Raw genomic sequence first — 230,686 nt, forward strand, 5'->3', positions numbered from 1 at the left:
GCGGGCCTCGCGCCGCTGACCTCGCCGGTCGGGCAGCTCGGGTTTGACCCGCTGCTCACCGACACCACCGACGTGGTGGGTCAGTTGCAGAGCGTGGCGCAGCAGATCAGCATCACCAGCTCGCCCACCGGCGTGGACGTCAAGGCCGGGGTGCTCGGCGCCATCGCCGTCGACCCGTCGACCGCCGCTGCCGGGGTCACCGTGCTGCCGGGCATCGGTCTGGGCGTCGGTCCGTCCGGCCTCGACACCGACCTGGCCGGTGTCGCCGACGTGGCGCACACCCTCGACGCCGACGTGGTGCAGCCGGTGGACGCGATCGCGGACCCGGTGATCGGGGACGTCACCGGCACCGTGGGCGACCCGACCGGCCTGCTCGGCGTCACCGACTCGAACCTGATCGGCGGCGATCTGACCGGCGGTGTCCTCTCCGGCACCCACGGTCAGCTCGGCGGGGTCGTCAGCTCCCTCGGTGTCGACGACACCCTCAGTGGGCTGGGCCTCGGGCACGGCGACGGCGTCGTCGGCGGCGTGGTCCCGCCGCTCGACGTGTCGTCGACGGTGGGCGGCGTGACGCACCAGGTGGACAGCCTCCTCCCCGGTGTCACCGACACGGTCGGTGACGTGACCGGTGGGGTCACCGATGGTGTGCTCGGCGGCGACTCGCACGCCTCGTCCGATCACGGGCTGCTGGGTATCACCGGCGGTCTGCTCTGACAGGGATTTCCGGTCGGAGCGGAGGGTCGGATCGTCTCGGGCGATCCGGCCCTTCCCGGTTCCACATCAGGTCCCTCTTGATAATTGAGCCGAAATCCGCACACTTGGTGCGGTGATGGCCGGGATCTGGTTGGACGTGCTGGACGAGATCGCCCGCACCTGCACTGCGCACGGTCGTGGTGACCTCCTCCAGACGGTGCGACAGAAGCGTGCGCAACTGCTGGACCCGACGCTGCGTGTCCTGGTCATCGGTGAGCCGAACCAGGGCAAGAGCCAGCTGATCAACGCGATCATCAACGCTCCGGCCTGTCCGGTCGGCGACGGCCGTACGACAGTCCTGCCGACGGTGGTGCAGCACGCCGAGGCCCCCACCGCGGCGGTGGCGCAGGCTTCGCCACCAGCTCCGGGTCACCCCACCGGCACCGCCACCGCGGTGACCGTCGAGCGGACCCCGGTGGCGCTCAACCAGGTCGCGGCGGGCGTCGCCGGCCTCGTCGGGCGTCGGCCGGGTGGCGGCCCGGCGTACGTCGAGATTGGACTGCCCCGCGCCCTGCTCGGTGCCGGGCTGGTGCTGGTGGACACTCCCGGCACCGACGAGGTCGCCGGTATCGGCGCCGCCGCCTCGGTCGCCGCGCCCGCCCGCGCGGACACCGTGCTGCTGGTCTCGGACTCCACTCGGGAGTTGTCGGTCGCCGAGTTGAACATGCTGCTGCACATCATGCGTTCGCATCCGAACGTGATCGTGGTGCAGAGCAAGACCGATCTGGTGGCGGACTGGCGCACGGTCGCTGAGCGCAACCGGCAGCACCTGGCCGAGGCGGGCGTCCCGGCGACGCTGATCCCGGTCTCGGCGGCGCTGCGACTGCGTGCCGCCGCTGCCGACGACCGCGTTCTCAACGCCGAGTCCGGTTTCCCCGCGCTGATCGCCCGCCTGCAACGCGACATGTCCGGCAAGGCCGACCACCTGGCCCGAGCGGCGGTGCAGACGGTGGCCCGGACGGTGGTGGAGCAGTTGGCCGCGCCGCTGCGCGCCGAGTTGGAGACCCAGGAGGCCGAGGAGCAGTCCGGGCCGATCTCCCGGCTGCACGCGGCGCAGCGCGAGGTCGACGAGCTGCGTCGGTGCTCCACCCGTTGGCAGAACACGCTGACCGACGAGATCACCGACCTGCTCGCGGACCTCGAGTACGACCTGCGCGACCGGACCCGCCAGATCCTGCGCGCGGTGGACGAGGCGTTCGACACCGCCGATCCGTTGGTCGCCTGGGACACCTTCCAGGACTGGCTGGAGAGGAGCCTGGTGGAGGCGGCGGAGGCGAACCACGAGTGGTTGATCCAGCGTTGTGACTGGATCGCCCGGAGGGTGGCCGCCAACTTCGACAGGTACGGCTACGACGTGCTGCCGCCCTGGTCGATGACGATGCCTGACGACATCGGCGAGCGACTGCCCGAGCTGCAACGGCCGACGATCGACAGGTTCACCACCGGCCAGAAGTTGTTCACCGGCATGAAGGGCTCGTACGGCGGCATGCTGATGTTCGGTCTGGCGACGACCCTGGCCGGCATGCCGATGATCAATCCGGTCTCGGTCGGCATCGGGGCGCTCTTCGGCGGCAAGAGCATCAGCGACGAGAGTAAGCAGTTGCTCCGTCGTCGGCAGGCGACCGTCAAGACGGCGATCCAGCGGCACGTCGACGACGTCTTCGTCCGGATCATCCGTGACTGTCGCGACGCCGCCCGGCAGGTGCAGCGGATGCTGCGGGACCACTTCACGGGGCTGACCGAGGAGCTTCAGGAGGCCATCGTGCAGTCGTTCCGCAGCGCGAAGCAGGAGGCCGACACCGATGCCTCCGTGCGCGACCAGCGGCAGCGCGAGATCCGGCTGAAGATGACCCGGTTGGCAGCGGTCTACGAGCAGGCTCAGCAGTTGACAGGTGCCCGCTCCGCCCCGCTGCTGCTGGAGCCGCAGGCATGACGGTGGGGGTGCGCCTGGATGAGGCGGCGTGGGGGTTGCTGCACCAGGCCATCGAGCTTTACCAGGACAATCCCCGGGCCGTCGCGGAGCTTCGGCATCAGGTGGCCCGGTTGGAGCAGCCGCTGCGGATCGCCGTCGTCGGCCCGTGGCGATCGGGCAAGTCGACGGTGCTCAACGCGTTGATGGGCGAGGAGGTCGCGCCGGTCGAGCGGGCGGACGGCGCTTTCACCTGGTACGAGGACGGGGCCGCGCCGCACGCCACCGCCTACCCGGTCGGGCAGCCGCCCCAGGAGTTGGCAGTGGTGAAGTCGGCGACCGGGTTGCGGGTGGATCTGGGCTGGGGTGCGGGGGACGTGCGGGACATCGTGGTGCGGTGGCCGACGCGGGCGCTGCGGCAGATCACGCTCATCGACACCCCGGCGGTCACCGGGGGCGCCGAGCCGGGCCGGGTGCCGGTGTTGGAGCGGGTCCTGCGGGACGCGGACGCCGTGTTGTACCTGACCCGCGACGGTCGCGACAGCGATCTGCGGGTGCTGGAGTCCGCACGGGACAGTGCCGTCGGGCAGTCGGCTCCGGTCAACGTGATCATGGTGTTGTCCCGCGCCGACGAGACCGGCGGGGGCCGGATCGACGGCCTGCTCACGGCACGCCAGCTCGCCCGACGGCACTACCGCGACCCGAGGGTGAACGCGCTCAGCGTCAACGTCGTCGCGTGCAGTGGAATGATCGGCCTGGCGGGCCGGATGCTCGGTGAGTCGGACTTCACCGCGCTCGCGACCCTGGCCCAGGTGCCCCGGGCGGAGCTGGACGCCCACCTCATCTCCGCCGACCGCTTCCTGCGCGGCGAGCTGCCGGTACGGCTGGATCCCGAGGTGCGCGCCGCGTTGCTGGGTCGGTTCGGGGTCTTCGGTGTACGGCTGGCGGCCACGCTGGTGCGCAGCGGGTTCGACAGTCGGGTGAAGCTCTCCGCCGAACTGATTCGGCGTAGCGGTCTCACCGAGCTGCGGGAGTCGGTGACGCGCTGTTTCATCGATCGCCGCGACGCGCTCAAGGCCCGGTCCGCGCTGGCCGCGGTGGAGGCGCTGTTGCGGGCCGAGCCCACCCGGGGGTCTGCCGAGCTGGTCGGCGCGGTGGAGCAGATTCTCGCCGGTGCCCACGAGTTCCGGGAGCTGCGCCTGTTGGTGGCGCTGCGGAACACCCGGTTGGGGTTCGACGCGGAGCTGGCCGCCGAGGCGCAGCGGCTGGTCGGTGGTGACGGGGTGGGCCTCGCGGCTCGGCTCGGTGTCGAGCATGAGACCGACGTGCGGCGGCTCTGGGAGGTCGCTTCCGACGCGCAGTGGCGGTGGCGGGACCGGGCCGAGGATCCGCTGCTCCCGCTGGCGCAGCGGCGCGGCGCTCAGGTCGTCGTCCGCAGTTGCGAGGGGATGATCGCCGAGCTGGTCGCGGGCGGCCGCTGAGCGCCGGCGGGCCGAGGGTCGCCGCCGTTCGGTCATTTCCCGAGGTGAAGGGCACCCCACGTTGGCAAAACTCGAAGCGTTGGTTAGCCTAACCTAACTTTCGGGCCGTGATGGCTCGCTTCTCTTCGAAAGATCGGGAACTTCACCATGCACTCATGGCGTCCGGTCCTGGCCGTCGCGGCGCTGAGCGCCGTGCTCGGCGGGCTCACCGGTTGTGGCAACGACACGAACACCGGTGACTCCGCCGCCGCTGCCACCGCTTCCGGCCCCTGGTCTTTCAACGACGGCTCCGGCACGGTCGTCAAGGCGGACAAGACACCGACGCGGATCATCGCGCACGCCGGCGAGGCCGCGGCGCTGATGTCCTTCGGCATCAAGCCGGTCGGCGTCTACGCCGACGAGTCGGTCAAGACCGACCCCAACCTCAAGAACCTCGACCTCACCGGGATCCAGATCCTCGGCGAGGAGTGGGGCAAGATCGACGTGGAGAAGGCCGCCGCCCTGCGTCCGGACCTGATCGTCGGCGACTGGTGGCCGGCCGAGAAGGCGCACAGCGGCATGGAGGAGGGCGTCGACGAGAAGAGCAAGAAGCTCGCCGAGCTTGCCCCCGTCGTCGGCGTCACGCAGGGCAAGTCGATCGTCGCGCTGGCCGAGGGGTACGAGGATCTCGCTGAGAGCCTCGGCGCCGACGTGGCCAGCCCGCAGATCGCGGCGAACAAGAAGCGCTTCGAGGAGGCGGTGACCGCGTTCAAGGCGGCCACCTCGGCCAAGCCGGACCTGACGGTCGCCGCGATGTCCCCCTCGACGGAGAAGGTCTACGTCGCGAACCCCGAGTACGCGCCCGAGCTGTTGGACCTGCAGACCTGGGGCCTGAAGGTGATCAACCCGGTCAGCCCGGACCCGGCCTTCCCGTACTGGGAGAACCTCAGCTGGGAGAACGCCGACAAGTACCAGCCGGACCTGATCCTGTGGGATGGGCGGTCCTTCACACCCACCGCGAACGCCGAGTGGAGCACGAAGCAGCCGACCTGGTCCAAGATCAAGGCGGCCAAGGTCGGTGCCACCGTCTCCTGGCCGGCGTTCTGGCTGCACACGTACGGGGACTTCGCCACCGAGCTGGACAAGCTGACCCAGGCGGTCAAAGCCGCTGATCCGAATGTCGGCAACTAACCGGATCGGGACGCGCACCTCGACGGTAGGCGTGCGGCGAGCCTCTGCCCTCGGGCCGGGGCTCGCCGTCCTCTGTGTGGTCCTCGTCCTCGTCGGCTTCCTGAGCGTGACCTTGGGCTCGCGCTCGATCGGTCTCTCCGAGGTGCTGCACGCCCTGTTCAGCCTCGACAGCGACGGGCCGATCAGCAGCACCGTCACGCTGGAGATGCGCGTACCCCGCACTCTGCTCGGCATCCTGGTCGGCGCCGCGCTCGGGGTGGCCGGGGCGATCCTGCAGGGTGTCACCCGCAACCCTCTGGCGGACGCGGGGATCCTGGGCATCAACTCCGGCGCCGCCGCGTTCGTGGTCATCGCCATCACGGTGCTCGGGGTCCGTGGCGTCGGCGTCTACGTCTGGTTCGCCTTCGCCGGCGCGATCGCGGCGCTCGCCCTGGTGTACGCGGTCGCCTCGCTCGGACGGGAGGGCGCCACCCCGGTGAAGCTCGCCCTGGCGGGCGCGGCGGTCACCGCCGGCCTGGCCTCGGTCACCAGCGGCATCGTGATGACGAACGTGGACGCCCTCAACGAGCTGCGGTTCTGGCAGGTGGGGTCGCTCGCCGGCCGGTACACCCCGATCCTGACCGGGGTCGCCCCGTTCCTGCTGATCGGCCTCGTCGCGTCGCTGGGCTTCGGGCGGGCCATCAACGGCCTTGCGCTCGGCGAGGACGTCGCGCGTGGCCTCGGCCAGAACGTGACACGTACCCGCGCGGCCGCCTTCGCCGTGGTCGCGATCCTCGCCGGCGCCGCCACCGCCGCCTGCGGACCGATCGTCTTCGTCGGGCTCGTCGTGCCGCACCTGGCGCGGTTCATCTGCGGCCCCGACTACCGCTGGATCCTGCCGTACTCGATGCTGCTGGCACCCATCGTCCTGCTCCTCGCCGACGTGCTCGGTCGGATGGCCGCCGCCCCCGACGAGGTTCAGGTCGGCGTGGTCCTCGGATTGATCGGCGCCCCCGCGTTCATCGCGATCGTGCGCTACGGCCGGCTGTCGGAGGTGTGAGCATGGCAACGACAACCAGCGACGTCCGCGCGGCCACGTCCGGTACGGCGGCGGCGCTGCGCGCCAACCGGAGGCGTCGAGCCGGCCGGTCCATCGTGGTGACCTGCGCCCTGACCGCGGCGGTCGCCGCCCTCTTCGTGCTCACCATGATGGTGGGCAGCTTCCGCATCGGCGCCGCGGAGGTCATCGCCTCGGTCCTGCACCTGTCCGACAATCCCAGCGTCGACTTCGTCGTCCGTGGCCTGCGGCTGCCGACCGCGGCCGCCGCCGTGACTGTCGGGCTGGCCCTCGGCGCGTCCGGGACGATCTTCCAACAGTTGCTGCGTAACCCCCTCGCGTCCCCGGACTTCGTGGGGATCACCTCGGGGGCAGGGCTGGCGGCCGTCACCGGGATCGTGCTCCTGCAGGCCGGTGGGCTCGTCGTCAGCGGGCTCGCCCTCGGTGGCGCGATCGTCGCCGCCCTGGCGATGTATCTGCTGGCCTGGCGCGACGGTGTCAGCGGCTACCGCTTCATCCTCATCGGCATCGGAGTGGCGGTCTTCTTCGAGGGCCTGGTCGGCTACGTGCTCAGCCGGGCGCAGCTCTTCGAGGCCCGCCAGGCCATGCACTGGCTGGTCGGGTCGGTCGGGCAGGCCAGCACCACGGAGCTGTGGGTGCTCACCGGTGCCCTGGTCGTCCTGCTGCCGGTCGCCACGTTGCTGCAACGGCCACTGGGCGCCCTCGCACTCGGTGATGACGCCGCCCGGATGCTGGGTGTCCGGGCCGAGCTCAGCCGGGCCGGGCTGCTCGGCACCGCCGTCGTGCTGGTGGCCCTGGCGGTGTCGGTGGCGGGCCCGATCGCCTTCGTCGCCCTGGTGGCCGGGCCGATCGCCAACCGGCTCCTCGGCCCGGCGGCCCGGGGCGTCCTGCCCGCCGCCCTGGTCGGTGCCGCGCTGCTGCTCACCGCCGACCTCGTCGCCGTGCACCTGCTGCCCACACCGTTGCCCACCGGCGTGGTGACGGGTGCGGTGGGTGCGCCCTACCTGCTGTGGCTGCTGGCCACCACCAACCGACAAGGAGCGGGTGGATGACCCGACTACGCGCCGAGGGCCTCACCCTCGGCTATGACGACCGGACCATCGTCGACAACCTCGACGTCGCAGTGCTCGACGGCAAGGTCACCGCGATCGTCGGCGCCAACGCCTGCGGCAAGTCCACACTGCTGCGTGGCCTGGCCCGACTGTTGGCCCCGCGCGACGGCACCGTCCTGCTCGACGACAAACCCCTCGCCGGCCTGCGCAACGTCGACGTGGCCAAGGTGCTCGGGCTGCTGCCGCAGACCCCCGTCGCGCCCGACGGCATCACCGTCGCCGACCTGGTGGCCCGCGGTCGCTACCCCCATCAGGGGTGGTTTCGACGGTTCAGTGGCGACGACCACGACGCCGTCGCCCGGGCCCTCGACGCCACCGGCACCGCGGATCTGGTCGACCGTCCGATCCGGGAGCTGTCCGGTGGTCAACGCCAACGGGTCTGGGTCGCCATGGCCCTGGCGCAGGAAACCGACCTGCTGCTGCTCGACGAACCCACCACCTACCTGGACATCAACCACCAGGTCGAGCTGCTGCGGCTGTTGCGGAAACTGAACGCGGAGTCCGGCAAGACCATCGTCATCGTCATGCACGATCTGAACCTGGCCTGCCGTTACTGCGACCACCTCATCGCGATGTCCGGCGGTGCGATCGTCGCCGAGGGGGCGCCTGTCGACGTGGTCACCGGCGACCTCGTCGAGCAGGTCTTCGGTCTCAGTTGCCTCGTCGTACCCGATCCGATCGCCGGCACGCCGATGGTCGTCCCCGCCTAGACGGCCTCAGATGCGGGTTGGGGACGGCCGTGACGGCCGTCCCCAACCCGTTCGCGCCGGGCTCAGCGCGGCTCGTACGTCTGACAGTCCGCGATGTCCTGACCCGGGCCCACCCGGATGGACGGCGCGTGGCACTCCAACTCGGCGTTGTGCTGGCAGTCGTCTCGCTTGCAGGCGCCGACCTGGGCGATGACCCGGTCCAGCCCGCCCTTCGCCGAGGTGTCGATGAAGGTGGCGCAACTGGCGTTCGGCTGCCCGATGGTGATGGCGAACGCGTGGCAGCCGTCGTGGTTGTAGCCGCAGTCGGTGACCGTGCACTCGTGTACGCGCGGCATCTCCAACATGTCGGTCATGGCGATCTCGCTTCCGTCGGTGGTCACCTCCATACCCGACCTCGACGGGACAACTCCCTCTTTCCGGGATATTTTGCATAGGCCAGCCTTGCCTAACCGCCCACGCGGGCGGCGAGCATCAGCCGGTGTGTCGGGCTCGGCAGCCGTGCGTGTGCCGAAGCAGCGCCTCGATCTGAGCGCCGAGTTGGTCCGGATGCCGCAGCGGCGTGTGGAAGTTCAGCCGGACGTCCCGGTCACCCCTACTCAGCTCCAACCGCAGCACGACACCGTGGCGGTCCAGGCGTACCGGCCGGACCTGACGAACTCCCTGGAGGTGGCGGGCGGGTATCAGTCGGCTCAGCCCTTCGACGGTGCGCGGATGGTGGTGGTCGAGGTGACACAACAGATCGGCCTCGACGGCGGCCAGCGCGTCGGGTTGGGCGCTCGCGAACTGATCAGCGTCGATGCAGATGGTGTGGCCATCGGCTGTCAGCTCGGCGGTGGCGAGGTCCAGGACGGTCACCAGCTCCTGATCGTTTCCGGTCGAGACGGTTTCGGTCGTCAGCCAGCCGGTGAGCGTGGCGCGTCCGCGCACCCGGTCGCGTACCGGGGTGGGCGCCAGGTCGGTCACCTCGACCATCGCGACGGTATCGCGCTGGTGCGCGAGGTGCTCGGCCAGGTGGCAGTCGGTCGGTAGGTCGACCCGCAGGCGTCCGTCGCTCGTCACGGCGTGGCGTCCGATGACGTACGCCTCGACGCCCGGGATGTGCAGGGTGAGGGAGTCGGCGGCGACGAGCATCGATCGGATTCGGACACCCGCGTCGTCCGTGGAGTCCGCCGTGCTGGTCGAGGGCTTGCTCAAGGCGATCATCTCCTAATAAGGTTAGCCTTACCTTACTTGAGAGGCGAAGCATGAATCAGACCCGTCCCAAGGTCAAGCGCTCCCGCGCCCTGGGCATCGCGCTGACCCCGAAATGCGTGCGCTACTTCGAACGCCGCCCGTTCCCACCGGGACAGCACGGCCGCGCTCGACGCACCACCAGCGACTACAAGGTCCGGCTGTTGGAGAAGCAGCGGCTCAAGGCGCAGTACGACCTGCACGAGGGTCAGCTCCGGCGCGCGTTCGACCGGGCCGTGCGCCGGCCGGGCAAGACCGGTGAGGAGTTGATCGTCGAGCTGGAGACCCGGCTGGACGCGCTGGTGCTGCGAGCCGGTTTCGCCCGCACCATCTACCAGGCCCGTCAGGTCGTCACCCATCAACACGTCACGGTGAACGGCCGTCGTCTGGACAAGCCGTCCGCGCGGCTGCAACCCGGTGACGTCATCGAGGTGGCGGAGCGCAGTCGGGGCAAGGCGCCGTTCGTCGTCGCGGCGGCCGGGGCGCACGCCCCGGAACGTCTCGCCCCCTATCTCGACGTCAGCCTGCCCGGCCTGACCGCTCGGCTGACCCGGCTCCCGCTCCGCTCGGAGGTCCCGGTGCTCTGCGACGAGCAACTCGTCGTCGAGTACTACTCACGCTGACCGACCGTTCGGCAGGGCCCCGAGTGCAGGCGACCTGCGCCGGGGCCCTCCGTGTGCGGATCGCGGCCCGAAAACCGTTATTCGATCTCCCTCCGCACGGTCGCCCCTGACCTGCGGAGATAACGCTCTCACGGATGGTGGGAGAGTGCTTGACGCGCCCGTGATCCGGACGCAACGATGCATTCACATATCTCGTCCCACCACCGCCAGGCGTGATCGGCGCACGCCGTCCCTCGCACCGCGAAAGGACCCCACCGTGCGCAGATCCCTGAGATCGTGGCTCGGCCTCGCGCTGAGCGCGATCCTCGTGGCGGGCGGCATCGTCGCCTCGCCACCCACGGCCAGCGCCGCACCGTTCACCGTGCTGGTCTTCAGCAAGACCGCCGGATTCCGGCACGGATCCATCACCCCGGGCATCGCCGCGATCCAGCAGCTCGGCGCTGCCAACGGCTTCACCGTCGAGGCCACCGAGGACGCCGCCCAGTTCACCGACGCCAACCTGGACCGGTTCGCCGCGGTGATCTGGCTCTCCACCACCGGCGACGTGCTCAACGCCGCCCAGCAGGCCGCGTTCGAGCGTTACATCACCGGCGGCGGTGGGTACGTGGGCGTGCACTCCGCCTCCGACACCGAGTACGACTGGCAGTGGTACGGGGGACTTGTCGGGGCGTACTTCGCCTCGCACCCGGCCGAGCAGAACGTCACAGTGAAGGTCGCCGACCAGGTGCACCCGTCCACCGCGACGCTGCCGCAGCGGTGGAGCCGGTTCGACGAGCTGTACAACTACCGCACCAACCCCCGGGGCAACGCGCACGTGCTGGCCACCCTGGACGAGAGCACCTACACCGGCGGGAGCATGGGCGCCGACCACCCGATCTCCTGGTGCCAGAACTACTCCGGCGGCCGAGCCTGGTACACCGGCCTGGGTCACACCGACGCGTCGTACAGCGAGGCGAACTTCCGTCAGCACCTGCTCGGCGGCATCCGCACGGCCGCCGGCGCGGTCGACGCCGACTGCGGCCCCACCGTCACCAGCAGCTTCCAGCAGGTGGAGCTGGCCAAGGGCGCGGCCGAGACCGGTGAGCCGATGAGCCTCACCGTCCTGCCTGACCGGGGCGTGCTGCACACCTCCCGCAACGGCGTGATCCGGCACACCGACGCCGCCGGCAACACCAAGATCGCTGCCACCCTGCCGGTCTACACCGGCGACGAGGAGGGTTTGCAGGGCATCAAGGCCGACCCGAACTTCGCCACCAACCGCTGGGTGTACGCCTACTTCGCCCCACCACTGAGCACCCCCGGCGGCGGCGCGCCCGCCGAGGGCACCCCGGCCCAATTCGCCGTCTGGGACGGCGTCAACCGGCTGGCCCGGTTCACAGTCAACGCCGACAACACCATCAACCTGGCCAGCGAGACGCTGATCCTCAACGTGCCGACCAGCCGCGGCATGTGCTGCCACGTCGGCGGTGACATGGACTTCGACGCGGCCGGCAACCTCTACCTGTCCACCGGTGACGACACCAACCCGTTCGACTCGGCCGGCTTCACCCCGATCGACGAGCGGTCCGGGCGCAACCCGGCGTTCGACGCGCAGCGGACCTCGGCGAACAGCAACGACCTGCGCGGCAAGGTCCTCCGGATCAAGCCGAGCGCGGCCGGCGGCTACACCATCCCGGCCGGCAACATGTTCGCCCCGGGCACCGCGCGGACCCGCCCGGAGGTCTACGCGATGGGCTTCCGCAACCCGTTCCGGATGAGCGTGGACAAGGCCACCGGCATCGTCTACCTGGGTGATTACGGCCCCGACGCGGGCACCGCCGACCCTAACCGCGGGCCGGCCGGCAACGTGGAGTTCGCGCGGATCGACAGGCCCGGCTTCTACGGCTGGCCGTACTGCACCGCCCGCAACGACGCCTACAACGACTACACCTTCCCGTCCGGACCGTCCGGGGCGAAGTTCAACTGCGCCGGTGGGCCGGTGAACAACTCGCCGAACAACACAGGCATCACCCAGCTGCCGCCGGCCATCTCGGCCTGGTTGCCGTACGGCGGCTCCGGCTCGCCGCCGGAGTTCACAGGTGGTGGCCTGTCGCCGATGGGCGGGCCGGTCTACCGGTACGACCCGAACAACACCTCGCCGGTGGCGTTCCCCGAGTACTACGACGGGACCTACTTCGCCGGTGAGTTCGGTCGCCGCTGGATCAAGAACATCAAGCTCGACGCGTCCGGCCAACCACTGAAGATCAACCCGTTCCCGTGGACCGGCACCCAGGTCATGGACATGGAGTTCGGCCCGGACGGCGCGCTCTACGTGCTCGACTACGGCACCGGCTGGTTCAACGGGGACGCCAACTCGGCGCTCTACCGCATCGAGTACGCCCGCGAGGGCCGAGCACCCATCGCCAAGGTGTCGGCGACCCCGACCAGTGGCACCGCGCCGCTGACCGTGGTCTTCTCCTCGGCCGGCACCCTCGACCCGGACGGCGACCCGTTCACCTACGCCTGGGACTTCGACAACAACGGCACCACCGACTCGACAGCCGCGAACCCGAGCTTCACGTACACCACAAACGGGACCCGAAGCCCGACGCTGACGGTCCGGGACACCACCGGCAAGACGGCCACCGCGAGCGTGGTCGTCACGGTCGGCAACAGCGCCCCGGTGGTCACCGTGAACACCCCGTTGAACGGGCAGACCTTCACCTTCGGGGACGCGGTGCCGTTCTCCGTCACCGTCACCGACGCCCAGGACGGTGCGATCAACTGCGCCCGGGTGAAGGTGAACTACGTCCTCGGCCACGACTCGCACGGCCACCAACTCGGCAGCGTGCAGGGCTGCACCGGGGTCATCCAGACCTCGGCCGACGGCGAGCACGACACTGCGGCGAACATCTTCGGCATCATCGACGCCGAGTACACCGACCTGGGCGGGGGCGGCCAGCCGGCGCTGACCACGCACACCCAGGCGGTGCTGCAACCGCGCGTGCGCCAGGCCGAGCACTTCGGTGACTCGTCCGGCGTCCAGATCGTCGCCGGGGCGGCAGGACACGGCGGCGCGGCGGTCGGCTACGTCGACAACAACGACTGGATCTCGTTCCGCCCCTACAACCTGACCGGCGTCCAGTCGTTCAGCGCCCGGGTCGGCGCACCGGCCGGCGGCGGCGGCACTGTGGAGTTGCGGGTCGACTCGCCCACCGGGCAACTGGTGGGTTCGGCGACCGTGGTGCCCACCGGCGGGTACGCCAACTTCGCCACGGTCACCGGCGGAGTCACCGCCCCGACCGGCACCCGGACGCTGTTCCTGGTGTTCAAGGGCGCAGGGCCGTGGTTCGACATCGACGAGTTCACCCTCTCCACCAGCCCCGGCGGACCCGGGCCGGACCCGGACCCGGATCCAGACCCGGAGCCGGGCGCCAACCTGGCCCGCGGTAAGCCGGCGCGGGCGTCCAGCTTCGAGGGCGCGTTCGTCGCGGGCAACGCGTTCGACGGCGCGGCCGGCACCCGGTGGGGCAGCGCGTTCGGCGACCCACAGTGGATCGACGTCGACCTCGGTGCCACGTACGCCATCAACCGGGTCAAGCTGACCTGGGAGGCGGCGTACGGCAGCGGATACCAGATCCAGACCTCGCCGGACGGTGTCAACTTCACCACGATCCGTACGGTGACCGGTGGCGACGGCGGGGTGGACGACCTGACCGGGCTCAGCGGGTCCGGCAGGTATATCCGGCTCCTCGGCACCACCCGGGGATCCGCCTGGGGCTACTCACTGTTCGAGTTCGAGGTGTACGGCGGCACCGGTAGCCCGACCGGCGGCAACCTGCTGCTGAACAAACCCACGTCGACGTCCAGCAACGAGGGAGCCGACGTGTCCGGCGCCCAGGCCGTCGACGGCAGCCTCACCACCCGCTGGTCGAGCACCTTCTCCGACCCACAGTGGATTCGGGTGGACCTGGGCAGCGCCACCGCGATCGGCCGGGTCAAGCTGACCTGGGAGGCGGCGTACAGCAGCGCGTACCAGATCCAGACCTCGAACGACGGCACCACCTGGACCACAGTGAAGACGGTGACCGGGGCCGACGGCGGCGTGGACGAGCACGCCGCGCTCGGCGCCAACGGCCGCTACCTGCGGATCTACGGCACCGCCCGGGGCACCGGATATGGCCACTCACTCTGGGAGTTGGAGGCGTACAGCAGCTGAACCACCACCGATGACGTGGCCGGCACGGGTTCCGTGCCGGCCACGTCCGTCGCTCGGCCCTCGCCGTCCTTGCATATACTGTCTATCGGTATATGCTCTCTGGCATGGCTGAGGCTCCACTTCGGGAACCGACGTTCCTGGTGCTCACCGCGCTGGCGGAGGCGCCCATGCACGGGTACGCCGTCATCGAGGACGTGCTGCGCATCTCCGACGGACGGGTGCGCCTACGCGCCGGCACCCTCTACGCCGTCCTCGACCGGCTCCGCGCCGACGGCCTCATCGAGGTCGAGCGCGAAGAGGTGGTGCAGTCGCGACTGCGCCGCTACTACCGCCTCACCGCCCTGGGCGCGCGGCGGCTCACCGAAGAGGCGTCCCGCCTCCGACACAACGCGGACGCCGCTCGCGTGCGGCTGCGCCGCAGCGGCCTACTGACCGACGGGGGAGCGGCGTGAGCAGCGACGATCTGGAGCGCCGCTACCGGCGGCTGCTGGCCGCGTATCCGTGGGAACACCGTCGGGTGTACGAGGACGAGATGTTGGCGGTGCTCCTCGCCGGCGCGCGGCCGGGCCAGCGGCGACCCGCCGTCGCCGACGTGCGGAATCTGGTCGGCGCCGGGTTGCGGGCGCGGCTGCGGGTGGGCGCACGGGGGTTCACCGAGCCGAGCTGGGCGGACGCGGCGACGGTGACCGGCCTGCTGGTCGCGGTCGTCCTGTTGGCCCTCGCCGGGAAGGCGCTGCTCGACCAACTCGTCCGCGCGCCGAGCATGCCGCCCGGGTTTTCGCCGAGCGGCCCGGATCTCGTCGACTGGCTGCGCGTCGCCGGCTGGGCGGGTGTCTGCGCCGCGGTGCTGGTCGGGTGGCGTTGGGTCGCCGCCGCTCTGGCCTGGGCCGGTGTGCTCGGTTGGGGTGCGCTCGTCGCCCCAGAGACGAGTGACAACCCGACGTACGTGGTGGACATGCTGCCGCAGCTCGCCCTCGCCGTGGTGGCTGCCGCCGCACTCACGGTGCCGGCGCCGCGTCGCCGAGCGGTCGCCCTGCTGGGCGTACGCCGACTGCTGGCGTTGGTGCTGGCACCGGCCGCGATGATCGCGCTGCTGGGGGCGAACCGGGTGAACAGTCCCACCTTCGACTTCGTCGGCGAGGTGTCCTACCAGGTCTTCTACGGCATCGAGGCGAGCAGTGAGCTGGTCCTCTGGCTCTACGTCGCGGGCCTGGCAGCCGCCGCGTTGGTCATGGTTGTCGCGGTGGCCACGCTCACTCCGGTGGTACGCCGCCGGATCGTCGTCATGCTCCTGCCCGTGGCAGCCCTCGCCCTGGTGATCGACAGCGCCCTCGCCGGTTGGGTCACCTCGACCATGAACATGGGACACACCATCCCCTTGGTGCCGGCGCAGTGGGCGATGCTGGTGCTCGTCGCGCCGGTGACCTTCCTGGCCGGGGCACTGCTCGTACGACGTCGAGAGGAGACCCTGCGCATGGTCGCCCTGGGCCGGAACGCCGACCGCGAGCAGCCAGCGGGTCAGTGAGGCGGCCGGCTGCTCACCCGGCGCCGGGCGGCTGTCCGTCGTCGGCGCGGAACACCGCTCGGCTCAGATAGTGCCGGGACTGTCGGTCGAAGCGCCCGAGCAGGTCACGGGCAGCAGGCGGGACAACGGAGGCGGACGGATCGCCGCCGGTGAAGGCCGACACCGCGGCGAAGTCCGTGAATGTCATGGCGGTGAGAAATTCGCTGCCCTCGGCGGGGTCCAGCTCCTGCGGGGAACGACGCAGAACCCGAAGCTCCCGGAGCCCGGCTACGCCCCGGGCGAGGATCGCGGGCGCGATGTCCTGCGTCAGCAGCCGGTCGTAGGCGTCAGCGAGAGCGGGCTCGGTCCATCCGCTCCACAGTCGAAGAATCATGACAGCATGCTGTCAATATAGTAGTAAGCTGTCAATGTGCGTTAGCATGCTGCCGATGACCGAACGGAAGCAGGACCGGGTCGACGCGTATCGGCTGCTGGTGGCAGACGTGTACGAACTGGCAGGCGAGTCTCGGCGCTCAAGCGAGGAGTTGGCCCGAGAAGCTGGACAAACTGCCGCCCGATGGCACGTGATGAGCGTGCTCTCCGATGGCGCCCGCACCGTCGCGAGCGCGGCGCGCAGACTCGGCCTCGCTCGGCAGAGCGTGCAGCGAGTGGTCGACGACCTGGCCCGAGCCGAAATGGTGGAGTTGCACGACAACCCCGATCACCGCCGCGCGCCACTTGTGACACTCACGAAAGGAGGGCTGGCCACGCTCAGCGGCCTCCTGGAACGCTCGGCCGCCGACCGCCGGGACGCCGTCGAGCGAGCCGGCCTCAGCCTCAGCGATCTCGAGAATGCGCGCGCGACGCTCCGGAGGTTGGTGGACGCCCTGCGGAGCCGCTGAACCGCCGCGACACTCACCTCACCTGCTCCCAGGTCGTCAGTCGTCGGCGACGGCCACCGGCTCCGAGCCGATGCAGCGCACCTTCAACTCGTACTCCCGGGTCGGCCCCTGGAACGTGACCTCGACGTCGTCGTCCGGACCCCGGTCCACGTCGCGGACCCGGTAACCCTGCGCGGGCGCCCAGGAGACGAGGCGTACGCCGCCGGCGCCGCACTCGGCGACGGCCGTGCCGCCGTCGGTGGCGAACCCCCGGCGGGCCCCGGCGTTGGCGCTCGGCGCGGGGCTCGTCGGGCCCGGCCCGGGCGGCGCGGCGCCCGTGGTGCCTGTCGACGGTGGCTCCGGTGAGGCGAGCGCCCGCTCGATCTCGGCCTCGCTGCGCACCCCGCCCGGGGTGCCGGTGAGGCTCTCGCCCACCAACCGGATCGCGCCCAAGCCGATCAGGGTCGCTATGGCGGCGGTGGCCACCCACCCGGTGGCGACGAGGATCGAACGACGGCGCATCCCCTGACTATCCCCGATCCGTCCTTGTCGTTGGCACATCCGAACGCTAAGGCATGGTTAACGTGCGCCGCACTGCCAGCGGCAGCGGTTAGCCTGCCAGCTGTGGCCCGCCTGCTGCTCATCGAGGACGACCTGACGATCCGTACCCCGCTGATCCGGGCCCTGCGCGAACGCGGCCACGCGGTGGCCGCGGCCTCGACCGCGATGGCCGGGCTCCGCGACGCGTTGGAGGACCGACCCGACCTCGTCGTGCTCGACCTGGGCCTGCCCGACCTGGACGGCCGCGAGCTGCTGCGGATGCTGCGCGCGGTCAGCTCGGTGCCGGTCATCGTGGCCACGGCGCGGGACGACGAGGCCGAGATCGTCCGGGTGCTCGACGCGGGCGCCGACGACTACGTGGCCAAGCCGTTCACCGCCGCGCAGCTCGACGCCCGCGTCCGGGCGGTGCTGCGGCGCGGCCCCTCCGGTGCCGACGGGCAGGATCCGACGCTCGTCGTCGGCGGGCTCCGGGTCGACCCCCGGGCCCGGCAGGTCAGCCTCGACGGGGTCGCGGTCGAGCTGACGCCCCGCGAGTTCGATCTGCTGCACCACCTCGCCGGCCGGCCCGGCCAGGTGGTCACCAAACGTGAGCTGCTCACGGAGGTGTGGCAGATCCCGTACGGCGGTGCCGACAAGACCGTCGACGTGCACCTGTCCTGGTTGCGTCGCAAGTTGGGGGAGAACGCCCAGCAGCCTCGCTACCTGCACACAGTGCGTGGTGTCGGGGTGCGTCTCGAAGCCCCGGCGGCCCAGCCGTGAGGGCCCGGCTCGCGCTGCTGGTCGCCGCGGTCAGCGTCCTCACCCTCATCGCGTTCCTGGTGCCGCTGGCGCTGCTGGTCCGCACCGTCGCCGAGGATCGGGCGACAGTTCGGGCCACCGCCGACGCGCAGAGCCTGGTGCCGGTGGTCGGCACCGCCGACGCGGCGACCATCCGGCTCACCGTCGAGCAACTCGCCGCGGACTCCGGCCGACCGGTGAGCGTCTTCCTGCCGGACGGCACGGTGCTCGGCGCCCAGACACCCCGTACGCCAGCGGTGGCCCTCGCCGCGCGCGGACAGAGCCTCACCGGGGAGTCGGCGGCCGGCCGGGAGGTGGTCATCGCCGTGCAGGGTCGGGCGGACGGCACCGGGGTGATCCGGATCGCGGTGCCGCAGCGCGAGCTGACCGCCGGGGTCACCCGGGCCTGGCTGGTGCTGGCGCTGCTCGGCGTGATTCTCGTGCTGATCGGGCTATTGGTCGCCGACCGGCTGGCGCGCACCCTGGTCCGGCCGATCAGCGACCTCTCGGCCGTCTCACACCGGCTGGCCAACGCCGAGCTGGACGCCCGGGTCACGCCGGCCGGACCGCCCGAACTGCGCGAGGTGGCCGGCGCGCTCAACCATCTCGCCACCCGGATCCAGGTGCTCCTGGTGCAGGAGCGCGAACAGGTCGCCGACCTGTCGCACCAGCTGCGGACGCCGCTGACGGCGTTGCGGCTGGAAGCGGAGTCGTTGCGTGACCCGGATGACGCCGCCCGGATCACCGCCGCCGCCGACGGGCTCGAACGCGCGGTCACCGGGCTGATCCGGCAGGCCCGCTGGCGGCACGCACCGGCGCAGCCGGCCGCCGCGGACGCGGCGGCGATCGTCGCCGACCGGGTCGCGTTCTGGTCGGTGCTGGCCGAGGACACCGGCCGGGCCGTCACCCTCGACCTGGCGCCCGGCCCCCTTACGGTCGGTGTGGCCGCCGACAACCTGACGGCGGCCGTGGACGCGCTTCTCGGCAACGTCTTCGCGCACACCCCCGACGGCACGCCGTTCACCGTCCGGCTCGCCAGTGAGGCTGGCGAGGCGGTCCTCACCGTCGCCGACGAGGGGCCGGGAATGCCAGCCGGAGCGATCCGGCGGGGCACGAGCGCCGCCGGGTCCACCGGCCTCGGCCTGGACATCGCCCGGCGCGCCGCGCAGACCGCCGGCGGCCGACTGGAGTTGCGGGCCGGTCCGGGAGGTGGTGCGCAGGTGCTGCTCCGGCTGGGGCCTCCGACGTCGGCGCCGGAGGCATAGGCGCTGCGGTGCCGGGTAGCTGCCAGTCATGGCGCGGTATACGAAACCCGAGCTCAGAGAGCAGATCAAGGAAGAGGTCAAGGCCTCCGACAAGGGCGGCAGGCCGGGGCAGTGGTCGGCGCGCAAGTCACAGCTCGTCACTCAGGAGTACAAGAAGCGCGGCGGCGGATTCCTGGGCGAAAAGGACGAGCGGCAGAAGTCTCTCCAGCGCTGGGGCAACGAGAAATGGCAGACGAAAGAGGGCGACACCCGTGCGCGCAAGGGCGGCACGACGAGTCGCTACCTGCCCAAGAAGGCCTGGGAGGAGATGTCGGAGAGCCAGAAGCGCGCGACCGACACGAAGAAGCGCGAAGCGTCCCGATCCGGCAAGCAGTACGTCGCGAACACCGGGCCGGCCAAACGAGCGCGTCGGGATGCCACCACGGCCGGACGGATGTCGGAGATGTCGGTCGCGGAGGCGGCCAAGCTGGTCCGTGGCCTCGACACGCGACAGCTCAAGACCGCGCTGCGCAACGAGCGCGCCAGCAAGGACCGCAAGACGCTCGTCCAGCGGCTGGAAGCGGAACTCAACCGGCGCGGCTGACCGTGCCGGTACGGCTGCGCCGCGCAGCTCAGGGAGCCTGACCCACGGCCCCGAAGCCCGTCGAGGTGATCCGGTCGTCCTGTCGGCGGCGCAGGATCTGCACCTCGGTGGTGGCTTCGGTGCCGGTCAACGGCAGGACTCCCACCGAAGCGGGCACCACTGCGGAGATGCTCGCCGGGGCGATCGTCACCCCGAGGCCGGCCGCGACCAGGTGTGCCACCGTGGCCCAGCTGGTGGCGTCCTGGACGATGTTCGGCGTGTAGCCGGCTTCCAGGCACGGTCGGAGATTGCGCTGGTAGGCCCGCTCGCCGGCCACCCGGGGGAAGAAGACGAACGGGTCGTCGCGCAGCACGGCGGCGTCGATCGCGAGGTCTCCCGCGTGCGGATGATCGGCCGGCAGGACGGCGACGAAGGACTCGGTGGCGAACGTGCTGCCGACCAGGTCGTCGTGGTCGTCCGCGTCCCGAACCACGCCGAGATCGACCTCGCCGTTCAACAACCGGTCGACGATGTGCGCCGTGTACGCCTCGTCCAGACGCAGGTGGACGGCCGGATGGCGCTCGCGGAATCGACGGATCGGCCCGGCCAGCCCGAGTTGAATCGCCGAACTGACAAACCCGATGTCGAAGCGCCCCTGCTCCCCGCGCCCGATCCGGCCCGCCTCGTGCACGTCGTCGGCGACGGTGGCCAGCACCCGCCGGCACCGGTCCAGATACGCCTCGCCCGCGGGCGTCAGCGCCACCGACCGGGAGGTGCGCACGAACAGCGGCGTGCCGATCATCGCCTCGAGCTGGCGGATCTGCTGCGAAAGCGGTGGCTGGGCCATCCGGAGCCGCACCGCGGCCCGGCCGAAATGGAGCTCCTCGGCGACCGCGACGAAGTAGCGCAGGTGGCGCAACTCGGGTTCCATACCTCAAGGATACGGATGACCCCGAACAAGATATTGGACGTTCGAATGGTGGTGGCCGGAAAATCCAACCATGAAGCCGAGCACGCTGACCATCACGTCCATGACGACCGCTGAGGAGGCCGAGGCCTTCCGGACGCTGAACGAGGAATGGATCTCCCACTTCTTCACCATTGAGGAGTCGGACCGCAAGACGCTCAACGACCCGTTCGCCGCCATCGTCGACCGGAGCGGCGACGTGCTGATCGTCCGCGACGGCGGGGAGATCATCGGCTGTGTCGCCCTAGTCCGCAGCTCGGACGACGTCTTCGAACTGTCGAAGATGACGGTGCTCCCGGCGGTGCGCGGCCGGGGCATCGGCCGCCAGCTCATCGAGGCGGCGATCGCGCGCGCCCGCGAGCTCGGCGCGACCACCCTGTTCCTGGGCAGCAACACCAGGCTCGCGAACGCGGTGCACCTCTACGAGGCCGCCGGTTTCCAGCATGTGAGTTCGGATCAGATCCCGCTGCCGCCGTACGCCCGCGCCGACGTCTTCATGAAGATGGCGCTCTGACCAGCCCAGGCCGGCGGGCCCGGCCGTAGGGTCGACACCACCGCCGGCTTAACCCGGCCTTAGCGTTCGGACAGCGCGGTGCTATCCCCGTTCAGCGGATCCTCGGAGTCGACAGCCCAGGAGTTGACATCCGAGGAAAGGTGGACACCACGATGAAGCGCACCAACCTGCTTCTGGCGACGGTCGGCGGGTCGGCGGTGCTGGCGGTGGCCGGGGTCGCGCTCGGCGTCGACGCAGCGAACGACAGGCGCACCAGCGGCACGGCACTCGCCGCAGCCACCGTCGCACCGACAGCCACGGACGCGCCGGAGGGCAGCGCCGCCCCGGCGACCAGCAGCGGTATGCCGTCTACCGGCACCCCGTCGGGTACGCCGTCGAGCGGCACGCCGTCCGGCACGCCATCGACCGGCAGCGCGCCGGCGGGCAGCGCTGTCGACGAGAAGCGCGCCGGTGAGATCGCGCTCGCCAAGGCCGGTGGCGGTCAGATCGTCGAGGTCGAAGCCGAGCAGGAGAACGGCCGGCCGGTCTGGAGCGTCGAGATCGTCGCCGGCGACACCGAGCACGAGGTGGACGTCGACCGGGACAACGGGTCGGTGGTCAAGGCCGAGCAGGAGCCGGTCGACGACGATGACAACGACGCCGACGACGCCGACGACGCCGAAGACAAGGACGACGACAAGGACGACGACGACAACGACGACGACTGATCGGCGGCCGCCGCCCACCCCCGGTGCTTGCTCGGGGTGGGCGGCGGTGCACCCGTGAGTCGGTGGTCGGACCGTCCTTCGAGGGACGGCCCGGCCACCGCGTCCGTCTGCGGTACGCCGGCGGGGGCGAGGTGAACTCCCAGGCTGTGTCGGACGGGAACCGTCAGATGGCGACGCGTTGCTCCTGGACCGTCGGCGGGTCCTGGGCGAACTGGGTGCGGTACAACTCGTGGTAGCGGCCACCGGCCGCGAGCAGGTCACCGTGTCGCCCGCGTTCGACGATGCGCCCCGCCTCCACGACGAGGATCTGGTCGGCCGCCCGGATGGTGGAGAGCCGGTGCGCGATGACCACGCTCGTCCGGCCGGCCAGGGCCTCGGCGAGGGCGTCCTGGACCGCCGCCTCCGAGGTGGAGTCGAGATGCGCGGTGGCTTCGTCGAGAATCACCACGCGCGGACGAGCCAGCAGCAGCCGCGCGATGGTGAGCCGTTGCCGCTCCCCGCCGGACAGGCGGTATCCGCGCTCGCCGACCACGGTGTCGAGCCCATCGGGAAGGGTGCGGATCAGGTCGTCGAGCCGGGCCCGTCGGAGCACCTCCCACATCTCGTCCTCGGTCGCGTCCGGCTGGGCGAACGCCAGGTTGGCGCGGATGCTCTCGTGGAAGAGGTGCCCGTCCTGGGTAACCACGCCCAACGCCGTCCGGATCGACTCGGCGGACAGCTCACGTACGTCGACGTCGCCGAGCTTCACCGCGCCGTCCTCCACGTCGTACAGGCGAGGAACGAGCTGCGCGATCGTCGACTTGCCCGCCCCGGAGGAGCCGACGAGCGCCACCATCTGCCCAGCTTCGGCGCGGAACGACACCCCGTGCAGCACCTCCTCACCGCCGCGCGTATCGAGCTTCGCCACGTCCTCCAGGGACGCGAGCGACACCTTGTCCGCTGAGGGATAGCCGAACCGGACCCCGTCGAACTCGACAGCGACCGGGCCCTCCGGCAGGGGCCGGGCGTCGGACCTGTCAAGGATCAGCGGCTTGAGGTCGAGAACCTCGAACACCCGCTCGAAACTCACCAACGCGCTCATCACCTCGACCCGAGCACTGGCCAGCGATGTCAACGGTGCGTAGAGGCGCGACAGGAGCAGCGCGAGGGCGACCACCGTGCCGGCATCGAGGCTGCCTCGCAGCGCGTACAGACCGCCCAGCCCGTAGACCAGGGCCAGCGCCAGCGAGCCAACGACGGTGAGCGCGGTGATGAAGACCCACTGCAGCATGGCGGCACGGATGCCGATGTCCCGGACCCGACGTGCCCGCGCCGCGAACTCGGCGGACTCCTCGGCCGGTCGCCCGTACAGCTTGACCAGCGTGGCGCCGGGTGCGGAGAACCGTTCCGTCATCCGGGTGCTCATCGCAGCGTTGTGTTCGGCCGCCTCACGCTGCAACTGGGCGAGCTTCGAACCCATCCGCCGGGCCGGGAGGACGAAGATGGGCAGCAGGACGAGCGCCAGCAGCGTCATCTGCCAGGAGAAGGTCAGCATCACGGCCAACGTCAGCATCAGCGTGACGGCGTTGCCGACCACACTCGACAGAGTGTCGCTGAAGGCACGCTGCGCGCCGATCACGTCGTTGTTCAGCCGGCTGACCAGCGCACCCGTGCGGGTCCGGGTGAAGAACGCCACAGGCATGCGCTGGACGTGGTCGAAGACGGCCGTCCGCAGCTGGACGATCAACCCCTCACCGATGCTGGCGGAGAGAAATCGCGTCACCAGACCCAGCCCGGCCTCGGCGAGCGCGATCGCGGCGATCAGTACCGCCAACCGGATCACCACGCCACTGTCGGCGCCGTCGACGATCGCGTCGACCACCCGACCGGCGAGAACGGGCGCCGCCACCGTGAGGACCGCCGTCACCACGCTCAGCAAGAGGAATCTGATGATCAAGGCGCGGTGTGGCTGGGCGAACCGCGCGATCCGCTTCAAGGTCGCACGGGACAGCGGTCGCTCGTCCTGCGCGTTCATCGCGTGGTGCAGAGACATCCACGCGGTAACTTCCATGCTCATTCCGTACCTCCGATACGGAGGCTAGGACCTCACCCGAGCTTGAGGTCAAGTCACCGCGCGGAATGCGCCAAGTCGACGCGGACTTCCGACCAGCACAGGAGCTCACGCCGTGCGGCCCGCGACAGTGGCCGGACCTGGGGGACGGAGTCCAGCTCATGTCGGCCAGCGGGTGGGTGACGAACGCGGTGCCGGTGCCCTTTGCCGGTTGAGGCGGGTGAGGGTGCTGTTTCTCTGCCGGCTGCTCCTATGTTCGTCGGTGGTAGTGGTTGCGGCGGGGGAGCTGTTCGGGGTCGAGCCAGGCGGGTGGAATGAACTCCGGATGCCCGTCGTCGCCGAGCCGGACGACCCAGTCACTCTGGTGGACGTGTCGGTGGTGGTGGCCGCAGAGGAGGACGGCGTTGGCCAGGCTGGTGGTGCCGCCGTCGGCCCAGTGGTGGATGTGGTGGGCGTGGCACCAGCGGGGTGGTCGGTCGCAGCCGGGGAAGGCGCACCCGCGGTCGCGGAGCACGAGGGCGCGGCGTAGCGGCCCGGTGATGAGGCGGCGTTGTCGGCCGACGTCGAGGACCTGGCCGGTGCCGCCGAGGACGGTGGGCAGGATGGTGGCGTCGCAGGCGAGTCGGCGCACCGTTTCCGGGGTGAGCTCCAGGCCGATGTCGAGCGCGCCGGTGGACAGTTGCCGGGTCAGCCCGTCGTAGCTGGTGGTGACAACGATCTGCGCCGGGTCGCCACCGCTGTCGGGTAGGTCGCCGGTCCGGAGGGCGAGGCGGCACACCTCGGCGAGGGCGTCGTGGCGGCGTTGCCCGGGGGAGCGGGTGTCGTCCGGTCCGGACGGGGCGGTCAGTGGGTCGATGGCGGCGCGGAGCAGGCCGGCGGTTTCGGTGTCGAGGGTGCCGGTGAGGCGGAGTCGGCCGTCGGTCTGTTCGGACAGGGTGAGGTGTCGGTCGCGGGTGGCGCGGCGTGCTTCGGCGTCGAGGGCGGCCTGGGCGGCGGCGTCGGCGATGTCGGGGGCGACGTGGTCGAGGATGCGGGTGCCGAGTTTGCGCAGTTGAGTGGGGTCGAACTGCCCGGCCCAGTCGGTGAGCAGGCTGACGGCCTTGTCGGCGGCCTCGGTGCCAGCGGTGGTCTGCACGGTGGTGACGGTGTCGGCGATGACCCGGGCCTGGTCGAGGGTGATGTGCCCGTCGGCTAACGCTTGTCGTATCCCGGGCTTGCCGGTGTCCAGGGCCGTGGCGTCGTCGACGAGGCGGCGGGCGGCGGGGATGGTGAGTCGTAGTCGTTCGCGCAGCCACACCGCGGTGCTGGAGGCGCCTTGCGTGCGGGCGGTGCCGCGGCCGTCGATCTCGCGGATCAGGGTGAGGGTGACGGCGGCGAGGCGTTGCTGAAGGCGGTGCGCGGCGTCGAGCGCGGCGATCAGGTCGTGCTCCGGGAGGGCCCAGGCGGGGGCGTCGACGCAGGCGGCGACCGTGTCGTCTGCCTGCGCCAACTCCTCGACCATGCCCCGACACTAGAACAGGTGTACGACACTTTCAGTCACCATGATCGATTCGACCGGCTGGTCGCCGGAGGGCTCGTCGGTGCTGGAATCCTCCCCGGTGGCGACCGGGGCTGGGCGTGCTACCCGGCAGTGCCGGGAGCTGGTGTCGAAGCGCTGTCTGGCGTGAGCGAGGACTGCGTGTCGGCGGCGCTGCCTGGTGCCCGCTATGAGCGAGAGCTGGACGCGTCGCTAGGGATAAGCGAGGTCCGGGCGCGTCATTAGGGATTAGCCAACGGGCGTCGAAGAGCCTTGGCCCAAGTCATGACGTGATCGATGGAGTGGCGGGTGAGGCCGATCGTCGGGTCGGCGGTGATCAGCAGTGTGGGGCTGCTGCGTGCTGCGGCCCAGCTGTGGGCTTGCGGCGTGTGGAGGTCGTCGATCCATGCTGCGGGCCGTCGCTGGGCGTAGGCGGCGATGACCGGAATCTTGTCGCTGGGGTGGAACGGCGCGGGCGGCATGGTGATCACGGGTAGGGGAGCGATGCGCAGAAGCGGGGCGAGGAGTCGGTTGGCGTCGTCGTTCCAGCTCGTGGCCCAGGCGATGTCCAGGACGGCGCTCGCCTCGGTGATCCAGGCGCCGTGGGCGGCATTGACACGGACGGGTTCTTCGCCGGGGAACAGGTGGTGCTCGGTGTAGCCGGCCGGTGGTTGAGGAGTCCCGTATGGGCTGAGGACACCGTCGACGTCGAGCAGGAGCAGGGGCCGGTTCACGCAGAGGATCCTGCCGTAAACGGTTCGCCGGTGGTGACCGCGAACCAGGTCACCGGCGAAGTCCGCCTGCCAGGACCGGCCGGACACGCACCAGGCGGCCGCGCAGCCACGGGCAGACAGCAGGCGGCCGGTCAGGAAACGGGCAGGCACCAGGCGGCCGGTCAGGAAACGGGCAGGCACCAGGCGGCCGGGGCGTAGGGGCAGGGGCCGGGCGGCGGGGCCGTCGGCGAACGGGAAATCCGTGCCGGCGACCCCGCCACACCAGGCGAACTAGCCGATGCGGAACTGGTCGCCGTAGACGGCGAACACCAGTGGTGTGTTCAGGTTGAAGTTGCCGTTGTTGAGGAAAACCCGCTGGGCGGTGTCGACGCGGGAGGTGTCCGAGTGGGCCTCCTCCTTCTTCATCTCGATGACCCGCTCGTCGAGGAAGGCGTTGAGCCAGGTCCGCTCGTCGCCACCCTGGGCTGGCGGCTTGGCCCGGTTGAGGGCGCGGCTGCGGATCTGGCGCATGCCCTCGTACCCGTGCATGACCGCCGCGTCGTAGTAGGCGAACTGACCGAGTGCCCGGACCTGGTCGTTCTTGCCGTCGCGTACCGACGGGTTGAAGTAGACCCGGTCCCGTTCGGCCTCCTGGGCGGCCTGGAACACCGAGTCGTTGGCCGCGGTGCGCCAGTCGCGGGGGAAGTTCGGGTCGAGGCCGGCGTGCGACGGGGTGCCGTTGACGTTGCGCAGCGCCGGCAGGTAGCCGGCCAGGACGTTGCCCGGCTTGGTGCGGGTGTACGCCTCGACCAGTTCGAGCATGTCGCCGGTGCCGGAGCAGAAGCCGATGATGCCGGCGGTGTAGCCGCGCCCGTCGCCGATGTCCTCGATGTAGGAGAACTGCGCGCGCCAGTCGAGCGAGGAGTTCTCGGCGGCCGAGACGAGTTGCATGGCGACGTTCTTCTTCGCCGCGTCGTCCAGGTTGGTGCCGGTCGGGGTGGTGGGGGTGGGGGTGGGGGTGCCGCCTCCCGGCAGGGTCCACAGCTGGTTCGTGGTGCCGCCGCAGGTCCAGATCTGCAACCGGGCGCCGTTCGCGGTGCTCCGGTCGGTGACGTCGAGGCACTTGCCGGAGCCGGGGTTGACGAGCGCGCCGTTGCTGGCGGTCCACTTCTGCGCGGCGGTGTTGTTGCAGTCGTACAGCTGCACCTTGGCGCCGTTGGCGGTCGACGCGGCGGTGACGTCGAGGCACTTGCCGAGTGCCCGGATGGAGGTGTCGGTGTTGCCGACGGTCCACGTCTGGGCCGCGCTGCCGTTGCAGTCGTAGAGCTGGACGGCCGTGCCGTTGGCCGAGCTGGCCCCGGCGACGTCGATGCACTTGCCGCCGAGGCCGGTGATCGGGCCGGCGGTCGCGGCGCTCGCCGACGGCAGGCCGTAGCCGACGGCGGCGACGCCGACCAGCAGGGTGCCCACGACGTAGGCGGCTGTTCTCTTGTGAACCATGGTGTTCCTCGGGGAAGGGGCGGCGTGCCGCCAGCCGGTCGGTGCCCGGCGCGGCGGTTCGGCCCCGGCGGGCACCACGAGCATCAGGAAACTGTATTAACAGATACCAGTACGTCGATTCCCCGTCAATCGACGACCGCGAGGCGTGACGGCGCCTGTTCATCCCGTCGTTGGCGGGGCGTAGGTGCCGGTGGCTATCGTCGGGCCGTAACTGATCAACGGGCCGGTCCATCGGAACCAGCACCGTCCGACGGACAGAAGATGGTCATGGAGTCGAGTCTGCGCGCCCGGGTGCGAGCCGGTGACCCCGGTGCGTTCGCCGAGCTGTTCGACGAGTACGCGCGCTCGGTGTACAACCACGCGTTCCGGCTCACCGCCGACTGGGCCACGGCCGAGGACGTCATGGCCGCCACGTACCTGCAAGCCTGGCGTTCCCGGGAGCGTGTCACCGAGGAGGGCGGGTCGCTGCGACCCTGGCTGCTCGGCATCGCCACCAACGAGGCGCGCAACCACATCCGCAGCAACCGCCGCTACCGCAGGGTGGCCGCCGCGCTGCTCGCCTCCGACTTCACAGTGCCCGACCACGCCGACGAGGTCGCCGGCCGACTCGATGACAGTCGACGCATCGCCGCCGCGATCGACGCCCTGGCCCGGCTGCGGCGCGCCGAGCGCGAGGTGCTGACCCTGTGCCTGTGGGAGGGCCTCGACTACGAGTCCGCGGCAGAGGCGCTGGGTGTTCCGGTCGGCACCGTGCGGTCCCGGCTGTCACGGGCGCGCGCCCGGCTCCGTACCCTCGTCGACGCCCCGCCGCGCGCCGCACGGCCGCCGGTCGTGGACGCCTCGCTCGTGCGGGAGGGCAGCCAGTGAGCGCACCCGATCCGGCCGAGTGGGCGCAGATCGCCCCCCACCCCGGTGATCACGACCTGCCGGCGGGCCGGCACGAGCTGCACCGCAGCCGCCTGCTGACGGCGATCGCGCAGGAGCCGCGTACCCGAGGAAGGGCTTTCGTGCCGCGGCGGCCCGCGCTCGCGGCGGCCGCGTTGGTACTGGTCGCGGCGGGGATCGGCGGTGGACTCGCGGCCCGGTCCGGCGACGCGCCCCCGGCGGCGCTCCCGTCGCCCGAGGTGAGCCGCCCGGCCGCTCGGCCGGCACCGCCGGGCACGGCCGCCAAGAACCGTGGGTACGGCACGGTGCGTCAACTCACCGACTCGGCCGACCTGGTGGTTCGCGGCGAGGTGACGTCCGTGGTCGACGGGTGGGCGGTCTACCGGGTGGCGGAGGTGCTCTACCGCGCCCCGGACGCCCCGGTGCCCAGCGAGATCACGGTGGCGGCGGAGGTAGCCGGGACGGCCGGCCGCCAGACCGTCCTCTACCTGGGCCTCGCGGACCCGGTGGCGCGCGTCTACCGCCCGCTCGGCGGCGAGTTCGGGATCTTCGACCTCGCGGGGGAGACGGCCACCAGCCGGTCACCGGCGATGTCGGTGACCGGTCTGCGCACCGAGGATGCCACCGGCGCGGGACGCCCGTTCGTCACCACGCTGGCCGAGCTTCGGCAGCTCGCCCGCGAGCGGCGCTGAGCCTCGAAAAGGGCTGAGCCCGAAAAGGCTGAGTCCGGAAAGGCTGAGCCCGAGAAGGCTGAGCCCGGAAAGGCTGAGCCCGGAAAGCAGCGGGCGAAAAAAGAATGGAACTCGGTGCCCGGGACGCACAGATAGAAGGCGTAAGCAGTGCCGCGTTCCGAGCGAGTCGACCCGGGACGGCACCGAGACGCGAGGAGCGTTCCATGGCAGTCGACAGTCGCCGTACCCGGCCTCTGTGGGCCACGGCCACCGCCGTGCTCGCCGCTGCGGCGTTGTCCGCCTGCGGCAGCGGCGGCGCAGACCCGGCGGCCGCGCCCGCCCCGAGCAGCACCGCCCCGAGCAGCGCAGCCCCGAGCAGCGCAGCCCCGAGCAGCACCGCCCCGAGCAGCGCAGCCCCGAGCAGCACGGCCACGCCGACCGACGTCGCGCCCCCGCCGGTCAAGGGCAAGCTGCGCGGGTACGCCACCGTGCGACAGCTCAGCGAAACCGCGGACCTGGTCGTACGCGGTGAGGTCGAGGCGGTCGGGTTCCGGGTCGACGAGGTGCTGCGTGCGGCGACCGGATCAACAGTGCGGGCCGGGGCGCGGATCACGCTCACCGCCTTGCCCGCCGGTGTGCCGGACATGGCGCACATGTCGAAGCTCGAGGCGGGCCAGGTCGTGGTGCTCTACCTCGCCCGGGACGCGGCGGCCCCGACGTTCCGGACCCTCAGCGGCGACTTCGGCGTGTTCGACCTGAGCGGTTCCGGCGCGGAGGCCGTCGCCACGACCCGCTCGCGGACCATGGCCGTCAGCGGCCTGAACGCCGAGGACCCGGCCGCGTCCGGTCACGGTTTCCGCACCACTCTCGGCCAGCTGCGCACCGTCGCCGCCCAGGTCAAGTAGGGCGAGTGGGAACGCGGACGGCACCCACCGACGTGCCGTCCGCGTGGTCACCGCTCCCGGTAGGTGGCCAGGTCGAAGTCGGCGTACACGCCGTCGCCGCCCAGGTCCTGCACCCACAGGCCGAGGAAGGCCCCGGTGAAGCCCCACGCCGCCGGCTCACCGTCGATGATCAGCGCGGCGTGTTCGTCGGACAGGATGGTCGCGTCCAGCTCGACCGGCAGTCGCTGCCAACCGCCGCCGAGGTCGTAGTCGAAGCACACCGCCGGCCCGTCGAAGACGGCCCGCAGGCCGACCCGGGTGACGCCGCCGACATCGACGGTCAGATCGGGGTACGCGGTGCGCCGCCCGTTGTCGGAGCTGAGCAGCTCCAGCACCGTCCGCCCGTCGTCGGCCCGGGTCAGGTAGAGGTGGTGCCAGTTGAGGGTGTTGTAGTACGCGGTGAGCCCGGCGAGCTGACGGTGGTCGGCCGGTTCGAACTCCACAACGGTTTCCAGCGAGCAATCCATCGCGCCGACGCGTCGCCCGACCAGGCTGGGCGCCTGTCGACCGACCGGCGACTGCCCACCGTGGACCCGCAGGTACGACGGGCGGGTGTGCAGGTCGACCCAGTCCGCGGTGGCCGGCCGACGTAGCGTCGACCAGCACCGGCCCAGCTCGGGTGCGTCGAAGTGGTCCGTCTCGGGCTCCGCCGGCCACGGGTGCGCGGGCAGGTCGGGTGCGACGACCTCGTCCGCGGGCACCCCTCCGGCGATGCGCGGCCAGCCGTCCGACGGCCACTCGACCCGCTGGATCGCGGTCTCCCGGCCCAGCACGCAGTTGCCCAGCGGAGAGTACGGGCGGCCAACCAGGTGGGCCAGGTACCACTCGCCGTTCTGGGTGCGGACCAGGCTGCCGTGACCCGCCTTCTGCAATCGCAGGTCGGGCCGCCCGAAGGAGGTGAGCAGCGGTCCGTCCGGCTCCACCTCGTACGGCCCGAACAGCTCCCGGGACCGCGCCACGGTGACCTGGTGCTCCCAGCTGGTGCCGCCCTCGGCGGTGATCAGCCAGTACCAGCCGTCGTGGCGATACAGGTGCGGACCCTCGGTGACCCCGGCCGGGGAGCCGGTGAACAGGATGCGGGGGCTGCCGACCAGACGCCGTGCGGCCCGGTCGTACTGCTGGATCTCGATGCCGCCGAAGCGGTCGCGGCCGGGTCGCCAGTCCGCGCTCATGCCCAGCAGCCAGGTGGTGCCGTCGTCGTCGTGGAACAGCGACGCGTCGAACCCGCGCCCGTGCAGTTTCACCGGATCGGACCAGGGGCCGGTGATGTCCTCGGCGGTGACCAGGAAGTTCTGCGGATCCCAGTAGCCGCTGGCGAAGCTGGCCACGTCGCTGTAGACGAGGTGGAACTGACCGTCGTGGTACGTCAGGTCGGGCGCCCACACCCCGTTGGAGTCACCGCATCCGCGCAGATCGAGCAACCGCCGGTCGGTAATGATCCCACCCAGGCTGCGCCAGTTCACGAGATCACGTGAGTGGTGGACGAGCACGCCCGGATACCACTCGAAGGTCGAGGTGGCCAGGTAGTAGTCGTCGCCGACGCGCAGGATCGACGGATCCGGGTGGAAGCCGGCGAGGACGGGATTGCGGATCGACCGGGTAGCGGTCGCCACGTTAGCGATGTCGGTCGACACGAGGGCTCCTCTGGACGGACTGTCTGGAACTTCCGGAAAATCGTGCTCCCGGATCACTGGAGTCCTGCCTACGCTATCCGGTCTTTTCGCAATAGGACAGAGGTCTTGACCGCTGAGGCGACAGCTCGTAGCGTGCCGGCCATCGATCGGTATTACCGGCGAAGCATTGAAAGTTTCGGAGATCCATAGCTCCGCAGGGGGGACCGTGGGCACGGAGAACGGCCGAAACGTCACCATCGCCATGATCGCGCGGTTGGCCGGAGTCTCCGTGCCCACCGTCTCCCGCGTCATCAACGGCCGCTCCGACGTCGCCCCCGACACCCGGGAACGCGTCGAGGCGCTACTCAACCGGCACGGCTACCGCCGCCGGTCACCGACCCGGCGCACCGACGCGGCCCTCATCGACCTGGTCTTCAACGACCTGGACAGCCCCTGGGCCGTGGAGATCATCCGTGGGGTGGAGGACGTCGGCCAGACCAGCGGCGTCGGCACCGTCGTCTCGGCCATCCACTGGCGCATCTCCTCGGCCAAGCAGTGGCTCGACAACATGCGTACGCGCTCCACCGAGGGGATCATCTTCGTGACCTCGATGGTGAACCCACCGTTGCAGGCCGAGCTTCGCCGGCTCCACCTGCCAGTCGTCATCATCGACCCGGCCGGGGTCGACCCGCAGGAGTCACCCACCATCGGCGCCACCAACTGGGCGGGCAGCCTCAGCGCCAACCAGTACCTGATCAGCCTCGGCCACCGCCGTATCGGCTTCATCGCCGGCCCGCCGCACCTGATGTGCAGCCGGGCTCGGATGGACGGCTACCGGGCCGCCCTCGGCGCCGCCGGCATACCCATCGACGACGCACTGATCCGCCCCGGCAACTTCTACCACGAGTCCGGCTTCACCGCCGGCACGCAGCTACTGGCCCTGCCCGACCCGCCCACCGCCATCTTCGCCTCCAGCGATCAGATGGCCCTCGGCGTCTACGAGGCGGTCCGTAAGCGGGGTCTGCGGGTGCCCGACGACGTCAGCGTGGTCGGCTTCGACGACCTGCCGGAGGTGCGGTGGTGCTCCCCGCCGCTGACCACCGTCCGTCAACCCCTGGCCGAGATGGGCATGCTGGCCGCGCGTACCGTGCTGCGCCTCGCCAGCGGTGAGAGGACCGAGAGCCCTCGGGTCGAACTCGCCACCGAGCTGATCGTCCGCGACAGCGCCGCGCCGCCACGGTCGTGACCCTCCTCAGTCGACACGCAACGCGTCGTCGACGCCCGTCTCCCGGCGGCCGAGGTGCGCCGGGTCTCGACCGGAGAGCAGTTCCAGCGCGGCCTTCAGGCAGGCGCCGTGCTCCCGCGACGAACTGAACCACCACGTCTGGGCGTACCGCTTCGCGCTGTCGTCGCCCACGCCGTTGGCGTCGATGCCGAGGCGCCGGCACAGCGCCACGGCGCGCGGAAGGTGGAAGGACTGGGTCACCACAGTGGCTTGTCGCACCCCGAAGATGCGCTCGGCGCGCGCACACGAGTCGTAGGTGTCGAAGCCGGCGTAGTCCGGTACCACCTTGTGCGCTGGTACGCCCCGCTCCACGAGCCAGTTCCGCATCGCGGCGGGCTCGTTGTAATCGGCGTTCATGTTGTCGCCCGACACGAGGATTGCCCGCACCTTGCCGGCGTCGAACAGCCGCCGCGCGATCTCCAACCGGGCCGCGAGGACGGGTGAGGGCGTGCCGTCGGCGTCCACCTTGGTGCCCAGGACCAGCGCGACAGGCGCGTCCGGCACCTCGGCCTCGCCGTAGAGGTGGCCCTGCGCGGTGTCGCGGATCCACGTCACGCTGGCCACCGTGCCTCCGGTCAGCGCCACAGCCCCCACCGTGAGCGCGAGGACCGTCCAGCGGACGAACCGCCGATGCTCCCCGTACCAGCGCCTGGCCGCACCGAATCGTCCCCGCATGCCGCAAAGGCTATTCCGCCCGCTCCCACGACTGTCATCGGCGTACTTGTCGACCCGATGCCGCCAGACGCATCAACGGTCTAGCACCGAGACTGGCGCCGCCCGGCTTGTTCCGGTGATTGACCCGTCGAGCTCTGCGCCACTCAGTAGTCGCCTTGCTGACTAATCTGCGGCTCAGCGCCGTGCATCTGCTTCGGTAACCGGGTTACGTCCAGGGCCCGACGGGAGCGCAGATGGTTGCGGCACACGAGACGACGACGCCGCAGGAGACGCTGGACGGTGTAAAGCAGCACCGAGTGCCGCTACGCCAGCGGACAAGTTCAGGGACCGGACGTCAGCTTGGCCGGCGCTGGGAAGACATCCGCAAGCTGGCCGAGAAGCGCGTCTCATGAGGTCACGCACGCCCGTCGGGTCCGCCTGTGTGAACTGTGGTGACGCCGTCCACGGCAGGGCCAATACGCTTCACCGCGGCCCGGACATCGCCTGGTTCGCGCACTGTCCTCCGTGCGCGGCACTGGTCGCGGACCAGATGGAGCCTCTCGGCGTCCTTCCGGCGGCCAGTGGCGTCGACATTCACCGGTGCCGGAGCTGTGGCAACCACCGGATCTGCCGGAGGGGATGGCGGACCCGCTGCCACATCTGCCTCGACGAGCGCTCCTCGGGAACCGCGCTGGACACCAGCCGGGAGATGCTCTCCCGGCTGCCAGTGGAGCCGGTACTGGCTCACCAGGTACGCCAGTTCGCCGATGTGGCCACCGACGACGCGGTCTCACCGCGCGCCGCCGCCGAGTTCCGCTCCGCAGTAGCGCTCGGGCATGATCTCGACCGTCGCCGCGGCGACGGCTGGACTGATCTGGCCGGTGACGTCCACGGACTCCCCTGGTATGGGCAACGACGGCAATCCTCGTCCCACGGGACCTGGGGCGTGCACGTCCGCTGCGGGTCCTGGCAGCGGCTGACAGGCCCGGGTAAGGGTTGCGTTGCGTGTCCGCCGGAGGCCGGTGACCGGTCATTCACCGCGTTGCGGGACACGCCCTACCTGCTCTACCTGGTCAAGCATCGCGGGCTGGTGAAGTTCGGTGTAGGCGGGACGCTGAGGGTGCGGGAGCATCTCCGGACGGGTGCCGAACTGTTGGAAGTCGTCGAGGGTCGACACGCCGATGTCATCGCCGCGGAGGCGATTCTCAAGCGCCGCAAGCGGGAGGCTGGGCAGCCGCTGCGGGCGTGGCGAACCCGGCGGATGCCGAACAGCTTTGGCAGGGGCACCGAGGTGGTTCGCTCCCGCGTGCGGATCCGATTGACGGACGTCCTGCTGGACGGCCTGGATGTCACCGACCGTTTCGTTCGATAGCTGCCTCCCCGGTCCGTAGGTGGCCGAGCTGTCGTCGCGGAGATCTTCGTCGAATCAGTGCCGGTGAGCGGAAACCGCTCCGGAGCGGCGGCGAAGACGATTGTCTATGGACAATCGCTTACTGTTAACGCTAACGTGACGGACAGTCGTCGATACTCGAACGACCTCGGGCCGTGGTGACGGAGCTGTCACCACTGACCGGAGGCGTGATGGACGACGATCGTGGCGTGGGGCGGGTGGCACGTGGCCGGCGCGAGACGGCCCGAGACCACCACCGGGCGACCTGCGCGCCGCGCCGCCGAGGCATGAACGGCCACCGGGATTCCAGGGCACCGCAGCAGCCGGGACAGTCGTGCGACGACAACCGGTCCGCTCACCTGCCCGGCGCACGCCGCTGAGCGGGGGACCGCACCGACTGGGCCGCCCTGCTGAAGACCGCCGGTCCAGCCCTGGCCGCCGGGTCGCGTCCCGCTGTTCGGAGTCCGGGCCCGAGCAGCGGGACGCGACCCGGTCCAAGCCGGGGCGCCTGTCATCCTCGGCGGCGACATCACCGCCGTGGGTCAGCGGGTCAGCTTCGGGTCCACCGCTGGCTGTTCGTGCCGTTGCAGCTCGCCAGGACCGCGGGGGTGCCGTTGGCGGTTCCGGCGGCGTTGGGCGTGAGGCACAGGCCGGACTGCACGCCGGTGACCGTGCCATCGCTGTTGACGTTCCACTGCTGATTGGTGCCGCCGTTGCAGTCCCAGATGATCACCCGGGTGCCCGGCGAAGCCCCGGCACCCTCGGCGTCCAGGCACTTCGTGCCGTACACCTGGAGTTGTTTCGTGGCGGTCGACGTCCACTGCTGGTTGGTGCCGCCGTTGCAGTCCCACAACGTCAGCTGCGTGCCGTTGGTCTGCGACCGGGACGGGACGTCCAGGCAGCGGTTCGCGCCGGTGTTGCGCAGCGGCGCCGCCGAGCCGCCGGGTGGCGGGGTGGTGGGGCTCGTGATGTCGAAGCCGAGGAACCGGACGGCCTGGGCGGCGTCGAACGGGATGGAGTGGCCGTAGCCCTGGAAGCTGATCGCTTCGACGGGCGCCGTGCCGCCGGTGCCCCCGTACCGGGTGCGGGTGGCGCTGGTCTGCGGGGAGTCGGTGAAGCTGGGGGTCTGCGAGACGCCCTGCACGTTGGTCCACTGCTTGATCTGCTCGCCGAAGTTGACGTAGCTCAACGTGGTGTCCGTGGTGCCGTGCCAGATCTGGAACCGGGGACGCTTGCCGGAGTAGCCGGGGTAGGCGTTGCGGACCAGGTCACCCCACTGCTGCCCGGTCCTGACGATTCGTCCGCCGGAGCACTCGCTGTTCCACTCCGCGCCGTTGCTGGTGGCGAAGCACCCGAACGGAACCCCGGAGGAGCTGAACCCGGCGTGGAACAGGTCCGGGTAGAGGCCGACCATCACGTTGGTCATCATGGCGCCGGAGGAGAACCCGCCCACGCCGATCCGGTTGGCATCGACCGGGTAGCGGCTCCGCACGTAGTCGACCATGGACTTGAGGCCGATCGGATCACTGCCGCCGTCACGCCGAAGGGCCTGCGGTGACGACACGTCCCAACACTTGCTGCTCCGGGTCACCGACGGGTAGATCACGATGAAGCCGTAACGGTCGGCGAGGGTGCTGAGCCCGAAGCCGCTGTGCACCGCCGGACCACTGCCGGTGCAGTAGTGCAGGGCGAGGAGCAGGGCCGGCTGGGCCGCGACCCGGTCCGGCACGTACAGGTGCATCTGGAGGTTCGTCGGGTTCGTGCCGAAGTTGGTCACCTGGGTGAGCGACGCGGCCGACGCCGGGGTGGCGACCGTGACCACTGCCGTCATCGTCGCCAGGGCCGTCGCCAGGGCCGTCGCCAGCGCGGCGGCCAGCAGTGCGATCCTTGATCTCATCGGCGGTTCCTCTTGTCGTGAGTCGGGGACCCGGCGGCAGCACGGCGGCCCTGCGGAGGCGGTCGACGACGGCGCCCGGTCGGTCCCGAGGCGCGTGACACCCGGATCGCCTCGCATCGACTGTGAGCGATAACATGCCGTTCGTCAAGCCGTAACGTATGACGTCTGTCGATCCCGCGCCACACACCTTGAGATTGTCGAACCGGCAGTGCCATTGTGGTACGTCGATGAAGAGCCGCGCGCGGGGCTGACGTCCGTCCACTGGGCAGCCGGGATCCAGATGTGATCTCCGGCGGACGGTGACACAAGCGATGGACCAACGAGCCAGTCGTCCACGAGTTCGCCCGTCACCGCGTCGCACCCTGACCGGGCGGGCGGCTCATCTGCGCGAAGGAAACCCCGCCCATGCGTAAACCGAAGACCCGCGCGGCACTTCTGGCGGGCCTGCTGCTCGCCACGAGCGCGCTCGCCGGCGTCAACCCACCGACCGCCAGCGCGGCTGCCGACCCGGTCACCGTGACCGTCAACACCCGCGCGGGTCTGGCGACAGTGCCGGACACCGCTCTCGGCGTCAACCACGCCATCTGGGACTCGAACCTCGGCACCGCCGAGACGTCCGACCTGCTGCGCGATGCCGGCGTGCAGATGATGCGCTACCCCGGCGGCTCGTACGCCGACATCTACCACTGGAAGGACCACACCGCGCCCGGCGGCTACGTCGCGCCGGGAACCGACTTCGACACCTTCATGGCGGCGGTGCGGCGCGCCGGCGCGCAGCCGATGATCATCGCGAACTACGGCACCGGCACGCCCGCCGAAGCCGCCGACTGGGTGCGGTACGCCAACGTGACAAAGGGCTACGACGCGCGCTACTGGACCGTCGGCAACGAGAACTACGGCAACGGCCACTACGGGTCCGCGTGGGAGGCGGACGACCACCCGGACAAGAGCGCGACACAGTACGCGAGGCTTGTCGTCGAGTACGCCGACGCGATGAAGGCGGTCGATCCGAGCATCAAGGTCGGGGCGGTGCTGACGATGCCGGGTAACTGGCCGGACGGAATCACCGCCGGCAGCGACCCGGGTCCATGGAACCAGACAGTGCTCTCCATCGCCGGCCCGAAGATCGACTTCGTGGACGTGCACTGGTACCCGGGCGGCACCGCCGCCGAGTCGCTGGCCCGCGTCAACCATCTGCCCGACGCCACCTACCTGCTGCGGCAGCAACTCGCCAGGTACGCCGGCGCGAACGCCGACCGCATCGGCATCAGCTTCACCGAGCTGAACGTCGACGCCGGCCGGAACACCCAGCCGGCCGCGCTCTTCCTGGCCGACGTCTACAGCGGACTGCTGGAGAACGGCGTCTTCACCGCGCACTGGTGGAACGTGCACAACGGCATGGGCACCGTGACGCAGGTGGCCGGCCAGACCGACTACGGCGACTTCGGGATGCTGTCCAGCGGCGCCTGCACCGAGGACGGCTCGGTCTGCCAGCCGCCGCTGAACACACCGTTCGCGCCGTACCACGGGCTCAGCATGATGAAGCTCTTCGCGCAGGCCGGCGACCAGTTCGTTCGCGCCGGCACCGACGAGCCCCTGGTCACCGCGCACGCCGTCCGCCGGAGCAACGGTGACCTCGCGGTGCTGCTGGTGAACAAGGACCCGGACAACGACCACCCGGTCAGCGTCGACTACGCCGGGTTCACGCCGTCGGCCGTCGCGCCGACGGTCTCCACCCTCACCAACGGCGCCACCGGCATCGCCACCAGCCAGTCCGGCTCGGCGACCAGCCGGACGCTGCCGGCGTACTCGTTGACCACGCTGGTGCTGCGCTCGGCCGACGCGACCGCCGGACGGCCGGCGGCACCGGGCCAACCGACCGCGAGCGGCGTCACCGACCGCGCCGCGACAATCACCTGGCCGGCGGCCAAGCCGGGCGGCAGCCCGATCGCCAAGTACGAGGTGCACCGGCAGAACGGCGCGGTCAGCGAGCAGTTCGGCGAGACGACGACCACCTCGTTCACCGTCGACAACCTCGTGCCGGGCAGCAGGTACACAGTCAACGTGCTGGCCCGCGACACCGCCGGACGCGTCTCCTGGGCCTCACCGCCGCTGACCTTCGCCACCGGCAGCCCCGCCGTCAGCACGTGCACCGTCCGCTTCACCGCCAACAACGACTGGGGCAACGGCTACATCGGCGGCGTCGACATCATCAACAATGGGACCAGCCCGATCGACGGCTGGACGCTCACCTGGACGTGGCCCACCGGCTGGCAGCAGGTGAGCAGCGGGTGGAGCGCCACCTGGGAGCAGGTCGGCACCACGGTGCGGGTCACGCCCACCGCCGACAACCGGCAGATCGCCGCCGGGGGCACCGTGAGCGGCGGCTTCGTCGGTGCGTACAGCGGGCCGAACGTGCTGCCCACGGCGTTCACGCTCAACGGCACCGTCTGCGCCACCGGCTGACCGATCGGCCAGGGGGCGTCGATGGTCAGGGCGGCTCGGGTTGACCCCTGACACACTCCTCGAAGTGTGTGATGCCTGTGAGTCATCAAGATGACTCACAGGCATCGCGCTCGTCCGGGAAGGGCCGGCCCCCCACAACAGCAGCCGCAGTCAGCGCCCCTGGCGGACGCTGATCGTGGCCGAGCCGATGTCGTTCGCCCACGGGTCCAGCACCAGGGTGTACGTGCCGCCCTTCGGCAGCGGACCCGTCTCGAACCGCCCCGTGCCGCCGATGACGCAGCCACTTCCCACCGTGTCGCCGGCCGGGCCATTCAGGAGCAGGATCCCGCACCGGTCGGGCAGGCTGGCGGCGGTCACCTCGACGGTGACGCGACGACCGGCGTCGGCGGCGAACCTCAGCCGGCTCACCGCACCCGGTCGGCTGACCGTCAGGGTGGCGGTCCGGCCGTCCGCAACGGTATCGGCCTCTTCGTCGTGCGCGTCGCGCAGTCGCACGTCCGCCGAGCCGGTGTCGGTGGAGGTCCCGTCCACCTCCAGCACGTACCGGCCGGTGGCCGGCAGGACGAACCCGTCGACATGCCCCTGGCCGCCGATCACGCAGCCGCTGGTCACCTGTTCACCGGCCGGGTCGCGCAGGCGCAGCAGGTTGCACCGGTCCGGCAGAGTGGCGTCGCTGACCTGGAGGAAGACCTTCTGACCGGCCCGCCCGTCGAACGCCAGGCGGCTGACCGCGCCCGGTTGGGCGAGCGTCGCCCGGACCGCGGGCCCGTCCAGCGTGAGCGCCTTCTCCTCGTCGGTCACCGTAACGACCCGCACCGTCGCCCGGCCGAGGTCGGCATCCCACGGGTCGAGCACCACCTGATGGTCCCCGGTGGCGGTCAACGTGGTCGTGTCGATGAAGCCGACGCCGGAGATGACACAGCCGGTGGCCAGCTGACGGCCCTGCGGGTCGAGCAGCAGCAACACGCCGCAGCGATCCGGCACGGTGGCGGCGGGCACCTCCACGAAGATCTTCTGACCGGTCCGACCCGGCACCTTCGTCGCGGCCGTGGCACCGGCCCGGGTCACCTCCAGGTCGACATCACCGGCAGCGGGCACGTCGCGCTGCGCGCGGGCGGCGTCCTCGGCGAACGCCACCTGCCCGGTGAGGCCGACGTCGAGCACACAGTCGGCGAGGATCCGCGGATCGGTGACGCCGGCCCGCCGGCAGACAAGCTCGGCGGTGGCCCGGTTGGGCAGGTCCCCGACGGTGAGCAGCCGGTCCGGGAAGCGCCGGTCGGTGAACGTGGCGGTGTTCTGCCCCGGCTCGTAGTCGAACAGCGACCGTGGCGCCTCGACGCGCCAACTGTCGGCGAAGCCGGGGTACAGCGCCTCGAACGTGGGCGGCTGCGGCAGCCTCTTCCCGCCGCGCACGGTCAGGTCGTCGCCGGGGTCACCGTCATGGTCGCCGAGCAGTCCCTCCAACGTCCCGGCCCGCCCGGTGGGCGCGCTGACGCTCACGCTCAACCCCCACACCCCGATCGGCTGAGCGGTCAGTCGGGCGCCGTCCGGCCACTCCACTGTCACCGTGCCATCTCCCCAGGAGGTGACGGTGCCGCCGCGCGGCAGCCGCACCCCGTCGGGCGCGGACACCGGGGCAGCGCCGTTCACGCGGACCGCCGGACCGTCGGGTGTGACGTACACGCCGACCCGGTCACCGGCCACCCGAACCGCGACGGCCGAGTTGACGGCCACCACCGAACTGGCCGGGAACATCGTCTGTCGTACCTGGACCTCGAAGTCGTCTCTCGTCGAGCGGGCCAGCACGAACTCCCCGGCGGCCTGGAAGTCGTACCGCAGACCGTCGTAGGTCAGCAGGTGCGGGTCACCGTTGCTGTTCGCGCACCGGTAACCCTTGCCGATCACCGAGATCGAACAACCACCACCACCGGGTGGTCGGGGCTTGGGCAGGTCGCAGTCCTTGCCGTTCGACGGCAGCTTCATACCGCTGTACGTCGTGCGCGGCGGCACCCCCACGGCCTTGCGGTACGCGTTCTCCGCCAGCACCGCGTGCACCTCGGCGGGGTCCACGGTGCTCGCCTGTTGACCGCCCTGCGTGCAGAACTGGCCCCGGTCGGTGTCGTTCACCTCATCGAGGGCGTGGTTCATCTCGTGGATCAAGGTGGCGCACTGGTCCTCGGTAAAGCCCGCTCCCTCCTCCGGCAGCGCCCGCCCGTCGTTCTCCGGCACCCAGTTGATCTGCACGTCACTGCCGGGGACGTACGTCGTGGTGCTGCTCTCCGAGCCGAGGATGGGTCTGCGTACCTTGATCTTCTTGCCGGAGCGCTCCAGCTCGTCGAGCACGGCACCGTTGCCGGAGCCGCGGATCTGTCCGACGCAGCCCGCGTACTCCGCTTGCAGGTCGCTGTTGACGCTGACCACGGCGGACGCCGCCGGTGGGGCGAGCAGCACCAGTGCTCCGGCAAGAACCAGACCCGTCCGGATCGCCCGCATCCCGCTCATCCGCCCCTCACCTCGAACGCGACAGTTCCCTGCTCGGCCGTCGCGGCGCAGGCATCCGCCGGCACACCGCGCAGCGGCGCTCGCAGGTAGCCCAGCACCAGCCGGTACGCCCCCGGTTGGTCGACCGGCCACCAGGTGACGGCGGCGCCGCCGCGCCCGTCCGGCGCGGAGGTGGTCAGCGCCGCGCCGACCGGGCTCTGCGGGTCGCTGCCCAGCGTCAGCTCCACCGACCCGCGCGGCGGCACCCGCACCAGGTTCTCGACGAGGTACGCGGTGAAGTCCCGGTAGTAGGCGGCGCCGCCGACAGTGGGTGCCACCGCCGTGCCGTCGCGGGTCAACGACATGACCGTCACCGCCCCGTCCGGCACCCGACTGAGTTGGCACTCGGCGTCGCGGTTGTTGACCAGCTTCAGCCGCAGGCTGACCTGCTCACCCACCCGGTACGACGGTTGCGCCGCGCTGACGGTCAGGCCGACGGTCGCCGTGCCGGCGGTCGGGGCCGGTGACGGACGCGACCGTCTGCACCCGACCGTCGTTCCCATCAACAGCAGGGCGAGACCGCCGGCCAGCGCCGCTCGACCCGCCGTCCCTACGCGGGGTACGCCCATGGGCCGCGAGCCTCCTCCGGGTGCCGACCGTCGTCGTCACCGAACCCGGCCAGCCTGCGCCGCAGGTGGTGGGAACGCTGTCGTGATCCGGCCCGGTGGATGTCCGCTAACCGACCCGCGCGGCCTGGAGAAGGCGACGACGCCGTGCTGTTACCGGCGCTCGTGTCTGCCCGGGGTGTGCCCGAAGGCGCGCCGGAAGACGTCGATGAACGCGCTGGCGGAGGACCATCCACACTGATACGCCACGGCGGTGACCGGTACACCCTCGGCCAGCATCACCAGGGCACGGTGCAGCCGCAGTTGGGTACGCCACTGCGGGAAGGTCATGCCGAGGTCGGAACGGAACAGGCGCGACAGCGTACGGTCACTTCCGCCCACCTGTCTGCCGAGCGCGGCCAGGGTGCGGTTGTCGGCCGGGTCGGCGTACAGGATCGCGCAGAGTGCCTTCAATCGGGGCTCGGTGGGCGTGGGCAGGTGCACGGGCTGCGTGGCCGAGGTCCGCAACTGGTCGAGCAGGACGGCCCGCAGCCGCGCACGCGCGGGGCTGTCATCCTGGGGGGCGCGGGTGTAGGCGAGGATCAGCTCGCGCAGCAGCGGCCCGACGGCCAGCACTGTCGGCTCCGTCAGATTCAGCGGGTCCTCAGTCGCGGGCAGGCCGATCAGGTGCAGTTCGAGTGCGCCGTGGGCCTGGTGCTCGTGCGCGGTTCCGGTCGGCACCCAGATGGCGCGGCTGGCGGGGACGACCCAGGCACCCGCGTCGGTGGTGATGGCCAGCACGCCTCGGGCGGCGTAGACGATCTGATGGTCGTCGTGGCGGTGCACGTCGATCACGGACCCGGACGCCAACTGCTGGGCGCGAGTCGGCGCCACCGGCCGGTGGCGGATTCTCGTCATTGGTTGGCAGGTTATCGGAAGCCCGACAGGTCGGGAAGCGGCGAGCATGGCGGCGTGCGGAGAAACAGAACGATCATCTTGCTGTCCGTCGGGCATGGTTGCGTGGACGTCTACCAGGGCGCTGTGGCCGCGCTCGTACCGTTCTTCATCGCCGAGCGTGCCTACACCTACGCGGCGGCCTCCGGCGTGGTGCTCGCCGCCTCACTGCTCTCCTCGGTGGCGCAACCGCTGTTCGGTGCGCTGACGGACCGGTGGGCAACACCCTGGCTGTTGCCACTGAGCACGATCCTGGGCGGACTGGGAATCGCGTGCAGCGGGCTCACCGGTTCGTACCCGTTGACGCTGGCGTTCGTGGCCGTCTCCGGGATCGGAGTCGCGGCGTACCATCCCGAGTCCGCCCGGGTCGCGCGGATCGCCAGCGGCGGAAGCCACGCCGGCATGGGTTGGTTCTCCCTCGGCGGCAACCTCGGCTTCGCTGTCGCGCCCATCCTGGTCGCCGCCGTCGTCGCCAACGGCGGTCTGCGACTCACTCCACTGCTCGTGGTGCCGGCCCTCGCAGGCAGCGTGCTGTGCCTGCCCGTCCTTCGCGCGCTGCGCCCGACGACGGGGGCCGGTTCCGATACCCCGCGATGGGTCGGGACCGACGACAGGGCCTCGTTCGGCCGGCTGTCGCTGGCCGTGGTCTGCCGCTCCATCGCCTTCGCCGGTCTGAGCACGTTCCTGGCGCTCTACGCGCCGCAGCGCACCGGCGGGGGAACGTTTGCGGGAACGGCGGCGCTGGTGGTGCTCTACCTCGGTGGAGCGGTGGGTACGGTGCTGGGGGGCAACCTGGCCGGCCGCTGGGACCGGGTCACCGTGGTGCGCTGGTCGTACCTGCTGAGCGTTGCCGCCGTCGCGGGGGTCGTGTTCGTCCCCGGGCCGGCGTTCTATCTGTTCGTGGCGCTCACCTCGGCCGGGCTCTACATCCCGTTCTCGCTCCAGATCACCCTTGGCCAGGACTACCTTCCGACCCGTGTGGGCACCGCGAGTGGTATCACCCTGGGCCTGACCGTCAGCGTCGGTGGCCTGGTCAGTCCGTTCATCGGCGGTGTCGCCGACGCGACCACCCTCCAGGTGGCCCTGGCCCCGCTGATCGTGATGCCCGCGTTGGGTTGGCTGCTGTTCCGCACCCTCCCCGAGCCGCCCACGCCGAGGCGTTGAAGCACGCGGTGGGGGGGTGGCAGACCGTGCCGCACGGTCTGCCACCCCGCCTCGACGAGTCCCGGTCAGACCGCGGTTCTTGTCCAGCGCTGGTTGTTGGCGCTTCCGCAGGTCCACTGCTGGATGTCCGCGCCGTCTCCGGTTCCCGACTGGTACACGTCCAGACACTTGCCGCTGTGCCGGGCCACGAGCCGGAAGTTGCTACCCTGGGACTGCCATTGCCACTGCTGGTTTTGGCCGCTGCCGCACGTCCACTGGACGATGTTCGCGCCGTCTGCGGTGGAGGCGGAGGCGACGTCGAGGCACTTGCCGCTGTTCTGGTTGACAATGCGGAAGTAGCCGCTACCGGCGTCCTCGAAGCGCCATTTCTGGTTGCTGCCGCCCACGTAGCTCCACTGCTTGATCTCAGCGCTGTCGGCCGTGGACTGCCCGATCACGTCCATCGCCTTGCCGCTGTTGACGTTGTTGATCCGGTAATGGGTCCCCGAGGGCGGGGGCGTCGTCGGGCCGCCGCCGCCGATGGTGTCGCCATAGGCATAGCGGATCCGGTCGGCGCCAGAAGTGTTGCGGATGGTCAAGTTGAGATTGGTGCCGCTGCCACTGAGGGCGAACATCGAATACCAGTCGTGACCGGAGCCGGAGTTCTTGCCGCCGAGGGCGGGCCAGTAGGTGCCGCCCATCTGGTTGTCACGCATGACCTGAGCCATGGCACGGATGTGGCGCACGAAGTTGTCGGTGCTGTTCGCGTCGGCGTAGTTGAGGCCGTTGTCCATGGGCCCGCCGAACTCGGTCGCGACCGCGCGGGAGGCACAGTTGCCCAGGCGCGTCTGCATGTGACTTCGCCAGGCGTCGTAGGTCATCGCGCCGTAGAAGAAAGCGTAGTGGTGGAAGGACAGCAGCGTGCCGTTGAACCGGCTGTCGTTGCAGACGTCGCGCAGGTCCTGGCTTGCGCCGGTGCCGCCGATGAGCACCCGGCTGGGCACGGCCGAGTAGTGGGTGCTGAGCCAGGTGGCTGCGATGTCGCGCCACTGTGCCGAGCTGTAACCGCCCGGCTCGTTCATTGGCTCGAAGTACACGTTGGTGTTGGAGCCGTAGGCGCTGGTCACGCTGGACCACATCGTGTTCCACGCGGCGAGGTTCGCGATCCTCGCGCCGGAGTTATGGTCCGTCCAGAAGGCGAGGATGACCTTGAATCCACGGGCAGTGGCGGCGTCAATGGCGCCCCGGTAGGCGTTCCACCAGGTGGTGTTGGCCACTGTCTGAGTGTTGATGGGCAGCCGGACGGTGTTGATCCCCATGGTGGAGGCCATGTCGTCGTAGAGGGCGTTGGCCTTGGCCTGCACTGTCGCGTAGCTGTCGGACTGGCTCAGGCCCTGCACGACGAGCGGGCTGGTGCTGAAGTTGTCACCCAGTTGAGCCCAGTTCATGCCTCTGAACTGGCTGGTGGCGGCAGCAGCTGGGCCGGCGGTAGCGGTGATGGCGATTGCCGCCGCGGCAGCCGTGGTCGCCATCACCGCACTGGTGGCCACGAGCCTGGCCGTTCGCGACAGGGGGCGGCTGAACATGGCACGTCGCATATGCGTCGTCCTTTCTGTTGGGACTCGCCGGCCTGCGGTGTCCAGAGGTGGCACGTCATCGTCCGATCACATCGAAGCATATTTATACCATCCGGAGCTAGAGATGCCAGGAACGGACCGAGACGTTCAAGAACGCTCAGACTCGACCATCCGGCCGTCAGGCTTGGAGTACTGGACCGTCGACAACTCATGGCCTCGTCGTCCTCCCACCAGCCGCGTCGCTGCTGACGCTCCGCTGTGGAGACAACTACGCTAAGGCGAAGCTCACCGGATCGGATCGAGCTGGCGAAGCGTTCCACGCCGGGGTAGCGGCGTGAGTAGTTGTGGGGAGTACCGAATGGCCGACTTGCCGCACCCGCTCGCCGCGTTCATCGTCACCGAGATTCGCCGCGCCCGAGGGGCCTCCGGGATGACCCAGGATGCCTTCGGCCGGGGCGCGGGCTTCAGCGCCTCCCATGTCAGCGCGGTGGAGAGCGAGACGCGGGCGCTGACGTTGGACTTCATCAAGGGCGCCGACCGGGCGTTCAAGAACGGCGGGCTGTTCGAGCGCATGGTCGCGAAGCTGGGAGCGCCATCCTGGTTCCTGCCGTGGCTGGACGCCGAACGTGTCGCGACTCAGCTCCGGTCCTGGCAACCATCCCTGATTCCCGGCCTGCTCCAGACCGAGTACTACGCCCGAGCGGTCATTCGCTGCGACGACACGCTCAGCGATGAGGAAGTCGACAAGCGGCTTGCGGCTCGCCTCGACCGGCAGTCGATCCTCACTCAGCCGAAGGCCCCGCAATTCGTTGCGGTCATCGGGGAGGAGGTGTTGCGGCGGGCGGGCGAGGATTTTCGGGTGGTCATGGTCGGACAGATCACCCATCTATTGACCTTGGCCGAGCGCCCGAACATCAGTGTCCACATCGTGCCGTGTGACGTGAGCATGCACGCCGGGCTGACCGGTCCGTTCATCCTGGCCCGGGCCGCCGACGGCAATTGGGTCGGCCAGTTGGAGAACCAGCTTGGCGGGGCGGTCATCGACAACGACGATGACGTGGCTACGCTTCTGTCGAAGTGGGAGACCGTACGGAACGAGGCCCTACCTCGACGGCAGTCAACTGACCTGATGAAGGAAGTGGTGACGTCATGGACCTGATCGACGCTACGTGGCGCAAGTCCACTCGCAGCGGCTCCAGCGGTGGCGACTGCGTCGAGGTCGCTGACAACCTGCCCGGCATCGTGGGCGTGCGGGACTCGAAGGACCCCGAAGGGCCGGCGCTGGTCTTCGGGCCGGTGGCCTGGCGGGCCTTCGTCACCGAGGTCGCCCGGAAGCCCTAGCCTTTAGCACGAACGGAAGCGCCCGCCCCCAGCCGAGGGGACGGGCGCTTCGCTGTGCGGGGCTGCGTCAGCCGACAACCGACCGCAACGGCACCTTGGCGGCGTTCAGCGCGCGTACCAGATCTCTTGCGAACGGGTGTTCGTCGACCTGGAGTCCCTGGGGGTTCGGGATCACGACGTACGCCGAGCCGTTCTTCGCGGACGCCCGCGCGTCGGTGGTGAAGCGTTCGACGATCGCCCGGGTGCGGGGTAGGTCGCCGGCCGCCACCTGGATGGTGATCGGCCGCCAGCCGCCGCCCAGGTCCGGCGTCACCGGCGCGGCGGCGGCGCTGGCGCGCGCCGCGTCGGTGCCCGGCGTGCGTCGGGCGCTCGGCGGGTTCGGAGGGTAGAGCAACGCGTTGGCGACCAGGTGCAGACCATTTTCGTTGTACGCGCGGAAGAGCGGATTGAACGCGAACAGCACCGCCCGACCGGCGCCGGTCGGCTCGTCGACGACGGCCGCGGTGCCCTTCAGCGTCTCCGCCCCGACTGTGTAACCGTTGGCCCAGAAGCTGTCATCCGTCGGGTAGGTGAGCACGTTCGTCCCGGTGGTGCTCGGGGTGAGGATCGGGTCGCTGTTGTTGAATTCGAAGTCCTCCGCCGGTCGACCCAACGCCACCGGGCTGTCCTTGTCGACATCGACGCGCAGGTGCGAGCCGATCACCAGATAGTCCGCCGGCTTGGTCTTCTCCGTGGTGGAGGTGAGCCCGGCGGCACGTGCCACGCGGGTGCCCTCGTTGCGCAGCCCGAGGTAGGTGTGGCCCTGGCCGATCCAGTCGCGCAGGTTGGCCTGCCCGGCGGCGGTCAGACCGCCGGTGGCGCTGCTGCCGTCCGGCACCAGCAGCACGGTACGCCCGGTGAACGCCTCGGTGTTGTCGTTGATGTCGGCAGTGGTGACCGGTTTCAGGTCGAGCCCCCACCGCTTGCCGAGCACGTAGCGGGCCTCGCCGTGCGAGCCGGAGGTGGTGGAGATGCCGGTGCCCTGGAACAACCCCACGTCCGGCAGGTCGAGGCGGGTGCCGGCGGGCTTACCGCCCGGGGTGAGGGTGACCCCCAGGGATTGGGCCAGCCCGTCCACGGTCCGGCTCACAGTGCCTGCCGGGATGGCGACAGTGCTGGTCGTGAGGTCGCGGACCAGGGGCACGCCACGGCCGAGCAGAGTGAAGGTGAACTCCGCGGCGGCGGCCGAGTCGAGCGGGTACGTGTACGAGCCCCAGGGCCACGCCGCGCCGGTGCGACCGCCGGAGACCTTGCGGACCAGTTCGGCTCTCGGCCGGACGGTGTCTCCGGTGTAGATGGTGTTGATGCCCATGAGCAGTGGGTTGCTCCAGGACGACACGTCGTAGAAGTACGGGAACGGGACGTACGGGTCCTCGCCCATGATCGCCTGGATCCAGTGCTTCTGCGGCTGGTCCATCGGGATCCAGTACGCGCCCTTGGGCACCGTCACGTTGGTGGCGCTGCGCCCGCCGAAGACCCGGGCGGTGGGCACCCGGGTGGCCTTCTGCACCTCGTACACCTCGACGTCCATCCGGCGCAGCCGCTCGACGAGTTGGCGGACGTCGGCGAGTTGCCGGTCGGGCAGCAGGAAGTACGAGCGGATGGTGAGGTCCGGCACCGGGAACTGGACCTCGTTGGTGGGCTGCACCACCTCGTTCGGTTCGAGGGTGCCAGCCCTGCCCTGGGCGAGCGCGTCGGTCCAGATGTCGAAGTAGCCGTCCAGCACCTCGCGCTTGTTCGCGGCGGCCCAGCCGAGCGTCGACCACTGGGTGTGGAACTGCTGCTGGACCCGGTCGGCCACGGCCGACGCGCTGCCCTTCTCGTACGTCATGCCGGCCGCGCCGAAGCCGGTGGTCGGCACGGTGTCGCCGTAGCCCATGAAGAACATGTCGTACGTGTCGTAGTTGAAGTAGCACTCGGTGAAGGCGGTCTCGTCGCAGGCCCCGTTGAAGCCGAAGCCGGCCTTGTTTGCCTCGCCGATCCGGTTGATCCAGTCCACCGCCTCACCGGCGATCTCGTGGTGGATCGGGTCGGCGTTGGGCGGGAAGAAGTACTGCCGGCCGCCCATCTCGTGTGCGTCGACGAAGACCTGCGGCGGGTAGCGGCGCAGCAGTTCGAGCTTGCCGTCGGTCTCCTGCTGGGTGCGGGCGAACCAGTCCCGGTTCAGGTCGAAGCCGAACTCGTTCTGCCGACGGGTCGCGTCGCGGCCGTCCGGGTTCTGGGTGGGGACGATGATGGTGACCAGGTTGTCGTTGCGCTGGGCGACCGCGCAGGACAGGCCCGCCGCCAACTCGTACAACGTCTTGAGGGCCGCGTCGGCGCCGCTCTTCTCGCCGCCGTGCACGTTCGCGGTGACCCAGACGATGGCCGGGCTGTCCTTCGCCGTCCGGGCGGCCGTCCGCGCGCTGGTCCGCCGTGGGTCGCGTAGGTCCCGGACGTCGTCGGCGATCTCGCGTAGCGCGGCGGGCCGCACATGGCGTTCGTTGGACACCACCGCGTACGGCAACGGCTGGCCGAGCACGCTCGTGGTCATCACGCCGGTGACGACCCGGTTGGAGGCACGATCGACGGCTCCGAGGTAGGTCCGGACCTCGTCGTTGGTGACGACCCGCTCCTGTCCCGCGCCGAGCGGGAAGCCGAGCACATTCTCCGGAGTGGGCACCGTGCTCAACCGGGCGGTCGGGTCGTCGCTGCACCGGGAGGGCTGGGCGGCGCTCGCGGCCGGTGTGCCGCCGAGCAGGGGAGTCATGCCGAGCAGGAGCGTGATCGTGGCGGCACTCGCCAGCCGCCTGGCGGGGGCCATCCGGAACGGACGCATCGATGGGGCCATGAGTCGTGTTTCCCCTCTCGGGAACAACCTCGCAGTGGCCGGAGCCTATGAACCGCCGATACGGCGGTCAAGGGTTGATCGATATTGTTGACTACGCGGCGTGCCGGTCCCGACGCGGACTGGCAGGATGGTGGCGTGGGCTTGTCGTCGTCTGGGAGGAGGAGACGTGCCGGAGATGATCACGCTCTCGGTCGATCCGGATCTTCCGTCCGCCGATGCTCGGCGGTCGCTGGCGTCCTGGCTGCGCGCCGAGGAGCGGCTGCGGGAGGGGGTGACCACGACGGCCCCCGAGGGAATGTCGGCGGACCGCCCGGACGTGCTGCGGGTGGCGGCCGGCGACGCGGGCACCGCCATGGTGCTGGTGCAGTCGATCGCCGGTTGGCTGACCCACCGCCGCGATGATGTGACGGTGAAGCTCACCCGGCCCGACGGATGGTCGGCCGAGGTGGACGTACACCGGGCTCGGGACATGGACCAGGTGACCGCGCTCATCGAGGCCGCGGTGCGCGCGGTTACACCTTCGAAGAAGTAGACGGCCCGCCGCCGGCCGAGAGGTCGGCCGGCGACGGGCCGGGTGGCACACGTACGGCTACCAGGTGGTCAGGCCGAGGCCGATCGTCTTGGTCAGCGTGGCGTTGTCGTCGTCGCCGTCGAGCGACCAGATCATGGCGCCGGCCAGGCCGGCCCGTCGGATGTAGAGCGTCTTCTGCAACACGACAGCCGGATCGTCGTACGTCCAGAGCGTCGTACCGTCGAACAACCAGGCGTGCCCGGCGCGCAGGTCGCGGTGCACTGTGTAGCCGTTACCGGCCAGGGTCTTCAGCAACTTGTAGTCCTCGTACCCGGCCTCGAAGGTGGCCGGAGCGGGCCCGGTGGCCGGCTGGAACAGGCCGTTGCCGCCGCCGGTGATGCCGGTCCAGCCGCGACCGTAGTAGGGGATGCCGAGGACGAGCTTGTCCCTCGGCGCGCCACGGGCGATCCACCCGTCGATGGCCACCTCGACGGAGAAGTCCGGGTTGTCCGGGGCGCCCGTCGGGACGCGAAGCGCCGACTGCTGGTTGGCCCGCGCGTCCCAGCCGCCGTGGAAGTCGTACCCCTGCACGGTGGCGAAGTCCAGGTACTTGAAGATCTTGCGACCCTCGTAGCCGGCGTCCATGGTGGCCGGGCTGGCCGGCAGGAACGCGGTCAGCGGGTGGTGCGCGCGGGTCGTGCGCCCGTACCCGTCGAGCTGCCGGCGGAACTCGGCGAGCAGCTTGGTGAAGTTCTGCCGGTCCTCCGGGCGGATGACGTTGCCGGGCTCACCCTCCCAGTTGGGCCACTCCCAGTCGAGGTCGATGCCGTCGAAGACGCCGGCTGCGGCGCCCGGGCCGCCGGCGGCGCCGTCGCCGCCGGGCAGGTTCCCCTTGAGGTAGAGGTCGATGCAGGACGTGACGAACGCCTTGCGGGAGGCGTCGGTGCGGGCGGCGTTCGAGAAGTACGTCGACCAGCTCCAACCGCCCAGTGAGATCAGCACCTTCAGCTTGGGGTGCTTGGCCTTGAGCTTGGCGAGCTGGCCGAAGTTGCCGTTGAGCGCCTGACCCGGGGCGTCCGCGACACCGTCGACGCTCTCCTCGGCCGGGACGGGGCGCTGGTAGTCGGCCCAGGCGTCGCCCTCACCCGGCCCGCCGTCCACGTAGCACCGGCCGTCCTCGCTGACGTTGCCGAAGGCGTAGTTGAGGTGGGTGAGGCGGCTCGCCGCTCCGGACGTTTCGAGTTTCTTGACCGGGAAGGCCCGGCCGTAGATGCCCCACTGGGTGAAGTAGCCGACCCGGTGGTAACCGGTGCGGTGCTGGTGGTTGTCACCGGCGCTGGCGGCGGTGGGTGGAGCGGCGGTGACCAGCACTGTCGCCAGGGCGGCGACGGCGGTGAGACGGCGGTGGCGGAATGGTCGCATCGGCACACTCCCACGAGACAGCAAGCAGAATTAGTAAAGAGACTTATCTGATTGATGAAGTTAAGCCGATCACCGTCCGGGGTCAAGAGCCGCCCAGCCAGATGGGGGATTGTGACGGCGTTACCGGGTGGTAACGATGTTGTGCCATGGACTCCGCCGTGACTCTGATCGGACTACCCGTCGCCCTCGGCATCATCATGCTCGGTCTCGGTCTCGGACTGACCATGGCGGACTTTCGCCGGGTGGCCGACCATCCACGAGCCGCCGTCATCGCACTGGTGTGCCAGGTGCTGGTGCTGCCGGCGCTCTGCTTCTGCCTCGTCCTCGCGTTCGACCTGGCGCCCGAGCTGGCCGTCGGCATGATGCTGCTGGCCGCATCACCCGGCGGCACCACTGCCAACCTCTACAGCCACCTGTTCGGCGGGCACGTGGCCCTGAACATCACCCTGACCGCCATCAACTCGGTGCTCGCCGTGTTCACCCTGCCGATCCTGGTCAACCTGTCGGCGGCGTACTTCCTGCCCGACGGGAGGAGCATCGGCCTGCAGTTCGACAAGGTGCTCCAGGTCTTCGCCATCGTGCTCGTCCCGGTCGCGATCGGCATGCTCATCCGGGCGCGGATGCCGCACCTGGCCGAGCGGCTGAACCGCCCGGTCCGGATCCTCTCCGTCGTCGTGCTCGTCGCGGTGATCGCCGGCGCGGTGCTCGGCGAGCGGGAGAACATCGCCGACTACTTCGTCTCGGTCGGCCTGGCCGTGCTCGCCTTCAACCTGCTCAGCCTCGCCATCGGGTACGGGGTGCCGCGCCTCGCCGGTGTCGACCGGAACGCCGCGACGGCCGCCGGGTTCGAGATCGGCATCCACAACAGCACCCTGGCCATCACGATCGCGCTCAGCCCGGCGCTGCTCAACAGCACCCAGATGGCGATCCCGGGCGCCGTCTACGGCATCGTCATGTTCTTCACCGCGGCGGCCTTCGGCTACCTGGTGACCCGCGTCGGCGCCCGGTCCGCCACCGCCCTGACGCCCTGACGGCCCCGCTCTGTCGCCCTGACGGCTGCCGTCAGGGCGACAGGGCAGGCGGCACCGGTCAGCCGACCTGGTTGTTGTCCTTCTGCGCGCCCCAACCGTGCCAGCGGTCGATCTCGATCAGGGCGCTGACCCGGGCACGTTCCCGCCGTGGGTACGCGTTGCCCGTGTAGTGCTTCGACAACCTGTCGATGTCCGCCAGGCCCTCGTCGGGGCGCAGCTCGGCGACGTGCCCGATGATGCTGACGTGGGTGTACCAGCCGGCCTCGTCGAGCACTGTGAGGGACACCCGCGGGTCGTTGCGGACGTGCTCCAGGCGGCGGCGGCTCTCGTCCATGTTCACCAGGATCCGGCCGTCCTCCCACAGGTACCAGGTGGCGGCGGACACCGGCTGGCCACCATTGCGAAGGGTGGTCATGACGGCGGGGTTCGGCTTCTGGAGCATGGCGACCGCGGCCTCGGGAAGCGGTGGCTTGGACATGAAGTCTCCTCGTCGCGACAACGTTTACCCCTGCACGTTACGCACCCGCCGGCCCGCTCCGCTCCGAATGGGGCGCATGGCGGGCCGAGGTCGGCGGTGGTCGTTGATGTACGTCACGGTCGCCGTGGTGGGGCTGCGATTCGCCCGATGGGGATGAGGCACTGTCACCCCCCGTCCCAGGAGGCTGTCGAGGTACCACTTCACTCGGCGCTCGGGCCGGAGAGGGGAATCAGGTGGAGTACGAGGATTTCGTCAACGCCGTGGCCACGCGGGCAAAGGTGTCGACCGACCAGGCGGCGACACTCACCCGCGCCACGCTGGAGACATTGGGAGATCGGATCAGCGCCGGCCAGGCTGAGAGCATCGCCTATCAGCTTCCCGGAGGGCTTGACGATCACTTGCGTAAACCGCCACCGCTCAGAAGGGAGGAACATGCCAGATCGTTCGGGCTCGACGAGTTCGTGCGGCGGGTGGCGGACCATCCCGCCATCGATCGTGCGCTCGCCGGTGCCGGGGTCAGCGCGGTGCTCACCACGCTACGTGAGGCTGTTTCCCGTGACGAGTTCGAGGACGCTGTGGCCCAGCTTCCGAAGGAGTTCCGGCAGGTGATCGAACCGGTGGGTGCCGGTGACAGGCAGCGCCGCGGCTCGTAGCTTGAGGAGTTCCTCGCCGTTTCTGTCAGCTCACCTTCGGGGTGGCGCGGGAGGTCCCGAGGGTCTGACGCCCATTCGTCGGTCGCGGGTCGGTCCGCACCCACGTCCGGGGCGTCGCGCCTCGCCGGAGAAGATGTCAGCATGAGCGAATCCGCACTCCCCAGGCGTGTCGTCGTCACCGGCGCCACCGGCAAGCTCGGCCGTGCCGTGGTCGCCCACCTGCGCGCCGTGGGCGTCGACGTGCTGGCGGTGGACCGCGCCGGCGGTCGTGACCCGCGCGACGTGAACGGCGAGTTCCTGCTTGTCGACCTGACCGACTACGGGCAGGTGGTGGAGGCGTTCACCGGGGGCGCCGACGAGCACGCGGGCGGCGTCGACGCGGTCGTGCACCTGGCGGCGGTCCCGGCCCCCGGGCTGATGTCGAACGCGACCACCTTCGCGAACAACTCCGCCGCGACGTACAACGTGTTCGCCGCCGCCCGGGCCGCCGGAATCAAGCGGGTCGTGTGGGCGTCGAGCGAGACGGTGCTCGGGCTGCCGTTCGACACCCCGCCGCCGTACGCGCCGGTCGACGAGGAGTACGCGCCACGGCCCGAGTCGACGTACTCGCTGAACAAGGCCCTGGAGGAGGAGATGGCCCGGCACTTCTGCCGGTGGGACCCGGAGTTGGTCATGGTGGGTCTGCGCTTCTCCAACGTCATGGACGTCGAGGACTACGCGCCGTTCCCCTCGTTCGACGCCGACCCGCAGCTGCGCCGGTGGAACCTGTGGGGCTACATCGACGCCCGCGACGGTGCCCAGGCGGTCGAGCGCGCGCTCGCGCACGACCAGCCCGGTGCCGACGTCTTCGTCATCGCCAACGCCGACACCGTCATGACCCGGTCCAGCGCCAGCCTGATGGCCGAGGTCTACCCGGGCGTCGAGATCCGTAAGGAGCTGGGTGAGCACGAGACGTTGCTCAGCATCGACAAGGCCCGCCGGGTGCTGGGGTACGAACCGCAGCACTCCTGGCGGGACCACGTCGACGTGCTGTAGGTCAGCGCGCCGCCTGGTAGGCGCGGCCCACGGCGGTCGCGGTGCTGCCGGTACGGAACAGGCCGGTCTGATCCTTGTCGGTGGCGGGCAGGCCGAACCACGCGTACCGCTGTAGCCAGGACAGGCCACCCAGCATCCGGGTGGCCGCGGTGAGGAAGGCGGCCTGCTGTGCCTGGGTGGGGAAGCGAACGCCGTTGGAGAAGTCGATCAGGGCGAACTCGGTGAGCCAGATCGGCAGCTTGTACCGGTCGTGCACGCCCTGGAGGTACGACTTGAGCTGGTTGACCGCGTTGGCGGTGGTGAAGTCGCCGCCGTACCAGTGCAGGGCGATGAAGTCGACACGGTAGCCGCGCTGCTTCGCCCCGGCCATGAACCGGTCGAGCCATTCGCCCGGCCGGTCGCCGCCCCAGGCCACCGCCGGGCTGCCCAGCGGAAGGCCGGTGGCCTGCAACTGCGGCCACAGCTCCAACGCCTGCTCGACTGTCATCTCCGCCTGACCCTTCAGGTCCGGCTCGTTGAACCCGAGCAGGTGGCGGCCGTTCTTCTTGGCCTGTTGCAGATTGGCGGCGGTGACGCTCTTCGCCCCCCAGATCATCGGGACGAACTCGGTGCCCGTCGGGCTGGTGACGCCCGAGTGGGCCACGTCCCAGGTGTAGTACCAACTCGCCCCGGAGTTGGCCAGCGCCTGGCTGACACCGTCGAAGGTCCACACCCCGACGCCCTTGCGCTTCGAGGTCACCGCCGGGGCGGCCGGAGCGACCGGACGCCCGGTTGTCGGCTTCGCCGTCGGCGTCGGCGTCGGGGTCGCCCCCGCCGGGCTCGTCGTGGCGGCGGGCGTGGTCGGGCTGGGTGCGCCGGGTTGCGGGCTCGCGGGCGGCGGCGTGTCGAGCGCCTGCGTCGCCGCCGGGGCGGGCGTCGGCCCGGTCGGTTGCACCACCACGATCACACCCGTCACCAGTACGGCGACCACTGCCGCCACGACGAGTGGCCACAGCAGCCGCCGTGCACCGATGGGAAGGCGGCCGAGCAACCCGCGTCGGGGGTCCGCGTGAGCGCCTCGGTTTCCCCTCGCGGCGTCCGCTTCACCCTGGCCGGTTGCGCGCATCGTCTCGACTCCTCGTGTGTGGTCGCAGCACTACTCAATGCTGCGGTGGCGGGGAAACCCGCCAACGCCTCACCTCAGGAGACTCGCCGGCCGTACCCGGATAACAGTTTCGTCGCTCGGAGCGACACCCGATGGATCATCCTTTCAGGCCGGTGTGGGCGAGGCCCTCGATGAACTGCCGTTGCGCGATGACGAACACCACAAGGACGGGCAGCGCCGTCATCGAGGCCGCCGAGAGTTGTACGTCCCACATCGGGCCGCCGTACGCGTCGACGAACTGGGTAAGCGCCTGCGGCAGGGTGAACTTCTCCGGGGTGGACAGGAAGACGATCGGCTCCAGGTACAGGTTCCAGCTGTGCAGGAAGGTGAAGATCGCCACCGCGCCGAGGGCCGGGCGGGCCAGCGGCAACGCGATCCGCCAGAAGGTCGCCAGCCGGCCCAGCCCGTCCACCCGGGCGGCCTCCTCCAACTCGCTGGGCAGGGTGATGAAGAACTGCCGCATGATGAAGGTGGCCAGCACACTGGGCGCGCCGAGCGTCGGCACCAGGATCAGCGGCCAGTGGGTGTCGATCAGGCCGACCGAGTTGAACATCTGAAACAGCGGCACGATGGTCACCTCGCTCGGGATCAGCAGGCCCACCAGCACCACCAGGAAGAGCGCGTGCTGACCGCGGAACCGGATGCGGGCGAACGCGTAGCCGGCCAGCGACGACACCGCGAGGGTGCCGACGGTGACCACCGCGGCGATGTACGCGCTGTTGAGGTACTGCTGGGCGAACGGTTGCAGCTCGAACACCCGCCGGTACGCCGAGAAGCTCAGCTCGGTGGGGATCAGCGACGGGGGGAACGCGAAGATGTCGCTGACCGGCTTGAACGACGAGGTGACCATCCACCAGGTCGGGAAGACGAACGGGATCGCCAGCAGGCAGATCAGCCCATAGATCGCCACCCGGGCCCGCAACGACCGCCTATTGTTCATGGAAGACCCACTTCCTGCGCATCCGCCACTGCACGACGGTAAGCGTCAGCACGATCAGGAACAGCAGCACCGACAGCGTCGACCCGTACCCGAACTGGTGGAACTGGAAGGCCTGCTGGTAGAGGTAGTAGACGAGCACTGTGGTCGAGGTGCCCGGTCCGCCCTGGGTGAGCACGGCGATCTGGGCGAAGACCTGTAGTGCGCCGACCACTGTGATGATCGAGGTCAGCAGGATGGTCGGGCTGATCAGGGGCACGGTGATCCGACGGAACTGGGTCCACCGGCTCGCGCCCTCGACCCGGGCCGCCTCGTAGAGTTCGGCGGGGACGCCCTGCAACGCGGCGAGGAACAGCACCATGTTGAGGCCGACGTTCTTGACCACCTGGACGACGATCACCGACAGCAGCGCGGTCCACTCGCCGCGTAGCCAGTTGGGGCCGTCCAGGCCGACCGCGCCGGCCACCCCGTTGACGCCACCGTTGTCCTGGAGCAGGAAACCCCAGACGATCGTCCAGGCGACAAGCGAGACCACCACAGGTGAGAAGAACAGCGTCCGGAACACCACAGTGCCGCGCAGCCGCTGGTTGAGCAGGACCGCGAGCAGCAGGGCCAGGGCGAGGTTGAACACGACAAGGCCCACGGAGAAGAACAGCGTGCTCCGGAGCACGCCCGGCAGCTTCGGGTCGTCGATCAGCTCGCGGTAGTTCTCCGTGCCCACGAAGTCGAAGGTGTCCGCGAGCACGTTCCACTCGTGCAGGCTGTACCAGACCACCAGGCCCAGCGGCAGCAGCACGAAGAGGGCCGTGCCCACCAGCTGTGGGGTCACGAAGAGCAGGCCAGCCAACTGGTCACGCCGACGACTGGTCCACCACCCGCGTCGCGGCGACCCCGTCGCGCCGCCCGGGGCGGGCCGGGGCTCAGCCCGACCCGCCACGTCGTCCATCAGGACCGGCATCGCTGATCCCCTACTTCGCCAACAGCGGGTTGATCGCCGAGCAGACCCCGTCGAGCACGGCCCGCACGTCCGCGTCGGCCTTCCACATCGGGTCCAGCGCCGACCGCACGGCCTGGCTCAGCTCGGCCTGCCCGGTGTGGTTGGGCTTCACCACCCCGTTGGCGATCCCGTCGATCACCACGCTCTGCAACTGCGCCGGCTTGAGCAGGGGATTGGTCTTGGCCAGCGTCGCGGCGGTGAGCAGCGGGGTACGCGGCGGCGGGAAGAACTGCGCCAGCTTGGCGGAGTTGGCGGGATTGGTGAGGAAGGCCAGGAAGTCCGCGGCGGCGTCGGCGTGCTTGCCCTTCTTCAACACACCCATGCCACCCTGACCGATCACCGAGTAGGCACCCTTCGGGCCGGCCGGCAGCGGCACCAGGTCCCAACCGAACTTCTGCTTCTCCAGCAGCGAGGCCCGCGAGATCTGGGTGATCGTCATGCCGGCCTCGCCGGCGAAGAAGTCGGCGGCGGTACCCGGGCCGGGCAGCGCCTTCGCGGTGAAGATCGCCCGGTGCAGGAAGGTCATCGCGTCGACCATCTCGGTGGCGTTGAAGCCGCAGGTCTTCCCGTCCGCGCTCCACGCCTGGGCGCCCCAGCCGGTCCAGATCGTGGAGAGGTTGTCCCAGCCCTTGTAGTCGAAGTCCCGTACCACCAGGCCCGCCTTGCCCGTTCCGGCGGCCACCGCCGAGGCGGTGGTCACCGCGTTCTCCCAGGTCCAGGCGTTGGTGGCGATCAGCTCGGCGGGGCTCTTCGCGCCGGCGGCCTTGACCAGGTCGGTGTTGACGAAAATGCCGAACGGTGAGGTGGAGAAGGGGTAGCCGTAGAGCTTGCCGTCGGCCTGCCACAGCTTGGTCGCGGCCGGCGCCAGCTCGTCGAAGGCGTACCCGTCGGTCTTGCGCAGGGTCTCGTCCAACGGCAGCAGCGCGCCGGAGGAGACGAAGTCGGGAGCCGCGTTCTCCAGGACCCAGGCCAGGTCGGGCGGGTTTCCGCCGGCGATCTGGGTGGTCAACGTGGTGGTGTAGCTCTCGAACGGGATCGGGTCGAACGTGATCTTCGCGATGTTGGGGTGGCTGCTCTGGTACTCCGCCGCGATCTCGTTGAACAGCTTCAGGTGTGCCTCGTTCGCCGACCAGGTGGTCATCCGCAGCGAGACCGGGCCGTCGGAGTCGGCGCTGTCGCCGCCGCCGCACGCGCTCAGGCCGAGCATCGCGGCGAGCGCGACGACGGCCGTCAACCGTTTCCTCATCAGGGTTCTCCCTCAGTAGCCGGCGATGTCGGGCCAGCGCAGCTCGACGCCCTCGTCGGCGAGGCGGTTCTGGAATTCGGCCAGTAGGCCGGGGGTGTAACGCACCGCGCGGGGAGTGACCCGGCGGGCCAGGCAGAAGTCCGCGAGCAGACCGGCGACCTCGCCGATGTTCCACTCCACGGGGTGCAGGCGGTACGAACCGTTGGTGATGTGGGTGGTGCCGATGTTCTTCCCGGCGGGCAGCAGGTTCTCCACCCGTCGGGGGATCAGTGCGCCGAGTGGGATCTCGAAGGGGCACGAGGCCACGTCGACGTAGTTGTCCCCGCCCGTGGACGGGTGCAGGTCGATCCGGTACATGCCGACGCCGACCGCGTCCGGGTAGCTGGCCGCGCCCTTGTCTCCGCGTACCGCCAGGGAGAGGTCCTGCTCGACGACCGTGTACTCGGCGCGGATGCGCCGCGCCTCACGGATGTACGGGGCCTGGGCCAGACCGCTGTGCGCGACGTCGCCGCCGGTGCTGATGCCGCCGGTGCCGGTGACGTCACCGCGCAGTCGCAGCCCGGGGAAGCCGGTCCCGCCGTCGGCGCGGGGCGCCTCGGTCTGCAGCCAGTAGAGCACCGACAGGGAGAGTTCCCGGGCCGCGGCGATCTGGTGGGCGGGGTCCGGCACGTCGATCAGCGGCTGTTCGAAGTAGTCGATCATCGGCCAGTTGACCAGGCAGATGTCGCTGTCGTAGCTGCCCGGGACGAAGCTGCGCCGAGCGGCGATCCGGCGGAACGTCCACAGGTTGCCGTCGCCCGGACTCAGCCGTTGGTCGGCCATCACCAACCACGGGTCGTCGTCCGGGTTGGGGGTGAAGCTGCGCTCGGAGATCTCCAACGTGCGCGGGTTGGGTGAGCGGAAGGAGAGCATCCGGTCGCCCCAGAACGGCGGTTGGTACGCCCGCCAGAAGTCGTACCGGGCCGGCCGGTCGATGGTGTGGTCACCGTCGACGTGGTCGACCGCGAAGCAGACCGAGAACGCCTGCATGTTCTCCGGCTGCGCCTCGTCCGGCGCGCTCGGCTCACCGGTCTCGCCCCGCGACTCGAAGCCGGTGACGTACTCGGTGCCGGTCAACGGCAGCAGTTCGCCGGTCTCGGTGGCGTCCAGCACGTACGGTGCGACGACATGCACCTGTTCGCCGCTGTCCCGGTGCGCCAGGGTCACCCCGGTCACCCGGTCGCCGTCGGTGTCGGCCCCGACCGGCAGGTACGGCTGGAGCAGCCGCAGCCGGCCGGCTCCCCGGTACGGCGCGAGCATCGCCTCCAGCACCGCCACCGCGACCCGTGGCTCGTGGCAGAGCCGGCTCACGTGCCCGGCCCCCGGGTTGAGCGCGGTGGCCTGGCGGGCCCGGTCGGTGAGCGGGTAGTAGGCGCGGTAGTAGTCCCGGATGCCGTCGCGCAGCCTGCGGTAGCTGGCGGTGACACCGAACTGCTCGACCCAGGAGTGCTCGTCGGGCGGTACGGCCTGGCTGGTGAGCTGACCGCCGAGCCAGTCGTACTCCTCGCTGAGCACCACCGAACGGCCGGCGCGTAGCGCGGCGAGGGCCGCGGCGACGCCACCGAGTCCGCCGCCGACGATCAGAACTTCGGCCTGCATCTCTGGCAAGAGCTGTCCTTTCACGGGGTCGCCTTCGGCGGCGCGAGGGTGGCGCCGTCGACGGGCTGGCAGGGCACCAGCCGCTGCGGCACGGTTTCCGGGTCCGCCTCCAGCAGCCCGGTCAACACCTCGACGGACTGCCACCCCATTTCCCGGCGGGGGATGCGGAAGCCGGTGAAGTCGATGTCGGTGCTGGCCGGTCGGGTCGGGTCGCCGAGCGCCAGGATGGACAGATCACCGGGGATGTCCAGCCCCCGTTCGCGGGCGAGTTGGGCGATGGCCACACCGTCGGCGTACTCCTCGACCACCGCCGCCGTGACGCCCGCCGCGAGCAGGGCGTCGAGTAGTTCGGCGGGGGAGCGGTCGGTGGTCGGCAGGTGCCGCAGCGTGTGTCCGGCCTCGTCGAGCGCGGCCCGGAAGCCGCGCATCCGGTCGGCGTGCGACTCGGGGCCGGCGCCCTGACCCAGATAGGCGAGCGCGGTGTGACCCGCGGCCAGCGCGCGGCGTACCACGGTGGCGGTGGCGGTCGGGTAGTCGGCGCCGACGTACGGCACCGGCCCGCCCGCGTCGTCGCGGCGGCCGACCGACACGAACGGCTGGCCCTCGGTGACCAGCCGGGTCAGCTCGTCACGGTCCAGCGACCGACCGAGCAGGACGCAACCGTCGGCCAGGCGGAGCCGGTTGTCGTCGTGGAAGATCCGCCGCCGGCCGCCCGCCACCACCGGGGCGCTGGTGAGCAGCAGCAGGTCACAGCCGAGCCGCTCGGCACACTCCTCGATGCCGACCAGGAACGGGTGGTAGAAGTCGCCGGTGCCGGTCGGAAAGACCGGCTCGTAGGTGAACACACCGAGGATGCGGTTGTGCCGTGCGGCGAGCCGGCGGGCGACCGGGTCGGCGACGTAACCGGTGGTGCGGATGGCGTGCAGGACCCGCTCCCGGGTTTCCGGGGCGATCCTGACGTTGCCGTCGTCGCGGCCGTTGAGCACCAGCGAGACGGTCGCCTGGCTGACGCCGGTCATCCGGGCGATGTCGTGCTGGGTGACTCGCCTGCGCGAACCAGTCACGTTCCGTGTCCAATCGTTACCGGGGTAATACGCATTAGCGTCGGTGAGGTGAAATGGTGCGGCGCACCCGGCGCCGCCGTCAAGACCTTCGGGCAGAGAAGTTCTGTCGACGAAAGCCGCTCGATAATTCGTATTAGCACCTTGACGGTCGACTGCGGACCCGGCCAGACTCGTCGATGACGACCCCGGGTCACCGGCCAGGCAGTCAGATCACCCACAGTGACGCTGGCTGCGTCCTCGTCCGTGCCTCCCGGCCGCCGCCGCGCCACCACCCACGCTCCGCGATCGACGAGCGTCCCCTCACGATCGGAGACACCAGATGGCACACGCGTACCCGAATCCGCCCGCCGGCCGACCCGGCGAGCTGAGCCGACGAGGGCTGTTGCGCGGTGCGGCGCTGCTCGGCGCCGCCTCCGCCGCCGGCGGCGCCGGCACCCTGCTCCAGGGCACACCGGCACTGGCCGGGCCGGCCGGTTTCCCCAGCTACCGGTACGTCCGCGACGCGTTCGACAGCCCACTGGCGTACAACCCCACCGGCGAAACGATCTTTCCCTGCGTACGCGGGGTCTACGACAAGATCACCGGCGCGAAGGGGCGCTACTACCTCTACTACGCCCCGCACGACGCCCCCGGCGGGATCTGCCTCGCCTACGCCGACCGGCTGGAAGGCCCCTACACCGAGCACCCCGGCAACCCCATCGTCGACCGGGTGCTCCCGAGCGCGACGGTCAGCCACGTCTCGTCGCCGCACGTCGTCTGGAACGCCTCCAGCAGGGAGTTCTTCCTCTACTTCCACGGGGAGAACACCACCACCCGGGTGGCCCGGTCCCGAGACGGCATCACCTTCAGCGACGAGACGCCGATCCTGAGCACCAGGCTCGTACCGAACACCACCGAGACGTCGTACGCCCGGGTCTTCGAGCACCGGGTGACCGGGCTGGCCAACAAGTACGTGATGCTCTACATGGGAGCGCACACCGTGCGGCCCGGCACCCGGAAGATCTTCTGGGGTTGGTCGCCGAACGGCTGGGACCAGTGGCAGTTCGCGCCGCAGCCGCTGATCTCGCCGGCCGGCGACGGCCTGAGCGACATCTCCGCACCGCACCTGCTCACCCGCAACGGCACCGCGTACGTCGTCTACCACGGTGGTGACGGGCGGATGCACCTCACCGAGGTCGGCAACGGCTTCGACCGGGAGGTGCATCTCGGGGTGTTCCACAGCCCGATCGCCTCCGACAACGGTCGGGTTGCGTCGCCGAGCTTCGGCACCGACGGCGGCGTGGGCTACATGATCTACGAGGCTGGTCCACGCCTGGACGCCAGGATCTGCGTGGCCCGGGCGGTCTGACCGGCCCGGTATCCGCCATCAGCGACGAGGGCCCGATAAAGATGGATAAAGTACGCGGATAGGGGTTCAGGCGGGCCCGGTCGGTGAAGGAGGCTCGGGGGACGATGGCAGCGGAACAGCGTCACCACAGTGGCGTGCCCGTGCCGGCGGCCCTGGCCGGCTGAGCTGTCTCGCCGTCCGTGCTGAGGCGCACCGAGTTCTTTCGTGGGCTCGGGGACAGCAGGAGCCCTCGCTCGGCGACCGTCCTGGAACTGCTGTTCGACATCGTCTACGTCTTCGCGCTCGCCCGCCTCGCCGGGCGGGTCGCGGACGACCTCACCATCGTCCGGCACACGCTGCTGTCCGAGGCGGGCCAGACCGTCCTCTTCTTCACGGCGATGTGGATGATCTGGTCGCTCAACGCCCTGCTGGCGAGCACCTACGACCCCCGACGCTCCGATCTGCAGGCCGTCCTGCTGGCCACGATGTTCGGCACACTGGTGCTGGCTGTGACGTTGCCGCAGGCCTTCGGCCAACGCGGCGTCGTCTTCGCCTGCACCTACGTGATCATCCAGGTCGGCCGACCACTCTTCCTGGCGTTCGCCCTGCGGGGCCACCCGGTGCACACGTTCTCGCTCCGGGTGCTGACCTGGCACCTGGCGTCCAGCGTGCTCTGGATCAGCGGCGCCATCAGTGGTGGTCTCGGTCGAGGCATCTTCTGGACCATCGCCCTCGCCATCGAGATGATCGGCGCCGCCACCACCTACCCCCTTCCCCGCATGGGCGGGAGACCGCTCAACAGCCTGGGGGTCACCGTCTCGCAGGAGCATCTCGCCGAGCGGTACAACCAGTTCTTCATGATCGCTCTCGCCGAGGTGGTGCTCGAAGCCGGCGCCGCAGTCAGCTTCCCGGGCTTCTCGACCGCGGGAACCATCACCCTCGTCGCCTCGTTCGTGGCGGTCGTCTCGTTCTGGCGGATCTACTTCTACCACGTCAGGTCCGGCCGTGCGTCGACCCCGAGCGGCGAGGGGGTCCAGCTGTCCCGGTGGGCGAGCTACAGCCTGCTGTTGATCGTCGGTGGCATCATCTGCACCGCCGTCGGCTTCGGGCAGGTCATCGAGGATCCGCACCCGCCGATCGACTGGGCTCTGGTGGCCATCATCTTCGGCGGCCCGGTGCTGTTCCTGATCGGGCGCAGCACCCTGGAGCGGGCGAGCAACACCACGCCGCGGTGTCGGGTGCTGTACTTCGGCGTCCTGGCGCTGGTCGTGGTGGCCCCGGCGATGGTGCTGCTCCCGCCGGTCGCCGTGGCGGCCCTCGCGGCGGTGATCCTGGCCGCCATCACCGTGTTCGACCAGCGGGCACACAAGCGTGGGTCGGAGACCAACCCGACGCTGTGACGATCCATTGCGAACCAGCGACCAGCCCGCGTATGGTCGTCGGGCACGCCGTCGAGCTGGAAGGAGGTCAGAACAATGTCCGATGTTCTGCGCCCCCTCCGCGCTCCGGCGTCCGCGCGGATCTGATCCGGGGCGCGCGCTTCCCGGAGGACCCAGCCATGACTGATCTCGTCATCCGCCCGCTCGTCGCGGGCGAGGAAAACCTGTTCGACTCCATGCCCGATCCGCTGCCCCAACTGCGCCAGGTCGCGTACGCCGACGGGATCGCCGGCGGTGGCTACCGGCCCGAGACCACCTGGGTCGCGTTGCGCGCCGGCCGGTTGGTGGGCCGGGCCGCCTGGGTCCTCCCGCCGGGTGCCATCGGCGCCCCGTGGTTGGAACGGTTCGACCTGGACGCCGAGCCGGAGGTGGGCGCCGAGCTGCTGCGCGCCGCCCACGAGGCGCTGGGCGGTCCCGGTCTGTACTACGCCGCGCTGCCGGCGCACTGGCGACGCAGACCCGAGGTGCTGGCCGTGGTGCGGGCGCCCATGGAGGCCGCCCGGCTCGCCGGCCTGGTCGAGCGGGGCGAGCGGCTCCGCTGCTCCTGGACCGGCACACCCCTGCCCGCGTCGTCCGGCCGGTATGACTTCCGTCCGCCCGTCGACGCGGCTGAGATCAACGCCCTGGTCGCCCGGATCGCCGAGCCGGACGTACTGACCGGCGTCGAGAACGCACTAGCGGTCGGGGGCGTCGACCTGGCCACCGACCCGCTGGCCTGGCTGGGCGACGCCACCGAGGAGTGGCGCGTCGCGGTGGACGCCGGTAAGCCGGTGGGCCTGGCCGGAACGGCCGGCGATGCCTGCTTCCCACTGCTCGCCTATCTCGGCCTGCTCGACGAAGCGGCGCGGCCCGAGCTGCTGGCCGAAGCCGTCCGGGTGCTGGCCGCCGGCGGTGCCCGCGAGGTCATCGCCGACGTCGATTCCCACCGCGTGGCGGTGCTGGCGGAGCTGGAGCGGACCGGCTTCCGGCAGTTGCGCTCCCGGGTCGTCTTCGCGCCGCCGAACAGCCAGGAATAGCTGACCGGATGCGCCCCCGGTCACCCGGGCGCACCCCCTCGGCCAGCGTCGAGCGTGGCCCCTGTCAGCATCTGACCATGCCGGAGATCATCGCGCTTCTCGTCGGCGGGTTGGCGCTCGTCGGAGCGGCGGTCGCCGGGCTCTATCTCTGGCCGCTGGGCCGCCGAGGGCTACGGGTCGCGCCGGCCCGGCCGCTCGACTTCGACACGGCCACCCGTGCCGCCGAGGCCATCATCGCCGCCGAGGCCGCCGATCCGGAGATCCGGCCGGAGTCGCGCAGCCGCCTGCTGAGCCACGGTTCCCGTACCGGCCGGGCCGTGCTGTTGCTGCACGGGTACACCCTCGCGCCCGAGCAGTACGCGGGGCTGGCCGAGGAGTTCTTCGACCGGGGGTACAACGTCTGGATTCCCCGGGCTCCCCAGCACGGGACCGTCGACCGGAGGGCCCACCACCGGGTCGAGGCCGGTGAGCTGACGACGTACGCCGCGCAGGGCTGGGCCGTCGCTGCGGCTCTGGGAGACGAGGTAGGCGTCGTGGGGATCTCCGGCGGCGCCGTGCTGGCCGCCTGGCTGGCCCAGGTGCCCGGCAACGTCGTACGGCATCTGTTGTTGCTCTCGCCGTTCTTCGGCCCGAACCCGCGGCAGGCGCCGGCCTACGCGGTCAGGCCGCTCATCGTGTTGTACGGGCGCCGCGTCCTCCCCGACCGCGTCACGTCGCGCGGATACTCCCTGGCCGCCGTCACCCAGTACCTGACGATCGCGCGTACGCTGCCGAATCCGCCCCGGCGGACCGGTCTGCGGACCGCGGCGGTCGCGATCAGCCCTCTCGATGCTGTGGTGGACCTCAGGGCGGCGGTCCAGGTGCCGCGCCGGATCGCCGACGCGAACGGGGTGCCGCTGCGGGTGTGCGCCCTGCCGGAGGGCTTGGGCGTCGAACACAACACCCTCAACCTCGGCGTCGACGGCGACGAGTGGCGTCGGCGGTACGTCGCGCTCTACGAGGGCGAGGCGGCGCCGTTGAACACCTGAGGGGCGTAGCCGGCCGGCTTGTCGCCGATGCCGAGGCCGGGGCTCACCACCCAGGACTGGTACTGCGCTGTGAACATGGAGTAGAGCAGCGGGACCTTCGGGGCGCTGGCCTCGTCGAGCCGGCGGCGGGCGTCGGCCGGGATCTCGAAATCGAGCGCCCCGAAGTTGCTGGCGAGCTGTTCGGGGCTGCTCGCCCCGATGACCACCGAGCCGACCGCTGGCTGGGTGGCCACCCAGTTGATCGCCACCTGCGCCATGCTGCGACCCAGATCGGCGGCCACGCTCTCCAACGCCTCGATCACCTGCCAGTCGCTGGGGCTGATCTCCCGACCCGCGGCGTCGGGGTTCGTCAGACGGCCGGTTCCGCTCATGCCCTCGCTGGTCCGCCGGTACTTGCCGCTGAGCAGACCCCCGCCGATCGGGCTCCACGCGGTGAGCCCCATGCCCAGGGCCTGGGCCATCGTCACGTGCTCCGCCTCGATGTCACGGCTGACCAGGGAGTACGGCAGCTGCACGTTGATCATCGGGGCCAGCCCGTGCGCCTCGGCGTAGCTCTGCGCCCGAGCCGCGTACCAGGCTGGTACGTCGGAGAGCCCGGCGTACCGGATCTTGCCGGAGCGCACCAGGTCGTCGAGGGTGTGCACGACCTCCTCGACCGGGGTGATCCGGTCCCAGGTGTGCAGCAGGTACAGGTCGATGTAGTCGGTGCCGAGCCGGCGCAGCGACGCTTCCACGGCCCGCATGATGTGCTTGCGACCGTTGCCGCTGGCGTTCGGGTCGGTCGGGTCGACGGTGTTGGTGGCCTTGCTGGTGAGCACGAGCCGCTCGCGTACGCCGGCCCGGTCGATCAGGCGGCCGAGGATCTTCTCGCTCTCCCCGGCGGTGTAGAAGTCCGCCGTGTCGATGAAGTTCCCGCCCGCCTCCAGGTACTGCCGGAAGATCGGCTCGGCCTCCTCCTCGGTCTTGCCGTACGCGGCGTGGAAGCCGTCGACGCCGAAGTTCATCGTGCCGAGCGCCAGCCGGCTCACCCGCAGACCGGACCGCCCGAGCAGGTAGTAGTGGTTCATCGTTGCGTCCTCCCGATCGTGGTGTCGGCCCGCTGTGGGCCGGGCGTTCCCGACCTTTGCTCGGCAAAAATGGACCTGCAAGTCCAAAAGCCGAGGTAGGGTCGGACCGCAGGTCCAGATCAGGAGGTTTCATGACACGGGCGTTGACCCGCAAGGGCGAGGCGACCCGGGCGCGGATCGTCGCCGGCGCGGCCGCCGAGATCCGCGAGCGCGGCGTCGACGAGGTACGCCTCGAGGACGTGATGGCCCACACCGGCACCAGCAAGGGCCAACTCTTTCACTACTTCCCCGACGGGAAGGAGGGGTTGCTCCTCGCGGTGGCCCAGCACGAGGCGGACCAGGTGCTCATCGACCAGGAGCCGATGCTCAGCAACCTGACGTCCTGGCCGGCCTGGCTCGCGTGGCGCGACCGACTGATCGAGCGATACCTCGCGCAGGGGGTGAAGTGCCCCCTCAACGGTCTGCTCGGCCAGACGGGCCGGCGGGCGCCCGGCGCGCAGGCGATCGTGACCGGGCTCATGTGGCGCTGGCAGAAGGCGATCACCGAGGGCATCCGGCACATGCAGTCGACCGGCGACATCGCCCCCGACCTCGACGCCGACCGGGCCGCCGCGGCACTACTCGCCGGCATCCAGGGCGGTGTGCTGCTGCTGCTCTCCACCGGAAAGATCGACCACCTCGAAGCCGTCCTCGACCTCACCATCGACTCGCTGCGGGCGGGTGCCCGAGCGGCCTGATCGCGTCAGGATCTGGTCAGCGACCGCCGCGTTATTCTTGCGCCCGAGTTGCCGGAGATCGGAGCAGACGTGGCAGGTGACGACGACATCTCCGGGTGAGCACCCGGACCGGCCGCCGACGGGCGCGTGATCGCGCCGCTGTCGCCGCGGCCTTCGTCGTCATGCCCTGCTCCCACCGTGGTGCCCGTGTGCGCCCCGGATCGTCGTTCTCCGAGGTTCCCCATGTCTGTTCGACCTGCTCTCATCGCCCATGACCTCGTACGGGTCCGTGGCGACCGCCGGGTGCTCGACGGCCTCTCCCTGACCGCCGCGCCCGGCCACCGGATCGGCCTGATCGGTGAGAACGGCACCGGCAAGACGACCCTGCTGCGGGTCCTGGCCGGCGTCGACGTACCCGACTCCGGTGCCGTCACGCGCCCACCGGACGTTGGCTTCCTGCACCAGGAGCTGCCGTTGGCGGCATCCACCACCATCGCCGCCGTCCTCGACGACGCGCTGCGCGAGGCTCGCGCCGACCTCGCCGAGCTGGACCGGATCGGCGTCGCGCTCGCCGACCCGCCGAAGGGCGCCGAGCAGCACGACCGGCTGCTGGCCGCGTACGGCGAGGTGCTGGAGCGGGCGCAGGACCGCGACGCCTGGGACGCCGACCGGCGGGCCCGGACGGTCCTCGACGGCCTCGGCCTCGGAGGGCTGCCCCACGACCGGGCGTTGGGTGCGCTCTCCGGCGGACAACGTGGCCGACTCGCCCTCGCGGCGATGCTGATCCGCCGGCCGAGCGCGCTGCTGCTCGACGAGCCCACCAACCACCTCGACGACGCGGCTGCGGCGTTCTGCGAGGACCAGCTCCGTGCCATGCCCGGGGCGGTAGTGGTGGCCAGTCACGACCGCGCGTTCCTGGACGCGGTCTGCACCGATCTCATCGACCTGGACCCGGCGGTCGACGGGCCGGTCCGTTTCGGCGGCGGCTACACCGCATACCTGACGGCGAAGCGCGCCGAGGCGCAACGGTGGCGTCGGCGCTACGACGACGAGCAGGCGCTCCTCGCCGACCTGCGCGAGGCCGCCGCCGTGACCGGGCACCAGGTCGCCCACGGCCGGGGCCCGCGCGACAGCGAAAAGATGGGGTACGGGCACACCGCCGGCCGCGTCCAGAACCAGATCTCCCGTCGCGTCCGCGACGCCGCCCGTCGACTGGAGACGATCGAGCGCGACCCCGTTCCGGTGCCGTCGGAGCCGTTGCGCTTTCACGTGCCGGTGCTCGCCGTCGGCGACAGCGACGGGGCCATCGTCACGGCGGACCGGCTGGAGGTTCCCGGCCGACTGCGGGTGGCGCACCTGGAGCTCAGGTCCTGCGACCGGCTGTTGGTGACCGGCCCCAACGGCACGGGCAAGTCGACTCTGCTCGCCGTGCTCGCCGGCGAGTTGGCCGGTGCCGGAGCGCTCTGGCGACGACCGGAGCTGCGGGTCGGCCTGCTCGCCCAGGACACCGTCTTCGCGGACGCGCGGCGGACGGCCCGGCAGGTCTTCGACGCGGTCGTCGGCGTAGAGCGGGCCGCTGTCGTACCGCTGTCGTCGCTCGGGCTGCTCGCCGCGGTGGACATCGACCGCCCGGTGGCCGACCTGTCGGTCGGACAGCGCCGCCGGCTCGCCCTCGCGGTGCTCGTCGCCGACCCGCCGGAGCTGCTATTGCTCGACGAGCCCACCAACCACCTCTCGCCGACGCTCTGCGACGAGCTGGAGGAGGCCCTGGGCGCCGGCCCGGGTGCCATCGTCGTCGCCAGCCACGACCGCAGACTCCGTTCCCGCTGGCCAGGCCGAGAGCTCGCCCTCTCCGCTGGTCCGTCCTTCGAGCGGTGAGGAAGAGGTGGTGTCGCGCCACGTCAGGTGCGATGACGGCAACCTGTCGATCAACGGGGGCAGGGGACCGGAGTGCGGGCCGGGACAGTTCGTGGCTGTTTACCGACCCGAGCGCCGGCCGACACCGGTGCGGCTACGCGGAGTCGAGGTGATCGAGGCGTTCGAGGTCCGCCGTGCCGTTGCGGGCCACGGCCGCGGCCAACGCGACGGCCGCCGGCTGGACTCCGCTCTGCTGCTCGGCGGCGGCGACCCGAACCGACTGCGCCAGGTGTGCCCGCAGGTGCCCGGCGAGCAGGCGGTTAAACGGTGTCCCGGTGGCCGACCGCAGCGCGGTCATCTCCGCCGGGGTGACCATGCCCGGCATGTCGTGCCCCTCGTGCGGATTCGTCGTCGGGGCCGCGGCCTCGACCAACAGTCGGTGGGCGCGGTCCAGCTGGGCGCGTTGGGTGGCCGCGAGGTGGGCGGCCGTCCGCCGCCAGGCCGGGTCGGTGGTCCGCGTCGGCACCAGATCGAGGACGGGCAGCAGGCGTTCGGTCATCGCCACCGTCAATTGCAGCCAGGCGATGTCGGTGGGGTTGAACGATCCAGCCGTACCCGTGGGTGTTGGTGCGGTCGTCACCGACGGCGCGGCAGCGGGTGGTGTGGCGGTGCTGGCCGCGTCCCGTGGCCCGGTGCCGCAGCCGGCGACGAGCAGCACGGCGATGAGTGGTACGGCGATGAGCACTGTGGACGCCATGGGCTGGCGCATCCGACCTCCCTTCCCCCAGGGCGGCGGGCCCGGGTGACCGGACCCGCCGCCGAGGTGTGAACCTGTCGCTCAGATCGGTCGGCCGTCGTGACCGCACTTGACCACGGGACGGATGCAGTCCTGGACCCGGCGGGCCAACTCCGCCACGGGCCAGGCGTTGAAGAAGTCACCGTGCATCGTGTAGCCCGGCCCGGAGGCCAGCCGGAACCGCGACGGGTCGCCGGTGACCGGGTACCGCAGCACCTGCCGCAACTTCGGCACGTGCACCGGGTGGGTGCTCGGGCAGGCCTGGTTCACCGGGTACGCCAGGTGGCTCTTGTGATCCGGCGAGTCGAGGTCCCGGCCGTTCCAGCACTGCGGGAAGTCCAGGTACGACTCCAGCATCGTGCCCGACGGGCAGTTGACGAAGTCCTTCGACGGCGGCACGTGCCCGGCGTGCAGGCAGGACCAGCGGGCGATGCTGTCGTTCGGCCCGGCGGCCTTCGCGTTGCCGGCGACGAGCCGCAACCCCTGCGGGAACGGCTGGGTGTTCGCGACGACGTCGGCGCGTACGCCCTCGCCCAGGTAGTAGAACGTGGCGATCGCCGGTTCCACAGCGACGTTGTCCTGGTACAGGGTCGGCACCCAGTACGACGAGACGTCCACCCGCGGGTTGCAGGTGGTCGGCGAGTTGACCAGGTCGGGAAGGGTGGTCCTGGCGTTCGTCACCGTGCTGCCGAAGAAGCTGTGCATGTGCGACGCCCCCGGCAGCCCGGGGAAGACGATCGGGTCGTCCGGCAGCCGGTGGCTGTAGGTGCAGTCGGCGGGGAACTCGGCGACCCGGATGACGTTGACGCCGAAGTCGGCGCCGGCTTGGGCGGCGTCGGCCCGGTTGGTGGTCGACACCAGGTACGTGCCGAGTAGCACCAGCAGCGCGCCGATCGCCGTGGCGAGGCGCAGTCGGCGGGGGGTGCCGGAGAGGGGTGCGGCCCTGTCCATCGTGACTCCTGTCGGGGGACGGGTCAGGGACAGCTCCGGGGCCGCCGCCGAAGGCAATCGGAGCTGTGCCTGGCCAGACTGGGTGGTGGCCGGTTGGGCCGGTGCGAGAGAGCGCTCTCACCGATCCAGCTTCATCCTGAAGTCGACAATTGTCAATACGTGCGGCAGTTGGTGGAAAAGTCGACGAAGGGCCGGACCCCGTGGTGGGGTCCGGCCCTTCGGTGTTGTGCTGGGTCAGCTGGTGGCGTAGCCGCGGGTGGCGATCCAGTCCGCGAGGTGCTCGACGGTGACCTCGTAGGAGGCGGTGTTCGCATCGGCGGAGTCGGCGATCTTCACCACGTTCCCGCCGTCGCGGTAACCCACGACGCTGATGTAGTGCCCGCCCTCGAAGGAGTGCACGCCGCCGTCGGTGTCGACGCTGGTGCCGGCGATGTTCGCGACCACGGCCCGGCCGTCGTCCACGGTCTTGACGATGTCGGCGCGCAGCCGGTCGGTCTGCTTACCGTCAGCGTCGGGGCTGGAGATCTCCACGCTGTGGTAGGCGTCGTTCTTACCGGTCTCCTTGTTCAGCACGGGCGTGATGTCGTTGATGGAGTTGGTGCCGGCCTCGGTGGTGCCCATCTCCTTGGCCATGGCGTCCACGCTGATCTCCTTGCCCTGCACGGACAGGGCGTTACGCGTGGCGGCCGGGCCGCAGTAGTAGAAGTTCGGCTGGGCTTCGTAGCGCACACCGAGCTGACGCTCACCGGCGGGCTTACGGTCGCTCTGCGTCTGGGCGGCCGGCTTGGCATCCGACGCGGCGTACGCGGCGGTCACCGGTCCGGCGATAGCCCCACCGGTGAACGCGAGGCCAGCAGCGGTCAGAGCAGTCTTACGGATCAGATCGGTACGCATGATGGCGTGCTCCTCTGCATCGGGGGAACCCGCACGGCACTCAACGGGGGTCAGTGCGACCGTGCGGGGAAAGTTCGAGGGGTTCTGCCCGGTGACCCGCGAGGGGGGTCGGCGTCGGGACACGGTGTAACCGTTCGCGGTGGCAGGTCATTCCGTCCGCCCGCAGGGGTCGGCGGTTGTGCTGCTCGGCCCCGCGGGGGATGTAACCGGCGCGGCCTGGCGGGTGTTCCCGGCGGGGGCCGGTGCACCGTGACCCAGGCTGTTGCGGTGGTCTGCCAGGTATAACGACCCGGCCCGGCCACCGATTCCGCCGACGGCGTGGCCCCGACCACCCGACACCCGACACCAAACCCGACAAACCCCCCCCACCTCGACGGCGGAACGGTCCCCGACGTGCGGGTGGGGCAGCCCGATCACGTCGGACTGCCCCACCCGGGAGCGCAGGGACCAAATCAGAACCCGAGGACGCCCCGCCCGCCGACCACCGGCAGTCGCAGTTCGCTGTCGTTCGGCGCGACCCGCAGTGCGGTGCCGCCCAGCGGCAGCAGGGTGTACTCCTGGTCGCTGGAGAAGACGACCACGCCGATCCGGTGGCCCGCCGGGAAGATGTAGTCCTTCGGCTCCATGGTCCACCGGTAGTCGTACAGCTTGCCCTGCTTGACCGGCTCGGTGCGTGCGGCGCTCTTGCGGTTCTGCGGGTCCATCCAACCTCGCGTCACCACGGTCGGGGCGGCGGTCGACCCGGCCGGGCCGTAGTCGACCAGGTACGCGGTGAGGTTCGCGTCCGGCTTGTTGTCGATCGCCATCCGCAGTCGCATCTCGGGACGGCCGGAGATGCGTACGCTCTGCGTCAGCTCGGGGGAGGCGTAGGCGAGTCGGTTGGCGCTCGCGGTGTCCGGGTTGGACACCAGGGTGTCCGGGTGGATGGTCCGGCCCTCGTCGACGAAGCTCTGCTCGACCTTGGCCTTCGGCGGCTTGCCCGTGGTGAGCGTGCCCGTGGCGGTGGCGTCGCTGGCGGCGAACCGCAAGCCGACCTCTCGCGCGGCCGGGTCGGGCCAGTTGGCGTACGTGGTGTAGGCGCGGTCTTCGCGCTGGAGCACCGCCGTCGGCTCGTCCATGATGCCGTTGCGGACGTTCCACAGCCAGAAGTCGAACCAGCGGTTCTCGGTCTGCTTGTACGTCCACGTCTGCCCGCTGGGCAGGGTCACCGACGCGCTGCTGCCCGGGCCGCCGTGCCCGCCCTGGTGCAGCCAGATCTTGCGCGGCACGTGGCGCTTGGCGAGCTGGTCCCACCAGCCGGCGAAGTGCTCGGTCTTCACGTTCCAGTCGTTGAGGCCGTGCACGACGAAGACGCTGGCCTTGACGTCGCGGGCGTCGAGGTAATCGCGGTCGCGCCAGAACTTCGAGTAGTCGCCGGTGACCCGGTCCTGCTTCGCGGTGATCTCCGCGAGCTCGTCGACGCAGGGCCCCTCGGCGCGTGCCTGCCCGGCGGTGTACTGGGCCAGGATGTCGAGGTCCTCGCCCTGGAACGTCCCGGGCGCGACCACCAGGCCGTTGGCCCGGTAGTAGTCGTACCAGCTGCTGATCGCGGAGACCGGCACGATGGTCTTGAGTCCCTTGACGCCCGTGGTGGCCACCTGGTTGGGCAGCGTCCCGTTGTAGGAGACACCGGTCATGCCGACCGCGCCGGTGGTCCAGCCGGCGGTGATCGGGGCGCCGTTCGCGTCGTACGCCTTCGCCCGGCCGTTGAGCCAGTCGATGACCGCCTTGGTGCCGAGTGTCTCGGCCTGGTCCCCGCTGGTGGGGCAGCCGTCCGAGTCGCCGGTGCCGACGCTCTGGCCGAGCACCACCGCGTACCCGCGGGGCACGTAGTAGTCGTCCAGCGAGCCGGGCAGGTTGGCCTTCGCCTGTGCGCGCTGTGCACCGGCGTCGAGCGCGCGACGCCCGTTGCGGTCGGTCAGGCCGTTCTGCGGCAGGTCGTCGACCAGCACGCTCGGGTACGGCACGTCACCCCAGGTGCCCTTGCGGTACGGGCTGTGCTCGAAGATGACAGGCACCTTGAAGCCCTGCGTGGCGGTCTCCCGGGGACGGGAGATGTCGATCGCCACCCGGTCGAGTCGACCGTCGTGGTCGGTGTCCACCGGGGTCTGGACGAACACCCGCTCCTCGATCGCGTCGGCGAGCGAGAACACCGGTTGGGTCATGCCGTCGCTGACCACGATGCCGGTGGGCGTGGTGGGCGTGGGCGGAGCCGCAGCCGCTGGTGGGGCTGCGCTGAGGGCCAGAGCGCCGGACACGCCGACGCTCAGGAGTGCCAGATGACGGGGTCGACGCATGCGCGTCTCCCTTCGGTTGGGCTGGTCGCCGGGGGTCGGCAGGGGCCAATCTCGAAGATCCATTCGTCGCCATGCTAGGTCCGCGGCGGCGTCCCGTCGATCCCCTCGGATGTCCACAGGGGTCGGTCAGGGCGTCGGTGGTGTCACCGCGATGATCAGGTGGGCGGGCTGCTCGCTGGCGTTGCGGTAGAGGTGCGCCAGGCGCGAGTCGAAGGTGACCGACTCGCCGGCGGTGAGGGTGTACGACTCACCGCCGATCTCGGCGACGACCTCACCGGTGACGACGATCGCGCACTCGGTCGACGGGTGCGCCCACGGCTCGGCCGAGCTGGCGTCGCCGGGCGCGAGGTGGGCCTGGAGCACCTCCAGGTCGCCCCGACCCGGGGTGAGGCGCTCGTAGGTGATCTGGCCGGGTGGCGCGGCCAGCCGGGTGCGGGCGCCGACGCGGCTGACGTGTACCGGTGGCGCCTCGGGCTCGGAGAAGAGTTCCGCGATCGAGGTGTCGAAGACCTTGGCGAGCTTCCGCAGGGTGGAGAGGCTGGGGTCGGTCGCGCCGTTCTCGATCTGGCTGAGCAGGGCGGGGGACACGTCGGCGGCTGTGGCGAGCTGGCGCAGCGTGAGGGAGTGCTGCTGACGCAGGTCGCGGAGTCGGTCACCGAGCATGTGTCCTCGTTCCAAAACAGTGTGACTGAATCTTGATTGACCAGACTATACGGCCCTGTTTAGGATCCCTGAACATCAGGCGCTGATGTTCAACCTTACTGAACAGGCCATGTCGCGTCGAAGCCTCGCGGATCCCGCACGGCGGGCCGCGCGATACGAAGGTAGGAACAGCATGTCGGTGTCTCCCCGCCGGCTCCTCGCCGGAGCGTCCGCTCTGGCGACGCTGGCCGTCCTCTCCGTCAGCGCCTGTAGCGCCGGCGGCAGTGGTGGAAACGCGAACGGTACGGCCAAAACCCTCACCGTGAACACCTCGTTCGTGCTCAAGACCCTCGACCCCGGCCGGGTCTACGAGGCGACCGGTCTGACCGCCGTGCACGCCCTCTACGACACCCTGCTCACCTTCAAGGGCTCGGACGTGAGTAAGCCGGTCCCCGCGCTGGCCGAGTCGTATCAGGCGTCGCCGGACGCCACGACGTTCACCTTCAAGCTGCGGCAGGGCGTGACGTTCGCCGACGGCAGCCCGCTCTCCGCCGACGACGTCGTCTTCTCGCTCAACCGGCTGAAGAACATCAAGGGCAGCCCAGCGGTCACCGTCAGCGGCCTGACCGTGACCAAGACCGACGACAGCACCGTCGTGGTCGCCTCGGCCACCCCCGACCCGAACATCCCGGTGGTGCTGTCGATGCCGTCGACGGCGGTCCTCAACTCCAAGGTCGCCAAGGAGCACGGCGCCCGCGACGGCGCCGACGCTGCCCAGGGCGACACCGCGCAGCAGTACCTGGACACCAACTCCGTCGGCAGCGGCCCGTACGTGCTGAAGTCCTACGACCCGTCGTCGCAGGTGGTGTTGGAGGCCAACCCGAAGTACTGGGGCACGAAGCCGCAGTTCTCCCGGGTGGTGCTGCGTAACATGGATGTGCAGACCCAGAAGCTGACCATGCAGCGCGCCGAGGCGGCCGAGATCTCCCTGGACATCTCCGGCAAGCTCCTCGACGGACTGCCGGGCAGCCTGCAGACCTCCGGCGTGCAGGACACCGTCTACTTCCTCTTCCTCAACGCCGACCCGGGCGTCTCGGCGGTCACCTCGAACCCGAAGTTCAACCAGGCCCTGCGTGCCGCCATCGACTACCAGGGAATCGCCGCCCTGTACGGCAAGGGCGCCGCCCCCGGCGCCGGGCTGGTCGCGCCCGCCTTCCCGGGCGCGCTGCCGACCGGTGAGGAGTCCAAGCGGGACATGGCGAAGGCCAAGGCGCTGCTCACCGAGGCCGGCCTGACCAACCCGACGGTGAAGTTCACCTACCCGGCCATCACCTACAAGGGTGTGGACCTCGGCACGGTGGCCACCAAGGTGCAGGGCGACGCCGCCGAGGCCGGCATCAAGCTGGAACTCAACCCGCAGCCGCTGACCACCTTCCTCGACGAGATGCGCGGCGGGAAGTCACCTCTCGGATTCACCCCGCAGAGCCTGAACTACCCGGTCGCCGACTCACTGATCAACAACATGGCACCGGGGCAGGCGACCGCGCTGCGCTCCGGCTGGACCGTCGAGCGGGCCGACCCGGCCGTGGTGGCCGCCGGCAAGAAGGTCACCGCGACCCTCGACCTGGCCGGCCGGGCCACCGCCATGCAGGAGTGGCAGCGGCTGATGAACGCGTCCTCGCCGTACCTCGTGCTGGCCAGCAACTCCTCCATCGTCGTGGCGACCACGGACCTGACCGGAGCGGACTACACCGCCGCCGGTTGGCAGGTGGACGTCGCCGCGGTCGGCCGCAAGTAGTCCCGACGACATGACGACAGTCCACGACGGTGAGCCGGGCGCGGTCGCCACGACCGCGTCCCGGCCCCGGGGTGCCCACCCGTTGCTGACCTTCCTGGCCAAGCGGGTGGCGGTCACCGCCGGCCTGCTGCTCGGCGTCACCGTGGTGACGTTCGGTCTGGTCAACGTGGTCCCCGGTGACCCGGTCACCGCCAACCTCTCCGACCAGGCGCTCAACGACCCCGCCGCGGTGGCCGCCTTCCGCGAGAAGTGGGGCCTGGACCAGCCGCTCTGGGCCCAGTACCTGCACTATCTGGGCAACCTGCTGCACGGCGACCTGGGCCACTCCCAGCAGACCGGTCGGGCCGTCCTGGACGACCTGCTGCACTACGTGCCGGCGACCCTGGAGCTGGCCCTCCCGAGCATGGTGCTGGCGCTGCTCATCGGCACCGGGGTCGGCATGCTCGCGGCGGTCCGCAACGGCCGGCTCACCGACCAACTCGTCCGGGTCGGCGCCCTGCTCGGGCTCTCCACCCCGCCGTTCTGGCTGTCCCTGGTGGTGCTCTACGTCTTCTTCTACCAGCTCGGCCTGGCGCCCAGCGGCGGTCGACTCTCCACCGACTTCAGCCCCCCGCCCACCGTCACCGGCATGTACACCGTCGACGGCGCGCTCGCCGGGCAGTGGGACGTCGCCTGGGACGCCGCCCAGCACCTGTCCCTGCCGGTGCTCGTGCTGACCTCGCTGACCGTGGCTATGCTGGTCCGCTTCGTCCGCTCGGCGATGCTCGAGGTGCTCCAGCAGGACTACATCCGGGCCGCGTACGCCAAGGGTCTGCCGACCCGGGTGGTGCTGCGCCGGCACCTGCTGCGCGCCGGCCTCGTCCCGGTGGTCACCGTCTCCGGCCTGGCGTTCGCCTCGCTGCTCTCCGGCACGGTGCTGGTGGAGAGCATCTTCGGCTGGCCCGGCGTCGGCCAGTACGCCTACCGCAGCGCCACGGCGCTGGACCTGCCCGCGATCCTCGGCGTCAGCCTGTTCGTGGCACTCGTCTACACCCTGGTCAACCTGACCGTCGACCTGCTGTACGGGCTCATCGATCCGAGGATCCGGTTGTCATGACGACACTTGCAGACCCGAAGGCGGAGCGGGCCCTGGGCCGACGCCGCTGGCTCGGCCGACTGCGCGGTGGCTCGGCCAGTCGACCGGTCTGGCGTCAGCCGATCACGGTGGTGGCGTTGACCATCCTCGGTGGATGGTTGCTGCTGGCGTTGCTCGCCGACGTTCTCGCACCGTACGACCCGCTGGCGCAGAGCGCCGACGCGTACGCGTCGCCGTCCGGGGCGCACTGGTTCGGCACCGACTCCCTCGGCCGGGACATCCTCAGCCGGGTCATCCACGGCGCCCGCCTGTCCATTCCGTTGGCCCTGGCCATCGTCTCGCTGGCCCTGCTGGTCGGCGGGCTGCTCGGGCTGGTCGCCGGATACGTCGGCCGGTTCGTCGACGAGGCGCTGATGCGCCTGACCGACCTGGTGTTCGCGTTCCCGCAGATCATCCTGGCCATGGCGGTGACGGCGGCGTTCGGCCCGAACACCCGCAACGCCGTGCTGGCCCTGGTCATCGTCTCCTGGCCGGTCTACGCCCGGGTCATCCGCAGCGCCGTGCTGAGCATGCGCGGCGACGACTACCTCAACGCCGCCCGCCTGCTCGGCGTCGGACCGATCCGGGCGTTGCGCCGCGACGTGCTGCCCAACAGCATCGGCCCGGCGATCGTGCTGGCCACCCTGGAGCTGGGCAACGCGGTGTTGCTGCTCGCCGCACTGTCGTTCCTCGGCTTGGGCCCGCGCCCACCGGCCGCCGAGTGGGGCTCGATGGTGGCCCTCGGCGCGCAGGACCTGTCGATGTGGTGGGTCAGCGTGTTCCCCGGCCTCGCCATCCTCACCGTGGTGATGGCCTTCAACGTGCTCGGCGACGCGCTGCGCGACCGGCTCGACCCCCGCTACACGAAGGGACGCTGAGGTGGCACCGCTGCTCGACGTCGACTCCCTGGCCGTCACCCTGCCCTCACCGCGTGGCCCGCTGCCGATCCTGCACGACGTGTCGTTGACAGTCGACGAGGGGGAACTGGTCGGCATCGCGGGGGAGAGCGGCTGCGGCAAGAGCCTCACCGCGCAGACCCTGCTCGGGTTGCTGCCCCCGGGGGCAGCGGTCACCGGCTCGGCCCGGTACGCCGGCACCGAACTGCTGGGTCTGGACGCCCGGGGCTGGCAGCGGGTCCGTGGCGCCGGCATCGCCATGGTCTTCCAGGACCCGAGCGCGGCCCTGCACCCGATGCTCACGGTTGGGCGGCAGCTCACCGAGCACATGCGGGTGCACCTGCGGATGGACCGTCGAGCTGCCGGCCGCCGCGCTGTGGAACTGCTCGACCAGGTTCGCATCCCGGACCCGGAGCGGGCGCTGCGCGCGTACCCACATCAGTTCTCCGGCGGAATGCGGCAGCGGGTGGCCATCGCCATCGCGCTGGCCGCCCGGCCCCGACTGCTGATCGCCGACGAACCGACGACCGCCCTCGACGTCACAGTGCAGGCCGGCATCCTCGCCCTGCTGGAACGGCTGCGCGCCGAGACCGGGCTGGCCGTCGCGTTCATCACCCACGACCTCGGGGTGCTCAGCGCCCTCACCACCCGTGGCTACATCTTCTACGCCGGGAGGGTCGTCGAGACCGGCCCGACGGGCAGCCTGCTCACCGCCCCCACCCACCCGTACACGGCCGCGTTGCTCGGCGCCCGACCGCACGGCACCCAGACCGGCGGGACGCTGCGGCCCATCCCGGGCGCCCCGCCGGCACCCGGCGAGGCGCCGCCGGGCTGCCCGTTCCAACCCCGCTGCGGGTACGCCGAACCGTCCTGCGGCGAGGCCCCGCCCCCGCTCACCCCCGCCGGAGCCGACCGGTCGGTGGCCTGCGTGGTCCGTCCGCACCTGGAGGTGGCCGCGTGAACACCACAACGCCCGCGCGACTGTCCTTCACCGACGTCGAGGTCGAGTACCGATCCCGAGGGCGTGGCCGGGTGCGGGCCGTCGCCGGGGTCAGCCTGGAGGTGTCGCCCGGCCAGATCGTCGGCCTGGTCGGCGAGTCCGGGTGCGGCAAGTCCACCCTCGCCCGCGTCGCGGTCGGGCTCAGCGCGCCGAGCGCCGGCACCGTCGAGTACGCCGGCCGACCGGTCACCCCGCTGGGCTGGCGGCCCCGCTCCGGAGCCGAGGTCGGCCTCCAGATGGTCTTCCAGAACCCGTACGCCTCGCTGAACCCCCGGCGCACCATCGGCTCCCAACTCCTCGACGGCGTGCCGGCCGCGCTCACCGGGTCGGCCCGCCGAGCCCGGGTGCACGAGCTGCTCGAACGGGTGGCCATGCCGGCCAGCGCCGCCCAGCGGTATCCGCACCAGTTCTCCGGCGGTCAGCGGCAGCGCCTGGCGATCGCCCGCGCGCTCGCCCCGGAACCCCGGATGATCATCGCGGACGAGCCGGTGACCGCGCTGGACGCCTCGTCCCAGGCCCAGGTGGTCAACCTGCTCGTCGGGCTGGTCCGCGACCTCGACATGGGCATGCTCTTCATCTCCCACGACCTGGCGCTGGTGCACGAGATCGCCGATGTGACCGCCGTGATGTACCTGGGCCGGATCGTCGAGGCCGCACCCACCCGCGAGCTGTGGCGCGAGCCCCGACACCCGTACACCCGGGCGTTGATCGACGCGGTGCCGCAGATCGGGCCCACCCCGCGCCTGCCCGCCATCCTCGCCGGGGAGGTGCCCGACCCGGCCAACGCGCCCACCGGGTGCCGTTTCCGGCCACGCTGCCCGCACGCGTTCGCGCCCTGCGGGGAGCAGCCGCCCACAGTCGACCTGGGCGGCCGCAGCGTCGCCTGTTGGCTCACCGACTCCGCGACGGCCCCGACCGTCGCGCGCTCACTCTGAGGACACCCATGCGCAAGCCCACCGAACAGGTCCTGGTCAACCTCGCCCTCTACGACGGTGTCCAGGACGCCCTCCAACCGGATCGCGGCATCTGGATCGACGCCGACGGGATGATCCGTGCCGTCGGTCAGGTCGACGACGTCCTCGCCGAAGCCGGCGCCGTCCGGGTGGTCGACCTGGGCGGCGAGCACGTCATGCCGGGTCTGACCAACATGCACGTCCACCTCTCGCTGGGGCTGCCCGGCCACCTCGCCGACACGGTGCACGGCGCCAACCTGGCCGAACTGGTGCTGCTGATGGCCGACTCGGCCCGGCGCACCCTGCACTCCGGTGTCACCACCGCCCGCCTCGTCGGGGAAAGCCGGTACGCGGACTTCGCCCTGCGCAGGGGGATCGAGGCCGGCGCGGTCGACGGCCCGCGCATCTTCACCGCGGGGCACGCGCTCTGCTGCACCGGCGGGCACGGCTGGGAGGCTGACGCCCTGGAGGCCGACGGCGCGGACGGGTTCCGTCGCGCCACCCGCGAACAGCTCCGCGCCGGCGCCGACCTGATCAAGGTCTGCATCTCCGGTGGAATCGCCGGCCAGCACGAGGCGATCGACACCCCGCAACTGCTCGACGACGAGATGGCCGCGGTCATCCGCGTCGCGCACGACTGGGGGCGCAAGGTCACCGCGCACGCCGGCCCGGCCGACTCGGTCCGCCGTGCCGTGGAGTTGGGCCTCGACTGCGTCGAGCACGGGTACGAGCTGACCGACGACGTCACCCGACTGATGGCCGAGCGGGGTGTCTGGTACGTGCCGACGATCGTGGTGAGCCGCTGCGAGCAGTTCTTCCGCGACTCCGGGGTGCCGGGCTGGCTGATGGACCGGGCACTCGCCGCCGGCCCCCGGCACTGGGAGAGCCTCCAGCACGCCATCCGCAACGGCGTGCCGATCGCCCTGGGCAGCGACATGCCCCCGCACGCCGGCTACGACGAGACCACCGCGACTGTCCGCGAACTGGAGTTCATGGTGGACGCGGGGATGCCCGTAGCGGACGCGCTCAAGGCCGCCACCACCCGCCCGGCGCAGTGGCTGGGTCGTGCCGACAGCCTCGGCGCCGTCGAGGCCGGCAAGCACGCGGACCTGCTGGTGCTGCGCGACGACCCGACCCGCTCGGTCTCCGCGTTGCGCACCCTGCACGCGGTGCTGAAGGGCGGGGTGGCGTACCGCGACGACCACGGCCGGCTCGGCGTACCGCGATGACCAGCATCACCGAGGTCGCCGACGGGTACCTCGACGCGCTCGCCGAGCTGGACCCGCAGGCGGCCGAGGCGGCGGGGCGTACACCGGGGTCGCACGTCCCGGATCTCTCGCCGGAGGGGTTCGACGCCCGCGCCGAGCTGGCCCGACGCGCCGCGACGGCCGCCGCCGCGGCGACCACCCACGGCCCCGGTGAGCGATCCCTGGCCGACGCCCTGCTCGACCGGCTGGCCAGTGAGGTCGACCTGTACGACGCGGGCTTCACCACCCGACTGCTCGCCCCACTGGCCACGCCGGTGCACCTGCTCCGGCAGCTCTTCGACAACCTGCCCCGACACACCGAGGACGACTGGGCGGTGGTCGCCGACCACCTGCACCAGGTGCCCGACGCCCTCGACCGGTACGCCGCGACGCTGCGCCGCTCGGCGCAGCAAGGACAACTGGTCGCCCGCCGCCAGGTGCTGGTGGTCGCCGACCAGTGCACCTCCTGGACCACCGCCGACTTCTACGGGCGGTTGGTCGACGGCTGTCCCGACGGCCCGCTCGCCGCTCGGCTGCGCCGGGGCGCGCGGCTGGCGACCGCCGCCACCACCGGTTTCGCCGCGTTCCTCCGCGCCGAGCTGGCACCCGCCGCGTCCGAGGCGGACGGTGTCGGCGGCGACCTGTACCGGGTCACCGCCCGCAGTTTCCTCGGCGCGACAGTCGACCTCGACGAGGTGTACGCGTACGGCTGGGCGGAGTTGACCCGCACCGCCGCCGAGCTGCGGGCCGTCGCGGGCGAGCTGGGCCACTCGCGGGTGGCCGCCGCGCGGGCGGCCCTGGACGCCGACCCGGCCGGTCGGGTGGCGGCCGGGCCTGCCCTGGAGGAGTGGCTGCGCCGGTGCACCGAGCAGCTGACCGATGCCCTCGACGGCACCCACTTCGACATCCCGTCCGCCACCCGCCGGGTGGTGTGCCGGATCAGCCCCGCTACGTCCGGGGTCATGTACTACACACCTCCCGACCCGGCGTTGACGCGTCCCGGCGCGATCTGGTGGTCGGTGCCCACCGGCGAGTCGACGGTGCCGGTGTGGCGGCACGTCGGCACGCTCTGCCACGAAGGGCTGCCCGGCCACCACCTCCAGCACGCCGTCACCCTCACCACCGCCGCCCTGCACCCGTGGCAGCGCACCCTCTGCCAGGTGCACGGGTACGCGGAAGGGTGGGCGCACTACGCCGAGCGCCTCGCCGACGAGATCGGCCTGTACGCCGGCCCGGCCGAGCGGCTCGGCATGCTCGACGGCCAGATGTGGCGGGCCGCCCGGGTGGTCATCGACCTGGGTCTGCACCTCGGGCTGCCGATCCCGGCCGGCAACGGTTTCACCGAGGAGCGCCGCTGGACGCCCGCGCTCGCGGTGGACGTCCTCACCCGCGTCGCCGGCCTGGACGCCGAGACCGCGCGTTTCGAGGTCGACAGGTATCTCGGCTGGCCGGCGCAGGCCCTGGCCTTCAAGGTCGGCGCGCGGCTGTGGCAGCAGGCCCGCCGGGACGCCGAGCGCCGCGAGGGTCCGGCCTTCGACCGGAAACGCTTCCACCACACCGCGTTGGCGCTCGGACCCATGGGACTGGATCCGCTCCGCGCCCGCCTGGCCGACCTGCCCTGACCCCCGAAGCGCCGTACCCGATCGGAAGTGACAGCCGATGAGCGATGAGCTCCGCACCACCATCACCGACCTGTACCGGTCCCTCGGCGACCGGCAGGCCTTCGACGCGCACCTGCACCCCGACCTGACGTTCTGGGAGTCCGACGCCGATGGCCTGCTGTCCGGCCTGCCTGCGCTCGACGACCTGCGGGACCGGCGGGCGACCCGGGCGACCGGGTCGGCGCCGATCTCGGTGGCGCCGGAACACCTGCGTGCCGATGCCTGGGGCGACACCGGTCTGGTCCGCTACGTGCTGCGGGCCCGCTTCGCCGACACCCGGCCGGACGAGTGTTTCCGGGTGACCGACGTGCTGCGCCGCGAGGACGGCTCCTGGCGCATCGTGCACCACCACGCGGAGGCAGTGCGATGAGCGCAGGGGAACCCACCACCGACCTGTACGACCTGCGGGTCGTGGTGGAGCGGATCGACGGCCGCTCGGTGTGCGGCCTGAAACCGGGCGACCACATCGACCTGACCGGCTCCAACCGGCTCACCATCCCCGCCGGGGGGCACTTCTGCCTCTACGCCCTGGCGGCGTGCCTGCCGTTGCTGCCGGCGAAGCAGCGGGCGCTGGCCGAGGGCGACTGGATGGCCCGGGACAGCCACGTCGCCTGCCCGGACCCGGACGAGCGGCTCATCATGCGCATCGAGCGGACCGGCCTTCAGCGCATCCCCACCGAGGAGCTGACGTGAGCGCTGGGCTGGTCGGCATCGGCCTACAGTCCGACAAGTCCGCCGACGAGTACGCGGAGCTGGCCGAACTGACCGAGCGGCACGGCTTTGACGTGCTGTCGGTCTTCGGTGACCTGATGTACCAACCGCCGATCTTTCCGCTGCTGGTGGCGGCCCGGCACACCCGGCGGATCCGCCTGGGCGCGGCGTGCCTCAACCCGTTCACCATGCACCCGGTGGAGGTGGCCGGTCAGGTGGCCGCACTGGACCTGGCCTCGCGGGGGCGGGCCTACCTGGGCCTGGCCCGGGGCACCTGGCTCAACGAGATCGGCGTGCCGCAGGTCCGTCCGATCCGGCGCATCGTCGAGACGGTCGCCGTCGTACGGCTGCTGCTCGCCGGCGACGACGGCGGTTTCCAGGGTGGGGAGTTCACTGTCGCCCCGGGCACATCACTGCGGTACACACCGGCCCGTGCCGATGTGCCGGTCCTCGTCGGCACCTGGGGGCGGCAGACCGCCCGGGCAGCGGCGGGCTTCGCCGGCGAGGTCAAGGTCGGCGGGTCGGCAAACCCGGCGATGGCCCGGATGATGCGCGCCTGGCTGGACGACACGGCGGTCGCGGACCGGGACTGTACGGGTGTCGTGCTCGGCGCGGTCACCGTCGTCGACGAGGACGGTGCGCTGGCGCGCCGGGTGGCCCGCCGGGAGGTGGCCATGTACCTGGCGGTGGTCGCCGCCCTCGACCCGACGATCGAGGTGGACCCGGAGCTGCTGGCCCGCATCAAGCAGCACGTCGGCCGTCGGGAGGACGACCTCGCCGGCGCGCTGATCGGCGACGACCTGCTCGATCTGTTCGCCTTCTCCGGCACGCCCGAGCACGTCGCGGGGCAGGCGGCGGCGGTGTTCGACGCCGGTGCGAGCCGGGTGGAGTTCGGCACCCCGCACGGGTTGACGCCGCACGGCGGCATCGACCTGCTCGGCCGGCGGGTGCTCCCACTGTTACGGGCGTGAAAACCTCCTCGGCGAAGGCTCCCGGTAGATCGTTCACCTGCATATGATCTTGCCGGAGTCGCCCGAAGAGGCGGGTTCGTCCACATTAGACGAGGAGCAACATGCTCAGGAAAACGCGGTGGCTGTTGGCCGTCGCCGTCACGGCCACGACACTGACCGCCCTACCGGGCGGCGCTGCCACGGCCGGCCCCAACGGCATCGGTAAGACCGGCTCACCCGCAGCCGTGGCCGACGGGAAGACGCACACCGTCACCCTGCTCACCGGGGACGTGGTGACCGTACGGGACACCGGATCGGGGTGCCCACAGGCCACTGTGCGACCGGCCGACGAGAACGCGGTGATCAGCCAAAGCTGTGGCCCCGACGGTCACCTGCACGTCATCCCCGCCCGCGTCGCGTCCCAGATCGGCCCGGTCCTGGACCCCGACCTGTTCGACGTCACCACGCTGATCGCCGACGGCTACGACGACGACAACTCCGCCGAGCTGCCGCTCATCGTGCAGCCGGCCACCGCGTCCGCCCGGGTGGCCGCGCTCGGTGACGTGCTGTCGCTGCCCAGCATCGGTGCGGTCGCCGGCCGCGTACCCAAGAAGAGCCCGGCCACCGCGAAGCTCGCCACCAACTCGTTGCTCGCCGGTGCGAAGAAGGTCTGGCTCGACCGCAAGGTCCGGGCCACCGCCCTGACCGGCGGTGGGCGACCCGCCGGCCTGGACCGCAACCTCGGCCAGATCGCCGCGCCGGACGCCTGGAAGGCCGGCTACACCGGCAAGGGCGTCCGGGTCGCGGTGCTCGACACCGGCGCCGACTTCACCCACCCGGACCTGGTCGGCCGGGTCGCCGAGCGGGCCGACTTCACCGTCGAGGGCGGCGACGCCGTCGACCACAACGGCCACGGTACGCACGTCGCCTCGACCATCGCCGGCACCGGCGCGGCCGCCCACGGTCAGCGTCGCGGCGTGGCGCCGGACGCCAAGCTGGTGATCGGCAAGGTCCTCGACGACAACGGCTACGGCGACGACTCCGGCATCATCGCCGCCATGGAGTGGGCCGCCACCCGGGCCGACGTCATCAACATGAGCCTCGGTGGCAGCGACCCGGACGACGGCACCGACCCGCTGTCGCTCGCCGTCGACGGGCTGAGCAAGTCCACCGGCGCGCTGTTCGTCATCGCCGCCGGCAACAGCGGCGCCGCCATCTCCTCACCGGGCTCGGCCGCCAGCGCGTTGACCGTCGGCGCTGTCGACCGGAACGACGAGCTCGCCGACTTCTCCAGCCGTGGGCCGCTGGTCACCAGCAACGTGGCCAAGCCGGAGGTGGTCGCCCCCGGTGTCGACATCGTCGCCGCTCGGGCCGCCGGCACCAACCTCCAGGACCCGATCGACAGGTACTACGAGGCGATCAGCGGCACCTCGATGGCCAGCCCGCACGTGGCGGGCGCCGCCGCGCTGCTCGCCCAGCGCCACCCGGACTGGACCGGTGAGCGGCTCAAGGCCGCCCTCGTCGGCGCCGCCGACCCGCTCGCCGGCATCGACCCGTACGCCGTCGGCGCCGGCCGGCTCAACGCGGCCCGGGCCCTCGGCGGCCCGACCAGCGACCAGCCGGTGGTCAACCTCGGCACCTTCGCCTACCCGCAGTCCGGGACCAGCGAGACGAAGCTGAGCTGGACCGGTGAGTCGACGGCAGTTCTCGACCTCCACGTGTCGATCGTCAACCACGACGGCCAGCCGGTGCCGCGCGGCGCGGCGTCGCTCTCGACGAGCCGACTGACGCTCAAGCACGGCAGCACCGCCGCGGCGACCCTCCGGATCAACCGTGCCGCGCTGGCCGCCCGACCGGGCTTCTACCTGGCCACCGTCACCGCCCGCACCGGCCGCACGCTGGTCTCGACGACGCCGGTGAGCTTCTACGTCGAGCAGCCCAGCCACGATCTGACGATTCAGACGAAGCCACTGCCGGGCCTGAAGGACGGCGCGGAGAGCTGGATCAACCTGATGGTCACCAACCTCACCGACCCGCTGATCTACTACGGCGGTGCGGGCGGTACGCCCGGTGACACCTTCACGCTGCGGGTGCCGGCCGGTCGATACGCGATCCTCGGCTCCTCCGTCGCCTACTACGTCGACAGTGACGTACTGGAGACGACACTCGCCGCCGAGGCCGACCTGGACGTGCGGGGTGCCCGGAGCGTGACGCTCGACCCGGCGCGGGCCAGGCCGGTGACGGCTACTGTCGACGGGGTGCCCACCACGCCCACCCGGACTGACTTCACAAACGTCCAGACCGCGGCGAACGGCCTGTCCTGGTGGCACCAGATCAGCGGGTACGGGACCAAGACGACGGTCCGCACCACCGCACTGGCGAAGCCCACCGTCGGCTCCCGGCGCACCTGGGCGGCAGTCAACCTGGACTCGCCGGCCGGCACCGCCAAGCCGTACCGCTACAACCTGGTGCACGAGTACGCGGGTGGCGTACCGGCCGACCCCGCCTTCCGCGTGAACAAGGCCGAGCAGGCGAAGCTGGCCCGGATCGACGAGCGGTTCCACCAGACGGACTCGCCGGAGATGTTCACCCAGCTGATCCGTACCGGCACGACCCGCGACGGGGTGTGGGTGACCCAGACCCACGAGGGGAACCTGCCGCCGTACCGGACCGACTACCTCTCGCCCGACATCCTCTGGGCCGACCAGGGCGGCTACGGCGGGCTGGCCGCGGACGAGGCACCCCGCAGCTACCGGCCGGGTAGCCGGCAGAGCAAGATCTGGGCGCGTCAGCCCCTGCACTCCGACTGGTACGACGACCCGGCCGGTGCCGACTGGAGCTGCGCCACCGCGCCGTCGCGGACCCGGGGCAACCTGCACCTCGACCTGGTGTCGCTGACCGACCAGCACCAGCGGGCCGACTGCCTGCAGGGCGAGGCGATCGGCGTGAAGCGCAAGCTGTCGCTGTACCGCAACGGCAAGCTGGTCGACGAGCGGTCCGGCCCGTTCGGCGACTTCACCGTCCCGCAGTCGATGGCCGACTACCGGGTGACCCTCGACGTCGACACGAGCCTGATCCTGCCGATCTCGACGAAGGTCAACACCTCGTGGACGTTCCGGTCCGCCGGCCCGGACGGGACCGGGAGCGTGCCGTTGCCGCTGCTCGCTGTCGACTACGCCCTGCCGATGGACCACGACAACCACCCGGTCGACGGCACCGCCGAGCTGGCCGTCCGGCAGGCGCACGGCGTGAAGACGCAGAAGGTGACGTCGTTCCAGGTCTGGACCTCGACGGACGACGGTGCCACCTGGAAGTCGGCCCGGGTCACCGGCAGCGGAGACAGCTACCGGGTCGCGCTGCCGAAGGCCACCTCCGGGCAGGCCGTCTCGCTGCGGGTGAAGGCCGCCGCCAACGGCGGTAGCGGAATCGACCAGACCATCATCCGGGCGTACCACGCCGGCTGACCGTCGACACTGTGGTGCGGCCCGGCCCCGGCCGGGTCGCACCACCGTTTTTTGTGTCGCGGTGTCGATCGGGGCCCGTCTCGTTCGTCGTGACGGTGAACCGTGACGCCGACACCGAGAGGCACGCTCATGACGTCCGTCGTCGAGACACCGCTGCGCCGAACCCGTTTCCTGCTGGGCTGCGGCACGGTCGCCGGCCTTCTCTTCCCCGTCCTGTCGTTCGGGCAGGCGTTCACCCGGTCCGGATTCGAGCTGCGCCGGCACGCGGTCAGCTCACTCACCCTCGGCGACCTCGGCTGGTTGCAGGTCATCGCGTTCGCGGGCACCGGCGTGCTGGCCGTCGCCTTCGCGGTGGGCCTGTGGCAGGCGCTTCGACCGGGACGGGCCGGCACTGTGGTGCCGGTGCTGGTCGGCGTGTACGGGGTGGCGATGGTCGGCGGCGGGATCTTCGTGCCCGACCCGGCGCTCGGCTGGCCACCCGGCGCCCCGGCGGGGCTGCCCGAGCAGGCCAGCACCGGCAGCATCCTGCACACGGTGTGCGGCGCGGCGGCGTTCCTGTCACTGATCGCGGCCGGCCTGCTGCTCGCTCGACGGTTCGCCGGCCAGGGGGACCGCAACTGGGCGCTCTACAGCGCCACCAGCGGTGCCGTCGCGTTCGTGCTCACCGCCCTGCCATGGAGCGAGGGGAGTGCGAGCATCCGCTTCGCCGTCGGAGCGGTGCTCATCTCGGGGTGGCTCGTCGCGCTCTCCTGGCGGGCGCGCGACGAGGTGGCCTGACCGTCACTGGCCCTCCCAGACCGCCTTCGCCCCCGAGTCGCCGGTGCGGTACACGTAATACACGGTGACGGCGGCGGCCACCAGCGACAACACCTGCAACGCCGGGGTCAGCAGCCGGGGGCGCGCACCCTCGGCGGGTCGCGGCGGAACGAGCCGGACCAGTGCCAGGGCCACAACCCCCAACCCGATGCTGGCCCAGAACGTGATGTCGCCGAACTCCTGGTGCGCCTCCAGCGTCGGGAGGAACTCGGGGGTGACCCGGTTGGCGGCGCGCATCCGCTCGAGGAAGGCGTCGCCGGAGAGCTTCGTCAGCAGGGCGGCGACCGGCGTACCCACGGCGAGCAGCCCCAGCACCCACCGGGTGTGCGGCCGGATCAGCGGGACGAACGCGTAACCGACAGTCAGCAGGGCCAGCAACGGCACGAACACGACCGCGGCGTGCAGCAGCAGAGGGTGGGCCGGGATGCCCATGAACTCCTCGAACATCGGCGTCTCCTCCGATAACGTCGCCCTGGACGTTGATCGTCCACAGGGCGACGCTATCGGTACCGCGCCGGCATGTCATCCCCGTCGATCGCTCACCTGCCGCAACGCAGTGCGGCCTCAGGTCGCCGCCGCACGTACGCCGAGGCCGACCAGGAGCACGCCGGTCAGCCGATCGAGCGCTCGTCGCACCGATGCGCTGCGCAGCAACCGGGCGGCGGCACCGGAGACGACGGTCCAGCCGGCGAGCCAACAGGTGTTCATCGCGCCGTGCGCCGTGGCGAGGAGCAACATCGGCACCAGCACCGGTCGGCCCGGTTCGAGGAACTGCGGCGCCAACGTGAGGTAGATGGCGGCGGCCTTGGGGTTCAGCACGTTGCCGAGCAACCCTTGCAGGTACGGGTGGTCCACGCGCCAGGGCAGCCTTCGGGCGGAAACCGTCGGTCGCCGTCCCGCCCCCACGCGACGGCGCGACGCGGACCAGAGCATCCAGAGCCCGAGCCCGACCAGATAACCGGCCCCGACCAGCTTGACCACCCAGAACGCCTGCGACGAGCGCAGCACCAGCGCGGCCAGGCCGACAGCGGCCAGCGTGGCGTGAACGTAGAGCCCGGTCACCGTACCCAGGATCACCCACCAGCCCTGCCGTCGCCCGCCGGTGGCGACCCGCGAGACGACAAGGGTCAGGCTCGTGCCCGGCGTGGCGGTAATCGGCGCGACGGCGAGCAGGAAGCCGAGCACCGCGACCCCGCGCACAAGTCCCTCCTAATGGCTATCGACGTCAAAGCCGTTAGGGACGCTACTCTCCGGGTCAGGTCGGCAGCCGCCGCGCGATAGCCGCCGTGGTCAGCTCCGCGAGCGCGGCAGGCAGTCCTTCTTGTACTTGAGGCCCGAACCGCACCAGCAGGCGTCGTTGCGCTCCGGCGGCCAGGCGATCCGTGCGCTGGGCCGCGCCGACACCTCGGCCGCGTAGCCCGCCCGCACCGCCGCGTCGGCCGGATCGCCGCCACGCCGACCGGCGAACGCTGTCAACCCGGAGACTGTCGCGCCGAACACGCCCAACCCGGCCTGACCGACCTCCCTGAGCCGAACCAACTCCGTCTCCAACCGGCCCCGGTGCGCGTCCCAGTCCGGCCCGTACACCTCGCTGAGGGCGGGATGCTCGGCGAGCAGACGATCGAGCTCGGCCCGCGGCCAGAAGAGCAGATCCGACTCGGAGTCCCTACGCTCCCCGGCCCGACGCACGAGCTGGGTTTCCAGCCGGTCCGCCAGGTCGTCCTGCCGGTCGTGCGGCAGGTTCAGATTCCGGCGTACCCGATGCCGCTGTTGCAACAGGAAGAACGCGACACCTGGAGCGTCCGGCGGACCGAGATCGACCACCGGGTCGATCGCGGTGCTGGCCGGCCCGGACGCGGCGGTCGCGCGGTCGCCGAGCACTGTGTCGACCGCCTCGCTCAGCCACGTCTCGGCGGTCGCCGAACGCCCACCGGCGTCCAGCGCGGCACTGACGTAGGCGGGCGCGTCGGGCTGCACGACCAGCAACTGGCGCAACGCGGCCAACTCCGCCATCGCCTCGTCGTCGCGACCGCCGGCCCGGAACAGCGCGCGGGCCCGCAGCGCGCGGGCGAACCCGGCCCGAGGGTCATCTCCGGACGGGTACGCCGCCAGGGCCTGCTCCGCGTACCGCAGCGCCGCCTCGGGCCTGGCGCGGATCTCCGCGATCTCGGCGGCCAGCGTCAGCGCGTCGCCGGCGTCGTCCGGATCCTCCAGCCGGCCCTGCTCGGCGGCCTCCGCGAGATCGGCGGCGACGCCGAGCGGATCGGCCATCCCGAGCGCCGAGCGGCGAAGTTCGGCGAGGTCAGCCTTGGTGAGTGTCTCTCTCGTCGGCACGATCTCACGGTACGTCGGGGTGCTCGCGGTATGCGGGCAGATCACCTGTTACGCCGCTCTCATACCGGCTCTCATGCCGCCCGCCGTGCCGACTAGGACCACGCGCCGGCCGCCGCAGCCTGGGCGGCGTAACTGTCGAAGTCGAGCGGGTCCCGTCCGAGAACCCGCCGTACCCCGTCGGCCGGTTCGGCGAGATGGCCCGCCCGCATCCCGGCGAACAGGGCGTTCAACGCCGTGGCCGTCTCCGCCGGATAACCCTCGGCGAGCAGTTCGGCGTGGTACTGCTCCGGGGTGAGCTCCACGTAGCGGATCGAACGGCCGCTCACCCGGGCGATCGTCGCCACCGCCGCGGCGAAGGTGAGCGCACGAGGACCGGACAGGTCGTACACCTGTTCGTGGTGACCGGGCGACGTCAACAGCGTCGCGGCCACGTCGGCGACGTCCTGGACGTCGACGAACGGCTCCGGCGTGGTGCCCATCGGCAGGGCCAGCCGACCGTCGAGCAGTGGTTGGCGCCACAGGTCCTCGCTGAAGTTCTGGCTGAAGTTGTTCGGCCGGATGATCGTCCACTCGATGCCGGATTTCCGCACCGCCTCCTCGGCGGCGAGCATGCCGGGGGAGAAGTCGCCGACCCGGTCGATCCCCCGGCCGGAGAGGGCCACGATCCGGCCGACACCCGAGTCGACCGCCTGGGTCACGAAGTCGCTGGCCGGCGCCGGGTCCTCCGGGGCCAGCAGATAGACCGCGGAGGCGCCCGCCAGGGCCGGCCGCCAGGTGTCGCGTCGCGACCAGTCGAACCGCACCTCACCGGAGCGAGAGGCGGCCCGGACGTGCCGACCCGCCGTCCGCAGCGTCTGGACCAGCCGACGACCGGTCTTGCCGGTCCCGGCCATCACGAGTATCGAAGGTGCGTCAGTCGTCATGACCACGATTCAACGCGCCCGGCCCCGGGCGGGACATGTCCTGTCGTACGCCAGGCATGTCCGATCGTCCGCGGTCCATCCTCCGCGACCTATCGTCGGTGCCATGGACCCGTTCGACAATCTGCTGCGCGGTTTGCACGCCGACGGCGCGGCCTTCGGCCGGTCGGTGCTGACGCCGCCGTGGGCGCTGCGGTTCACCGACGGCGCCCCGCTGACACTGTGTGTCCCGATGCGGGGCGAGGGCTGGATCTCCCACCCGGAGAGCGACAAGCCACGCCTGGTCCGGGTCGGCGAGGCGGCCACCGTGCGCGGGCCGGCGCCGTTCGTCTTCTCCGCCGAGCCCCGGTCGAGCTTCGAGCCCGGGGAACTGCGGGACGTCCGGCGCGGCCAGACCGGAGTGGTCGACCCGGTCGGCACGGACCACACCGACCGTCTCGTGCTGCTGGTCGGGGTGTACCACGTCCGTCGCCGGGTGCCGCAGCGGCTGCTGGGCGCGCTGCCGCCGGTGCTCGTCGTGCCCGAAGACCAGGACTGCGCCGCGCTGCGCGACTACCTGGACGCCCAACTCGACGCGGGTCGGCCCGGACGGCAGGTCGTGCTCGACCGCCTGCTGGACTGGTTGTTGGTGTGCACGGTGCGGGACTGGTTCGACCAGCCGGAGGCCGAGGCCCCCGGCTGGTACCGCGCGTTGAGCGACGACACGGTCGGTCCGGTGCTACGCGCCATGCACGAAGCGCCGGGCCGGCCGTGGACCCTGGCCAGCCTCGCCGCGCAGGCTGGGGTCTCCCGGTCCACACTGGCCAAACGGTTCACCGCGTTGGTGGGCGAGCCCCCGCTCACCTACCTGACCGACTGGCGCATGACAGTGGCCGCCGACATGCTTGCCGAGTCGACAGCGACGGTCGCCGCCGTGGCGCGTCACCTGGGGTACGCGGACGCCTTCGGCTTCAGCGCGGCCTTCAAACGCGTGCACCGCATGAGCCCGAGCGGGCATCGACGACTCACCCGTGCCGACGCCACCGCGGCGTGACCGCTGCTCTTCAAGCCCCAGAGCCGGTCGACGAGTGGTCGCAAAACCAACGAACTACGGTCATCTGCCGTCAACCCGTCGTCGGTAGCGTCCGGTCGCCAGTTTCCCGACCAGGTCGCACAAAAGGCGGAATTATGGGCACGGTGGATCGCCGTACGTTCCTCAAGGCGATGGGAGTTCCCGCGATCGGCGCGGCGCTCCCGATGGACCTCAGCAAGGCGCTCGCCATCCCGGCGAACAACCGGACCGGCTCGATCAATGACGTCGAGCACGTCATCATCCTGATGCAGGAGAACCGCTCCTTCGACCACTACTTCGGCACCATGCGCGGCGTACGCGGATTCGGTGACCCCCATCCGGCGACACTGTCGTCCGGCAAGGACGTGTGGCACCAGCCCAACGGGGCCGACGAGTTGCTGCCCTTCCGCCCCGAGGTGAAGGATCTCGGCCAGACCTTCCTGCCGGACCCGCCGCACGGCTGGAACGACGGGCACGCCGCCTGGAACGACGGCCGGTTCGACAGGTGGGTGCCGAACAAGGGCGTCACGGCGATGACCTACCACACCCGCCAGGACCTGCCGTACCACTACGCGCTCGCCGACGCGTTCACCGTCTGCGACAGCTACCATTGCTCCCTGATGGGCCCGACCGACCCGAACCGCTACCACATGTGGAGCGGCTGGGTCGGCAACGACGGCAAGGGCGGCGGCCCGGTCATCACCAACGCGGAGGCCGGCTACGACTGGTCCACCTACCCGGAGCGGCTGGAACGCAACGGCATCTCCTGGAAGATCTATCAGGACGTCGGCACCGGCCTGAACGCCGCCGGGTCCTGGGGCTGGACGAACGACCCGTACATCGGCAACTACGGCGACAACTCGCTGCTCTACTTCCACAAATACCAGAACGCGCAACCCGGAACGCCGCTGGCCGACAAGGCCAAGACCGGCACCGAGGTAAGGACCCAGGGCCGCGACCCGGAGGCGCTGCTGGCCGACTTCCGCGCCGACGTCGAGGCGGGACGCCTGCCGGAGGTCTCCTGGATCACCGCGCCCGAGGCGTACACCGAGCACCCGAACTGGGAGCCGGCGTACGGCTCCTGGTACATCTCCCAGGTCATCGACATCCTCGCCTCGAACCCCGAGGTGTGGAGCAAGATGGCGCTCTTCATCACGTACGACGAGGAGGGCGGCTTCTTCGACCACGTGGTCCCGCCGACGCCCCCGCAGACCCGCGAGCACGGCCAGTCGACAGTGCCTACCACCAACGAGATCTTCCCCGGCGACGCCGACCACCCGGCCGGGCCGTACGGCCTCGGCATCCGGGTGCCGATGGTCATCGTCTCGCCCTGGACGCGCGGCGGCTACGTGAACTCGCAGGTTTTCGACCACACCTCACTGATCAAGTTCCTGGAGGCGCGGTTCGGGCACGGCCGGCCGGACCTGATCGAGCAGAACATCACCCCGTGGCGGCGGGCCGTCGTCGGCGACCTGACCACGGCCTTCGACTTCCGGCACCCGAACCGCTCGCGCGAGGTCAGGTTGCCCGACACCGACGACTTCAAGCCCGAGGACCTGGTCCGGCACCCCGACGAGGTGCCGGTCCCGCCGGCGGACCAGCGGCTGCCGAAGCAGGAGCACGGGGTACGCCCGGCACGCCCGATCCCGTACACCCTGCACGCCGACGGGCACCGCGGCGGCGACTCGTTCCGGATCGACTTCCGCAACTCCGGCGGGGTCGCCGCGGTCTTCCAGGTCCGCCAGGCGGGCAGCGCGGACGCCCCGCGCAGCTACACCGTCGAGCCGGGCAAGCACCTGACCGACACCTGGCCGGTCACCTCCGGGTACGACCTGTCGGTGCACGGGCCGAACGGGTTCTTCCGCCGGTTCACCGACGGTCGGTCCCACCTCGACGTCACCCCCTCGTACGACGAGCGCGACTACAAGCTGGCCCTCACGCTCAAGAACCGCCTGTCGAAGCGGGTCGAGGTGACCATCCGGGACGGGTACAACGCCCGTCCGGTCACGCTGTCGCTGCGCCCCGGCGAGGCCGAGCGCGTCACGTGGGCGCTCGCCCGCACCCACGGCTGGTACGACCTGACGGTCCACGTCGCCGGTGACGCCGACTTCGCGTACCGCTGCGCGGGTCATGTCGAGAACGGCAAGGACAGCATCAGCGACCCGGCCCTCGGCGGTCTCGTCTAGGGCGTCTGTCGGCCCGGCGCTGGATGATGCCTGCGTCAGTCGGCGGCGGACGTGGTGGTGAGCGTTATGACTCAGCGGCGTATTCATACCTCGGAGTCATAACGTTCATCACGGCATCCGCCCGCGCGGACCTCCCGTTCCCGGCGCAGTCACGGCGCGGGTGATGCGGTCGCCGAGCCGACGCAGATGGTCGACCAACTCCACTGGCTCGTGGACGGTGAAGTCGCACCCGAGCAGCGTGAGCCGGAAGGCGAGCCAGTCGACTGTGTCTTCCGGGCTGTGCCATCGGCACGACACGTCGTCGAGCGGCTCCAACTCGCCGGCGTGGTCGCCCAGCCGGGCAGCCGCCTGCTCGGCCGGCAACGCGAGCGTCGCCACCGCCCGGAACACCGGTGCCAGGCTGTAGAGCTGGTCGGTCACGAACGCGGACGCGTCGTCGGTCGGTAGCTCGCGGGGCGCCACCCGTACCCCGGTTGTCGTCGCGTGTTCGACGCGGTCGACGCGGAACGTGCGCCAGTCCTCGCGCTCGTTGTCATAGCAGACGACGTACCAACGACGGCCCACCACGACGAGCCGGTGCGGCTCGACGAGCCGCTCGCTGATGCCGCCGTCGCCGTCGCGATAACCGAAGCGGACCCGTTCGTGTGCCGAGGCTGCTGCCGCGAGGACGATGAGCTGCGTCGGATCGACAAGCGACACCGCCGCCGCGGTCGACGACACGGTGGCCGCGGTGAGGGCGCTGACGTGGCGGCGTAGCCGCGGCGGCAACACCTGCTGGAGTTTGGCGAGGGCCCGCACCGACGCCTCGGCGATGCCGGCGACCGGCTGCCGGGCCGCGGTGTGCAGGCCGACAGCGATCGCCACCGCCTCCTCGTCATCGAGCAGCAGCGGTGGCATCGCCTTACCCGCGACCAGCCGGTAGCCGCCCAGTGCGCCCAGGCTGGCCTGGACCGGGTAGCCGAGCTCCCGCAGTCGGTCGATGTCGCGGCGCACGGTCCGCGGGGTCACCGCGAGACGCTCGGCGAGTTCGCTGCCGGGCCATTCGCGGGGCGTCTGCAGAAGGGAGAGCAGTCGTAACAGGCGGGCCGGTGTGTCGCGCATGCTCCCATGATGGGTCCAGATCTAGGACAGTTACCAGCCTAGATCGCGTCTAACGTCGCCCATCTGAGTGCGCGGACGCCGCACCAGAATGAGGAGACGAACCGATGAAGGTTGTTCCCGACGGCTACCACACCGTGACCCCCTGGATCATTTCGCCGGGGAGGACGGGCGCACTTATCGACTTCATCGTCGGCGTCTTCGACGCCACCGAACTGGCCCGCATGGAGGTGGACGGCGTGATCGGCCACGCCGAGGTTCGTATCGGGGACTCGGTCGTGATGATGTTCGACAAGCCCCGGTGGCCGGCCACGCCCGCCTTCCTGCGTCTCTACGTCGCCGACGACGCCGAGGTGCTCCGCCGGGCCGTCGAACGCGGGGCGAGCGTCGTCACCGAGCCGACCGAGCTCTTCTGGGGCGACCGGGTCAGCCGTTTCCGGGACCCGCTCGGCAACCTGTGGTGGATCCACCAACGCGTGGCCGAGCCCACCGAGGAGGAGATGGGTCGACGGCTCAACGACCCCGAGTTCACCAAGGCAATGGAGTACGTCCAGGGTGCCGACTTCTCTCCCCACAGCTGACCATCAGCGGGGTGGGTTCGTCAGAACTCCTCGTACACCGCCGGGTCCTGGTCGGAGAGCCGCCCGTCCGGACGGCCCAGCGCGGTGATGGCCTCGACCTGCGCGTCGGTGAGCTTGATGCCGAAAACATCCAGGTTCTCGGCCTGCCGCTGCGGGGAGGCGGCCTTGGGCAGCGGAATCACCTGACGGGCCACGTGCCAGGCGAGGATCGCCTGCGCCGGGCTGACGCCGTGCGCGGTCGCGATCTCCACGACGACGGGATGCTGCTGCAGGTCGTTGCCATGGCCGAGCGGGCTCCACCCCTGCACCAGGATGCCGTGCTCCCGGTGGTAGTCGAGCGCCTCCTGCTGCGGAAAGTACGGGTGCACCTCGATCTGGTTGACCACCGGGGCGACCCCCGTCTCGGCCACCAGCCGCTCGATGTGCTCGGGCAGGAAATTGGAGAGCCCGATGTGCCGGACGAGTCCACGCTCACGCGCCTCGATCAGCGCCCGCCACGCCTGCACGTACAGATCGACCTTCGGGTTCGGCCAGTGGATGAGGTACAGGTCGACCCGGTCGAGGCCGGTGCGGAACACACTCTCCTCGATGGTGGTCAGCGCCTCGTCGTAGCTGTGGTGCCGCCCCGGCAGCTTCGAGGTGACGATCAGCTCGTCCCGCACGGCACCGGCCGACCGGGCGGCCCGACCGACAGCGCCCTCGTTCTCGTAGTTCACCGCCGAGTCGATCAACCGGTAGCCCGCCCGGATCGCCTGACCGATCGCGTCGGCACCCGCCGAGCCGTTCAGCCGGTACGTGCCGAGCCCGATCGCCGGCAGGGTGGTGCCGTCGGCTGCCGTCAGCTGGGGAATAGCCATGGTTGATCTACCTTTCGTCGACCGTGACTGGACCCTACCCGCACGGATTGGGCTGCCGAGACCAACCGGTCGATCAGCTCAGGTCGGCGTCCGTTGGCGCCTCGTAGACCGTCTCGACCGACCGGATCACCTTGACCATCGAGGCGAGGTACTCCCGTGTCTCGGCATCCGTGGAATAGACGATCGTGCCCTTCAGCCCGCGGGTCAGCAGGACCTTGTAGGTGTTGCGGATCAATAGATCCGCTTCGGCGTCGCTGACCGCCTTGCGGCTGCGGAACGCCGGGTCCTTCGACTTCTCGCGCCGCGTCACCAGCCGGCCGTCCCGAGCGACCAGGTCCGGCCCGACGATGACGCCCGACCAGTCGTACTCGAAGCCCTGCGCCGTGTAGACGCAGCCCACCTGACCGAAGCCGTTCGGGTCGGTGGCCCAGAACGCGCTGCCTGGCGCCTCGCCGACGCTGCGGTCACTCTTGACGTTCCAGGGTCGCGACCACAGGTCGACCTGCACGTCCGGCACCAAACTGTCATCCGGACGTGGATCGCTCCACGGCCAGCAGTACCCAGCGGACATTCTGGCGGTCACACCGGGCGCCTGCTTGCTGGCGAGGAAGGCTTCCAACTCCTCTGGCGACTCGGCGAGACGCAGGTCGACCTTCCCGTCGCCGGTCCAGACCGAGGGCTCGCCGCCATCGAGACCGAGCAGGTCAACGACCCACCCCTCGTACGTCTCGCTGCCACCGCACCGGAACTGGCCGTGCAATGACACGACCTCGACGTCGAGCTTGAGCTTCTTCGCGTACGACGAGATGACCTCGACGTTGCCCAACTCGCCCGGCTTCACCACCTGATGCTCGTCGAGCAGGAAGACAGGCACCCGGGCCGCGGCGATGAGTTCGTCAATCTGCGAACGAGCCTCCTCCCGCCGAGCTTTCGGCGTGAAGCGGTTGACGGACGTCTCCCGGATGCGGTGCGCCTCGTCGCAGATCAGGACGTCCAGACCGTTGCGTTCAGCGGACATGAAGCTGTTGAAGTAGCCAAACAGATTCTTCAGCCGCGTCGAGCCCTTTCCGGCGTACCGGCGCAAGGTCTGGGTAAACGACCGCGAGCCCGTGGCGTGCATGACGGAACGGTTCTGGCGCGCCAACTCGCCGAGCACCGACAGGGCGATCACGCTCTTGCCGCTGCCCGGTCCGCCCGAGACGACCACGACCGACTTACGGTCCGCCGACCGCGCCTTCTCCACGGCATGCAACACCAACTCGTACGCCACACGCTGCTCATCCAGCAGCGTGAAGCGCGACCGATCCTTCAGTTCCTGGGCGGCGTACCGCAGCAGGTGCCGGCTCGGCCGAACCGAACTGGTGAGGAAACGGTCAGCCGCGCCAGCGCCGGAGGCCGGGGCGAGGTGGGTACGGAGATAATCGAGGAACTGGCCCCGCCGTTGCTTGGTGAAGATCCGGCTCTGCTCGGTCGCCTGCCGATCGAACAGATCACGGATGTCGCGGTCGGTCGCGTTGTGCAGGTACGCGGCCCCACGGACCGGGTTCCGTTGCTCGGCGAGGATGCCGAGAAAATCCGTCAGGTACTCGCAGTAAAGCTCGACCTGAACGCCGGGGTGGAGCCGTGGGCCATGCGCATGCTCCACTGCCACGAGGGTCTCAGAACCCTCGTGGGACTCGGCGTAGGACCACTGCTTCAATTCGACGACGACGTAGGAGTCGTCGGACGTCCGGGGGTCCACACCGGCAAGCACCACGTCAACCCGCTTGCTGGTCAGCGGCAACTGATACTCGACCAGCATCTCCACCTGGCCGAGGCCCGCGTCGGCGAGATCCTGCCCCAGCACCGCGAGGCTGTGCGACCAGGAACGACGTTCTGCCGGACTCACGTTGCGACCGATCTGCTCCACGATCCGGTCTGGGAGCATGCCCGTGGCACTCAGGCGCAGCAGACCATCGGCAGACATGCGGAACGCTGACAACAATTGCCCCCGGGCAGCACGAAGTGATCGTGCGCATGGGGGGCGTGTCCGGCAGCCGCCGAAAGCCCGTCGTGACGCGCTTCTACGTGATGGACTGTAGCGAAGAGATCAACTGAGCGCCATGGTGGCCCTGCCCGTGGCTACCGTTTCGCCGCCGACCCGCGAGCCTGCTCGACGGGGTAGCGGCGAGCCGAATCCACAAGCTTGGTCCGAGCCGCCTCTACCAGGTCGATGCCGAGTACGTCGGCGAGCCGAGTCAGATAGATCATGACGTCGCCGATCTCGGCCCTCACCCGGCTACCCGCCTCCGGGTCAGCCATGACCGCCGCGGACTGCTCCGGCGTAAGCCACTGGAACTCAGCAATCAGCTCACCGACTTCGCCAGCGAGCGCCATGGCCAGGTTTTTGGGCGTGTGGAACTGCTGCCAGTCCCGTTTTTCAGCGAATCCTCGTACGCGGGCAGTCAGGTCGTCCATGGCGTGGAGCATCGCAGACCCGCGTACCAGCAGCTCGCGCACCGATGGCTGCGGACGCGCACGGCCACGAGGGCGCATGCGAGCTCAGCACGAGGGCGTGATCGCGGCGTGGGTGGCGGCGACAACGCTGGTGTTGTGTCGCTCGACGCCATGGGCTGCGAGCAGGGGGCCCAGGAGTAGCCTCCACGCCCCCGGGTGCTGACGCATCGCACGAGATCGGCACTCGGACTGCTCGATGAATCTTAGAGTGTCGATTTCGCACGAATGCGTCAGCTCGACGCGAGCTAGGCCGAGATGCTGAGAGAAGCCGTCGTATCGAAGGAATTGCTAGGTGCCGCCCCTGATCACAGCGAGACGATGACCGGTTGGATCTGGACGTTCTTGGTCAGCTGCTGTGGCGAGGGGATGGGTGTGCTGATATTGACAGAAGTGTTGTAGCCGTAGATGACGACCCCGTCGAGGTGGTTCGCGCCCGGCCAGTTCGACTCCAGACGGACCGCCATTTGAGTAGGGAAGTTGGTCACCTCTTCGGCGCACGACCGGATCAGGACGACGCTCGGAGTAGCGGTCAGGTGGGTGGCCAGCATCCTGGCCAGCTTCTTGTAGGTCCAGCCCCAGTCCTTGGCGCCGGCATCGGCGTCGCCGATCTCCTCGTCGTTGCCGTGCGCACGGATGCACAGCGGTTCACCCGCCTGCACCCCGGCCAGGTAGGTGGCCAACTGCCGATCCGCCTCGGCCTGGGTGAGGCCGGCGTCGATGGGCAGGAGGGCACCCCAGGCAGCCGCTCCCGAATCGGGCCCTGCAGATTGGCCTCGGGTATTCGGATCCTGCGTCGCGACGATGAACATGACATTCTCCTTCGGGGTAGCCGCGTGTTTCAGAAGAACCGCCGAAGGCAGATTAGCGCGGTCGTCGAAGAATGATGTTGTCAGCTATCCGGCTCAAATGGATTCTGTCGTTGGTCGGACAACTGTTGACCGCTGCCAATAAGGCGGGATTGGTTGACGTCAGTCATCGACGTGCAACTCCCGGACGCGCAATTGGCATGCGGTCGATGCCGGCTGACGCCGTGCCGATCGCAGGGGTCGGTCCCCGGTACTCGTGCCGGGCGAAGTCGTCCTCAGCTGACCCGTCCTCCACGTTTGGCAGCCGCAATGAAGTCGGTCCAGGCCCGGGCGGTGAAGGTGAGAAGCGGTCCCGTGGAATCCTTCGAGTCGCGGACGGCGACGACCTCGGCGAGGTTCATGGCGACCTCGACGCAGTCGCCGCCGTTGTCACCGCTGCGGGTGCTCTTACGCCAGACGGCGCCGGTCAGATCAGTCATGCCGCATCTCCCCAGCGATTCGCTTGATCATGTCCTTCGATTCTGCCTCGCCGAGGGCCAGCCCATCCAGCCCTCTCCAGACCCGCTCGTAGGCTGCCAACTCGTCGGGTTTGTCGAGGTAGAGCGCCCCGGTCAGCGATTCGCTGTAGACCACCGACGGTTCCGGCGCGGCGCGACCGCCCTTGGTCGGCGGAAAGTCGAGGATCACAAACGACCCCGCAACTGCGCCGGGCTGCGGTCCGGCCGCCAGTGGCAACACCCTAACGCTGACGTTCGGCAGCTCGGACAGCTTGGTTAGGTGATCGAGCTGTGCAGTCATGACCACCGGCCCGCCGACGCCACGGCGGAGAACCGCCTCAGACAGCACAGACTCCAGCCTGGGCGCAGTCGGCAGTCGCCGGAAGAGCAACGCCTGCCGTTGTAGTCGGACCTCGACAGCCCGCTCGCGATCTTCCTCGCTCAGCATCCCGCCAAGGCGGTAGAGCGCGTGGGCGTACTCCTTGGTCTGAAGGATCCCCGGGATGAGTGACTCGTCGTAGCGACGGAGCCGGGAGGCGGCGGACTCTAAGCCCACGTACAGCTCGAACCAGCTCGGCACCGCATCCCCGTACGCGTGCCACCACCCTTTGGACTTCGTCTCCGCAGCGAGCCCGCGCATCGCCTCGGTCATCTCGGGCGACACCCCGTACAGCTCGCACATCGCCTTGACGTCGAGCACCCGCACCGACCCCTGGCCGCACTCGAGGCGCCAGATCTTCTGCCGGCTGTATTCGAGTGCTTCGGCGGCGGCGTCGAGCGTCACGCCGGCCTCGTTGCGGAACTGCCGCAGCAGCCGGCCGAGTTGCCGGCGCGGGACGGTCGATCCGATGTCTTCGGGCATTCGTGCACTCCCTGGTTCCATGACGCAACACTGCGTGACCTGCTCTTGCAACTCCTACGGGTTTCGGGAAAGAAAGTCAATGCATAACAGCGAAATTGCGGTCTGGAACGTTGCGCATCCACTGCGGACTGTCGCAGGCTGGTCACAGCACGGCGGCCGGCCGGTCCCCCCGAACGGCTGCCGTGTTTCCCCGAACACTCCTCGCCCCTCCGCATAGGAAGGCAGGCGGACATGAACGCCAAAAGCCAGCGACCAGGGACGGCGAGCGGTGGCGCTACCTACCGCTCTGCCGCGTACACCAGTTTGTTGCCGTGGCAGGTGCGTGAGCGCCGCTTCGTGCCGGTCGGGCTCGGGCGCCGCGGTCTGAACCCCGACGACGTTTACGCCTTCCTCGACCGGGTCGCCGTCGACATGGCCGCCGTCTACGCCGCTCTCGCCGAGAGCCGCCGCGAGACGGCCCGGATCAAGGCCGGGCTGCGTCGCTGGCAGACCGATCAGGCCCGCGCCCGCAACGAGCGGGACCAGGCCCGATGAGCCAGCGGTACGTCATCCACCTGCCCGTGGTCGCCACCGACCTGCCCGCCGCGCAACGCCTGGCCAGGGTCATCGGCCGGTGGATGCTGGTGCTTCCGATGACCGACCCGGGGGAGACCATCGTCTCCGAAGAGGACCATCAACTCGTCCGGCACCGGGCCTTCTGCGACCTGCGGATGGCAGGCGGCCGGCGCTGCCTGCTCCGGGATGGCCACGACGGCGCCTGTTCACGCCGATTGCGTCGCTGACCAGTCGGGCCGCGAGAGCCGAGGTCGTGCTCGGCCAGGGGGTGTTGAGAGGACCTAGGCAAGCGGCATGGTCGCCTGGTCGACGTACTGGTCGCCGTCCTCAGTCAGTTCCGCTGAGGGATTGCTGCAAGCCATGCCCCCTCGAACCCTCGTCATGTCACGAGACGGTAGTTAGGAACGCGAGGGTTGCGTTCCTCGATCGGCTTGTCCATCGGTCGGACGGTGACTCCGTCTGGAATCGGCGCTCGACACACGTGGAGCCCTTCCATGCAGGTGTCACACCAGAACGAGACGTACCCGGCATTGTCTGCGGGCAGTGCTGTGAAGACCATCCTAGGGTCCGCTGCCCGCAGTTCGGACAGGCGAGATCTGACGCCGCCGGCAGCGCACGGTAGACGACGTCGTACGCCGTCTGCCACTCATCAAAGGTGGCCATCGCCCTGCACCATCTGGTCGGCCCGAAGCGTGACCATGGCGATGGTGCGGCCACCGGCATCGGCAAACTCGACTTCGAACATGGGCGGGGGGCCGTCGAAGACGTCAACGACGCTCCCTACCGCGCCCGCAGACAGTTGTTCACTCGGCCGGGCCTCATGGACCTCGACCACGTCGTACAGCTCCAACCTGTCGTCCTTCCTCGCGCGGGGACAATTGGTCACCATCGGAAGTGGGTGTCAGTGGTATCCGAGGATCCGTGTAGCTTCCTCGCCGACCAGCCGGAGCTGATCCCCTCGAAGATCGGGCACGCGGTAGTCATTGCCCCGCACTTTCTCCAGGAATTCCACGGGCAGGCTCACCTGGTATTCAGCGAGGTAGAAGCGCAGATCGTCGCGCCACAACCACTCGCCATCCGTAAGCACCGACGCGCCCCCGACAAGATGCCGGCCGCTACCGAGAACATCAATCTCCGCGCCCATCACGTCGATGAGGCCATGCCCATGGCGTAGATAGTCCTCGACCCGAAGTGCGTCGGGGAGCGGCTCCGCGTTGAGGTGCGAGTGGATGCTCTCCACGTACACCTCGATCTGGTTGGGTCCTAGTTCCCGAAAGAACCCCACAGTCTTCATTGGTGTCCCCTCGCTCGTGGTACGAAGACCTCCCAGGAACCGCCGCTCTCGACGAGTGGAGGCTGAGGCTCAGTGGCCCATCGTTGCGTCCCCACCCGAGCCGTTGGCGCGAGCACGTTGACCCCAAGTTCGTCGGCGACCTGCTGACCGAGTGGTACCGCGTCGAGGTCGGGCTTGACGGTGCCGGCATAGCAGGAGACCAAACGGAGGGGACCGCCATCATAGGCGGGACTTTCGCGGACCGCGGCAGCGATCTGGGCCGCGTTCGTGGCGTTTCCGTCCATGTGCGCTCCGTCTGCTGAAACCTTGCCGGAGACAAAGTATCCCTGGTCGGTGCCGTGCACGATGACGTCATGGTGCCCATCCAGCGGTCGCACCTTGTCAAAGTTCCGCATCGTCAATTCGTCGTAACCGATGCCCGTCGAGCGATCCGAGTAGTAAACCGGGTCGCCAGCGGAGAGGTAGGAATCGGGGGTCCGTTCGGGCGGTAGCGGCCGTGCCCTCGGGTCGGCCCAGTCACGCCGCTGTCCCATCCGGTCGGCAGGCCCGAGCCGGGTGAGTCGCCCCAGCGCCTGCTTGAGTTTGTCGATGAGGTCGCCGAGTCGGCGGATCTCCGGCATCAGCCGCCGCAGGCTGGCCAGCAGCCCTCGCAGCAGCCGCGCGATCCGCGCCCCCCACGACGCCACCAAGGTCGTCACCTGCTCCACGACCAGTGGCGCGGCCAGTCCACCGGTGATGAGGAGTTCGCCCGCGTACACGATGAGGCGGGACACGCAGGTGGCGACGGCGTCGCGGACCAGGAGCCGGACGGCGGCGACCAGGCCGGCGGCGCCTTCGGTGATCGCGGCCATGGTGTCGGCGCCCAGGGCGAGGCCGGTGATGGCCTGTTGCTGCTCGTTGGCCCAGGCCCGGTAGGCGGGGCCGGCACTGCCGCCCCAGCCGGCGACGTCGGTGCGGACGGCGCGGGCCAGTTCGGTGGCGTCGTCGCGGAGCGATCCGGCGACGTTGCGCCAGGTCTGGGCGTGTGCGGTGATCTGCGCCGGGTCGCCGGCGAGCCAGTCCAGCGCCTCACTGAGCGGCTTGACGTGCTCGATGAGCCAGGCGATGCCGTACTGGAGCAGGGCGCCGACCGGGTCGGAGACGAAGGCGAGGGCGTCCAGGCTCGCGCTCACGACGCCGAGGCTGCCGTCGATCCAACTGCCGGTCCGGACGCCCTGGGCGATGATTTCGATGTCCTCGCAGATCCACACGCCCGCCCAGGCGCTGGGCGGCGTGTCCACAGCGGCGGCGACGAGCGGGTGCGACGTCACCTGTGCCGCCGCACCCCGTCGAGGAGGTGTTTGGCCTGGGCGTCGGAGCGTCGGTATCGGTCGGCTCCGACCCGCAGCTTGCCGGCGGTGTCCCGTACCGATGCGGCGGCGGCCCCGATGCCGTCGACCAGGGTTCGTTGCAGGCCGTCGAGCAGCACCGGCATCATCGCGCAGAGCTGCCCGTAGGCGTCGGTGCCCAATCGGACGTGCTGGCCTGCCTGCTGGGCGGTGTCGAGGCTGCTGGCGCAGCGATCGAGGCGTGCGGCGTGGGCGGTCAGGTCGTCCGGGTCGACCTGGATGCCGTCACCGGCGGGCATCGTTTGAATCCGGGTCGGGGAGGAGCCGGCTGCGGTACGAGTCGATGATGGCCTGGACGCTCGCGTCGTCGCCCAATGACTCCGTGGCTGCGTCGCTGACCTGTCGGAGCAGGTCGGCGCGCGCGGCAGTTGTGGTCTCCAAGATCTGCCGAGCGGTGTGCGCAGCGGGTTGTTGCCGGATGCGCTCGTCGAGCCGCAGGTCGATCAGCAGGCCAGTCGAGTCGACTGTGACGTCGACGGTCCGATCGGAGTTGCGGGCGGTGCCGGTCAGATCCCGCATTGTCGCCGACAGAATCTTGGCTCGTTCCGCCCGCTCGGTGAGCGACGATTCCCACTCGTCGAGCCGGCGCCCCGCCGCATCGAGCGCAGCGTCGTCCGCCCACATGTCAACCCTCCCCAGGGGACGCTGCCGGCGGCAACCGGCGACATCACCGGCACGCTACCAACCGGTGGCGCTGCGTGCATGCCCGCAGTGTGAATGCCAAGAACGTTGCATTAGGCGGAGCGGGCGGTTCGTCAACCCGCGCCGCCATGCCGATCACGAAGTTGTGGTGGGCAACAAATCGCCCGTTATGCTGCCAAACCCCGGCACCACAACTCCATGATCGACCGAGTCAGGCCGCGATCTTGCACTTTCTGTCGCGACTAATGACGCATAGACCCACATATCGACGACCGAAACTGCAAGATCGACGCGGTGGGAGGGAGGCCGCCGTCCGTATCATTCCGGCATGACGCGGTTCAGTCGGCGCGCGGTGTTGCTGGCTGGCAGCGGGCTGCTCGTCGGATGTTCACGGCAGCCTGAGGCGGACCCGGTTCACCTGCGGCTGGCTACCGGGCCGGCGGGGGCCGTCTACCGGAGGATCGGCGGGGCGTTGGCCGAGCACATCTCCGAGCAGGTGCCGGGCGCCACTGTGACGACAGTGCCGAGCGGGGCGTCTACCGACAACATCCGGATGCTGCGGGCCGGCGAGGTGCATCTGGGGCTGACCAGCCTGGACGCGCTGATCACCAGCGATGGCAGCGCGCCCGGGGGGCTGTCGGCGATCTGCCGGCTCTACGACAGTCACCTGCACCTCGTGGTCATGGCCGGTTCGGCGATCGGCGCGTTCCGGGATCTTGAGGGCAAGCGGGTGTCTCTCGGTGCGCACGACTCCGGCACGGAGTTCACGTCGTTGCGGGTCCTGAAGCTCGGCCCGCTCAAAGCTGACGGCCGGAATCTCAGCCAGGCCGAGTCGGCGGGGGCGCTGCGTGACGGCACGATCGAGGCGATGTTCTCGTTGACCGGCGTCCCCACGCCCGCCATCACCGAGTTGGCGCAGCGGCATCCCATCCGGTTGATCCCGTTGGACGCGCAGGCGGACGGGCTCTTCACGGCGTACCCGGGTCCCTACGCCCCGGCCATGATCCACGCGGCTGCCTACGCCGGCGTCCCGGCGACCCGCACCGTCGCCGTACCGAACGTGTTGCTCGCTCGCGACGACCTGCCCGACGACCTGGTCTACGCCATCACCGACACGGTCTTCCGACACACCGGGGCGATCACCTCCGCCGGCCGTGACGGCGCCGAGGCCCTGCCGGAGGCGTGGCAGATCAACGTGCGTACCGGGATCTCCACCGCGTCGGTCCCGCTCCACCCGGGCGCGGCGGCCTGGTTCCGCGACCGCAAGCGCTGACCCCGGCGCTTGTCACACCGGCGCCGACGCGGGAGCCACCGGCAACACCACCACCGCGGCGAGCCCGTGCCCGGAGCAGTCCGGGCGCGGCATGCCCTCCTCCAGTCGTAGCTCACCCCCGGCCGACCCGACCAGGTCGGCGCAGATCGCCAGCCCCAGGCCAGTCCCGGGTACGTTCTGGTGCCGGGGCGACCGCCAGAACCGTTGCAACGCCTGGGCCCGCTCGGACACGTCGATGCCCTGGCCGTCGTCGCGGACGGCAACCGCGACCACGGCTCCGACGCCCGCACCGGCGGTCACCTCCACGGCGTGCGCGTCGGACAGCCGCAACGCGTTGCTGATCAGCTCGTCCAGGATGCTGCCCAGGCCGCCCGGAGGCTCCAGCAACCGCAACCCCGGGGGTACGTCGACAGTCAGGGTCTGCCCGGCCGTGGCCGTCAGGGCCCGCCACCGGTCCACCCGGGTCGCCAGCACCTCGTCGAGGTCCACCGGCGACGCCGTCCGCAGGCTCTCCATCCGTGCACTGGCCTGGAGCGAGTTCAGCATCCGCTGCATCGCCTTCAGTTCGTCGACGGCGACGTCGTACACCTGTTGCCCGTCGCCCTCGGGCCGCAGGTGTGGTGCGAGGCTCTCGACCGCGAGCCTCAGGCTGGTCAACGGGTTGCGTAGCTGGTGTGACGCGTCGGAGACGAACGCGCGCTGTCGCTGCGCGGCGTTCTCGACGGCGTCCATCATGCTGTTGAACGACTGCGCCAGCCGCCGCAACTCGATAGGGCCGGCCTCGGCGTCGGCACGGATGGTCAGGTCACCCGCAGAGATCCGCGAGGTCGCCGCGTCCAGTTTCCGCACCGGCCGCAGCACCCACGCCGACACCGGCCAGGCGACGGCCGTCAGCGCCAGCAACGGCAGCAGCCCGAGCCCGGCCAGCCGGGCCCAGCGTACGAGGATGAGCTCCCGCGTCCGGGACAGGTCGGAGATCGTCACGACAGCGCCGACGACCTCGCTGTCCCGGCCGACCGGCTCCGCCACGACGAGTGCCGAGTCGTCCCACGGCGCCCACTCCCAGGACGGTTCGGACCGCGCGCCGGCAAGCGCTGCGGTCACGATCCGGGGCAACGCCGCCTCGGCGCGCGCCGCCTTCTGGTACGCGTCGGCCGGCCCGAGCAGCACCGCCCCCGACGTGTCGATCAGCGCGACCGGGATGCCGTAGAGGTCGTGGTACCGCGTCAGCTCCTGCTGTAACGCCTCGGTGCGGCCGGTCGACAGGGCGGTCTCGGCCAGCGAGGCGAACCGACCGACGTCGTTGAGACGGTTGACGTACGTCTCCTGCATCTCGCGTTCGGCCACTGTGACGCTGAGCGGCACCCCGAGCGCCGCGACGAGCAGCACCGCGAGGGGGACCAGGACGACGAGCAGCCGGCGGTGCACGGCGAGTCAGCCGATCAGCTCCGGCTGGTCGGCCAGCAGCCGATAGCCGACGCCGTGGATCGTCCGGATGACCACGTCCGGCCGCAGCTTGTGCCGTAGCGCGGCGATGTGGGTGTCCAGGGTACGGCTCGACGACTCCCAGGTCGCGCCCCAGATCTGGTCGAGGATGACGTCGCGGCTGACCACGTTGGGTGCCCGCCGGGCCAGCAGCAGGAGCAGCTCGAACTCCTTGCGGGTCAACGGCACGAGCGTGCCGTCGACGCTGACCTCGCGGGTGCCGACGCCGATCCGCATCGGGCCGAGGACGAGCGGTTCGTCGGTCTGACCGAGAGCGCGAGCGGCGCGGGTGCGCCGCAGGACGGCGTCGATCCGGGCGAGCAACTCCGGGATGCCGAACGGTTTGACGATGTAGTCGTCGGCGCCCGCACGCAGGCCACGGACCCGCTCGTGCTCCTCGGATCGCGCGGTCACCGCGATGACGGCGGTCTGCGGGCGGTCACGCAGCTTGCGGATCACGTCGAGCCCGTCGCCGTCGGGAAGACCCAGGTCGACGAGGACCACGTCGGACGGCGCGGCACGCACGGCCTCCGCGGCGGTGGAGACGCGGTGGACCTCGAAGCCCGCCTGGGTCAGGACGGTCACCAGACCCCTCGCCACGCGGTCGTCATCCTCGATGACGGTTATCCGCATACCAGCGGATTCTACGGCCCAGGTCGGCGCTCGTGCCGGCCCTGCTTCTTGGGATTTTTCTGACACCACCCGTGCCCCGACCAGCCCAGACTGGGTCCACCGACGCACCGAGGAATGTCCATGCGCTGATGGGGAGGCCGTCCTATGCGAACGACCAGCAGGTACCGGGCCACCGTGCGGATGATCGCCGCGATCGGTGTCGTCTCGCTCGCCGCCGCCTGTTCCGGTAACGGCGGTGCCGCCGGCGGAGGGGACGCCGCGAACTACCCGGACGAGAACATCACGATCGTCGTGCCGTTCAGCGCGGGTGGCCCGACGGACACTGTCACCCGGATGATCGCCGGGCCGATGGCCGCGAAGCTCGGCGGCAAGATCGTCGTCCAGAACGTCGAGGGCGCCGGCGGCACGGTCGGCGCCGGCGACGTCGCGCGGGCCAAACCGGACGGCTACACGGTGCTCATGCACCACATCGGCATGTCGACGGCGCCCGCCCTGTACAAGAGCCTGGGCTACAAGCCCCTGGAGGACTTCGAGACGGTCGGGCTCGTCACCGAGGTGCCGATGACGATCGTCGCCCGCAAGGACTTCGCGCCCGCGACACTCCAGGACCTGGTGACCCACGTGAAGGCGAACGCCAACAAGGTCACACTGGCCAACGCCGGTATCGGCGCCGCGTCGCACCTGTGCGGTCTGCTGTTCCAGAGCACCACCGGTGTGAAGCTCCAGGAGGTCCCGTACCAGGGCACCGGTCCCGCGCTGACCGACCTCGTCGGCGGCCAGGTCGACTTCATGTGCGACCAGACCACAAACACCAGCGGTCAGATCGCCGCGGGGAAGGTGAAGGCGTACGCGGTCACCACGCCCGAGCGGGTGAAGAGCCTTCCCGACCTGCCCACCACCACCGAGGCGGGGCTGCCGCAGCTGACGGTCAGCGTGTGGCACGGTCTCTACGTTCCGGCCGACACTCCGCAGGAGATCGTCCAGAAGCTGTCCGAGGCGCTGAAGGTCGCACTGGCCGACCAGGGGGTCATCGACCAGATGGCCAAGCTGGGCACCGCGCCGGTCCCGGCCCAGGACGCGACCCCGGACGCGCACCGGGCGAAGCTCGACGAGCAACTCGGCACCTGGGCGAAGATCATCGCCGACTCCGGGGTCAAGGTCTCCTGAGGTGGAGCGCCGTCGGTCGTTCCCGGACGTTCTCGCCGGGGGAATCTTCGTCCTGATCGGTGGCGCATTCGTGGTGGGGGCGCTCGGCTATGAGCTGGGCACCCCGACCCGGATGGGCCCCGGCGCGTTTCCGTTGCTGGTCGGCGCGGCCGTGGCCGCCCTGGGCCTGGCGATCGTCGGCAAGGGACTCGTCGCCGGTGAGGTGATCTCGTTCGGACCGGTCCCGTGGCGCGCGGTCGCCGTCATCGTGGTCGCCGTCCTGTTCTTCGGGTTCACCATCCGGCGCCTCGGGTTCGTACCGACGACGGCGGTGACCGCACTGCTCACCACGCTGGCCAGCGCCCGCGTACGGCTGCTCACGGCAGTGGCTGTGGCCGCCGGGCTGACAGTGGCCAGCACCCTCATCTTCGTCGTCGGACTTCAGCTACGGATCCCGCTGTGGGGCCCCTGGCTGGGTTTCTGACGAGGGACCCGGATTGAGCCATGGAACTCCTCGACAACCTCGCGCTGGGCTTCTCGACGGCCCTCCTGGTCCAGAACGTCCTCTACTGCTTCGTGGGAGTGCTGCTCGGGACCGCGGTCGGCGTGCTGCCCGGCATCGGGCCGACGGCGACGGTGGCGATGCTGTTGCCGATCACGTTCAGCTTCGAGCCGGTGACGGCGCTGATCATGCTGGCCGGCATCTACTACGGGGCACAGTACGGCGGCTCGACGACCGCGATCCTGATCAACCTGCCCGGTGAGTCGTCCGCGGCGGTCACCGCGCTGGACGGGCACGAGATGGCCCGCCAGGGCCGGGCCGGACCGGCCCTGGCTGCCGCGGCGATCGGGTCCTTCTTCGCGGGTACGGTCGCCACGGTGGCGCTGGCCGCCGCGGCCCCGCCCCTGGCCAGTGTCGCGTTGAAGTTCGGTCCCGCCGACTACTTCTCGCTCGTGCTGTTCGGCCTGATCGTGTCGATCGCGCTGGCGCGGGGCACGGCGCTCAAGGCCCTGGCGATGATCGCGCTCGGGGTGCTGCTCGGCACGGTCGGCCAGGACATCTACACCGGGACGCCCCGCTTCGTGTTCGAACAGCGCGAGCTGTACGGCGGCATCGACTTCGTGTCGGTCGCCGTGGGCCTGTTCGGGGTGGCCGAGATCCTGCGCAACCTGGAGAACGAGCAGACCCGGACGGCGATCGTCAGCAGGGTGACCAACCTCTGGCCGACCCGCGAGGACCGCCGTCGGATCGTCGCCCCGATCCTGCGGGGCACCGGTCTCGGCGCCGCTCTCGGTGTGCTGCCCGGCGGCGGCCACGTGCTGGCGTCGTTCACCTCGTACGCCGTCGAGAAGCGCATCTCGAAGCGACCGCAGGAGTTCGGGCGGGGCGCGATCGAGGGTGTCGCCGGCCCCGAGTCGGCGAACAACGCCGCCGCGCAGACGTCGTTCATCCCGCTGCTCACCCTGGGCCTGCCCGCCCACCCGGTGATGGCACTGATGATCGGCGCGTTCATCGTCCACGGCATCACCCCGGGCCCGAACGTCATCAACGACGAGCCGGCGTTGTTCTGGGGCCTGATCGCGTCGATGTGGATCGGCAACGTGCTCCTGCTGCTGCTGAACCTGCCGCTGATCGGCCTCTGGGTGCGCATGCTGCGGATTCCGTACCAGGTGCTCTTCCCGATGATCATTCTGTTCGCCGCGATCGGCACCTACTCACTGAACTCCAACGCGTACGACGTCTACGCCATCGCGTTCTTCGGGATCCTGGGCTACATCCTGATCAAGTGTGGGTGCGAGCCGGCGCCCCTGCTGCTCGGCTTCGTCCTCGGCCCGCTGCTGGAGGAGAACCTGCGCCGGGCGCTGATCATCTCCCGCGGCGACCCGTCGGTCTTCCTGACCCGACCGATCTCCGCGGCGCTGCTGGCCCTGGCCCTCGCCGCGCTCGTCGTCGCCGTCCTCCCGACGATTCGCCGGCGCCGCGCTGCCGTGTTCGCGGAGGAGGAGTAGCAATCCGAACCACGTGACGGTCAGGTCGACGAAGATTGTCCCCGTGACCAGCGACAACACGCCCCGGGGCTGGACCAGCCGGACCGTCTGGGACAGGCGGTTCAACGCCCCGCTGCGTTCGTTCCTGCGTACCGAGACCGGCGGCGCCCGGGTGGTGCTGATCGCCGCTGTGCTGGCTCTCGTCTGGGCGAACCTCAGCGAATCGTCGTACGAGTCGGTCTGGAACACCTCCTTCTCGATCCAGCTCGGCGACTGGCAGGTGTCACATGACCTGCGTTTCTGGGTCAACAGCGGGCTGATGACGTTCTTCTTCCTGGTCGCGGGGCTGGAGCTGCGGCGCGAGTTCGACATCGGCGAGTTGCGGGAGCGGCGTCGGTTGGCGTTGCCGATGCTGGCCGGGGTCGGTGGCATGCTCGTGCCGGTCGCGATCTATCTCGCCATCAACGCCGGGCAGACCACCGCGGCGGGTTGGGGTGCGGTGATGGCCACTGACACGGCGCTCGCGCTCGGCGCGCTGGCCGTCTTCGGGCCGCGCTTCTCGGAACGACTGCGGGGTTTCCTGCTGACCGTCGCCGTCGTCGACGATGTGGTGGCGATCGCGGTGCTGGCCATCGCGTACCCGCATCACCCGTCGCTGACGGCGCTTGTCGTCGCGGCGGCGATCTTCGGCGTTGTGCTGCTCGTCCGGGGCTGCGGGGTGCGGTTCGGGCCGGTCTACGCGCTGCTCGGGGTGGCGGCCTGGCTCGCCGTCTCGATGTCCGGTGTCGACCCGGTCGCGGTGGGCCTGGTGATGGGGTTGCTGACCTACGCCTACGCACCGGGCCGCAGCGACCTGCAGCGGGCCAGCGACCAGTTCCGCCTCTTCCGGGAACAGCCCACCCCGCAACTCGCCCGGATGGCCCGCACCGGCCTCACCTCCGCGCTGTCGCCGAACGAGCGGTTGCAGACGCTCTACCACCCGTTGGCGAGCTACGTGGTGGTACCACTCTTCGCGCTGGTCAACGCCGGCATCGTGATCGACGGCGACCTGCTGGCCAGGGCCGTGACCTCCCCGGTCACGGTCGGTGTCGTGGTCGCTTACGTCGTCGGCAAGCCGGCCGGGATCGTGGCCACCGCGTGGCTGGTGACCCGGCTGAGCGGCAACCGGTTCCGGCCACCCGTCGGTTGGGTTGCCGTCGCAGGGGTCGGCACGGTCTCCGGCATCGGGTTCACCGTCGCGCTCCTGATCGCCACCCACGCCCTGAGCGGCCCGGCCCTGGACGAGGCGAAGTTCGGCATCCTCGTGGCGACGCTCGGCGCGTCAGTCGTCACCTGGCTGGTGTTCCGCTCCGTCGGACGGCTCTCGCCGGCGCGGCGGACCCGTGCGCTGCTGGGCGTCACCGAGGGGATCGTCGACCTGATGCTGCCGGTCGATCCGGATCGCGACCACATGCGCGGGTCACTCGAGGCACCGGTGACGGTGGTGGAGTACGGCGACTTCGAGTGCCCCTACTGCGGGCAGGCCGAGCCGGTGGTCCGGGAGCTGTTGGCCGACTTCGCCAATGTCCGGTACGTCTGGCGGCACCTGCCGCTCACCGATGTCCACCCGCGTGCCCAACTCGCGGCCGAGGCCGCCGAGGCGGCGGGGGAGCAGGGCGCGTTCTGGGAGATGCACGACCTGCTGCTCGCCCACCAGGACGCTCTCAACCCCGCCGACGTGCTCGGCTACGCCGAACAGCTCGGCCTGAACCTGGACGGGTTCCGGGAGCACATGGCGAAGCGGATGGGCGTGGACCGGATCGCCGAGGACGTCGACTCCGCCGACCTCAGCGGCGTCACCGGCACCCCGACCTTCTTCATCAACGGCCGGCGACACCACGGCGCCTACGACATCGCCGCGCTCTCGGCGGCGGTGAAGGCGGCGTTCGCGAGCGCCAAGCTCCGACCCGAATACCACCCTCGGGACCCCGGGCGCCGCGAGGCCGGGCCGGCGAGCTGACCGCGCGAGCACGTGGTCGTCGCCGTGCGACCTCCGGTCCGATCCGCCTCCGCGGCGCGGGGTGGGGAGGTGTTGGTCGGCGCCTTTGGAGCTGAATCGTTTGCGACATCACCGACCAGGTTGCGCTTTGGGCTTCGCCGAGGGGCTTCGGGCTTTGCCCAGGGGCTTCGGGCCTCGCGCAGGCTTCGGACTTGGCCGACAGGCGTTTCGGGGTCTGAATCGTTTGCGACATCAGCTCCAAAGGCAGCGCGCCAACCCCAGCAGCCCTGGGCCCCGCAGCCCTCGCGGTTTCGGGCGCCGCGAGCGACGGTCAGGTGGTGGGGAGAGCGGCGACCCGGCTGGCACGGCGGCCCGCCAAGGCCACGACAACGGCCAGGGCCAGGGCCAGGGCCAACTTGGCCGATTCCGATCACCAGCAGGGGTAGCAGCACGTCCGGGAAGTAGGCGGAGTCGGTCGAGATGCGCGACAGCCACGCCTGCCGACCAGCGTGATCACGCGCCGATGTCCGAAGTGGAACAGCTGCGCAACGTGTTCGGGGAATCACGATGGACTCCGGCTCTTGACTCTCGGGAAACATCGGGCCACCATCTGACAACGTTGTCACGGACCCTCACCATCTGACAACGTTGTCATGTCTGGAGGCAAGATGTCCGAGCCATCGCCGATCTCACGGCGTACCTTCCTCTCCGCCGGAGCGACGCTGCTGGCGTCGGTCGGGGTGACCGCGGTCCTCCCGGACGCCCTCGCGTCCGCCGCCGTGCCGACCGCCAACCCGACCGCCAACCCGACCGCCACCGACCTTGCCCGGTACCGCCCGGTGGCGGTCTCCTCGACCGACTACGCGCCGACGCCCGCCACCTTCGCCGTGGACGGTCTGCCGCAGGTCGGCGTCCGGGGGAGTGGGTGGCGCGCCGCCAACGGCGATCCGCAGTGGATTTCCGTGGACCTCCAGGCGCCGTGCCGGATCGAGGCCGTCTCCCTGGTCTTCGAGGCCACGCTCACCGACGGGCCGTTCGACGGCAACTACACCGACACCGACGGTGACGAGATCCTCTCCAGCGCCGCGACGGCGTACCGGATCGAGGTCTCCACCGACGGCCGTGCCTGGCGGTCGGTGTACGAGACCAGCGAGGGCCAGGGCGGCGCGCAGACCATCAAGCTGCCCGAGCCGGTCACCGGCCGGTGGATCCGGATGACCGCCACGAAGCGCTCGAACAGCAACCCGGTGGGCCTCAACGGCTTCCAGGTCTACGGAGTGCCGCTGGCCGGCCGACCGAAGGCCGAGGGCTGGACCAGTTGGGAGGGCGGCAACACCGGCCCGGCCCCCGAGCTGCGGGTCGCCGCCGACGGTACGGTGCCCCTGGAGTCGGGCTGGTCGTTGACGATGGACGACTTCGCCGGCACCGCCGACGGCGCCGAGCTCTCCCGCGCCGGTGTCGACGTCCGGTCCTGGCTGCCGGCGACGGTGCCCGGCACTGTGTTGGGCACCCTGGTCGAGCAGGGCCACCTGCCCGACCCGGTGGCCGGCTTCAACAACATGCGCATCCCGGAGGCGCTGTCCCGGCACACCTGGTGGTACCGGCGCGCGTTGCGGCTGCCGCGCGACCTGGACACCTCGGCCGGCCGACGGATCTGGCTGGAGTTCGACGGGATCAACCACGAGGCGACCGCCTGGGTCAACGGCGTGCAGGTCGGCAGCGTCAAGCATCCGTTCGCCCGCGCGGCGTTCGACATCACCGACGCGCTGGCCGGGCACCGTGGCGAGCACGTCCTCGCCGTCCGGGTCACCCCGATGCCGCACCCGGGCACCCCCGGTGACAAGGGCGCCGACGGTCGTACCTTCCTCCAGTCGGCCCACCACTACCTTGACGCGCCGACCTACCTGGCGGTGTCCGGGTGGGACTGGATGCCCGCTGTCCGCGACCGCGTCAGCGGCCTCTGGGACCACGTCCGCCTGCGCAGCACCGGCGCCGTGGTCATCGGCGACCCGCACGTGCAGACCACGCTGCCCGATCTTCCCGGCACCGACACCGCCGAGGTCACCATCCGGGTGCCGGTCCGCAACGCGGCGGCCAGCGCCACCACTGTCACCGTCCGCGCCGAGTTCGACAAGGTACGCGTCGAGTCGACAGTGACCGTCCCCGCCGGCGGGAGCACCACAGTCACCTTCACACCGGAGCGCTTCCGCGCGCTGCGTCTGCGCAACCCCCGGCTGTGGTGGCCCAACGGCTACGGCGACCCCCACCTGTACGACCTGACGCTCACCGCCACCGTCAAGCGCTCGGTCAGCGACCGGCGTGCGCTCCGCTTCGGTGTCCGCGAGTTCGCCTACGACTGGCACCAGCCGATCGTCATCTCGCCGCCCGGCAAGCCGGCGCTGGAGTTCGTCGACGGCGCGGCGACCCAGACGGTCACGTTCGCCAGGCAGCACGCCCGGCACGTGCGCGTCCAGGCCGGCCAGCGCGCCACCGGCTGGGGCATCTCGATGTTCTCGCTGTCGGTGGCCGACGGCACCGGCCCGGATCTCGCCCTGGGCCGCGACGCCACCGCGTCGTCCTCGGAGAACGACGGCAACGGTCCCGGTAGGGCAGTCGACGGCGATGCGGCGACCCGCTGGGCCTCGCAGGCCGAGGACAACCAGTGGATCCAGGTCGACCTCGGCGCCGCTGTCGACTTCGACCGGCTCACCATCGTGTGGGAGCAGGCGTACGCGCTGGACTACCGCGTCCAGGTCTCCGCCGACGGGGACGCCTGGAGCGACGTGACGTCGGTCAGCAACGACACCCCGCTGGGCAGCCGCGCCACCCAGGTCGAGACGTTCGCCAGCCAGACCGCCCAGCATCTGCGCATCCAGACCGGCGCGCGGGTGACGTCCTGGGGCGTGTCCATGTGGGCGCTCTCGGTGCAGCGGCAGGCCGAGCCGGACGTCGACCTGGCCCTGCGCCGGACCGCCACCGCGTCGTCGTACGACAGTGATTCGAACGGGCCGGACCGGGCCGTCGACGGCAACCCCCGGACCCGGTGGTCGTCGACGTTCGAGGACAACCAGTGGATCCAGGTCGACCTCGGCGCTCCGGTCAGCTTCGACCAGGTCACCATCGTCTGGGAGCAGGCGTACGCGCGCGACTTCGTCATCCAGGTCTCCGACGACGGGCAGCGGTGGACCGACGTGAAGTCGGTCAGCAACGCCGTCACCCAGCTGAAGATCAGCGTGAACGGTGTGCCGGTGTTCGCCCGGGGCGGCAACTGGGGCTGGGACGAGCTGCTGCGTCGGGTGCTGCCCGACCGGCTGGCCGACACGGTCGAGATGCACCGCGACATGAACTTCACGATGATCCGCAACTGGCTCGGCAGCAGCAACCGCGAGGAGCTGTACCAGGCCTGCGACGAGCAGGGCATCCTGGTGTGGAACGACTTCTGGCAGGCGGGCGCGTTCCTGCCCAACCCGCCCGGCTACGTCGACATCGCCGCCGACACGATCCGGCGGTTCCGCCATCACCCGAGCATCGTGGTGTGGTGCGGCGCGAACGAGGGTGACCCGCCGCCGATCGTGGACGCCGGGCTCAAGCAGGCTGCGGCCACCGAGCACCCGGAGATTCTCTACATCCCCAACTCGGCCGGCGGCATCGTCAGCGGTCACGGCCCCTACCACTGGGTGGAGCCGGCGACGTACAACAACAAGAACACGTACGACACCGGCGCTTTCGGTTTTCACACCGAGATCGGCATGCCTGTCGTGTCGGTGGTCGAGAGCATGCGCAACCTCGTCGGTGACGCCCCGGAGTGGCCGATCGGTGAGGTGTGGAACTACCACGACTGGTCGACCATCGGTAACCAGCGTGTCGGCACGTACCAGGCGGCGATCGACGCGCGGCTCGGTGAGTCCGACTCGCTCGACGAGTTCGCCACCCGGGCGCAGTTCGTCAACTACGAGAGCCACCGCGCCATGTTCGAGGCGTGGAACGCCAACCTGTGGCAGGACGCCACAGGTTTGCTGCTGTGGATGTCGCACCCGGCGTGGCACAGCACGGTCTGGCAGACCTACGACTACGACCTCGACGTGAACGGCGCCTACTACGGCGCCCGCAAGGGGTGCGAGCCGGTGCACGTCCAGGCCGACCCGGGCACCTGGCAGGTCCGGGTGGTCAACCACACCGCCGCGCCGCTGAGCGGGGTCACCGTGAGCGCCCGACGGTACGACCTGAGCGGTCGGTCGCTGGGTGCGGCCCAGCGTCAGCGGGTGGACGTGGCCCGCTCGGCCACGACGGCGGTCTTCCCGCTCGCCGCGCCGGACGGCGGCGGGCTGCACCTGGTGCGACTGGAGCTGCGGGACAGCCGCGACCGGCTGCTCGCGGAGAACACCTACTGGCGCTACGACAAGGCCGAGCAGTTGCGGGCGCTCAACGACGTGCCGAGCACCCGACTGTCGACGTCGTCGAGCACCGTGCGCGTCGTGGACGGGCGCAACACGGTCACCACGACGGTCCGCAACCAGGGTCGTACGGTCGCCGCGTTGGTGCGGCTCGCCGTGCGCGACCAGCGCGGTAAGCGGGTCCTGCCGGCCCGCTACGACGACAACTACTTCTGGCTCCTGCCGGGGGAGACCCGCGAGGTACGGATCTCCTGGCCCGCGCGGTCGGGCCTCGCCCGGCAGGTAACGGTGACCGCGCAGGCGTACAACTCCTAGGAGTACGCGGTGGGAGGCGGTCCTGCGCGGGCCGCTTCCCACCGTGCCACCTGATGCGGGCGATTAGGTCCGTTACCGCACCTCGACTCGGGACCGGGATCCATGCTGTACGGGTGACACGGTCCGCATCCACGTCCGGCGCGGTGCGTGTCGCGTTCGCGTTCTGGATCACGCTCGTCGGCACCACAGTGCCGACCCCGCTCTATCCGCTCTACGAGATGGAGTTCGGGTTCTCGTCGTTGACGGTGACAGTGGTCTACGCGTTGTACGCGCTGGGAGTCGTCGTCGGGCTGCTGGTCTTCGGTCGGCTCTCCGACCAGATCGGCCGACGCCCGGTCATCCTCATCGCGCTGCTGCTGTCGGTCGCCGCCGACGCCGTGTTCCTGGCCGCCGTGGACCTGGCCATGATCATCGTGGGCCGGATCGTCGCCGGGCTGTCCGCCGCGCTGATCATCGGTGCGGCGACCGCGGCGCTGGCGGAGCTGATCGACCCTCGGCACCCGAAGCGTGCCGCCACCGTGTCGATCTTCGCGAACCTGGGCGGCCTCGCCACCGGCACCCTGCTGTCCGGGATCGTTTCGGACGTGGCGCCCGAACCGCTCCGGCTGCCCTGGGTGATCGTGCTGATCCTGGCGGTGATCGCGATCATCGCGCTGCGGGGCGTGCCGGAGACGGTCCGGGAGCGCTCGCCGGTGACCCTGCGGGTGCAGCGGTTGCACGTGCCGGCGGCCATTCGCGGCGCCTTCGTCCGCTCGGCGATCACCGCTGGCGCGGGCTTCGCCGCTCTCGGGGTGCTCACGTCGGTGAGCGGGCTGTTCCTCGGCATGGTCCTGCACGAGACCTCACACACCGTGGCCGCGTTGGTGGTCTTCGTGGCGTTCGCCGGCGCGGCGTTCGGTCAGCTGCTGACCCGCGTGCTGTCCTCGCGCGCCGCGTTGGCCAGCGCGTGTGTCGGCCTGGTCGTGGGGGCGGGTCTGCTCGCGTTCAGCATGTGGATGGCGTTGCTGGCGACGCTGCTCGTCAGCGCGGCGATCATCGGGGTCGCGTCCGGGGTGGCGGTCGGCGACGGCATCGCGACGATCACGATGAAGACCGAGCCGCAGCACCGGGCCGAGGCGGTGTCGACGTTCTTCGCCATCCTGTTCGCCATGCTCGGCGTGCCCGCGGTCGGGGTCGGTCTGCTGATCCAGTCGATCGGGCTGCGACCCGCCGGCGAGATCTTCAGCGCGGTGGTGGCGGTGCTCGCCCTGGCCGTCCTTGTCAGCCTGGTACGGGGCGGCCGGACGCGGCCCGCGAGCTGATCACCGGGCGGGCTTGTTCAGGGCACCCGAGGTGCCCATCGGGCCATTCATGGAGGTCTTGCGGCGGTCATCGTATACAACATACGCTCCCCGAATCGCCCACTTGAGGAGCTCTCCATGACGAACCTCTCCGTCCGCGACACGAACCTGCCCCGCCGCCGGGTGCTCCGCGCCGCCGTGGCGGCCGCCGTCGTCTGCACTGTCGTCGCCTGCTCGCCGGTGTCGAACAGCGGAGGCGGCGGCCAACCCGGCGGCGACCAGTCGGCAGGCCAGGATTCCTTCGGTACGCCCGCAGACCCCGCCGCCGTGAAGCAGGGCGGCAAGCTGGTCATCGCCCTCTCCGCCGAGCCCGACGCGTTGGACCCGACGCTGTCGAGAAGCCTCTACTCCCGCTACGTCTTCCAGGCGATGTGCCAGAAGCTCTACGACGTCAACGAGCAGGCGCAGGTCGTACCGCAGCTCGCGACGGCCCTGCCCACCACGAGCGGCGACGGCCGGACGGTGACCATTCCGCTGCGGCCCGGCGTGCGCTTCGCGGACGGCACGGCGTTCGACTCGGCAGCGGTGAAGGCCACCCTGCAACGCCACCTCACCAACGCCCGGTCGGCGCGCAAGAGCGAACTCGGCCCCATCGACGGCGTCGACACCCCGGACGCGCAGACCGTCGTCCTGCGGCTGAAGCAGCCGTTCGCGCCGCTGCTCGGGGCCCTCGCCGACCGGGCCGGCATGATCATGAGCGCCCAGGCGCTGCGGACCCGGGGTGACGACTTCGCCTCGGCGCCGGTCTGCGTCGGCCCCTTCAAGTTCGCGAAGCGGGTGCCGCAGAACTCCATCGAGGTCGTGCGGGACCCTAACTACTACGACGCGAGCAAGGTGCACCTGGACGCCATCTCGTGGCGGATCCTCACCGACGCCAGCATCCGCGCCGCCAACCTGCGCTCCGGCGACGCGCAGGTGGCCGACTCGGTCTCCACCCAGGACGTCGCCTCGCTCCGGCAGGACACGGCGGTGTCCGTCCTCCAGTCGCAGTCCCTCGGCTACCAGGGCCTGACCATCAACGTCGGCAACGTCGACGGCGTCGGCACCGCGGCCAAGCCCATCAACCGCCCCCTCGCGCAGAACGCCAAGGTGCGGCAGGCCTTCGAGCACGCCATCGACCGCAAGGCCCTTGTCGACGCGGTCTTCAACGGTCTGCACGCCGTCGCCTGCTCCCCGATCTCGCCCGCGAGCACGTTCTCGTCCGCCGAGGCCCAGACCTGCCCGGCGCACGACCCCGCCAAGGCCAAGCAACTGCTGGCCGAGGCCGAGGTGCAGACGCCGTACGCGGTGACGATGCTCGCCTCGAACACCCCCGACACGCTGCGCCTCGCCCAGGCGTTGCAGTCCATGGTCAAGGACGGCGGATTCGACCTGAAGATCAACCCGGTGGAGTACTCCTCGCTCCTCGACGAGCAGGACCGCGGCAACTTCGAGCTGCTGCAACTGGGGTGGAGCGGACGGATCGACCCGGACGCCAACATCACGAACTTCGTCGGCACCGGCGCCAGCCAGAACGTCGCCGGCTACAGCAACCCGCAGCTCGACACCCTGTTGACCCAGGCCCGCCAGGCCGGCGACGTCGAGCAGCGCAGGAAGCTGTACGGGCAGGCGGTCACAGTGCTGCAGCAGGACGACGCCCTGATCTACCTCTACCGGCAGCGCAACCTGACGGCCGTCAGCAAGCAGATCCAGGGCCTGCAGGTCTTCCCGGACGGCGTGATCCGGGCGGCCTTCGCCGGTTTCGGCAAGTAGGCCGTCGTGGCCCGATATCTGCTCACCCGCGCCTGGCAGTCGGCGCTGACCCTGCTGTTGTCGACGATCGTGGTCTTCGTCGGCGTACGGGCACTCCCCGGCGACCCGGCCCTGGCGCTGGCCGGGGAGGACCGGTCGCCGGAGGCCCTGGAGGCCATCCGTCGGCACTACGGGCTGGACCAGCCGCTGCCGGTGCAGTTCGTCCAGTACGTGGAGCGCATGGCGCAGGGCGACTTCGGGGTGTCGATCCGCACCGGTACGCCGGTCTCGTCGATGCTCACGACCGCCCTGCCGGTGACCGTCGAGCTGTCCGTCCTGGCGATCCTCATCGCGGCGGCGCTCGGGGTCGGCGCCGGGGTGATCGCTGCGGTCCGTCGTGGACGCCCGGCGGAGTGGCTCGCCAACGGCCTGGCCCTGATCGGCCTGTCGGTGCCGCACTTCTGGCTGGGGCTGCTCGCGATCCTCTACCTGTCCGTGGCGACCGGGCTCTTCCCCGCCTCCGGCTTCGTGCCGATCCTGGAGGACCCCGTGGACAACCTGCACCACATCGTCCTGCCGGCCGTGATCCTCGGCACCGGCCTCGCCGCCATCATCATGCGGCAGACCCGGTCGGCGATGCTGGACTCGCTCTCCTCCGACTACGTGCGGACGGCGAAGGCGAAGGGCCTGCGACCGCGCGCCGTCATCACCCGGCACGCCCTGCGGAACAGCCTCATCGTGGTGGTGACAGTCGTGGGCCTCCAACTCGGCGGGCTGATCTCGGGCGCGGTCGTCACCGAGCAGATCTTCGGGCTGCCGGGCTTCGGCAAGATGACCATCGACGCGGTGTTCCAACGGGACTACCCGGTGATCCAGGCCGTCGTCCTGCTGACCGCGGCGGCCTACATCGTGATCAACTTCTTCGTGGACCTGCTCTACTCGGTCATCGATCCACGCATCCGGGTGACGGGAGATCCGGCATGACCGTCCTCACCGTACCGATGGCGGAGACCGGCACCGCCAGCATCACCAGGCGTACCCGGGTGTTGCGGCGGTTGCGTCGTAACCCGCTCGCCGTGGTGAGCTTCGTCGTGCTCGCGCTGGCGGGTGTCGTCGCGCTGCTCTCGCCCTGGCTCGCGCCCTACTCGGTCGACCAGACCGACTTCGCCCGCACGTTCGCGCCTCCCGGCACCGCCGGGCACCTGCTGGGCACCGACGACCTCGGCCGGGACGTCCTCTCCCGGATCATGCTCGGCGCTCGGGCGTCGTTGCAGGTGGGGCTCCTGGCGGTGGCCACGTCGCTGGTCATCGGGGTGCCGCTCGGGCTCGCGGCCGGCTATTTCAGAGCCTGGGACGCGGTGATCTCGCGCTTCACCGACCTGCTGCTCGCCTTCCCGTTCCTGATCATGGCGGTGGGGTTGGCGGCCATCCGAGGTGCCAGCCTCGGCAACGCCGCTGTGGCCATCGGTATCGCCCAGATCCCCGGGGTGATCCGGGTGGTCCGCTCGGACACGCTGCGCCTCAAGTCACTGGACTTCGTCGCGGCGGCCGTGGTCGACGGGGCGAGTGATCTGTGGGTGCTGGCCCGGCACATCCTGCCGAACGCGACCTCGGTGATCCTGGTGCAGGCCACTGTCGCCATCCCGGCGGCGATCCTCGGCGAGGCGGTGCTGTCCTTCCTCGGCCTCGGCATCCAGCCCCCGGCGCCCAGTCTCGGCACCATGCTGGCCACCGCCCAGCAGTTCGCCGCCCGCGCACCGTGGGCCGCCGTCTTCCCCGGTGTCGTGATCATGGGGTTGGCGCTGGCGTTCAACGTCTTCGGTGACGCCCTGCGCGACGCCCTCGACCCGAAGGGAGACCGGCGATGACCACAGCCTCCGCGCCCGTGCTGGAGATTCGCGACCTGTCGGTGTCGTTCCCGACCGAGACCGGCACCGTCTCGGCTGTCGACGGTGTCAGCCTGGACCTCGCTGCCGGGGAGATCGTCGGGATGGTGGGCGAGTCGGGGTGCGGAAAGAGCGTCACCGCGATGAGCATCGCCGGGCTGCTACCGGGCAGCGCCCGGGTCACCGGTTCGGTGCGCCTGGACGGCACGCAGCTGGTCGGGGCCCGCGAATCGGCCCTGCGTCGGGTCCGTGGCCGGGAGATCGCGTACATCTTCCAGGAGCCGATGACGTCGTTGAACCCGGTGCTCACCGTCGGACGGCAGATCGGTGAGGTGCTCCAGGTCCACGAGCGGATGTCGCGACGGGCGGCGCGGGCACGCGCCGTCGAGCTGTTGACGCTCGTCGGGATCCCGTCCGCCGCCCAGCGGGTCGACAGCTATCCGCACCAGCTCTCCGGCGGCATGCGCCAACGCGTGATGATCGCGATGGCGGTGGCCTGCGGCCCGAAGGTGCTGGTGGCCGACGAGCCGACCACCGCGCTGGACGTCACCGTCCAGGCCGGCATCCTCCAGGTGCTGCGGGACCTGCGCGACCGGCTCGGCACCAGCGTCCTCATCATCACCCACGACCTCGGCGTGATCGCCGACATCGCGGACCGCGTCGTCGTCATGTACGCGGGCCGGGTGGTGGAACGGGCACCTGTGGACGACCTGTTCGCCAACCCACGGCACCGGTACACGGCCGGGCTCCTGTCGGCGTCACCGCAGCCGGGCCGGCACGCCGGCACGGACCGGCTGACCGAGATCCCCGGGCTGGTGCCCGTCCTGGCGAGCCAACCCGACGCCTGCACCTTCGCGGACCGGTGCCCGGCCGCCGACCAGCAGTGTCGGGCGGCCGCCCCGCCCCTGGAGAACATCGGCGGCACCGACCACGTCGCGGCCTGTTGGCACCCCTGCACAACGGCACCGACGGCACCGACGGCAGCTCAGGAGGCGAACCGATGACGCCGCAGCCGAACGCCCTGGAGATCGCGGACCTGGTGATGCACTTCGGCCCGGTGCGTGCCGTGGACGGGGTGTCCCTGACCATCCCGCGCGGCCGGGTCACGGCCCTGGTGGGGGAGAGCGGTTCCGGAAAGTCGACTGTGGGCCGATGCGTGGTGCGGCTCGTCGAACCGACAGCGGGCACGGTCCGGATCGCGGGCACCGACGTCACCCACCTGTCCCGTCGGCGGCTGCGTCCCCATCGCGGCGCGGTGTCGATCGTCTTCCAGGACCCGGCCGCGTCCCTGGACCCGCGCATGCTGGTGGGCGAGATCGTGGCCGAGCCGCTGCGGCTGGCCGGCAAACGGATCTCCCGGCGCGACCGGGACGCGCGCGTCGCTCCCCAACTCGAACGGGTGGGCCTACGCGCCGAGGTGGCCCGTCGCTATCCCCACGAGTTGTCCGGCGGGCAACGCCAGCGAGTCAGCATCGCGCGGGCCCTGATCTCCGAGCCCATGCTGCTCATCGCTGACGAACCCACAAGCGCGCTCGACGTGTCAGTGCAGGCGTCGGTGCTCAACCTCCTCGCCGACCTGCAACGCGACATCGGGTTCGCCTGCCTCTTCATCACCCACGACCTGTCCGCGGTCGAGTACCTGGCCGACGACATCGCGGTCATGTACCTGGGTCAACTCGTCGAGACGGGCAGCCGGGAGCGGATCTTCGCCCGGCCCGCCCACCCGTACACCCAGGCTCTGCTGTCCGCCGCGCCGGTGGCCGACCCGGTGCGTCAGCGCCACCGTCAGCCGGTGCTGCTCGGCGACGACCTGCCGTCCGCGCTCGACCCGCCGTCCGGCTGCCGGTTCCGGACCCGGTGCCCGCTCGCGTTCGACAGGTGCGCGACGGAAGTGCCGGCGCAGACCGCCATCGGCGACGGCATGGCCGCCTGCCACCTGGTCCGGCCGGACGGCACCGGTCCCGACGTTCGCACAGCAGATCCCAGTGAGGTGTTGTCATGACGTTCACCACCCGACCCACGCTGCAGGGCACCTTCGGCATGGTGTCCTCGACGCACTGGCTCGCCAGCCAGGCGGCGATGGGCATCCTGGAACGCGGCGGCAACGCCTTCGACGCCGCGGTCACCGCCGGGTTCGTCCTGCACGTCGTCGAGCCGCACCTGAACGGGCCGGGCGGCGAGGTGCCGGCCATCGTGGCCACCGCACAGGACCCTCGACCGAAGGTGCTGTGCGGGCAGGGGCCGGCACCGGCCGGTGCGACCATCGCGCACTTCCGGTCCCTCGGGATGGACCTCATCCCGGGTGCGGGGCCGCTCGCGGCAGCCGTACCCGGCGCCGTGGACGCCTGGCTCCTGCTGCTGCGCGAGCACGGCACGCTCACCCTCGCCGAGGTGCTGGAGCCGGCGATCGGCTATGCCGGCGCCGGACACCCGCTGGTGGGCCGGGTCGGTGACACAGTGGCGGCCGTCCGGTCGTTGTTCGAGGAACACTGGCCCACGTCCGCCGCGCTCTGGCTGCGCGGCGGCCGGCCACCTGCCGCGGGGGAGATGGTCACCAACCCGGCGTACGCGGACACGCTGCGTCGACTCGTCCAGGCGGGACGGGCGGCCGGTGGCGACCGGGAGGCCCAGATCGAAGCCGCGCGTCGGGCCTGGAGCACGGGTTTCGTCGCCGAGGCGATCGACGTGTTCAGCCGGCGACCGTTCCAGGACTCCAGCGGCCGCCCGCACGCCGGGCTGGTCACCGGCGACGACCTGGCCGCGTACTCGGCGAGCTGGGAGGCACCCGCCACCCTTGACTGGCAGGGCTACTCGGTGGCGAAGACCGGTTTCTGGGGTCAGGGTCCGGTGCTGCTGGAGTCACTGGCCACTTTGGACGCCCTCGACGACCCGGGCGCGTACGACCCGGGGACCGCGGTGGGCGTGCACGCCCAGGTCGAGGCCCTCAAGCTCGCCTTCGCCGACCGGGAGGCCTGGTACGGCGACGCCGTCGACGTGCCCGCCAAGGCGCTGCTCTCCCCGCAGTACGCGCGGGAGCGGGCCGCCCTGATCGGCGATCGTGCGTCGGCGGAGTTGCGGCCGGGGTGTCCGGACGGGGCGCAGCCGCGCCTGCCGGCGCACGTCCGGCCCGGTGCCGCGCGGCGTACCGGGCCGACGGATGCCACGACGGGAGAGCCGACAGTGCAGTCGGACGGGGTGACCCGCGGCGACACGTGTCACGTGGACGTGGTCGACCGCTGGGGCAACATGATCTCCGCGACGCCCAGCGGTGGCTGGTTGCAGAGTTCTCCGACGATTCCGGAGCTCGGCTTCCCGCTGGGCAGCAGGTTGCAGATGTTCTGGCTGGAGGAGGGGCTCGCCTCGTCGCTGGCGCCGGGTCGCCGGCCGCGTACGACGTTGAGCCCGACGATGGTGCACCGCGACGGCGAGCCGGTGTTGGCGTGCGGCACCCCCGGTGGCGACCAGCAGGACCAGTGGCAGTTGCCGTTCCTGCTGCGGCACCTCGTCGGTGGTCAGAGCCTCCAGGAGGCCATCGACGCACCGGCGTGGCACACGGTCAGCGTGCCGGGGTCGTTCTATCCCCGGGACATGGAGCCCGGTGTCCTGGTGGTGGAGGACCGGCTCGACGAGGGCGTGCTGGCGGCGCTGCGGGCGTACGGGCACGAGGTGCGGGTCACCGACGGGTGGAGCCTCGGTCGTCTCTGCGCGGTGACCCGTGACCCGGCGACGGGCGTGCTGGCCGCCGGTGCGAACCCTCGGGGGATGCAGGGCTACGCGTGCGGCCGTTAGCGGGAGGCCCGGCGGTGCGGCCGTCAGCGGGCGCCGTAGCCGCCTTCGGCGTTCTCGTAGGCAGCGGCGGATGCCGCGTCGAGGTGGTCGAGCGCGGCCCGCTCGGCGCGGTCACCGTCGCCTGACTCGATGGCGTCGACGAGCTGGATGTGCTCGGCCCACGAGTGTGGCGCGCGTTCGGCCGCCCCGAGCCGGAAGATCCACTGGACATGGAGGTAGAGCGACTTGGCGATCGACGACAGCCAGGGGTTTCCACTGATCTGGAGGATGCGCAGGTGCAGGGTGCTGTTCAGCTCGGCGACCCGGGCCAGGTCCTGCCGCTGTGTCGCCTCGCGGCCCTGGTCGAGCAGGGCACGCAGCGACGCCACGTCCGCCGCGGTCGCCCGCTCGGCGGCCAGCCGGGCGGCCAGCGCCTCCAGGCGCTCACGCACGGCGAACATGTCGGCGATGGTGCCGCTGCTCGGTGCGGCGACGACAGCTCCCCGGCGGGGGAGGATCACGACGAACCCTTCGGCCTCGGCGACGCGCAGCGCCTCCCGGACGGGGTTGCGGGAGACGCCGAAGTCCTCCGCGAGGCGGTCCTCGGTCAGCCGTTCCCCGGGCAGGTAGTCGCCGTCGATGATGGCGGTCCGCAGCGCGCCGAGGACCTGATCGCGCAGCGGTAGGTGTTGCGCGCCGAGCTTGTCCCGTAGGTCTTCAGCCACCTGGTCGCCTCTCCGTGAACGTGTCCGGACAAAGTGTATACGAAGAACAATCAATGGAAGGTGGCCGACAGTGTCGAGCACAGCGCCCCGCGTCACCCACCCCCGCGTCGCCCCGCGCCGAGACGAGCGCCTGCTGCGGCGACGGCAGGCGCTCGTCGTCGTCCTCACCTTCCTGACCGGGAGCGCCGACGCTCTCGGTTTCCTCGCCCTCGGCGGCGCCTTCGCCAGCGTGATGACCGGCAACATGGTCCTGCTCGGGCTCTCGGCGGGCCGGGGCGAGGCCGACCTGGCCCTGACGTCGGGCTGCGCCATCGTCAGCTTCATCGTCGGTGTCCTCGCGGGCGCCCGCGTCGTCGGCTCGGCGCAGCCCGACGATCCGGTCTGGCCACGGCGGGTCACCTGGGCGCTGGTCCTGGAGCTGTCGGTGTTCGTGGTGTTCGCCGTCGTCTGGGAGGTCACCCTCCACACCGCCGACGCACGCGTCCACCTGGCGCTGCTGATGCTGTCCGCGGTCGCGCTGGGCGTGCAGAGCAGTGCGATCCAACGCTTCGGCGTGTCCGGCCTGTCCTCCACGTACCTGACCGGCACGCTCACCAGCCTGATCGCCGGCGTCGCCGCGCGCAGCCCGTGGGCCAGCCTGCGCCCCAAGGCCCAGGTGCTGCTGGCCCTCATGGTCGGTGCGGCGGTCGGCGCCCTGGTCGCCCTGCACCTGCCGGTCGTCGCCCCGGCCCTGCTGATCGTGCCGCTGGTGCTCGTCATCGCCGTGTCCGGGCGGATGCGGGCCTGAGCGTCAGACGCCGCGAGCGAACAGGGCCAGGCGTACCCGGTTGGGGCTGTCGGTCTTGGTCATCAGGCTGGTGATGTGGGTCTTGACAGTGGTGACACCGATGTGGAGCTGGTCGGCGATCTCGGTGTTGGACAGGCCCTCGGCGACCAGGTTCAGCACGTCCCGTTCCCGGGCGGTCAGGCCCGGCAGGGTCGGTGGTGACCCCGGGCGGGCGTGCACCGCGCGCTGCACGAGGCGACGCAGCACCTCCGGGCTGAACGGGCTGTCACCGACGGCGGCCCGGCGGATGCCGTCCAGCAGCTCGGTCGGCGGCGCGTCCTTGAGCAGGAACCCGCACGCTCCGGCGGTCAGCGCGGGGTAGAGGTGGTCGTCGTCGCCGAACGTGGTCAGCACCAGGACGCGGGTGGTGGGGCGTTCGGCGAGGATCCGGCTGGTCGCGGTGATCCCGTCGACACCGGGCATCCGCAGGTCCATGACGACGACGTCGGGGAGGAGCCGCCCGGCCAACGGAATCGCCTCCCGACCGTTGTCGGCCTCCCCGACGACCTCGATGTCGGGTTGGGCCTCGCAGAGCATGCGCAGCCCGGCTCGGATGAGGTGCTGGTCGTCGACCAGCAGCACCCGGATCACGCCAGTTCCGGCGCGGGCGTTCCGGCGGGAGCCTCCCGCTCGCGGGGCACCGCCCCGACCGGCGCGGGGGCCACGGCCGGAAGAACGGTACGGACCCGCCACCCGGTGTCGGTCGGGCCCGCCTCCAGCCGACCGCCGAGGACCTCGACACGCTCGCGCATCCCGGTGATGCCGTGCCCGCCACCGGCCGGCACGCCCACCGGCACCCCACCGTGCCCGTTGTCGGTGACCTCCCAGTGCACTGAGCCGTCCCGAACGGCGACCACGAGGTGCGCGAGCGCGGACGTCCCCGCGTGTTTGGCCACGTTGGTCAGCGCCTCCTGGGTCAGTCGCAGCACCGCCATGCCGCGCACCGCGTCGAGTGCGCCGATCGCCGGGTCGAGGTCGGCCTCCACTGTGACACCCGCCTGCCGGGCCCGGTCGATCGACGCGCCGATCGCCGCCGGCAGCGCGGAGGGTTCGATCGCGGTCAGCGCCGCGTCACCGCGTACCCCGTCCGGGTTGCGCAGCACGGCGACCAGCCGGCGCAGCTCGGCGAGGGCCGCGGTGCCGGTGCCGTGCACGTCGTCGAAGACCTCGCCGACCCGGGGGTCCAGGTCGGTGAGCACGTGCCGGGCGACGCCGACCCGCAGGACCATCGACGCCACGTGGTGCGCGACGACGTCGTGCAGCTCGCGGGCGATGGCGCTGCGTTCGTCGGCGCGGGCCGCGCGGCTCTCCGACGTGTGCTGGCGTTGCTCGGCCAGGGCCCGCTCCACGGCCTGGCGACTCAGCTCCCGGTTGGTGCGGATGACGAGGCCGAGCAGCACCGGCACGCCGACCTCCAGGGCCAAACCGACGACGCCGGAGGCGACCCGGCGGAGCGGGTCGCCGATGGAGTCGGTCAGGTCGACCACGACCAGCAGCGCGGCGGCCAACCAGATGGTCCGGGGGCGGCGCGCCCGCATGGTGACCTCGAGCAGGGCCCAACTCGCGCCAACCTGGTTGATGGTGAAGTCGTCGACCAGGCAGATCGCGACAGTCAGCAGGGCGGCCTGTGCCAGCAGGTTGACCACCGGCCAACGGTGCACCGCCAGCCCCACTGTGAACGCGAGGACCGCGAGGATCCACTGTGTCGCGGTGGGTGTGCTGGTGGAGTGCGGGACGAAGAGCAGGTAGCTCAGCCCGGCGAGGTCGAGCAGCACCATCCGCACGAGCGTGTCCCGCATGTCGAACAGTCGCCCCGGCCAGCTCACGGTGGTCAGCCTAGGTGCTCCGGGCCGGTGGCGACGGCCGTGGACCGCCGCCACCGGGGCCGGACCGCGAGGTACGCGGCCAGGCCGAGCGGTCCGAGCAGGATGGTCAGCAGCAGCACCGGAGCCATCACCAGCGCAGGCACCCCCCGATCCCGGCTGTCCAACCACGCCCACCGGCCGACGAACAGATCGAACGCGATCATGTGCGCCCAACCCGCCGCCGCCCCGTCGGAGGTACCGAGCAGGTCGCGCACCCCGGCCAGGGTCGGCGACGTCACGGCCGGCAGCACGTCGCCGAACGCCGGCAGCACCAGCAGCGCGTAGATCACCACGACCGGCAGCACGATCAGCGGCGAGGCGATGATCCGGGCGGTCCACGACCAGCGCGGCAGCAGGATCATCAGCGCCCAGAACGGCGCGGCCACCGCGAACGTGAGGGAGAACAGCGTCTCGGTCACGCTGCCAACGCCAGTTCCGGGCGACGTCGGCGGGCCAGCACCAGGCCGGTCGCGGTCGCCGTCGCGACCGCCAGGGCCGCGACCGCGGCGAGCGTCACGGCGTCCGGCCGCAGCAGCGGCTGTCCGCGCAGGGCCTGCCAGGTCAACAGCACGGTGAGTACGCCGTACGCGCCGCCCGCGACGGCAAGCAACCGGGCGCGGGTGCGCTCGTCCCACCGTGCCGCGAACCGGGTCAGCAGGATCGCCAGGATCGGCAGCGCCTGCAGGGCGTGCAGCCCCACGAAGTGCCCGATCCGCAGGTCACCGCCCGTGGTGCTCCAGCCGACCACCGGCAACCCCGGTCCACCGTCGAGCACGCCGACGCTGTGCGCCCCACCGATCCCCTCGATCCCCGGGTCCTGCATCGGCAGTGCCATCGGCACCGCCGCGAGCATGCCCAGCAGGGACAGGCCGAGTCCCCACCCGACGGCGGTGGCGGCGACCCGGTCGGGGATCCGCTGGATCAGGACCACGATCCCGATGACGAGGTGCGCGAAGAACAGCACCCCGATCGCCGCGCCCATCGCCGCGAACAGCGCGGTGTTCAGGGGGGTGCTGGAGTTGAAGTGGCTGGTCTGCCCGCGGAGCACCTGACCGATGAGCCACGCATTCTCGACGACCGCCACCGCGACGATGACGACGACCGCCCTCTCGACGGCCCGGCTGCGTCGCGGCAACAGGGAGAGCATCCAGGCGAGCGTCGCGCCGTACAGCACGAAGGACACCGCGAACTTGAACGGCTTGAGCCAGATCGGCGCCCCGGTGAGGACGCGTGAGTCGACGACGATGCCGACCAGAGCGACGACGCCGCACACCGCCATCACGGATACCAGGAACATCAGCGGGCGGCTCCAGCGCGTCGCCCGGCGCACATCGGTAGTCATGTCTGTAGATGTTCGTTGCCGCGCCCGCCGATCGCGTCCGACCGCGAGCCCCGGTTGCGGCCGATGGTCGGAGCGCGCCTCCTCCCTGGGTAGGAGACGAAACCGGGCGAGGCCCGTCCCCGGTGCTGGCACAATGGCCGGCCTGCCGACGGGACGGAGAGCGACAAGTGACGCCCAATGAGGACCAGGTTCGGCCGAACGAAACCACTGTGCCGCTGCTGCACTGCGCGGTGCCGGAGGAGACCGTGGCGTTCTGGAGGGCGCTGGGGTTCGAGGTGGCCTACGAACAGCTCAAGCCCTACGTGTACCTGGCCTTCACGTGGAGTGGGTTTCAATTGCACTACGGCCCCGCGCCGAAGGATCTGGACCCGGCGAAGGAGCATTCCGGCGGCTGTCTGGTGATGGTGGACGCGGTCGCGGCGTACCACGCGGCGTTCACCGAGGCGATGCGCCGCAGCTACGGCAAGGTGTTGGTCAAGGGGCTGCCCCGGGTGACCCGCTACCGGGCCGGGGCGTCGCGGTTCAGCATCGTCGACCCGTCCGGCAACACAATCGTCTTCATCCAGCGGGACGAGCCGGAGGACGTGGAGTACGGCGGGTCGAAGGACCTCGATGGGCTGGCCCGGGTGCTCGACAACGCGCGGATCCTGCGCGAGTTCAAGATGGACGACCGGGCGGCCTACCGGGCTCTCGACTCGGGGATGCGCCGTCGTGCCGAGGACGCGCCGGTGGTCGAGCAGGCGATGGCGCTGGCCGGCCTTATCGAACTGGCGACCGCGTTGGAGAAGGCCGACCGGGTGCCCGAGTGGGGCGCCCGCCTCCAGGCGCTGACCCTGACTCTCGAGCAGCGGGAGCAGGTGGAGCAGTACGTCGCCGACCCGACCCTGCTCACGCCATGGTGGACGGACGCGACCTGACGTCGCAACGGGCGAGCTTGCGGCGCACACCGAACCCGGGCTAAGGTGACGGGATCCATTCCAGCACACGGCAGTCGGGCCGCCGATACATCCAGAGAGCATTGTCGTCTGGCAGGATCTTGCGCGCCTCAGTCGGGCCGAGCAACTCCCGAATCGTCTGAGAGTCACACATCACGATGTTGTGCTCGGCGACGGGCAGGCGTGTGCTCGTCTGCATGATGAGCTCCAGCGTCCTACCGTATTTTTCGGCGGTGACGACCACACGACTGAGTGTCTCCTTGACCGCCGCCTCCTCCCGCCGTTGGGTCCGCAAGATGCCTACCCGTGCGAGACGTTCGTGGTACTCGAAGAGAGTAGTGCTGTACGGAACAGCGGATTCCGACATGTCGGTGCTGGAGCCTGTTGCGTCAAAACGAGCCTGAAAGTAGTTGGCGCCCAATGCCTCCTCTCGCAGCTCTTCAATCTCTTCGAGCCGCAGAGCGGCCAAGCGTTCCCTGTTGATCACGAATCGTCCGGCGAGCCGGTCACCGCCGGCCGCCCCCACTGTCACCTTGGGGCGATCCTTCTGTTTCGTGCCACCCCGGTAGAGTTCCGCTTCAACCTCCCGCTCCACCCCTGCGGAGGTAGGCCCGGCTGGCAGGAACTTGTCGGCCGATCGCGGGGTGGTGGTAATCGCGAGTTGACCGTCGTAGACAAGGGGGACGTTTCCGGACTGGGCATCGAGGACAAGTCGCCAGATGAAATTCCACTCCTCTGACGTCTCGTAGTCTCGGGGCCGGAACCGCGCTTCTATGTCGGCCGCGCTGAGCGGTGTGCCGGCTCGGCGGTGGTTGCGCACCGCCTCCCACACCTGATCGAAAATCGCATGGTCGGTAGGTAGCGAGCGGTTGGCGACGGCATGCTCGACGTAAGTCTCGAGTTTGCGGAGAAAATGCTTGTTGACTTCGGTAAGTGACCAGGTCAACGGGGGCGACGCATGTTCGTTCCTCTGGCAGACCGAATCTACGAGCCGAAGGTAGCCTTCTTCGATCTTCGCCACCCGCTCGGGGCTGACCCTGCGAAAACCTTCCACGACGGCGGCCTGAGTCACCGGTGATCCGGCCGCGTCAAGGCGGGCTGCTCGCCGAATGAACCCTGTACGCAGAGCCGTCCAGAAGACACCTCCCTCGACCTTTGCGGCCTGGTGGAAGATGTTCGCGTTGTTGAGGTCGGAATCGACAATGGTCAGACTTTGGCAATGCAACGCGCTGACCCGCATGTACATGTCTATGTCGGCTGGGCTCTGTAGGTCTTCCTCCGCAGCGTGAGCTTGGAGGAACATCGGCATGATCGAGTGTTCCATCGGCCGTTCGATAATCATGCTCAACCTCTCATGCGACAGTCAGCGCAGGAAATCGGTAAGCGGCCACGCCCTTGTTGTGCTGAGGGGCAAGTCGGTGTCGTCGTAGGTTGCGACCCGAAGCGCGTCAGGGAGAAGAGGTGTCGTGAAGGTCGCCTGCGAGAGTTCGAGTCGAATTGCCTCCAAGGCGCCGGTCTCCGATAGATCGCCTTGCTTGACTCTCCCTATCACCAGGTACAGATCGGGGTCCCGGTCATGCGCTTGCTTGTGATATCGGTGAACGACACCAAATTTCTGGAGGTCTCGCCGAATCCGCTCCAACTCCTCGGTCGGCTGACCCGATTCGTCGACGGGCCAGCCCATCAGGATGACCTGGTTCGCGTTGGTCGTGAGGGTTCGGGTGTACAGCCGCTGACCTCTGCTCGTCACACCCAGGTCACGATTCGGGAAGCCTCCGAACTGGATCTGCGGCGGGTGCTGCCCCAGTGTCGTGTTCAGGTAGGCGCACAGACCAGCGATGTCCGGGCGGCCCGAGCCGGAAGCGCGCAGCTCCGTGAGTTCCTGGGGAGGCTGAACTCGGCCGAAGGACTCGAGTCCGATGATCGTGGCATGCACATCGGGCATGGGCCTCGGCTGGAACAGCCCTCCAAGCAGTTCAACCAAGCGCCGTTGAACTCCGCCGACGTAGTCGCCCAAGCCTGATGGTTTGCTCTCCGCATAGAAGGCAACCAACGTTGCATGGCGATCCACTTCGTCCCTCCCTGGGGTTCTCGGTCTGGTCATGCTTCGGGTGTCCCGGTGCCTGTGCCGGGACCAGGCACGGTGCCTTGCTGGCCGTCCGTTGCCCTCTCACCCTGGACAGATTTGACTTCTACGCCGTTTATCTGGGCGGTATTAATGTTGTCGTTCTGCAAGACCGACCAGGCATTCAAGAGGGCTCCCCCCAAGTGCTCGGTCATGGTCTCATTCCGTGAAACAGCTCGTGCGAAGTCGACCGATGCTGTTGCGCGGATCGCCGATTGCACGAAGTCGCGAAATTCGGCGTCGCGACGAACGACCTCGAGCTCGACTCCGGCGCGTTCGAGTTCGAGGCTGGTGCGGGTGTTCTCCGCCTCGATCGCGGCCCATCGCGCCTTTACTTCCAGCTCTCTCATCCGGGCAGCGGACAGCGCCTCGTGCCCCGACCTCAACGTGTGGATCAATATCCGGGCAGTCAGCCCGAGCGCAACAGCGCCCCCACCGATCCCCGCCAATGTTGGATCCAGTCCCGTAATTGTCTGACCCAGCGCGTGCAATTCCAGCACTATGCTGTGCGAGGTGTCTGACCTGGTTACTCGGACGCCGTGTTGGCGTTGGCGCGGCGTTCCGATGAGGGCGGGAATGTCGGACCAGAACGCTTGCTCGTAGATGGTTCGAACGGCATCAAGGAGGCCGGAGAGGTCTTCGACGAGGAGGAACTCGTAATCTAGGTAGATGCGCAACGCACTCGGCTCATCGGTTTGCGCAACGCTGACCGAGGTCATGCAGCTCCAATGAGTTGGGGGAGTTGAGGGGCCCGGCAGGTGGAACTTGATTGGGTTTCGCAGAGAGGTGCGCAAGCGGCGACATAGTCAACCTCTACACGCTGGCCGCGCGAAACGCAACGCTTGGCCGATCGTCCAGAGGGAACTCAACGACCGGCACCGCCTTTAGGGGGATCGGTAACTGTTAATGCCGCTTTGCGGAGGGCTGTGTTGCTTGTCCCTCCGAACACGGGACCGGCGCTGCCGAAGGCCCGAAGCGGGCCTGCCGCCCGCGCGTCGGTCAGCCCGACCGCGGACTTCGTGCCCTGACGTGCCGGAAGTCCGCTTCGCCATATGCCACATCGGTGTGTACGTCTGGTCGTTTCCTGGAACGGCACGAAATTACCGCTTTAGGGTAAGTGCGACCAACACGCCTAGCTGTTCCGATAGCTTTCGAAGCAGAGGAAAACTCGTATTCCTCCCTTCGGGTGCTTAAGGAGTCAGTAATGAAGCGCAGTGTCGCGTTCGCGGCAGCCCTCCTGGCAGGTCTGACCAGCATCGGATCGATCCCCGGGACCGCCTACGCCGATGGCGGTGGCCCTGGGTACCACGACGATCGCAAGGGGGGTGAAAACCACCACGGCGACGAGGGCGCGGTCTTCGTCCAGACCAACAAGGCCGAGGGCAACACCATCAAGGTGTACGACCGCGACGAGGACGGCCGTCTCAGCAAGGCGGGTGAGTACGAGACCGGCGGGCTGGGCGGATTCACCATCGGCGCGCCGCTCGACGCGCTGGCCTCGCAGGGCTCCCTGGTCTATCACAAGGGGCTGCTGTTCGCCGTGAACGCCGGCAGCAACACCGTCACCGTCTTCGGCGTCGAGGGCACCAAGCTGCACAAGCTCCAGGTCATCTGGTCCGGCGGTCTGTTGCCGGTGAGCGTCGCGGCCCGCGGTGACCTCGTCTACGTCCTCAACGCCGGTGGCGAGGGCTCGGTGCAGGGCTTCGAGCTGCACAAGGGGCGCCTGTCGCGGATCGAGGACGCCAACCGGTCGCTCGGGCTGCACAACGGCAACCCGCCCGCGTTCGGGACCGCCCCGGCCCAGGTCAAGATCGACCCGGACAGCGAGTTCGTCCTGGTGTCGACAAAGATGGCCAACGTCATGTTCAGCTACGAGATCGGTCGCGACGGCGAACTGTCGCGCAACCCCGTGATCAGCGACGCGGGGAACACCCCGTTCGGCTTCACCTTCGACAGCGAGGACTCGCTTCTCGTCACCGAGTCGGGCGCGAACGCGGTCAGCCGGTTCGAGCTGGAGGACGACGGCGCGCTCGACCAGGTCGGGCCGTCGGTGCCCAACGGGCAGCAGGCGCCGTGCTGGATCCAGCGCGTCGGCGACTACTTCTTCGTCGCCAACGCCGGCAGCTCCACCATCAGCTCGTACCGGGTCGACGACGACGGCAAGCTCCACCTCGTCAAGGAGGTCGCCGCCGACACCGGTGGCGGGTCGATCGACATGACCACCAGCGACGGCTTCCTGTACGTGCAGAACGCCACCGCCGGCAACGTGCAGGGCTACGAGGTGGGCGAGGACGGGTCCCTGAAGCTCGTCACCACCGTGGAGGGCCTGCCGAAGTTCACCGACGGCATCGGCATGGAGGGCATCGCCGCCTCCTGAGCGCACCACCCGCTGGTCCCGGTCGCTCGTCGACCGGGACCAGTTCTCGGTGCATCCTGCCGGGGCCGCTAGTCGAGGCTGGCCAACTCGTCCGGCGACAGGACCAGCGCCCCGGCGGCCAGGTTCTCGACCAGGTGATCGGGGTTGCCGGTACCGGGGATGGCCAGCAGATGCGGGCCACGGCTGAGGGTCCATGCGATCCGCACCTGAGCCGGCGTGGCGCCGTGCGTGCGCGCGATGGCCTCCACTGCCGTGTTGGCGGCCACGCCGCCTGCCTCACGTCCGCCGCCGGCGATCGCGAAGAACGGCACGAAGGCGACGTCCTGTTCACCGCAGGTACGCACGAACTGGTCCTGCGTGCGTCGGGTGTCGACACCGTACGTGTTCTGCACACAGACCACTGGGGCGATCGCCTGCGCCTGCGCGAGGTGGTGCGGACGAATGTTGGACAGGCCGAGATGCCGGATGAGTCCGGCGTCACGTAGCTCGGCCAGCGCGCCGAAGTGCTCCGCCACCGAGTCCAGTCCGTCCTGGCGCAGGTTCACGACGTCCAGGTGGTCGCGGCCGAGTTGGCGCAGGTTCTCCTCGACCTGTCCACGCAGCTGATCGGGCCGGGCCAGCGGCAGCCACACTCCCGAGGGGTCGCGGCCCGGTCCGACCTTCGTGGTGATGACCAGGTCGTCGGCGTACGGCGACAGTGCCGTGTTGATCAACTCGTTGGCCGACCGGAGCGGCGAGAAGTAGAACGCCGCAGTGTCGATGTGGTTCACACCGAGGTCGACCGCTTGGCGTAGCACTCCGATGGCCCGCGCGCGGTCGCTCGCCGCGCCGCCGTTACCCGTCAGGCGCATGGCGCCGAATCCGATCCGATTGACGCTCAGGTCGCCGAGCGTCCAGGTGCCTGCGGATTCCGCACTGATCATGTTGGTGGGCATTGGGCGAACGTAGCCACCGCCGCTGACCTGCGCAGTCGGGCGTCTGCCCGATACCGATCGGGAGGAATCGCTGTTAGATTTTCTATCGTGGGAAGCGCTTCGTCGGCAGCGGAAGCGCTCGCTGCAGGGCAGTGGCAGCCCGCAGCTCACTCGGGTCTTGACCGCACCGGGCCCACCCGCGGCGGCGTCAACCGGCTCGACCCCGGTGCGCTAGGAGGCCAACCGTTCGCGCGCGGTGCGCGTCGGTCGGGGGATCTCGGCGCTGCCGGCCGACGTGTTGATCTCTGACCACACGGCGTCGAGGGAGAGGCCGAGGACGTCGGCGATCGCCGCGATGGTCGGGAAGGCGGGGGTGGCAATCCGGCCGGACTCGATCTTGCGAAGGGTCTCCGGCGAGACGCCCGCGTCCAGCGCGGTGAGGAGCATCGAACGCTCTCCACGGGCTCGACGCAGGAGGGCGCCGAGGCGCTGGCCGCGTTCGAGCTCTGCGGGGGTGAGCGGCAACCTGACCATGCTCCGATTCTAGTACCGGGATAATATGGCCGGGATACTTATTGGTGGTCCGAGGAAGGCGCTGCATGATCGAGATCCTGAGCCCCACCGACGTGCTGCGAGCGAAGGGCACCGGCGCGCTGGTCGCCGGCATCCTGCAGACGCTGAAGAGCCGCTGCGTGGTCGGCACCAACCTCCTGGACATCGACCAGTGGGCACAAGCCATGATCACCGAGGCCGGGGCGCAGTCCTGCTACGTCGACTATGAGCCGTCCTTCGGACGCGGGCCGTTCGGCCACTACATCTGCACGTCGGTGAATGACGCGGTGCTGCACGGGTTGCCGTACGACTACCCACTCGCCGACGGCGACCTGCTCTCGCTCGACCTCGCCGTCTCCCTTGGTGGAGTTGTCGCGGACTCGGCCATCAGCTTCATCGTGGGAGACGTGCGGCCCCCGGAGAGCCTCGCGCTGATCGACGCGACCGAGCGCGCGTTGCGGGCGGGGATCGCCGTCGCCGGTCCCGGCGTTCGCATCGGTGACATCTCCCACGCGATCGGCTCGGTCCTCAACGGGGCGGGATATTCGGTCAACACCGAGTTCGGCGGCCACGGCGTCGGGTCGACCATGCACCAGGACCCGCACGTCTCCAACACCGGGCGTCCCGGCCGCGGATACCGGCTGCGCCCGGGGCTGCTGCTGGCGCTGGAGCCGTGGGTCATGGCGGACACCGCCGCGCTCGTCACCGACGCCGACGGCTGGACACTCCGCAGCGCGACGGGCTGCCGGACGGCGCACAGCGAGCACACCATCGCCATCACCGACGACGGCGCGGACGTGCTCACCCTGCCGACGTCCTGACCCGCACCGGCCCGATCGACCGCAGTGGCCAGTCGGCGACGAGCTGCCCACGGTGGACGATTAACCGGCCAGCGAGCGGGCACGTCCCTCTGCGGCGCCCTGCCAGGTCGCGTTCAGAATGAACCGATCGGTCATATTTTCCGTGATGACGGTCAGGGTCACCCACCAGAGTCGCGGAGGCACGATGTCAACGGTTCGAACTGGTCCGGTCATCGGACTGCTCGCGCAGATCATCCTGCTGGCGGTGCTCGCGGAGACAGTCGGTCTGGGCGCGGCGGGCTGGGTGGCGGGGCTGGCGTACGGGGTGGCCCTGTGCGCCCTGCTCGGCCGGGGGATGTCAGGCGCCGGCGCGGGTGCGCTGAGCCCGGCCGACCGGGTGACCCTGAGCCGGGCGATCCTCGTCGGCGGCGTGACCGCCCTGGCCGCCGACTCGTTCGGCCGGTCGGCGCCGATCACCCTGATGGTCGTGCTCACCAGCGTGGCGTTGGCCCTCGACGCCGTGGACGGGTACACGGCCCGCCGCACCGGGACCACCAGCGAACTCGGCGCGCGCTTCGACATGGAGATCGACTCCTTCCTGGTCCTGGTGCTCTGCCTACACGTGGCCCCCTCGGTCGGTGGCTGGGTGCTCGCGATCGGCGCGATGCGGTACGTCTTCGTCGCCGCGAGCTGGGTGCTGGGGTGGATGCGCGGATCCCTGCCGCCGCGCTACTGGCGCAAGGTCGTCGCCGCCATCCAGGGCGTGGTGCTCACGGTGGCGATGGGCGACGCGCTGCCCGGGCCACTGACGACCGTCGTGCTGCTGGCGTCACTGGCGCTGCTGGTCGAGTCGTTCGGACGGGACGTCGCGTGGCTCTGGACGACCCGTCACCTCCGCCACACAGTCGTCCACGGCGCTCCGGGCGCGCTGGTGCACGCGAGCAGCCCGGTGAGCCACAGCGCCCCGAGCACCGCGGCAGCGCTGGGCTCGGGCCGGACGGATGGGCTGCCCTGGGCGGACCGCCAGACGGTCGCCGTCGCCCGACGCGGGATCGCCCGCGTCTGAGCCGCCCGGATCCCGCCCCCAACGAAGATCATGGAAGGATGCCCGGGTTGTCGCTCTTGACGCGCGTACGTCAGCTGCCGAGCCAGGGACGGAGACCGATGAGAGGCGAAGTCTCGGACGTCACCGCCACCGACGGCGGCGAAGCCGAGGGCCGACCGAAGCGCTCCGTCGCGGCCCGACTGACGACAGTCCTGGCCGCGCTGCTCGTCCTGCTCGCCCTCACCGTGCCGTACGACTTCGGTCGGCTCAGCCCGGCGGCGTTCGTGCGGATCCCCCTGGAGGCGCTGCTGGTCGTGGCCCTCCTGCTCGCCCTGCCGTCGCGTGGCAGCCGACTGGTCGCGACGCTCGCCGGCGTGGCGCTCGGCCTGCTCGGCCTGCTGAAGCTGCTCGACCTGGGGTTCTCCGCCTCGCTGAGCCGGGCGTTCGACCCGGTACTCGACTGGGCGCTCGTCGACGAGGGGTTCGCCTTCCTCAGCGAGTCGTACGGTCGACCCGCCGCCATTGGCGCCGCGATCACCCTGGTGGTGGTGGTCGTGGGCCTGCCCACCCTGGTCACGCTGTCGATGCGGCGACTGCGGCGGTTGGTGGTCCGGCACCGCATCGGGACCACCCGGATCGTGGCCGCGCTCGTCGTCGTCTGGGTGGCCTGCGCCGCGTTCAACGTGCGGGTGGTCGAGGGCGTACCTGTCGCCGACACCTCCGCGACCACCCTGGCCAACGGGCACGGCTTCCAGGTGCGCCTGCGTCTCGACGACCGCGAGACGTTCGGCGCCCTGATCGAGGCGGACAGGTTCGGCGACACCCCCGGCGACCAGCTCCTGACCGCGCTGCGCGGCAAGAACGTGGTCGTCGCCTTCGTGGAGAGCTACGGCCGGGACGCCGTCCAGGACCCGGAGTTCGCGCCGCAGGTCGGCGCGGTCCTCGACCGTGGCACCAGCGAACTGAGCGCGGCGGGTTTCGCCGCGCAGAGCGGCTTCCTCACCTCGCCGACCTTCGGCGGCGGCAGTTGGCTCGCCCACGACACGCTGCTCTCCGGCCTCTGGATCGACAACGACCAACGGCACCGCACCCTGCTGGCCAGTGACCGGATGACCCTCAACGGCGCCTTCCGACGGGCGAACTGGCAGACCGTGGGCGTGATGCCCGCCGTCACCAAGGCGTGGCCGGAGGGTTCCTTCTTCGGCTACGATCGGTTCTACAACGCCAAGACGCTCGCGTACCGTGGCCCGAAGTTCAGCTTCGGCACCCCGCCCGACCAGTACACCCTGGCCAGCTGGCAGCGCCTGGAGCAGGCGAAGCGCGACGGCAACGTGATGACCGAGCTGGCGCTGGTGTCGAGTCACGCGCCCTGGACGCCCGTCCCGCCGCTGCTCGACTGGGCCGACGTCGGCGACGGCGCGGTCTACCGCGCGGCCGGCAGGTCCGACGACAAGCGCCGCAACACCACACAGATCCGGGCGGACTATCGGAAGTCCATCGAGTACACCCTCGGCGCGCTCACCTCCTACGTGCGGACCTACGGAGACGACGACCTCGTGTTCATCTTCCTCGGTGACCACCAACCCGCCGCGGTCGTCACCGGCGAGAACGCCAGCCGCGACGTCCCGATCTCGATCATCACCCGGGACCGGGCCGTCTTGGACCGGATCTCCGGGTGGGGCTGGCAGGACGGGCTGAAGCCCGGACCGGAGGCACCGGTCTGGCGGATGGACGCCTTCCGGGACCGGTTCCTGACCGCCTTCGGACCGTAAGCCCGGCCACCTCTCTCACGGACTGGACCCAGACAGATGACGGCTACCACCGAGACCAGGATCGCCGCGCTCCGGACCGACCCGGCCCTGTCCCTGCTGCACCGGTCGCTTGACGTCTACTACGGCGATCCCGAGCGGGACGCGAGGATGGACGCCTTCTACTCCCGCTTCGTCAGCAGCGGAGACCTCGTCCTCGACATCGGTTCCCACGTGGGCGACCACATCGCGAGCTTCCGGCGCCTCGGCGCCCGGGTCGTCGCCGTGGAACCGCAGCCGCTGTGTCTGCGCGCCCTGCGGGCGATCTACGCCGACGACGACCAGGTGACAGTTGTCGACGCCGCCTGTGGCGCGCTCCCCGGGCGCACCAAGTTGCACGTCAACTCCGCCAACCCCACCGTGTCGACCGCCTCACCGGACTTCGTGCGGGCGGCGCAGGGCGCGGGCGGATGGGAGGGCGAGGTGTGGGATGCCGACATCGAGGTCCCGGTGGTCACCGTCGACGCGCTGATCGAGACGTACGGCGTGCCGACCTTCGCCAAGATCGACGTGGAGGGTTTCGAGGACGAGGTGCTGGCCGGCCTGAGCCGCCCACTGCCCGCGCTGTCGTTCGAGTTCACCACCATCGCGCGTGCGGTCGCGTACCGATGCCTCGATCGCCTGACCGCGCTCGGCTTCGACGGCTTCGACGTCGCGTTGGGTGACGACAAGTCGATGACCTTCCAACGCTGGATGCCCGCGGTCGACCTGGCGACGCACCTGCACGAACTGCCGCACGCCGCGAACGCCGGCGACGTGTACTGCGTGACCCGCGACCGGGAGGCCAGCACCGCGCCGTAGCCGTACCCGGCGCTGGATCTGCGGTCGCCGCGGGCATGTCGACGACGGTTCCCTACGGCGCACCTGATCGCGTACCCTCCGCGGATGAACCTCGACGATCTTCCGCTCGCCGAGTTCGCGTTTCCCGGACCGTTACGGGACAAGCTGGTGGGCGCGATCCTGTCCGGGGCGAAGACCTCGACGACCGGCCTGCTGGTCGGCTACGAGTGCGCGAACGAGCCGCTGCCCGAGGTGGGCGAACTGTCCGCCGTGGTGGACTCCGCGGGCCGGCGGGTCGCAGCCATCGAGCTGACCGACGTACGGGTGATCCGGCTCGCCGAGGTCGACCTGGCACACGCCCTGGCCGAGGGGGAGGGCGACGAGTCGGTGGCGCAGTGGCGTGCGGGCCACGAGATGTTCTGGCACAGCGCGGAGGTACGCGCCGAGCTGGGCGACCCCGACTTCACAGTGGACGACGACACACTGGTGGTGACCGAGCGCTTCCGGCTGGTGTCCGTCGCCTAACCGGCTGCGTCCACTCTGGACACTCGAGCAGCGGGCCGCGCCGCCGTGCAAGGTCACCTATGCTCGGCGCGTGATCCCCCCGGCACTCGAGATTCGTGGCCTGGTCAAGACCTTCGCGGCGCATCGCGCGGTGGACGGCATCGATCTGACCGTCCACCCCGGCACCTTCCACGGCATCGTCGGGCCCAACGGCGCCGGCAAGTCCACCACCATCGGGATGGCCGTCGGCCTGGTCACTCCGGACTCCGGGCAGATCCGGATCCTCGGCCACGACGCGCTACGCGAGCGCGGCCTGACCCGCACGCTGACCGGCGTCCTGCCCGACGGCCTCGACTTCCCGGAACGCCTCACCGGCGCCGAGCTGCTGCGCTACAGCGCCGGCCTGCGCGGGCTGCCCCGGGCCGCGGCCACCGACCGTGCCGCCGAACTGATCGACGTGCTCGGCCTGGCCAAGGGCGCCGGCACACCACTGGCCGACTGCTCCACCGGCACCCGCAAGAAGCTGGGCCTCGCCCAGGCGCTGCTGCACGCGCCCCGGCTGCTCGTGCTCGACGAACCGTTCGAGGCGGTCGACCCGGTCTCCGCAGCCACCATCCGGCGGGTGCTGCGCCGGTTCGTGGCCGGCGGCGGCACCTGTGTGCTGTCCACCCACTCGATGCTGCTCGTCGAGCAGATGTGCGACGAGGTCACCGTGATCCATCAGGGCCGCGTGGTCGCCGCCGGGCCGGTCGCCGAGGTCGCCGACGGCAGCAGCCTGGAGGACCGGTTCGTCGAGTTGGTCGGCGCCGAAGCCTCCGGTAGTGCCGGTCTGGACTGGCTGACCGGGTCACGATGAGCGCCGAACCCATCGTTCCCGGCCGGCTGGCCGGCACCCTCGGCACGATCGCGGTGCTGGCCCGGATGCGCGCGACAATGCTGCGTCGCTCGCTGCGCGAGCACCCCGGACCCACGGTGGCCGGCCTCGTCGGCCTGGTCGCCGCCGCCTGGTTGATCCGGTACGCGCTCCGCGGCGACCAGCACACTCTCGGCCTGCTCGCCGGGGCGTGGGTGCTCGGCTGGATCGTGCTGCCGCTGCTGCTCGGCGGCGGCCGCGGTCGGGTCCGTCCGGCCCACCTGCGGTTGGAGTCGATCGGTGGGTTCCCGGCCGCGATCGGTCTGCTCACCGCGTCGGCGATCGGTATCGGTCCGGCCGTCTCACTGGTGGCACTCGCCGCGCTGCCGGTGCACGCCGCCCGGTACGGCACAGTCGCGGTCCTCGCCACCGCCGGCGGCGCGGTGCTGCTCTGGCTGCTCGGGCTGATCGGCTCGGCCATCGCGCTGGAGGTCGTCGGCCACGCCGGCGGCCCGGCCGGGGCGCTGCTCACCGGCATCTTCACCGGTACGGCGATGGGTGTCGCCGGGTCGCTCTGGGCGGTCTTCCCGTGGGTGTCGGTCCTGCTCGTCGCGGCGCCGGAGGAGGTGGTCCGGGCCATGGCGTACGTGCCGAGCGGCTGGCCGGTCACCGCTGTGACCGGGCCAACCGGGCAAGGGGCGCGCAGGATGGCGGCCCTGGTCGGCATCGTGGCGCTCTGCGCCGCCGCGTACATCATGCTTGTCCGAAGGGTGATCACCACGGGCGTGCCGTTCCGGCCGCGCGGAACCACCGCGCTCCCGCTCGTCCGGCGCGCTGGCGACGAGCCGGCCGCGCGGCGCGGGACCACGGCGGCGTCACCGGCCGGAGACGGGCGTGCCCAGCGCGGCTGGCGGGCGTGGGTGCCGGCCGCGACGCGGGCGGTCGCGGGCCGTGAGTTGCGGGCCTGGATGCGGCATCCCCTGCGGTTGCAGTATCTGGCGTTCGCGGTGGTGTACGGCGCGCTGCTCGCCGGGTTACCGCTGCTGTCCGACGTGCACCTGCTGCTGCCGTGGGCCGGACCGCTCGCCGTGCTCGGCGCGGCGGCGATGTCTGCCGGGCTGGTCGGACTGGACGGCACCGCGTTGTGGCTGCCGCTCACCACGCCGCGCGGCGAACGGGCCGAGGTCCGGGGACGGGCCCTGGCCTGGCTGGTGCTGGTCGCCCCGATCGGGGTGCTGCTCGCCGTCGCCGGTGTGTTCCTCGCGCCCGACGTCGACCCGCTGGCCGCGCTCTCCACCCTGCCGGCTCTGCTCGGCGCGGGCGCGTCGGTGCCGGTGTGGGTGTCGCTGCTGCGGGTGCGGCCGGTAGCCGACCCACGGCACCCCACCTCGGCCGACAACCCCACCGACGTCGTCAGCGTGCTGGTCGCCACCGGGTCGGGGCTGGTGGCCGCCGCGCCGGTGCTCGCCCTGGTGATCTGGGGCCCGTCGGAGGTGGCGCCGCTGCTGCCACTGGTCGGGCTGCTCAGCGGCGCCGCGGCCTGGCGGGGCGGCATCTGGTTGGCCGACGAACGCCTCACCCGACGCGGGACCGACGTGCTCGCCGCGGCCGGCCAGCGGAGTCCGCCCCCGGAGACGGTGCTTCCGCTGACCTGGGACGCCGGGTGGTACCGGGAGAACAAGCCGACCGCCTGGGCGCTCGGATTGCTCACGGTGGGGTGGATCCCGATGATCCCCCAAGGGGTGATGCCGTTGGCGTTCGGAATCGACAGCGGCTGGATCGTGGCCGGTCACCTGAGCGGGAGCGCGCACACGGCGGTGGGGTTGGCCATGGTCGGGCTGGGCGTCGCGATGCTGCTCGCCGGCCTGGTGCTGTGGGATCGCCGACCGCAACCAGGCGGCTCCTGATCCACAGCTCTACAGCGGTGTACGACGCACGACGAGGAGCTGCCGCGGTAGTCGCTATCTTGTAGCCATGAGAATGGATGCCGCTTCGCCGTACGAGGTTCGGCGGAGCCGGCTCCGCACCGGACTGACGTTGGCGCTGTACAGCCTGTTGCCGATGACAGCCATCGTGATCGGCTTGCAGGACCTGTCCGTCCGCTTTCTGTTCTTCATCATCGGAGTGTTGTTCGAGGTCATCTTCCTCGCCACGGCACGCCATCGCGTGAGCAGCGCGTTGCGGCGGGAACTGCTGTTCGCCATTGACGAGCAGGGCGTCTACCTGGGCCCGGACGACTTTGGCCGGCCGGCTATGCGCGAGAAGTGGTCCAACATCGACGCGATAGTTCACTTCCACGGTCGGGTGTGGACGACGAGTAACATGCCAGCCACAAATCGTAACGTGGGTATCGTCCAGGGTGGCAGGATCGTCGCCTCCCGGGGGATGGGCGGCTGGCGGTTGAACGTCATGCGAGCCTCTGCGGCTGCCGCCCGGCTCGGCGGGGGAACGCCGGTGCTCAAGGCGCCGTTCTACGGCCAAATATCGCGCGAGTGGTTCCACACCATCCCGTTGCCGCCAAATTGGCTCGAGGAACATGCCACACCTCGCGGGGCAAGACACTGATCAGACGCGATGCCACGTGCCGGTCGGCGGCGCGGGGGCACCGCTAACTCGACTGCTTGGGATCGTAGCCATCACTCGCGCGTATCGCCGCCCCTGAACAGCGGACTTCGCCGCCGCTGGACAGGCGTCAGGATCTCAGCGCCGTGTCTGGTGTTCGTAACAGGGATCCGACAGACTGCGCGGTATGGGTGATCGTTGGCGCCGGTGGGCGTGGGTCGGGGTGCTCGTCGTCGGGCTGATCCTTTATCTGGCGGTGCTGCGGACCCTGGTCAGCACCAAGAATCCGAACTTCGTACCGGCGTTGATCCTGCTCGGGGCGACGTTGGTGCCGCTGACGTTCCTGACGTTCGCGCAGGCCCGGACCGGGCGGTGGCAGGTGCCGGCGTCGGTGTTGGTGACGTCCGCGTTCTTCGGCGGTGTGATCGGCACGGTGGTCGCCGGCACCCTGGAGTACGACACCCTGCGCGGGCTCGGCACCCTGCCGATGGTGTTCGTGGCACTGATCGAGGAGTCGGCGAAGCTGATCGTCCCGGTGGTGCTGCTGTTCACGGTGGTGGCCCAGCGTCGTCGCCGGGTGCCCTCCGACGGGCTGATCATCGGCATCGCCGCCGGCATGGGGTTCGCCGCGCTGGAGACGATGGGCTACGCGTTCAGCGCGCTGCTGAGTTCGCAGGGCAACATCGGCGCGGTGGAGCAGACGCTCTTCATCCGGGGTCTGACGGCGCCCGCCGGTCACACCGCCTGGACCGGGCTGACCGCCGGCGCGCTCTGGGCGTTGCTGGCGAGCCCGAGCGTCGCTCGGCTCTTCGGCTTCATCGGCACGTTCGTGGGTGTCGTCGTTCTGCACACCCTCTGGGACACGTTCTCCGGTTCGCTGGTCTTCGTCGTGTTGGCGATCATCAGCATCGGCTGGTTGTTCTGGGAGCTGCACCGCTACCGGACCTTCAGCGACCAGCACATCGGCCAGCCGCAACCGCACTGACAGTCGCCGTGCTCCATGCCTCTCCCGGCCCGCACCAAGGGGCTGGGGGAGGTATGACTGTTTCTGATCCCGCTGCGACCGGGCCGGCACCTCATCTAACGTCAGAGTGTTCATATTTGGCGGGGTTGGTCGGGAAGGTGCGGCGATGGGGGTGCGCAGCTGGTTCGAGGGTTGGCCGGTCTACCGCCAGCTCACCGGCACGGACCCGTTGGGCCGGGGTGCGGCGGCGAAGTCCGACGGGTCCCGCGCGCTCACCGCTCGCACCGACACGGCTGATTCGGTGGCCCGGTCCGTGTGCCCGTACTGCGCGGTGGGTTGTGGTCAGCGGGTGTTCGTGAAGGACGGGCAGGTCAGTCAGATCGAGGGTGATCCGGACAGCCCGATCTCGCGGGGTCGGCTCTGCCCGAAGGGCTCGGCGAGCAAGAGCCTGGTGACCAGCCCGTTGCGGCAGACCACGGTCCGTTACCGCCGGCCGTACTCGACGCAGTGGGAGGACCTCGACCTCGACACGGCGATGAACATGATCGCCGATCGGGTCCTGGCCGCCCGGGACGAGACCTGGGAGGACGTCGACGCCGAGGGTCGACCGCTTAACCGGACGCTGGGTATCTCCAGCCTCGGTGGGGCGACGCTGGACAACGAGGAGAACTACCTCATCAAGAAGTTGTTCACCGCGATGGGGGCGCTCCAGATCGAGAACCAGGCCCGTATTTGACACTCCTCCACCGTCCCCGGTCTGGGGACCAGCTTCGGTCGTGGCGGCGCCACCCAGTACCAGCAGGACCTGTCGAACTCCGACGTCATCGTCATCCAGGGTTCGAACATGGCCGAGGCGCACCCGGTGGGTTTCCAGTGGGTGATGGAGGCCAAGCGCAAAGGCGCGAAGGTCTTCCACGTCGACCCGCGTTTCACCCGCACCAGCGCGCTGGCTGACTCGTACCTGCCGATTCGGGCGGGCACCGACATCGCTCTGCTCGGCGGGGTGGTGCGCTACATCCTCGACAACGAGCTGGACTTCCGGGAGTACGTCGTCGCCTACACCAACGCCGCGACCATCGTGACCGAGGAGTACGCCGACACCGAGGACATGCACGGCCTCTTCTCCGGCTTCAACGACGACAACGCCACCTACGACCAGGCCAGTTGGCGGTACGAGGGCCACTCGCAGAACCAGACGACCCGCGACAGCGAGACGCAGCGGGAGACGGCGGCCGGGCTGGAGAACGAGTCGCACGGCGCGCCGGTCGGCGGCGAGACCGAACGGGACGAGACGTTGCAGCACCCGCGCTGCGTCTACCAGATCCTCAAACGGCACTTCTCCCGCTACACCCCGGAGATGGTGGAACGGGTCTGCGGCATCCCGCAGGAGAAGTTCTTCGAGCTGGCCCGGGCGTGGACGGAGAACTCCGGCCGGGACCGGACCGGCATGCTCGTCTACTCGGTGGGTTGGACGCAGCACAGCGTCGGCGTGCAGTACATCCGCACCGGCGCGATCATCCAGCTCCTGCTGGGCAACGTGGGCCGCCCGGGTGGTGGGGTGATGGCCCTGCGCGGGCACGCCAGCATCCAGGGGTCCACCGACATCCCGACGCTGTTCAACCTGCTTCCGGGCTACCTGCCGATGCCCCACCACGCCAATCACCCGACCCTGGACGAGTGGGTGGACAGCATCGCCCACCCCGGGCAGAAGGGCTTCTGGGGCAACGCCCGCACCTACGGCGTCAACCTACTCAAGGCGTACTGGGGCGAGGCGGCCACCGCCGACAACGACTACTGCTACGGGTACATGCCGCGGATGACCGGCGACCACGGCACCTACCAGCAGGTGCTCGACATGATCGACGGCAAGATCAAGGGCTACTTCCTGCTCGGGCAGAACCCGGCGGTCGGCTCGGCGCACGGCCGGGCGCAGCGGCTCGGCATGGCCAACCTCGACTGGCTCGTGGTCCGCGACCTGTTCGAAATCGAGAGCGCCACGTTCTGGAAGAACGCGCCGGAGATCGAGACCGGCGAGATCGCGCCCGAGCGGTGCCGCACCGAGGTGTTCTTCCTGCCCGCCGCCTCGCACGTGGAGAAGGAGGGCACCTTCACCCAGACGCAGCGGCTGTTGCAGTGGCGGGAGAAGGCCGTCGAGCCACCAGGCGACGCCCGCTCCGAACTCTGGTTCTTCTACCACCTCGGTCGCATCATCCGGGAACGGCTGGCGACGTCGACGAAGCCGCGCGACCGTGCGCTGCTCGACCTCGCCTGGGACTACCCCACGCACGGCCCGAACGCCGAGCCGAGCGCCGAGGCGGTGCTGCGCGAGATCAACGGGTACGACGTGGCGACCGGCCGGCCGCTGGCGTCGTTCACCGAGATGAAGGACGACGGCTCCACCGTCGGCGGTTGCTGGATCTACACCGGGGTGTACGCCGACGGCGTCAACCAGGCGGCCCGCCGCAAACCCGGCTCGGAGCAGTCCCTGGTGGCGCCCGAGTGGGGTTGGGCGTGGCCGGCGAACCGGCGCATCCTCTACAACCGTGCCTCCGCCGACCCGGACGGCAACCCGTGGAGTGAGCGCAAACGCTACGTCTGGTGGGACGCGGACAAGAGCGAGTGGACCGGCTACGACGTGCCGGACTTCGAGAAGACCAAACCGCCGTCCTACCGACCGGAGCGCGACGCCTCGGGTGTGGCGGGCATCGCCGGCGACGACCCGTTCATCCTCCAGGGCGACGGCAAGGGCTGGCTGTACGCGCCCACCGGCGTGCTCGACGGGCCGATGCCCACCCACTACGAGCCGGTCGAGTCGCCGGTGCGCAACCCGCTCTACCGGCAGCAGGCCAACCCGACCCGCAAGGTCTACACGCACCCGATCAACACGCTCAACCCGAGCCCACCGCAGGAGCACAGCCAGGTGTTCCCGTACGTGTTCACGGTCAGCCGGCTCACCGAGCACCACACCGCCGGCGGGATGAGCCGGACGGTGTCACCGCTGGCCGAGCTGCAGCCCGAGATGTTCGTCGAGGTGTCACCGGAGTTGGCGGCGCTGCGAGGGTTGAGTCACCTGGGCTGGGCCCACCTGGTCACCAGCCGGGCGGCAGTCGAGGCGAAGGTGCTGGTGACCGACCGCGTGACGCCGCTGCGGGTGGATGGCCGGATCATCCACCAGGTCTGGCTGCCGTACCACTTCGGCTACGAGGGCCTGGTGACCGGCGATTCGGCCAACGACCTGTTCGGCATCACCCTCGACCCCAACGTCCTGATTCAGGAGAGCAAGGTCGGCACGTGCGACGTCCGGCCCGGACGACGCCCCAGAGGACAGGACCTGGTGGACCTCGTCGTCGACTACCGGCGGCGGTCGGGGAACCTCGTCCACCGCTACCCGCCGATGGTCACGACCGACGTCGCCGACAGCAGCAGCGACCAGGAGGCCTGACCGATGCCCCATGCCAACGCCCTGTACGGGCCGCTGGACCCCGCGCCGGACGCCGGCTACGAGAACCCGCCACCGCGGATGGGGTTCTTCACCGACACCAGCGTCTGCATCGGCTGCAAAGCGTGCGAGGTGGCCTGCAAGGAGTGGAACGGCGTCCCCGAGAGTGGTCTCGACCTGCTGGGCATGTCGTACGACAACACCGGCGCGCTGACCGCCAACTCGTGGCGGCACGTCGCGTTCGTGGAGCAACCCCGCTCGGCGGGCTGGGCGACTCCGGCGTTCGCGGGGGACCCGGACGGGCCGGCGATCAGCCCGGTGACGGCGGCCGTCGGCGCGCGTACCAGCACCGATACCGGAACGGACCCGGGCCTGCCCACCGGCTCGCCCGCCGCGGCGGCCCGTATGTCGGGCGGGCCGGAGTTCCTGGGGATGCCGGGTGCGCAGCCGCCGGGGAGGGGCTCGGGCGCGGAGGAGCGGACGGATTTCCGCTGGTTGATGATGTCGGATGTGTGCAAGCACTGCACCCACGCGGCCTGCCTGGATGTCTGTCCGACAGGTTCCCTGTTCCGGACGGAGTTCGGCACCGTTGTGGTGCAGGAGGACATCTGCAACGGCTGCGGTTACTGCATTTCCGCCTGCCCGTACGGCGTCATCGATCAACGTAAGGACGACGGTCGGGCGTGGAAGTGCACGCTGTGCTACGACCGGTTGGGCGCGGGCATGACGCCGGCGTGTGCGCAGGCGTGTCCGACGGAGTCGATCCAGTACGGGGAACTGGACGAGTTGCGGGAGCGGGCCGCCGCCCGGGTGGCGAAGCTGCATGAGCGGGGAGTGCCGGAGGCGCGGTTGTACGGGCACGATCCGAACGACGGCGTCGGTGGTGACGGTGCGTTCTTCCTGCTGCTCGACGAGCCGGAGGTGTACGGGCTGCCACCGGACCCGATCGTGACCACCCGGGACCTGCCGGCCATGTGGAAACGCGCCGGCCTGGCGGCGATGACGATGGCGGTCGCCACGGCTGTCGCGTTCCTGGGTAGGCGGCGATGACCCGCGGCGGCGAGCAGCTCACGGTGCCGCCGGCCGACTTCGCCTCCTACTACGGCCGGCCGGTTCTGAAGCCGCCGGTGTGGAAGTACGACATCGCCGGCTACCTGTTCACCGGTGGCCTCGCCGCCGGAAGTGCGCTGATCGGCGCGGGCGCTCAACTGACCGGCCGACCCGGGCTGCGCACTGTGGGCCGTTGGACCGCCCTCGGCGGCGTCGCCGCCAGCACGTACCTGCTGGTCCACGACCTCGGCCGACCGGACCGGTTCCATCACATGCTCCGGGTGGCCAAGGTGACCTCGCCGATGTCGGTCGGCACCTGGATTCTCGCCGCGTTCGGCCCGCTGGCCGGCGTGGCGGCGGTCGCCGAGCTTGCGCCGCTACTTCCGCAACACGGTGTGCTCGGCCTCGCCCGTCGGATCGCACCGCCCATCGGCAACGTCGCCGGCCTGGCTGCCGCAGCCACCGCGCCGGCGCTGGCGACGTACACCGGGGTGCTGCTCGCCGACACGGCCGTGCCGTCCTGGCACGACGCCTACCCGTCGCTGCCGTTCGTCTTCGCCGGCAGCGCGCTCGCCGCCGCGTCCGGGGTGGGCCTGATCGCGGCGCCGGCCGCGGAGACCGCCCCCCTGCGACGACTCGCCCTGGCCGCCGCGGCCATCGAGTTGGGCGGGGGGCACCGGCTGGAGCGGCAGGGCCTCACCGGCGAGCCCTACACGCACGGACGCAGCGGCCGGCTGGTCAAGGCGGGACGCGCCCTGCTCGCCGTCGGCACCGCCACCGCGCTGATCAGCCGGCGCAGCCCGGTCCTGTCGGCGATCGCCGGCGCCGCCCTCGTGGCATCGTCGGTCGCCACCCGGTTCGGCGTCTTCGAGGCCGGAAGGGTGTCGGCACGCGATCCGAAGTACACGGTCGTGCCGCAACGGGAGCGGCTCGCGTCAGCCGGTGAACAGCTTCGCGGCGGTGATGGCGGTCTGGACGATTCCGTAGCCGAGTAGCACCGCGATCAGCAGCCACGACAACCAGAGCCGCCCGGTCTGGCTACCGACGCGCGGCGGCGCGGGCGGCTGGCTGTCCCGCCCGAGAGCGACCGGCTCGGTGACGGTGGCCTTCGCCACCGGCGAGGCCGGTCCTCGGTTCGGTTCGTGGAACCGCTCGGGCACGGCACGAACCAGCAGGTTCGCGATGAACCCGATGGCGAGGATGACGACCATGGTGAACAGCGCGGGCCGGTACGCCGCCGCGGTTAGGGTGCCGGGCTTGCCCTGCGTGTCGAGGATCCCGTTGACGATCAGCGGGCCGGCGACGCCCGCGGCCGACCAGGCGGTGAGGATCCGGCCGTGGATGGCCCCGACCTGGAAGGTGCCGAACAGGTCACGCAGGTAGGCGGGCATGGTGGCGAAGCCGCCGCCGTAGAAGGAGATGATCGCGGCGGCGATCAGCACGAAGACCGCGGTCGCGGAGTGGCCGGCCACGGCGAGCAGCAGGTACAGCACCATGCCGACGCCGAGGTAGACCATGTAGATGGGCTTTCGGCCGATCAGGTCGGACGTTGTCGACCAGACGAACCGCCCGGCCATGTTGAACAGCGACAGCACTCCCACGAAACCGGCCGCTGCTGTCACCGAGACCGTGGTGGCGGTCCCGTTGTCCCGGAAGAAGTCCTGGATCATCGGGCTTGCCTGCTCCAGGATGCCGATGCCGGCGGTGACGTTGCAGAACAGCACGATCCACAGCAACCAGAACGACCGGGTACGCACGGCGTTCGACGCGGACACGCTCGCCGTCGTCACCAGAGGTCGGGCGGCGACGCTCGCGGGGTCGAACCCGGCGGGCCGCCAGTCCGGCGCCGGAACTCGAACGTTGAACGGGCCGAACATCATGATCACGAAATAGCCGATGCCGAACGTGACGAAGAGCGCCACGAGGGCATGTCCCGACGCGACGGCGGCCGGGTTGTCGGGGTTGTAGCCGGAGTCGTAGAGGGAGAGCAGTTGGCGCGCGAGCGGGCCGGCGACCAGGGCGCCGCCGCCGAACCCCATGATGGCCAGCCCGGTGGCGAGGCCGGGGCGGTCCGGGAACCACTTGATCAGTGTGGAGACGGGCGAGATGTAGCCGATGCCGAGCCCGATGCCGCCGATGACGCCGTATCCGAGGTAGAGGAGCCAGAGTTGTTGGGTCGCGATGCCGAGCGCGCCGACCAGGAACCCGACGGCCCAGAAACACGCCGAGACGAACATCGCCCGGCGCGGCCCGTTCCGCTCCACCCAACGGCCACCCACCGCCGCCGACGAACCCAGCATGACGATGGCGATGCTGAAGATCGCCCCGATCGCCGTCTGGCTGACGTCGAAGTGCGCGATGAGGGAGTTCTTGTAGACACTCGTCGCGTAGACCTGGCCGATGCAGACGTGCACGGCCAGTGCCGCGGTCGGGATGAGCCAGCGGCTGTATCCCGGGGGAGCGACAGTGTGCCGGGGATCGAAGACCGACAGCATGGGCATCGTCCACACCTCCTGCGGCTGAGTTGGGCCGCGACGTTGCCGAGCTGTCCGACCCGGCAGTTGGCCGAGCGGCGCCGCCGCAGTGGCGGCCCGGCGCACGTCTGGCGTCAGCCGATTACCGGCTCTACCTCACGTTACGTGTCTGTCGGTTCACGCCATGCTGTTACCAAAAAACGCGAGCAGCGGCGTGGGGCCGGCCGACACCGGCCGTGCCCCACGTCGCCCGTGTGGGCTCACTCGCTGCGGGCGAAGCCACCCTTCGGCGCGATGATCTCCAGGTTCGTGCCGTCCGGGTCGTTGAAGTACGCGACCTCGGTGCCGACCGCCGCCTCCGGGTTCACCTCGCCGGACGCGAACGTGTACGGCTGCCCGAGGAACTCGAACCCGGCCTCGCTCATCCGGTCGTAGACCGCGCGTACGTCCTCCACGTGGAAGCACAGGTGCATCGAGCCGGGCCGGTTGGCGGCCACCTGGGCGGCGTCGCCGACCGGCTCCTGGAACTGGATCAGGTCGATCCCGAGGTTGTCGAGGTTGAACGTGGCGTACCGCAGCTTCGTCGTCGGCAAGCCCTGCGACTGGGCGAACCCGGCGCCGTGCATGCTTTCGTCCCGGACGACCGGTTCCGCGCCGAGCAGGGCCTGATAGAACGCGACCGAGCGGTCGAGGTCACTCACCGCGATCCCGACGTGCGCGGCCTTCTTCAGCCCGATGGACACGGTCGAGGGATTGGGGAATGCCATCCTGACTCTCCTTACCAGCGCTCTTCGTCGCCTTGTTGATGCTGATCTTCCTGCCGTACCCCGGGCGGGATCAGTTCATGCGACGTCGCTGTCAGGCCCGTTCGACCCGCGCGTGCTGGTGATCGGTCAGCCGTAGCCCCACACCACGGACGACATCGATGGTGGCCCGGGTGCCCAGGTCGTGCAGCTTGCGGCGTAGCCGCTTCACCAGCGACTGCACGTCCGCCTTGCGTTCGCGCCCCTCGTCACGCCAGACCGACCGGTGCAACTCGGCGTAGCTCCAGACCCGGGCCGGCTCGGTGATCAGGCAGGTCAGCAGGTCGTGTTCCAGGCGGGTGAGGTCGATCTCGCGTTCTCCGCAGCGGGCGCTGGAGCGGGCCGAGTCGATCACCAGGGCGGCGACCGGCGCCGGTTCGGACGGGGCGGCGACCTGTTGCGGAGCGGCGATCAGCCGGCGCAGCTCGTCGAGGTCGGCCACCAGCAGCAGCGGCGCGATGCCGTCGAGAAGTTCCGCGAGCCGGATGCGCTCGGCCGGCGACGGAGTCACAGCGATCAGCAGTGGGAACGGCTCGTCGGCCGGATCACCCCTGTTCACCGTTGCCTCGTCCTCGGCCACCGCACCACCTGGGATCGATGGGCATCCCTGCCCAGCTCTCGTCACGGTACTGACAATGATTGGCAAGCGCGCCGCCAGCCAGGGCAACTCTTAGCGACAAGTTGCTCACGGCAAGTTCTTGATCGTCCGTTCTTCTCGATCATAGTGTCCACTCGGGCAACCGGCGTGACCCGCGCGGTGCATGGGGGAGGTCCACCATGGCCCATTACACCCTGGGTCGTTTGAGGGAGGCAGCACCGATGTTCAGACGTCCACAATGGCGGCGCGCAGCCAGATCACTGGTGAGCGCCGGCGCGGCGACGATCCTCGCCGCGACATGCTTGGCCACCATCGGCTCGGGCGCGCAGGCCGCGCCCGGCGGTTCGATGGGGGCGGGCGCCTCGACCGGGGACAAGATCCGACCGGAGCTCGCCAAGCAGCTCCAGGCCAAGAGTGAAGGGGACTTCTGGATCCGGTTCAAGGACCGGGCGGACCTGAGCAAGGCCAGCGCCATCAAGGACTGGTCGAAGCGTGGAACGGCGGTGGCGGACGCGCTGCGCAAGACCGCCGCCGCAAGCCAGGGCAAGATCCGAGCCGACCTCGACAGCTCGGGCACGAAGTACCAGACCTTCTGGGCCACCAACGCCATAAAGGTGAACAGCGGCTCGCTGGCGATGGCCCAGAAGTTCGCCGGGCACTCGGAGGTCGAGGGCCTCTACGCCCCGGTCGCCTACAAGGTGCCGGAAACGATCAAGGGCTCCGACGAGAAGACCGTGAACGCCCTGGAGTGGGGCATCGCCAACATCAACGCCGACGACGTCTGGTCCCAGTACGGCGTCAAGGGCGAGGGCGTCACCATCGCGAACATCGACACCGGGGTGCAGTTCAACCACCCGGCGCTGGTGAACTCCTACCGGGGCAACAACGGTGACGGGACGTTCGACCACAACTACAACTGGTTCAACGCCGCCGAGGCCACCGGGGCCTGCGCGACCGCCCCCTGCGACGACGACGGCCACGGTACGCACACGATGGGCACCATGGCCGGCTCCGACGGCGCGAACCAGATCGGTGTCGCCCCCGGGGTCAAGTGGATCGCGGCGAACGGTTGCTGCCCCAGTGACGCCGCTCTGGTCGAATCCGGTCAGTGGATGCTCGAGCCGCTGGACCTCAACGGTCAGAACGCGGACGCGAGCAAGCGACCCAACATCATCAACAACTCGTGGGGCACCGAGGACCCGTCCAACGAGCCGTTCATGGAGGACGTGACGAACGCCTGGACCGCGTCCGGGATCTTCGGCACCTGGTCCAACGGCAACAACGGGCCGGCCTGCCAGACCAGTGGCTCGCCGGGCAGCCTCGTCAGCAACTACTCGACCGGCGCGTACGACGTCAACAACAACATCGCCGGCTTCTCCTCCCGCGGCGCCGGCCAGAACGGCGAGATCAAGCCCAACATCTCCGCGCCGGGCGTGAACGTCCGGTCCAGCCTTCCGGGCAGCGGGTACGGCACTGCCAGCGGCACCTCGATGGCCGCACCGCACCTCGCGGGCGCGATCGCGCTGCTGTACTCGGCGGCACCGACGCTGGTCGGTGACGTCAACGCCACCCGTGCGCTGCTCAACGGCGCCGCCATCGACAAGGCCGACGACCAGTGTGGTGGCACCGCGGCTGACAACAACGTCTACGGCGAAGGCCGACTCGACGCCCTCGCGTTGCTCAACGCCGCCCCGACCGGCGACATCGGCACACTGGCCGGCACGGTCACCGACGCGACCTCCGGCGCCCCGATCGCCGGCGCGACACTGACGCTCACCGGCCCGTCCGAGCGTGAGCTGACCACCGGTGCCGACGGCAAGTTCTCCACCCAGCTCCCCACCGGCGACTACCAGGTCGCCGTCGCGGCGTTCGGGTACGGCAGCACCACCAGGACGGCAACTGTCGCCAAGGGCGCGACCACGACGCTCAACGTCGCCCTCACGGCGGTGCCGAGTGTCAACGTCACCGGAGCGGTCACCGACGGCTCCGGCCACGGCTGGCCGTTGTACGCGAAGGTGACCGTCACGGGCGTGTCCGGCGTCTACGACTACACCACCCCGTCGAACGGCCGCTACAGCATCAAGCTGCCGGCCGGGCAGACGTACACCCTGAAGTACGAGTCGCAGTACCCGGGCTACCAGACCGTCACCAAGGAGGTCGTGGTCGGCTCGGGCAACACCACCGCCAACGTCGCCGTGCCGGTGGACACCAGCGTCTGCACCACCGCGCCCGGTTACACGACCGGCTCCGACGGTGAGTACGAGACCTTCGACGCCACGACCACCCCGGCCGGCTGGACCGTCGTGGACAACGCGGGCAGCGGTCAGGTCTGGAAGTTCACCGACGACGGCGACCGGGGCAACCTGACCGGCGCCAGCGGCAACTTCGCGATGATCGACAGTGACGCGTACGGAGCGGGCACCAGCCAGGACAGCTCCCTGGTCAGCCCGGTGGTCAACCTGACCAGCGTCGCGGCCCCGGTCATTCGGTTCAACCAGGACTTCAACCAGCTCAACGACGACACCGCCGACGTCGACCTGAGCATCGACGGCGGTGCCACCTGGACCAACGTGCTCCGGCAGGAGACGGACGTCCGGGGACCGAAGCTGACCGAGATCCCGATCCCGCAGGCGGCCGGTCAGGCACAGGTGCAGGTTCGGTTCCACTACTACGACGCCTCGTACGACTGGTGGTGGGAGGTCGACAACGTCCTGATCGGCAGCCAGGTCACCTGCGTGCCGGTCGATGGCGGTCTGGTCGTCGGCAACGTCCGTGACAAGAACGACGACAGCTACGTCAACGGCGCCACCGTCACCAGCAAGGACCGGCCCGCCGAGAAGGCCGTCACCGTGGCGACCCCGGACGACCCGGGGCTGGCCGACGGCTTCTACTGGATCTACTCGTCGCTCACCGGCGAGCACCCGTTCACGGCGACCGCCGGCAACTACGTCAGCCAGACCAAGTCTGTCGACGTCGAGGCCGACTGGGCGACCACCGCGAACTTCCAGCTCGCGGCCGGTCGACTGTCGGTGACGCCGACGCAGCTGAGCGCGACGCTCCAGATGCCCAACGGCAAGACCAGCAAGTCGTTCACGGTGACCAACACCGGCGGCGCGCCGGTCGAGGTCAAGTTCGGTGAGCGGGACAACGGATTCGAACTCCTGCGGGCGGACGGGTCCAAGGTCACCCGGCAGCAGGTGCTCGGGTCCAGCGGCGCGCCGGAGCAGCGGCTCACCGTACCGACATCGTTCGCCGCCAAGGCGTCCGGCAAGGAGGCCAAGGCCGCCGCCGCGGCGACCGGCCCGCAGGCGGCGCCGTGGACCGACATCGCCAACTACCCGGCCACGATCATGGACAACCGGGTGGTGAACCTGGACGGCAAGGTGTATTCGCTCGGTGGCGGCGACGGTGAGGCCTCCACCACCAAGAACTACGCCTACGACCCCGGCGCGCAGACCTGGACGGCGATCGCCGACCTTCCCGGCGCGCGCAACGCCCTGACCGCGGGCGTGGTGAACGGCAAGATCATCGTCACCGGCGGCTGGTCCGATGCCGGCCCGGACTCCGCCACCTGGTCGTACGACCCGGGGGCCAACACCTGGACGGAGCTGGCTGACAACCCGGCGCCGCGGGCCGCGGCCGGTCAGGCAGTCGTCGACGGCAAGCTGTACGCGGTCGGCGGCTGCACGACGGCGGCCTGCCTGCCGATGTCGAACAGCGTCGTCCGGTACGACCCCGGCGGTGACAAGTGGGAGACGGTGGCCAACTACCCGAAGTCGGTGGCCTTCGCCTCCTGCGGCGGGATCGACGGCGCCCTCTACTGCACCGGCGGCAACGACGGTTCCGCCGCGCAGAAATCTAGCTACGCCTTCGACCCGGGTGCCAACACGTGGACCGCCGTCGCCGACGCTCCGGCCGACAACTGGGCCAGCTCGTACGCCGTCGCCAGCGGCAAGCTCCTCGTCGTCGGTGGCTCGCAGGGTGGGGCCATCAGCAACGCGGGCTTCGCCTTCGACCCGGCCGCCGGTTCGTGGTCCAACCTGCCGAACTCCAACACCGCCCGGTACCGCGGCGGCGCGGCGTGCGGCTTCTACAAGATCGGCGGCTCGTCCGGCAGCTTCAACGCGGCTCCGGACAGCGAGGTGCTCCCGGGCTTCGAGGGATGCTCCGAGTCGGCGGCCGACGTCAGCTGGATGACCATCGACAAGTCGGCGGTCACCCTCGCGCCGGGTGCGAAGGTCACGGTCACCGTCGGTCTGACGGCGAACGTGGACCAGCCGGGCACCTACTCCGGCGCGGTCGCGATCTCCGAGAACACCCCGTACTCGGTGGCGCCGGTCGCGGTGACCATGACCGCGAACCCCCCGAAGACCTGGGGCAAGCTCATGGGTACGGTCACCGGCACCAGCTGCCAGGGTGCGACCTCGCCGCTCACCGGCGCGGTCGTGCAGGTCGACTCGTGGGCGGCGTCGTACACCTTCGCCACCGATGCCGAGGGCAGGTACGCCTACTGGGTGGACCGCCGCAACAACCCGCTCACGATGATCGTGGCCAAGGACGGCTGGAAGCCGCAGACCCGTCAGACCAGGATCGACACCGCGACTCCGACTGTGGAGAACTTTGGGTTGGCGCCCATCAAGTGCTGACGCCCGAGCGTTAGACGAACAAGTCCGGCCCGCCTGGTCTCCGACCAGGCGGGCCGGACCGCGTGCGGGGTGATCAGACGGGGGCGAGCCGGAAGCCGACGCCGCGCACCGAGTGGATCGTCGTCGCGGCGTTGAGCCGGGCGAGCTTGCCGCGCACCCGGCGGACCACCGAGTGAATGTCGGAGCCCCGGCCCAGGTGCCGGTTGCCCCAGACCTCAAGGTGCAGGCGCTCGTAGGTCCAGACCTGGCCGGGCGCGTGCACCAGGCAGAGCAGAACATCGTGCTCCAACCGGGTCAGGTCGATCTCCTGGTCGCGCCACCGCAGCACCCGGCGGTCGGAGTCGACGGTCAGATCCGGCGGCGGTGGCTGTGGGGTCGGCGCCACCTCGGCGAGCGCCGCCCTGGCCGGGGGAGTGGGGACGGGCGGCGTCTCGACCACTCCGAGGAACTCTCGTGCCTGGTCGACGGTCGAGACGATCAGGAAGGCGTCGCTGCCGCCGAGCAGCCGGGCCAGATGCCGCCGCTCGGCCGGCGAGGATGCGATGCCGATGACCAGGCTGGCGACTGGAATTCCCTGCATGTGCCAACACCTTCCGGTTCCCCAACTCACTCCGGATGGATTTTTCGCGCCGCCGACCGAAACATCGATCGGCGTCCTGACCCTAGTGGTGGCTGATCTCGGCTGGGTTAAACATCGTTGCATGTAAGCATGTGGATCTCACTTGCCGTCCAGGTCCACCCAGCTCCCACCGCCGACGATGCGCTTTTCCGAAGGCGGTGGGGGGCTTGTGACAGAACCAAGACAATTCGCGCACGGTGTACGGACCTGCCGGGGCGAGCATGGTCGCCATGTCCATCGGATCGTTGTACTCCGTCGGGCGGTCGACGCCCGGTCCGGCGCGACCGCTGCCGCACGCCCGTGCGGCGGTGCCGCTGGGGCTCCGACTGCTCGCGGCGGCGCTGTGCGGTCTGTTCGCCCTCACCCTCACCGCCGCCGTCTTCGTGCGGACCTACCCCGGGCAGTGGCTGGACGGGGTGCTCCTGCCGCGCGCCGAGCGGGGTGGAGGGTACGAGCAGCAGACCGTGCTGGTGGGCCCGGCCAAGACCGTGCTGGCCACCTTCGGCAGCCCGACACTCATCGCGGCCCTGCTCGGCGTGGTGCTGCTGGTGGGTGTGCTCCGCCGACGGCTGGTGGCGGGGGTCGTCGGCGTGGGCATGGTCGTCTGCGCGGTGCTGGTGGCCGGCGCTGTGAAGTCGCAGCTGCCCCGCCCGGATCTGGGGATCGAGAGTTCCACCACCCACAACAGCTTCCCCAGCGGTCATGTCGCGGCGGCGACGGCCCTGCTGTTGGCGTTCATGCTGGTCCTGCCCGGCTGGGCCCGGCGGTGGCTGGCGGTGCCGGGCGCAGCGGGTGTCGCGGTGATCGCCTCCGCCACCATGATCGCTGGCTGGCACCGGTTCAGCGACGTGCTCGGTGGCGTACTGCTGGGGGTGACAGTGTTCTGCCTGGCCGCGGCCGCGTTGGCGGCTTGGCCCGGCGATCGCGCCGCGGCCGGCGGTGCGGACGGTGGCAGCCTCTGGCGCAGGCTGGCCGAGGCGGGAGTCGGGCTGGTCGTGCTGGTCTGGGCGCTGGTGGTGGTCGTGCCCGGTCTGGCCGCGTCGGTGCAGCGCGGGCTGCTGGTCGCCATCGTGGCCACGGCCGCGGCCACGATGTTCCTGGTGGGCGCTGTGGTGTTCCTGGTGCGTTCGACGGATTTCGCGGTGCCGCTCTCCGCGCGGAGCCCTGAGCCGTCGCCATCGACCGAGGCTCGAAAGATCTCATGATGGGATACTTGACGACATGTCCCAGGTGCTGTTGATCGAAGACCACCAGACGGTGCGCGACGGACTGCAGTTGGCGCTCACCCGACAGGGCCACACCGTGCATGCCGTGGGCACCGGTGAGCAGGGGCTGGAGCGGCTGCGCACCACCTCGTCCGATGTCGTGGTCCTCGATCTCATGCTGCCCGGGATGGACGGTTTCGAGGTCTGCCGCCGCATTCGGCAGCTCGGCGACCTGCCGATCATCATGCTCACCGCCCGCAACGACGACATGGACGTGGTGGCGGGCCTGGAGGCCGGCGCCGACGACTACGTGGTCAAGCCCGTGCAGGCCCGGGTGCTCGAGGCGCGTATCCGCGCGGTGCTGCGACGAACCGGTGCCGACTCGCGGCGCGGCGGCGACCGGGCCGGCCTGGAACAGCACGGCGCGTTGACCATCGACCGGGCCGCGCTTGTGGTCAGCAAGGACGGGACGCCGGTCAGCCTCGCACCCACGGAGCTGCGGCTGCTGCTCGAACTCTCCCACACGCCGGGTCAGGTGCTCAGCCGCCAGCAGCTGCTGGAGGCCGTCTGGGAGCACGGGTATCTCGGCGACTCGCGACTCGTGGACGCCTGCGTCCAGCGGGTCCGGGCCAAGATCGAGGCCGATTCGTCGGCACCGGTCTTCATTCAGACGGTGCGTGGTTTCGGATACCGGTTCGGGCCGCTGTGACGTTCTGGCGCTCGGTCGCCGCCCAGGTCTCGGGCCTGCGGGTCCGGCTGCTCCTGGCGTTCGCGCTGCTGGGCGTCACCACCTCGGCCGTCGTGGCCAGCGGCAGCTACGTGCAGGCCCGGACCGTCATCCTCCAGCAGGCGCAGGATGCCGCGGTGATGTCGCTGACCGACGAGCTCACCAAGGGCTATCCGATCGCCCAGCTCCCGCCGACCCAGGACGACCTCGAACTGATGGCTCAGCGCCTCAGCGACCGGGAGAGCTACGCGGTGGTCGTCTACCGGGACCTGCGGGCACAGGGCGGCTCCGAACCCGCCGACCCGCTCACCCCCGAGCTGCGGCAGAAGGTCCGCGACGGTCACATCGCCTGGCAGCGTGTCTCGCTGGACGGACAGCCCGCGCTGCTCATCGGCACCCAACTGAAGCTCGACCGACCCGACGGCACGTCCCGACCGTCCGGGCTGGAGGTCTACTCGGTGCGCAGCCTCGTGCCCGAGCAGCAGAGCATCGACCGGCTCGCCACCTGGGCGTGGCAGACCGGTGGACTGTCCCTGCTCCTCGCCGTCCTGCTGGCCCTGCTGTCCGCCCGTGGAGTTCTGCGACCCATCCGCGACCTGGGCCGGGCGGCGCGCCGCCTCGGTGAGGGCGACCTGACCACCCGGCTGACGGTCCGGGGCGTCGACGAGTTGGCCGATGTGGCGCGGACCTTCAACGACACGGCGGGCACGCTGGAGCGGCAGGTCGGTGAGCTGCGGCGGATGGAGTCCGACGCCCGCCGGTTCGTGGCCGACGTCTCGCACGAACTCCGTACACCGCTGGCCGCGATGACGGCGGTCACCGACGTGCTCGACGAGGAGGCCGAGCACCTGCCCGGGGACGCGGGCCGGGCCGCTCGGCTGGTCAGCCAGGAGACACAGAACCTCACCCAACTGGTCAACGACCTCATCGAGGTCAGCAGGTTCGACTCCGGCACGGCACGACTCGCCCTGGACGACGTGGACGTGGCCGCGGCGGTGACCGCGACCCTGCGGATCCGCGGCTGGTCCGACCGGGTACGCGCGGACCTGCCGTCCGGAGTGGTGGCCCGGCTCGATCCCCGCCGGCTGGACGTCATCGTCGCCAACCTGGTCGGCAACGCCTTCCGACACGGTGCCGACCCGGTATCCGTGCGCCTGAGCGCCGACCCGGACTGGGTCACCGTCGAGGTGGCCGACCAGGGGCCGGGACTGGACCCGGAGGTGTTGCCGCACGTCTTCGACCGCCTCTACAAGGCCGACACCGCGCGTACCCGCTCCGAGGGCAGCGGCCTCGGCCTCGCCATCGCCTGGGAGAACGCGCGGCTGCACCGCCACGGCGAGCGACGGGGGGCCCTCGTCGCCGGCAACGGCCCGGGCGGCGGCGCGGTCTTCACGCTCCGACTGCCCCGCGAGACCACCGACGCCGGAGGTGCCCGGTGACCGCCCGGCGGACCGGCCGCGCGCTGCTCGCCGGCGGACTACTGCTCGGCACACTGCTGGCAGCGGGTTGTGGGGTACGGCCCAGCGCCGTCATCACCGGTCGTCCCGCGGTCAGCGGCCCGGGGCAGGGCGTCGGGCTCTACCTGTTGGCGCAGGGCGAACTCGTGCTGGTGCTGCGTTCGGCGACGGCGGAACCCGCACCCGCCGAGCCCGCACCCGCACCCGCCGACAGCCTGGCCCTGCTCGCGGCCGGCCCGGAGGAGAACGAACGCCGCCAGGGCCTCACCAGTGAGGTGCCGGCCGGGCTCGACCCGGTCACTGTGACGTCCGCGGCCGACCAGTCCGGTGGCCTCACCGTGCGGACGACCACCGCGGCGCGCGCGTTGTCGGTGAACGCGGTCAACCAGATCGTCTGCACGGTCGCCGACGCCGCGGCGCAGACCGGCTTCACGAGCAGTTCCGCCTCGGTCACCATCGTCGGGCCGGACGGCGCCCGGCCGCCTCAGCGCTGCCCGATCAGCTGACCGGGCAGCGACCATCGCCTCACACCAGGTTGACCGCTGGGGCCGGCCGGGGCAGCGCGCTGTGCCGGCCGTGGTCCTGGTCGGCCAGCGCGCCGGAGATCAGGATGTCGATCAGGGCGGCGAACCCGATGCCGGCCTGCTGCCAGATCTGCGGGAACTGCGACGCGGCAGTGAAACCGGGGAACGTGTTGACCTCGTTCACGATGGGCTCGGTCGACCCCTCGGTGGGCAGGAAGAAGTCGACCCGCAGCAGCCCGCGGCAGTCGAGGGCCTGGAAGGCGCGGATCGCGCGGTCCTGAAGCACCTCGGTGGTCGCCGCGTCGAGCGGGGCGGGAATCTGGAAGATGGCCCCGCCGTCGTACTTCGCGTCGTAGTCGAAGAAGCCGGAGCCGGTCACCCGGATCTCCAGCGGCGGGCCGGCCTGCACCCGACCGTCCGGGTGCTGGAGGACGGCCACGTCGATCTCGCGCCCCCGCGCCCCCTGCTCGACGAGCACCTTGGGGTCGACCTGGCGGGCCTGCTCCAGCGCGGCGGGAACCCCCGCCCAGTCGTCCACCCGGACGACGCCGAGGCTCGACCCGGCCCGGGCCGGCTTCACGAAGACCGGCAGCTCCAGCCGACGCTGGTCCTCGGGCGACAGGTCCTCGCCGGTACGCAGGGTCACCCCCGGGCTGACCCGCAGTCCCTCCGCCGCGAGGAGCCGCTTGGTGACTCCCTTGTCCATGCCGGCGGCGCTGGCGAAGACGCCGTTGCCGACGTACGGCACGCCGAGCCATTCCAGCAGCGACGACACGGTGCCGTCCTCGCCGTACGGGCCGTGCAGGGCCGGGAACACCACATCCTGGGCGCGCAGCACGCGCAACGCCGCAGGCAGCGGCGTCGGCCGGCCGCCGACGTGCCACCCGCCGTCGCGGTCGATGAGCACCTCGGTGACCTGGTACCGCTCACGGTCGAGGTGGGCGAGGATGCTCGCCGCCGAACGGCAGGACACCTCGTGCTCGCCGCTCTGCCCGCCGTACAGCACTGCCAGTCGGGTTGTCATGAGTTCCGTGCCCTTCCGTGGAGGTGCTCGCGGGCCACCCGGGCCCCGATGCCGGTCAAGATCTCGTGTGGGTTGGTGTCGGCCCAACGGGCCCACTCGACGACCGTCGGAGGGTGCTTGTCACCCTCGGCCGGGCCGAACACCACGACCGGGTCGCCGATCGTCACGGGCAGATCCCCGGCGTCGACCACGCACTGGTCCATGGCGATGCGCCCGACGATCGGGCACCGCCGACCGGCGAGCCACACCGAGGCGCTACCACCCGCGGCCCGGGGCAACCCGTCGGCGTAGCCGAGCGGCAGCAGCGCCAGCGTGGTCGGTGCGCCGGTCACGTGCTCGGGCCCGTAGGAGACGCCCGTGCCGGCCGCTACCCGCTTGACGTTCACCACGCTCGTTCGCAGGGTCATCGCGGCACGCAGCCCGAAGTCGCCCGGACCGTTCGCGCCGAACGGGTCCACACCGTAGAGAGCGATCCCGATCCGGCAGAGGTCGAAGCGGGTCCGTGGTGCGGAGAGCGCGGCCGCGGAGTTGGCCAGGTGGACGAGTTCGGGGTCCAGACCAGCCGACCGAGCGGTCCGCAGCGCCTCCTCGAAGGTCGTCACCTGCCGGGTGAGCGCGGGGGCGCCCGGCAGGTCGGCGTCGGCGAGATGGGACCACACCCCGCGCACCCGGATCCCGCCCTCCCGTTCGTACTTGCGGGCCCAACCGACCAACTCGGGCCAGTCGTCCCCGGCGGCCCCGTTGCGGGACAACCCGGTGTCCGCCTTGAGCTGCACCATCGCCGGTACGCCGAGCAGACGGGCCGCGTCGGCGACGGCGTGCAGGTGCGTCGTCGTGGACACGCCGACGTCGACGCCACCCTTGATCAACATACCGAAGTCGTCGTCCGGGCCGTGCAGCCAGCTCAACGTGGGCGCGGTCACACCCGCGTCGCGCAGGGCCAGCGCCTCGGTCGTCGAGGTCACCCCCAGCCAGGTGGCGCCGGCGCGCAGCGCGGCTCGGGCCACCTGCACCGCGCCGTGGCCGAACCCGTCGGCCTTCACCACCGCCATCAGTCCGGTGCCGGTGACCGCCGCGATCGTCCGCACGTTGCTGGCGATCGCGTCCAGGTCGACCAGGGCTTCGGCGAGGGCGCTCATCCGGCCGCCTCCACCCGGCGTGGGCCGGGGAGCGCGAACAGCCAGCCCGCGCGAACCGCCAGCAGCCCGCGGTGGACGGCCAGGCTCAGGCCGATCACCAGCGCGGTCAGCAGAATCGGATAACCGAGCACGATCAGGTTCTGAGCGGACCCACCCAGCCCGGAAACCGGTGCGAGCAACAGCCGGTGCAGCAGGGCCAGGACCGGCATGTGGATGACGTAGATCGGCAGGGTGATGCGGCCGAGCCTAGCCAGCGGTTTGCTGAGCGCCGACCACCGCGACAGCCGGGCAGCTGCGGTTATGCCGAAGATCACTGCCACCACGGAGACCAACGGCCAAACCCCGAACCACTGCTGGGCGCCGGTCACCGCCATCGCGGCGAGCGCCAGGACATAGGCGCCCGAGGTCAGCAACAGCCGACGACGGCCGGCGGTGGCGGCCCACTGCTGGATCTGCGGCCGCAGGTACAGGCCGGCGAGGAAAAAGACCAGGTTCTGGTAGAGACCGGCGCGGTTGCCCGGGGTGTCGAGCAGGCCGGCGGCGGCGACGGCGGACAGCGCAGCGGCGGGGACCAGGACCAGCGCCCGGGGCACCCGACGGGTCGCCTTGGCGATCGTGAAGTACAGCGCCAGGGCGTACAGGTACCAGAGGTTGGACGGCGTGATGGTGAGCTGCTCCAGCAGGCCGAGGGCCGAGGTGGCACGGTCGGTGGGCAGCTGCGGCGCGGTGGCGAGGACCACCGTGTGGATCAGGAGCCAGACGGCGTACAGGTAGAGGAACCCGGCGATCCGGCTGCGCGCGACCACCCGCCAGGGTCGCTGCGCCGCGTTCGCCGCGAAGACACCCGAGATGGTGAAGAACAACGGCATCCGTAGCGGGAGGAACTGCTCACCCAGCGTTCCCCAGAAGCCCGGCACCGGTACGCCGATGTGCCAGTCGATCTGGAGGTAGTCCTTCACGACGACATGCCACAGGACGACGAGGATGATGCAGACGCCCTTCGCGGCGTCAGCCCACTCGGCCCGCTGTGGTCGTCCCACGGCGGGGGTGGTCCCGGCCCGGTGACGGAATCGGACGCGTGTCGCGTCGGACTCCACGTCGGCGGTTCGGGACTCGGTGCGAGACAGCAGTTGGATCACTCATCAGAAGCTGCCAGCCGGATATCCGCAGGCGAGCCACGAATTGTCATGAACGCGTAATGGACGCCGACGGACCCGAATCGTCGGCAGGTCCGAGCCGCCCCGGCGGACGTCGGGCGGCACTAGGCTCGTTGCGGAGGTGCCGAACATGAAGCTCGGGCTGCACTACTGGAACTACTCGACCCCGGCCGACCCGACCGGGATCGCACTGACCCTGGCGCAGACGGCGACCAGCGCCGAGCAGGCCGGCGTCGCGTCGTTCACGGTGATGGACCACTTCTTCCAGATGGACGCGGTGTTCGCGGCCGAGGAGCCGATGCTGGAGGCCTACACCACGCTGGGCTACGTCGCGGCGAAGACTCAGCGGATGACGCTGGGTGTGCTGGTCACCGGTGTGATGTACAGGTACCCGGGGTTGCTCGCCAAGACCGTGACGACCCTCGACGTGCTCTCCGGCGGTCGGGCCCGCCTCGGCATCGGCGCCTCCTGGTACGAGCGGGAGCAGCTCGGGCTGGGTGTGCCGGTCGTCCCGGTGGCCGAGCGGTTCGAGCGGTTGGAGGAGACGCTGCGCATCTGCCTCCAGATGTGGAGCGCCGACGACGGCCCGTTCAACGGCAAGCACTACCAGCTCGCCGAGACCATCAACTCGCCGCAGCCGTTGAGCCGCCCGCACCCGCCCATCATGATCGGCGGCGGTGGCGAGAAGAAGACCCTGTTGCTGGTGGCCCGGTACGCCGACGCCTGCAACCTGTTCGGCCGCGGAGGCATTGACGACGTCGCGCGCAAGCTGGACGTGCTGCGCGGGCACTGCGCCGCCGAGGGCCGCGACTACGACACCATCGAGAAGACGGTGGTCGCCGGCCAGGCGCCGCTGGAGGACATCGACGCGTTCCTCGCCGAGGTCTCCGAGTACGCCGCGCTCGGTGTCAGCGAGGTGCAGGTGACGCCGGATCGGCACCCGGTCGAGTTCGCCCAGCGACTCGGCGACGAGGTGCTGCCCCGGTTGGCCGACATCAGCTGATCCCACCGCGAGCACCACAGACGAGGGCCGCCCTCCCGGTGGTGCGGAGGACGGCCCTCGTCGGTGGTCGGGTCAGGCGACCGAGGCGGGGAACCGTTCCCACACCCGGTGCGCGGCCATCAACTGCTGTACCGCCGTCAGCGCCTCGGCGCCGGAGCCCGCCGCCACGACGCCCGGGGTGCCGGCCACACCGGCCTGTTCCAGCACTGTGACGCCGGCGCCCCAGGCGCCGATCGCCTTGGCGTGCCGCCAGCACTCCTCGACGAGCAGCAGCACGCGGGGGTCCACGGTTGCCGGGGCCGGACTGCCCGCCTTGGCGTCGCGGGCGGGCAGGGCATCCGGTGCGGGTGCCGGCGCTCCGGCCAGCAGGACCGCGTCGAACTCGACCGACCGGCCGGTGGCGAAGGTGCGCTGCACCGGCAGGTCGCCCACCATGCCGCCGTGCGGGGCGATCAGCAGCGGCACCATGCCGGCGTCGAACACGGCCCGTCGGACCTCGTCGACACCGTCCAGGTCGCCGTCGGGGTCGACGACGATCCCGACGACGCGGCCGTCACTCGGCCACTCCCGACCGACCTGTGACAGCGCCGGGCTGGGCGTGACGTCGACGAGGGGCGTGGTCGGCTGCGGCGCGGGCAGGCCCAGGCCGGTGGCGACCTGCTCGCACAGCACCGGGTCGATGTTGGCCAGGCTCTGCAGCTGACGCTCCTTGATCGCCTGGTGGTAGCACTTGCCCAGCTCGAAGGTGTACGCCCGGATGATGTGCTCCTTCTCGACCGGTGACATGCTCAGCCAGAACAGGCGGACCTGGCTGTAGTGGTCGTCGAACGAGGCCGGGTTCGCGCGTACCTTCGGTGCCTGCGCGACAGTGACCGGCACGTCGACGAAGGCGTGCTCGGCGTCCCCGGCGGGGAACGGGTTGCCGCCGTCGAGCGAGTTCGGCCGGTACGGCGCCACGCCCGCGTGCACGGCGTGCTGGTGGAAGCCGTCGCGCAGCATGTCGTTCACGGCGGCGTGCGGGCGGTTGATCGGGATCTGCGTGAAGTTGGGCCCGCCCAGTCGGGTGAGCTGCGTGTCGACGTACGAGAAGAGCCGGCCCTGCAGCAGCGGGTCGTTCGTGACGTCGATGCCCGGGGGCAGGTGGCCGAGGTGGAAGGCGACCTGCTCGGTCTCGGCGAAGAAGTTCGTCGGGGTGCGGTTGAGCACCAGCTTCCCGATCGGCTGCACCTCGGCCAGCTCCTCCGGCACGATCTTCGTCGGGTCCAGCAGGTCGATGCCGGCGAAGGTCTCCTCGGGAGTGTCCGGGAAGACCTGGATGCCCAGCTCCCACTCCGGGTACGCGCCGGCCTCGATGGCGTCGTAGAGGTCGCGGCGGTGGAAGTCCGGGTCCATGCCGCCGAGCAGCTGCGCTTCCTCCCAGGTCAGCGAGTGCACGCCCAGCTTCGGCTTCCAGTGGAACTTGGCCAGCACCGTCTCCCCGGCCTCGTTGACGAGGCGGAAGGTGTGCACGCCAAAGCCCTCCATCGTCCGGTACGAACGCGGAATGCCTCGGTCGGACATGTTCCAGATGGTGTGGTGCTGCGCCTCGGTGTGCAGCGACACGAAGTCCCAGAAGGTGTCGTGGGCGCTCTGCGCCTGCGGGATCTCCCGGTCGGGGTGCGGCTTGCCGGCGTGGATGATGTCCGGGAACTTGATCGCGTCCTGGATGAAGAAGACCGGCATGTTGTTGCCGACCAGGTCGAAGGTGCCCTCGTCGGTGTAGAACTTCGTGGCGAAGCCACGGGTGTCGCGGACCGTGTCGGCCGAACCTCGCGAACCGAGCACCGTGGAGAACCTGACGAAGACCTCGGTCTCGCGCCCCTTCTTGAGGAAGCCGGCCCTGGTGACAGCCTCGGCGGTGCCGTACGCGGTGAACACACCGTGCGCACCGGCGCCCCGGGCGTGCACCACGCGCTCCGGAATGCGTTCGTGGTCGAAGTGCGTGATCTTCTCGCGTAGGTGGTGGTCCTGCAGGAGCACCGGGCCGCGCGGGCCGGCCTTGAGCGAGTGGTCGGTGTCGCGCAGCCGCGCCCCGTTCGCGGTCGTGAGGTAGGCCCCCTGCTGACCGTTCGCGATCGTTGGCGCGCCGGTCTCGGCGCCGGTTGGGGTGCGCGTCTGCGGTGCCCCCTGTTCCGGCTTCGGCGGCAGCGGGTCGTGCGGCGTCGTCGGCTCCTCAACCGGCGGTGGCGCGCTCCCCGGCGCACCGGGGACATCCGGGGTGAGGGCGTCGGCGATCTTTCCTGAGGCGGTCTTGACGGCGTTCTTGACCGCCTCGGTGGGCTTGCTGGAATCCACTGAATGAACCTCTCCATGGCGCGTGTGCGGGCCGGCGCCTGCCCTGCTACCCCTGGTCAGAGGGTCGAAACACAACTCGGCTCGGCATCCTGCCCGGGGACTGGTGATTTCGCCGATGCCGGGATCGGCGGAACAGCCAAAACTGACACACGTCGATATCCCTCGACTTTAGGGAGTGCCCGACGTGTCCTCACCAACCACCACCCGTCCCCGTTCCGTCGCAGCCCGTGCCACCCGGCTCGCGCTGGCTGCCGTCCTGGCCGCCGGCGGCGTCCTGGCCGGATCGTCCGGCGCCGCCCAGGCCGCGAGCCCGTACGAGCGGGGCCCCGCCCCGACCACAGCGATCCTGGAGGCCAGCCGCGGCCCGTTCGCCACGTCCTCGCAGAGCGTGTCCTCGCTGAGCGTCACCGGCTTCGGCGGCGGCGTCATCTACTACCCGACCAGCACCAGCGAGGGCACCTTCGGCGCCATCGCCATCTCGCCCGGTTACACCGCCGCCTGGTCCAGCATCAGCTGGCTCGGACCGCGCATCGCCTCGCACGGCTTCGTGGTGATCGGCATCGAGACCAACAGTCGGCTGGACCAGCCGGCCAGTCGGGGCCGACAGCTCCTCGCCGCGCTGGACTACCTCACCCAGCGCAGCTCGGTGCGGACCCGGATCGACAGCAGTCGACTCGCGGTGGCCGGTCACTCCATGGGTGGCGGGGGCAGCCTGGAGGCGGCCTCGTCGCGGCCGTCGCTGCAGGCCGCGGTGCCGCTGGCACCGTGGAACACGGACAAGAGCTGGTCCGAGCTGCGGGTGCCCACGCTGATCGTCGGCGGGGAGAGCGACAGCGTCGCCCCGGTCTCGTCGCACTCGGTGCCCTTCTACAACAGCATCCCGGCGTCCGCCGAGAAGGCGTACCTGGAGCTGAACGGGGCGAGCCACTTCTTCCCGCAGACCACCAACACGCCGACCGCGCGGCAGATGGTGGCCTGGTTGAAGCGGTTCGTCGACGACGACACCCGCTACGAGCAGTTCCTGTGCCCCGGCCCGAGCGGCTCGCAGATCCAGGAGTACCGCAACACCTGTCCCAGCGCCTGACGGCGGTCACGGGGCGGTCGCCGCTGGCGGCCGCCCCGTCCACGTGCGTGAAGGGGGCATTGAAGGTCTTGACGCCAAACCCGAGAAACGTACACTGCGAGTGTAAATAAACACCCGCCACGACAGAGGGATGGGTGATGGAGCGCGGCCTCGAACTGCACCACATCGGCGTCCGTTTCGGCGGCCTCACCGCCCTCGACGACGTCTCCCTGCGGGTGCCACCCAACCAGGTGGTGGGCGTCATCGGGCCCAACGGCGCCGGCAAGACCACGCTGTTCAACGTGATCTGCGGCTTCGTCGCGCCGGAGACGGGTTCGCTCACCCTCGACGGCCGGCCGCTGCGGCCACGGCCGCACCGGCTGACCCGGCTCGGCATCGCCCGGACCCTGCAGGGCACCGGGCTCTTCGCCGGGCTCACAGTGCTGGAGAACGTGATGACCGGCGCTTCGCACACCGCTCGTGCGGGCTTCGCCCCGGCGCTGCTCGGGCTGCCGGCCAGCGACCGCGACGAGCGCCGGCTCCGCGGGGACGCCCTGGCCATCCTCGACGAGCTGGGCATCGCCGAGCACGCCGAGGCCGCGCCGACCACCCTGCCCTTCGCCGTACGCCAACGGGTCGCCCTGGCCCGCGCGCTCGCCGCCCGGCCCCGACTGCTCCTGCTCGACGAGCCGGCGGGTGGCCTCGGCGCCGACGACATCGCCGCCCTGGCGGAGCTGGTCCGGCAACTGCCCCGGCGGGACACCGACCCCTGTGCCGTGCTCCTGGTCGAGCACCACATGGACCTGGTGATGGCCGTCTGCGACGAGATCGTGGTGCTCGACTTCGGCCGGGTCATCGCCTCCGGCACACCCGACGAGATTCGCGACGACCCCGCGGTCACCGACGCATACCTCGGTGCCACCGTCGAGGAAGAGGTCTCCCCATGACCGCGACCGACCTGCTCGTCGTGCGGGGGCTGGTCGCCGGTTACGGCGCCGCGCCCGTGCTGCGGGCCATCGACCTCACCGTCCCGGCCGGCACGATCGCCGCGGTCGTCGGCGCCAACGGCGCCGGCAAGACCACCCTCCTGCGTGCGCTCTCCGGCATGATCCGCCCGGCCGCCGGCCAGGTCCTCCTGGCCGGAGAGGACCTTCGGGGCACGCCTGTGGAGCAGCTCGTCCGCCGTGGCATGGCGCACGTCCCGGAGGGTCGGGGCGTGATCAGCGAGCTGACAGTCGACGAGAACCTGCGACTGGGCGGGTTGTGGCGGCGCGACCGGGCCGACGCCCGGCTGGCGCTCGACGAGGTCTACCAGCTCTTCGAGCCCCTGGCCCGACGCCGCCGCCACCTCGGTCACCAGCTCTCCGGCGGTGAGCGGCAGATGCTCGCGCTCGGTCGGGCCCTGGTCGGCCGACCCCGTCTGCTGCTGCTGGACGAGCCGTCGCTCGGCCTGGCGCCACGGGTGGTCGCCCGGACCATGGCGCTGCTGCGCCAACTGCGTGACCGCACCGGCCTGACCGTCCTGCTGGTCGAGCAGAACGTGCGCAGCGCGCTCGCCGTCGCCGACCAGGGCGTCGTGATGTCCCTCGGTCGGGTGGTGATCGCCGCCCCGGCGGCGCGGCTGCGCGACGACGTCGACCTGCGCCACGCGTACCTCGGTTTCTGACCACCACCTCGTCCCCCGGAGGGAGGACTGTTGGACCGCTTCGTCTTCCTCACCGTCGACGGCCTGTCCCGGGGCGCGGTGTATGCCGCGTTCGCGCTGGCCCTGGTGCTCATCTGGCGGGCGGCGCGGGTCGTCAACTTCGCCCAGGGGGCGATGGCCGTCGCCGCCGCCTACGTCGCCTACACCGTCAGCACCGCGACCGGCTCGTACTGGCTGGGCTTCGTGGTCGCGATCGTCGCCGGGCTGCTGCTCGGCGCGCTGGTGGACCGCGTGGTGATGCGGCACGTCGATCACGCCTCACCGCTCAACCCGGTGATCGTCGCGCTCGGGCTGGTGCTGCTGATCCAGGCCGTGCTGGGCATGGTGTACGGCAGCGAGTTCCGCCCCGCCGAAGCTCCGTTCAGCCGGTCCGCTCTGACCGTGGGCGGGGTCGCCGTGCTGTCCCCGTACGACCTGTTCGTCTTCGCCACGATCGGGGTGGTGGTCAGCGGCCTGGCCTGGATGTTCGCGCGTACCCCGGTGGGGTTGCGAATGCGGGCGGCGGCCTTCGCTCCGGAGGTCTCCCGACTGCTCGGGGTCAACGTCGGTGGCATGCTGACCCTCGGCTGGGCGCTCGCCTCCGGGGTGGGCGCGCTGGCCGCCATGCTGGTCCTGCCGACCGAGTTGGGCCTGCACCCGCACGCGATGGACCTGGTGTTCGTCTCGGCGTTCACGGCGGCGGTGGTCGGCGGGTTGGACAGCCCACCGGGGGCGGTGGTCGGCGGTCTGGTGGTGGGGCTGCTGCTCTCCTACGTGAGCGGCTACGCCGGCAGTGACCTCACCCCGCTCGCGGTGCTGGTCCTGCTGCTGGCGGTGCTGCTGGTCCGGCCCGGTGGGCTGTTCGCCCCGGTCGCGGCGAGGCGGGTGTGAGCGCCACGAGGGCGGCAGTGCCGCCGAGACACCGGCTCGATCACCCGGGCGGCCGACCTGTCGACCGGCGACGCGGCTCCACACTGCTGCGTCACCTCGCTGTGGTGTTGGCCGCCGGGTTGCTGCTGGTGGCGGTCAGCTACGCCGTCGAGCCGTTCCGCAACTTCCAGCTCGCCACCGTGGCCGCCTACCTCTGCGCGACCGCCGGGCTGACCGTCCTCACCGGGCTCAACGGTCAACTGTCGCTCGGGCACGGCGCGTTGATGGCGACCGGGGCGTACACCGTGGCGCTGTGCCAGACCGCGTTCGCCGACCGGGGGATGACCGGCGGATGGCTGTTGCCGCTCTCGCTGGGCGCGGCGATCGTCAGCACTGTCGCGGTCGGCGCGGTGGTCGGTGTGGCGGCGGCCCGGCTGCGCGGTCCCTACCTGGCCGGGGTGACCCTCGCGGTGGCCGTGGTGGTGCCGGCGCTGGCCGTCACCTTCGACGGCGTGTTCAACGGCGAGCAGGGGTTGTCGGTGCCGGTGGAGCCGCCGCCGCTGTCGCTCGGCCCGTACTTCCCGTACGAACGGTGGCAGCTCTGGGTCACCGGAGCGGCCACCCTGCTCGCGTTGCTGCTGTTGGCGAACCTGATCCGCAGCCGGTACGGGCGAACCTTCCGGGCGGTCCGCGACGACGAGGTGGCGGCTCGCCTCGCCGGCATCCACGTGGCCCGCACCCAGGTCCTCGCGTTCGTGGTCAGCGCCGCCACCGCCGGGCTCGGCGGCGCGTTGCTGGCGGTCCTCGCGCAGAGCGTGTCACCCGGGGCGTTCTCGCTGACCCTGTCGCTGTTCCTGCTGATGGCCGTGGTGATCGGTGGACTGGGTCGACTGACCGGCGCGTTGTGGGGGGCCGTTCTGCTGGTCGCCCTGCCCGATCTCACCCACTCGCTGACCGACACGCTCACGCTCTCGCCGGCGGTGGCGCAGCGGCTGGAGGGCAACCTCCCCCTGGCGATCTTCGGACTCACCCTGATCGTCGTCATGATCGCCGCCCCCGGCGGTGTGCAGGGTCTGCTGTCGCGTCTCGGCCGGGCGTTGCTGGCCAGGCGGCCGACCCGGCGTTCCTGAGCTGTCCTCGGTCCGGCCTCGGCCGGGCGCCCCACCACCACACCGTTCCCACAGAGATAACCGGACCGAGAAAGGTCGGTGTTCCCATGCACCGTAAAGCGCACCGCGGCCTCGCGATCGCCAGCACCCTTGCCCTGCTCATCACTGCGGCCGGCTGTAGCGGCGACGACGGCCCCGGCTCCGGCGGGGCGTCGGTGCCGGGCGTCACCGACACCGAGATCGTCGTCGGCACCCACATGCCGCTGACCGGGCCGGCCTCGGCCGGCTACTCCAAGATCGCACCGGCGACGAAGGCGTACTTCGACTACGTCAACGCCAACGGCGGAGTACACGGCCGGAAGATCACCTACAAGATCATGGACGACGGCTACAACCCGGCGAACACCCAGCAGGTGGTCCGTCAGCTCGTCCTGCAGGACAAGGTCTTCGCCGTCCTCAATGGTCTGGGTACGCCGACGCACACCGGGGTGCTGGACTTCCTCAAGACCAACCGGGTGCCCGACCTCTTCGTCGCCTCCGGCAGCCGCAGCTGGGACCAACCGGACAAGTATCCGGGCACGTTCGGGTTCAACCCGGACTACACGGTCGAGGGCAAGATCCTCGCCAACTACGCGAAGGTGAACCTGGCCGGGCAGAAGGTCTGCTTCCTCGGTCAGGACGACGACTTCGGCCGGGACAGCCTGGCCGGCGTGGAGAAGGTGCTCGGCGCCGGGGCCGTGGCGGCCAAGCAGACGTACGTCACCAGCAACACCAACGTGGCGCCGCAGATCGGCGCCTTCAAGGCGGCCGGCTGCCAGGTCGTCGTGCTCGCCACAGTGCCCGGCTTCACCGCGCTCTCCGTCGGCACCGCGGCACGGCTGGGCTTCAAGCCGCAGTGGCTGGTCTCCAACGTCGGCGCCGACCACCCGACGCTGGCCAAGCAGCTCGGCGCCGCCGCGCCGCTGCTGGAGGGCATGGTCGGCACGAACTACCTGCCGATGCAGAACGACACCGCGAACCCGTGGATCCAGCTCTTCACGAAGGTCAACAAGGAGCACAACGGGGACGCGCCGTTCGACGGCAACACCGTCTACGGCATGTCGGTCGGCTACCTCTTCGTGCAGACGCTGCTCGCCGCCGGCAAGGACCTCACCCGGGAGAAGGTGCTGGACGCCGTGCAGAAGGGCGGCTTCCAGGGCCCCGGGCTGGTGCCGCTGCGCTTCTCCGCCACTGACCACTCCGGGTACGGCGGCCAGCGGTTGAGCCGGGTGACCGGGGGAGTGCAGAGCTACTTCGGGCCGGCGTACGAGACGGACGAGGCGGACGGGTCGGTCAACGAGTACACCGCCACCCCGGCCGCGCCGCCGGCGAACGGGGTGCCGACCGCCTCCTGAGGCCCCGTCCCCCCCGACGTCCGACCGGGCGTGGTCCCGCGTGACCACGCCCGGTCGGACGGCTGCGCGTGTGCTGTCGGCGCGGCCTGCCGACCGATCGTCCGAGGCGTTGACCGACACCGATCAGCGCTCATACTATCTGCACCGTGACTGCATATTCGGCCCGTCCCGTCGCCCGACGACACCACCTGGCCGATCGTCTGCGACGGCGGCTCCTCGCTGACCGGCCGGACCGGATGGCGGCGTCGGTGGAGCGTCCGGGAACGCTGATCAGCGCCTGTCTAGACTCGGCGGTGCGTCGGGGGACGCCATGACGGTGAGGGGGCGGGGGCGAATGGACGGGGTCGATGTGGTGGGCCGGGTCGACGGGCGCACCGCCCGCGCCGAACGGACCCGGGCGGCCATCGTCGAGGCGCACCTCGCGCTCATCTCCGAAGGCGACCTCCGCCCGACCGGGGAACGCATCGCCGAGCGGGCCGGCATCTCGCTGCGCACCCTCTGGACCAACTTCAAGGACATGGAGACGCTCTTCGAGGCGAGCGGCGCGGAGGTGCTCCGCCAGCAGGACGCCGCCCACCGGCCGATCTCACCCGGGCTGCCGATGGCGAAGCGGGTCGACGCGTACTGCCGGCAGCGGGCTCGGCTGCTCCAGCTCATCGCACCGTCGGCGCGAGCCGCCCAGATGCGGGAGCCGGTCTCCGAGCAACTGCACCGCAACCGTCTCAAGCACATCGAGCGGGTCCGGGACGAGGTCGAGGAGCTCTTCGCCGTCGAGCTGGCCGAGGCCGGTCCGGGGCGGGAGCAGTTGCTCAACGCCCTGGTGGCGGCGAGCACGTGGCAGGCCTGGTCGATGTTGCGCTACGGGCTCGGTCTGGGCGTGGACCAGGCCCGCGCGGTGATGGCCCGGACCGTGGGCGCCCTGCTGGCCGAGGTCGCGCCCGACTGAGTCCGGCCGGCCCGGCCCGATATCGCCCCCTCTTTCCATTCGGTTTCCGATGGGTAACACTGGCAGACATGGTTACTGCATCAAGAGTGCAACTAACCGTACTGCGTGGCCGGGACGACGAGTGCCGGGCTGTCCGGAGCCTGCTCGACGGCATGACCAACGCCGGCGGTGCCCTACTGGTGCGCGGAGAGCCCGGATCGGGCCGGACGGCGCTTGTCGGCTATGCCCATCGGCACGCCGAGGGCTGCGCCGTGCTCGCCGGCAGTGGCCTCGCCGAGGAGGCCGCCCTGCCGTACGCCGGCCTGCAACGTCTGGTCGACCCCGTGCTCGACCGGGCCGCAGCCCTGCCCAACGAGCAGCGCCAGCTGCTGCGGCGAGCGCTGGCCGGGGAGAGCTGCCCGGCCGACCGGCAACTGACGCTGTCGATGGCGGTGCTCGGGCTGCTCGCCGCCGCCGCCCGGGACCGGCCGTTGCTCGCCACCATGGACGACATCGACCGAGGTGACCCGCAGACCGCCCAGGTGCTGGCGTTCGTGGCCCGCCGACTGCGGCACCTGCCGCTCGTCGTCCTGCTCACCGCCGACATCACCGCCAACCTCGACGGGATACCGGCACACCGACTGCGCGCGCTGACCGAGCAGGAGAGCGCCGCTGTCCTCACCGACCGCCTCCGTCGGCTGACCGAGCGCGAGGGCGTCGACCGGCTCCCCGAGCGGCCCGCCGCGTCGGCCCTGACCGCGTTGGCCCTGATCGGCGGCGGCAACCCGCAGGCCCTGGTGGACCTCGCTGAGGTGCTCAGCGCGGGGCAGTGGCGGGGGGAGGAGTCGCTGCCCGCCGCGCCACCGGCGGATGGAGCGCTGGGTCGCGCGTACCGCGCCCGGCTGGACCGCCTGCCACCGGAGACCCGACGGGTGCTGCTGCTCGCCGCGCTCGACGAGGACGGCGAGCCGGTCACAGTGATCCGGGCAGCCGCGGCCGCCGGCGCCGAGGTCGAGGCGCTCGCCCCGGCGGAGGTCGCCGGCCTGGTCCGCGTCGACCAACGAGGTGTCACCTTTCCACAGCCGCTGGTGCGCGCGATGATCGCGGCCAGCGCGCCGCTCGCGGAGCGCCGCGCGGCCCACCGCCTGCTCGCCGAGGTGCTGGTCGCGGACGGGCAGCGGCTCCGCCGGGCGATGCACCTCGCCGCCGCGACGGCGGGTGCCGATCCGGTGCTCGCCGCCGAGCTGGAACAGGCGGCGGTCGGCGGATCCGACGGGTGGGCCGCCGCCTCGGTGGCCCTGCGGTGGGCCGCCGAGTTGAGCGATCATCCGAAGCTGACAGCCGCCCGCCTGTTGGCCGCTGCCCGCTACGCCTGGGCCGGCGGGCAACCCGACGCGGCCCGGCTGCTGCTCGACCGCCTCCGCGCGGTCTGCGCCGACCCGACCGTCCGAGCGCGCGCCGACCTGCTCCGCGGTGAGCTGGAGCTGCGCTGCGGCGCCGCGTCGAGCGCGTCGGCCACGCTGCTGGCCGCCGCCGCGGCAGTGGACGGCACCGACCGGGCCCTGGCGTTGACCGGGTTGGTGCGGGCCGGCGAGGCGGTCTGCTTCGCTGGCGACCAGTACCGGTACGCCGAGGTCGGCCGCCGGGCGCTGGCGCTGCGGCGTCCGAACGATCCGCCGGCCCTGGAGGTCATGGGCTGCCTGATCGCCGGGGTGGCGGCGACCCTGCGGGGCGACCACGAGCGAGCCGGGCCCGCGCTGCGCCGCGCCGTGGTGCTGGGCGGGCGGCTGACCGGTTGGGCGTTGACCCCCACCGCGCTCAGCTGTGCCGCGGCGGCCGGACTGCTGGTGGCCGTGGACGGCGCGGCCCACCGGCTCGCCGAGCGCGCCGTCGAGCTGGCCCGGGAACGGGGCGAGGTGTCCATGCTGTCGCGGGCATTGGAGCTGCGGGCGGTCGCCGAGTACTGGCTGGGTCGGCACGAGACGGCGGCGGAGACCTCCCGCGACGGGCTGCGCGTCGCCCGTGCCAGCGGCCAGGTCAACTGCGCCAACGTCCATCTGGGCATGCTCGCCGTCCTCGCCGCGATCCGGGCCGACCGGGACACCAGCCTGCGGCGGATCCGCGAGATCGGCGAGTCGCCGACGCCGGGCAGCCGTCCGCACGCGCTCGCCGCGTGGGCCCTGGCGGTGCTCGATCTGGTCGACGGCCGGCACGCCGAGGCCGCCGACCGGCTGGCGTCGCTGGCCCGGCTCGGCACCGGTCGAGGTCAGGTCCTCGTGCAGGTGATGGCCACCCCGTACCTGGTGGAGGCGGCGGCGCACCTGGCGCACCGGCCGGCGGCGACGGCCGCGCTCGCCGCATACGACAGGTGGGCCAGCAGCACCGCGAGCCCGCTGCGCCGAGCCCTCTCCGCGCGGTGCCACGCGCTGCTCGCCCCTCGGGGCGGTGCCGAGGCGGAACGGGATTTCCAGGCGGCGCTGCGCCTGCACCCGACGGAGGCCGGCACGTTCGAGCGGGCCCGCACGGAACTGCTCTTCGGCCAGGAGCTGCGCCGCAGTCGACGCCCTCGCGACGCGCGGACGCACCTGCACCAGGCCCGCGAGATGTTCAGCCTGCTCGGGGTGGAGCGCTGGGCCGAGCAGGCCACCACGGAGCTGCGGGCGGCCGGCGAGTCCATCGGTCCGCCGGACCTACCCGCGGCGCGGCTGCTGACCGGCCAGCAACTGCGGATCGCCGAGCTGGTCGCCGAGGGTGCCACCAACCGGGAGATCGCCGCCCGGATGTTCCTCTCCACCCGTACGGTCGACCACCACCTGCGCAACGTGTTCCACCGGCTGGGCATCCGTTCGCGTACCGAGCTGGCCCGCGCGTTCACCGCCGAACGGCAGGTCGGTCTGGCCTCGGACCGGTGACCGTCCGGCCTGGACGCGTTAAACTATCACCGCTAGTTTGAGCGTCATGGACCTCACCCTCTCCGCCGAGCAGACGGCGGTCCGCCAGCTGGCCGCCGAGTTCGCCGACCGCGAGCTGCTGCCGCACGCGGCCGCCTGGGATCGCCGCGAATCGGTCGACCCCGCCATCGTCGGCACGCTCGGGGACCTGGGCTTCCTGGGACTGACCATCGCCGAGGCCGACGGCGGTTCCGGCGGCGACCACCTCGCGTACTGCCTGGTCCTGGAAGAGCTCGGCCGGGGCGACTCCGCGGTGCGCGGCATCGTCTCGGTCTCCCTCGGCCTGGTCGCCAAGTCGATCGCCGCGCACGGGAGCGCGGAACAGCGGGCCGAGTGGCTACCGAAGCTCTGCGCCGGCAGCGCGCTCGGTTGCTTCGCGCTGACCGAGCCGGACAGCGGCTCCGACGCGGCGGCACTGCGCACCCGTGCGGTCCGCGACGGCACCGACTGGTTGCTCACCGGCACGAAGACGTTCATCACCAACGGCACCACCGCCGACGTCGCGCTGGTCTTCGCCCGCACCGGCGGCCCCGGGCACCGAGGAATCAGCGCGTTCCTGGTGCCCACCGACAGCCCGGGGCTGACCCGGCGGGAAATCCACGGCAAGTTCGGTCTGCGCGGCCAGGCCACCGGCGAGCTGGGCTTCGACGAGGTACGCGTGCCCGACACGGCCCGCCTCGGCGCCGAGGGCGCCGGGTTCCGGCTGGCCCTGGCCACCCTCGCCAAGGGCCGGATGTCGGTGGCCGCCGGGTCTGTCGGCATCGCCCAGGGCTGCCTCGACGCGGCGGTCGGCTACGCCGGGCAGCGGACCCAGTTCGGCAAGCCGATCGCCGGGCACCAGCTCGTCCAACAACTGCTCGCCGCCATCGCGGTGGACACCGCCGCCGCCCGGCTGCTGGTGTGGCAGGTGGCCGACCTGATCGACCGCGACCAGCCGTTCGCCACCGAGGCGTCGATGGCCAAGCTCTTCGCCAGCGAGGCCGCCGTCCGCGCGGCCAACAACGCGGTCCAGGTGTTCGGTGGGTACGGCTACATCGACGAGTACCCGGTCGGCAAGTACCTGCGCGATGCCCGGGTGGCCACCCTCTACGAGGGCACCAGTCAGATCCAGCAACTCCTCATCGGACGCGCGCTCACCGGCGTCAACGCCTTCTAGCTGTAGGGAGACCTGGCATGAGAGTGTTCACCTCGTTCGAGGAGTTGGCCGCCGCCACCGGCGAGAGCCTCGGACCCGGCCCGTGGCAGCGCATCGAGCAGAGCCGCGTCGACCTCTTCGCCGACGCCACCGACGACCACCAGTGGATCCACCTCGACCCGGTCCGTGCCGCGGCGGGGCCGTTCGGCGGGACGATCGCGCACGGGTACCTCACCCTGTCGCTGTTGCCCGCGTTGGCGGGCGGGCTCTACCGGGTCGAGGGGGTGGCGATGGGGGTCAACTACGGGCTGAACCGGGTGCGTTTCCCCGCGCCGCTGCGGGTCGGCGCCGCCGTGCGCGCCACCGCCACCATCGCCGACGTGTCGCCGGTGAGCGGCGGCGTGCAGCTGGTCGTGACGGTCACAGTGGACAGCGACAGCGGCGGCAAGCCCGTCTGCGTGGCCGAGACCGTGAGCCGGCTCTACCGCGCCGCGCAGCAGTGAGGCCGGTGGTGCCTTCCTGCACCGCCTCCTGAGCGCCTCCGCAGGCTGAGAGGCGGGGACGAGATCCCGTCCCCGCCCCTCAGCTGTCGAGAGTGGGCACCCCGGTCGCCCGGGTCGTCCTGGCAGTCGATGCGCAACGACCCTTATCGGCTCGTCCGCGTCTACCTTTCCTGGGCTGCTAACGCTTCGGATAGGCGCTGCCGCGATAGGGAACTCGTAAACGACAAGAATCCCCCTCGTCTATCCGGGATTGCGTGACACCCCCCGATCCCGGAACGACCATCAGTGCTGCGGATAACAACGCCGACGCCGTTTCTGGCCTGCATCACACACCCCCTCCCGGTCCTCCTCCGTGTCGCCGATCGCGTCGGGCTGTCGAACGTGGCCGCACGCCTAGTTGCGCTGTGGCTGCTACCCGACACTCGCCGATCGGCGTCCACGGAACTAGATATAGTCGCTGATGGATTGTTTGCCAATCATGTCGCCAGGCTGACAAACAACTCTGTGACGGGGGACAACGTGGGAAGACCTGAGCGGCCGCTCGACCCGGAGGCAGGCGCGCTGGAGCGGTTCGCGCTCGACCTGCGCCAGTTGCGAACAAAGGCGGGCGGGCCGACGTACCGCCAACTGGCCAGGCGTGCGCACTTCTCGGTGACCACCCTGGCGAAGGCGGCCAGCGGTGACACCGTGCCGAGCCTTCAGGTGACACTGGCGTACGTGGCCGCCTGTGATGGCGATCTGGCCGAATGGACCGAACGGTGGCACAGCCTGATCGCAAGCGTGACGTCCGCCGAGACGACGGGGGTCGGCCGCGGGCCGTACTGGGGAATGGCGGCGTTCCAGCCGGAGGACTCAGAATGGTTCTTCGGACGCGAGCGCATGGTGGCCCAGCTGTGTGAAATGCTCACCCGCCTACGATTCGTCGCGGTTTTCGCCCCGTCCGGCGCGGGCAAGTCATCCCTGCTCCGGGCGGGTCTGTTAGCGACAGTGGCCGAGAATCCCGTCAAGGGTCAGCCGGCCTGGGCCACGGTGCTGATGACGCCCGGCGAACATCCAATCGAAGAGCTCGCGCTCCAACTCGTGAATGAGCAGGACCTGGCTCGGGACGCGGTCCAGCGCCAGTTGGCCGATGATCCGGCGAACATCCGCGCGACGATCGAGCACATTCTCGATTCCCGTCCATCGGTCGCGAACATGCTCATCGTGGTGGACCAGTTCGAGGAGCTCTTCACGCTCTGCCGGGACGAGGAGGAGCGGTCGGGGTTCATTGCCGCGCTGCTCGCCGCAGCGGAGGTTTCCAGGGCGCGCGTGGTGCTGGGAGTGCGGGCCGACTTCTATGGACGGTGTGCGGCCTACCCGGCCCTGGTGGCCGCTCTCCATGAGCACCAGTTGTTGATCGGCCCGATGGACGACGAGGACCTACGGCGGACGATCACCGGCCCCGCCGAGCGCGCCGGACTGCTGGTGGATCCGGCGTTGGTGGAGATGGCCGTAGCGGACGTTGGCGGTCAGACGAATGCGCTACCGCTGCTGTCCCACGCGCTTCTGGAGACGTCGCGTCTGCGGCAGGGCAAGCGGATCACACTGGCCCACTACCGCGAGTCGGGTGGCGTGAACGGCGCCATCACCCGTACCGCCGAAGGGGTGTACGCGCAGTTCGACGAGGGGCAGCGAGGGCTGGCACGGTACGTCTTCCTGCGCCTGACCGCCCTCGGTGACGGCACCGAGGACACTCGACGGCGGGCACCACTCGCCGAGTTGGTAGGTGGCGCCGACCCGTTGGCCGCGGCTGGGGTGCTGGGTAGGTTGACGGCCGCGCGGCTGGTCACGGCGGACGACAAGGGCGTCATGGTGACCCACGAGGCCCTGATCCAGGAGTGGCCGCGGCTGCGTCGCTGGCTGACCGAGGATCGGGCGCTGTTGCGCTCTCACCGCAGGCTGACGGAAGCCGCCGCCGAGTGGAGTCGGCACGACCGGGTGGACGGATTCCTGTATCGGGGGGTCCAGTTGGCGCTCTGGGGGGCCCACCAGGTGATGGACCTCAGCGACCTGGAACGGGACTTTCTGGCGACCAGCCGGGCCCGAGAAGCCCGGCGCCGGACGGCCCGGCGACGGCGGACCAGCGTGGCATTGACCGGGCTCGCGGCAACCGTTGTCGTGGTGAGCGTCCTCGCGGCGGTGGCGCTGGTGCAGGCGAACCGGGCGGCCGCCGAACGAGACCTCGCTGTTTCGCGGCAGCTGACGGTCGAGGCCAGTAACCAACTGCAGATCGATCCGCAACAGGCGCAGCGCCTCGCCAGACGTGCTCTGACCACACGCCCGACCCTCGACGCGGAGATGGTGCTCCGCCAGGCCGCTGTCGACGACCGGCTGCAGGCGGTTGTGCCGATGAGCAGCAAGAAGGCCCTGGGCGTGGCATTCAGTCCGGACGGAAGGCGGGTGGCCGCCACCGGGACGGATGGCGAGGTGCGGGTGTGGAACTGGGCCGCGCACGGTGTCTCCGGACCGGGCCTGGCCCTCGCCGGCGGACCCGAGGGGCAGGTCTGGAGTCCGATGTTCAGCCCGGACGGGAAACGACTGGTCATCGCCGGCTCGGACGGCACCGTCCGGATCTGGCAGGTCGATGGAACCGCTGAGCCCATCGTCCTACGCGGGCACGAGGGCCCGGTGTGGGGCGTGGCCTTCAGCCCCGACGGACGGTTGGTCGCCAGTGCTGGCGAGGACACCACAGTGCGGGTCTGGGATGCCCGCGGCGTCGACCGACCGGTGGTGCTGCGTGGGCACACGAAGGTCGCGGTCGGTGTGGCCTTCAGCCCGGACGGGCGCCGGTTGGCCAGCAGCGGCCACGACGCGACGGTACGGCTCTGGGATCTGGCCACGCGATCCACCAAGACGATTCTTACCGGGCCACGCGCGGGCACCAGGACATTGGTGTTCAGCCAGGACGGCACCCGCCTGGCCTGCTCCAGCGCCGACGGTACGGCGTGGGTGTGGCCGCTGACCGGGCCGGTGGCTCCGGTGGTGCTGCGGGGGCATGAGGGCACTGTGGAAGGGCTCGCGCTGAGCCCGGACGAGCGGTGGATCGCGACCACCAGTGACGATCTGACCGTACGGATCTGGAACGCCAACGGCGCCGGTGACCCTTTGGTGCTGCGCGGCCACACCAACCGGGTCTGGGCGTTGGCGTTCAGTCCGGATGGCTCCCGGCTGGTGAGCGCGGCCGACGATGGGACGCTACGGATCTGGGATCCGGGCAGCGATCGTCTGATTCTGCGGGGCCACACGAAGGCCACCTGGTCCGCCGCGTTCACCCCGGACGGGCAGCGGGTGGTCAGCGGCGGCGAGGATGGCACGGTACAGGTCTGGAACCTGGCCACACCGGCAGTGCCTCGGGTGCTGGGCCGCCACGACGGCGACGTCTACGGTCTCACCGTGAGCCCGGACGGGACGAGTGTGGCTACCGGCGGCCGCGACGGCAGCGTGCGAGTTTGGGACCTCGCCGGCAGACATGACCCGGTGGTGCTCCGCGGGCACGAGAAGCAGGCGTGGATCGCCGACTTCAGCCCTGATGGCCGTCGCCTGGCCAGCGTCAGCAACGACAGGAGCCTGCGAATCTGGGACCTCACCGGCCAGAGCGGCCCGGTGGTCCACCGAGTCGCCGAAGAGATCCGGTACGCCGCCTTCAGCCCGGACGGCAGGAAGGTCGCCACGGCTGGCGCGGAGGGCACCCTACGGATCTGGGACGCCCTCGGCACGGCGGCACCTCTGCTCCTTCCCGGTCACGAGGGACTGGTCTGGGCCGTGGCCTTCAGCCCGGACGGACAACGCGTCGCCAGCGCCGGTTTCGACGGCACAGTGCAGATCCACTCCGTCACGAACGCCATCCCTCCGATGACACTGCGAGGACACGAGGGTCCGGTCTGGCACGTGTCGTTCAGCCCGGACGGGCAATGGGTGGTCAGCTCCGGGAAGGACGGCACCGCTCGGCTGTGGCGCGCGTCGGAGGCCGCGCAGTCCGTGACGTTCGAGGGCTTCGGTGCTTCCGTGGAGACCGTCGACTTCAGCCCGGACGGCGAGCGGCTCGTCTCGACCCACGACGACGGTACGGTGCGTGTCTGGCCCTGCCGCGCGTGTGCTCCGGTCCACAGCCTGCTGGCGCCGTGACCAAGGACGTCCGCGACGAGCGGATGCCGGGGGCGGTGCCGGGCCACCGGGGCCCGGCACCGCGCGGGTGGGATCAGGCGACCGTGCAGGCGGTGCCGTTGAGGGTGAACGCGGACGGTCGGCCGGTACTGCCCGTGTGGGTTGCCTGGAAGCCGATGTCGACCGACGTGTTCGGCGCGATCGTCGCGTTGTAGGAGACGTTGCGGGCGGTCACCGCTCCACTGGACGGGGAGTAGCTGGCGTTCCAGCCACTGGTGATGGTCTGCCCACCGGGCAGCGTGAACGTCAGGGCCCAGCCGTTGACCGGCGTGCTGCTCGTGTTCGTCAGCGAGACCGACGCGGTGAGACCGCTGTTCCAGGCGTTGACCGTGTACGCGACGCGGCAGTCACCGGACGGCGGGGGAGTGGTCGGCGGGGGAGTGGTGGGTGGGGGAGTGGTGGGTGGGGTCGTGGTCGGAGGCGTGTCGCCCCCGATGCTGCCCGGCACCGCACGGAGAGCGTCGTACCAGGCGGCGGCCATCTTGCGGTAGCCGGTGGCGTTCGGGTGCACCCCGTCGGCCAGGTCGCTGAGCGTCAGGGCGCCGTACATGTCGACCAGGTGTACGCGTTTGCCGGCGGCGGCCCGGCTCTGCACGATTCCGGGGATCGCGGCGTTGTAGCCCCGGACCTGGTTGTCCGCGCCGGACTTCGGGATGATCGTGGCGACGAATACGTCCGCGGTCGGGGCGGCGTTGGTGATCCGGTCGACGAGCGTGGCGAGCCGGGACGGGGCACCGGACGTGTCGCCGTACATGTCGTTGGTGCCGATGTGCAGCAGCACGGTCCGCGGGTTCGTGGCCCGCAACCAGTTCACCACGTTGGCGTCGATCTGGGCGATGGTCCAGCCGGAGTGGCCCTGGTGGTCGTGGTCGCCGAGGCTCGCTGGGCCGTTGAACTGGGAGCCGACGAAGTCGATCCGGTAACCACCGGACGTGAACCGCTGCCACAACTCGATCCGGTAACCGCCGGGAACGTTGAAACCGTCGGTGATCGAGTCACCGAGCGGCATCACGCGTACGCCGCCGTTGGACTCGGCGCTCGCGGGGGTGGTCGCGATCGGCACGGCGGCGACCATGGCGGCGACGGCGGCCACGGCCGTCCACCATCGGCGGGCCCGCCGGGGCCTCGACGTCGTCGCGCCGCCGGTCGGTGCGGGAGGGAGGGCTTGGACGAGGGTCGGACTGCGCATGGGACTTCCTCTGGTGGGGGTGCGCAATACATTAACACTCGTCTATGAAGTGGAGGTGAGTCGCTCAGGCCCCGACCGGGTGTAGCACCGAGCCCAGCCAGCGCAGCTGACGCCGGACGTGGACGGCCTCGCCACCCTCGTGGCCGTTGAACGGGTAGACGTGCATCTCCCGCTCAGGTGGGACCGGCCGCCCATTCGCGGCGCCGTAGTGGTTGTAGGCGGCGAAGGCGGTTCGCGGTGGGCAGACCGTGTCGCGCCGGCCGACCCCGAACTGCGCAGGCGCCGTCGCCCGACGCGCGAAGCTCACCCCGTCGACATAGGACAGGGTGCGCCACACCGCCTCCTCGGCCTCCCGGTGCACCGCCAGGTACCTGGCGATCTCGCCGTACGGCGCGAGGTCGGTGAGCGCGACGGCCCGGCGCATGTCGCAGAGGAACGGGGCGGTGGTCAGCGCCGCGCTGAGATCGTCGACGAGACCGGCCACCGCCAAGGCGATGCCGCCGCCCTGGCTGTTGCCGACCACGGTGACCCGGTCACCCTCGACCCCCGGCAGCGCCCGGACCGCCTCGACCGCCCGGACCGCGTCGGTGATCAGGCGGCGGTAGTGGTAGGTCCGCGGATCGAGGATCCCCCAGGTGACCGGCCAGGGCCCGCCGGGCGCCCCGTGCGGGTCCGGGGTGTCCCCGGCGCCGTACTGCCCCGCCTGGCCCCGGTTGTCCATCAGCAGGTGCGCGTACCCGGCAACCGGCCACGTCAGCCGCTCGTGGGGCAGGCCACGGCCGCGACCGTAGCCGGCGTACTCGACCACGGCCGGCAGCGGCTCTCGAACACCAGCCGGCCGGGTGTACCAGGCGCGTACGGGGTCACCGCCGAACCCGGCGAACGTGACATCCCAGGAGTCGAGCAGCCGCAGCTCGGTGGGCTCGGGACGGACGTCGACGAGCACCGGCACGGCGTCCGCCTCGGCGAGCGTGTCCCGCCAGAACTCGTCGAAGTCGTCGGGCTCGGCGACCTCGGGCGCGTACCGCTGGAGTTCGTCGAACGTGAAGGCGGAGTGGGGCACGGGTCCTCGCAGGGGCCGGGGTCAGTGCGGGCTGGCGGGGGGCGCGGTGCTCTCCCGGACGACCAGCTCGGTCACCAGGTCGATCCGGCTGGTCGCCGGCTCGTTCCCCCTGGTCAGGTCGAGCAACATCTGGGTGGCGATGCCGGCCATGTCCCGCAACGGTTGGTTGATCGTGGTGAGGGCCGGGTCGGTCCAGGCGGAGACCGGCAGGTTGTCGTACCCGATCACCGAAAGGTCCTCTGGCACTCGCAGGCCGCACTGACGGGCGGCCCGGAGCACCCCCATGGCCTGGATGTCCGACCCGGCGAATATCGCCGTGGGTCGGTCCGGCCGCTGGAGCAGTTGCAGCCCGTGGGCGTGCCCGGCTCCGGCGGAGAAACTGCCGTAGCGGATCAGCTCGCGGTCGACAGCTATCCCGGCCTCGTCGTGGGCCGACTGGAAGCCGGCGGCGCGGGCGCGGCTGCACAGCACATCGGGTGGCCCGGAAATGATGGCGATCCGTCGGTGCCCCAGCTCCAGCAGGTGCCGAGCGGCGAGGAGGCCGCCGTTCCAGTTGTTCGACCCGACGGTGGGCACGGAGGCCGAGGTCGCGCTGTCGGTGTCGACGACGACGAACGGGATGCCCTGCCGCCGCAGGTGCTGCTGCTGGGCCTCGGCCAGGTGGGAGAGGACGAACACCACGCCCAAAGGGCGGTCGGCGAGTAACGCCTCCAGCCATCGTGCTGGCGGGCGGTGCGCGCCGTCGAGCTGGGCGATCGACAACCCGATTCCAGCCGCGGAGGTCACCGCCTCGACGCCGCGCAGGATCTCCATCGCCCAGCCCGTGTCGAACTCGTGGAACACGAGGTCCACCCGGCCGCCGCTTGTCGCGTGTCGCCGGGCGCGGCGCTGGTACTGGTGGCGGTCGAGGCTCGCCTCGACGCGGGCTCTGGTGCCGGGGGCGACGTCGCCGCGTCCGTTGAGGACCTTGGACACGGTCGCGACCGAGACGCCGACATCGTTGGCGATGGTCGCGATGGTGGTGGAGGCGGGTGGGTCGAGCGGGCGGTGCTCTGTCATCGCAGCCTCATACAACATCGAAAGTTTCGGCCGACCTTAACATGATGGGACATTCACGCCAGTCGGTACCGGAGTCGCGTTGCCCATTCACCGGTCGTCGCACGGCTCATCGGCGACGGAGCGCCGATTGGGGAGTCACCGTGCGCAGGAAACACCCCCTGGTAGTCCGATTGAGACTCTTGACAGGCATCGATGCGGCACTTAGGTTGCCGAAAAGGTTACGCAGGTTTCCGGAAAGTTTCGGATCGTGAGAAACGTCCGCCACGGAGCCGGTTCCACGAGGGCACGGGGATGTGGCCGGAGCTAAGGGGTCATGGCATGCGAAGTCAGTCGCTCGAGGACAGCGGCGCCGCTCCCTGGCGTGATCAGCGGCTGTCGCCGACCGAGCGGGCCGAGGCGCTCCTGCCGAAGATGTCCCTCGAAGAGAAGATCGCCCAGCTCGTCGGGGTCTGGGTCGGCGCCGAGGCCAGCGGCGAGGGCGTCGCACCGCACCAATCAGACATGATCAGCGAGTTGCCGCAGTGGAGCACCGTCATCCAGCACGGGTTGGGTCAGCTGACCCGCCCGTTCGGCACCGCCCCGGTCGACCCGGTGCTCGGCGCCCGATCGCTGGCGGCCTCGCAGGCGCAGATCGTGGCCGCCAGTCGGTTCGGCATCCCCGCGCAGGTGCACGAGGAGTGCCTCACCGGGTTCGCGGCGTGGCGGGCCACCGTCTACCCGACCCCGCTCAGCTGGGGCGCGTCCTTCGACCCCGACCTGGTCGAGGCGATGGCCGACCGGATCGGGCGGTCGATGCGCGCCGCCGGTGTGCACCAGGGTCTCGCCCCGGTCCTGGACGTCACCCGCGACTACCGCTGGGGCCGTACCGAGGAGACCATCGGCGAGGACCCCTACCTGGTCGGGACGACAGGCGCCGCGTACGTGCGGGGCCTGGAGCGGGCCGGCGTGGTGGCCACGCTGAAGCACTTCGCCGGATACTCCGCCTCCCGGGGCGGACGTAATCTCGCACCCGTGCCGATGGGGCGCCGCGAGCTGGCCGACGTCATCCTGCCGCCGTTCGAGATGGCGCTGCGCCTCGGCGGCGCCCGCTCGGTGATGAACTCGTACGCCGAGATCGACGGCCTGCCCGTCGCGGCCGACCGTGGGCTGCTGACCGGGCTGCTGCGCGACGAGTGGGGCTTCACCGGCACCGTGGTGGCCGACTACTTCGCCGTACGGTTCCTGCAGACCCTGCACGCAGTCGCCGGGAACGCCGCCGACGCGGCCCGGCTCGCCCTGCGGGCCGGGATCGACGTCGAGCTGCCCACAGTGGACGCCTTCGGCGAACCGCTGGTGGAGGCGGCTCGCCGCGGCGAGGTCGACGAGGCGCTGATCGACTGCGCGCTGCGTCGGGTGCTGATACAGAAGATCGAGCTCGGTCTGCTCGACGAGGGCTGGCAGGAACTGCCCGACGACGTGGCGTCCCTGCGCTTCGACGACGAGGCCAGTCAGGACATCGCCCTTCGCCTCGCCCGGGAGTCGGTCGTCCTGCTGCGCAACACCGGCGTCCTCCCGCTGCCCATGGGGAGCCGGGTCGCCCTGGTCGGCCCGGTCGCCGACGACCCGATGGCCATGCTGGGCTGCTATTCGTTCCCCAACCACGTGGGCGTCAACCACAGCGACTACGGCCTCGGCCTGGACATCCCCACTCTGCGCGACGAGTTGGCCCGACGCGTCCCGATGCTCACCCACGAGCCGGGGTGCGCCATCACCGGCGAGGACACCTCGGGCATCCCGGCCGCGGTCGCCGCGGCAGCCGCCGCCGACGTGTGCGTGCTGGCCGTCGGCGACCGGGCTGGAATGTTCGGCCGGGGCACCTCCGGTGAGGGCTGCGACGCCGTCGACCTGCGCCTACCCGGCGTGCAGAGCGACCTCGTCCGCGCCGTCCTCGCCACCGGCACCCCGGTCGTCCTGGTGTTGATGGCCGGCCGCCCCTACGCGCTCGGCCCGGAGTTCGACGGCGCGGCGGCAGTGGTGCAGGCGTTCTTCCTCGGCCAGCTCGGTGGGCAGGCGCTCGCCGAGGTGCTCACCGGCGCGGTCGACCCCTCGGGGCGGATGCCGGTCAGCGTTCCCCGCGACGCCGGCGGGCTGCCGAGCACCTACCTGGCGCCACCGCTCGGCCGGCGTAACAAGGTCTCCTCGATCGACCCGACCCCGGCGTACCCGTTCGGCCACGGGCTGAGCTACACCACCTTCGAGTGGTCCGACGCGACGGTGGTCGAACCGCGCGAAGATCCGGCCGCCTGGCCGGTCGACGGCGAGGTGCGGGTGCGGATCACCGTCGCCAACACCGGTGAGCGGGCCGGCACCGAGGTCGTGCAGCTCTACCTGCACGACCCGGTCGCGCAGACCACCCGTCCGGTGGTCCGGCTGATCGGCTACACCCGGTTGCCGTTGGCGCCCGGCGAGGCGGCGCACGTGACGTTCGGCGTACCGGCCGACGTGGCGTCGTTCACCGGGCTGACCGGCCAACGGATCGTCGAGCCCGGCGACGTCGAGCTGCGCTTCGGCCGGTCGAGTGGCGACGTGGCGGCCACCCTGCCGCTGCGACTGGTCGGCACCGAGCGCCAGGTCGGTCACGAGCGGGAACTGCTCACCTCGGTGCGGGTGGAGCCTCTCGTGGCTGTTCCACAGTCGGCATAGGAGGCCGAGGATGACATCCACCCTGCGGCCACCGCCGCCGGCGCCGCCGCGTTCTCCGCAGGCGGCGCAGAGCCCTGCCCCGCGCTCGCCACGACGCGGTCGCAGTTGGCGGCAGGCACTGCGCCGGGACTGGCAGCTCTACTCCCTCGCCATATTGCCGCTGCTCTTCTTCCTGGTCTTCAGGTACCTGCCGATGATCGGCAACATCATCGCCTTCCGCCGGTTCAAGCCGGGCGGCAGCATCTTCGGCGAGTACTGGGTCGGGCTGCGCTACTTCCGGATGTTCCTCAACGACCCGACGTTCTGGGAGGTGTTCACCAACACCCTGGTGCTCGGGACGCTGACCCTGCTGTTCTGTTTCCCGCTGCCGATCGTGCTGGCGCTACTGCTCAACGAGGTCCGGGCCCGCCGCTTCAAGCGGTTCGTCCAGTCCGTGTCCTACCTGCCGCACTTCCTGTCGATCGTGATCGTGGCGGCGATGGTCATGCAGTTGACCTCGATCGAGGGTACGGCCAACCAGATCGTCAGCCTGTTCGGTGGCGACCCGGTGGCGTTCCTGCAGAAACCGGAGTGGTTCCGCACCATCTACGTCTCGTCGGAGGTCTGGCAGACCGTCGGGTGGGGCACGATCCTCTACCTCGCCGCCCTCACCACCGTCGACGAGGACCTGTACGAGGCCGCCCGGATCGACGGCGCCGGCCGGTTGCGGCAGACCTGGCACGTCACGTTGCCCGGCATCCGTCCGACGATGGTGACCCTGCTGATCCTCAACATCGGCAGCTTCCTGGCGGTCGGGTTCGAGAAGATCCTGCTGCTCTACAACCCGTTGACGTACCCGACCGCCGACGTGGTCTCCACCTATCTGTTCCGGATGGGCTTCCAGTCGAGCAACTTCAGCTACGCGGCCGCCATCGGCCTCTTCGAGGCGGTGATCGGGCTGATCCTCGTCCTGTCGGCGAACGTCATCTCCCGGCGCACGGTGGGGACGAGCCTGTGGTGACCCTCGGTACGAAGGTCGACGCCCCGAAGACGCGCGGGCCGGTGGACAGCCGGGGTTACCGGATCTTCCGAGTCGTCAACACTGTCGTCCTGCTCGGCGTCGTGGTCGTGACGCTGTACCCGTTCCTCAACATCGTGGCCCGCTCGCTCAGCGAAGAGGCGTACATCATCGCCGGCGAGGTGACAGTCGTCCCGCGTGGGTTCGACCTGACCGCGTACAAGCTGCTGATGTCGGACGCGATGTTCTGGACGAACTACCGCAACACTGTGGTGTACACGGTGGTCGCCACGCTCATCTCGATCGTGCTGACCACCTGTTACGCGTACGTGCTGTCGAAGCCGCAGCTCAAGGGGCGCCCGTTCCTCATCGGCGTCGCGCTGTTCACCATGTTCTTCTCCGGTGGCCTGATTCCCAACTACGTGCTGGTCACCAGCCTGGGCATGAAGAACACCATCTGGGCAGTGGTGATCCCCAATGCCATCAGCGTGTTCAACCTGCTGGTCATGAAGGCGTTCTTCGAGAGCCTGCCGAGCGAGTTGGAGGAGGCCGCGGCCGTCGACGGGCTGAACACCTACGGCATCCTGCTGCGGATCGTGCTGCCGCTGTCGAAGGCGATCATCGCGACGATGGTGCTCTTCTACGCGGTGTCCTTCTGGAACTCGTGGTTCGCCGCGTTCCTCTACATGGACCGGCAGGATCTGCTGCCGGTCACCGTCTACCTCCGCAACCTCATCGCGGGCGCCACAAGCGCCGAGTCGGCTGCCGCCGACGCCGACAAGGTCCAGGCCGCGGCCACCCTGCAGGCCGTGACGATCGTGCTGACCACCCTGCCGATCCTGGCGGTCTACCCCTTCGTCCAGCGGTTCTTCGTCCGCGGCGTGATGCTCGGCGCGGTCAAGGGATGACGCCGGCGCCGCACCGCTTCCCCACCGAAACCCCACCACCGAAAGGACGAGCCATGCTCCACAAGACGTGGCGCCGCGTGGCATTAGCCACCGCGGGTCTGCTTGCGCTCTCCCTTACCACCGCCTGTTCCGAGGACCCCGGTGAGTCGACTGACCTCTCGGAGAACAAGGTCGGCGCGATGGCCACCTATGGCGTCGGTGACCAGTTCAAGGCCACCGAGGCGCTCTCCTTCTCCACCCTCTACAACAACCACACGTTCTACCCGCTCAAGGAAGACTGGGCGTTCTGGTCGGAGCTGACCAAGCGGACCAACGTCAAGATCGAGCCGGTGGCCGTTCCGCTCAGCGACTACGAGCAGAAGCGCAGCCTGCTGATCGGCGCCGGGGACGCCCCGCTGATCATCCCCAAGACGTACCACCCGCAGGAGGACGCGTTCGTGTCGTCCGGGGCGATCCTCCCGGTGAGCGACTACCTGGATCTGATGCCCAACTTCAAGGAAAAGATCACCAAGTGGAACCTCAAGCCGGAGATCGACAACCTGCGGCAGGCCGACGGTAAGTTCTACCTGCTGCCCGGCGTCCACGAGAAGCCCACGCAGGACTACACGGTGCTGGTGCGCACCGACATCATGCAGGAGCTCAACCTCCCCGTCCCGAAGACCTGGGACGACCTGTACACGGTGCTCAAGGCGATGAAGGCGAAGTACCCGAACGTCTACCCGTACTCCGACCTCTTCAGCAAGCCCAACCCGACCGGCGCCCTGCTGGGCATCCTCGGCTCCTCCCACGCCACCTACGCGGGCTGGGACTTCCAGCACGCCACCTGGGACCCGACGGCGAAGAAGTTCACCTACACCGGCTCGTCCGAGCAGTACAAGCAGGTGGTCACGTACCTGCACAAGCTCGTCGCCGAGGGCCTGCTCGACCCGGAGAGCTTCACCCAGACCGACGACCAGGCCCGCCAGAAGCTTGCCAACGGCAAGTCCTTCGTGGTCACCGGCAACGCGCAGACGCTCGTCAACAACCACCGGCCCGACCTGGCCAAGACCCTGCCGAACGCGAAGATGGCCAAGATCCCGCTGCCGATCGGCCCGTCCGGCGAGGTCAACCCGTTCCCCCGGCTGGAGAACGGCATCATGATCTCCTCGAAGGCGCGGGAGAGCAAGAACTTCGTGGCCATGATGCAGTTCATCGACTGGTTGTGGTATTCGGACGCCGGTTTGGAGTTCGCCCGCTGGGGCGTCGAGGGCACCACCTTCACCAAGGACGCGTCCGGCAAGCGCACGCTCGTCCCTGACGTCAGTTTCCTGGGGCTCAACCCGAAGGCGTCCAAGCACCTGCAGAAGGACTTCGGCTTCCAGAACGGCGTCTTCGCCTACGGCGGCACCCCCGACCTGGTCCGTGGGTTCTTCTCCCCGGAGGAGCTGGAGTTCCAGAAGGTGATGGACGCCCGCAAGCCGAGGGAGGTCCCCCCGCCGCGCCCGTTCACCGACGAGGAGCGCGAGCAGGTGTCGCTCTGGGAGACCCCGCTGAAGGACTTCGTCACCCAGAACACGCTGAAGTTCGCCCTCGGGCAGCGGCCCCTCAGCGAGTGGGACGCGTACGTGGCCGAGCTGAAGGCCAAGAACTCCGACCAGTACATCGACCTGGTCAACAAGGCGTACGAGCGGTTCCAGAAGAACAACGGCTGATCAGCGGGGATCCGGTCGGGCGGCCTGTCGCCGCCCGACCGGACCCCCGGCGACCACGGGTCAGCGACATCGACCGGAGGGAGCGATCGTGAGTGGCGCGGCCCAGACCTGGCGACAGTTCGGCGACGGCCCACTGTCGCGGATCACCTCGCGCGTCTACATCCTGCTCGTGGTCGAGTTGCTCCTGCTGCTCACCACAGTGCCCGCCCTGCTCCCGCTGCTGTTGCTGGGCCGCGACCCCAGCAACCTCCCGCTGGTCGCGCTCCTCCTGGTGCCGGTCGGCCCGGCCGTCTCCGCCGCCCTGTACGCCCTGCGCCACCAGCGAACCGACCTGACCGACCTGCGCCCGGCCGCCCTGTTCTGGCGTGGCTACCGGGCGAACGCCTTGGGCGTGCTGCGCATCTGGGTGCCGACGCTGCTGTGGCTGACAGTGCTCGCCGTGAACCTCGCCTACCGGGGCGCGGTCGGCCTGTCGAGCTGGTGGGCGGTGCCGCTGGTGCTGATCGGAGTGGCTGTGACACTCTGCGCGGCCAACGCCCTGGTGATCACCTCGCTGTTCGACTTCCGCACCCGGGACGTGCTCCGGCTGGCCGTGCACTTCGTCGTGCGTACCCCAGGTGTTCCCGTCGGCAACGCCCTGCTGCTGGCCGCGGCGACCGGCATCATCGCGGTCTTCTCCGAGGTGGTGCTGATGCTGCTCGCGGCGATCGCGGTACTGGCGTACCTGCGCGTCAGCGAGCCGATGATCCACCTGATCCGGAAGGAGTTCACCGCATGAGCCTGCCTCTCAGCGCCAAGGTGCCCTTCGGGGGCGACTACAACCCGGAACAGTGGCCCGAGGACGTGTGGAAGCAGGATTACCGTCTCTTCGACACGGCACGGATCGACCTGGTCACCCTCGGCGTGTTCGACTGGGCGCTCACCCAGCCCGCCGAGGACACCTACGACTTCACGCTGCTGGACAAGGTCGTCGAGCGGGCCAGTGCCGAGGGGCGCGGGATCTGCCTGGCCACCGGCACCGGGGCCCACCCGCCGTGGTTGGCGAGGGCGTACCCCGAGGTGACCCGGACCGACTTCGACGGTCGCAAGCACCGGTTCGGTCAACGGCACAACTCCTGCCCCAGTTCGCCGGTCTTCCGCCGGCTCTCGACGGAGCTGGCCCGCCGGGTCGCCCGCCGCTACGCCGACACCCCGGCGGTGCTCGCGTGGCACGTCGGCAACGAGTACGGCGGCGCCTGCTACTGCGCGCTCTGCGCGGCGGGCTTCCGGGACTGGCTGCGCCACCGCTACGGCACCCTCGACGAGCTGAACGAGGCCTGGTACACCACCTTCTGGTCGCACACCTTCACCGACTGGGACGAGATCGAGCCACCGTCGGCGTTGACCGAGCACTGGCGCGGCCCGGACCACACCGCGTTCCCGGGCATCACACTGGACTACCTGCGGTTCACCTCCGACGCCATGCTGACCAACTTCCGCGACGAGAGGGCCGCCATCCGGGAGTCCAGCCCGACGCTGCCGGTGACGACGAACTTCATGGGCATGTACCGGCCCATCGACTACCACCGCTGGGCCGCTCAGCTGGAATTCGTGTCCTGGGACAACTACCCGCCCGACGACGAGTCGGCCGCCCGGATGGCACTGACCCACGACCTGATGCGCGGGCTCAAGGACGGCCAGCCGTTCTGGCTGATGGAACAGACCCCCAGCTTCACCGCGTGCCGCGACGTCAACCCGTTGAAGCGCCCCGGTCTCATGCGGCTGTGGAGTTGGCAGGCCGTGGCACACGGCGCCGACGCGGTGCTCTTCTTCCAGCTGCGCGCGTCCCGCGGTGCCAGCGAGAAGTACCACGGCGCGGTCATCGGCCACGCCGGTCGCTCCGACACCCGCGTGTTCCGGGAAGTCGCCGAGCTGGGCGCCGAACTGGAACGGCTCGGCCCGGCGTCGCTGGGCGCGCGGACCCCGGCCCGAGTGGCGCTGCTGTTCGACTGGGACAGCTGGTGGGCGTTGGAACTGTCCGACGGCCCGTCCCGGCTGGTCCGCTACCAGCAGGTCGTGCTCGCGTACCACCGGGCGCTCTGGGACGCCGGTGTGGACCTCGACGTCGTCGCGGTGACTGCCGACCTGTCCCGCTACGACGTGGTCGTGGCTCCGGCCCTGCACCTGCTCAAGGGTGACCTGCCGCAGCGACTGGAGGCGGTGGCGACGCGCGGCGGGTCGGTGCTGACCACCTACCTGTCCGGCCGGGTGGACGAGAACGACCAGGCGTTCCTGATGGACGTGCCGGGCCCGCTCGGGCAGCTCACGGGTGTCCGCGTCGACGAGTGGGACGCGCGTGGGCCGGAGGTGGTCAACCCGGTCCGCCTCGGCGACGGCGCGACCCAGGTCGACGTCGACGCGCGGCTGCTGTTCGAGCTGGTGGTTCCGCAGGGCGCGCAGGTGATCGGCACCTACCAGGCCGACTTCTACGCGGGCACCCCGGCGGTGACCCGCAACGCGTTCGGCGCGGGCGACGGCTGGTACGTGGCCGCCGGTCTGGACCAGACCGGGGTGTCCTGGGTGGTGCGGCAGGTGCTCGACCGGCACGACCTGCTCGGGCCCTACCCGGACGTACCGGATCTGGAATCCGCCGTCCGAGTGGCACCGGACGGGTCGCGGCTGCTGTTTCTGCTCAACCACCGAGCCGAGCCGGTCGAGGTGACCGCCCGGACCGGCGGCGTCGACCTGCTCACCGGTGACCGTACGGCGGCCGGCGGCGCCCTGCGGCTGCCGGCGTACGGGGTTGTCGTGCTGGAGGAGGACCGGTGAACGCCGAAGAGTCGGTGGAGTTGGAGCAGTGGATGTTCGTCGACGAGCCGATGGATGGTGCGGAGCCGCGCGTCCACCCGGCCTGGCTGCCCCCGGAGGCGTTCCGGTCGCTCGGCGCGCGCCGCATCCTCCTGCACGGCGAGGGGTTGCTCGTCGACACCGTCCTCCACGAGGTCTCGCGTGCCTGCGCGCGTTACGGCGGGCGGGTGTGGCATTCCCCCTCCTGGGACGTCGACGTCGACCTGGTGCTCGCGCTGCGCGACGCCGGTGAGCTGCCCAACCCGGCGGTGGAGGCGGCGCGCGCCGCCGGCGAGGCGGCGCTGGTCGAGCTGGGCGACGGCGCGCCGCTCGGCGACGAGGGTTTCGTGTTGGCACGGGCCGGCGACGTGACGGCGGTGCTGGCCGACGCGCCCGCCGGCCTGCTGTACGGGCTCTTCCACGTGGTCCGACTCTGCGCGGCGGCCTTCGACCCGGCCCGCCCGCCGGAGCGGCACCGGCCGGCGCTGCGCCGACGAATGCTGAACCACTGGGACAACGTGGCCGTGCACCCGGTGATGGGCCAGGTCGAACGGGGGTACGCGGGCGGCTCGATCTTCTGGCACGACGGCCGTCCGCGCGGCGACCTGGCCCGGGTGCGGGAGTACGGGCGGCTGCTGGCCTCCTGCGGGATCAACGCGATCTCGGTCAACAACGTCAACGTGGCCCGCACGGAGGCGCTGCTGCTCACCGACCGGCTCGGCGACGTGGCCGAGATCGCGGACGTGCTGCGCCCGTACGGCATCCGGGTGCACCTGTCGGTCAGCTTCGCCGCGCCGGTGCTCCTCGGTGGCCTGCCGACCGCCGACCCCCTGGACGAGACCGTGCGGGTCTGGTGGGCCGCGACCACCCGGCGGGTGTACGACCGCATCCCGGACTTCGGCGGCTACCTGGTGAAGGCCGACTCGGAGGGGCAACCCGGCCCGTTCACGTACGGCCGTGACCACGCCGACGGGGCGAACCTCCTGGCCGAGGCGCTCGCCCCACACGGGGGAGTGGTGCACTGGCGGGCGTTCGTCTACAACCACCACCAGGACTGGCGGGACCGGTCCACCGACCGGGCTCGGGCCGCGTACGACCACTTCGCCCCGCTCGACGGGCGGTTCCGCACAAACGTTGTCGTCCAGGTGAAGTTCGGCCCGGTGGACTTCCAGACGCGCGAGCCGGTCTCGCCGGTGCTCGCCGCGATGCCGGCGACCCGGCTGGCGGTGGAGTTGCAGGTCACCCAGGAGTACACGGGCCAACAGCGGCACGTCTGCCACCTCGGCCCGTGGTGGAGTGAGGTGCTGCGCTTCGCCCCCTGGGGGCCGGACGGACGGACGATCGCCGACGTGGTCACGGGCGAGGTGGCAGCGGGCGGCGGGATGGTCGCCGTCGCCAACGTCGGCGACGACCTCTTCTGGACCGGGCATCCGTTGGCACAGGCCAACCTGTACACGTTCGGCCGGTTGGCCTGGGACCCTCGGCGGGACCCGACGGCGATCCTCGACGAGTGGATCACGCTGACCTTTCCGCCCTCGGCGACCGCCGACGCGGAGCTGGTGCGGCGGACACTGCACGAGATCATGGACGACTCGTGGCGCACCTACGAGCGCTACACCGCCCCGCTGGGCGTCGGCTTCATGGTCAACCCCGGTGACCACTACGGTCCGGGCGTCGACGGGTACGAGTACACGCGGTGGGGCACCTACCACTTCGCCGACCGCGACGGCGTGGGCGTGGACCGCACCCGGGCGTCCGGCACCGGTTTCACAGGGCAGTACCCGCCGTACTGGTCGGAGGTGTACGAGTCACCCGAAACCTGCCCCGACGAGCTGCTGCTCTTCTTCCACCACGTGCCGTACGGGCATGTGCTGCACAGCGGCTCGACAGTCATCCAGCACATCTACGACACCCACTTCGCGGGGGTCGAGGAGGTGACGGCGATGCGACGCGCGTGGCAGACGTTGAACGGCATGATCGACCCGAGCGTGTACGAGCGGGTCGCCGAACGCCTCGACGAGCAGGTGCGCTGCGCCACCGAGTGGCGCGACCAGATCAACACGTACTTCTTCCGCAAGTCCGGGGTGCCGGACGAGCGCGGGCGGGACATCTACTGAGCGGCGGCGAGGGACGGCCCCACCATCCGGTCGGGCCGCCCCTCGTACCGTGCTCACCGGAGGTCCGGCAGCTTCCGAAAACGTTCCGATAAATTCTCCCGACCTCTCGGTGCCGACAGCCCTCTTTGACGCCCATCGTTGCGCAGGTGACCGGTGGAACCGTTGCGGCGAAAGGTTTCCGGAAGTCTTGACAATCGAGTGTTCTCGATTGAAGCTGGCATGGTCACGCGAGCCGCGGTCAAGGTCGGGCGAAGGGCAGTCCTCGACTTAAGTCCCCTTCCACGCGCCTTTTTCGCAAGGGATCGCGACGATGACACTGAAGACGAAAATGCTTGGCGTCGTCATGGCGGCCGTGACGCTCGCCGCCGCCGCGCTGACGTTCGCCACCCCCGCGTCAGCGGCGACGCTCACGCAGGTGACCAACTTCGGCACCAACCCCACCAACCTGCAGATGCACCTGTACGTCCCGGACCGGGTGGCGACCCGACCGGCGATCCTCCTGGCCATGCACTACTGCACCGGCACGGGCCCCGCGTTCCACTCGGGCACCCAGTACGCGTCCCTCGCGGACCGATACGGGTTCATCGTGGTCTACCCGTCGGCCACCCGCAGCAGCAAGTGCTGGGACGTCTACTCCCCGCAGGCGCTTCGCCGTGGCGGCGGCAGCGACCCGGTCGGGCTCATGTCGATGGTCGACTACGTGCGGCAGCGCTACTCGGCCGACCCCGCGCGGATCTTCGCCACCGGCACCTCCTCCGGAGCGATGATGACCAACGTCATGCTGGGCGTCTACCCGGACGTGTTCGCGGCGGGCGCCTCGTTCGCCGGGGTGCCGTTCGCCTGTTTCGCCACCGGCGGCACCTCGGAGTGGAACAGCCAGTGCGCCAACGGGCAACTCATCCGCACCGCGCAGCAGTGGGGTGACCTGGTCCGGGAGGCGTACCCCGGCTACACCGGCCAGCGACCCCGGATGCAGATCTGGCACGGCACCAACGACGAGACGCTGCGCTACCCGAACTTCGGTGAGCAGGTCAAGCAGTGGACCAACGTGCACGGGCTGAGCCAGACCCCGACGTACACCGACACCCCGCAGTCCGGCTACACCCGCACCCGGTACGGCAGCAGCGGCCCGATGGCGCCGGTCGAGGCGATCAGCATGCAGGGTGTCACGCACAACCTGCCGGTCGACGCCGCGCAGGTGATCCGATTCTTCGGGCTGGACGGCACCGCGCCTCCGACGACCCCACCGCCGACCACCCCGCCCCCGACGACACCGCCACCGACGACCCCGCCGCCAACGACCCCGCCCCCGACGACTCCGCCGCCGACCGAGGGCGGCTGCCGGGTCGGCTACACGGTCAACGCCTGGAACAGCGGTCTCACCGCGAGCGTGGCCATCACCAACACCGGCGCCACCGCCGTGAACGGCTGGGCTCTGACCTTCACGCTGCCCACCGGGCAGCGCATCACCAGCGGCTGGAACGCCCAGTACGCCCCGGCCAGCGGTGCGGTGACCGCCCGCAACGTCTCCTACAACAGCACCATCGCCCCGAACGCGTCGGTCGAGATCGGTTTCCAGGCCACGCATGAGGGCGGCACCGGCAAGCCCACCTCGTTCGCCCTCAACGGTGCCGCCTGTTCGGTGTCCTGACCCCCATTCCCATCCACCACCACAGAAGGAGTCACACGATGAGAAACGCGAGATGGAAGGCGGCGTCGAGAGCCGCCATCGCGCTGGCCGGCGTGGGTGCCCTCGCGGCCGGCATGGCGCTGTTTGCGACGGCACCCGCCTCCGCCGGCACGACGCTCGGCGCGTCCGCCGCCGAGAAGGGTCGGTACTTCGGTACGGCGGTGGCCGGATTCAAGCTCTCCGACAGTGCGTACACCACGATTTTGAACCGTGAGTTCAACATGGTGACGGCCGAGAACGAAATGAAGATGAACGCCACCGAGCCGCAGCAGAACCAGTTCAGCTATGGGGCGGCGGACCAGATCGTCAACCACGCCCGCAGCCGCGGAATGAGCGTGCGGGGCCACACCCTGGCGTGGCATTCGCAGCAGCCCGGCTGGATGGAGAGCATGAGTGGTAGTGCTCTGCGGCAGGCGATGCTCAACCACGTGACGCAGGTGGCCACGCACTTCCGTGGTCAGGTCGTCGCGTGGGACGTGGTGAACGAGGCGTTCGCCGACGGCAGCTCCGGAGGCCGTCGCGACTCGAACCTGCAGCGCACCGGCAACGACTGGATCGAGGCCGCGTTCCGGGCCGCGGACGCCGCGGATCCGAACGCGAAGCTCTGCTACAACGACTACAACACCGACAACTGGACGCACGCCAAGACCCAGGGCGTCTACAACATGGTGCGCGACTTCAAGTCCCGTGGCGTCCCGATCGACTGCGTGGGCTTCCAGTCGCACTTCAACAACGAGTCCCCGTACGTGAGCAACTACCGCACCACGCTGTCGAGCTTCGCGGCGCTCGGTGTGGACGTGCAGATCACCGAGCTGGACATCCAGGGCGCGTCGGCGAACACGTACCGCAGCGTGGTCGAGGACTGCCTGGCCGTGGCCCGGTGCAACGGCATCACCGTGTGGGGCATCCGGGACAGTGACTCGTGGCGGGCTTCGCAGACCCCGCTGCTGTTCAACAGCAACGGCTCGAAGAAGCCGGCGTACGACGCGGTCCTCGCCGCGTTGAACAACGGCACCACGCCCACCGACCCGCCCACCGACCCGCCCACTGACCCGCCGACCGACCCGCCGACCGACCCGCCCACGACGCCGCCTCCGGGTCAGGGTGGCTGCACGGCGACGGTGTCGGTGAACCAGTGGACGGGTGGTTTCGTGGCCACGGTGAAGGTGACCGCCGGTTCGTCGGCCATCAGCGGCTGGACGGTCGGCATCGGTCTGCCGTCCGGTGCGACGGTCACCAACGCGTGGAACGCCAACCGCAGCGGTAACACCGGCACGACGAACTGGACGAACGTGGCGTACAACGGCCAGGTCGGCGCCGGACAGTCCACCGAGTACGGCTTCCAGGCCAACGGCACCGCCGGCAGCCTAAGCCCCACCTGCTCAGCCCGCTAGAGCTCCACCGGCCGGTGCGGAGGCGGACCCCGCCCCCGCACCGGCTGGAAGGGCGTTGGGCGCGCGGGGTTAGTCGCCGGAGAAGCCCCAGAAGTAGATTTCCTCCGGCTTGCCCTCGGCGTCGTGCAGGACCGTGCAGCGGCCGAACCATCTCTGCTCGGCCAGCCCTTCGATCGCGGCCAGGTGCTCGCGGGTCAGCCGCTCGGTGCCGGTGTGGCGCAGCGCCTCGGCGGCGCTCACCGGCTCGACAGTGCCGAATTCGGGCCGTTCGCCCTCGTCGAGGACTCGGTAGACGTCGAGGATGGAATGGGTGCCCGATTCCTGCACCCATTCGTCGTTGAAAAGCTCTTTCATCGTGGCGGGACGGTGGGGATAGTCGCTCGCCGAGTTGGGGGTCTCACCCCGGGCCCACCAGTACTGGCCCTCGGCGAAGATCTTGTCCCGCAGCGCGTCCAACGCCGCGTCCAGGTCTGGCTGGTACGCGACAAAGTAGCTCCAACCGGATGCGCCCACCACTGCCTCTTTCCTCAACGCGTCAACAGTGCCGGCACGGTAGCGGGCACCACCGACATCGCGACCGCGGAGAACGACGTCCTGCGCCGTCAGGCCACCGAAACAGCGTCGCGGACGATCGCCCCGCTACGGCGAGGTCCCACCGAACACTGAGCCCTGACCGGGTGTCAGCTGCCGGCCACCGCAACCTTCGCGGGCTGGGGCGGCCCTCCGGCCGCCCCAGCCGGTGACGGATCAGACAGGGGCGATCGCGAGGTCGTTGACCTGGTCGTCCTTGATGCCGAACACGAACGAGAAGGACAGCGGCCCGCCGGGGAAGTCACCGTCCCCGGAGGCCACCAGCCGGTCGCCCGCGAACGAGGTCGGCGTGAGCACGATCTTGGGGGTGATCAGATGCCCCTGGATCCACTCGCGGATCTCGGCCTCGCCGGCCCAGGTCTTCCCGTCATCGCGCACGGTGGCCCCGTCGCTGAAGACCGCGGCCAGGGCGTTCGCGTCGTGGGCGTTGGTGGCCGCGATGAAGTTCTCGACAGCGTTGGGCAGCGTGATGTCGTTCATTTCTACTCTCCAGTTTCTCGGGTGCCAGGGCGCGAGAGCGTGCTGGTATGTCCTTGCAGCGCATGGTCAAGTGCCGCGCGGGTCACCGACACCACTTTTGGCGACAGGCTCAGAAGTCCGCACTGCGTGAAAGCTTCTCGTTCGCGCGCAGCTCGGCGAGTGCGTTCTCGTGCATCGCAACAACGACGTCGTAGCCGGAGTTGCCGAGCACGATCCGGTGCGGTGGAACGGGTGCGTTCATCGCGCTGATCACGGCTTGCACGCCACGAACAGGGTCACCCGACTGCTTGCCGTTAGCGTCCACGAACGCCGCCTTGACGGCCTCGACCATCGGCACGTAGGCGTCGACGGTCTCGTTGACAGGCTCGTTCTGGAAGTAGGAGAAGGCGCTGGTGCGAAAGGCTCCCGGCTCTACGGCGAGCACGCGCACACCGAACGGCTCGACTTCCTGGCGCAGTGTCTCGGTGAGTCCTTCGATCGCGAACTTCGCCGCCGCGTAGTAGCCGAACCCCTGTGCGCCGACGAGGCCGGCCACCGAAGACATGTTGACGATCCAGCCGTCGCCGCGTGCCCGCATACCCGGCAGGACCGCCCGCATCACCTCGACGACGGCGAACAGGTTGAGGTCGAACGTACGGCGGATCGTCTCGTCGGGGGCCCCCTCGATCGAGCCGTACCAGCCACGGCCCGCGCTGTTGACGAGCACGTCAATTCCGCCGAACCGTTCCTCGGCGGTCTTGACCGCCGCACGCACCTGGTCGGCATCGGTGACATCGAGCTGGAGAACCAGCACACGGTCGCCGTGCGGTTCAGCCCATTCCTGCAGTTCAGAGGGCCGACGCGCCGTCACTACCACCTGATCGCCCTGGTCAAGTGCGGCCTCGGCATAGACCAGGCCGAAACCTCCGGGAGTCCCACCAGTGATGAACCAAGTCCTCATGGACTTCTCCTCTCGCTATAGAAGGCAATGTAGCGCTACATGAGCTACTATAACAACATGCAGAACGCACGGGATCGACTCCTGCTCGCGGCAGCCGAGTTGCTGGAGAGCGGCGCCACGGTGTCCACGAGGGCGGTGTGTGAACGCGCCGGGGTGCAGGCCCCGACGCTGTACCACCACTTCGGCAGCAAGCAGGGCCTGATCGACGCCGTGGCGAACCACGGCTTCACCCAGTACACGGCGGTCGAGAACTCTGGCGACCCGCTGGACGACCTGCGCACGGGCTGGGACAGGCACGTGCAGTTCGGGCTGGCGCACCCATCGTTCTACGGGCTGCTCTACGGCCGCGCCGAGCCGGGAAAGCCCTGCGCCGTCACCGCTCCCGCGCACGCCGCGCTGCGCGAGCGGTTCACCGCCGCCGCCGCCCGGGGCATGCTCAAGGTGCCGGCGGCCGATGCCGCCGAACAGGTGTTCGCCGCCAACGTCGGCATCACGCTCACCTTGATCAGCCAGCCGGAGCCGGACTTCGGGCTGTCCAAACGCGTCCGCGAGGCCGCGCTGGCCGGAGTCCTGCACACACCCTCCGCCGACGCCCCCGCGACCCGTGCAAGCGCCGCATTGACGTTGCGTGCGCTGGTCGACAGCGACCCGGGCGACCTCACCCCCGGCGAACGCGCGCTGCTCGGCGAACTGCTGGAGCGGTTGACCCGCTAGAGAACGGCGGTATTCCTCGAAGGGGGGTGAGGCCTTCCTGAACGGCTCAGCCGTCGATGCGGGTGATGTTGCGGATCTTGTTGGACGCGTCCAGGGCGGCGACCTTGTACGCCTCGGCCAGCGTCGGGTAGTTGAACACCGCGTCGACGAGGTAGTCGATAGTGCCGCCGCAGCCCATCACCGCCTGCCCGATGTGGACGATCTCGGTGGCGGCGGTGCCGAACACGTGCACCCCGAGCAGCCGGCCGTCGTCGGGGGAGACGAGCAGCTTGAGCATGCCGTACGAATCACCGACGATCTGACCGCGAGCCAGCTCGCGGTAACGCGCGACGCCCACCTCGAACGGCGTCGAGCTTTCGGTGAGCTGCGCCTCGGTCTGCCCGACGAAGCTGATCTCCGGGATCGTGTAGATGCCGATGGGCTGTAGGCCGTGCATCTCCCGGATCGGTTCACCGCAGGCGTGTTGCGCGGCCAGCCGGCCCTGCTCCATCGAGGTGGACGCGAGCGCCGGAAAGCCGATCACGTCGCCGACCGCGTAGATGTGGTCCACCGAGGTGCGGTAGCTGGCGTCCACGGTGATCCGGCCGCGTCGGTCCGCCTCCAACCCGGCGGCCTCCAGAGCCAGGTCGTCGGTCTGACCCTGCCGGCCGGCCGAGTACATGACCGTGTCGGCGACGATCTTCTTGCCGCTCTTGAGGATGCACAGCGCGGCGGTCTGGTGCTTTTCCACGGCGGCGACCTCCTCGCCGAAGCGGAACGCCACGGACAGGTCGCGCAGGTGGTACTTGAGCGACTCGACAACCTCGTCGTCGCAGAAATCCAACATCCGTTCGCGGCGCTCCACCACTGTCACCTTGGTGCCGAGCGCGGCGAACATCGAGGCGTACTCCATGCCGATCACGCCGGCACCGACCACGACCATGCTGCGGGGGACGGCCTGCAGGTTGATGACGCCGTCGGAGTCCACGATCGTCCGGTCGTCGAAGTCGACGCTGTCCGGGCGGGCCGGGCGGGTGCCCGCCGCGATGATGACCTTGTCGAAGGTCACCTTCGACTCGCGGCCGGAGCCGCTGTCGACCCAGATCGAGTGCGCGTCCGCGAAGCGGCCGGTGCCGGTGATCATCACAACCCGGTTGCGGGCCAGTTGATTGCGAATGACGTCGGTCTGCCTGGTGATCACGTGCTGTGTCCGGGCGGCCAGATCGCTGACCGTGATCTCTTCCTTGACCCGGTAGCTGCTGCCGTAGAGGTCCCGCTGGCTCAGCCCGGTCAGGTAGAGCACGGCCTCGCGCAGTGTCTTGGAGGGGACCGTGCCGGTGTTGATGCACACCCCACCGATCATGTCGCGGCGGTCGACGATGCCGACCCGCCTGCCGAGTTTGGCGGCAGCGATCGCGGCCTTCTGACCGCCGGGTCCGGAGCCCAGCACCAACAGGTCGTAGTCATACACAGGCGTTAGCGTCGCAAGATGTCGCGGCTGGCGCCAGACCCCGGAGTGGAGCGTTACTCGTCTGCCACAGTGCAGAGGCCACCGTTCAGCGTGACCTCCTCGGGCAGTTGCGTGCCGGAGGCGACGAGCCCCAGCGACACCGTGCCGCCCGGCGGGATCACCGCGTTGCGACCGGTGTTGCGCACCCGCAGGTAGCTGTTGTTGAGACGGTCGACGATCGTCGCGCCCCAGATGCCGTGGACCTGCTGGCTGGCCCAGAACCGCCACGTCATCGTCCACCCGTCGATCGCCGTGGTGCCGGTGTTCTCGACGACGAGGTGCGCCACGAAGCCGTCCGACCACTGCCGCACGACGGAGCGGACCGCGCAGCTCGGCGGCGGCGGCAGTGTGGTCACCGTGACCGGTGCGGAGAGCGGGGACAGGTGTCCGACCTCGTCGCGGGCCTGCACCACGAAGGTGTACGTGGTGTTCGGCGCCAACCCGCTGATCTGGGCACTGTTCACCGGCGGATACTGGTACACCTCACGGACCCGGGTGAGAGTGCCGCCGGCGTCGACCCGGAACACCTCGTACCGGTCGAGCGCGACGTTCTCCACCGAGTGCGCCCACCGCAGCCGGACCACAGTGGCGGCGACGTCGTACGCCACCGGTTGACCCGGCGCGCTCGGGGGTTGGTCGTCCCCCGGTGGCATGGTCAGCCGCAGGGTCGGGTTCGACGCCGAGCTGTTGCCGGCCGCGTCCAGAGCCCACACCGAGAAGGTGTACGTGCGCGAGGGCCGCAGGTCGGTGATCCGGATGCTGTTGGTGTCGGTCGAGTACTGGGCGCCGAAATCCTCGAATCGCGCGCCGACCGGGTAGCGGACCACGCCCACGTTGTCGGTCGAGGCCGCCCAGGTCAGCTCGACCCAGGTGGTGTCGACGGCGACGACAGTGATCGGGCCGGGGGCGGTGGGGCGCTCGGTGTCGTCGGCGGCGGCGTGCGCCGGGGTCGCGCCCGCCGCGATCAGCGTCACCGCCAGCGCACACGCGGCCAGCGCGGCGGCCTTCGACCGGATTTTTCGACTTCGATGATCACGCACGACGAATTCCCCGCCTCCGGTCGCCAGCCGTTCACAGCAATCCATTGCGGTCAATGTTAGGTCACTATGGTTCGGCAGGTGACCCCGCCGGACCTCGGGCGCCGTCATCAGCGCGAGGAGTCCGGCCATGGCAGGCGGATGGTGTGCCGGTCGCTGCCTTTGGAGCTGAATCGTCTATGACATCGCCGGCCGCCGGCCGCCGGTGCTGCTGATTCGTTTATGACATCAGCTCCAAAGGCACCGGACAAGACAGCAAGCCGCCCGTGAGCCGCCGCCCGTGAGCCGCCGCCCGCCAGAGCCGGAGAACCCGGCGATCCGGCCGGCGGCCCGACCGACCTAGCCGACGAGGCGGCGTTCCCAGGCCCAGGCGGCGATCTCGACCCGGTTGCGGGCCCTGAGTTTCATCTGCACGCTCGCCAGGTGGGTCTTGACCGTGCCCACGGCGATGAAGAGCTGGGTGGCGATCTCGGCGTTGGTCAGGCCCCGGGCGACGAGCTTCACGACGTCGAGTTCCCGAGGTGACAGGCCGCCGTCGTCGCGTGCCGGGGCGGGTGAGCTGAGGTGCTCCAACAGCCGTACCGTGATCGAGGGGCTGATCAGCGCGTCGCCGGACACGGCCGCGCGGACCGCCTCCACCAGCAGGGCCGGGCCCGAGTCCTTGAGCAGGAAACCGCACGCGCCGTTGGAGAGCGCCGTGTGCACGTACTCGTCGAGGTCGAAGGTCGTCACGACGACCACCCGGATCGGGTCGGCGACGCCCGGCCCCGCGAGCAGCCGCAGTGCCTCAAGGCCGTCGAGGCGGGGCATCCGGATGTCCAGCAGCACCACGTCCGGGCGCAGTCGTCGGGCCAGTTCGACGGCGTCGACCCCGTCGGCGGCCTCGCCGACCACCTCCATGTCCGACTGGGCACCGATGATCATGCCGAAGCCGGTCCGGACCATCGCCTGGTCGTCGGCGATCAGCACCCGGATCACCGGGGCATCGCCATCTGCAGCGGGAACGCCGCGTCGAGCACCCAGCCACCGGCGACGCCGGGTCCGGCGGTGATCGTGCCGCCGAGGGCGCGTACCCGTTCGGTGAGACCGATCAGGCCGAAGCCGTGGCCCCGGGCCGGCGCGGTGCGCGGCGACGCCCCGTCGTCGGCTACCCGGACCAACAACCAGCCCGGGGTGCGTCGCACTGCCACGTTCACGGACCGCGCGTCCGGCGCGTGCTGGCGGGTGTTGGTCAGCCCCTCCATCACCACCCGGTACGCCGACGTCGACACCTCCACCGGCAGTCCGTTCAGGTCGCCGTCGACGTGCAGTCGTGCCGGCGCGTTGGCCGCGCCGTTGAACCCGGTCAGCAGCGGCTCCAGCTCGGTCACCCCGGCCAGTGGAGCCAGCGGCGCGTCCGGCGGGGCGTCCGGGTTGCGCAGGATTCCGACCATCCGCCGCATCGAGGCCATCGTCTCCGCACCGGCCCGCTCGATCTGCTCCAGGGCGACGATCACCCGCTGCGGGTCCTGTTCGGCGACGAACCGGGCGCCCTGCGCCTGCACCACGATGCCGGTCACGTGGTGGGCGATGAAGTCGTGCAGGTCCCGCGCGAACTCCGCGCGCTGCTCGGCCCGCACCAGCGCGATGGCCCGCTCCCGGCCGGCGGCCATGATTCGCAGGTAGAGCCCCACCCCGGCGGCGCCGGCCGCGGCGAGCACCTGGAGCAGCCCGAAGATGACCAGCAGGTTCTCGGTGCCGGCGCGCAGCGGCAACGCGGCCACGGCGAGCCCGGCGGCCACCGCCGCCCACGGGGCGAGCCGGGGCGCGCCCCAGCGGGCCACCACGAAGACCACCCCGATCAGCCCGGCCGACTCGGCGAGCCCCCAGCTGCCGCCGATCAGGTAACTGCTGCCGGAGAGGAACAGGACGGCCGCGGTCACGGCCAGTGAGGCGCAGGCGAGCACCAAGGCGCCCAGCGGCACCACGCGCGATCCCAGCCGGTGCACCGGCAGCCAGAGCGGCACCGTCGCCACCGCGAGCCCCATCCGCACCAGCAGGAGTAGCAGGGCGGCCAGGCTCTCCGGTGCGCCGAACCGCAGGTCGAAGAGGGCGAGCAGCCCCATGGCCACCAGTCCGGCGGCCTGGGCCAGGCGTACCCACCAACGTCGAAGATCCGGCGTGCTCATGGTGACCCAGCGTAGCCAGGCGGACGGAGGTGGCGGATCGGCCAAAAGGCAGACCCGGCGCCGGCGATACCTGGCCCCGGACCGATGCGCCCACCCGCCGATGGCGGCGACGCTGTCCGGGTCACCACGCAGCCACTGGAGGAACGATGACAACCCACGCCCCGCCGGAGACCAGCCACGCCGCGGTCGCCGCGGTCGACCTGGTGAAGGTGTACGGCAGCGGCGACACCGCCGTCCGTGCCCTGGACGGGGTCTCGGTCGGCTTCGGCCGGGCCGAGTTCACCGCGATCATGGGCTCGTCCGGGTCCGGCAAGTCGACACTGATGCACTGCCTCGCCGGTCTCGACACTGCCACCTCCGGTCGCGTCCTGCTCGGCGGCACGGAGCTGACCGGCCAGTCGGACCGGACACTGACCCGGGTACGCCGGGAGCGGATCGGATTCGTCTTCCAGTCCTTCAACCTGCTGCCGCAGCTCACCGCCGCGCAGAACATCACCCTGCCGCTGGACCTCGCCGGTCGGCAGCCCGACGCTGAGCTCCTCGCGCACCTCGTGCGGGTGCTGGGCCTCGGCGACCGACTGAACCACCGGCCCAGCGAGCTGTCCGGCGGCCAGCAGCAGCGGGTCGCGCTGGCCCGGGCGCTGGTGGCGCGGCCCGAGGTGGTCTTCGCCGACGAGCCGACCGGCAACCTCGACTCCCGTTCCGGCGCGGAGGTGCTCACCATCCTGCGCGACTCGGTACGCGACCTCGGCCAGACCGTCGTCATGGTCACTCACGACCCGATCGCCGCCGCGTACGCCGACCGGGTGGTGCTGCTCGCCGACGGGCGGCTGGCCGGCGAGATCGACAAGCCGAACCAGGTGTCGGTCACCGACGCGCTGCGTGATCTGGCGGCCCGCGCATGAGGGCGACAGTGCTGCGTACCCAGACGGCCGCCGCGGCCCGGCGGCCCGGCCGGCTGATCCTGACCGGCCTGGCGATCCTTGTCGCGTCGTTCGTCGTCTTCGGCACCGTGCTGGTGCAGCAGATCACCGAACGGACCGTGCGGGACAACCTCAGCGGCACCCCTGCCGTCACCGACCTGGTGATCGGGAGCCCCGGCGTGCCGCCACCCACAGTGATGGACGTGCGGCAGATCCGGGCCGTGCCCGGTGTGGCCGAGGCGGTGGCCCGGGTGGCGACCGGGGTCTCCGTCGGCGAGGGGTACCTCAACCTCCAGTCCGATCCGGGCACCGGCCCACTGAGCACGGTCCGGGTGATCGAGGGCAGCTACCCGGACCAGCCCGGCGAGATCGCGATCACGCCGCGCACCGCCGAGCGGCTCGGGCTCTCGGTCGGCACCACCACCAGCGGTACGGGCGGTGAACTCACCACGCCCGCCCCACTCACCGTGACCGGCGTGGTGGACACCGGCGCCGACGCCGGCTACGACGCGTACGCCCCGGACAGTGCCGTGATCGCCTGGGCGCGCCTGACGGCCGTGGAGCGCGTCGACGTGCGGGTTGCCCCCGGCACCTCGACGAGCGGTGTCCGCCAACGGGTGACCGCGGCGGTCGCCGGCCAGCCGATCCGCTCCGGCGCCGAGGTGCGCGAGGCCGAGGCCAACGCGGCGGCCGAGGAGGTCGGGAGGCTCTTCATCCTGGTCGGCATGTTCGTCTCCATCGCGGTCGTCGCGGCGGCGCTGGTGGTCACCTCGACCTTCCGCATCGTCTTCGCCCAGCGGATGCGGCAGCTCGCGCTGTTGCGGGCGGTCGGCGCGAGTCGGGGCACCCTGGTGGGGGCCCTGATCGCCGAGGGAGCCCTGACCGGGCTGGTAGCCGGCGTCGTCGGGGTCGCCAGCGCCCTCACCCTCGGGTACGCGCTGCCGGCGATTCTGCGGGCCACCGGCCACGAGGTCTCCTCGCCGGGCCTGCCACTGGCGGCGGCGGTCACCGTGGTGATCGGCGCCGTCGTGATCACCGTACTGGCCGTGCTGGCGCCGGCGCTCTCGGCCGCCCGGGTCTCCCCGCTGGAGGCGCTGCGGGCGGCGAGCGTCACCGCCGGCCGGCGCGGCATCGGCGTGCTGCGTCTGGTCTTCGGGCTGCTCCTGGCCGTCGGCGCGATCCTGGCGGCGGTCGCGACGATCAGCCAGTTGCCGAAGCCGGACCAGTCGGACTACGACCCCTCGATGCCACTGTTCCTGCTGGTCGGGTCCGGCGCGCTGGCGTTCTTCGCGCTGGTGGCCCTCGGTCCGCTGCTGGTGCGCCCGGTGCTGGCCGTGGTGGGTTGGCCGCTGCGCCAGCTCGGGCCGCTCGGGCGGATGTCGGTCGGCGGGATCGGCGGGGCGCCGCGCCGGGCCGCCGCGGTCTCCGTCGTGGTCGCGCTGGGCGTGACACTGATCTCCGGGGTGGTCATCGGCGGCGCGTCGTTGCAGATCCTCGCCGACCGCGAGATGGCGCTCTCGGCCCCGACCGACTTCGAGGTCACCAGCAACGGCGGGACGCTGCCGCCGGCCGTCGTGACCCGGGCCGAGGCGGCGCGCGGCGCGCTGGCGCGGGTGGTGCCGTACCGGAGGGTCGGCGACGCCACGCTGCTGCGCGGCGCCGACAAGCTCGGCGACGTCGAGTCCGGTTATCCGACCAGCGACCTGGACCTGGCGGCGTTGCCGACCACCGGTGACCTGGACGTGGCCCAGGGCACCCTGGCCGATCGTGGCCCCGGCCGGATCGTGCTCAACAGCTGGGTCGCGCGGGACGCGGGTCTGCGGGCCGGCGACACCGTCACGCTTGCCGTCGCCACCGGCACTGTCGACGTGCGGGTGGCAGCGGTCCTGCCCGGTGACGGGCCGCTGCACGCGGGCATCCTCACCGATCCGGCGGACCTGGACCGGCTCGGCGTGCCGGCCGCGTACACCGGTCTGCTGGCCGACGCGGCAGGTGCTGGCGAGGACGGTCGCACCGCCGGTGTGCGGGCGCTACGGCAGGCGATCGGCGGCAGCGACGGGGTGGGCCTCGCGGTGCTCGCCGACGAACGGGACCGCAACGACGCGTTGGTGCGCACCCTGGTCTGGATCGCTGTCGGTCTGGTCGGCCTGACCGTGCTGATCGCGGTCGTCGGCGTGGGCTCCACGACCGCGCTCTCGGTGGTCGAGCGGGTACGCGAGTCCGGGTTGCTCCGGGCGATCGGGCTGTCCCGGACCGGCCTGCGCACCATGCTGACCGTGGAGTCCGGCCTGTACGGGGTGATCGGCGCGACCATCGGCCTGGTGCTCGGCATCCCGTACGCCTGGTTGGCGGTCCAGACCCTCGGGATCCAGGCACCGCTGACCGCGCCGCTGCTGCCGCTGGCCGGGCTCTTCGTGGTGCTGGTCGGGCTGACCGCGCTGGCCGGGGTGCTGCCGGCCCGTCGGGCGTCGCGGGTCAGCCCGGTGGAGGCGCTGGGGGCCGACAACTGAGCACCGTCGTGGGGTGGCGCCGCGCATTCGGCGCCACCCCACGGCGGCCTGGTCAGTTGGGGTTGTTGGCGTGGGTCAGCGTCTCCCAGGCGACGAAGAGGTTGTTGGTTCCGGCCGGACGTTGTTGCAGCGTGAGGGTCTGCGTGTTGGTCATGACATTGCCCAACCGGGTGCTCATCGCGTTGAAGCCGACCTCGGTGATCGGGCCGAGGCCACGGGTGAGGCTGCCGCCGCAGAGCCAGGACGGCGGCGCCTCACCGAGCTGGTAGCGCGAGTGGAACCCGAGCGCCTGACGCAGTCGCTCACCGACCTGTGGGTACAGGTCCCGTCCCTGGATCCGGGAGGTCTCCGCGACGTGCGAGATGGCGGAGATCCCGTACCCGGTGTGGACGAAGTCGCGGCAGGTCTCCTGGGCGAGGCCGGCGACGAAGGTGGACTGGCCCTGCCAGTACCCGATGATCTCCGCGCTGGTGTCCAGGCCGCTGCCGGGCATCGTGTACGGCAACGCGCCGTCGCTGGGCAGGTAGACGAAGGCCCGGGCGCGGTTGAGGAAGCGGGTGGCCGCCGCGTCGTAAGCGGACCGGTCCTCCAGGAACACCGCGATGCCGATCGTGGCCTCCATCATGGTCAGTTCCCAGTTGCCGTTGCTGTTCGAGCCGTTGCGCACCATCGGCAGGTAGACGTTGCGCAGCATGGTGGCGAAGCGGTTGGCGTTGGGCCAGCTCGTGTACGTGTACTTGATGATCTCGGCCGCCCGGGGCCAGACCGAGGCCGCCCAGCCGGTCTGCAGCGGAGCGTTGCTGCCGGTGTGCGCGGTGATCGTGGCCGACCACGCGTCCATGAGCTGGATCGACTTCTGCGCGTAGCGGGCATCCCCGGTGAAATACCAGGCGAGCGCGTGGGTGTACGCGGCGATCGCGTCCTCCCGCTCGTCGGTGCAGCCGTTGTTCGGGTTGGAGTAGGAGCCGCACTCGACCACCGAGCGGGGCGCCGGGGTGCGCGACAGGGAGGCGTACCGGCTGCCCATCATCTGGTTGTAGGCCGCCGCCCACGGCTGCGCGCCGGCCTGCACGCGGCCCCGGACGAAGTCGAGCTGGCCTCGGCTGACCAGCACGCCGGGGTGGGTGAAACCACCCGATGACGGCGGTGGTGTGGTGCCGCCGCCGGTGGGCAACGTCCACGCCTGGTTGGCGGTGCCGGTGCAGCTCCAGATCTGCAGCGGGGTGCCGTCGGCCGAGCTGGGGCCGGTCGCGTCGAGGCACTTGCCCGAGGTCGGGTTGACCAGTTGCCCGGCGCTGGGCGACCACTGCTGCGCCCCGGTGCCGTTGCAGTCGTAGATCTGCACCCGGGCACCGTTGGCGGTGCCGGCGGCGGCGATGTCGAGGCACTTGCCCAGCGCCCGGATCGTGCCGTCGTCGGCCACCGTCCACTGCTGTGCGGTGGAGCCGTTGCAGGTGAAGAGTTGAGCCGGCGTGTTGTTGGCCGGGTTCGCGGCGGCCACGTCGACGCACTTGCCGCCGTACCCGGTGATGGCGCCCGTCGCGGCCGCTGTCGCGGGCGATGTGCCGACGACCAGGCCGGCCGGTACGGCGAGCAGGGCCGCGGCGAGCGCGGAGGTCAGTCTGATGCGGGGGCGGCGGGGCGCGAGCCCGGCCGATCGTCGCGCCATGTGGGGGTCCTTCCGGGCGGCGAAACAACTGTAAAGTCTGTTAATCATTACAGTCATACACACCGATATCAATGTCTTCGTCGCCCCGGATGCCGTTACGGGTGCATGGACGCACCCTTGAGCACCTTGTCCACCACGTTGCGCGGCGCGTGCAGCGCCAGGCCCACCAGGTCGAGCTTCTCCCGACCGACCGCCTCGATGGCGGCTCGGTTGTCCCGGTCGTTGCCGGTGGCGAACAGCTCGGACGTGAAGACCGCCAGCCGCAGGCCGCGGGCGAGCGCGCGCGAGTGCGCGCCGACCAACGCCGCCCGATCCCCGGCGAAGATCAGCACCGGCTGGCCGAACATCGGCAGGTAGCGCGTGCCGTCCGCGTCGCGGTACTCCTCGCCGAGCAGCTCCGGCAGCGCGTGCGCGAGGCCGCTGACCAGAAAGGCTGTGACGTTCAGCCGTTGCCAGCTCGCCAGGTCGTTGCGGAGCAGTACGGCGATCTTGGTGGGAAAGCGGATCGGTTCGGTCATGGCGTCGAGCCTGCCCGCCCCGACACCGCCCGGTCTTGTACGTTCTTAGCGTGGCCACCCGCCCGGCCGGCTCGCACGTCAGCGCGTGGCGACCCGCGGTAGCCGGGGTCGCCGAGGTCTTCCACGCCCATTTCGTCGACCACGCCTACCCCCGGCACATCCACGACGTGTGGACGCTGCTGATCGTCGACGACGGTGCCGTCCGCTTCGACCTGGACCGGCACCGGCACGGCGCGCTGCGCACGTCGGTCACCCTGCTGCCGCCGTACGTGCCGCACGACGGCAGTTCCGCGACACCGGGCGGCTTCCGCAAACGGGTCCTGTACCTCGACACCTCGGCGCTCGACGCCGAGCTGGTCGGCCGGGCCGTCGACGAGCCGGACCTGGCCGATCCGCAACTGCGGGACCGGATCCACCACCTGCACCAGGCGCTCGCCGCACCCGGCGACGAGTTCGAGGCCGAGAGCCGACTCGCGCTCATTCTGGACCGGCTGCGCCGCCAGCTCCACCAGCGGTCCCCGGTCGGTGGGCAGCCGACCGGGCGCGAGCTCGCAATCCGACTACGGGAGCTGCTGGACGCCCGGACCGTCGAGGGCGTCACACTGGGGGAGGCCGCCGAGTTGCTGCACGCCCACCCGACCCACCTGGTCCGGACGTTCACCCACGTGCACGGCGTGCCACCGCACTCGTACCTGACCGGCCGCCGGGTCGAGCTGGCGCGTCGCCTGCTCCTCGCCGGGCAGCGGCCCGTCGAGGCCGCCGTCGCGGCCGGCTTCTTCGATCAGGCGCACCTGACCCGACACTTTCGGCGGTACCTGGGCGTCAGCCCGGCCCGCTACCCCGCCCGCAGCTGATCACAATCAGACGCGCTGGCCGCCGATGACGGAGAGCAGCCGCAGCTTCTCGTCGCTCGGCGACCCGGGCGCGGCGGTGAAGACCAACAGGGTCTGCGACTGGTCGGGGTCCACAAGCGTCTGGCAGTGCAGCTCCAACGCCCCGACCTCCGGGTGCACGAAGTGCTTGGGCGGGCAGTAGCCGGCCGGCACCGGATGCTCCCGCCACAGCTGCGCGAACTCCGGGCTCCGGGCCAGCAGATCGTCGACGAGGGCCGCGGCCCGCGAGCCGCGCCCATCACGGGTGTACGACGCGTGCAGGTGCGCCACGAGCAGGCGACTCTGTGTCCGGTGGTCCTCCGTCGGGTGCAGCTGCCGTGCCGTCGGGTCGGTGAACCAGCGGTGGTGCGCGCTGCGCGCCAACCCGGCGTACCGGGTCTCGTCACCGAGCAGGGCGACGGCCGGCGCGGTCTGCGCCAGGGTCTCGCCGAGGTGGTTCACCACCTGGGCCGGGGTGTCGTGCATCCGGTCGAGGATCCGCATCATTCCCGGGTTCACATGGTCGGCGCGCACCGCGCGATGCGGTACGGCGTGTCCGGCGAGCTGGAACAGGTGATCGCGTTCGGCGAGGGAGAGCCGCAGGCCGCGAGCGAGAGCGGCGAGCATCTGCTCCGAGGGGTGCGGCCCGCGCTGCTGCTCCAACCGGCTGTAGTAGTCGGTGGACATTCCGCTCAACGTGGCGACTTCCTCGCGCCGGAGCCCTCCGGTGCGTCGGCGCGGGCCCCGGGGCAACCCGACGTCCTCGGGTTGGAGCGCCTCGCGGCGGGTGCGCAGGAAGCTGGCGAGCTGGGCGCGGTCCACGGTGTCTCCGATCATTACGTGCCAGCATGGGCCGGCCTGTTCACTGCAACAGGCCAGCCCGGGGGCGGTGTTCCGTTTCCCCAAGATCAGCGCTGGATGGACTTGGTCTCCAGGAACTCCTCCAGACCCATCCGACCGAACTCGCGGCCGTTGCCCGACTGCTTGTAGCCGCCGAACGGGGCGAGCGGGTTCCAGTGGCCGGCGTTCACGTCGACCTGGCCCACGCGCAACCGACGGGCGATCGCCAGCGCGTGCTCCGGCTCACCGAAGACGCCGCTGGTCAGGCCGTACAGCGTGCCGTTGGCGATGGCCACGGCCTCCTCCTCGTCGGCGTAGGGGATGATCGTCAGCACCGGGCCGAAGATCTCCTCCTGGGCGATCGCGGAGGCCGGGTCGACGTCGGCGAAGATCGTCGGCTGGACGTAGGCCCCCACGGTCAGCCCCTCGGGCCGCTGCGGGCCGCCGAACACCAGCCGGGCGCCGTCGGCGATGCCCCGCTCGATGTAGCCGACGACCTTCTGCCGGTGGGTCTCGGACGCCATCGGGCCGATCCGGGTGGTCTCGTCGCCCGGGTCGCCGACGGTGTACTGCTTCGCGGCCGCGACGGCCAACGCCACGACCTCGTCCTGACGGGAGGCGGGCACCAGCATCCGTGGCCACGCGCCGCAGACCTGGCCGCCGTTGCTGAACGCCATCATGAGACCCCGCTCGACAGCGGCGGGCAGGTCGGCGTCGTCGAGGATGATGTTCGCGCCCTTGCCGCCCAGCTCCAGCGCGACCCGCTTGACGGTCGCCGCGGCCACCGAGGAGATGCGCTGCCCGGCGCGGGTGGAGCCGGTGAACGAGATCATGTCGATGTCCGGGTGGGCGGAGATCGCCTCGCCGACGGTCGTACCGGTGCCGTAGACGACGTTGAAGACACCAGCCGGTACGCCGGCCTCGGCGGCGACCTCGGCGAGGACGCGCGCGGTCAGCGGGGCGTTCTCGGACGGCTTGAAGACCATCGTGTTGCCGGCGAGCAGGGCCGGCGCCAGCTTGGAGACGATCTGCTGAAGTGGGAAGTTCCACGGCGTGATCGCGCCGACCACGCCGATCGGCTCGCGGACGATCAGCGAGTTGCCGACCTCCTCGGTCCAGGCGAAGTCGTCGGCCAGACCGGCGACTGACTCGACCACCGCGGCCGGGAACGCGACCTGGGCGGTCCGGGACATACCAATCGGAGAGCCCATCTCGGCGGTGATCGCCTGGGCGATCTCCTCGGTACGGGCGGCGAGGCCGGCGCCGAGGCGGCGCAGCACGTCCGCGCGGTGCTGCGGGGTGGTCGCCGACCAGGCCGGGAAGGCCGCCCGGGCGGCGGCGACGGCACGGTCGACGTCGGCGGCGGTGCCGGCCGGGGTCTCGGCGACGACCTCGCCGGTGGCCGGGTTCACGACGGGAAGGGTGTCGGCGGAGCCGGTGACGGTCTCGCCACCGATCCAGTGGCCGGCGACGGTGTGGGTGGAAGGTGTCATGGACCGACAGTCGCACCGTGCCGGGACCCCAACCAGGTGCGGTTTATCCAGGGTTCCGCGATCCCTGGCTGGGGCCCGGCCCCGGTCAGAGCGTGAGGACGATCCGGCCGGCGGTGGCGCCGGCGTCCTGCCGGGCCCAGGCGTCCGCGATGGCGTCGAAGGGCACGACTTCGTGGTCGACGGTGAGCCGGCCGGCCGCCGCGTGCCCCGCCACCACTGTCAGCGCCGCGGCCCGCTCGTCGGTCGACAACCCGTTGTTGGTGTAGCCGATCATCCGCAGCGCGCCGCTGCGCAGCACGGCGGACTCGATGGGCGCTGTCGCGCCGGCCGCGCTGCCCAGGTTGACCAGTCGCCCACCCGGGCGCAGCACCCGCAGGGCCGCCGCGGCCGGGACACCGAAGACCGGGTCGAGGACGAGGTCGACAGGCCCGTCGGAGGCGTGGCGCAACCGGTCGGCCACCGACGTGACGTCGTCGTCGGGAAGCAGCGGGATGGCGACGGCGGCGCCCAACTCCTCGGCGCGGGCCCGAGCCGCGGCCGACCGGGCCACGGCGATGACGCGGCGGGCGCCGCCGAGCAGGGCGAGTTGGACGGCGGCCTGGCCGACCACACCCCCGGCTCCGAGCACGACGACCTGGTCATCGGCCGCCAGGCCGCCGGCGTGGGTCAGCGCCGCGTGCGCGGCGACCGCGGAGAGACCGAGGGCCGCGAGCACTGTCAGCGGTACGCCGGCCGGCAGCGCCACCACGTCGGCGGTGGGCACCGTGACAGTGGTCGCCATGCTGCCGTCGACACCGGACCGCATCCCGGCCGACGTGCCAAACCAGACCGGGGAGCCGTCGGCGAGCCGGCCGACCCCCTGCACACCCGGCACGTACGGGGTGGTCGGCGGGCCGAAGTAGCTGGTGCCGCTGGCGCAGAGCACATCCAGTGGGGTGATCGGTACGGCCTCGACGGTGACCGCCACCTCGCCGTCGGCCGGCACGGGTTCCGGCCGCTCGGCGATCGTCGGTGCGGCGCCGCAGGTGCTGAGCACTGCCGCGCGGATCACGTCGCGATGTCCGGGTAGGGCATCGAGAAGTGGGCCAGCCGTGCGCCGTAGGACTTCTGGTATTCCAGCGGTTCGGTGTTGTCCCGCTCGAAGAGGGCGATGAAGAGGGTCAGGGTGAGGAATGGGTGCGCGCCCAACTCGAAGAGCTTCACGTGGTCGTGGGTGACCAATGCCTCGCGCTCCACGTCGTCGAGGCGTAGCCAGGTGCTCGCCTCGCCGGTGTGGCAGTTGAGCACGGTGTTGGCACACTCGGCCTCCCACCAGGCAACCAGTTCGCGCGGCTCGCTGCGGTAGCGCTCGACCAGCTCCGGGTCCCGGTCGACCATGAAGAGGAACTTGTTCAGCAGGTACTTGCTCACGTCGGCGCTCCGTTCGGGTACCAGGTGAAGTACGCCTCCATGGTGTGGAACAGATCGAGGGTGTCGACGTAGTCGGCCTTCACGCCGGCACCGGCCACGCCCATCATCAGCATGAAGTCCATGAAGCCGTGGGTGGCGTTGCCCGGTGAGTGCAGGCTGTCCAGGGTGACCTCGCGCAGGCACTCGTCCAGGTCGCCGTTGGCGATCCACTCGACGGCCCGCTGATCGAACTCCGGATCCGGGCCGTGCGGGCCGAACTGCCGGGGGCCGCCCAGTTCCAGGGAGAGGTGGCCGGTGCCGATGACGGCCACCCGCAGGTGCGACGGCCACGACTCGACGATGTCCCGGATGCTCTGACCGAGCTGGACGAAGCGCTTCGGCTGCGGCAGCGGCGGCGCGAAGATGTTTGTGTAGATCGGCACGATCGGCAGGTCGGCCTCGGGCCGCAGCGTGATGATCGGGCAGGTGATGCTGTGGTCGATGCGCAGCTCGTTGCTGAACGCGAGGTCGAACCCGGCGTCGAGCCCGGCCCGCAGGACGTGCCCGGACAGGTCCTCCTGGCCCTTGAGCAGCATCCGGGGCAGCCCGAACTCGCGTTCCTCGTTGTACCAGTTGGCGTCGTAGAAGGGTGCCTTGCCGACCAGGAACTGCGGCATGTTGTCCAGCCAGAGCTGGTGGAAGTGGTCGGAGCCGACCATCACCAGCACGTCGGGTCTGGCCCGGGTCAACGTCTCCCGGAACGCCAGGATCTTGCGGGTCCACTCGTCGGCGAACGGTGGTCGATCCTCACCGGTGGCGGTGCTGGCCCGGTAGTAGAAGGGGTGGTGGGTGGAGGCGATGACCGCGACGATGGAGGCCATTCCCGCTCCTTTCGGGGGTGGACGAGGGGGATCAGGGTTCGTAGACGGCGTTGCGGTCGACGGTGCGGTAGATGTCCATCCCCAGCGGTCGTCGTCGCTCCTCGGCGAGGTGCCCGAGCAGCCCCGCCGCGCGGGCCAGCAGGGCGAAACCGCGCAGCATCTCGACGGGGAGCCCGAGGTCGGCCAGGGCCGCGCCGCAGACTCCGGCGCCGTTGAGCGGCAGGGTGCGGCCGAGCACCTGCGGGTGTACGCGTCCGATCGCCTCGAACAGCCGCAGGTGCGGGCCGTGCAGACCCTCCTCGGTGGCGATCCGGATCAGCACGGGGGTGCGCGGGTCCTGCTCCTTGTGCACGGGGTGCCCGAGCCCGGGGACCAGCCGGCGCTCCCGCTTGGCCCGGGTGACCGCGTCGAGCGCCACCGCGTCGTAGTCGGTCACCTCGCCGGCCTGCGCGAGCGTGTCGGCGAGGAAGCGTCCACAGTCCTCGGTGACACCGAGGAGGCGGGAGCCGCCGCCGAGCAGGCCGGCGGCGAGCGCGCCCTGCAACGACTCGGGAGCGGACAGGTACGTCAGCCGCGCCGCGATCGCCGTCGGGGTGAAGCCGTGGTCGGCGAGTGCCACCAGCACCGCCTCGAAGACCCGTACCTCGCCCGGGGTGGGGCGCCGGCCGGCGACCAGCCAGTACGCCAGCTCACCGAAGCCCACAGTGCCCATCAGATCGGCGGCCAGGTCCTGCCCGAGCAGGGAGATGCTGGTCGGGTCGGAGGTGCCGATCCCGGTCGGGAAGCTCAGTTCTTCAGCCACGCGCGGATCTCCTCGCCGTGTTCGTCGAGCCCGGGCGGCGGCAGCTCGTACCGGGCCGGGGTGTCGGAGAAGGTGATGGGGTTGCGGACGCCAGGCACGTCGCCGACGGTGACGACCGGGTCGAGCCCCAACTCCTCGGCGAGCGCCACACCGCCGTCGATGGTGTTGATCGGCGCGCACGGGACGCCGGCGGCGAGCAGGTCACGGAACCACTCGTCAGTGGTCCGCTTGGCGAGGCGTTCGACCAGCAGGGGCCGCAGCTGTTCGCGGTTGGCCGTGCGGTCCTGGTTGCGCCCGAAACGGCTGTCGTCCGGCAGGCCGGGCAGGTCGAGCACCTGGCAGAGCTTGCGGAACTGCCCGTCGTTGCCGGCGATGACGATCAGCTCGCCGTCGGCGGTGGGCAGTGGCTCGTACGGGAAGAGGCTGGGGTGCGCGTTGCCCATCCGGAACGGGACGGTGCCGCCGGCGACGTAGCCACTGGAATGGTTGACCAACCCGGACAGCGCCGAGCTGAGCAGGTTGACCTCGACGTGCTGACCTCGTCCGGTCTCGCCCCGGTGGTGCAGCGCGGCGAGGATGCCGATGCTCGCGTGCAGCCCGGCCATCACGTCGAAGACGGAGATCCCGGCCCGGTACGGCGAGCCGTCCGGGTCGCCGGTGAGGCTCATCAGGCCCGAGATGGCCTGCACCATGAGGTCGTAGCCGGGGAAGTCCCTCCCGGCGCCGGTGCCGAAGCCGCTGATGCTCGCGTACACGATCTTCTCGTTGTTCGCGGTGACGGTGTCGTAGTCGAGGCCGAACCGGGCGAGACCACCGGGCCGGAAGTTCTCGATCAGCACGTCGGCGCGGCGGGCCAGCTCCTGCGCGGCGGCCAGGTCGTCGGCCTTCTTGAGGTCCAGGGCGATCGACCGCTTGTTGCGGTTGATGCCGAGGTAGTACGTCGAAACCCCGTCGCGGGTGGGCGGCATCCAGGTGCGGGTGTCGTCGCCACCGGGGCCCTCCACTTTGATCACCTGGGCGCCCAGGTCGGCCAGGAGCATCGTCGCGTACGGCCCGGCGAGGATCCGGGAGAAGTCCGCGACGAGCAGGCCGGCCAGTGGGCCTGTCGAATGCTGCACCATATTTCCGCCCGTTCTGCGGACACCTGTCCGCCCGGACAGCTTGCGATACCGCACCAGGCGTGTCAACGGCTCGTTTGTTGCGCAGAACCACACTCTTGACACCAATGGTGACCGGGACCACACTTGCGCCACTCGGGCTGGCCGCACAGCGGACAACGGTCCGGACACCCCTCGTACCCCGAAAGGAATGGGTGGCGATGAGCGCAACCGACCGGCCGGTGGTCTTTCGTAACGGCCTGGTTCTCACCATGGACGACGCGCACACGGTGCTGCCCGGCGCCGACGTGCTGGTCATCGGCGGCCGGATCGCGGAGGTCGGCGTCGGCCTCACCGCACCCGACGACGCCCTGGAGATCGACGCCACCGACGGCATCCTCATGCCCGGCATGGTCGATACCCACCGGCACCTGTGGCAGACCGCGATGCGGGGGTACGGCGCCGACTGGACCCTCACCCAGTACTTCGTCTGGTACTACCTCGAGTCGGGCAAGCTGTTCCGGCCCGAGGACGTCTACGCCGGCAACCTGCTCGGGGCCATCGAGGCGATCGACGCGGGTGTCACCACCACAGTCGACTGGTCGCACGGGTTGCAGACGCCCGAACACGCCGACGCCGCCGTGGATGCCCTGGAGGCGGTGGACGGGCGGTTCGTGCTCGCCTACGGCAACATCCAGCAGGGGCCGTGGGAGTGGGCCACCTCGCCGGAGTTCCGCGACTTCCACCGCCGCCGGATCGACGGCGGCAA

Annotated in this window: 196 protein-coding genes and 2 pseudogenes (2 of these 198 cut by a window edge); 112 read left to right on the plus strand and 86 right to left on the minus strand. The window is 70.5% G+C overall.

Annotation, left to right across the window (positions count from 1 at the left end; translation table 11 throughout):
- The 7 genes from IW248_RS06780 to IW248_RS06810 form a co-directional block, all read left to right on the plus strand.
- Positions 1-714 carry the 3' portion of an IniB N-terminal domain-containing protein gene (locus IW248_RS06780; protein WP_124822038.1) on the plus strand. The gene continues 174 nt to the left of window position 1, outside the view, so only the last 714 of its 888 coding nucleotides appear in the window; its start codon lies off the left edge, out of view; it ends in the stop codon at positions 712-714.
- Between the two features lie 115 nt (positions 715-829).
- Positions 830-2,686 carry a dynamin family protein gene (locus IW248_RS06785; RefSeq protein WP_196930075.1) on the plus strand — a complete coding sequence of 619 codons (1,857 nt, stop codon included), beginning with the start codon at positions 830-832 and terminating at the stop codon, positions 2,684-2,686.
- Positions 2,683-4,143 carry a dynamin family protein gene (locus IW248_RS06790; protein ID WP_196926171.1) on the plus strand — a complete coding sequence of 487 codons (1,461 nt, stop codon included), beginning with the start codon at positions 2,683-2,685 and terminating at the stop codon, positions 4,141-4,143. The genes IW248_RS06785 and IW248_RS06790 overlap by 4 nt, the downstream gene beginning before the upstream one ends.
- Before the next feature lie 147 nt (positions 4,144-4,290).
- A complete protein-coding gene (locus IW248_RS06795) occupies positions 4,291-5,313 on the plus strand; it encodes an ABC transporter substrate-binding protein (RefSeq protein WP_196926172.1) in 1,023 nt (340 codons plus the stop codon).
- A gap of 31 nt (positions 5,314-5,344) precedes the next feature.
- Entirely contained in the window at positions 5,345-6,352 is a 1,008-nt protein-coding gene (locus IW248_RS06800; RefSeq protein ID WP_240639356.1) for a FecCD family ABC transporter permease, read from the plus strand.
- Between the two features lie 2 nt (positions 6,353-6,354).
- Positions 6,355-7,422 carry a FecCD family ABC transporter permease gene (locus tag IW248_RS06805; RefSeq protein ID WP_196926174.1) on the plus strand — a complete coding sequence of 356 codons (1,068 nt, stop codon included), beginning with the start codon at positions 6,355-6,357 and terminating at the stop codon, positions 7,420-7,422.
- Positions 7,419-8,192, plus strand: a complete 774-nt coding sequence (locus IW248_RS06810; protein WP_196926175.1) for an ABC transporter ATP-binding protein — start codon at positions 7,419-7,421, stop codon at positions 8,190-8,192. The genes IW248_RS06805 and IW248_RS06810 overlap by 4 nt, the downstream gene beginning before the upstream one ends.
- Before the next feature lie 62 nt (positions 8,193-8,254).
- On the opposite strand, the gene IW248_RS06815 is transcribed toward IW248_RS06810, so the two are convergent.
- Positions 8,255-8,545 (minus strand): DUF1540 domain-containing protein, encoded by a 291-nt coding sequence (locus IW248_RS06815; protein WP_124822053.1) that lies wholly within the window; start codon positions 8,543-8,545, stop codon positions 8,255-8,257.
- A 118-nt stretch (positions 8,546-8,663) separates the two neighbouring features.
- Entirely contained in the window at positions 8,664-9,323 is a 660-nt protein-coding gene (locus IW248_RS06820) for a DUF2470 domain-containing protein (RefSeq protein WP_231396829.1), read from the minus strand.
- Positions 9,324-9,436: 113 nt separating this feature from the next.
- Here IW248_RS06820 and rpsD point away from each other — a divergent pair, with 113 nt between their 5' ends.
- The 4 genes from rpsD (at position 9,437) to IW248_RS06840 (ending at position 15,768) form a co-directional block, all read left to right on the plus strand.
- On the plus strand, positions 9,437-10,045 hold the full coding sequence (gene rpsD, locus IW248_RS06825) for a 30S ribosomal protein S4 (RefSeq protein ID WP_196926177.1): 609 nt from the start codon (positions 9,437-9,439) through the stop codon (positions 10,043-10,045).
- Between the two features lie 256 nt (positions 10,046-10,301).
- Entirely contained in the window at positions 10,302-14,243 is a 3,942-nt protein-coding gene (locus IW248_RS06830) for a ThuA domain-containing protein (RefSeq protein ID WP_196926178.1), read from the plus strand.
- Positions 14,244-14,347: 104 nt separating this feature from the next.
- Positions 14,348-14,695, plus strand: a complete 348-nt coding sequence (locus tag IW248_RS06835; RefSeq protein WP_091399577.1) for a PadR family transcriptional regulator — start codon at positions 14,348-14,350, stop codon at positions 14,693-14,695.
- On the plus strand, positions 14,692-15,768 hold the full coding sequence (locus IW248_RS06840; RefSeq protein ID WP_196926179.1) for a hypothetical protein: 1,077 nt from the start codon (positions 14,692-14,694) through the stop codon (positions 15,766-15,768). Before IW248_RS06835 ends, IW248_RS06840 begins: the two co-directional genes overlap by 4 nt.
- A 13-nt stretch (positions 15,769-15,781) precedes the next feature.
- Here IW248_RS06840 and IW248_RS06845 read toward each other — a convergent pair whose 3' ends face one another.
- Positions 15,782-16,141, minus strand: coding sequence for a hypothetical protein (locus IW248_RS06845; RefSeq protein WP_196926180.1), 360 nt, complete (start codon positions 16,139-16,141; stop codon positions 15,782-15,784).
- A gap of 55 nt (positions 16,142-16,196) precedes the next feature.
- Here IW248_RS06845 and IW248_RS06850 point away from each other — a divergent pair, with 55 nt between their 5' ends.
- A complete protein-coding gene (locus IW248_RS06850; protein ID WP_196926181.1) occupies positions 16,197-16,649 on the plus strand; it encodes a MarR family winged helix-turn-helix transcriptional regulator in 453 nt (150 codons plus the stop codon).
- A gap of 36 nt (positions 16,650-16,685) precedes the next feature.
- Here the strand turns inward: IW248_RS06850 and IW248_RS06855 are convergent, their stop codons facing one another.
- Positions 16,686-17,150, minus strand: a complete 465-nt coding sequence (locus tag IW248_RS06855) for a septum formation initiator (protein ID WP_196926182.1) — start codon at positions 17,148-17,150, stop codon at positions 16,686-16,688.
- A 102-nt stretch (positions 17,151-17,252) separates the two neighbouring features.
- Here IW248_RS06855 and IW248_RS06860 point away from each other — a divergent pair, with 102 nt between their 5' ends.
- From IW248_RS06860 to IW248_RS06870, 3 genes are read left to right on the plus strand one after another with little or no spacing between them, the layout of a single operon-like run.
- Positions 17,253-17,948, plus strand: a complete 696-nt coding sequence (locus tag IW248_RS06860; RefSeq protein WP_196926183.1) for a response regulator transcription factor — start codon at positions 17,253-17,255, stop codon at positions 17,946-17,948.
- Positions 17,945-19,231, plus strand: a complete 1,287-nt coding sequence (locus tag IW248_RS06865; RefSeq protein ID WP_196926184.1) for a sensor histidine kinase — start codon at positions 17,945-17,947, stop codon at positions 19,229-19,231. Before IW248_RS06860 ends, IW248_RS06865 begins: the two co-directional genes overlap by 4 nt.
- Before the next feature lie 28 nt (positions 19,232-19,259).
- Positions 19,260-19,814 carry a DUF5872 domain-containing protein gene (locus tag IW248_RS06870; RefSeq protein WP_124822050.1) on the plus strand — a complete coding sequence of 185 codons (555 nt, stop codon included), beginning with the start codon at positions 19,260-19,262 and terminating at the stop codon, positions 19,812-19,814.
- 28 nt (positions 19,815-19,842) lie between these two features.
- Here the strand turns inward: IW248_RS06870 and IW248_RS06875 are convergent, their stop codons facing one another.
- The gene (locus IW248_RS06875) at positions 19,843-20,724 is read right to left on the minus strand and encodes a LysR substrate-binding domain-containing protein (protein WP_196926185.1); all 882 of its coding nucleotides are present in this window, start codon (positions 20,722-20,724) and stop codon (positions 19,843-19,845) included.
- A gap of 100 nt (positions 20,725-20,824) precedes the next feature.
- Here IW248_RS06875 and IW248_RS06880 point away from each other — a divergent pair, with 100 nt between their 5' ends.
- On the plus strand, positions 20,825-21,274 hold the full coding sequence (locus IW248_RS06880) for a GNAT family N-acetyltransferase (RefSeq protein WP_231396210.1): 450 nt from the start codon (positions 20,825-20,827) through the stop codon (positions 21,272-21,274).
- A gap of 152 nt (positions 21,275-21,426) precedes the next feature.
- Positions 21,427-21,981 carry a PepSY domain-containing protein gene (locus IW248_RS06885; RefSeq protein WP_196926187.1) on the plus strand — a complete coding sequence of 185 codons (555 nt, stop codon included), beginning with the start codon at positions 21,427-21,429 and terminating at the stop codon, positions 21,979-21,981.
- A gap of 163 nt (positions 21,982-22,144) precedes the next feature.
- On the opposite strand, the gene IW248_RS06890 is transcribed toward IW248_RS06885, so the two are convergent.
- The 4 genes from IW248_RS06890 to IW248_RS06905 all read right to left on the minus strand — a co-directional run bounded on the left by IW248_RS06890 (position 22,145) and on the right by IW248_RS06905 (position 27,760).
- Positions 22,145-24,037 (minus strand): ABC transporter ATP-binding protein, encoded by a 1,893-nt coding sequence (locus tag IW248_RS06890; protein WP_196926188.1) that lies wholly within the window; start codon positions 24,035-24,037, stop codon positions 22,145-22,147.
- A gap of 244 nt (positions 24,038-24,281) precedes the next feature.
- On the minus strand, positions 24,282-25,532 hold the full coding sequence (locus tag IW248_RS06895; protein WP_196926189.1) for an HNH endonuclease signature motif containing protein: 1,251 nt from the start codon (positions 25,530-25,532) through the stop codon (positions 24,282-24,284).
- Positions 25,533-25,789: 257 nt separating this feature from the next.
- On the minus strand, positions 25,790-26,281 hold the full coding sequence (locus tag IW248_RS06900) for an HAD domain-containing protein (RefSeq protein WP_196926190.1): 492 nt from the start codon (positions 26,279-26,281) through the stop codon (positions 25,790-25,792).
- 270 nt (positions 26,282-26,551) lie between these two features.
- Positions 26,552-27,760, minus strand: coding sequence for a chitosanase (locus IW248_RS06905; RefSeq protein WP_196926191.1), 1,209 nt, complete (start codon positions 27,758-27,760; stop codon positions 26,552-26,554).
- Positions 27,761-28,027: 267 nt separating this feature from the next.
- Between IW248_RS06905 and IW248_RS06910 the strand changes: the two genes are divergently transcribed.
- The 3 genes from IW248_RS06910 (at position 28,028) to IW248_RS06920 (ending at position 30,221) form a co-directional block, all read left to right on the plus strand.
- On the plus strand, positions 28,028-28,627 hold the full coding sequence (locus IW248_RS06910) for an RNA polymerase sigma factor (protein ID WP_196926192.1): 600 nt from the start codon (positions 28,028-28,030) through the stop codon (positions 28,625-28,627).
- Positions 28,624-29,337, plus strand: coding sequence for a hypothetical protein (locus tag IW248_RS06915; RefSeq protein ID WP_196926193.1), 714 nt, complete (start codon positions 28,624-28,626; stop codon positions 29,335-29,337). Before IW248_RS06910 ends, IW248_RS06915 begins: the two co-directional genes overlap by 4 nt.
- A 203-nt stretch (positions 29,338-29,540) precedes the next feature.
- Positions 29,541-30,221: a hypothetical protein gene (locus IW248_RS06920; protein WP_196926194.1), complete on the plus strand. Its 681-nt coding sequence runs from the start codon at positions 29,541-29,543 to the stop codon at positions 30,219-30,221.
- Positions 30,222-30,268: 47 nt separating this feature from the next.
- Here IW248_RS06920 and IW248_RS06925 read toward each other — a convergent pair whose 3' ends face one another.
- Positions 30,269-31,894, minus strand: a complete 1,626-nt coding sequence (locus IW248_RS06925; protein WP_196926195.1) for a glycoside hydrolase family 43 protein — start codon at positions 31,892-31,894, stop codon at positions 30,269-30,271.
- Positions 31,895-32,135: 241 nt separating this feature from the next.
- Here IW248_RS06925 and IW248_RS06930 point away from each other — a divergent pair, with 241 nt between their 5' ends.
- Positions 32,136-33,119, plus strand: a complete 984-nt coding sequence (locus tag IW248_RS06930; protein ID WP_231396836.1) for a LacI family DNA-binding transcriptional regulator — start codon at positions 32,136-32,138, stop codon at positions 33,117-33,119.
- Between the two features lie 6 nt (positions 33,120-33,125).
- Here the strand turns inward: IW248_RS06930 and IW248_RS06935 are convergent, their stop codons facing one another.
- Positions 33,126-33,833 carry a SanA/YdcF family protein gene (locus IW248_RS06935; RefSeq protein WP_196926197.1) on the minus strand — a complete coding sequence of 236 codons (708 nt, stop codon included), beginning with the start codon at positions 33,831-33,833 and terminating at the stop codon, positions 33,126-33,128.
- Positions 33,834-34,362: 529 nt separating this feature from the next.
- On the opposite strand from IW248_RS06935, the gene IW248_RS06940 reads away from it, so the two are divergent.
- Positions 34,363-35,184, plus strand: coding sequence for a hypothetical protein (locus IW248_RS06940; RefSeq protein ID WP_196926198.1), 822 nt, complete (start codon positions 34,363-34,365; stop codon positions 35,182-35,184).
- Positions 35,185-35,752: 568 nt separating this feature from the next.
- Here the strand turns inward: IW248_RS06940 and IW248_RS06945 are convergent.
- Positions 35,753-37,099: an extracellular catalytic domain type 1 short-chain-length polyhydroxyalkanoate depolymerase gene (locus IW248_RS06945; protein WP_196926199.1), complete on the minus strand. Its 1,347-nt coding sequence runs from the start codon at positions 37,097-37,099 to the stop codon at positions 35,753-35,755.
- A gap of 405 nt (positions 37,100-37,504) precedes the next feature.
- Between IW248_RS06945 and IW248_RS06950 the strand changes: the two genes are divergently transcribed.
- Positions 37,505-39,565 (plus strand): cellulose binding domain-containing protein, encoded by a 2,061-nt coding sequence (locus tag IW248_RS06950; RefSeq protein ID WP_196926200.1) that lies wholly within the window; start codon positions 37,505-37,507, stop codon positions 39,563-39,565.
- A 150-nt stretch (positions 39,566-39,715) separates the two neighbouring features.
- Here the strand turns inward: IW248_RS06950 and IW248_RS06955 are convergent, their stop codons facing one another.
- From IW248_RS06955 to IW248_RS06965, 3 genes are all read right to left on the minus strand, one after another.
- Positions 39,716-42,067: a VWD domain-containing protein gene (locus tag IW248_RS06955; RefSeq protein ID WP_196926201.1), complete on the minus strand. Its 2,352-nt coding sequence runs from the start codon at positions 42,065-42,067 to the stop codon at positions 39,716-39,718.
- Positions 42,064-42,675: a hypothetical protein gene (locus tag IW248_RS06960; RefSeq protein ID WP_196926202.1), complete on the minus strand. Its 612-nt coding sequence runs from the start codon at positions 42,673-42,675 to the stop codon at positions 42,064-42,066. Before IW248_RS06960 ends, IW248_RS06955 begins: the two co-directional genes overlap by 4 nt.
- Before the next feature lie 150 nt (positions 42,676-42,825).
- A complete protein-coding gene (locus tag IW248_RS06965; RefSeq protein ID WP_196926203.1) occupies positions 42,826-43,569 on the minus strand; it encodes an AraC family transcriptional regulator in 744 nt (247 codons plus the stop codon).
- Positions 43,570-43,623: 54 nt separating this feature from the next.
- On the opposite strand from IW248_RS06965, the gene IW248_RS06970 reads away from it, so the two are divergent.
- Positions 43,624-44,769 (plus strand): MFS transporter, encoded by a 1,146-nt coding sequence (locus tag IW248_RS06970; RefSeq protein ID WP_196926204.1) that lies wholly within the window; start codon positions 43,624-43,626, stop codon positions 44,767-44,769.
- Positions 44,770-44,834: 65 nt separating this feature from the next.
- Here IW248_RS06970 and IW248_RS06975 read toward each other — a convergent pair whose 3' ends face one another.
- Positions 44,835-46,346 (minus strand): RICIN domain-containing protein, encoded by a 1,512-nt coding sequence (locus IW248_RS06975; protein WP_231396212.1) that lies wholly within the window; start codon positions 46,344-46,346, stop codon positions 44,835-44,837.
- A 337-nt stretch (positions 46,347-46,683) separates the two neighbouring features.
- Between IW248_RS06975 and IW248_RS06980 the strand changes: the two genes are divergently transcribed.
- On the plus strand, positions 46,684-47,484 hold the full coding sequence (locus tag IW248_RS06980) for a helix-turn-helix domain-containing protein (RefSeq protein WP_124817325.1): 801 nt from the start codon (positions 46,684-46,686) through the stop codon (positions 47,482-47,484).
- The gene (locus tag IW248_RS06985; protein ID WP_196926205.1) at positions 47,475-47,666 is read left to right on the plus strand and encodes a DUF397 domain-containing protein; all 192 of its coding nucleotides are present in this window, start codon (positions 47,475-47,477) and stop codon (positions 47,664-47,666) included. The genes IW248_RS06980 and IW248_RS06985 overlap by 10 nt, the downstream gene beginning before the upstream one ends.
- 67 nt (positions 47,667-47,733) lie before the next feature.
- Here IW248_RS06985 and IW248_RS06990 read toward each other — a convergent pair whose 3' ends face one another.
- The gene (locus IW248_RS06990) at positions 47,734-50,523 is read right to left on the minus strand and encodes a M14 family zinc carboxypeptidase (protein WP_231396213.1); all 2,790 of its coding nucleotides are present in this window, start codon (positions 50,521-50,523) and stop codon (positions 47,734-47,736) included.
- 187 nt (positions 50,524-50,710) lie between these two features.
- Here IW248_RS06990 and IW248_RS06995 point away from each other — a divergent pair, with 187 nt between their 5' ends.
- Positions 50,711-51,067, plus strand: a complete 357-nt coding sequence (locus tag IW248_RS06995; RefSeq protein WP_231396837.1) for an effector-associated constant component EACC1 — start codon at positions 50,711-50,713, stop codon at positions 51,065-51,067.
- A gap of 57 nt (positions 51,068-51,124) precedes the next feature.
- Here the strand turns inward: IW248_RS06995 and IW248_RS07000 are convergent, their stop codons facing one another.
- Positions 51,125-52,468, minus strand: coding sequence for a glycoside hydrolase family 18 protein (locus tag IW248_RS07000; protein WP_196926208.1), 1,344 nt, complete (start codon positions 52,466-52,468; stop codon positions 51,125-51,127).
- 146 nt (positions 52,469-52,614) lie between these two features.
- On the opposite strand from IW248_RS07000, the gene IW248_RS07005 reads away from it, so the two are divergent.
- Positions 52,615-53,499, plus strand: coding sequence for a bile acid:sodium symporter family protein (locus tag IW248_RS07005; RefSeq protein WP_196926209.1), 885 nt, complete (start codon positions 52,615-52,617; stop codon positions 53,497-53,499).
- Positions 53,500-53,557: 58 nt separating this feature from the next.
- Here the strand turns inward: IW248_RS07005 and IW248_RS07010 are convergent, their stop codons facing one another.
- Entirely contained in the window at positions 53,558-53,977 is a 420-nt protein-coding gene (locus IW248_RS07010; protein WP_196926210.1) for a PPOX class F420-dependent oxidoreductase, read from the minus strand.
- Between the two features lie 233 nt (positions 53,978-54,210).
- Here IW248_RS07010 and IW248_RS07015 point away from each other — a divergent pair, with 233 nt between their 5' ends.
- Together IW248_RS07015 and IW248_RS07020 are read left to right on the plus strand one after the other, a co-directional pair.
- The gene (locus tag IW248_RS07015) at positions 54,211-54,630 is read left to right on the plus strand and encodes a DUF2267 domain-containing protein (protein WP_196926211.1); all 420 of its coding nucleotides are present in this window, start codon (positions 54,211-54,213) and stop codon (positions 54,628-54,630) included.
- A gap of 141 nt (positions 54,631-54,771) precedes the next feature.
- Entirely contained in the window at positions 54,772-55,665 is an 894-nt protein-coding gene (locus IW248_RS07020) for an NAD-dependent epimerase/dehydratase family protein (RefSeq protein ID WP_196926212.1), read from the plus strand.
- Between the two features lies 1 nt (position 55,666).
- Here IW248_RS07020 and IW248_RS07025 read toward each other — a convergent pair whose 3' ends face one another.
- The 6 genes from IW248_RS07025 to IW248_RS07050 all read right to left on the minus strand — a co-directional run bounded on the left by IW248_RS07025 (position 55,667) and on the right by IW248_RS07050 (position 62,691).
- Complete coding sequence (locus IW248_RS07025) at positions 55,667-56,770, minus strand: glycoside hydrolase family protein (protein WP_196926213.1); 1,104 nt, start codon at positions 56,768-56,770, stop codon at positions 55,667-55,669.
- Positions 56,771-56,906: 136 nt separating this feature from the next.
- On the minus strand, positions 56,907-57,749 hold the full coding sequence (locus IW248_RS07030) for a carbohydrate ABC transporter permease (RefSeq protein WP_196926214.1): 843 nt from the start codon (positions 57,747-57,749) through the stop codon (positions 56,907-56,909).
- A complete protein-coding gene (locus tag IW248_RS07035) occupies positions 57,739-58,704 on the minus strand; it encodes a carbohydrate ABC transporter permease (RefSeq protein WP_231396214.1) in 966 nt (321 codons plus the stop codon). The genes IW248_RS07030 and IW248_RS07035 overlap by 11 nt, the downstream gene beginning before the upstream one ends.
- A gap of 10 nt (positions 58,705-58,714) precedes the next feature.
- Complete coding sequence (locus IW248_RS07040) at positions 58,715-59,989, minus strand: ABC transporter substrate-binding protein (protein ID WP_196926215.1); 1,275 nt, start codon at positions 59,987-59,989, stop codon at positions 58,715-58,717.
- A 12-nt stretch (positions 59,990-60,001) separates the two neighbouring features.
- Positions 60,002-61,627 (minus strand): FAD-dependent oxidoreductase, encoded by a 1,626-nt coding sequence (locus IW248_RS07045; RefSeq protein WP_196930078.1) that lies wholly within the window; start codon positions 61,625-61,627, stop codon positions 60,002-60,004.
- A 20-nt stretch (positions 61,628-61,647) separates the two neighbouring features.
- Complete coding sequence (locus IW248_RS07050; RefSeq protein WP_196926216.1) at positions 61,648-62,691, minus strand: LacI family DNA-binding transcriptional regulator; 1,044 nt, start codon at positions 62,689-62,691, stop codon at positions 61,648-61,650.
- 319 nt (positions 62,692-63,010) lie between these two features.
- On the opposite strand from IW248_RS07050, the gene IW248_RS07055 reads away from it, so the two are divergent.
- From IW248_RS07055 to IW248_RS07070, 4 genes are all read left to right on the plus strand, one after another.
- On the plus strand, positions 63,011-64,039 hold the full coding sequence (locus IW248_RS07055) for a glycoside hydrolase family protein (protein WP_196926217.1): 1,029 nt from the start codon (positions 63,011-63,013) through the stop codon (positions 64,037-64,039).
- A gap of 179 nt (positions 64,040-64,218) precedes the next feature.
- Positions 64,219-65,418 (plus strand): low temperature requirement protein A, encoded by a 1,200-nt coding sequence (locus tag IW248_RS07060; protein WP_196926218.1) that lies wholly within the window; start codon positions 64,219-64,221, stop codon positions 65,416-65,418.
- 158 nt (positions 65,419-65,576) lie between these two features.
- On the plus strand, positions 65,577-66,473 hold the full coding sequence (locus IW248_RS07065; RefSeq protein WP_196926219.1) for an acetyltransferase: 897 nt from the start codon (positions 65,577-65,579) through the stop codon (positions 66,471-66,473).
- A gap of 77 nt (positions 66,474-66,550) precedes the next feature.
- A complete protein-coding gene (locus IW248_RS07070) occupies positions 66,551-67,501 on the plus strand; it encodes an alpha/beta fold hydrolase (protein ID WP_196926220.1) in 951 nt (316 codons plus the stop codon).
- Here the strand turns inward: IW248_RS07070 and IW248_RS07075 are convergent.
- The gene (locus IW248_RS07075; RefSeq protein ID WP_196926221.1) at positions 67,468-68,568 is read right to left on the minus strand and encodes an aldo/keto reductase; all 1,101 of its coding nucleotides are present in this window, start codon (positions 68,566-68,568) and stop codon (positions 67,468-67,470) included. The two genes, IW248_RS07070 and IW248_RS07075, sit on opposite strands and share 34 nt — an antisense overlap.
- 131 nt (positions 68,569-68,699) lie before the next feature.
- Between IW248_RS07075 and IW248_RS07080 the strand changes: the two genes are divergently transcribed.
- The gene (locus IW248_RS07080) at positions 68,700-69,305 is read left to right on the plus strand and encodes a TetR/AcrR family transcriptional regulator (RefSeq protein WP_196926222.1); all 606 of its coding nucleotides are present in this window, start codon (positions 68,700-68,702) and stop codon (positions 69,303-69,305) included.
- A gap of 222 nt (positions 69,306-69,527) precedes the next feature.
- Positions 69,528-71,162 carry an ABC-F family ATP-binding cassette domain-containing protein gene (locus IW248_RS07085; RefSeq protein WP_196926223.1) on the plus strand — a complete coding sequence of 545 codons (1,635 nt, stop codon included), beginning with the start codon at positions 69,528-69,530 and terminating at the stop codon, positions 71,160-71,162.
- Positions 71,163-71,295: 133 nt separating this feature from the next.
- On the opposite strand, the gene IW248_RS07090 is transcribed toward IW248_RS07085, so the two are convergent.
- From IW248_RS07090 to IW248_RS07110, 5 genes are all read right to left on the minus strand, one after another.
- On the minus strand, positions 71,296-71,910 hold the full coding sequence (locus IW248_RS07090; protein ID WP_196926224.1) for a DUF305 domain-containing protein: 615 nt from the start codon (positions 71,908-71,910) through the stop codon (positions 71,296-71,298).
- 69 nt (positions 71,911-71,979) lie between these two features.
- Positions 71,980-72,888: a DUF1996 domain-containing protein gene (locus IW248_RS07095; RefSeq protein WP_196926225.1), complete on the minus strand. Its 909-nt coding sequence runs from the start codon at positions 72,886-72,888 to the stop codon at positions 71,980-71,982.
- Positions 72,889-73,122: 234 nt separating this feature from the next.
- Positions 73,123-73,782 (minus strand): C39 family peptidase, encoded by a 660-nt coding sequence (locus tag IW248_RS07100; RefSeq protein ID WP_196926226.1) that lies wholly within the window; start codon positions 73,780-73,782, stop codon positions 73,123-73,125.
- A gap of 452 nt (positions 73,783-74,234) precedes the next feature.
- Positions 74,235-76,118, minus strand: a complete 1,884-nt coding sequence (locus IW248_RS07105) for a Xaa-Pro dipeptidyl-peptidase (protein WP_196926227.1) — start codon at positions 76,116-76,118, stop codon at positions 74,235-74,237.
- 126 nt (positions 76,119-76,244) lie between these two features.
- Complete coding sequence (locus IW248_RS07110) at positions 76,245-76,781, minus strand: helix-turn-helix domain-containing protein (protein WP_124815549.1); 537 nt, start codon at positions 76,779-76,781, stop codon at positions 76,245-76,247.
- A 172-nt stretch (positions 76,782-76,953) separates the two neighbouring features.
- On the opposite strand from IW248_RS07110, the gene IW248_RS07115 reads away from it, so the two are divergent.
- The 12 genes from IW248_RS07115 to IW248_RS07170 all read left to right on the plus strand — a co-directional run bounded on the left by IW248_RS07115 (position 76,954) and on the right by IW248_RS07170 (position 91,331).
- Entirely contained in the window at positions 76,954-78,558 is a 1,605-nt protein-coding gene (locus IW248_RS07115) for an ABC transporter substrate-binding protein (protein ID WP_196926228.1), read from the plus strand.
- 10 nt (positions 78,559-78,568) lie between these two features.
- The gene (locus IW248_RS07120) at positions 78,569-79,654 is read left to right on the plus strand and encodes an ABC transporter permease (RefSeq protein WP_196926229.1); all 1,086 of its coding nucleotides are present in this window, start codon (positions 78,569-78,571) and stop codon (positions 79,652-79,654) included.
- Positions 79,651-80,550 carry an ABC transporter permease gene (locus IW248_RS07125; protein ID WP_196926230.1) on the plus strand — a complete coding sequence of 300 codons (900 nt, stop codon included), beginning with the start codon at positions 79,651-79,653 and terminating at the stop codon, positions 80,548-80,550. The genes IW248_RS07120 and IW248_RS07125 overlap by 4 nt, the downstream gene beginning before the upstream one ends.
- A gap of 1 nt (position 80,551) precedes the next feature.
- Positions 80,552-81,529 (plus strand): ABC transporter ATP-binding protein, encoded by a 978-nt coding sequence (locus tag IW248_RS07130; protein WP_196926231.1) that lies wholly within the window; start codon positions 80,552-80,554, stop codon positions 81,527-81,529.
- The gene (locus tag IW248_RS07135) at positions 81,526-82,503 is read left to right on the plus strand and encodes an ABC transporter ATP-binding protein (RefSeq protein WP_307787814.1); all 978 of its coding nucleotides are present in this window, start codon (positions 81,526-81,528) and stop codon (positions 82,501-82,503) included. Before IW248_RS07130 ends, IW248_RS07135 begins: the two co-directional genes overlap by 4 nt.
- A gap of 8 nt (positions 82,504-82,511) precedes the next feature.
- Positions 82,512-83,750: an amidohydrolase family protein gene (locus tag IW248_RS07140; protein WP_196926232.1), complete on the plus strand. Its 1,239-nt coding sequence runs from the start codon at positions 82,512-82,514 to the stop codon at positions 83,748-83,750.
- On the plus strand, positions 83,747-85,390 hold the full coding sequence (locus IW248_RS07145; RefSeq protein WP_196926233.1) for a DUF885 domain-containing protein: 1,644 nt from the start codon (positions 83,747-83,749) through the stop codon (positions 85,388-85,390). Before IW248_RS07140 ends, IW248_RS07145 begins: the two co-directional genes overlap by 4 nt.
- Positions 85,391-85,427: 37 nt before the next feature.
- Entirely contained in the window at positions 85,428-85,799 is a 372-nt protein-coding gene (locus IW248_RS07150) for a nuclear transport factor 2 family protein (RefSeq protein WP_196926234.1), read from the plus strand.
- On the plus strand, positions 85,796-86,122 hold the full coding sequence (locus tag IW248_RS07155) for a TIGR04076 family protein (protein WP_196926235.1): 327 nt from the start codon (positions 85,796-85,798) through the stop codon (positions 86,120-86,122). The genes IW248_RS07150 and IW248_RS07155 overlap by 4 nt, the downstream gene beginning before the upstream one ends.
- Positions 86,119-87,111, plus strand: coding sequence for an LLM class flavin-dependent oxidoreductase (locus IW248_RS07160; protein ID WP_196926236.1), 993 nt, complete (start codon positions 86,119-86,121; stop codon positions 87,109-87,111). Before IW248_RS07155 ends, IW248_RS07160 begins: the two co-directional genes overlap by 4 nt.
- A 101-nt stretch (positions 87,112-87,212) precedes the next feature.
- On the plus strand, positions 87,213-90,554 hold the full coding sequence (locus IW248_RS07165) for a S8 family peptidase (protein ID WP_196926237.1): 3,342 nt from the start codon (positions 87,213-87,215) through the stop codon (positions 90,552-90,554).
- 129 nt (positions 90,555-90,683) lie between these two features.
- Positions 90,684-91,331, plus strand: a complete 648-nt coding sequence (locus IW248_RS07170) for a DUF998 domain-containing protein (protein WP_196926238.1) — start codon at positions 90,684-90,686, stop codon at positions 91,329-91,331.
- A gap of 3 nt (positions 91,332-91,334) precedes the next feature.
- On the opposite strand, the gene IW248_RS07175 is transcribed toward IW248_RS07170, so the two are convergent.
- The 4 genes from IW248_RS07175 to IW248_RS07190 form a co-directional block, all read right to left on the minus strand.
- Positions 91,335-91,817, minus strand: a complete 483-nt coding sequence (locus tag IW248_RS07175; protein WP_124820502.1) for a DUF2231 domain-containing protein — start codon at positions 91,815-91,817, stop codon at positions 91,335-91,337.
- A 117-nt stretch (positions 91,818-91,934) separates the two neighbouring features.
- Positions 91,935-92,570, minus strand: a complete 636-nt coding sequence (locus IW248_RS07180; protein WP_196926239.1) for a LysE family translocator — start codon at positions 92,568-92,570, stop codon at positions 91,935-91,937.
- Between the two features lie 90 nt (positions 92,571-92,660).
- A complete protein-coding gene (locus tag IW248_RS07185) occupies positions 92,661-93,704 on the minus strand; it encodes an SEC-C domain-containing protein (RefSeq protein ID WP_196926240.1) in 1,044 nt (347 codons plus the stop codon).
- Between the two features lie 92 nt (positions 93,705-93,796).
- Positions 93,797-94,627 (minus strand): NAD(P)H-binding protein, encoded by an 831-nt coding sequence (locus IW248_RS07190; RefSeq protein ID WP_196926241.1) that lies wholly within the window; start codon positions 94,625-94,627, stop codon positions 93,797-93,799.
- A gap of 103 nt (positions 94,628-94,730) precedes the next feature.
- On the opposite strand from IW248_RS07190, the gene IW248_RS07195 reads away from it, so the two are divergent.
- Together IW248_RS07195 and IW248_RS07200 are read left to right on the plus strand one after the other, a co-directional pair.
- Positions 94,731-95,657, plus strand: coding sequence for an AraC family transcriptional regulator (locus IW248_RS07195; protein WP_196926242.1), 927 nt, complete (start codon positions 94,731-94,733; stop codon positions 95,655-95,657).
- Positions 95,658-95,791: 134 nt separating this feature from the next.
- Positions 95,792-97,861, plus strand: coding sequence for a phosphocholine-specific phospholipase C (locus IW248_RS07200; RefSeq protein WP_196926243.1), 2,070 nt, complete (start codon positions 95,792-95,794; stop codon positions 97,859-97,861).
- Between the two features lie 108 nt (positions 97,862-97,969).
- Here the strand turns inward: IW248_RS07200 and IW248_RS07205 are convergent, their stop codons facing one another.
- Positions 97,970-98,962: a helix-turn-helix transcriptional regulator gene (locus IW248_RS07205; RefSeq protein WP_196926244.1), complete on the minus strand. Its 993-nt coding sequence runs from the start codon at positions 98,960-98,962 to the stop codon at positions 97,970-97,972.
- Between the two features lie 104 nt (positions 98,963-99,066).
- Between IW248_RS07205 and IW248_RS07210 the strand changes: the two genes are divergently transcribed.
- A complete protein-coding gene (locus IW248_RS07210) occupies positions 99,067-99,540 on the plus strand; it encodes a VOC family protein (RefSeq protein ID WP_196926245.1) in 474 nt (157 codons plus the stop codon).
- A 20-nt stretch (positions 99,541-99,560) separates the two neighbouring features.
- On the opposite strand, the gene IW248_RS07215 is transcribed toward IW248_RS07210, so the two are convergent.
- From IW248_RS07215 to IW248_RS07240, 6 genes are all read right to left on the minus strand, one after another.
- Positions 99,561-100,397 (minus strand): aldo/keto reductase, encoded by an 837-nt coding sequence (locus IW248_RS07215; RefSeq protein ID WP_196926246.1) that lies wholly within the window; start codon positions 100,395-100,397, stop codon positions 99,561-99,563.
- Positions 100,398-100,470: 73 nt separating this feature from the next.
- On the minus strand, positions 100,471-102,363 hold the full coding sequence (locus IW248_RS07220) for a DUF2075 domain-containing protein (protein WP_231396215.1): 1,893 nt from the start codon (positions 102,361-102,363) through the stop codon (positions 100,471-100,473).
- A 155-nt stretch (positions 102,364-102,518) separates the two neighbouring features.
- Positions 102,519-102,854 (minus strand): nucleotide pyrophosphohydrolase, encoded by a 336-nt coding sequence (locus IW248_RS07225; protein ID WP_196926248.1) that lies wholly within the window; start codon positions 102,852-102,854, stop codon positions 102,519-102,521.
- 344 nt (positions 102,855-103,198) lie between these two features.
- Positions 103,199-103,702 carry a hypothetical protein gene (locus IW248_RS07230; protein ID WP_196926249.1) on the minus strand — a complete coding sequence of 168 codons (504 nt, stop codon included), beginning with the start codon at positions 103,700-103,702 and terminating at the stop codon, positions 103,199-103,201.
- Between the two features lie 272 nt (positions 103,703-103,974).
- On the minus strand, positions 103,975-104,178 hold the full coding sequence (locus IW248_RS07235) for a DUF397 domain-containing protein (protein WP_196926250.1): 204 nt from the start codon (positions 104,176-104,178) through the stop codon (positions 103,975-103,977).
- Positions 104,171-105,058 carry a helix-turn-helix domain-containing protein gene (locus IW248_RS07240; protein WP_196926251.1) on the minus strand — a complete coding sequence of 296 codons (888 nt, stop codon included), beginning with the start codon at positions 105,056-105,058 and terminating at the stop codon, positions 104,171-104,173. The genes IW248_RS07235 and IW248_RS07240 overlap by 8 nt, the downstream gene beginning before the upstream one ends.
- 231 nt (positions 105,059-105,289) lie before the next feature.
- On the opposite strand from IW248_RS07240, the gene IW248_RS07245 reads away from it, so the two are divergent.
- A complete protein-coding gene (locus tag IW248_RS07245) occupies positions 105,290-105,592 on the plus strand; it encodes a DivIVA domain-containing protein (protein WP_124820491.1) in 303 nt (100 codons plus the stop codon).
- Complete coding sequence (locus IW248_RS07250; protein ID WP_196926252.1) at positions 105,589-105,840, plus strand: hypothetical protein; 252 nt, start codon at positions 105,589-105,591, stop codon at positions 105,838-105,840. Before IW248_RS07245 ends, IW248_RS07250 begins: the two co-directional genes overlap by 4 nt.
- Positions 105,841-106,262: 422 nt before the next feature.
- Here the strand turns inward: IW248_RS07250 and IW248_RS07255 are convergent, their stop codons facing one another.
- From IW248_RS07255 to IW248_RS07275, 5 genes are read right to left on the minus strand one after another with little or no spacing between them, the layout of a single operon-like run.
- Positions 106,263-106,463 (minus strand): DUF4926 domain-containing protein, encoded by a 201-nt coding sequence (locus IW248_RS07255; RefSeq protein WP_196926253.1) that lies wholly within the window; start codon positions 106,461-106,463, stop codon positions 106,263-106,265.
- A gap of 51 nt (positions 106,464-106,514) precedes the next feature.
- Positions 106,515-106,907 (minus strand): hypothetical protein, encoded by a 393-nt coding sequence (locus IW248_RS07260; protein WP_196926254.1) that lies wholly within the window; start codon positions 106,905-106,907, stop codon positions 106,515-106,517.
- The gene (locus IW248_RS32930) at positions 106,904-108,217 is read right to left on the minus strand and encodes a WXG100 family type VII secretion target (RefSeq protein WP_231396216.1); all 1,314 of its coding nucleotides are present in this window, start codon (positions 108,215-108,217) and stop codon (positions 106,904-106,906) included. The genes IW248_RS07260 and IW248_RS32930 overlap by 4 nt, the downstream gene beginning before the upstream one ends.
- Entirely contained in the window at positions 108,214-108,534 is a 321-nt protein-coding gene (locus tag IW248_RS07270) for a type VII secretion target (protein ID WP_196926255.1), read from the minus strand. Before IW248_RS07270 ends, IW248_RS32930 begins: the two co-directional genes overlap by 4 nt.
- The gene (locus IW248_RS07275; RefSeq protein WP_196926256.1) at positions 108,521-108,919 is read right to left on the minus strand and encodes a YbaB/EbfC family DNA-binding protein; all 399 of its coding nucleotides are present in this window, start codon (positions 108,917-108,919) and stop codon (positions 108,521-108,523) included. The genes IW248_RS07270 and IW248_RS07275 overlap by 14 nt, the downstream gene beginning before the upstream one ends.
- Before the next feature lie 346 nt (positions 108,920-109,265).
- On the opposite strand from IW248_RS07275, the gene IW248_RS07280 reads away from it, so the two are divergent.
- Entirely contained in the window at positions 109,266-110,210 is a 945-nt protein-coding gene (locus tag IW248_RS07280; protein ID WP_196926257.1) for a TAXI family TRAP transporter solute-binding subunit, read from the plus strand.
- A gap of 12 nt (positions 110,211-110,222) precedes the next feature.
- Here IW248_RS07280 and IW248_RS07285 read toward each other — a convergent pair whose 3' ends face one another.
- Positions 110,223-111,638: a sensor histidine kinase gene (locus IW248_RS07285; protein ID WP_196926258.1), complete on the minus strand. Its 1,416-nt coding sequence runs from the start codon at positions 111,636-111,638 to the stop codon at positions 110,223-110,225.
- Positions 111,639-111,644: 6 nt separating this feature from the next.
- Entirely contained in the window at positions 111,645-112,328 is a 684-nt protein-coding gene (locus IW248_RS07290; protein WP_196926259.1) for a response regulator transcription factor, read from the minus strand.
- Positions 112,329-112,472: 144 nt separating this feature from the next.
- Between IW248_RS07290 and IW248_RS07295 the strand changes: the two genes are divergently transcribed.
- The 12 genes from IW248_RS07295 (at position 112,473) to IW248_RS07350 (ending at position 130,896) form a co-directional block, all read left to right on the plus strand.
- Complete coding sequence (locus IW248_RS07295; RefSeq protein ID WP_196926260.1) at positions 112,473-113,495, plus strand: tripartite tricarboxylate transporter substrate-binding protein; 1,023 nt, start codon at positions 112,473-112,475, stop codon at positions 113,493-113,495.
- Between the two features lies 1 nt (position 113,496).
- Positions 113,497-113,958 carry a tripartite tricarboxylate transporter TctB family protein gene (locus IW248_RS07300; protein WP_196926261.1) on the plus strand — a complete coding sequence of 154 codons (462 nt, stop codon included), beginning with the start codon at positions 113,497-113,499 and terminating at the stop codon, positions 113,956-113,958.
- A gap of 20 nt (positions 113,959-113,978) precedes the next feature.
- A complete protein-coding gene (locus IW248_RS07305; protein ID WP_196926262.1) occupies positions 113,979-115,484 on the plus strand; it encodes a tripartite tricarboxylate transporter permease in 1,506 nt (501 codons plus the stop codon).
- A gap of 43 nt (positions 115,485-115,527) precedes the next feature.
- Positions 115,528-117,462, plus strand: a complete 1,935-nt coding sequence (locus IW248_RS07310) for a Na+/H+ antiporter NhaA (RefSeq protein WP_196926263.1) — start codon at positions 115,528-115,530, stop codon at positions 117,460-117,462.
- Positions 117,463-118,109: 647 nt separating this feature from the next.
- Positions 118,110-122,150, plus strand: coding sequence for a discoidin domain-containing protein (locus tag IW248_RS07315; protein ID WP_196926264.1), 4,041 nt, complete (start codon positions 118,110-118,112; stop codon positions 122,148-122,150).
- A 113-nt stretch (positions 122,151-122,263) separates the two neighbouring features.
- Positions 122,264-123,451 (plus strand): MFS transporter, encoded by a 1,188-nt coding sequence (locus IW248_RS07320; protein WP_196926265.1) that lies wholly within the window; start codon positions 122,264-122,266, stop codon positions 123,449-123,451.
- A gap of 117 nt (positions 123,452-123,568) precedes the next feature.
- Positions 123,569-125,242: an ABC transporter substrate-binding protein gene (locus IW248_RS07325; RefSeq protein WP_196926266.1), complete on the plus strand. Its 1,674-nt coding sequence runs from the start codon at positions 123,569-123,571 to the stop codon at positions 125,240-125,242.
- A 6-nt stretch (positions 125,243-125,248) separates the two neighbouring features.
- Positions 125,249-126,205: an ABC transporter permease gene (locus IW248_RS07330; RefSeq protein ID WP_196926267.1), complete on the plus strand. Its 957-nt coding sequence runs from the start codon at positions 125,249-125,251 to the stop codon at positions 126,203-126,205.
- Positions 126,202-127,089 carry an ABC transporter permease gene (locus IW248_RS07335; RefSeq protein ID WP_124820475.1) on the plus strand — a complete coding sequence of 296 codons (888 nt, stop codon included), beginning with the start codon at positions 126,202-126,204 and terminating at the stop codon, positions 127,087-127,089. Before IW248_RS07330 ends, IW248_RS07335 begins: the two co-directional genes overlap by 4 nt.
- Complete coding sequence (locus IW248_RS07340; RefSeq protein ID WP_196926268.1) at positions 127,086-128,111, plus strand: ABC transporter ATP-binding protein; 1,026 nt, start codon at positions 127,086-127,088, stop codon at positions 128,109-128,111. The genes IW248_RS07335 and IW248_RS07340 overlap by 4 nt, the downstream gene beginning before the upstream one ends.
- The gene (locus tag IW248_RS07345; RefSeq protein WP_112678145.1) at positions 128,108-129,109 is read left to right on the plus strand and encodes an ABC transporter ATP-binding protein; all 1,002 of its coding nucleotides are present in this window, start codon (positions 128,108-128,110) and stop codon (positions 129,107-129,109) included. Before IW248_RS07340 ends, IW248_RS07345 begins: the two co-directional genes overlap by 4 nt.
- Entirely contained in the window at positions 129,106-130,896 is a 1,791-nt protein-coding gene (locus IW248_RS07350; RefSeq protein ID WP_196926269.1) for a gamma-glutamyltransferase family protein, read from the plus strand. Before IW248_RS07345 ends, IW248_RS07350 begins: the two co-directional genes overlap by 4 nt.
- 23 nt (positions 130,897-130,919) lie before the next feature.
- Here IW248_RS07350 and IW248_RS07355 read toward each other — a convergent pair whose 3' ends face one another.
- Entirely contained in the window at positions 130,920-131,600 is a 681-nt protein-coding gene (locus tag IW248_RS07355) for a GntR family transcriptional regulator (RefSeq protein ID WP_196926270.1), read from the minus strand.
- Between the two features lie 70 nt (positions 131,601-131,670).
- Between IW248_RS07355 and IW248_RS07360 the strand changes: the two genes are divergently transcribed.
- On the plus strand, positions 131,671-132,387 hold the full coding sequence (locus IW248_RS07360) for a YoaK family protein (protein WP_167493032.1): 717 nt from the start codon (positions 131,671-131,673) through the stop codon (positions 132,385-132,387).
- Between the two features lie 3 nt (positions 132,388-132,390).
- On the opposite strand, the gene IW248_RS07365 is transcribed toward IW248_RS07360, so the two are convergent.
- The 4 genes from IW248_RS07365 to IW248_RS07380 are packed head-to-tail and all read right to left on the minus strand — an operon-like array spanning position 132,391 to position 135,633.
- Positions 132,391-133,017 carry a response regulator transcription factor gene (locus IW248_RS07365; RefSeq protein WP_196926271.1) on the minus strand — a complete coding sequence of 209 codons (627 nt, stop codon included), beginning with the start codon at positions 133,015-133,017 and terminating at the stop codon, positions 132,391-132,393.
- Positions 133,014-134,252, minus strand: a complete 1,239-nt coding sequence (locus IW248_RS07370; RefSeq protein WP_196926272.1) for a sensor histidine kinase — start codon at positions 134,250-134,252, stop codon at positions 133,014-133,016. Before IW248_RS07370 ends, IW248_RS07365 begins: the two co-directional genes overlap by 4 nt.
- A 5-nt stretch (positions 134,253-134,257) precedes the next feature.
- Positions 134,258-134,710, minus strand: coding sequence for an ABA4-like family protein (locus tag IW248_RS07375; RefSeq protein ID WP_196926273.1), 453 nt, complete (start codon positions 134,708-134,710; stop codon positions 134,258-134,260).
- The gene (locus IW248_RS07380; RefSeq protein WP_196926274.1) at positions 134,707-135,633 is read right to left on the minus strand and encodes a hypothetical protein; all 927 of its coding nucleotides are present in this window, start codon (positions 135,631-135,633) and stop codon (positions 134,707-134,709) included. Before IW248_RS07380 ends, IW248_RS07375 begins: the two co-directional genes overlap by 4 nt.
- 167 nt (positions 135,634-135,800) lie before the next feature.
- Between IW248_RS07380 and IW248_RS07385 the strand changes: the two genes are divergently transcribed.
- Positions 135,801-136,550 carry a DUF8817 family protein gene (locus IW248_RS07385; protein WP_196926275.1) on the plus strand — a complete coding sequence of 250 codons (750 nt, stop codon included), beginning with the start codon at positions 135,801-135,803 and terminating at the stop codon, positions 136,548-136,550.
- Between the two features lie 40 nt (positions 136,551-136,590).
- Here IW248_RS07385 and IW248_RS07390 read toward each other — a convergent pair whose 3' ends face one another.
- Genes IW248_RS07390 through IW248_RS07400 form a run of 3 tightly spaced genes read right to left on the minus strand, consistent with a single transcriptional unit; the run spans position 136,591 to position 139,412 of the window.
- Positions 136,591-137,910 (minus strand): hypothetical protein, encoded by a 1,320-nt coding sequence (locus tag IW248_RS07390; RefSeq protein ID WP_196926276.1) that lies wholly within the window; start codon positions 137,908-137,910, stop codon positions 136,591-136,593.
- 21 nt (positions 137,911-137,931) lie between these two features.
- Positions 137,932-138,639, minus strand: coding sequence for a hypothetical protein (locus IW248_RS07395; protein WP_196926277.1), 708 nt, complete (start codon positions 138,637-138,639; stop codon positions 137,932-137,934).
- A gap of 29 nt (positions 138,640-138,668) precedes the next feature.
- Positions 138,669-139,412 (minus strand): hypothetical protein, encoded by a 744-nt coding sequence (locus tag IW248_RS07400; protein WP_196926278.1) that lies wholly within the window; start codon positions 139,410-139,412, stop codon positions 138,669-138,671.
- Between the two features lie 485 nt (positions 139,413-139,897).
- On the opposite strand from IW248_RS07400, the gene IW248_RS07405 reads away from it, so the two are divergent.
- On the plus strand, positions 139,898-141,070 hold the full coding sequence (locus IW248_RS07405; RefSeq protein ID WP_196926279.1) for a lactonase family protein: 1,173 nt from the start codon (positions 139,898-139,900) through the stop codon (positions 141,068-141,070).
- A 68-nt stretch (positions 141,071-141,138) separates the two neighbouring features.
- Here IW248_RS07405 and IW248_RS07410 read toward each other — a convergent pair whose 3' ends face one another.
- Positions 141,139-142,005: an oxidoreductase gene (locus tag IW248_RS07410; RefSeq protein ID WP_231396219.1), complete on the minus strand. Its 867-nt coding sequence runs from the start codon at positions 142,003-142,005 to the stop codon at positions 141,139-141,141.
- A 210-nt stretch (positions 142,006-142,215) separates the two neighbouring features.
- Positions 142,216-142,518, minus strand: coding sequence for a helix-turn-helix domain-containing protein (locus IW248_RS07415; protein WP_124820462.1), 303 nt, complete (start codon positions 142,516-142,518; stop codon positions 142,216-142,218).
- Positions 142,519-142,583: 65 nt separating this feature from the next.
- Between IW248_RS07415 and map the strand changes: the two genes are divergently transcribed.
- The 12 genes and pseudogenes from map (at position 142,584) to nrfD (ending at position 157,336) form a co-directional block, all read left to right on the plus strand.
- On the plus strand, positions 142,584-143,357 hold the full coding sequence (map, locus tag IW248_RS07420) for a type I methionyl aminopeptidase (protein WP_196926280.1): 774 nt from the start codon (positions 142,584-142,586) through the stop codon (positions 143,355-143,357).
- 184 nt (positions 143,358-143,541) lie between these two features.
- Positions 143,542-144,234: pseudogene (locus tag IW248_RS07425) on the plus strand (CDP-alcohol phosphatidyltransferase family protein); the annotation flags it as partial.
- A 266-nt stretch (positions 144,235-144,500) separates the two neighbouring features.
- Positions 144,501-146,153, plus strand: a complete 1,653-nt coding sequence (locus tag IW248_RS07430; protein WP_231396220.1) for a sulfatase-like hydrolase/transferase — start codon at positions 144,501-144,503, stop codon at positions 146,151-146,153.
- A 36-nt stretch (positions 146,154-146,189) separates the two neighbouring features.
- A complete protein-coding gene (locus IW248_RS07435) occupies positions 146,190-146,990 on the plus strand; it encodes an FkbM family methyltransferase (protein WP_196926283.1) in 801 nt (266 codons plus the stop codon).
- An 84-nt stretch (positions 146,991-147,074) separates the two neighbouring features.
- Positions 147,075-147,494: an ASCH domain-containing protein gene (locus IW248_RS07440; protein WP_196926284.1), complete on the plus strand. Its 420-nt coding sequence runs from the start codon at positions 147,075-147,077 to the stop codon at positions 147,492-147,494.
- A 70-nt stretch (positions 147,495-147,564) separates the two neighbouring features.
- On the plus strand, positions 147,565-148,329 hold the full coding sequence (locus IW248_RS07445; protein ID WP_196926285.1) for an ABC transporter ATP-binding protein: 765 nt from the start codon (positions 147,565-147,567) through the stop codon (positions 148,327-148,329).
- Complete coding sequence (locus tag IW248_RS07450; RefSeq protein WP_196926286.1) at positions 148,326-150,233, plus strand: hypothetical protein; 1,908 nt, start codon at positions 148,326-148,328, stop codon at positions 150,231-150,233. The genes IW248_RS07445 and IW248_RS07450 overlap by 4 nt, the downstream gene beginning before the upstream one ends.
- 67 nt (positions 150,234-150,300) lie before the next feature.
- Positions 150,301-150,891, plus strand: a complete 591-nt coding sequence (locus IW248_RS07455; protein WP_196926287.1) for a hypothetical protein — start codon at positions 150,301-150,303, stop codon at positions 150,889-150,891.
- 184 nt (positions 150,892-151,075) lie between these two features.
- The gene (locus tag IW248_RS07460; protein WP_196926288.1) at positions 151,076-151,873 is read left to right on the plus strand and encodes a PrsW family intramembrane metalloprotease; all 798 of its coding nucleotides are present in this window, start codon (positions 151,076-151,078) and stop codon (positions 151,871-151,873) included.
- 145 nt (positions 151,874-152,018) lie between these two features.
- A pseudogene (fdh, locus tag IW248_RS07470) lies at positions 152,019-155,267 on the plus strand (formate dehydrogenase); the annotation flags it as partial.
- 30 nt (positions 155,268-155,297) lie between these two features.
- Positions 155,298-156,341 carry a 4Fe-4S dicluster domain-containing protein gene (locus tag IW248_RS07475; RefSeq protein ID WP_196926291.1) on the plus strand — a complete coding sequence of 348 codons (1,044 nt, stop codon included), beginning with the start codon at positions 155,298-155,300 and terminating at the stop codon, positions 156,339-156,341.
- Complete coding sequence (gene nrfD / locus IW248_RS07480) at positions 156,338-157,336, plus strand: NrfD/PsrC family molybdoenzyme membrane anchor subunit (RefSeq protein WP_196926292.1); 999 nt, start codon at positions 156,338-156,340, stop codon at positions 157,334-157,336. Before IW248_RS07475 ends, nrfD begins: the two co-directional genes overlap by 4 nt.
- Here the strand turns inward: nrfD and IW248_RS07485 are convergent.
- From IW248_RS07485 to IW248_RS07495, 3 genes are all read right to left on the minus strand, one after another.
- Positions 157,277-158,836, minus strand: coding sequence for an OFA family MFS transporter (locus IW248_RS07485; protein ID WP_124817073.1), 1,560 nt, complete (start codon positions 158,834-158,836; stop codon positions 157,277-157,279). The genes nrfD and IW248_RS07485 overlap by 60 nt on opposite strands.
- Positions 158,837-159,075: 239 nt before the next feature.
- Entirely contained in the window at positions 159,076-159,582 is a 507-nt protein-coding gene (locus IW248_RS07490) for a VOC family protein (protein WP_196926293.1), read from the minus strand.
- A 91-nt stretch (positions 159,583-159,673) separates the two neighbouring features.
- Complete coding sequence (locus IW248_RS07495) at positions 159,674-160,198, minus strand: winged helix-turn-helix domain-containing protein (RefSeq protein WP_307787821.1); 525 nt, start codon at positions 160,196-160,198, stop codon at positions 159,674-159,676.
- Positions 160,199-160,437: 239 nt separating this feature from the next.
- Between IW248_RS07495 and IW248_RS07500 the strand changes: the two genes are divergently transcribed.
- Positions 160,438-164,862, plus strand: a complete 4,425-nt coding sequence (locus tag IW248_RS07500) for a S8 family serine peptidase (protein ID WP_196926294.1) — start codon at positions 160,438-160,440, stop codon at positions 164,860-164,862.
- A 73-nt stretch (positions 164,863-164,935) separates the two neighbouring features.
- On the opposite strand, the gene IW248_RS07505 is transcribed toward IW248_RS07500, so the two are convergent.
- Positions 164,936-165,442: a winged helix-turn-helix domain-containing protein gene (locus IW248_RS07505; RefSeq protein ID WP_196926295.1), complete on the minus strand. Its 507-nt coding sequence runs from the start codon at positions 165,440-165,442 to the stop codon at positions 164,936-164,938.
- A gap of 269 nt (positions 165,443-165,711) precedes the next feature.
- On the opposite strand from IW248_RS07505, the gene IW248_RS07510 reads away from it, so the two are divergent.
- From IW248_RS07510 to IW248_RS07525, 4 genes are read left to right on the plus strand one after another with little or no spacing between them, the layout of a single operon-like run.
- Positions 165,712-166,686 (plus strand): phosphatase PAP2 family protein, encoded by a 975-nt coding sequence (locus IW248_RS07510; protein ID WP_124817045.1) that lies wholly within the window; start codon positions 165,712-165,714, stop codon positions 166,684-166,686.
- A 16-nt stretch (positions 166,687-166,702) separates the two neighbouring features.
- Positions 166,703-167,395, plus strand: coding sequence for a response regulator (locus IW248_RS07515; RefSeq protein WP_196926296.1), 693 nt, complete (start codon positions 166,703-166,705; stop codon positions 167,393-167,395).
- Positions 167,392-168,852 carry an ATP-binding protein gene (locus IW248_RS07520; RefSeq protein WP_196926297.1) on the plus strand — a complete coding sequence of 487 codons (1,461 nt, stop codon included), beginning with the start codon at positions 167,392-167,394 and terminating at the stop codon, positions 168,850-168,852. The genes IW248_RS07515 and IW248_RS07520 overlap by 4 nt, the downstream gene beginning before the upstream one ends.
- Positions 168,849-169,376: a hypothetical protein gene (locus IW248_RS07525; protein WP_307787823.1), complete on the plus strand. Its 528-nt coding sequence runs from the start codon at positions 168,849-168,851 to the stop codon at positions 169,374-169,376. The genes IW248_RS07520 and IW248_RS07525 overlap by 4 nt, the downstream gene beginning before the upstream one ends.
- A 19-nt stretch (positions 169,377-169,395) precedes the next feature.
- On the opposite strand, the gene IW248_RS07530 is transcribed toward IW248_RS07525, so the two are convergent.
- Genes IW248_RS07530 through IW248_RS07540 form a run of 3 tightly spaced genes read right to left on the minus strand, consistent with a single transcriptional unit; the run spans position 169,396 to position 172,597 of the window.
- Positions 169,396-170,418 (minus strand): D-alanine--D-alanine ligase family protein, encoded by a 1,023-nt coding sequence (locus tag IW248_RS07530; RefSeq protein ID WP_196926298.1) that lies wholly within the window; start codon positions 170,416-170,418, stop codon positions 169,396-169,398.
- On the minus strand, positions 170,415-171,557 hold the full coding sequence (alr, locus tag IW248_RS07535) for an alanine racemase (protein WP_196926299.1): 1,143 nt from the start codon (positions 171,555-171,557) through the stop codon (positions 170,415-170,417). Before alr ends, IW248_RS07530 begins: the two co-directional genes overlap by 4 nt.
- Positions 171,554-172,597 (minus strand): acyltransferase family protein, encoded by a 1,044-nt coding sequence (locus tag IW248_RS07540; RefSeq protein WP_307787824.1) that lies wholly within the window; start codon positions 172,595-172,597, stop codon positions 171,554-171,556. The genes alr and IW248_RS07540 overlap by 4 nt, the downstream gene beginning before the upstream one ends.
- A gap of 247 nt (positions 172,598-172,844) precedes the next feature.
- Here IW248_RS07540 and IW248_RS07545 point away from each other — a divergent pair, with 247 nt between their 5' ends.
- On the plus strand, positions 172,845-173,717 hold the full coding sequence (locus IW248_RS07545) for an LLM class F420-dependent oxidoreductase (RefSeq protein WP_196926301.1): 873 nt from the start codon (positions 172,845-172,847) through the stop codon (positions 173,715-173,717).
- A gap of 72 nt (positions 173,718-173,789) precedes the next feature.
- Here IW248_RS07545 and IW248_RS07550 read toward each other — a convergent pair whose 3' ends face one another.
- Positions 173,790-176,051 carry a catalase gene (locus IW248_RS07550; RefSeq protein WP_196926302.1) on the minus strand — a complete coding sequence of 754 codons (2,262 nt, stop codon included), beginning with the start codon at positions 176,049-176,051 and terminating at the stop codon, positions 173,790-173,792.
- Between the two features lie 184 nt (positions 176,052-176,235).
- Between IW248_RS07550 and IW248_RS07555 the strand changes: the two genes are divergently transcribed.
- From IW248_RS07555 to IW248_RS33660, 11 genes are all read left to right on the plus strand, one after another.
- Positions 176,236-177,135, plus strand: coding sequence for an alpha/beta hydrolase family protein (locus tag IW248_RS07555; protein ID WP_124817027.1), 900 nt, complete (start codon positions 176,236-176,238; stop codon positions 177,133-177,135).
- Between the two features lie 137 nt (positions 177,136-177,272).
- On the plus strand, positions 177,273-178,061 hold the full coding sequence (locus IW248_RS07560) for an ABC transporter ATP-binding protein (RefSeq protein ID WP_196926303.1): 789 nt from the start codon (positions 177,273-177,275) through the stop codon (positions 178,059-178,061).
- On the plus strand, positions 178,058-178,780 hold the full coding sequence (locus IW248_RS07565) for an ABC transporter ATP-binding protein (protein WP_196926304.1): 723 nt from the start codon (positions 178,058-178,060) through the stop codon (positions 178,778-178,780). The genes IW248_RS07560 and IW248_RS07565 overlap by 4 nt, the downstream gene beginning before the upstream one ends.
- Before the next feature lie 30 nt (positions 178,781-178,810).
- The gene (locus IW248_RS07570) at positions 178,811-179,689 is read left to right on the plus strand and encodes a branched-chain amino acid ABC transporter permease (RefSeq protein WP_091399163.1); all 879 of its coding nucleotides are present in this window, start codon (positions 178,811-178,813) and stop codon (positions 179,687-179,689) included.
- Positions 179,686-180,798 carry a branched-chain amino acid ABC transporter permease gene (locus IW248_RS07575; protein ID WP_196926305.1) on the plus strand — a complete coding sequence of 371 codons (1,113 nt, stop codon included), beginning with the start codon at positions 179,686-179,688 and terminating at the stop codon, positions 180,796-180,798. Before IW248_RS07570 ends, IW248_RS07575 begins: the two co-directional genes overlap by 4 nt.
- Before the next feature lie 86 nt (positions 180,799-180,884).
- The gene (locus tag IW248_RS07580) at positions 180,885-182,171 is read left to right on the plus strand and encodes an ABC transporter substrate-binding protein (RefSeq protein ID WP_196926306.1); all 1,287 of its coding nucleotides are present in this window, start codon (positions 180,885-180,887) and stop codon (positions 182,169-182,171) included.
- Between the two features lie 334 nt (positions 182,172-182,505).
- Positions 182,506-183,117 (plus strand): TetR/AcrR family transcriptional regulator, encoded by a 612-nt coding sequence (locus tag IW248_RS07585; RefSeq protein WP_196926307.1) that lies wholly within the window; start codon positions 182,506-182,508, stop codon positions 183,115-183,117.
- Positions 183,118-183,185: 68 nt separating this feature from the next.
- Positions 183,186-186,008: a helix-turn-helix transcriptional regulator gene (locus tag IW248_RS07590; RefSeq protein ID WP_196926308.1), complete on the plus strand. Its 2,823-nt coding sequence runs from the start codon at positions 183,186-183,188 to the stop codon at positions 186,006-186,008.
- A gap of 46 nt (positions 186,009-186,054) precedes the next feature.
- Positions 186,055-187,203 (plus strand): acyl-CoA dehydrogenase family protein, encoded by a 1,149-nt coding sequence (locus tag IW248_RS07595; RefSeq protein ID WP_196926309.1) that lies wholly within the window; start codon positions 186,055-186,057, stop codon positions 187,201-187,203.
- Between the two features lie 17 nt (positions 187,204-187,220).
- Positions 187,221-187,685: a MaoC family dehydratase gene (locus IW248_RS07600; RefSeq protein WP_196926310.1), complete on the plus strand. Its 465-nt coding sequence runs from the start codon at positions 187,221-187,223 to the stop codon at positions 187,683-187,685.
- Between the two features lie 519 nt (positions 187,686-188,204).
- Positions 188,205-191,849, plus strand: a complete 3,645-nt coding sequence (locus tag IW248_RS33660; protein ID WP_196926311.1) for an nSTAND1 domain-containing NTPase — start codon at positions 188,205-188,207, stop codon at positions 191,847-191,849.
- Positions 191,850-191,922: 73 nt separating this feature from the next.
- On the opposite strand, the gene IW248_RS07610 is transcribed toward IW248_RS33660, so the two are convergent.
- The 3 genes from IW248_RS07610 to IW248_RS07620 all read right to left on the minus strand — a co-directional run bounded on the left by IW248_RS07610 (position 191,923) and on the right by IW248_RS07620 (position 195,199).
- Positions 191,923-193,077 (minus strand): cellulose binding domain-containing protein, encoded by a 1,155-nt coding sequence (locus tag IW248_RS07610; RefSeq protein ID WP_196926312.1) that lies wholly within the window; start codon positions 193,075-193,077, stop codon positions 191,923-191,925.
- 64 nt (positions 193,078-193,141) lie between these two features.
- Positions 193,142-194,140 (minus strand): acetylxylan esterase, encoded by a 999-nt coding sequence (locus tag IW248_RS07615; RefSeq protein WP_196926313.1) that lies wholly within the window; start codon positions 194,138-194,140, stop codon positions 193,142-193,144.
- Positions 194,141-194,161: 21 nt separating this feature from the next.
- Positions 194,162-195,199 (minus strand): LacI family DNA-binding transcriptional regulator, encoded by a 1,038-nt coding sequence (locus IW248_RS07620; RefSeq protein ID WP_196926314.1) that lies wholly within the window; start codon positions 195,197-195,199, stop codon positions 194,162-194,164.
- 318 nt (positions 195,200-195,517) lie between these two features.
- On the opposite strand from IW248_RS07620, the gene IW248_RS07625 reads away from it, so the two are divergent.
- The 9 genes from IW248_RS07625 to IW248_RS07665 all read left to right on the plus strand — a co-directional run bounded on the left by IW248_RS07625 (position 195,518) and on the right by IW248_RS07665 (position 209,504).
- Positions 195,518-197,881: a beta-xylosidase/alpha-l-arabinosidase gene (locus tag IW248_RS07625; RefSeq protein WP_196926315.1), complete on the plus strand. Its 2,364-nt coding sequence runs from the start codon at positions 195,518-195,520 to the stop codon at positions 197,879-197,881.
- 10 nt (positions 197,882-197,891) lie between these two features.
- The gene (locus IW248_RS07630) at positions 197,892-198,881 is read left to right on the plus strand and encodes an ABC transporter permease (RefSeq protein ID WP_196926316.1); all 990 of its coding nucleotides are present in this window, start codon (positions 197,892-197,894) and stop codon (positions 198,879-198,881) included.
- The gene (locus IW248_RS07635) at positions 198,878-199,786 is read left to right on the plus strand and encodes a carbohydrate ABC transporter permease (protein ID WP_307787825.1); all 909 of its coding nucleotides are present in this window, start codon (positions 198,878-198,880) and stop codon (positions 199,784-199,786) included. Before IW248_RS07630 ends, IW248_RS07635 begins: the two co-directional genes overlap by 4 nt.
- A 77-nt stretch (positions 199,787-199,863) precedes the next feature.
- Entirely contained in the window at positions 199,864-201,477 is a 1,614-nt protein-coding gene (locus IW248_RS07640) for an ABC transporter substrate-binding protein (protein ID WP_307787826.1), read from the plus strand.
- An 88-nt stretch (positions 201,478-201,565) separates the two neighbouring features.
- On the plus strand, positions 201,566-202,255 hold the full coding sequence (locus tag IW248_RS07645; RefSeq protein WP_196926319.1) for a DUF624 domain-containing protein: 690 nt from the start codon (positions 201,566-201,568) through the stop codon (positions 202,253-202,255).
- The gene (locus IW248_RS07650; RefSeq protein ID WP_196926320.1) at positions 202,252-204,285 is read left to right on the plus strand and encodes a beta-galactosidase; all 2,034 of its coding nucleotides are present in this window, start codon (positions 202,252-202,254) and stop codon (positions 204,283-204,285) included. Before IW248_RS07645 ends, IW248_RS07650 begins: the two co-directional genes overlap by 4 nt.
- Complete coding sequence (locus tag IW248_RS07655; protein WP_307787827.1) at positions 204,282-206,420, plus strand: alpha-glucuronidase; 2,139 nt, start codon at positions 204,282-204,284, stop codon at positions 206,418-206,420. The genes IW248_RS07650 and IW248_RS07655 overlap by 4 nt, the downstream gene beginning before the upstream one ends.
- A 310-nt stretch (positions 206,421-206,730) precedes the next feature.
- Positions 206,731-208,071, plus strand: a complete 1,341-nt coding sequence (locus IW248_RS07660; RefSeq protein ID WP_196926321.1) for an extracellular catalytic domain type 1 short-chain-length polyhydroxyalkanoate depolymerase — start codon at positions 206,731-206,733, stop codon at positions 208,069-208,071.
- Positions 208,072-208,109: 38 nt separating this feature from the next.
- On the plus strand, positions 208,110-209,504 hold the full coding sequence (locus IW248_RS07665; protein WP_196926322.1) for a glycoside hydrolase family 10 protein: 1,395 nt from the start codon (positions 208,110-208,112) through the stop codon (positions 209,502-209,504).
- A 69-nt stretch (positions 209,505-209,573) separates the two neighbouring features.
- On the opposite strand, the gene IW248_RS07670 is transcribed toward IW248_RS07665, so the two are convergent.
- The 3 genes from IW248_RS07670 to IW248_RS07680 all read right to left on the minus strand — a co-directional run bounded on the left by IW248_RS07670 (position 209,574) and on the right by IW248_RS07680 (position 211,515).
- Positions 209,574-210,017, minus strand: a complete 444-nt coding sequence (locus IW248_RS07670; protein WP_196926323.1) for a hypothetical protein — start codon at positions 210,015-210,017, stop codon at positions 209,574-209,576.
- 234 nt (positions 210,018-210,251) lie between these two features.
- On the minus strand, positions 210,252-210,575 hold the full coding sequence (locus IW248_RS07675) for a nuclear transport factor 2 family protein (protein WP_196926324.1): 324 nt from the start codon (positions 210,573-210,575) through the stop codon (positions 210,252-210,254).
- A 109-nt stretch (positions 210,576-210,684) separates the two neighbouring features.
- Positions 210,685-211,515, minus strand: coding sequence for an SDR family NAD(P)-dependent oxidoreductase (locus IW248_RS07680; protein WP_196926325.1), 831 nt, complete (start codon positions 211,513-211,515; stop codon positions 210,685-210,687).
- A gap of 57 nt (positions 211,516-211,572) precedes the next feature.
- On the opposite strand from IW248_RS07680, the gene IW248_RS07685 reads away from it, so the two are divergent.
- Positions 211,573-212,229, plus strand: coding sequence for a TetR/AcrR family transcriptional regulator (locus IW248_RS07685; RefSeq protein WP_196926326.1), 657 nt, complete (start codon positions 211,573-211,575; stop codon positions 212,227-212,229).
- A gap of 46 nt (positions 212,230-212,275) precedes the next feature.
- Here the strand turns inward: IW248_RS07685 and sthA are convergent, their stop codons facing one another.
- The 4 genes from sthA to IW248_RS07705 form a co-directional block, all read right to left on the minus strand.
- Positions 212,276-213,679: a Si-specific NAD(P)(+) transhydrogenase gene (gene sthA, locus IW248_RS07690; protein WP_196926327.1), complete on the minus strand. Its 1,404-nt coding sequence runs from the start codon at positions 213,677-213,679 to the stop codon at positions 212,276-212,278.
- A 53-nt stretch (positions 213,680-213,732) separates the two neighbouring features.
- Entirely contained in the window at positions 213,733-214,758 is a 1,026-nt protein-coding gene (locus tag IW248_RS07695) for a fibronectin type III domain-containing protein (protein WP_196926328.1), read from the minus strand.
- A gap of 336 nt (positions 214,759-215,094) precedes the next feature.
- Positions 215,095-215,733: a response regulator gene (locus IW248_RS07700; protein ID WP_124820898.1), complete on the minus strand. Its 639-nt coding sequence runs from the start codon at positions 215,731-215,733 to the stop codon at positions 215,095-215,097.
- Positions 215,730-216,923 (minus strand): sensor histidine kinase, encoded by a 1,194-nt coding sequence (locus IW248_RS07705; protein WP_196926329.1) that lies wholly within the window; start codon positions 216,921-216,923, stop codon positions 215,730-215,732. The genes IW248_RS07700 and IW248_RS07705 overlap by 4 nt, the downstream gene beginning before the upstream one ends.
- Positions 216,924-217,069: 146 nt before the next feature.
- Between IW248_RS07705 and IW248_RS07710 the strand changes: the two genes are divergently transcribed.
- Together IW248_RS07710 and IW248_RS07715 are read left to right on the plus strand one after the other, a co-directional pair.
- On the plus strand, positions 217,070-217,828 hold the full coding sequence (locus IW248_RS07710; protein WP_196926330.1) for an ABC transporter ATP-binding protein: 759 nt from the start codon (positions 217,070-217,072) through the stop codon (positions 217,826-217,828).
- Positions 217,825-220,356, plus strand: a complete 2,532-nt coding sequence (locus IW248_RS07715; protein WP_196926331.1) for an FtsX-like permease family protein — start codon at positions 217,825-217,827, stop codon at positions 220,354-220,356. The genes IW248_RS07710 and IW248_RS07715 overlap by 4 nt, the downstream gene beginning before the upstream one ends.
- Before the next feature lie 52 nt (positions 220,357-220,408).
- Here IW248_RS07715 and IW248_RS07720 read toward each other — a convergent pair whose 3' ends face one another.
- Together IW248_RS07720 and IW248_RS07730 are read right to left on the minus strand one after the other, a co-directional pair.
- Complete coding sequence (locus tag IW248_RS07720; RefSeq protein ID WP_231396221.1) at positions 220,409-222,025, minus strand: ricin-type beta-trefoil lectin domain protein; 1,617 nt, start codon at positions 222,023-222,025, stop codon at positions 220,409-220,411.
- A 95-nt stretch (positions 222,026-222,120) separates the two neighbouring features.
- A complete protein-coding gene (locus tag IW248_RS07730; protein ID WP_196926332.1) occupies positions 222,121-222,543 on the minus strand; it encodes a DUF2000 domain-containing protein in 423 nt (140 codons plus the stop codon).
- Between the two features lie 50 nt (positions 222,544-222,593).
- On the opposite strand from IW248_RS07730, the gene IW248_RS07735 reads away from it, so the two are divergent.
- Positions 222,594-223,397 carry a helix-turn-helix transcriptional regulator gene (locus IW248_RS07735; RefSeq protein WP_196926333.1) on the plus strand — a complete coding sequence of 268 codons (804 nt, stop codon included), beginning with the start codon at positions 222,594-222,596 and terminating at the stop codon, positions 223,395-223,397.
- A 6-nt stretch (positions 223,398-223,403) separates the two neighbouring features.
- Here IW248_RS07735 and IW248_RS07740 read toward each other — a convergent pair whose 3' ends face one another.
- The 7 genes from IW248_RS07740 to IW248_RS07770 form a co-directional block, all read right to left on the minus strand.
- Positions 223,404-224,237, minus strand: coding sequence for a helix-turn-helix transcriptional regulator (locus IW248_RS07740; RefSeq protein ID WP_196930086.1), 834 nt, complete (start codon positions 224,235-224,237; stop codon positions 223,404-223,406).
- An 86-nt stretch (positions 224,238-224,323) separates the two neighbouring features.
- Positions 224,324-225,748 (minus strand): aldehyde dehydrogenase family protein, encoded by a 1,425-nt coding sequence (locus IW248_RS07745; protein WP_196926334.1) that lies wholly within the window; start codon positions 225,746-225,748, stop codon positions 224,324-224,326.
- Positions 225,749-225,833: 85 nt separating this feature from the next.
- Positions 225,834-226,799: a quinone oxidoreductase family protein gene (locus IW248_RS07750; RefSeq protein ID WP_196926335.1), complete on the minus strand. Its 966-nt coding sequence runs from the start codon at positions 226,797-226,799 to the stop codon at positions 225,834-225,836.
- Complete coding sequence (locus IW248_RS07755) at positions 226,796-227,158, minus strand: hypothetical protein (protein WP_196926336.1); 363 nt, start codon at positions 227,156-227,158, stop codon at positions 226,796-226,798. Before IW248_RS07755 ends, IW248_RS07750 begins: the two co-directional genes overlap by 4 nt.
- Complete coding sequence (locus tag IW248_RS07760; RefSeq protein WP_196926337.1) at positions 227,155-228,018, minus strand: DODA-type extradiol aromatic ring-opening family dioxygenase; 864 nt, start codon at positions 228,016-228,018, stop codon at positions 227,155-227,157. The genes IW248_RS07755 and IW248_RS07760 overlap by 4 nt, the downstream gene beginning before the upstream one ends.
- 31 nt (positions 228,019-228,049) lie before the next feature.
- On the minus strand, positions 228,050-228,820 hold the full coding sequence (locus IW248_RS07765) for a citryl-CoA lyase (protein WP_196926338.1): 771 nt from the start codon (positions 228,818-228,820) through the stop codon (positions 228,050-228,052).
- The gene (locus IW248_RS07770) at positions 228,805-229,941 is read right to left on the minus strand and encodes a CaiB/BaiF CoA transferase family protein (RefSeq protein ID WP_196926339.1); all 1,137 of its coding nucleotides are present in this window, start codon (positions 229,939-229,941) and stop codon (positions 228,805-228,807) included. Before IW248_RS07770 ends, IW248_RS07765 begins: the two co-directional genes overlap by 16 nt.
- A gap of 197 nt (positions 229,942-230,138) precedes the next feature.
- Between IW248_RS07770 and IW248_RS07775 the strand changes: the two genes are divergently transcribed.
- Positions 230,139-230,686, plus strand: partial view of an amidohydrolase family protein gene (locus IW248_RS07775; RefSeq protein WP_196926340.1) — the 5' portion only. It continues 889 nt past the right edge of the window; only the first 548 of its 1,437 coding nucleotides appear in the window; its start codon is at positions 230,139-230,141; its stop codon lies off the right edge, out of view.

The sequence above is a fragment of the Micromonospora ureilytica genome (genome assembly GCF_015751765.1).
Taxonomy (GTDB): Bacteria; Actinomycetota; Actinomycetes; order Mycobacteriales; family Micromonosporaceae; genus Micromonospora; species Micromonospora ureilytica.

Coding starts and splice junctions, on each gene's coding strand:
- IW248_RS06940 (WP_196926198.1), top strand. CDS start 34,363: ATGGAGCCTCTCGGCGTCCTTCCGGCGGCCAGTGGCGTCGACATTCAC.
- IW248_RS07530 (WP_196926298.1), bottom strand. CDS start 170,418: ATGACAACCCGACTGGCAGTGCTGTACGGCGGGCAGAGCGGCGAGCAC.
- IW248_RS07665 (WP_196926322.1), top strand. CDS start 208,110: ATGAGAAACGCGAGATGGAAGGCGGCGTCGAGAGCCGCCATCGCGCTG.
- IW248_RS07030 (WP_196926214.1), bottom strand. CDS start 57,749: ATGAACAATAGGCGGTCGTTGCGGGCCCGGGTGGCGATCTATGGGCTG.
- IW248_RS07390 (WP_196926276.1), bottom strand. CDS start 137,910: ATGATTATCGAACGGCCGATGGAACACTCGATCATGCCGATGTTCCTC.
- nrfD (WP_196926292.1), top strand. CDS start 156,338: ATGACCCGCGGCGGCGAGCAGCTCACGGTGCCGCCGGCCGACTTCGCC.
- IW248_RS07610 (WP_196926312.1), bottom strand. CDS start 193,077: ATGCGCAGTCCGACCCTCGTCCAAGCCCTCCCTCCCGCACCGACCGGC.
- IW248_RS06985 (WP_196926205.1), top strand. CDS start 47,475: ATGGACCTGATCGACGCTACGTGGCGCAAGTCCACTCGCAGCGGCTCC.
- IW248_RS07340 (WP_196926268.1), top strand. CDS start 127,086: ATGACCACAGCCTCCGCGCCCGTGCTGGAGATTCGCGACCTGTCGGTG.
- IW248_RS07080 (WP_196926222.1), top strand. CDS start 68,700: ATGACACGGGCGTTGACCCGCAAGGGCGAGGCGACCCGGGCGCGGATC.
- IW248_RS07660 (WP_196926321.1), top strand. CDS start 206,731: ATGACACTGAAGACGAAAATGCTTGGCGTCGTCATGGCGGCCGTGACG.
- IW248_RS06880 (WP_231396210.1), top strand. CDS start 20,825: ATGACGACCGCTGAGGAGGCCGAGGCCTTCCGGACGCTGAACGAGGAA.
- IW248_RS06950 (WP_196926200.1), top strand. CDS start 37,505: ATGCGTAAACCGAAGACCCGCGCGGCACTTCTGGCGGGCCTGCTGCTC.
- IW248_RS07400 (WP_196926278.1), bottom strand. CDS start 139,412: ATGACCTCGGTCAGCGTTGCGCAAACCGATGAGCCGAGTGCGTTGCGC.
- alr (WP_196926299.1), bottom strand. CDS start 171,557: ATGAGCGCCCTCGCCGAAGCCCTGGTCGACCTGGACGCGATCGCCAGC.
- IW248_RS07270 (WP_196926255.1), bottom strand. CDS start 108,534: ATGCCCGCCGGTGACGGCATCCAGGTCGACCCGGACGACCTGACCGCC.
- IW248_RS07240 (WP_196926251.1), bottom strand. CDS start 105,058: ATGCCCGAAGACATCGGATCGACCGTCCCGCGCCGGCAACTCGGCCGG.
- IW248_RS07010 (WP_196926210.1), bottom strand. CDS start 53,977: ATGTCCAAGCCACCGCTTCCCGAGGCCGCGGTCGCCATGCTCCAGAAG.
- IW248_RS07095 (WP_196926225.1), bottom strand. CDS start 72,888: ATGGACAGGGCCGCACCCCTCTCCGGCACCCCCCGCCGACTGCGCCTC.
- IW248_RS07430 (WP_231396220.1), top strand. CDS start 144,501: ATGAGAGGCGAAGTCTCGGACGTCACCGCCACCGACGGCGGCGAAGCC.
- IW248_RS06895 (WP_196926189.1), bottom strand. CDS start 25,532: ATGGTCGAGGAGTTGGCGCAGGCAGACGACACGGTCGCCGCCTGCGTC.
- IW248_RS06820 (WP_231396829.1), bottom strand. CDS start 9,323: ATGCTCGTCGCCGCCGACTCCCTCACCCTGCACATCCCGGGCGTCGAG.
- IW248_RS07075 (WP_196926221.1), bottom strand. CDS start 68,568: ATGAACCACTACTACCTGCTCGGGCGGTCCGGTCTGCGGGTGAGCCGG.
- IW248_RS07350 (WP_196926269.1), top strand. CDS start 129,106: ATGACGTTCACCACCCGACCCACGCTGCAGGGCACCTTCGGCATGGTG.
- IW248_RS06845 (WP_196926180.1), bottom strand. CDS start 16,141: ATGATTCTTCGACTGTGGAGCGGATGGACCGAGCCCGCTCTCGCTGAC.
- IW248_RS06815 (WP_124822053.1), bottom strand. CDS start 8,545: ATGACCGACATGTTGGAGATGCCGCGCGTACACGAGTGCACGGTCACC.
- IW248_RS07245 (WP_124820491.1), top strand. CDS start 105,290: ATGAACGCCAAAAGCCAGCGACCAGGGACGGCGAGCGGTGGCGCTACC.
- IW248_RS07250 (WP_196926252.1), top strand. CDS start 105,589: ATGAGCCAGCGGTACGTCATCCACCTGCCCGTGGTCGCCACCGACCTG.
- IW248_RS07090 (WP_196926224.1), bottom strand. CDS start 71,910: ATGCGCCAGCCCATGGCGTCCACAGTGCTCATCGCCGTACCACTCATC.
- IW248_RS07600 (WP_196926310.1), top strand. CDS start 187,221: ATGAGAGTGTTCACCTCGTTCGAGGAGTTGGCCGCCGCCACCGGCGAG.
- IW248_RS07195 (WP_196926242.1), top strand. CDS start 94,731: ATGGACCCGTTCGACAATCTGCTGCGCGGTTTGCACGCCGACGGCGCG.
- IW248_RS07045 (WP_196930078.1), bottom strand. CDS start 61,627: ATGCAGGCCGAAGTTCTGATCGTCGGCGGCGGACTCGGTGGCGTCGCC.
- IW248_RS07085 (WP_196926223.1), top strand. CDS start 69,528: ATGTCTGTTCGACCTGCTCTCATCGCCCATGACCTCGTACGGGTCCGT.
- IW248_RS07035 (WP_231396214.1), bottom strand. CDS start 58,704: ATGCCGGTCCTGATGGACGACGTGGCGGGTCGGGCTGAGCCCCGGCCC.
- IW248_RS07770 (WP_196926339.1), bottom strand. CDS start 229,941: ATGGTGCAGCATTCGACAGGCCCACTGGCCGGCCTGCTCGTCGCGGAC.
- IW248_RS06875 (WP_196926185.1), bottom strand. CDS start 20,724: ATGGAACCCGAGTTGCGCCACCTGCGCTACTTCGTCGCGGTCGCCGAG.
- IW248_RS06910 (WP_196926192.1), top strand. CDS start 28,028: ATGGAGTCGAGTCTGCGCGCCCGGGTGCGAGCCGGTGACCCCGGTGCG.
- IW248_RS07145 (WP_196926233.1), top strand. CDS start 83,747: ATGACCAGCATCACCGAGGTCGCCGACGGGTACCTCGACGCGCTCGCC.
- IW248_RS07455 (WP_196926287.1), top strand. CDS start 150,301: ATGAGAATGGATGCCGCTTCGCCGTACGAGGTTCGGCGGAGCCGGCTC.
- IW248_RS06795 (WP_196926172.1), top strand. CDS start 4,291: ATGCACTCATGGCGTCCGGTCCTGGCCGTCGCGGCGCTGAGCGCCGTG.
- IW248_RS07460 (WP_196926288.1), top strand. CDS start 151,076: ATGGGTGATCGTTGGCGCCGGTGGGCGTGGGTCGGGGTGCTCGTCGTC.
- IW248_RS07235 (WP_196926250.1), bottom strand. CDS start 104,178: ATGACTGATCTGACCGGCGCCGTCTGGCGTAAGAGCACCCGCAGCGGT.
- IW248_RS07545 (WP_196926301.1), top strand. CDS start 172,845: ATGAAGCTCGGGCTGCACTACTGGAACTACTCGACCCCGGCCGACCCG.
- IW248_RS07020 (WP_196926212.1), top strand. CDS start 54,772: ATGAGCGAATCCGCACTCCCCAGGCGTGTCGTCGTCACCGGCGCCACC.
- IW248_RS07290 (WP_196926259.1), bottom strand. CDS start 112,328: ATGCGGATAACCGTCATCGAGGATGACGACCGCGTGGCGAGGGGTCTG.
- IW248_RS07280 (WP_196926257.1), top strand. CDS start 109,266: ATGACGCGGTTCAGTCGGCGCGCGGTGTTGCTGGCTGGCAGCGGGCTG.
- IW248_RS07040 (WP_196926215.1), bottom strand. CDS start 59,989: ATGAGGAAACGGTTGACGGCCGTCGTCGCGCTCGCCGCGATGCTCGGC.
- IW248_RS07125 (WP_196926230.1), top strand. CDS start 79,651: ATGACGACACTTGCAGACCCGAAGGCGGAGCGGGCCCTGGGCCGACGC.
- IW248_RS07450 (WP_196926286.1), top strand. CDS start 148,326: ATGAGCGCCGAACCCATCGTTCCCGGCCGGCTGGCCGGCACCCTCGGC.
- IW248_RS06945 (WP_196926199.1), bottom strand. CDS start 37,099: ATGAGATCAAGGATCGCACTGCTGGCCGCCGCGCTGGCGACGGCCCTG.
- IW248_RS06850 (WP_196926181.1), top strand. CDS start 16,197: ATGACCGAACGGAAGCAGGACCGGGTCGACGCGTATCGGCTGCTGGTG.
- IW248_RS07410 (WP_231396219.1), bottom strand. CDS start 142,005: ATGCCCACCAACATGATCAGTGCGGAATCCGCAGGCACCTGGACGCTC.
- IW248_RS06935 (WP_196926197.1), bottom strand. CDS start 33,833: ATGCGGGGACGATTCGGTGCGGCCAGGCGCTGGTACGGGGAGCATCGG.
- IW248_RS07065 (WP_196926219.1), top strand. CDS start 65,577: ATGACTGATCTCGTCATCCGCCCGCTCGTCGCGGGCGAGGAAAACCTG.
- IW248_RS06995 (WP_231396837.1), top strand. CDS start 50,711: ATGATCACGCTCTCGGTCGATCCGGATCTTCCGTCCGCCGATGCTCGG.
- map (WP_196926280.1), top strand. CDS start 142,584: ATGATCGAGATCCTGAGCCCCACCGACGTGCTGCGAGCGAAGGGCACC.
- IW248_RS07220 (WP_231396215.1), bottom strand. CDS start 102,363: ATGTCTGCCGATGGTCTGCTGCGCCTGAGTGCCACGGGCATGCTCCCA.
- IW248_RS07190 (WP_196926241.1), bottom strand. CDS start 94,627: ATGACGACTGACGCACCTTCGATACTCGTGATGGCCGGGACCGGCAAG.
- IW248_RS07715 (WP_196926331.1), top strand. CDS start 217,825: ATGAGGGCGACAGTGCTGCGTACCCAGACGGCCGCCGCGGCCCGGCGG.
- IW248_RS07305 (WP_196926262.1), top strand. CDS start 113,979: ATGGAACTCCTCGACAACCTCGCGCTGGGCTTCTCGACGGCCCTCCTG.
- IW248_RS06905 (WP_196926191.1), bottom strand. CDS start 27,760: ATGGTTCACAAGAGAACAGCCGCCTACGTCGTGGGCACCCTGCTGGTC.
- IW248_RS07140 (WP_196926232.1), top strand. CDS start 82,512: ATGCGCAAGCCCACCGAACAGGTCCTGGTCAACCTCGCCCTCTACGAC.
- IW248_RS06810 (WP_196926175.1), top strand. CDS start 7,419: ATGACCCGACTACGCGCCGAGGGCCTCACCCTCGGCTATGACGACCGG.
- IW248_RS07230 (WP_196926249.1), bottom strand. CDS start 103,702: ATGTTCATCGTCGCGACGCAGGATCCGAATACCCGAGGCCAATCTGCA.
- IW248_RS07560 (WP_196926303.1), top strand. CDS start 177,273: ATGGAGCGCGGCCTCGAACTGCACCACATCGGCGTCCGTTTCGGCGGC.
- IW248_RS07105 (WP_196926227.1), bottom strand. CDS start 76,118: ATGCGTCGACCCCGTCATCTGGCACTCCTGAGCGTCGGCGTGTCCGGC.
- IW248_RS07200 (WP_196926243.1), top strand. CDS start 95,792: ATGGGCACGGTGGATCGCCGTACGTTCCTCAAGGCGATGGGAGTTCCC.
- IW248_RS06805 (WP_196926174.1), top strand. CDS start 6,355: ATGGCAACGACAACCAGCGACGTCCGCGCGGCCACGTCCGGTACGGCG.
- IW248_RS07345 (WP_112678145.1), top strand. CDS start 128,108: ATGACGCCGCAGCCGAACGCCCTGGAGATCGCGGACCTGGTGATGCAC.
- IW248_RS07100 (WP_196926226.1), bottom strand. CDS start 73,782: ATGCGTACCGATCTGATCCGTAAGACTGCTCTGACCGCTGCTGGCCTC.
- IW248_RS07515 (WP_196926296.1), top strand. CDS start 166,703: ATGTCCCAGGTGCTGTTGATCGAAGACCACCAGACGGTGCGCGACGGA.
- IW248_RS07315 (WP_196926264.1), top strand. CDS start 118,110: ATGTCCGAGCCATCGCCGATCTCACGGCGTACCTTCCTCTCCGCCGGA.
- IW248_RS07275 (WP_196926256.1), bottom strand. CDS start 108,919: ATGTGGGCGGACGACGCTGCGCTCGATGCGGCGGGGCGCCGGCTCGAC.
- IW248_RS06890 (WP_196926188.1), bottom strand. CDS start 24,037: ATGAGCATGGAAGTTACCGCGTGGATGTCTCTGCACCACGCGATGAAC.
- IW248_RS07620 (WP_196926314.1), bottom strand. CDS start 195,199: ATGACAGAGCACCGCCCGCTCGACCCACCCGCCTCCACCACCATCGCG.
- IW248_RS07005 (WP_196926209.1), top strand. CDS start 52,615: ATGGACTCCGCCGTGACTCTGATCGGACTACCCGTCGCCCTCGGCATC.
- IW248_RS07500 (WP_196926294.1), top strand. CDS start 160,438: ATGTTCAGACGTCCACAATGGCGGCGCGCAGCCAGATCACTGGTGAGC.
- IW248_RS06920 (WP_196926194.1), top strand. CDS start 29,541: ATGGCAGTCGACAGTCGCCGTACCCGGCCTCTGTGGGCCACGGCCACC.
- IW248_RS06930 (WP_231396836.1), top strand. CDS start 32,136: ATGATCGCGCGGTTGGCCGGAGTCTCCGTGCCCACCGTCTCCCGCGTC.
- IW248_RS06790 (WP_196926171.1), top strand. CDS start 2,683: ATGACGGTGGGGGTGCGCCTGGATGAGGCGGCGTGGGGGTTGCTGCAC.
- IW248_RS07070 (WP_196926220.1), top strand. CDS start 66,551: ATGCCGGAGATCATCGCGCTTCTCGTCGGCGGGTTGGCGCTCGTCGGA.
- IW248_RS06960 (WP_196926202.1), bottom strand. CDS start 42,675: ATGGGCGTACCCCGCGTAGGGACGGCGGGTCGAGCGGCGCTGGCCGGC.
- IW248_RS07175 (WP_124820502.1), bottom strand. CDS start 91,817: ATGTTCGAGGAGTTCATGGGCATCCCGGCCCACCCTCTGCTGCTGCAC.
- IW248_RS06990 (WP_231396213.1), bottom strand. CDS start 50,523: ATGCGTCCGTTCCGGATGGCCCCCGCCAGGCGGCTGGCGAGTGCCGCC.
- IW248_RS07675 (WP_196926324.1), bottom strand. CDS start 210,575: ATGAACGACATCACGCTGCCCAACGCTGTCGAGAACTTCATCGCGGCC.
- IW248_RS07170 (WP_196926238.1), top strand. CDS start 90,684: ATGACGTCCGTCGTCGAGACACCGCTGCGCCGAACCCGTTTCCTGCTG.
- IW248_RS07120 (WP_196926229.1), top strand. CDS start 78,569: ATGACGACAGTCCACGACGGTGAGCCGGGCGCGGTCGCCACGACCGCG.
- IW248_RS07630 (WP_196926316.1), top strand. CDS start 197,892: ATGACATCCACCCTGCGGCCACCGCCGCCGGCGCCGCCGCGTTCTCCG.
- IW248_RS07225 (WP_196926248.1), bottom strand. CDS start 102,854: ATGGACGACCTGACTGCCCGCGTACGAGGATTCGCTGAAAAACGGGAC.
- IW248_RS06835 (WP_091399577.1), top strand. CDS start 14,348: ATGGCTGAGGCTCCACTTCGGGAACCGACGTTCCTGGTGCTCACCGCG.
- IW248_RS07625 (WP_196926315.1), top strand. CDS start 195,518: ATGCGAAGTCAGTCGCTCGAGGACAGCGGCGCCGCTCCCTGGCGTGAT.
- IW248_RS07055 (WP_196926217.1), top strand. CDS start 63,011: ATGGCACACGCGTACCCGAATCCGCCCGCCGGCCGACCCGGCGAGCTG.
- IW248_RS07115 (WP_196926228.1), top strand. CDS start 76,954: ATGTCGGTGTCTCCCCGCCGGCTCCTCGCCGGAGCGTCCGCTCTGGCG.
- IW248_RS07435 (WP_196926283.1), top strand. CDS start 146,190: ATGACGGCTACCACCGAGACCAGGATCGCCGCGCTCCGGACCGACCCG.
- IW248_RS07325 (WP_196926266.1), top strand. CDS start 123,569: ATGACGAACCTCTCCGTCCGCGACACGAACCTGCCCCGCCGCCGGGTG.
- IW248_RS07720 (WP_231396221.1), bottom strand. CDS start 222,025: ATGGCGCGACGATCGGCCGGGCTCGCGCCCCGCCGCCCCCGCATCAGA.
- IW248_RS07580 (WP_196926306.1), top strand. CDS start 180,885: ATGCACCGTAAAGCGCACCGCGGCCTCGCGATCGCCAGCACCCTTGCC.
- IW248_RS07440 (WP_196926284.1), top strand. CDS start 147,075: ATGAACCTCGACGATCTTCCGCTCGCCGAGTTCGCGTTTCCCGGACCG.
- IW248_RS07205 (WP_196926244.1), bottom strand. CDS start 98,962: ATGCGCGACACACCGGCCCGCCTGTTACGACTGCTCTCCCTTCTGCAG.
- rpsD (WP_196926177.1), top strand. CDS start 9,437: ATGAATCAGACCCGTCCCAAGGTCAAGCGCTCCCGCGCCCTGGGCATC.
- IW248_RS07025 (WP_196926213.1), bottom strand. CDS start 56,770: ATGCGCGCAACCGGCCAGGGTGAAGCGGACGCCGCGAGGGGAAACCGA.
- IW248_RS07650 (WP_196926320.1), top strand. CDS start 202,252: ATGAGCCTGCCTCTCAGCGCCAAGGTGCCCTTCGGGGGCGACTACAAC.
- IW248_RS07110 (WP_124815549.1), bottom strand. CDS start 76,781: ATGCTCGGTGACCGACTCCGCGACCTGCGTCAGCAGCACTCCCTCACG.
- IW248_RS07405 (WP_196926279.1), top strand. CDS start 139,898: ATGAAGCGCAGTGTCGCGTTCGCGGCAGCCCTCCTGGCAGGTCTGACC.
- IW248_RS07565 (WP_196926304.1), top strand. CDS start 178,058: ATGACCGCGACCGACCTGCTCGTCGTGCGGGGGCTGGTCGCCGGTTAC.
- IW248_RS07585 (WP_196926307.1), top strand. CDS start 182,506: ATGGACGGGGTCGATGTGGTGGGCCGGGTCGACGGGCGCACCGCCCGC.
- IW248_RS07590 (WP_196926308.1), top strand. CDS start 183,186: ATGGTTACTGCATCAAGAGTGCAACTAACCGTACTGCGTGGCCGGGAC.
- IW248_RS06980 (WP_124817325.1), top strand. CDS start 46,684: ATGGCCGACTTGCCGCACCCGCTCGCCGCGTTCATCGTCACCGAGATT.
- IW248_RS07730 (WP_196926332.1), bottom strand. CDS start 222,543: ATGACCGAACCGATCCGCTTTCCCACCAAGATCGCCGTACTGCTCCGC.
- IW248_RS07685 (WP_196926326.1), top strand. CDS start 211,573: ATGCAGAACGCACGGGATCGACTCCTGCTCGCGGCAGCCGAGTTGCTG.
- IW248_RS07705 (WP_196926329.1), bottom strand. CDS start 216,923: ATGAGCACGCCGGATCTTCGACGTTGGTGGGTACGCCTGGCCCAGGCC.
- IW248_RS07335 (WP_124820475.1), top strand. CDS start 126,202: ATGACCGTCCTCACCGTACCGATGGCGGAGACCGGCACCGCCAGCATC.
- IW248_RS07475 (WP_196926291.1), top strand. CDS start 155,298: ATGCCCCATGCCAACGCCCTGTACGGGCCGCTGGACCCCGCGCCGGAC.
- IW248_RS07215 (WP_196926246.1), bottom strand. CDS start 100,397: ATGGCTATTCCCCAGCTGACGGCAGCCGACGGCACCACCCTGCCGGCG.
- IW248_RS07505 (WP_196926295.1), bottom strand. CDS start 165,442: ATGCAGGGAATTCCAGTCGCCAGCCTGGTCATCGGCATCGCATCCTCG.
- IW248_RS07760 (WP_196926337.1), bottom strand. CDS start 228,018: ATGGCCTCCATCGTCGCGGTCATCGCCTCCACCCACCACCCCTTCTAC.
- IW248_RS07595 (WP_196926309.1), top strand. CDS start 186,055: ATGGACCTCACCCTCTCCGCCGAGCAGACGGCGGTCCGCCAGCTGGCC.
- IW248_RS06855 (WP_196926182.1), bottom strand. CDS start 17,150: ATGCGCCGTCGTTCGATCCTCGTCGCCACCGGGTGGGTGGCCACCGCC.
- IW248_RS07680 (WP_196926325.1), bottom strand. CDS start 211,515: ATGAGGACTTGGTTCATCACTGGTGGGACTCCCGGAGGTTTCGGCCTG.
- IW248_RS06975 (WP_231396212.1), bottom strand. CDS start 46,346: ATGCGACGTGCCATGTTCAGCCGCCCCCTGTCGCGAACGGCCAGGCTC.
- IW248_RS07745 (WP_196926334.1), bottom strand. CDS start 225,748: ATGACACCTTCCACCCACACCGTCGCCGGCCACTGGATCGGTGGCGAG.
- IW248_RS06965 (WP_196926203.1), bottom strand. CDS start 43,569: ATGACGAGAATCCGCCACCGGCCGGTGGCGCCGACTCGCGCCCAGCAG.
- IW248_RS07295 (WP_196926260.1), top strand. CDS start 112,473: ATGCGAACGACCAGCAGGTACCGGGCCACCGTGCGGATGATCGCCGCG.
- IW248_RS07155 (WP_196926235.1), top strand. CDS start 85,796: ATGAGCGCAGGGGAACCCACCACCGACCTGTACGACCTGCGGGTCGTG.
- IW248_RS06870 (WP_124822050.1), top strand. CDS start 19,260: ATGGCGCGGTATACGAAACCCGAGCTCAGAGAGCAGATCAAGGAAGAG.
- IW248_RS06785 (WP_196930075.1), top strand. CDS start 830: ATGGCCGGGATCTGGTTGGACGTGCTGGACGAGATCGCCCGCACCTGC.
- IW248_RS07260 (WP_196926254.1), bottom strand. CDS start 106,907: ATGAAGACTGTGGGGTTCTTTCGGGAACTAGGACCCAACCAGATCGAG.
- IW248_RS07710 (WP_196926330.1), top strand. CDS start 217,070: ATGACAACCCACGCCCCGCCGGAGACCAGCCACGCCGCGGTCGCCGCG.
- IW248_RS07165 (WP_196926237.1), top strand. CDS start 87,213: ATGCTCAGGAAAACGCGGTGGCTGTTGGCCGTCGCCGTCACGGCCACG.
- IW248_RS07380 (WP_196926274.1), bottom strand. CDS start 135,633: ATGACTACCGATGTGCGCCGGGCGACGCGCTGGAGCCGCCCGCTGATG.
- IW248_RS07210 (WP_196926245.1), top strand. CDS start 99,067: ATGAAGGTTGTTCCCGACGGCTACCACACCGTGACCCCCTGGATCATT.
- IW248_RS07150 (WP_196926234.1), top strand. CDS start 85,428: ATGAGCGATGAGCTCCGCACCACCATCACCGACCTGTACCGGTCCCTC.
- IW248_RS06955 (WP_196926201.1), bottom strand. CDS start 42,067: ATGAGCGGGATGCGGGCGATCCGGACGGGTCTGGTTCTTGCCGGAGCA.
- IW248_RS07490 (WP_196926293.1), bottom strand. CDS start 159,582: ATGGCATTCCCCAATCCCTCGACCGTGTCCATCGGGCTGAAGAAGGCC.
- IW248_RS06885 (WP_196926187.1), top strand. CDS start 21,427: ATGAAGCGCACCAACCTGCTTCTGGCGACGGTCGGCGGGTCGGCGGTG.
- IW248_RS07415 (WP_124820462.1), bottom strand. CDS start 142,518: ATGGTCAGGTTGCCGCTCACCCCCGCAGAGCTCGAACGCGGCCAGCGC.
- IW248_RS07485 (WP_124817073.1), bottom strand. CDS start 158,836: ATGCTGTCGGTCTTCGATCCCCGGCACACTGTCGCTCCCCCGGGATAC.
- IW248_RS07510 (WP_124817045.1), top strand. CDS start 165,712: ATGTCCATCGGATCGTTGTACTCCGTCGGGCGGTCGACGCCCGGTCCG.
- IW248_RS07000 (WP_196926208.1), bottom strand. CDS start 52,468: ATGCGACCATTCCGCCACCGCCGTCTCACCGCCGTCGCCGCCCTGGCG.